Genomic DNA, 223,549 nt, shown 5'->3' on the forward strand with positions numbered 1-223,549 from the left:
ATGCTGCTGCCGATCATGGTCGGGTCGGGCCTGTTCGACGAACAGCCAGAGTTCGCCGACATCGCCAGCAACGCCAACCTGCAGGACGACATGATCGTGCAGATTCCGGAGGCGCTGAGCGCGCTGTTCCTGCTGCTGCACGCCCCTGAAGAGAAGCCGGCGCTGCTCAAGCCACGCCACCACTGAGCCCGCCGTGCGCTACCTGTTGCTGGCCATCGGCTGGCTCAGCGTCGCGCTGGGGGTGCTGGGGATCTTCCTGCCGGTGTTGCCCACCACCCCTTTCCTGCTACTGGCGGCCGCCTGCTTCGCCCGCAGCTCGCCACGCTTTCACCATTGGCTGGTCAATCACCCGAAGCTCGGGCCGTGGATTGGTGACTACCTCAGTGGCGAAGGTATCCCGCTCAAGGGCAAGGTCTACGCCATCGGCCTGATGTGGGCGAGCATCGGCCTGTCGTGCTACCTGGTACCGCTGTTCTGGGCGCGAGCCTTCATGCTCACCAGCGCGGTGCTGGTGAGCCTGTACATCCTCAGGCAGAAGACCTTGCGCAGGCCTGGCTGATCAGCTCACACCGTGTCCACCTTCAACGAATGATCATTGAGCATGCCGTTGATGATCGTCGCCGTATCATGCCCCGCCGATATCACCCCGCCCGCCCCCGCTGTCACCCCGTAATGCTGGGCCAGATCGACCCCCGCCAGGTCGATGGTCTGCACCGGCGCCGCGCCCGGTGCACTGGCGACCTCGATGGTCGACACCACGTTGGTGCCGGTGCCGCTGACCTTGAAGTGCAGGTAGTCATCCAGCGTGGCCGCCGTGGCATGCTCGCTTTGCAGCAGCTGCGACAGGTCCAGCTTGTCGCTGCCCGGGGTGAAGTCAGTGACCGTGTCGTGGCCGCTGTCACCTTTCTGCCAGACGAAGGTGTCGTTGCCGTTGCCGCCGGTCAGGGTGTCGTTGCCCGGCCCACCGATCAGGATGTCGTTGCCATCGCCGCCCTTGAGCACATCGTTGCCCTTGCCGCCATTGAGCACGTTGTCGCCGCTGTCACCGATCAAGGTGTCGCCATAGTCGGAACCGACCAGGTTGTGGATGCCATTGAAGTTGTGCAGGCCGGCACCGCCGGTGTCCTGGGCACCTTCATGACTGAGGTCGATGGTGACCGCGCCCTTGGCCTGGACGAAATTGGCCGTGTCATGCTCAACCTGGCCAACAGCCCCATGAGTTTCCAGTGAGGCGACATCCATCAGGCTGGAAAGCCCCGCAGCCGCATGGCTGTCGGCTCCCATATCGTGAGCGGCCGGCTGCTGGGCATTGGCGTAGTCGAGCACCAGGCTCAACTTGTAGCTCTCCCCTGCCTTGCCATCATTCACCGGGTTGCTCAGGTGAATGCTGTACACCCCGTCGTGGTTGGCCGTGATGCTGTCGCCGGCGGCGATGGCTTGGTAGCTGCCCCCGGCATCCTTCCATTCCATCACCAGGTTGCCATCCTGCGGCTGGTGGTTCAGCTGCAGGGTCTCACCCTTGTGCAGGCTGACGTTCAGCACCTCCTCGCTGCTGGCCTGGGCGCTGCCCATCGCGCCCAGGTAGCCCAGCACCACCAGCGCCGCCGTCATGCTGCCGGCATCGAAGCTGAACGCGCCGCGGTCCACCATCCGCGTCTCCAGGCCGCGGCCATAGCCATCGCCACATTCGGCGATCGAGTTGTCATGCACGTTGATGGTGATGGTCGTGGTGCTCTCGTCGCCGTCGCCATCGCGGATGGTGTAGACGAACTTGTCGACCGCATCGCGCGGCGCGGCGACATTGGGGTCGGAGTGGTAGACCGCATTGCCCCGGGCATCCAGGGTCAGGTAGCCGTATTGGCCGTACACGTGAGTACCCAGCTGGCCGATGGCCGAGGTGGAGGTATCGCCACCGGCGCGCACACCGACCACGTACCCACAGTCGCTTGGCACATCGGCGCCGATCACATCGTTGGCCAGCACATTGCCGCTGACCTCCTCGCCCTTGGCGACGCTCACGTAGTCGCAGTGGGCCTGGGGCACGTCGTCGACGATGGTGATGTTGACGGTGCTGGTAGTCCAGTTGCCGACCGTGTCCTCCACCCGGTAGGTGAAGGATTCCGTCACCGTATTCGCACCGTCGTTGGCATGCACCGGCGAATTGGCCGGCGACGTCAGCGTGTAGGTGTAGGAACCATCGGCATTCAGGTGAATCTGCCCATACTGGCCGACGGCATTGCCGACCAGGGTGTAGGTCAGCGCCCCGACACCACCGCCGACCTGCCCGACCAGGCTGCCGGAAGCGGTTTCCGCAGTCGAGCATGGCTGGCTGCCGGTGACGCTGCCGGGCGCCAGGTCGTGGCCATCCTGGTTCAGGTCCAGGGCTTTCTCGTACACCGCCACACCCCCGTCGCCACAAGGGTTCAGCGAGTGGTCGTGGACGTTGACGGTAACGGTTGCCGTGCTCTCGTCGCCGTCGGCGTCGCGGATGGTGTAGACGAAGCTGTCGAGTGCATCGCGCGGCGCCACGGCATTGGGGTTGGAGTGGTACTCGGCGTTGCCCCGGGCATCGATGGTCAGGTAGCCGTACTGCCCGTACACCTGGGTGCCCAGCTGGCCGATGGCCGAGGTGGAGGTGTCATGGCCGGCACGCACGCCGACCACGTAGGCGCCATCGCTCAGGGTGTCGGCGCCGACCACGTCGTTGTACATCACGTTGCCGCGCACCACATCACCCTTGCCCACGCTGACGAAGTCGCAGTGGGCCTGCGGCACGTCGTCGACGATGGTGATGGTCACGGTGCTGGTAGTCCAGTTGCCTACGGTGTCTTCCACCCGGTAGGTGAAGGATTCCGTCACCGTATTCGCACCGTCGTTGGCATGGGTCGGCGAATTGGCCGGCGAGGTCAGGGTGTAGGTGTAGGAGCCGTCTGCGTTCAAGTGCATCTGGCCGTAATGGCCTACGGCATTGCCGACCAAGGTGTAGGTCAAGGCGCCCACGCCGCCGGCAACCTGCCCCACCAGGCTGCCATTGGCAGTCTCGCGCGTAGAGCTCGGATCGCTGCCGGTCACGGTGCCGGCAGCCAGGTCGTTGCCGTCCTTGTTCAGGTCCAGCGCGCTTTCGTACACCTTGACCCCACCGTCGGTGCAAGGCTGCAGCGAATGGGTGTGCACGTTGATGGTGACGGTGGTGGTGCTCTCGTCGCCATCGGCGTCGCGGATGGTGTAGACGAAGGTGTCGAGCGCGTCCCTCGGCGCCACGGCATCGGGGTTGGAGTGGTACTCGGCATTGCCCTGGGCGTCGATCGTCAGGTAGCCGTACTGGCCGTGCACCTGGGTGTTGAGCTGGCCGATGGCAGACGTCGAGGTATCGCTGCCGGCGCGCACGCCGACCACGTACTGGCCGTCGCTGGGCACATCGGCACCGACCACGTCGTTGAGCATCACGTTGCCGCGCACCACATCGCCCTTGCCCACGCTGACGTAGTCGCTGTTGGCCGTGGGCACGTCGTCGACGATGGTGATGACGATGCTGCTGGTGGTCGAGTTGCCCTGCGAGTCCTGCACCTGGTAGGTGAAGGTTTCGCTGACCGTGTTGGGTCCATCGTTGGCATGGGTCGGGGAATTGGCCGGCGAGGTCAGGGTGTAGGTGTAGGAGCCGTCGGCATTCAGGTGAATCTGCCCGTATTGCCCCACGGCATTGCCGACCAGGCTGTAGGTCAGTGCGCCGACGCCGCCACTGGTGGAACCCACGAGGGTGCCGGAGGCGGTCTCCTGGGTGGAGTTCGGGTCGCTGCCCGTGACACTGCCGGCCGCGAGGTCGTTGCCATCCTTGTGCAGGTCCAGCGCCTTCTCGTAGACGGTGACGTCGTGGTCTTCGCAGGCCATCAGTGCCGTGTGCACGTTGATGGTGATGGTGGCGGTGCTCTCGTCGCCATCGGCATCGCGGATGGTGTAGACGAAGGTGTCGACGGCATCGCGCGGCGAATTGATGTTGGGGTTGGAGTGGTACTCGGCGTTGCCCTGGGCGTCGATGGTCAGGTAGCCGTACTGGCCGTTGACCTGCATGTTGAGCTGGCCGATGGCCGAGGTGGAGGTGTCATGGCCGGCACGCACGCCAACCACATACTGGCCGTCGCTGCGCACATCGGCGCCGACCACGTCGTTGAGCATCACGTTGCCGCGCACCACATCGCCCTTGGCCACGCTGGCGTAGTCGCAGTGGGCCGTGGGCACGTCGTCGACGATGGTGATGACGATGCTGCTGGTGGTCGAATTGCCGAGAGAATCCTGCACCTGGTAGGTGAAGGTTTCGGTCACGGTGTTCGGGCCGTCGTTGGCATGGGTCGGGGAATTGGCCGGCGAGGTCAGGGTGTAGGTGTAGGAGCCGTCGGCATTCAGGTGAATCTGCCCATATTGGCCCACGGCATTGCCGACCAGGCTGTAGGTCAGTGCGCCGACGCCGCCACTGGTCGAGCCCACCAACGTGCCACTGGCCGTTTCGCGGGGTGAATCCGGGTTGCTGCCGGTGACGCTGCCGGCGGCCAGGTCGTTGCCATCCTTGTGCAGGTCCAGCGCGTTCTCGTAGACGGTGACGTCGCGATCCACGCAAGCCATCAGGCCGTTGTGCACGTTGATAGTGATGGTGGTAGTGCTCTCGTCGCCATCGGCATCGCGGATGGTGTAGACGAAGGTGTCGAGGGCATCGCGCGGCGAGGCGATGTTGGGGTTGGAGTGGTACTCGGCGTTGCCCTGGGCGTCGATGGTCAGGTAGCCGTACTGGCCATTGACCTGGGTGTTGAGCTGGCCGATGGCAGACGTCGAGGTGTCGCTGCCGGCACGCACGCCGACCACATACTGGCCGTCGCTGCGCACATCGGCGCCGACCACATCGTTGTACATCACGTTGCCGCGCACCACATCGCCCTTGGCCACGCTCACGTAGTCGCTGTTGGCCGTGGGCACATCGTCGACGATGGTGATGACGATGGTGCTGGTGGTGGAGTTGCCGAGCGAATCCTGCACCTGGTAGGTGAAGGTTTCGGTGACCGTGTTGGGCCCATCGTTGGCATGGGTCGGCGAATTCGCCGGCGAGGTCAGGGTATAGGTGTAGGTGCCGTCGGCATTCAGGTGGATCTGCCCGTACTGGCCAGTCGCATTGCCGACCAGGCTGTAGGTCAGCGCGCCGACACCACCACTGGCCGAACCGACCAACGTGCCGGAAGCGGTTTCCTGGGTGGAGTTCGGGTCACTGCCGGTGACCGTGCCGGCGGCCAGGTCGTTGCCATCCTTGTGCAGGTCCAGGGCTTTTTCGTACACGGTGACATCACGATCCTCACACGCCATCAGGCCGTTGTGCACGTTGATGGTGAGGGTGGTGGTGCTCTCGTCGCCATCGGCATCGCGGATGGTGTAGACGAAGGTGTCGAGGGCATCGCGCGGCGAGGCGATGTTGGGGTTGGAGTGGTACTCGGCGTTGCCCTGGGCATCGATGGTCAGGTAGCCGTACTGGCCGTTGACCTGCATGTTGAGTTGCCCTTGCGCCGAGGACGACGTATCGCTGCCAGCGCGCACGCCGACCACGTACTGGCCATCGCCACGGGTATCGGCGCCGACCACGTCGTTGTACATCACGTTGCCGCGCACCACATCGCCCTTGGCCACGCTGACGTAGTCGCTGTTGGCCGTCGGCACGTCGTCGACGATGCTCACGTGCAGGCTGCCATTGGCCATGCTGCCGTCGATGTCCTGGGCGACCACCTGGAACTGCTCGCTGATGCTGTTGCTGCCCTGGCCTGCAGGGTGCTGCTCGCTGCCCACCAGGGTATAGCTGTAGCTCACCACGCCCGTGCTCGGGTCATAGCCGGTGATCGTCAGGGTATTGCCTTCGGCGGTGACGATCGACTGCGGGAAGCCCGCCGCCACACCGCCACTGACCACGCTGATGCCACCCACGGTCAGGCTCTGCAGGCCATCCGCTGCGGTCACCTTGAACGTGCCGTGCTGGGTCAGGGCGCTGGCATCGGGGGCGCTGCCGTCGTGCAGGTTCTTTTCGTAGACGGTGAGGCTGCCGCCCTGCGCATCGAGGCCATCGAGGTGCACGGGGTCGTCGAGGTTGCTGATGTTCAGGGTCAGGGTCGCGCTGCTGGTGTCGCCGTCGGCGTCCTTGATGGTGTAGGTGAAGGTTTCCACCCCATGGCCGCCACCGCCCAGGTTCTTGAAGTCCGGGTCGTTGACATCGAGGGTGTAGGTGTAGGAACCGTCCGCGGCCAGCACCAACGTGCCGTAGGTACCGGTAAAGGTGCCGGCGATCACCGGGCCGCCCGGCACTCGGTCGGCGCCCTGGATGTCGTTGCTCAGCACATTGCCGGTCAGCTCCACATGCTGCTCGGTGGCCTGCACCGGGTTGCTGTCATCCACTGCCCGGGGTACGTCGTCGCGGATGGTGATCACCAGTGTGCCCTGGGCGGCGTCGCCGTCGGGGTCGCTGGCCATCACCGGCAGGTTCTCGTTCAGCGCATTGGTGCCTGCGCCATCGGGATGCTGCTCGGCGCCGGTGAGGGTGTAGCTGTAGGTCACCACCCCGGTCGCCGGGTCGAAGCCGAGGATGGTCAGGGTATTGCCAAGGCCGGTAGTGATCGATTGGCCGACACCGGTGACCACACCGCCAGTCACCACGTTGATGCCGCCCACACTCAGGTTGAACACGCCGTCCGGGGCCACCACGGTGAAGCTGCCGTGCTGGGTCAGGGCCGCCGGGTTGCTTGCCGAGCCCAGGGGCAGGTTGGCTTCGTCAAGGCCAGGGTCGCCGGGATCGAGCGTCAGCCCGTGCAACTCGACCGGGTGGTTTTCATCGATCGGCGTTACCGGTGGGTTGGGGTCCACCGGCGGGTTGGGATCGACCGGCGGCTTGGTGTCCACCGGCGGCGTCGGCTGCTCAGGTTGCAGGCCGCTGTCCGGGCCGGTGATCTCGCCGCCGGCCCCGGGCAGCCCGCGGCTGTGGTCGCGCAGATCGCCAACTTCACGCTCGACCAGATCGGGGATGCCATTGAAGCCGGCCGTGGGGAAGCCCACCTGCGGGTCGACCCGCGCCGCCACCTCGGTGAGCAGGACAAAACTGTGCCCGCCGCCCAGCGCGCCCGGGGCGCTGCCCGCGTTGGGCCCGGCGGCGGGGGCTTCGCCGACGTCGCTGGGGTCGGCACCGGCGGCAATCGCCTGCAGGATCCGCGCCACGTCGCTCAGTTGCGCGTCGCTTGGGGCGCCGTCGTGGGTCTGGGTGTGAGGGGCCTGGCCGGCCAGCAGGTCGGGGGTCATCTGCAGGCTGCTGTCGCGCCCCAGGGTCAGCTCTGCACCATTGTGCAAGTGCACCGCCACCGCACCGGCGGCACCGGTCTGCAACTGTTCGCCCGCGAACAGGCGGTCGCCTTCGATCAACAGGCGGCGAGTGCCGTCCTCGGCAACGGCAAACACCTGACCAACCACCTTGCTGACCACACCGATTAGCTTAGCCATGAGCGCACGCCTCCCCTTACCGATTGGCTTGTCAGCCAATGACGTCGCGGGTGGCGGCTCAGCGCCTGGAAAGCGAGTGTCTCAACACTGAGAATCGGGCTCTCCAGCTACTCCTTCGGCGATAGAGGTAATGTAATTGGGCCATCAGTCGATGCCAAATTATTGTCGCCAAATTACGCTTTTACCTGTTCATCCCGCGTCCTTAGCTGTAAAAAATCTGGAACTCTTGCGGACGCTTGAAAACCGCGTCCTCCAGCGGCTTCCAAATTTACCTGAATGAAACAATGTCTTGGTTTCGATAGACCGCATAAGTTTTTTTTCGCATATCTCTTATGAAAAAATCTTCTTAGCTCGCGCGTTAAATGTTCTTAGCTCTGTTGTTACAAACATGAAACGGTTTGAATGCCTTTTATCGTCACTTTTTTGACGAACAGCAGCACCTTTTAAAGACCAGGGAGAAGTACCCCATGCGCGTTTTCAACCCCATCACCAGTGCAATTCTGTTGGCCATGGCGTGCGCCAACGTTCAGGCGATGTCACTCAACGAAGCCGTCCAGAACGCCGTGGACCATCACCCGGAGATCAGCGCCAGCCGCAACAGCCGGCTGTCGGCCGACGAAGACGTGAAATTCGCGCGTGGCGGTTACTACCCCTCAGTGGACCTGGTTGCCGGCTATGGCCGCCAGCGCTCGGACAACCTCAACACCCGCACCGTGAACCCCGACGGCACTAGCAACCACGGCAAGGAAACCCTCAACTACACCCAGTCGGAACTGCGCCTGCGGCAGATGCTGTTCGACGGCTTCAACACCCCTAACGAAGTCGGCCGCACCGAAGCGGTGGTCAACTCGCGCGCCTACTACACCCAGGCCACTGCCGAAACCGTGGCCCTGCGCGCCATCGAGGTGTACCTGGAAGTACTCAAGCGCCGTGAGCTGGTGACCCTGGCCAAGAACAACCTGCAAGCGCACATGCGCGTCAACGACCAGATCGGCCTGCGCAGCGAGCGCGGCGTGGGCAGCACCGCCGACCTCGACCAGTCCCGCGCCCGTCGCGCCCTGGCAGAAAACAACCTGGACACCGCCGAAGTCGACCTGGCCGACGCCGAGGCCAACTTCTACAGCGTGGTCGGGCGCATGCCCGACGAGCTGGAAGCCCCGGTCACGATCAAGGGCGAAGTGCCCACCGGCCTCGACCTGGCGCGCCAGGGCATGCTGGAAAACAACCCCTACCTGAAATCGGCCCAGGCCGACGTCAACGCTGCCGAGCAGCAGTACGAAGTGGCCAAGTCGCCCTTCTACCCGCGCCTGGATGCGGTGCTGGCCACCGGTGCCAACAACAACCTGGGCGGCGAGAAAGGCCACAGCAACAACGACTGGCAAGCCGGCGTCGAGCTCAACTACAACCTGTTCCGCGGCGGCAGTGACAAGGCTCGCCTGCAGTCGGACGCGCACAAGATCAACCAGGCCATGGACGTGCGTAACAACGCCCTGCGCGAGCTGACCGAAAACCTCAGCCTGGCCTGGAACGCCATGAACAACGCGCGCAAGCAAACCCCGACTGCCCGCGAATATGCCGAAACCACCCAACGTGTACGCGCCGCCTACCAGGACCAGTTCGGCCTCGGCCAACGCACCCTGCTCGACGTGCTCGACAGCGAAAACGAGCTGTACAACGCCAACCGCCGCTACACCGAAGTGCGCTACACCGAGGAGTTCTCGATGTACCGGGTGCTGGCGACCATGGGCGAGCTGCTGAGCAAGCAGCGCGTTTCGCTGCCGCCCGAAGCCATTGCCCAGAGTGAAGTGCGCAACCAGGCCAAGCTGCCCGACATGCGCTGATCACCCGGCGCGGCAGGCGCGCGCACCCAGCGTCACACCCCATCCACCGAGGCGGGAGTAGTTCATCGTGACCAGTATGCAAAGTGCGCAGCCGCGCCCCGATGTCGATGACCCGCTGCTCGATGGTTTGCTGATCCTGTGCCGCCTGCATGGCTGCCCGGCCAGCCGCGCCAGCCTCAGCAGCGGCCTGCCCCTGGCCCAGCAACGCCTGGGCGCAGACCTGCTGCCCCGGGCGGCCGCCCGCGCCGGCCTGCAAGGGCGCGTGCTGGCCCGTGAGCTGGAGGCCATCTCGGCGCTGAACCTGCCGGTACTGCTGCTGCTCAACGATGGCCGCAGCGCCGTGCTGCAGCGCTGGGGCGAGGATGGCCGGGCGCTGGTGCTGCCGTGCGAGGCCGGCGGCGGCGAGCAGTGGCTCGAACGCGAGGCACTGGCCCAGGCCTACAGCGGGCACGCCCTGTTCGCACGGCCACGGCACACCCTGGAGAACCTGCGCGCACCGCTGCTGCCGCGGGTCGATGCCTGGTTCCGCGACACCCTGCGCCATTCCCGCTGGCTGTACGGCGATGCCCTGCTGGCCAGCCTGCTGATCAACCTGCTGGGCCTGATGGTGCCGCTGTTCGTCATGCAGACCTACGACCGCGTGGTGCCCAACCAGGCACTCTCGACCTTGTGGATGCTGGTTGCCGGCCTGTTCATCGGCACCGCCTTCGAACTGGTGCTGCGCATGGTCCGCGCGCACTTGCTGGACCAGGCCGGCAAGAAGACCGACCTGATCCTCTCCGCCACCCTGTTCGAGCGCATCACCGGCATGGCCATGAAGGCCAAGCCCGCCACCATCGGCGGCTTCGCCCAGAGCATCCACGACTTCCAGGGCCTGCGCGAATTCCTCACCGCCGTGACCCTGACCAGCATCATCGACCTGCCGTTCGTGGCCCTGATGCTGCTGGTGATCGGCCTGCTCGGTGGCTGGCTGGTGCTGATCCCGCTGATCGCCTTCCCCCTGGCAGTGGGCTTCGCCCTGCTGATCCAGGCGCGCCTGCGCGACACCGTGGAAAAAAGCCTGAGCCTCGGCGCCGTGCGCCAGGCGCTGCTGATCGAAACCCTCGGCGGCCTGGAAACCCTCAAGGCCTGCGGCGCCGAGAGCGAGCGCCAATACCAGTGGGAACACACCAACGGCGCCATCGCCCGGCTCGACGCCCACGCCCGCAACTTGTCGTCGCTGGCCAGCAACGGCACCTTGTTCATCCAGCAGTTCTGCGGCATGGCCACCATCGTCGCCGGGGTGTACAGCATCATCGCCGGCAACCTCAGCGTCGGCGCCCTGGTCGCCAGCTACATGCTCGGCAGCCGCGTGCTGGCCCCGCTTGGCCAGATCGCCGGGCTGATCACCCGCTACCAGCAAGCACAACTGACCATGCGCAGCACCGACGCGCTGATGGCCCTGCCCCAGGAGCGCCAGGCCGAACAGCAGGCGCTGGAGCACACCGCGCTCAAGGGCGGCCTGGCCCTGAGCCATGTCAGCTTCCGCTACCCCGGGCAAACCAGCCCGGCGCTGCAGGACGTGACCCTGGCCATCAAGCCCGGCGAGCGCATCGGCATCATCGGCCGCAGCGGCTCGGGCAAGAGCACCCTGGGCCGGCTGCTGATGGGCTTTCATCACCCCGATGACGGCCAGGTCCTGCTCGACAACCTCGACCTGCGCCAACTGGACATCGCCGACCTGCGCAGCCAGCTCGGCTACGTCGCCCACGACCTGCCGCTGCTGGCCGGCAGCCTGCGCGACAACCTGACCCTGGGCGCCCGCCACATCAGCGATGCGCGCATGCTCGAAGTGGCCGAGCTGACCGGCGTCAGCGAGCTGGCCCGGCAGCACCCGCACGGCTTCGAGCGCCCGGTGGGCGAGCGCGGCCAGCTGCTATCCGGCGGCCAGCGCCAGGCGGTGCTGCTGGCCCGGGCGCTGCTGCTGGAGCCGCCGATCCTGATCCTCGACGAACCCACCAGCCACATGGACAACAGCAGCGAAGAACAACTGCGCCAGCGCCTGTCGGCCTGGGTACCAGGCAAGACCCTGCTGCTGGTGACCCACCGCACCTCGATGCTCAGCCTGGTGGACCGGCTGCTGGTGCTGGACAACGGCAAGATCGTCGCCGACGGGCCGAAGGATTCGGTCATCGACGCCCTGCGCAAGGGCCGCATCGGCGCGGCGCTCTAGGAGGTTTGCATGTCCATCGGCCACAACGTGCGCAGTACCCACACAGGTTCCGACAAGCGCGCCGAGCGCGACTACATGCCGGAGCTGGCCGGCGCCACCCTGCAGGACTCGCCACGCCTGTCGCGCCTGACCGTGTGGCTGGCGGCGGCGCTGCTGCTGGTGGCGCTGGTCTGGGCGAGCCTGGCGAGGCTCGACGAGGTGACCGTCGGCGAAGGCAAGGCGATCCCTTCGAGCAAGGTCCAGGTGGTGCAGAACCTGGAAGGCGGCATCGTCACCGAAATCTTCGTGCGCGAAGGGCAGATGGTGGAAAAAGGCGCCACCCTGCTGCGCCTGGATGACACCCGCTTCAAGTCCAACAAGGGCGAAAGCGAAGCCGACCGCTATGCCTTGACCGCCCAGGTGGAGCGGCTGTCGGCCGAAGCCGAAGGCCGCCCGTTCGTGCTGTCTGACGAAGTGCGCGCCAAGGCGCCGCAGGTGGCCGAGGACGAAACCTCCCTGTACGACTCGCGCCAGCGCCGGCTGGCCAGCGAAAAGCAGACCCTCAACGAACAGCTGCGGCAAAAGACCCAGGAGCTGGCCGAATTCCGCTCCAAGGTTGATCAGTACCGCTCGGCGGTGGGCCTGCTGCAGCAGGAGCTGGACATGTCCTCGCCGCTGGTGAGCAAGGGCGCCATCTCGCCGGTGGAGATACTGCGCCTCAAGCAGCGCACGGTCGAAGCCCGCGGCCAGCTCAACGCCACCAGCCTGGCCATCCCCCGGGCCGAGGCGGCGGTGGCGGAGATCCGCAGCAAGATCCAGGAGTCCGACGCGAGCTTCCGCTCCGACGCGGCCAAGGAACTCAACGACAAGCGCACCGAGCTTTCCAAGATCACCGCCACCAGCATCGCCATCGACGACCGGGTCAACCGCACCACGGTGGTGTCGCCGGTACGCGGCATCGTCAAGCTGCTCAAGGTCAACACCATCGGCGGCGTGGTGCAGCCGGGCAGTGACCTGGTGGAGATCGTGCCGATCGAGGACAACCTGCTGATCGAGGCCAAGGTGCGCCCGCAGGATGTGGCGTTCCTGCACCCAGGGCAGCCGGCGATGGTCAAGTTCAGTGCCTACGACTACACCATCTACGGCGGGCTCAAGGCCAAGCTCGAGCTGATCAGTGCCGATACCGTCACCGACGACAAGGGCAATGCGTTCTACCTGATCCAGGTGCGCACCGAGAAGAACCACCTGGGCGGGGACAACAAGCCGCTGCTGATCATCCCGGGGATGGTGGCCACGGTGGATATCATCACCGGGCAGAAGAGCGTGCTGGATTACCTGCTCAAGCCGGTGCTCAAGGCCCGGACCGAGGCACTGCGCGAGCGTTGAGTGGCCTGTGCCGGCGATGAGGCCATATCAGGCCTAACCATCACCATGGTTACGCTCGAACGTCTCAAGCCCCATGGCCTTGATCTGCCCCTCGATCAATGCCTCGAACGGCCGCAGCAGCGCATCGAAACTGGCTGGCTGCTCCAGCACATTCAACGCCTGCACTACCGCTTCGAGGGTCGACACCGCCCCCGGCTCCGGCGCCTTGCGCAGTCGATAGCGCGAGGGTGCCAGCTGGCCCAGCGTCACCCTGGGCAACGCCGCCAGCAGCGGGTTCAGATACAGCATCTTGCGCGCCTTGCGCCAGGTGCCATCGGGCACGATCAACAGCAGCGGGGTGTCATCCGCTTCGCCATAGGCGGTCAGTACCTGGGCTTGATCGCCTGGGAATAGCAGTACCGGCCGATATCCCGGGGTGCCCAGTAACTCGTCGAGGTCATCGAACACCTCGCCGATGCGCAATTGGGCATTGACCAGGCCAAGCGCGGCCAGGCGGGCGGTGTTCAAGGCGTGGGCGGTTTCACTGGGGTGCTGCAACAGGACCACGCGGGTGCGGCTGTCGAGGGTGGGGATCAGTGGGCAAAGGCAGTGATCGAGCGGGCGCTGGCAGCGTTCGCAGCGGGGTCTGGGCATGGGGCTCTCCTTACGGGGCGCAGTTTGCCACAGAGCGGTGGGGCTGCGGGGGCTCGGCTGGTGTGCGATGTCGTCCTGTCGATCGAGCGCCGCCCGCGCGGCGCATCGCGGATAAATCCGCTCCTACATTTGTTGCAACGTACCTATGCCTGATAGGCCATGGTTGTGAGCCTTGTTTGTACGACGCCATTTCTCGGCGGGCGCCGAAGGCGGGCAACCATGGCCTGGCAGACCGCGGCACGTTGCAACAAATGTGGGAGCGGATTTATCCGCGATGCGCCGCGCGGGCGGCGCTCGATCTCAACATCAACACCAAACTCCCGGCTAACCCCTCAGCGATTGAACCGCTCCGCCAGGCTGTGCAGGTACTCGGCCATGCGCTCGAGGTCCTGGCTGATTTGCGCCCCTTGCTTGGCCTGCCCCGCACTCTGATCGCACAGCTGGGCAATGCGCACGATCTGCTGGTTGATGTCTTCGGCCACGTGGCTCTGCTGCTCCGAGGCGGTCGCCATCTGCTGGCTCATGCCGGTGATGCGGCTCACCGCCTGGGCGATACCCGCCAGCGCCGATTGCACCGCCTCGACGCTCTGCACGCTGTCGCGGGAAATCTGCTCGCCGCGGTTGGCCGTGCTCACCGCATGCTCGGCACCGCTGCGCAGCGAGGCGATGATCTGGTGGATTTCTTCGGTGGAGGTGCGCGTGCGCTGGGCCAGCGAGCGCACCTCGTCGGCCACCACCGCAAAACCCCTGCCCTGCTCACCCGCCCGCGCCGCCTCGATCGCGGCATTGAGCGCCAGCAGGTTGGTCTGCTCGGCGATCGAGGTGATGGTATCGACCACGCTGCCGATCGACTGGGTCTGCTCGGCCAGGGCATTGACCGCCTGGCCGATGTCGTTCACCGCCTCGCTCATGCTGCCCATGGCCTTGAGGCTCTGCTGCGCCAGCTCGCTGCCGTGCTGGGCGAGCTGGTCGGCATCGCCTGCAGCATGCGCCGTGCTCTGCACGTTGTGCGTGACTTCCTGGATGGTCGCCGCCATTTGCGCGATGGCCGTGGCCGATTGGTCGGTCTCGCTGCGCTGGCGGTCGAGCATCTGGGCCTGAGCATCGGACAAGCCGGCCGACTGCGCAGCCCGCGATTTCACCCCGATACCCGCATCCACCAGGCGGGTCAGCGCCGTTTGCAGGCGGGCTTCCTCGCTGATGATCGCCAGGTCGAGCTGGCCGCGCAGGCCCGGGTTGTCGCTGTAGGTCAGGGCCACCAGCGGGCTGGTGAAGGCCTTGGGGTGTTCGGCGAGGGTGCGGCGGATGGCCTGGCTCTGGCGGTTCTCGACCAGGTACCAGGCCACCAGCAGGCTGGCCATCAGCACGCCCAGCGCCGCATAGGCCGGCAACCACAGGTAAGCCGCCGCAGACAGCAGCCCGGCGCCGATCAACGGCCAGCCCTGCCCCAGGCCATGCCCCGCGCGGGCCGCCCATGGCACTGCCGGGCGCCCGCCGCGCAACCGCGCATACAGTGCTTCGGCGCGGCGGATCTGCTCGCGGCTGGGCACCGACCGCACCGACTCGTAGCCGCTGATGCGGCCGTTCTCGTAGATGGCGGTGACGTAGGCGCTGACCCAGTAGAAGTCGCCGTTCTTGGCGCGGTTCTTGACCACGCCCATCCACGGCTTGCCCTGCTTGATGGTCTCCCACATATGGCCGAACACCGACGGCGGCATGTCGGGGTGGCGCACCAGGTTGTGGGTTTGGCCGACCAGCTCGTCGTAGGTGAACCCGCTGATGGCCACGAACGCGTCGTTGCAATAGGTGATGCGGCTGTTGAGGTCGGTGGTGGAAATCAGACGCTGGTCGCTGGAAAACGTTCTTTCGTGCTCCGTGACAGGCAAATTCATGCGCATCTGGGCTGTCCTTGCTTGTATAGATGAGGGGAAAAATCATCAAGGCAAGTAAAGGTTTAGCAGAACGCCAGTACGAATGAGGTCAGGTTTTGTCGCGCAGTGGGTTCTCCCGACGGAATGCCCACTACCGGCCAAAGTCAGCCGACGTTGAGCTGGCTCTTGAGTAGGTCGCGGAAGGTCTGGATCAACGGTTCACGGCTACGGCCGCGGCGGATGATCAATGAAAATGGCGCCTGATAGCCGAAAGTCGCCGGAGAAAGCACGCGCAAGTCGCCCTTGTCGACCCAGGCCTGGGCGTAGTGTTCGGGCAGGTAGCCGATATAGGCGCCGGACAGGATCAGGATCAACTGCGCCTCCATGCTCTCCACCGTCGCCGCACTGTGCTTGAAGCCATGCCGGGCCAGCTCCGCCTGGCTCCAGTAACCGCGCCCGACCATGCGCTGCTGGGTGACCACAGGCTCCGGGATGCGCCGCTCGGCGTACAAGGGGTGGCGGCTGCTGCAGTACAGCCAGTGCTGCTCGCGGTACAGCGGCTGATAGACCAGGCCGCTCATGCGCGAGGAGAACGCACCGATGGCCAGGTCGAGGCGGTTGTCCTGCACGCCAAGCTGCAGTTCGTAAGGGCTGGACACCGACAGGTGCAGGTGCACCGCCGGGTGTTCCTGGCTGTAGGCGCCGATGGCCTCGGCCAAGGGCAGCGCCCGGTCGCCGACCGTGGAGTCGATCACCCCGAGGTTGAGCGTGCCGCGCAACTCGCCCTTGAGCGCGGCGGCGTACTGCTCGAAACCATCCAGCTCGGCCAGCAGGCGCAAGGTCTCCTGGTGAAACAGCTCGCCCTTGCTGGTCAGGCTGAAACCGCCGCGCCCGCGGTGGCACAGGACAATGCCCAGCGCCCCTTCGAGCTGGCTCATGTAGGTGCTGATGGCCGAAGTCGACAGGTTGAGCTCGCGCTGGGCATTGGCGAAGCCCTGGTGGCGCACCACGCTGATGAAGATGCGCAGCAGTTTCAGGTCGGGCAGGGTCGAGGCCATGGTGCAACGGTTCCGCAGGGTGGATTGCGCGCAGTCTAACCGCATCGGCGGCGGTTAGTTTAGAAATTCATGAAGTAAGTATTTGCCTGTAGCGATTTGTCGCAGGCACTACCTTGCGCAGACTTGGCCGAAATGTCCCTGCCCGCCGGCTGAACCACACTCGAGGCGCGCGGCGGCACAGGTTCGAACAAACAAAACAATCGACCGACTGATGAGGCCCACCGTGGACAAAGTTCTCCACCAACCACTGGGCGGCAACGAAATGCCGCGTTTCGGCGGCATCGCCACCATGCTCCGTCTCCCCCACCTGCAAAGTGCCCAAGGCCTGGACGCCGCGTTCATCGGCGTGCCCCTGGACATCGGCACCTCGCTGCGCTCCGGCACCCGCTTCGGCCCACGCCAGATCCGCGCCGAATCGGTGATGATCCGCCCGTACAACATGGCCACCGGCGCCGCGCCGTTCGATTCGCTGTCGGTCGCCGACATCGGTGACGTGGCGATCAACACCTTCAACCTGCTCGACGCCGTGCGCATCATCGAAGAAGCCTACGACGAGATCGTCGAGCACAACGTCATCCCCATGACCCTGGGTGGCGACCACACCATCACCCTGCCGATCCTGCGGGCCCTGCACAAGAAGCACGGCAAGATCGGCCTGGTGCACATCGACGCCCACGCCGACGTCAACGACCACATGTTCGGCGAGAAGATCGCCCACGGCACCACCTTCCGCCGCGCCGTGGAAGAAGGCCTGCTCGATTGCGACCGCGTGGTGCAGATCGGCCTGCGCGCCCAGGGCTACACCGCCGACGACTTCAACTGGAGCCGCCGCCAGGGTTTCCGCGTGGTCCAGGCCGAAGAGTGCTGGCACAAGTCGCTGGAGCCGCTGATGGCCGAAGTGCGCGAAAAAGTCGGCGGCGGCCCTGTGTACCTGTCGTTCGACATCGACGGCATCGACCCGGCCTGGGCCCCAGGCACCGGCACCCCGGAAATCGGCGGCTTGACCACCATCCAGGCGATGGAGATCATTCGCGGCTGCCAGGGCCTGGACCTGATCGGTTGTGACCTGGTCGAAGTCTCCCCGCCTTACGACACCACCGGCAACACCTCGCTGCTCGGTGCCAACCTGTTGTTCGAAATGCTCTGCGTGCTGCCGGGCGTCGTGCGCCGCTGACACTGCTACACCCGGGCAGGAGCCATCTGGGAGGGCCACTGAGGCCCGCCAACACAAGACAAGACCGCCTGGCGCCGTGAACGCGCCCGGGCGGTCGATCTCGCCATAATAAAGATAATCGGGAGACCCCCAATGGCCTTGGACATCATCGTTGTAATGATCTATGCCGCCGGCATGCTCGGGCTGGGCTGGTATGGCATGCGTCGGGCAAAAACCCACGAAGACTACCTGGTAGCCGGGCGCAACCTCGGCCCGACCCTGTACATGGGCACCATGGCCACCACCGTGCTGGGCGGTGCTTCCACCGTCGGCACCGTGCGCCTGGGCTATGTCCACGGCATCTCCGGCTTCTGGCTCTGCGCAGCCCTGGGCCTGGGCATCATCGCCCTGAACCTGTTCCTCGCCAAACCGCTGCTGCGCCTGAAGATCTTCACCGTGACCCAGGTACTGGAGCGCCGCTACAACCCGATGGCACGCCAGGCCAGCGCGGCGATCATGCTCGCCTATGCGCTGATGATCGGCGTGACCTCGACCCTGGCCATGGGCACCGTGCTGCAAGTGCTGCTCGACCTGCCGTTCTGGATGTCGCTGCTGCTCGGCGGCGGTGTGGTGGTGGTGTACTCGACCATCGGCGGCATGTGGTCGCTGACCCTGACCGACATCGTCCAGTTCGTGATCAAGACCGTGGGCCTGATGTTCATCCTGCTCCCGGTGTGCCTGTACAAGGCAGGTGGCTGGGACACCCTGGTAGCCAAGTTGCCGGCGGCCAGCTTCGCCTGGACCAGCATCGGCTGGGACACCATCATCACCTACTTCCTGATCTACTTCTTCGGCATCCTGATCGGCCAGGACATCTGGCAGCGGGTGTTCACCGCCCGTGACGAGAAGGTCTGCCAGCGTGCCGGTACCACCGCCGGTGTGTACTGCGTGCTGTACGGCCTGGCCTGCGCCCTGATCGGCATGGCTGCGCACGTGATCATGCCGGACTTGGTCAACCCCAACAACGCCTTCGCCGAGATGATCAAGACCCAGCTGCCTGAAGGCATCCGTGGCCTGCTGATGGCTGCCGCCCTGGCCGCAATGATGTCGACCGCCAGTGCCGGCCTGCTGGCCGCATCGACCACCCTGACCGAAGACCTGCTGCCCAAGCTGCGTGGCGGCAAGCAGTCGAGCCTGGGCATCAACCGCCTGTTCACCCTGCTCACCGGCCTGGTGGTGCTGGGTATCGCCCTGGCGGTGAACGATGTGATCAGCGCCCTGACCCTGGCCTACAACCTGCTGGTGGGCGGCATGCTGATTCCGCTGATTGGCGCGATCTTCTGGAAGCGTGCGACCACCGCAGGGGCCATCTGCAGCATGTCGCTGGGCTTTGCCACCGCGCTGCTGTTCATGTTCAAGGATGGCCTGGATGCCAACACGCCGATCTACTACAGCCTGGCAATTGGCTTGGTGAGCTTCGTAGTGGTGAGCCTGCTGTCGCGCAAGGAAGTCGGTGCCGTGAAACTGGCCTGATAACCTGCACAAACGAAAAGGCCGCTGCATCGAAGCTGATGCGGCGGCCTTTTTGCTTTTTCAGCGGCGACGCGGCTGGCGCCGGCGCTGCTCTTCATCAGTCGGGATCGGCACCGGCTGCAGGGGTGGTGGTATCAGCCCCAGCGCGACAGCCAAGTCATGGAGCCAGTTGAACATTTGGTTTTTCATAGTGCCCCCTTGACGGGTCAGCCTCACGGTCAATCAATCCTGCGATGTTTCATACAGATCATAGCCCTATGTCCTGTATTACGCATGCCCTTGTTCCTACAGATGGGGTCGAGTTTGACGCGGATCAAGCCGAAACGGCGCATTCCGACGATTGGTTAATCGTTTCGCTTTGTTGCAAATCGATCCACGCCTGCAAATTCGCCCCGCACATGCCCTGGCGCCACATCAACCAGGTTTGCGCATGATCGAACGGCGCCTGCAGGCGATGGGCGCGTACCCGGTCGCGGCCAGGCAGGCTGTCGAGCATCGATTGCGCCATCAGCGCCACCCCTGCGCCAGCGATCACGCAGGCCAGCATGCTCTGGTACGACTCGATTTCCATCACCCGGCCCATGGGCGTGTGGGCATGGGCATACCAGGCCTCCAGGCGCATGCGGTAGGAGCAGCCCTGGCGGAAGGTGAACACCGCCTTGCCGGCCACCTCGCGGGCACTGTGCACCGCCGGGTGCTCGGGGCTGGTGATCAGCACCAACACCTCGTCGCACAAGCGCACCCCATCCAGCCCGGCCAGGCTCGGCGGTCCATCCACCAGGGCGGCATCCAGGCGGTGGCTGAGCAGGCCTTCGAGCAGTTCGCCACTGGGCGCGGCCTGCACTTGCAGGTTCACCGCCGGGTACGCCTGGTGGTAGCGGGCCAGCAACGCCGGCAGGTGGATGGCCGCCGTGCTGTACATGGTGCCGAGCACGAAGTTGCCGGCCGGCTGGCCACCCTGCACCGCCGCCACCGCCTCATCATGCAGCGCTTGCAGGCGGTTGGCGTAATCCAGCAAAACCTTGCCCGCAGGCGACAACTGCAGGCGCTGGCGCTCACGCAGGAACAGCTCGACGCCCAGTTGCTCCTCGAGCTGGCGCAGGCGCGTCGACAGGTTCGACGGCACCCGGTGCAGCCGCTCGGCGGCGCGGGTCACCGAACCTTCTTCGGCAACCGCCTGGAAGATGCGCAGTTGGCTGAACTCCATGGCGTTCTCCTAAACTGAACAACTTCATCATCATTATTCAATTTTACTGAAAGTCAATCCGACCTACCCTGCCATCCATCGCTCAACGTTTGCGCAGGAGTATTCCCATGTCGCCGCTCGTACAACTGCTGGCCAGCGCCGTGGCCTTGATGATGGCCATGGGCATCGGCCGCTTCGCCCTCACCCCGCAACTGCCGCAGCTGATTGCCGAGGGCCAGTTCGACCTGACGGCCGCCGGCCTGGTGGCGGCCGCCAACTACCTGGGCTACTTCATCGGCGCGGCCGATGCCATGTTCGCCCGCCGGCCCAATCAGGTCAGGCTGCGGCTGCAGGGCGGGCTTTGGCTGTGCGTGCTGCTGACCCTGGCCTCCTGGGCCGCCGACGGCTTCTGGAGCCACCTGCTGCTGCGCTTCGGCACCGGGGTTGCCAGCGCCTGGGTGCTGGTGATGATCACCAGCCTCAGCCAGCAGATCGCCAATGCCAGCCAGCGCCAACGCCTGGGTGCCCTGGTGTTCGCCGGGCCCGGCGTGGGCATCGCCGTTACCGGCCTGCTGGCGCTGGCGGCGCACCTGCTGGGGCTGAGCTCGGCGGCGTTGTGGTTGGTGTACGCGGTGGCGGCGCTGGCCATGCTGCTGGCCGTGCGCCCATGGCTGCCGCGTGCGCTGGAGCCCGCCGTAGTGCCCAGCAGCGGGCAACCGGGGGCGACACACAGCGTCGGCATTGGCCGCCTGGCCCTGGTGTATGCGCTGTATGGCGTGGGTTACATCCTGCCGGCCACGTTCCTGTCGCAAATGGCCAACCAGCAGTTTCACGGGCACTGGATGGCTGACCTGTTCTGGCCGGCATTCGGCGTGGCTGCGGCGCTCGGCGTGGTGCTGGTGAGTGCGCGGCGCTCGGGCCGTACGTCCACCTGGTTGACGGCCACCTTGTGGCTGCAGGGGCTGGGCGTGCTGGCCTGCCTGATGGGGGGCGGGATTGGCCTGGCGCTGGGTGTGGTGCTCTGCGGCACACCGTTTCTGGCCTGCATGCAACTGGTGATGCAGCGCTCGCGGGAGCTGGCGCCGCATGCGACGCAGCGCAACGCCGGGCTGCTGACGGCCTGCTTTGCACTGGGGCAGTTGAGTGGGCCGCTGCTGGCTGCCTTGAGCAACCATTACAGCGGGGGCTTGCAGCCGGCGCTGGTGTTGGCAGCTGCTGGGCTGGGGCTGGCGGGGGTGCTGGTGCTTGTGGGGAGCCGCAACCCCAATGCTTCCCTGGTTACCGGTCGGGTAGCTTGATGAACCGGGGTGTCTGAACCGGCCCTATCGCCGGCAAGCCGGCTCCCACAGGCTGCCCACAATGCTCAAGCGTTGTGAGTGACCTGTGGGAGCCGGCTTGCCGGCGATAGGGCCAATACTGATCAACCGACAAACCTGCGCAATTGCTGCCGCACCCAGGGCTCGGCGCTGACCAGGATCACCCCCAGCAACACCATCACCGCCCCGAGCACAAAGTTCACGCTCAAAGGTTCATCCAGCAGCAACACACCAAAGGTCACCCCGAACAACGGTGTGATGAACGAAAACACCGCCAGGTTCGAGGCCAGGTACTTGCGCAGCAACCAGAACCACGTCAGGTAGCTGACGAACGACACCATGATCCCCTGGAACAGCACGCTGCCAACCGCCAAGGGCGTCATCGCCACCTCGCCGATCTGCCCGCTGAGCAAGGCAATCAGCAACAGCCCGGCAAAGCCCACCGCCAACTGGTAGAACAACGTCAGCGTTACCGGCGCCTCCGACAACCGCGAGCCGCGCACCACCACGGTCGTCGCGCCCCACGCCAGGCCAGCCAGCACGCCCAGCGCATCGCCGAGCAGCATGCGCCCGTCCATCTGCTCGAACGACACGCCCCCGGCGAACGCGGTAGCAATGCCGCCGAACGCCAGCAGGATGCCCATCCACTGCAGCCAGCGCAGGCGCTCGCTGGGCAACATGAAGTGCAGCCCCAGGGCGGTGAATACCGGCGCGGTATAGAGGAATACCGACATATGCGCCGCCGAGGTCAGCTTCAGGCCCTCGGCGATGAACAGGAACTCCAGGCCAAACAACCCACCGGCCAGCAGCCCGGCGCGCCAGGTCGTGCCCACTTGCCCCCAGCCACCGCGCCAGCACAAGAGCAGGCCCACCAGCACGGCGGCCAGGCCATTGCGCAGGGCGGCCTGCATCACCGGGGCGATATCGACCGCCGCGGTCTTGATCAGGACTTGCTGGCAACCCCAGAGCAGGCACAGGCCCAGCATCACCTGGAAGGCAAAGGCGTCAGGGTTCTTGCGGGCCGCGCTCATGGGCGGCCCTCCAGGGTGATCGATGGCATGGGCAAAGGCTCGGCAGTGTTCAGGAAAGACCGATTATCGGTTTTCCTGGCCCACCCTTGCCAGTCTCAAAACGACTTCAAGCGATCTGCGCCTTGGCAGACACCCGGTCGAAGGTGGCTTCATCCAGGGCATCTTCCTGTTCGTCCAGCACCTGGCGCGGGTGTTCGAAGCCCGGAATGCTGCTGTCGAGCAGGCTCAGCAGCCGCGAACCGCGCTCGGTGAGCACGAAGTTCTCGCCATTGCCGCCGTCCTCCGGCGCCCGACTGTCGATGAAACCGCGCTCAAAAAGTAACTTTTCGTACTCGCAGGCGCGAGTTTTCAGGTGGTCGATGTCCCCCACCGGCTGCCCTTCGGCGGCCAGCGCCGCAGCGTGCTGCTCGGCATAGGGGCGAGGCGTGAAGTTGTGACCGGCACCGTTCTGCACCTCGTGCAGCAAGCGCTCGATCAGGTCCCAGTCGTAAGTGGTGCTCATGGCGATGGCCTCTTGCTGTGGACGAAGGGGTACACAGCTTGGGACCCATGGGGGATCGGCGGCGTTCCGAAAGAATCAGCGATCTCGCTGCTGGGCTTGCATGTACTGGCGCAGCAACTGGTTGATCCGTGTCTGATACCCCGCCCCTTGCGCTTTGAACCAGGCGAGCACATCGGCGTCGAGCCTGATCGTCACCGTTTGCTTGGCAGGTACGCGCAGTTCGGCCTGTCGGAAAAAGTCTTCACCCAGCTCGGGGATATCCGAGGTATCGATATCCTTGTCGTCCTGCCGGGCCAGCCGCGCCCAATCAGTCTTCGATGTATTGGTCATAATGTTTGGCCTCCCATTTGGTGGCTTTGCGTGCGGAAATGATCCGAATGATTTCACCTTGCCGTTCCGTGTAAACGACCACGCCTATCAGTGACTTCAACCAGCCAAGGCTGACCCAGCGTTCCTCTCCATATTCCACGCAACTATCCCGGCGAATCAGCATGGGGTGGTTGAACATGTCCGGAACATCGCTGAAGTCGATGCCATGCTTGCGGATATTGATCTGGTTTTTCGCCTCGTCCCACTCAAAGAACATGGGACGCTCCGTATTTACACTTGTACATACGATACCTCCTGTTTGACAGCGAGGCTAGTGAAGGGCGGTCCAGGCATCAAGATCGCCACACGGCTTTTCAGTGCCGTTCAGAAAAGGACTACGACAACGCGCGATTTCTTCTCGGCCACCATCGGTCGCGAGCACTGAACTTGCCGGCCCATGCACACCTCCACCGGGCATACCCACTGCCGGAGGTAGTTAAGGATGAAACCGCTGCTGCGCATCGCCTGTGCCACTGCTTTGTTCTGCGCCCTGCCCGCCTGGGCCTGCACGCCGGAAGAGGCGACACAGAAACGTGAGGAGCTGGCTGGGCTGGTCAGTCAGCTCACCGAGCAGAACCCGCAGAAGGCCAAGGAAATCAATGATGAGCTCCAGGGGATGGAGCTGGGGACGGCGAGCAAGGACTTGCCCGACAAGTGTCAGCTGATCGATCAACGGATCAAGGAATTGAAGACGGCGGAGAAGAAGGCTGACTGATGGGGTGAACCAAGGGCCCTATCGCCGGCAAGCCGGCTCCTACAAATAGCTGTGGGAGCCGGCTTGCCGGCGATAGGGCCTGCGCGGATTACTCAGCCGCAGGCTTGCGCTTCTTCAGCGGCGCCAGGCCGTCGGCGCTGGCCAGTGGTGCGTTGGCCTTGGGCTTGGCGGTGGGCTTGCGCTTGGCCGTGGCCTTCTTGTCGCCGCCCTTCTTCTCGACCTTCTTCTTCTTGGTGCCGGCAGCCTTGCCCGACGCCTTGACCTTCTTCGGCCCGTTGTAGGTGCCTTTGACTTCCTTGATCACCCGGCGCTCGAACTGCTGCTTGAGGTAGCGTTCGATGCTGGACATCAGGTTCCAGTCATTGTGGGTGATCAGCGAAATCGCCAGGCCTTCGCCGCCCGCACGGCCGGTACGGCCGATGCGGTGCACGTACTCGTCGCCGCTGCGTGGCATGTCGAAGTTGATCACCAGGTCCAGGCCGTCGATGTCCAGGCCGCGGGCGGCCACGTCGGTGGCCACCAGCACCTTGGAGCTGCCCTGCTTGAAGCGCTCGATGGCCAGCTTGCGGTCCTTCTGGTCCTTCTCGCCGTGCAGCACGAAGGCCTTCACGTCCTTGGCCACCAGGTGGCCGTAGATGCGGTCGGCCAGGGCGCGGGTGTTGGTGAAGATGATCGCCTTGTCGAAGGTCTCGTTGGCCAGCAGCCACTGCACGATCGCTTCTTTGTGCTGGTCGTGGTCAGCGGTGATGATCTGCTGGCGGGTGCCTTCGGCGAGCTGCGAGACGCTGTTGAGCATCAGGTGCTCAGGGTCTTTGAGCACCTTGCCGATGATGTCGCGCAGGGCCGCGCCACCGGTGGTGGCAGAGAACAGCAGGGTCTGCTCGCGGTTCTCGCACTCCTTGCACAGGCGCTCCATGTCTTCGGCAAAGCCCATGTCGAGCATGCGGTCGGCTTCGTCGAGGATCAGCACCTGCACGTGGGACAGGTCGAGGTTGCCGGCATTGAGCTGCTCGAGCAGGCGGCCCGGGGTGCCGATCAGCACGTCCGGCACCTTGCGCAGCATCGCGGCCTGTTCCTTGAAGTCTTCACCGCCGGTCACCAGGCCCGACTTGATGTAGGTGAACTGCGAGAACAGCTGCACTTGCTTGAGGGTCTGCTGGGCCAGCTCGCGGGTCGGCAGCAGGATCAGCGCGCGGATTTCGACCCGCGGGCCACTCAGGTCGACCAGGCGGTTGAGCAGCGGCAGGACGAAGGCGGCGGTCTTGCCGCTGCCGGTCTGCGCGGTCACACGCAGGTCACGCCCTTGCAGGGCCAGGGGGATGGCCGCGGCCTGCACCGGGGTTGGCTCGACAAATTTAAGCTCGGCCACGGCTTTAAGCAGGCGTTCATGCAGGGCGAATTGGGAGAACACGGAGGTAACCTCAGGCAAGTGCGGGGAAATTCAGTTGCATAGGGTAACGTTTTCTGCCGCAAGAGCCGAATTTCTTTTGGCAACTTTGTCGCCATCCGCGCTCTAATGCCACTTCGTTTCGCAAGCAAAGACCGTTTCAAGCCTATGGATATGCAAAAAATCTGGCGTGACAGCCTCGACCTGTGGGGCACCCTCGACCAACACCCGATGCTCCACGCCGCCATCGGCCTGGCCGTGCTGTTGTTGATTTCCCTGGTGATCGGCCGCCTGGCGCGCTTCCTGATTCTCCACGGCACGCGCCTGCTGGCCCGCCAACCGGCGCTCAAGTGGTTCGACGACCTGCGCCACAACAAGGTGTTCCACCGCCTGGCGCAAACCACGCCGTCGCTGGTCATCCAGTTCGGCCTGAAGCTGGTGCCGGAGCTGTCCGATACCGCCGCGCACTTCCTCGGCAACCTCGCCCTGGCCTTCACCCTGCTGTTCATGACCCTGGCACTGTCGTGCCTGCTCGATGGCCTGCTGGACATCTACGCACGCACCGAGCATGCCCGTACCCGCTCGATCAAGGGCTATGTGCAGCTGGCCAAGATGATGTTGTGGATCTTCGCCGCAATCGTCATCGTCGCCACCCTGATCGACCGTTCGCCGCTGTTGCTGCTGTCGGGTCTGGGTGCGATGTCGGCGGTGCTGCTGTTGGTGTACAAGGACACGCTGCTGTCGTTCGTCGCCAGCGTGCAGCTGACCAGCAACGACATGCTGCACGTCGGTGACTGGATCGAGATGCCCCAGGTCGGCGCCGATGGCGATGTGGTGGACATCACCTTGCACACGGTGAAGGTGCAGAACTTCGACAAGACCATTGTCTCCATCCCCACCTGGCGCCTGATGAGCGAGTCGTTTCGCAACTACCGCGGCATGCAGCAGTCGGGCGGCCGGCGGATCAAGCGCAGCCTGTTCATCGACGCCGCCGGCGTGCGCTTTTTGACCCAGGAAGAGGAACAGCGCCTGGGCCAGGTGCGCCTGCTGGGCGACTACCTGGCCACCAAGCGCCAGGAGCTGCAGGCCTGGAACGAGGCCCTGGGGCCGGTGCCGGAGCTGGCGGCCAACCGCCGCAAGCTGACCAACATCGGCACCTTCCGCGCCTTTGCCCTGGCCTACCTGAAGAATCACCCCAATGTGCATGCGGGGATGACCTGCATGGTGCGGCAGATGCAGACCACCGCCGAAGGGGTGCCGCTGGAGATCTACTGCTTCACCACCACCACGGTGTGGGCGGATTACGAGCGGATCCAGGGGGATATCTTCGATTACCTGCTGGCGGTGTTGCCGGAGTTTGGCTTGAGCTTGTATCAGCAGCCCAGTGGCAATGACATGCGGGTGGGGTTGGCGGGGCGGGTGCCGCGGCGGCTTGAGGAATTGAGCGAGGCTTGAGAGTGCCGGGGCCGCTTTGCGGCCCTTTCGCGACACAAGGCCGCTCCTACAGACACACGCGATCTGCTGTAGGAGCGGCCTTGTGTCGCGAAAGGGCTGCAAAGCAGCCCCCAATCACCCCGCATACCCCAGCAAATACAACAACCCAGTCAAGGTCACCAACGAAGCCACGGTCGACAACAGGATCGTGCGCGAAATCAACCCCGCCTCCCGGTTGTAATACTCCGCCAGCATGAATGGCCCGGTGCCGGTCGGCAGCGCCGCCAGCAGCACCGCCGACGCCGCCCACATGGTTGGCAAGCTGAACACCTTGAACGCCAGCACCCAGGTCAACGCCGGCTGCCCCACCAGCTTCATCGCCACCAACGGCCAGGGGCTGGCCTGCGCACCCGTACGCTTCTCGGCCAGAAACGCGCCCAGCGATACCAGCGCGCAAGGCGTGGTGGCCAGCGCCAGCATGTCGAGAAAATGCATCACCGGCTCCGCCAGCCCCAGCCCGGACACGGCCCAGGCCGCCCCCGCCAGCGGCGAGATCACCAGCGGGTTCTTCGCCAGCGCCTTGCCGACCACAAGCATTGCCCGGCCGACCTGCCGCTCCTCCTGCAGGCCGATCTCGATCAACGTCAGCGAAATCGCAAACACCAGGCACACCACGATCAGCGACGAGATCAGCGCCGGCTGCAAACCCGCCTGGCCAAACAGCAGCAGGCACAGCGGAATGCCGATGTAACCGGTGTTGGCATAGCCCGCGCTCAAGCCATCGATGCTCGCCGCTACCAGGCCATGGCCGCTGTACAGGCGCCAGGCCAGGGTGGCGACGAACATGGCCAACGCCCCCGCGCCGAACGCGACGATGAAGCCTGGGTGCCAGATCTCGCTCCAGGTCGCGGTGGCCGTGACCTTGAACAGCAAGGCCGGCAGGCACAGCCAGACCACCATCTTGTTGATCTCGGCAGCGGCCTTGTCGCCGAGCTTGTTGGCCCGGCGGCACAGGTAGCCGACCAGAATCAGGGCGAAGATCGGCGCGACGATGACGAAGATGGTGTGCATGTCAGGCCTTGCGGGCCAGCGGCGATTCAACGCGGCTGCCCAGGCGGCTCAGCCACACCGACGCGAGGATGATCGCGCCACCGATGAACAGCCGGCCCAGCGGTTCATGCTGGTTCCAGATCAGCAGGTTGAGCAGCAGGCCCACCGGCACATGCAGGTTGTTCATCACCGCCAGGGTGCCGCCGGAAACCAGGCAGGCGCCCTTGTTCCACCAGTACAGCCCCAGTGCCGTGGGGCACAGGCCGAGGAACAGCAGCACCAGCCACTGCACATCGGTGCTCGGCAAGTGCTGGGCGTTGCCGAACAGCAGGAAGGCCGGCAGCACGACGATCAAGGCGCCCAGGTAGAAATAGCCGAAGCGTTTGTAGTGCGGCAGGTCGCTGGGGTGGCGGGCGACCAGGTGGCGGTACAGCACCTGGCCGGCGGCATAGGTGAAGTTGGCCAGCTGCAGCAGCAAAAAGCCGATGAAGAAGTCGCCACTGATGCTGTCGAAGCGGATCACCCCCGCGCCGGCCACCGCCACCAGCGCGGCCAACAGTGCCCAGGGGTTGAAGCGCCGGTTCAGGGCGTCTTCGATCAGCGTCACGTGCAAAGGGGTGAGGATGGTGAACAGCAGCACTTCCGGCACCGTCAGCACGCGGAAGCTCAGGTACAGGCAGACATAGGTGATGCCGTACTGCAGCGCGCCGATCAGCAGCATCGAGCGCAGGAAACGCGGCTCGACCTGGCGCCAGCGGGTCAGCGGCAGGAACACCAGGCCCGCCAGCACCACGCGCGCGAGCACGGCGAAATAGCTGTCGACGTGCCCGGCCAGGTACTCGCCGATCAGGCTGAAGGAAAACGCCTGGATCAGCGCGACGATTATCAGGTAGCCCATGGTTGCCTCTCGTGGATCAAGGCGGCGACCTTAGCGGGTTGCGGGCGGTGTGTTCAACCATGAGTAATGTGGGGGCTGTTCTGGCCCTATCGCCGGCAAGCCGGCTCCCACAGAGATAGCACAGCACTCAAGGCTTGCGCTGCCGGCGATAGGGTCGGCAGGGGCAAAAAAAAGCCCGGCCATCGAGGCCGGGCAGGTACACCCAAAGGAGCAAACAAGGTGTCAGGGTTGGGAATTCGCTGAAGCTCAGGCCACCGCCGCCAGCTTGGCCTTGGCCTGGTTGATGCCTTTCTCGTGGAAGTCACCGCTCATGTTCAGGCCTTCGGCATGGATGAAGTTCACATCGTGGATGCCAATGAATGCCATCACCTGGCGCAGGTAGGGCTCCTGGTGGTCGCTGGTGGCGCCGGCATGGATGCCGCCACGGGCGGTCAGGACGATGGCGCGCTTGCCGGTCAGCAGGCCTTGCGGGCCGGTCGGGGTGTACTTGAAGGTGATGCCGGCACGCAGCACGTGGTCGAGCCAGGCCTTCAGCGTGCTGGGGATGGTGAAGTTGTACATCGGCGCGGCCATTACCAGCACATCGGCGGCCAGCAGTTCATCGGTCAACTCGTTGGAGCGGGCCAGGGCATCCAGTTCGGCGGCGTTGCGCTGCTCTTGCGGCTTCATCCAGCCACCGAGCAGGTTGGCATCCAGGTGCGGCACCGGGGTCACGGCCAGGTCGCGCACGCTGATCTCGTCAGCCGGGTGCGCCGCTTGCCACTGCTCGATGAAGTCGCGAGTCAGTTGACGGGAAACGGAATCCTGCTGGCGGGCGCTGCTTTCGATGATCAGTACGCGGGACATGGGTGCCTCCATCGGCAAAAAGGGTGCGATTCGATGGAGGTGAGATTAAGGCTTGACCTATCGATAAAAAAGCGTAAAAAGTGGGTGCAATCTATCGATTAATCCGTTTTATTGCGCTTTGCAGTCCAGCGCGATGCGCAGCTTGATGATCTGCCGGTTGAACTTGGCCGTCACGTCCACGCTCTTGCCGGCCGGCACATTGACCCGGCGTACCCGTGGCGCTTCAGGGCCATTGCGGAACATCACCTTGCAGGCCGCCGGCACTTGCCCATAGTTGTTCAGGGTAATGGCACCGATGTCGTAGGCGGTGTCGTAGGCGGTGTAGTCCAGCTTGACCCCGGTCAGTTCCTTCTCCACGTCGATGGGGTAAGCCATGGCCCCCAGGGGCAGGCACATCAGTATTGCCGCACAACACTTCTTCATGGGCGCTCTCCTTGAAAGAGCGCAGCTTAGGACAACAGGAGCCAAAGATGAAAGCGCCGCGCGTAACCCTGGATCAGTGGCGAACCCTGCAGGCAGTGGTCGATCACGGAGGGTTTGCCCAGGCCGCCGATGCCTTGCACCGGTCGCAATCGTCGGTCAGCTACACCGTGGCGCGCATGCAGGAGCAACTGGGCGTGCCGCTGCTGCGCATCGATGGGCGCAAGGCCGTGCTCACCGAAGCCGGCAACGTGCTGCTGCGCCGTTCGCGGCACCTGGTCAAGCAGGCCAGCCAGCTCGAAGACCTGGCCCACCACATGGAGCAAGGCTGGGAAGCCGAGGTGCGCGTGGTGGTCGATGCCGCCTACCCCAGCGCCCGCCTGGTGCGCGCCCTGGCCGCGTTCATGCCGCAGAGCCGCGGTTGCCGGGTGCGCCTGCGCGAAGAGGTGCTGTCCGGCGTCGAGGAGGTGATGCACGAAGGCATCGCCGACCTTGCCATCAGCAGCTACAGCATCGGTGGCTACCTGGGCGCCGAGCTCAGCGCCGTGGAGTTCGTCGCCGTCGCCCACCCCGAACACAGCCTGCACCGCCTGGGCCGCGAGCTGACCTTCCAGGACCTGGAGAGCCAGCTGCAGGTGGTGATCCGCGACTCCGGCCGTGCGCAGCCGCGCGATGTCGGCTGGCTCGGCGCCGAGCAGCGCTGGACGGTCGGCAGCCTGGGCACCGCCACCACCTTCGTCAGCAGCGGCCTGGGCTTTGCCTGGCTGCCGCGGCACATGATCGAGCGCGAGCTGCGCGAAGGCGTGCTCAAGCCATTGCCGCTGGATCAGGGTGGCAGCCGCCACCCACTGTTCTACCTTTATTCGAGCAAAGAGAAGACCCTGGGCCCGGCCACGCAGATTCTCATCGACCTGCTGCGCAATTTCGACACAGCGCCCCTGGACGTGCCCTTCGCAGCCCCCCCGCAAGCCTGAGAGGACCGCGCCCATGGCCTATTTCGAACATGAAGGATGCTCACTGCATTATCAGGAATACGGCCAGGGCGAACCCCTGGTACTGCTGCACGGCCTGGGCTCCAGCAGCCAGGACTGGGAACTGCAGGTGCCCGTGCTGAGCCAGCACTACCGGGTGATCCTCATGGACATCCGTGGCCACGGCCGCTCCGACAAGCCCCGCGACGGTTACCAGATCGCCACCTTCAGCGAAGACCTGCTGGCCCTGCTCGAACACCTGCAGACCGGCCCGGTGCACTTCGTCGGGCTGTCCATGGGCGGCATGGTCGGTTTTCAGTTCGCCGTCGACCACCCGCACTGGCTGCGCAGCCTGTGCATCGTCAACAGCGCCCCCGAGGTCAAGCGCCGCACCCGCAGCGACTGGCTGTGGTGGGCCAAGCGCTGGGGCCTGGCGCGCATCCTCAGCGTCGAGACGGTCGGCCAGGGCCTGGCCGAACGCCTGTTCCCCAAGCCCGAGCAGAGCGAGCTGCGCCGCAAGATGGCCCAGCGCTGGGCGCGCAACGACAAGCGCGCCTACCTCAAGAGCTTCGACGCCATCGTCGACTGGGGCGTGCAGGAACGCATCGGGCAGATCCACTGTCCCACGCTGGTAATCGCCGCCGACCACGATTACACGCCGATACCGTTGAAGGAACGCTACGTGGCGCTGATGCCCCACGCAAAGCTGGTAGTCATCGACGATTCCCGGCACGCTACGCCCCTTGACCAACCCGAGGTCTTCAACCAGACATTGCTGCAATTCCTCGCAGCCGCTTCCACCTCTCAAGGATCTTTGAGCCCATGCTGAAAAAACTCCTGCTCACCGCCTGCTCGGTGGCCTTCGCCACCAGCGTCATGGCCTCCGACAAGACCCCGCACGTATTGCTGGACACAAGCTTCGGCCAGGTCGAAATCGAGCTCAATGCCGAGAAGGCGCCGATCAGTACCAAGAACTTCCTCGAGTACGTCGACAGCGGGTTCTACAACAACACCATTTTCCACCGCGTGATCCCAGGCTTCATGGTCCAAGGTGGCGGCTTCACCGAGCAGATGGTGCAAAAGCCCACCCGCGACCCGATCCGCAACGAAGCCAGCAACGGCCTGCAGAACACCCGCGGCACGCTGTCGATGGCGCGCACCTCCGACCCGAACTCGGCCACCAGCCAGTTCTTCATCAACGTCGCCGACAACGACTTCCTCAACCCGGGCCGCGACCGTGGCTACGCCGTGTTCGGCAAGGTCACCAAGGGCATGGAAGTGGTCGACCAGATCGTCAACTCGCCGACCACCGTCAAGAAAGGCATGCGCGATGTGCCGGCCGACCCGGTGTTCATCAAGTCTGCCAAACGCATCGACTGATCGCAGGTTTCACAAGGACGTGAAACCACCTCAGGTCGGGTAGCACAGGAGTCTCGTCACCCATGCTGTACCGCCGCTTCGAGCAACTGATCGACATCTTCCGCGACGCCCCGAGCGAATCGCCGCCCACCCAGGTGTGGCCCTTCTACCTCTACTACCTGCGCCAGGTGTGGCCGAGCTTCCTCGCCCTGCTGGTGGTCGGCCTGTTCGCCTCGCTGATCGAGGTGGCGATGTTCAGCTACCTGAGCCGCATCATCGACCTGGCCCAGGGCACGCCCAATGCCAACTTCTTCAGCGAGCACAGTGGCGAGCTGATCTGGATGCTGGTGGTGATTTTGCTGTTGCGGCCGATCTTCTTCGGCCTGCACGACCTGCTGGTGCACCAGACCATCAACCCCGGCATGACCAGCCTGATCCGCTGGCAGAACCACACCTATGTGCTCAAGCAGAGCCTGAACTTCTTCCAGAGCGACTTCGCCGGGCGCATCGCCCAACGCATCATGCAGACCGGCAACTCGCTGCGCGATTCGGCGGTGCAGGCGGTCGATGCCCTGTGGCATGTACTGATCTACGCCGTCACCTCGCTGGTGCTGTTCGCCGAGGCCGACTGGCGCCTGATGCTGCCGCTGCTGGCCTGGATCGCCGCGTACATCGCCTCGCTGTTCTACTTCGTGCCCAGGGTCAAGGAGCGCTCGGTGGTGTCCTCCGACGCGCGCTCCAAGCTGATGGGCCGCATCGTCGATGGCTACACCAACATCGCCACCCTCAAGCTGTTCGCCCACACCGACTACGAGCAGCAATACGCCCGCGAAGCGATCCGCGAGCAGACCGAAAAAACCCAGCTGGCCTCACGCGTGGTCACCAGCATGGACGTGGTCATCACCACCCTCAACGGCCTGCTGGTGGTCGCCACCACCGGCCTTGCCCTGTGGCTGTGGAGCCAGTCGCTGATCACCGTGGGCGCCATTGCCCTGGCCACCGGCCTGGTGATCCGCATCGTCAACATGTCGGGCTGGATCATGTGGGTGGTCAACGGCATCTTCGAGAACATCGGCATGGTCCAGGACGGCCTGCAGACCATCGCCCAGCCGGTCACCGTCACCGACAAGCCCCAGGCCCCGGCGCTGAAGGTCAGCCGCGGCGCGGTGCGCTTCGACGATGTGGACTTCCACTACGGCAAGGGCGGCAACGTGATCGAAGGGCTGAACCTGGACATCCGCCCGGGCGAGAAGATCGGCCTGATAGGCCCGTCCGGGGCCGGCAAGTCGACCCTGGTCAACCTGCTGCTCAGGCTCTACGACGTGCAGGGCGGGCGCATCCTGATCGACGGGCAGAACATCGCCGAGGTCAGCCAGGCCAGCCTGCGCGCGCAGATCGGCATGATCACCCAGGACACCTCGCTGCTGCACCGCTCGATCCGCGACAACCTGCTGTATGGCCGCCCCGACGCCAGCGAGGCGGCGCTGCACGAAGCCGTGCGCCGTGCGCGGGCTGATGATTTCATCCCGCTGCTCTCCGATGCCCAGGGGCGTACCGGCTTCGATGCCCATGTAGGCGAGCGCGGGGTGAAGTTGTCGGGTGGCCAGCGCCAGCGCATCGCCATTGCCCGGGTGCTGCTGAAGAATGCGCCGATCCTGATCATGGACGAGGCCACCTCGGCGCTGGACTCGGAAGTGGAAGCGGCGATCCAGGAAAGCCTGGAGACCCTGATGCAGGGCAAGACGGTGATCGCCATTGCCCACCGGCTGTCGACCATTGCCCGGATGGACCGGCTGGTGGTGCTGGACAAGGGGCACATCGTCGAGAGTGGCAGCCACAGCGAGTTGCTGGAGCAGCAGGGGTTGTATGCCCGGTTGTGGCATCACCAGACTGGCGGCTTCGTCGGGGTGGATTGAGCCCCTATCGCCGGCAAGCCGGCTCCCACAGGTCGCCACAAGCTCCAACACTGTGCAGCCCCTGTGGGAGACCCTGTGGGAGCCGGCTTGCCGGCGATAGGGCCCGCGCTGGCAACAAACCATTCAATCCCGGCGATAAGGCAACATCCCCCAAGCCTCCTCGGCATACCCCCTCACCCCTTCCCGCTCCTGGCGCAGAAAATCCTCCACCGCCCGCCGCAACCCCGGATGCAGCAGGTAATGCCACGACCGCGTCAGCACCGGCTCGAACCCGCGAATCAGCTTGTGCTCCCCCTGCGCCCCGGCATCGAAGCGTTGCAGCCCTTCGGCAATCGCAAAGTCCATGCCCTGGTAGAAACAGGTTTCGAAGTGCAGCCGGTCGAATTCATCCAGGCACCCCCAGTAGCGACCAAACAGGCTGTCACCCCCGACCAGGCTCAAGGCCATGGCCACGTCGCGCCCGCCCTGCCTGGCCAGCACCACCCGAATCGCTTCGGGCATGCGCTCGGCCAGCAGGCTGAAGAATTCACGCGTCAGGTACGGCGAACGCCGGCGCACCGCGTAGGTGTTGGCATAGCAGAGGTAGATGAAATCCCATTGGGCCTCCTCCAGCTCATCGCCACGGTACCAGCGAAAATCGATGCCCTGCCCCGCCACCTGCTCGCGCTCCTTGCGCATCTGCTTGCGCTTGCGTGAACTCAGGCTGTCGAGAAAATCCTGGAAGTCGCGGTAGCCGCGGTTGCGCCAATGGAACTGGCAGCCCAGCCGCTCCATCCAGCCCGGCAAGCTGGCCATGCGCTCATCGAGGCTGGCGTCGGTGAAGTTGATGTGCGCCCCCGACAGCCCGCCCTTGTTCAGGTACTCCGGCAACGCCTGCAGCAGCAACAGGCCATCGGCAGGGTCGGCAGCCAGCAAGCGCGGGCCGCTGACCGGGCTGAACGGCACCGCGCCGAGCAGCTTGGGGTAGTAGGCAATGCCGGCGCGCTCGCAGGCATCGGCCCAGCCCTGGTCGAACACATACTCGCCAAACGAGTGCCACTTGCGGTACGCCGGCAGCAACGCGCGCACCTGCCCGTCACGCTCCAGCACCAGGTGTTCGGCGGCCCAACCGCTTGAAGGGGCCACGCTGGCGCTGTCTTCCATGGCACTGAGGAAGGCATGGCGCAGGAAGGGTTGGCCGGCAGGCACCAGGGCGTCCCAGGTGGCTGCCGGCAGGTCACGCAGATGGGCGAGGCTGTAAAGGCTGGTCACGGTATCGACTCGTTGCTGAACGCCCCCAGTATTGCGGAATGACCCTTTGACACTCAATTACTTAACCGCAGTGCCACTAATTAGACATTATTCTGTCATTCGCCCTCGCAATACTTGCGCCTGTTTTCCGGAACCCCAGAACCTGTCTATTCAGGCCCTTTCCGAAGACATGCCAACATGGGGGCGGGCGCTGAGCCTCCCCAATATTTTTCAGTAGGGAGAACCTTATGCGTCTTGTTTCTACACTTACCGGAGTGAGCCTCACCGGCATGATGCTGGCTCTGAGTACTCCGGCCAGTGCTGCTGTCGACGCCAAGCTGCTCGAAATGCTCCGCGCCAATGGCTCGATCAACCAGGCGCAGTACAACGAACTGCAAGGCGACCTGGCAAAAGAAACCAAGGAAAAGGCCGACCAGAAAGCTCAGTCCGAACGTATGAGCTCCTTCGAACAGAAAGTGGCATGGGCCGCCAAGACCCAGATCAAGGGTGATGTGCGCCTGCGTTACGAAGACGTCAACGTCGACAACCCGATCTCCCGCAGTGGCAACCAGGACCGTGAGCGCGTGCGTGCCCGTGTCGGTTTCTACAGCGAGATCAACCCGCAGGTCGACGCCGGCGTGCGTGTGGCCACCGGCAGCAGCGCCGATGCCCGCTCGACCAACCAGAGCCTGGACAACTACTTCGAGAAGAAATCGCTGTGGGTCGACCTGGCCTACCTCGACTGGCACCCCACTGCCGTGCCGAACCTGCACCTGATCGGCGGCAAGATGATGCAGCCATGGGTGAGCATGGGCGACATCATCTGGGACAGCGACATCAACCCGGAAGGCGTGGCAGCCACCTACAAGACCAACCTCGGCCCTGCCGAAGTGTTCGGCAGCATCGGCCACTACAACCTGAAGGACAACGTCGATGGCGACGGCGTGCAGTTCAAGCACGACGCGCAACTGTACGCGGCCCAGCTGGGTACCAAGTTCAACGCGACTGACACCGTCAAGGTCACAGTGGGCGGCAGCATCTACGGCTACGACAACGACAAGGCCTCGGCTGCCCTGCGCTCGCTGGGCAACACCACCGACGAGTTCAACCTGGTGGAAGGCTTTGGCCAGGTCGACTTCACCGGCTTCGCCATCCCGCTGTCGGCTTACGGCCAGTTCGTCAAGAACACCGAGAGCACCGATGGCAAGGACAAGGCCTGGCTGGCTGGCCTGAAGAGCAAGATCGGCGCCTGGAGCCTGGACTACAACTACCGCGACGTACAGCGTAACGGTGTAGTCAGCCTGTTCACCGATTCGGACTTCGGCAACGGCTTTACGGGTTCGCGTGGCCACAAGTTCAAGGTCGGCTACGAGATCGACAAGAACTTCGCCCTGGGCGCGGCCTACATGATGGCCAAGACCGACTACTCCAACCTGCCGAACAGCGATGCTGACGTAGACACCCTGCAGGTGGACCTGGAAGCCAAGTTCTAAGCTGTAGCTCCCTTGCGTTACTCAGGCAGGAAGCACCGACCCCATCCGGTGCTTCCTGCCTTTTTTTGTCTGCACAAAGGATGGGGCCGCTTTGCGGCCCTTTCGCGACACAAGGCCGCTCCTACAACATCTGTAGGAGCGGCCTTGTGTCGCGAAAGGGCTGCAAAGCAGCCCCACCAGTCTCAGCGCTTGCGCAGAATCACACTACCAATCGAATACCCCGCACCAAACGAGCTCAACACCCCCAGCGAGCCCTTGGCCAGGTCATCCTGGTACAAGTGGAAGGCAATCACCGACCCCGCCGAACTGGTGTTGGCATAGCGGTCGAGAATCACCGGTGCGTCTTCCTCGGCCACCTCGCGCCCCAGCAGTTTCTTCACGATCAGGTGGTTCATGCTCAGGTTGGCCTGGTGCAGCCAGAAGCGCTTGACGTCGGACGGCTGCAGGCCGTTCTCGCCCAGGTGCTTGCCGATCAGCTCGGCGACCATCGGGCACACTTCGCGGAACACCTTGCGGCCTTCCTGCACGAACAGTTTGTCTGGCGCGCCGACGCCCTCTTCTGCCGTGCGGTTGAGGAAGCCGAAGTTGTTGCGGATGTTGTTGGAGAACGCGGTCAGCAGCTTGGTGCCGACAATGTCGAACTGATGCGCCGAAGTGGCCTGGTCGGCGCGCTCGACCAGCACCGCAGTGGCCGCGTCACCGAAGATGAAGTGGCTGTCGCGGTCGCGGAAGTTCAGGTGCCCGGTGCAGATTTCCGGGCTCACCACCAGCAGTGCGCGGGCCTGGCCCAGCTGCACGCTGTTGGCGGCGGTCTGGATGCCGAAGGTGGCCGACGAGCAGGCCACGTTCATGTCGAAGGCAAAGCCCTCGATGCCCAGGGCCTGCTGCACCTCGATGGCGATGGCCGGGTACGGGCGCTGCAGGTTGGAGCAGGCGACGATCACCCCGTCGACATCGGCCGGGGTGCGGCCGGCGCGTTCCAGTGCCTGGCGGGCTGCGGCCACGCCCATTTCGCAGAGAATCGACTGCTCGTCGTTGGAACGCTCGGGCAGGCGCGGCTTCATGCGCTGCGGGTCGAGGATGCCGGCCTTGTCCATCACGAAGCGGCTCTTGATGCCCGAGGCCTTCTCGATGAAGGCCGCATCGGACAGCGGCGCGGCTTCGATCTCGCCGCGCTCGATGGCATCGGCGTTGTCGCGGTTGAACTGCTGCGACCAGGTGTTGAAGGACTCCACCAGTTCTTCGTTGGAGATGCTCTGGGCCGGGGTATACAGGCCGGTGCCGCTGATCACGACGTTATGCACGGTCGTTCCTCTGGTCAAAGGCCATCGCCGCGGGGCGCTGGCTGGAAAATGCATAATGGCACTTTAGTGCCAGATTGAAGACGAGAGCGTTGCCCTCGATCGCAAGCAAGCTCGCGCCTGCAGGAGCGCGAGCTTGCTTGCGAAGGGCGGCGTTGCAGCCGCAAATTGCATCAATATTGCCACAACTTCGGGTGTTTAGGCTTCCACCTGCAACCACTGTTTACTGAGGCGCTTGTCGGAAATCGGCACTTTTGTACCCAACTGTTGCGCGAACAGCGACACCCGATATTCCTCCAGCAACCAGCGGTACAAGGCCAGCTGCTCATCACGCTTGCCTTCCTGGGCATGCTTGTCGGCTCGGGCCTTGTACTGCGCCCACAGGTTGCTCAGCTCAGCGCTCCACACCCGGTCCTTCTGTACCTGGGCGCCGAGTTTTTCCAGGCGCAGTTCCACCGCCTTGAGGTAGCGCGGCAGCTCCTTGAACCAGGCGCTCGGGGTTTCGCGCACGAAGCCTGGGTACACCAGGTTGGCCAGCTGCTGCTTGATGTCGTTGAGGGCCACGGCCTGGCTCAGGTCGATCTTGCCCTTGAAGCGCTTCTGCAGGCCATGCCACAGCTTGAGCACCTCCAGGGTCTGGCGCGCCAGGCGCTCGGCGTGCTCGGCCCAGCTGCCGCGCTTGCGCTCGGCCAGCCCGGCCAGCGCCGCGCCATCGCGTGGCAGGCTGGCTTCGCCTTCGAGGATGCAGCTGTCCAGGCTGGCCAGCAGGATGTCCTCGACCAGCGCCTCGACCCGGCCCAGCTCGCGGTACAACAGGCCCAGCTCGGTCAACCCCGGCAGCTTGCCACGCAGGAACTTGGCCGGCTCCGCCAACTGCTGCAGCAGCAAGCGCTGCAAGGCGCGGCGGTGCTGGAACTCGGCTTCGGCCTGGGTCGAGAAACGCCCTTCGCGCACGCTGCCGCTTTCTTCCACCAGCGCCGGGTAAACCGTCATCGACAGCCCGGCGATCTTCTGCTGGGCAGTCTGCTTCACTTCGCTGAAGGCCTTGGCCTGCACCGGCTGCTCGCTCTTCTCGCTGCGCGGCACTGCCAACGCTGCCTGGCTGGCGGCGGCAAAGCGGGCGGTCAGCTCGGCCAGGTCACGGCCCTCGCCGAGGAACTTGCCCTGGCCGTCGACCACTTCGATGTTCATCCGCAAGTGGCCTTCGACCAGGCTGATGGACTCCTCCCAGGCCTCGTCCGACACCCGCGCACCGGTCATGCGCAGCAGCTCCTGGCCCAGCGCCTGGGGCAGCGCGCCCTGGGCGAAGGCCATGCGTGACAGCGCCGCCTTGACGAAGTCCGGCACCGGCACGAAGTTCTTGCGCAGGGCCTTGGGCAGGTTGCGCACCAGGGCGATGCACTTGGCTTCCAGCAGGCCCGGCACCAGCCACTCCAGGCGCTCGCCCGGCAGGCTCGGCAACAACGGCGCCGGTACCCGCACGGTCACGCCGTCACGCGGGTGGCCGGGTTCGAAGTGGTAGGTCAGCGGCAGGCGCAGCTCGCCCACCTGCAGGCTGTCGGGGTACTGCGCCGCGGTGACTTCACTGGCCTCGCGGGCCAGCACGTCTTCCTCGCGCATGATCAGCAGGTTGGCGTCCTTCTGGCTGCCCATGCGGTACCAGCTGTCGAAGGTCGCGGTCTGGTGGATTTCGGCCGGCAGGCGCGCCTCGTAGAAGCCGTACAGGGTTTCTTCATCGGCCAGGATGTCGCGCCGGCGGGCCTTGGCCTCCAGCTCGTCGAGTTCTTCGAGCAGGCGCTTGTTGGCCGCCAGGCACTTGGCCCGCGACTGGATCTCGCCGCCCACCAGGCCCTCGCGGATGAACAGCTCGCGGGACGTGACCGGGTCGATCGGGCCGAAGTGCACCGGGCGCCGGCCCACCAGGATCAAGCCGTACAAGGTGATCTGCTCGTAGGCCACCACTTGCCCGCGCTTCTTCTCCCAGTGCGGCTCGAAGTGGTTCTTCTTCACCAGGTGGGTGGCCAGCGGCTCGATCCAGTCGGGCTCGATCTTGGCGACCATGCGCGCATACAGCTTGGTGGTCTCGACCAGCTCGGCCGCCATCAGCCACTGCGGGCGCTTGCGGCCGATGCCCGAGGATGGGTGAACCCAGAAGCGGCGCTGGCGCGCGCCCTGGTAATCGCCCTCTTCGGCCTTGTGGCCGATCTGGCTGAGCAGGCCGCTGAGGATGGCCTTGTGCACCTTCTGGTAGTCGGACGGTTCCTTGTTCACCGTCAGCTGCAGCTCACGGCAGATCAGCGCCAGCTGGCGATGGGCATCGCGCCATTCGCGCAGGCGCAGGTAATTGAGGAAGTTCTTGCGGCACCAGTTGCGCAGCGGGTTGGCGGTCAGCGCCTGGCGCTGCTCTTCGAAGCCACGCCACAGGTTGATAAGCGCCGCGAAGTCCGAATCCACGTCCTTCCACTGCGCGTGCGCCTGGTCGGCGGCCTGCTGGCGCTCTGGCGGGCGCTCGCGCGGGTCTTGCACCGACAGCGCACTGGCGACGATCAACACTTCCTGCAGGCTGCCCTGGCGGGCGCCTTCGAGCAGCATGCGGCCCAGCCGGGGGTCGATCGGCAGGCGCGCCAGCTGGCGGCCGAGTGGGGTCAGCTGGTTCTCGCGGTTGACCGCCGAGAGCTCCTGCAACAGGTTGAAGCCGTCGCTGATGGCCTTGCCATCCGGCGGCTCGATGAACGGGAAGGCATCGATGGCGCCCAGGCGCAGGTGCAGCATCTGCAGGATCACCGCGGCCAGGTTGGTGCGCAGGATCTCGGGGTCGGTGAAGGCCGGCCGGCCGTTGAAGTCTTCTTCGCTGTACAGGCGGATGCAGATGCCCGGCTCGACCCGGCCGCAGCGGCCTTTACGCTGGTTGGCGCTGGCCTGGGACACCGCTTCGATCGGCAGGCGCTGGACCTTGGCGCGGTAGCTGTAGCGGCTGATGCGCGCGGTGCCGGTGTCGATCACGTAGCGGATGCCGGGCACGGTCAGCGAGGTTTCGGCGACGTTGGTCGCCAGCACCACCCGCCGCCCGCTGTGCGACTGGAAGATGCGCTGCTGTTCGGCCGGCGACAGGCGGGCATACAGCGGCAGGATCTCGGTATGGCGCAATTGCGCCTTGCGCAGGATCTCGGCGGCGTCGCGGATTTCCCGCTCGCCCGGCAGGAACACCAGCACATCGCCGGGGCCCTTGCCCTCGCTGCGCTCGTGGTGGGCGATCTCGTCGAGGGTGGCGAGGATCGCCTGGTCGACGGTGAGGTCGTCCTCGATCTGGTTGCCTTCTTCGTCCTGCTCGCTGGTCAGCGGCCGGTACCAGGTGTCGACCGGGTAGGTGCGGCCGGACACCTCGATGATCGGTGCGCCATCGAAATGCTTGGAGAAGCGCTCCAGGTCGATGGTCGCCGAGGTGATGATCAGCTTCAGGTCCGGCCGGCGGTGCAGCAGGGTCTTCAGGTAGCCGAGCAGAAAATCGATGTTCAGGCTGCGCTCGTGGGCTTCGTCGACGATGATCGTGTCGTAGCGCTCGAGGAAGCGGTCGTGCTGGGTCTCGGCCAGGAGGATGCCGTCGGTCATCAGCTTGACCAGGGTGTTGGCGTCGCTCTGGTCCTCGAAACGCACCTGGTAACCAACCAGCCCGCCCAGCGGCGTTGCCAGCTCTTCGGCAACCCGGGCCGCCACGCTGCGCGCGGCGATGCGCCGTGGCTGGGTGTGAGCGATCAGGCCATGGCTGCCGCGGCCCAGTTCCAGGCAGATCTTGGGCAGCTGGGTGGTCTTGCCAGAGCCGGTCTCGCCGGCGATCACCAGCACCTGGTGTTCTGCCAGGGCCTTCTTGATCTCGTCGCGCTTGGCGGCGATCGGCAGGCTGTCGTCGTAGCGGATGACCGGCACGCTGTTCTGGCGCGCGGTGACCTGGGCGCAGGACGCCTGGACCTTTTCCACCCACTGGGCAAGCTTGGCCTCGTCGGGGCGCTTGCGCAGCTCATGCAGTTGCCGGCGCAGGCGATGGCGGTCGGCGATCATGGCGTGGTCGAGGTTTTGCAGCAGTTTGTCGATGGCGTGGTCAGTCATGGGGCTTTTTAGTGATGCAGGTGGGCCTGCTTTTTCATGATCGGCATTCGATGGATGCGCGATTGTCGCAGATTTGCCGGTTGATTGCTGGCTGTACGGGCCCTATCGCCGGCAAGCCGGCTCCCACAGGTGCACCGCAGGTTCTAGATTCTGTGCTGTACCTGTGGGAGCCAGCTTGCTGGCGATAGGGCCAGCGCAGGCTCCCTGTATGTTTAGTGAACCCCGATGTGAAGGTTGCCATTCACTGCTTTAATCAACATTACGCCGCATGTGAGTATCAAAGGCATGACCCCCGCACCGACCATCGCCCCGCCGCTGTCCCGCCCTTCGCTACCGAAGGCCAGGACCTGCGCCGGCGAAAATCCGCTGGTCCATGTGATCCTCGCCTTCTGGGCCCTGTGGCACTGCCGTCACGCCCGCCCACCGGACACTTCGCTCTCGCCTCTCTGAACATACCCGGCCACCCTTCGGCCGATTGACTCAGCTGGACCGCAGCCAAGCGGCGGTCCTGTGTGCCCACGAGCGAATCCATCATGCACTTTGCACCTGTAGAGCAAGCCCGCCGTTTTCTCGCCGACAACCCGGATATCGAGCTGTTCGAGTTGTTCATCCTCGACGCCAACGGCGTACCCCGCGGCAAGTTGCTGCACCGCGAGGAACTGCTGGCCGTGTACCAGAGCGGCCGCCCGCTGCCCAGCACCATCCTGGGCCTGACCCTCAATGGCGATGACGTGGAAAACTCAGGCCTGGTCTGGGACGTGGGCGATATCGATTGCCGCGCCTACCCGCTGGACGGCAGCCTGGTACGCCTGCCCTGGCGCCGGGTGCCGACCGCCGCGGTGCAGGTCAGCATGCACCCCACCGAGGGCATGCCGGCCAGCGTCGCCGACCCGCGCCACGTCTTGCTGCGCACCGTCCAAGCCCTGAAGGCCGACGGCTACCACCCGGTGATGGCCTGCGAGCTGGAGTTCTACCTGCTCGACCAGAAACGCGATGCCCAGGGCCGCCCGCAACCGGCGCTGGACAACGACGGCGGGCGCCCGCGCAGCACCCAGGTCTATGGCCTGCGCGAGCTGGAGCAGATCGAGCCGTTCCTCGCCGACCTCTACGCCGCCTGCAAAGCCCAAGGCATCCCGGCGCGCACGGCGATTTCCGAATACGCCCCGGGCCAGGTGGAAATCACCCTGGAACATGGCGATGCCCTGGAGGCCATGGACCAGGCCGTGCGCTACAAACGCCTGGTCAAGGGCGTGGCCCATGCCCATGGCATGCAAGCCTGCTTCATGGCCAAGCCCTTCGCCCAGTTGGCCGGCACCGGCATGCACATGCACCTGAGCCTGGCCGACAGCGAAGGCAACAACCTGTTCGCCAGCGACGACAAGGCCGGCACCCCGCTGCTGCGCCAGGCGGTAGCCGGCATGCTGCGCCACCTGCGCGATTCGTTGCTGCTGTTCTGCCCCAACGCCAACTCGTTCCGCCGCTTCCAGGCCAACAGCTACGCGCCGCTGGCGCCGACCTGGGGCGTCGACAACCGCACCGTGAGCCTGCGCGTGCCCGGCGGGCCGGCCAACAGCCGCCACGTGGAGCACCGCATCTGCGGCGCCGACGCCAACCCTTACCTGGCGGCGGCAGCCATTCTCGCCGCCAGCCACCGCGGCATCCGCGAGCAGCTCGACCCGGGCGCCCCGGTGGAAGGCAACGGCTACGCCCAGGCCACCGAGCACCTGCCCACCGACTGGCTGACCGCCCTCGACGCGCTGGAGCGTTCCGAGTGGGCGCGCGAAGCGCTCGGCGAGGCCTTCCTCGGTGTGTACCTGAAGGTCAAGCGTGCCGAGTACCGCCAGTTCATGGCCGAAGTCAGCGAACAGGACTGGCGCTGGTACCTGCACCAGGCCTGAGCCCTACCCTATTCAGAACAAGGAATACCCATGAACGCAGCACTCAACAACGGCCCGGCCCAGCGCGCGCCGTCCTATTACAGCGCCTCGCTCAACGACCACACCGAGTACCCCCAGCTCAAGGGAACGGTGCAGGTCGACGTGGCCATCATCGGCGGCGGCTTCACCGGCGTGGCCACTGCCGTGGAGCTGGCCGAGCGTGGCCTGAAGGTCGCCGTGGTGGAAACCAACCGCATCGGCTGGGGCGCCAGCGGGCGCAATGGCGGGCAGGTCACGGGCAGCCTGTCGGGCGACGAGGCCATGCGCACGCAGATGCGCCAGCGCCTGGGCAACGATGTCGATGACTTCATCTGGCACCTGCGCTGGCGCGGGCATCAGCTGATCGAGCAGCGGGTCGAGCGCTATGGCATCGACTGCGACCTCAAGCGCGGCCACCTGCACGCGGCCATGAAGCCCGCCCACATGGATGAGTTGCGCGGTTTCCAGGCCGAGGCCGAGCGCCGCGGCATGGGCGACCAGGTGCAACTGCTCGACCGCAATGCCGTGGCCCAGCACCTGCAGAGCCCGCTGTACCTGGGCGCGCTGAAGAACATGCGCAACCTGCACCTGCACCCGCTCAACCTGTGCCTGGGCGAAGCGCGCGCGGCCCACAGCCTGGGGGCGCTGATCTTCGAGAACTCCGAGGTGCTGGACATCGTCCATGGCCCACGCCCGGCCGTCGTTACCGCCCACGGGCGGGTCGAGGCGCGCCAGGTGATGCTGGCCGGCGACGTCTACCACAAGCTGGAAAAGCGCCAGCTCAAGGGCAAGATCTTCCCGGCCATGGGCGGCATCGTCACCACCGCGCCGCTGGGTGAGCTGGCCGAGCAGATCAACCCGCAGGACCTGGCGGTGTACGACTGCCGTTTCGTGCTCGACTACTACCGCCTGACAGCGGACAAGCGCCTGCTGTTCGGCGGCGGCGCCAACTACTCGGGCAAGGATTCACGGGATATCGAAGGCGAGCTGCGCCCGTGCATCGAGCGCACCTTCCCGGCGCTCAAGGGCGTGCCGATCGAGTTCCAGTGGAGTTGCGCGATGGGCATCGTGGTCAACCGCATTCCGCAACTGGGCAAGCTGTCGGACAACGTCTGGTACTGCCAGGGCTACTCGGGGCATGGCATCGCCACCAGCCACATCATGGGCGAGATCATGGCCGAGGCGCTGACCGGGACGCTGGAGAAGTTCGATACCTTTGCCGAGTGCAAGCACATCAAGGTGCCGATGGGGGATCTGCTGGGCAATCCGCTGTTGGCGGCGGGGATGTGGTACTACCAGATGCTTGAGAAATTGCGCTGATCTTACCGGCCTCATCGCCGGCAAGCCGGCTCCCACGGAGAACCACCAGATTCGAGCACTGTGGTCTACCTGTGGGAGCCGGCTTGCCGGCGATGAGGCCAGTCAAGCCAGCCGAGGCCGGGAAGGTCAGGCGATCTTCTTCAACCCCTGCTTTTTCAGCTCTTCATCACGCAGTTCGCGACGCAGGATCTTGCCAACGTTGGTAGTCGGCAAGGCATCGCGGAACTCGATGTATCGCGGCACCTTGTAGCCTGTGACGTTGGCACGCATGTGCTCCATCACCTGCTCCTTGGTCAGGGTCATGCCCGGCTTGACCACGATGAACACCTTGATCACCTCACCCGACTTCTCGTCCGGCACGCCGATCGCCGCGCATTGCAACACGCCCGGCAGGCCCGCGAGCACGTCTTCGAGCTCGTTGGGGTACACGTTGAAGCCCGAGACCAGGATCATGTCCTTCTTGCGATCGACAATGCGCATGTAGCCGTCGGGCTGGATCAGGGCGATGTCACCGGTCTTCAGCCAACCCTCGGCGTCGAGGATTTCGGCGGTGGCGTCTTCACGCTGCCAGTAACCCTTCATCACCTGCGGGCCCTTGACGCACAGTTCACCGGTTTCGCCCAACGGCAGTTCGTTGCCGTTATCGTCGATGACCTTGCACAGGGTCGAAGGCACCGGGATGCCGATGGTGCCGACCTGGTTGGCCTCGGCCGGGTTGACCGCCGCCACCGGGCTGGTCTCGGTCATGCCGTAGCCTTCGCAGATGGCGCAACCGGTGACCGTCTTCCAGCGCTCGGCCACGCTCAACTGCAGGGCCATGCCACCGGACAGGGTGATTTTCAGCGCCGAGAAGTCCAGCGCACGGAACGCCTCGTTGTTGCACAGGGCAACGAACAGGGTGTTGAGGCCGACGAAACCGCTGAACTTCCACTTGCCCAGCTCCTTGACCATCGCTGGCAGGTCGCGCGGGTTGCTGATCAGCACGTTGTGGTTGCCGATCAGCATCATGGCCATGCAATGGAAGGTAAAGGCATAGATGTGGTACAGCGGCAGCGGGGTGATGAGGATCTCGCAGCCTTCTTGCAGGTTCGAGCCCATCAGCGCCCGGCACTGCAGCATGTTGGCGACCAGGTTGCGGTGGGTCAGCATCGCGCCCTTGGCCACGCCGGTGGTACCGCCGGTGTATTGCAACACCGCCACGTCGTTGGGCTGCGGGTTGGCTTCACTGACCGGCTGGCCCTTGCCCAGCGCCAGGGTGTCGTTGAAACGCACGGCACGCGGCAGGTTATAGGCCGGTACCATCTTCTTCACGTACTTGATGACGCTGTTGATCAGCAGGCGCTTGATCGGCGGCAACAGGTCGGCCACTTCGGTGACGATGACGTGCTTGACCTGGGTCTTGGGCACCACCTTTTCGGCCAGGTGGGCCATGTTGGCCAGGCACACCAGGGCCTTGGCGCCGGAGTCGTTGAACTGGTGCTCCATCTCCCGCGTGGTGTACAGCGGGTTGGTATTGACCACGATCAAGCCGGCGCGCATGGCGCCGAAGACCGCTACCGGGTACTGCAGGACATTGGGCAGTTGCACGGCAATGCGATCACCCGGCTTGAGGTCGGTGTGCTGCTGCAGCCAGGCCGCGAAGGCGCCGGACAGCGCATACAACTCGCCGTAGGTGATGGTCTTGCCCAGGTTGCTAAAGGCCGGTTTGTCGGCAAAGCGTTGGCAGGATTGCTTGAGTACCGCCTGGATATTGGGGAATTCGTCAGGATTGATTTCCGCCGTAATCCCGGCTGGGTATTTATCCTTCCAAAAATGTTCGATCATGGAAGCCCACTCCTTCAGCAACAGCGAAGTTCGATTCACGCGTCGATGCGTTTATTATTGATATGTGATGGCGGTTCATTGCAAACCGAAACATCTGAAAGCGGGCCGAGAGTAACAGCTTTGTTTGGGGTCGCCTAGGGGCCAAACAGGGCCTAACGGTCACAAAAATGACTCAATGAACGATACAAGTCATTTTTAGAGTATTTAGCCAAAATGTCGCAAATCTAAGAGAATTTCAGACGGCAAGCGGCATTCTAGAGCGGCTTTGGCCCCATCGCCGGCAAGCCGGCTCCCACAAGGGGCCTGCGCAAAACTCACGGTTGCGCCTTACTTGTGGGAGCCGGCTTGCCGGCGATGGGGCCACGGATCAATCAAGCGATGTCACGCAACTCGCGCCGCAGAATCTTGCCCACCGGCGTCATCGGCAACGACTCGCGCAGCACAATGTGCTTGGGCACCTTGTACCCGGTGAAGTTGGCCTTGCAGTAGGCCTTGAGCTCGTCCACGTCGAGCCCTCCCTCACGCGCCACCACAAACAGCTTCACCGCCTCGCCGGAACGCTCGTCGGGCACACCGATGGCCGCGCAGTTGGCCACCTGCGGATGGCCCATGATCACGTCCTCGATCTCGTTGGGGTACACGTTGAAGCCCGACACGATGATCATGTCCTTCTTGCGGTCGACGATGCGGGTGAAGCCGTCCGGGTCGATCACCGCGATGTCGCCGGTCTTGAACCAGCCTTCGGCATCGAGCGACTGGGCCGTGGCCTCGGGCTGCTTCCAGTACCCCTTCATCACCTGCGGGCCCTGGATGCACAACTCGCCGCGCTCGCCCAACGCCAACTCGTTGCCCTCGTCATCGATGACCTTGAATGCGGTGCCCGCCACCGGAATACCGACCGTGCCCAGGCGAGCCAGCTTGCCATAGGGGTTGGTGCTGGCCACCGGCGAAGTCTCGGTCAGGCCGTAGCCTTCGACGATGCGGCAACCGGTGAGGCTTTCCCAGCGTTCGGCGGTGGCCTTCACCAGCGCGGTGCCACCGGAGTTGGTGACCTTGAGCGCGGAGAAGTCCAGCTGGCGGAACCCTGGGTGATCCATCAGGGCAACGAAAAGGGTGTTCAACCCAAGCAAGGCCGAGAAGCGCCATTTGCCCAGCTCCTTGATGAAGCCTGGGATATCGCGCGGGTTGGTGATCAGCACGTTGTGGTTGCCGGTGACCATCATGCACATGCAGTTCGCGGTAAAGGCATAGATGTGGTACAGCGGCAGCGGCGCGATCATCACCTCCTGGCCGTCCTTGATCAGCTTCTGCCCGTCCGGGCCGTGCTGGGAGAAGCAGGCCAGCACCTGGAGCATGTTCGCCACCAGGTTGCCGTGGCTGAGCATGGCCCCCTTGGCCAGGCCGGTGGTGCCGCCGGTGTATTGCAGCACGGCGATGTCGTCGAGGTTCAGCGGCACCGGCTTGTGCGCCTGGCCGCGGCCCTGGCGCAACACCTGCTTGAAGGACACCGCCTGCGGCAAGGCGTAGGCCGGGACCATCTTCTTCACCTTGTCGACCACGGTATTGACCAGCCAACCCTTGGCCGCCGGCAGCAGGTCGCCCATCTTGGCCTCGATCAGGTACTCGATGCCGGTATCGGGCAGCACCTCCTGCACGCGCTTGCCGAACATGTTCAGATACACCAGCGCGCGGGCGCCGGCATCCTTGAACTGGTGACGCATCTCGCGCTCGGTGTACAGCGGGTTGGTGTTGACCACGACCAGCCCGGCACGCAAGGCGCCGAACACCGCGATCGGGTACTGCAGGACGTTGGGCATCTGCACCGCGATGCGATCGCCCGGCACCAGGTCGGTGTGCTGCTGCAGCCAGGCGGCGAAGGCCGCGGAGTGGCGCTCGAGTTCGGCGTAGGTCAGGGTCACGCCCAGGTTGCTGAATGCCGGGCGATCGGCGAAGCGCTTGCAGGAGCGCTCAAACACCTCGACCACCGAGGTGTACGCATGGATGTCGATGGTGGAAGGTACGCCCGCCGGGCGCTTGTCATTCCAGAAGTCGGCTTGCATTTATTGTTGTTCCTCTGCCTTGACCTGCATGTTCCCTTTTCCTGTTTGCCTGAAGGCAAAAGGCGTTCAACCGACGTTAGCAGGTAAGCCCAAGGTGGCATATACGCCAAGTGCCGCCATTAACATTGTGAATCTTATTTGTGCCCTTCCTGCAATCGATGGGGTTGCGCATACACTGTGCGGGTACCCCTGCGCAAAGGAATCGCCATGCCCCACGACGCCTTCTGGCTGCATGCCAGCGAGCACTGCAGCCTGTACGTACACCAATGGTTGCCGGCCACGCCGGTGAAAGCCGTGGTGCTGCTGGCGCACGGCATGGCCGAGCACGCCGGGCGCTACCAGCGCCTGGGGCATGCCTTGAGCGACGCCGGCTACGCGCTGGTGGCCGCCGACCTGCGCGGCCACGGGCGCACCGCCGAGCTGGGCAGCCTCGGCCTGTTCGCCCGGCATCATGGCTGGAATGCCGTGGTCAACGACCTCGGCCTGCTGGCCCAGCACATCGGCCAGCAGTTTCCCTGCACCCCGCTGATCCTGTTCGGCCACAGCATGGGCAGCTACATCGCCCAGGCCTACCTGATGCACCACAGTGGCAGCGTGCACGGGGCCATCCTCAGCGGCTCGAACCTGCAGCCGCCGGCGCTGTACCGCGCGGCGCGCCTGATCGCCCGCCTGGAGGCCTGGCGCCAGGGCCCGACGGGCAAGAGCGCGCTGATCGACTGGCTGTCGTTCGGCTCCTTCAACAAAGCCTTCAAGCCCAACCGCACGGCGTTCGACTGGCTCAGCCGCGACCCTGCCGAGGTCGACCTGTACGTCGCCGACCCCTTGTGCGGCTTTCGCTGCAGCAACCAGCTGTGGCTGGACCTGCTCCAGGGCCTGGCGCAGATCAGCCAGCCTCGCAACCTGGCGCAGATCGACCCGAACCTGCCGTTGCTGGTGATGGGCGGTGAATGTGATCCGGTGAGTGCCGGCAAGCGTCTCACCCATCTGGCCGACGCCCTGCGCGCGACGGGCAATCGACATGTACAGCTGCGCGTCTATCCTCAGGCGCGGCACGAAGTGCTCAATGAACTCAACCGAGACGAGGTCACCGCCGATATCCTCGCCTGGCTGGAGCAGGCGCTGGCCCTTGGCCGCCCTGCCCGCAGTGAATGATAGCGGCCTCGTCCGTCCACCAAGGAAACGCCAATGACCCAGGTCACCAACACGCCTTACGAAGCTCTTGAAGTGGGCCAGACGGCCAGTTACGAAAAGTCCGTGCAAGAGCGCGACATCCAGCTGTTCGCCGCCATGTCCGGTGACCACAACCCGGTGCACCTGGACGCCGAATTCGCGGCCAAGAGCATGTTCCGCGAGCGCATTGCCCATGGCATGTTCAGCGGCGCGCTGATCAGCGCCGCAGTGGCCTGCACCCTGCCTGGCCCTGGCACCATCTACCTGGGCCAGAAGATGAGCTTCCAGAAGCCGGTGAAGATCGGTGACACCCTGACCGTGCGCCTGGAAATCCTCGAGAAGCTGCCCAAGTTCAAGGTGCGCATCGCCACCAACGTGTACAACCAGAATGATGAGCTGGTAGTCGAGGGCGAGGCCGAGATCCTGGCGCCGCGCAAGCAGCAGACCGTCGAGCTGGTGTCGCCGCCGAACTTCGTCGCTAGCTGATTGCTTTAGTCTGCCCGCCCCCACAGAGAGACCACAGTTGCCACTTTCAGTGGTGTACCTGTGGGAGCCGGCTTGCCGGCGCTAGGGCGGTGACTGCCACCTCACTCCAGCGCCTGCAAGCGCTGCTCGATATGCCGCCGCTCGGGCCCCTGCCGGGTCAACGCCAGCGCCCGCCGCCAGGCCGCCCGCGCCTGCTCGACATTACCCAGCTGCTGATGCAGCTCGGCCCGCGCCGCATGCGCCAGGTGATAGTCGCTCAGCTCCCCAGCCTGCAGAATCGCCTCCACTTCCCGCAGCCCCGCCCGTGGCCCATCCCGCTTGGCCAGCGCCACCGCCCGGTTGAGCGCCACCACCGGTGAAGGCCAGTGCCGCTGCAGTACATCGTACAGCCCGACGATCTCGGCCCAGTCCGTCGCCTCTGCGCTCTGGGCTTCGGCATGCACTGCAGCGATCGCCGCCTGCACGGTGTAGGCACCGAACGCCCGACTGCCCAGCGCCAAGCGCACCAGCTCGCAACCTTCGCTGATCTGCTCGTGGTCCCACAGGCTGCGGTCCTGCTGGTCGAGCAGCACCAGGTTGCCTTGGGCATCGCTGCGCGCCCGCTGTCGCGATGCCTGCAGCAGCATCAGCGCCAGCAGGCCGACGGCTTCCGGGTCGGGCAACAGTTGCACCAGCAAACGCCCCAGGCGAATCGCCTCGTCGCTCAGCGCCTGCTGCAGCACCTGTTCGCCGGACGACGCCGAATAGCCCTCGTTGAACACCAGGTAGATCACCCGCAGCACGCTCTCCAGGCGTGGCGCCAGCTCGTGCATTTCCGGCACCTGGTAGGGAATGCGCGCATCACGGATCTTGGCCTTGGCGCGCACGATGCGCTGGGCGATGGTCGCAGGGCTCTGCAGGAACGCCCGGGCGATCTGCTCGGTGGTCAGGTCGCACACCTCGCGCAGGGTCAGAGGCACCTGGGCATCGGCGGCCAGGGCCGGGTGGCAGCAGGTGAAGATCAGCCGCAGGCGGTCGTCGGCGAGCAGTTCTTCCTCGCTGGGGTCGGGTTGTTGGCCTTCGATGAGCATGATCAGGTCTGCCTGGGAGCGGTCGAAACGGGCGCGCCGGCGCAGGGCGTCGATGGCCTTGAAGCGGCCGGTCGATACCAGCCAGGCACGCGGGTTGGCCGGGATACCGTCGCGCTGCCAGCGCTCCACCGCGATGAAAAAGGCATCGTGCATTGCCTCCTCGGCCAGGTCGAAATCGCCCAGCAAGCGGATCAGCGTCGCCAGGATGCGCCGCGAGTCGCGCCGGTACACCGCCTCGACTTCGGCGCGCACGGCGCGCTCCTGCGCCATCAGTCCGGCATCCGCTGGGTCACCACCTCCACCAGGCGGTCCAGGCTTTCTCCCCAACCCTGGTGGAAGCCCATTTCCTCGTGGGCACGGCTGTCGGCGGCGTTCCAGTGCCAGGCACGGGCGGTGTAGCGGGTTTTGCCGTGCTCCTCGTCAAAGGTGATGACCGCCGTCATGAAGGCTTTGTCCGAGGGCACCCAACCTGGGCCGAAGGCGTCGGTGAACACCAGCCGGCGCGGCGCCGCAATTTCCAGGAACACGCCCTGGGTCGGGTATTCGGTGCCATCCGGCGCGCGCATCAAGGTCCGGAAGAGGCCACCGACCCACAGCTGCATCTCGCATTGCGGCGTGGTCATGCCGTGCGGCCCCCACCACTGCATCAGCCATTCGGGCTCGGTCCAGGCGCGGAACACCTTGGCGGGCGGGGCATCGATCAGGCGGCTGATGGACAATTCGTGCTGCGCTTGCGCAGGTTGGGCGAGGCTCATGCTGGTGGTTCTCCGTGGCTGTCAGGGTTGCAGGTCGCGCACTGGCCTCACTTCAACGCTGCCGACCCGTGCGGCGGGGATGCCCTTGGCGATGTTGATGGCCTCGTTGAGGTCGCGGGCATCGACCAGGTAAAAGCCGGCCAGTTGTTCCTTGGTTTCGGCGAACGGGCCGTCGGTCAGGCTCATGTGCCCGGCGCGCAGGCGCACCGTGGTGGCGGTCTGCACAGGCTTGAGCGCCTCGGCTGCGAGCATGCGCCCGGAGCCCTGCAGGCTTTCGGCGTAGGCCATGCATTCGGCGTCTTCCGGGCTGTCGGGCAGGCTGTGCAGCAGCCCTTCGTCACAATAGACCAGGCACAGGTATTTCATGGTCGTCTCCAGGGCATTGGCAAAGTGCGTTTGGCGATAGCGGATCAGGGCTTGAGATCGAACAGTGCTTTCTGCGTTTGCATGTCGAACGGTGCCGACCAGTGTTCGTGGATCACCTGCCACTGCCCGCCTGATTTGCGATAGCCCACGGTGGCGCGCATGAAGCCGCACTGGCTTTCGTCGTCCGACGGGCCGCAACGGTTGAGCCAGTGGGCCAGGGCCAGGTCGCCTTCGGCGTGAACAGTAAGCTCGGCCTGTTCGAACACCATGGGGCCGGTGCACAGGTTCATGCACATTTCCCAATGCGCCTGGTACACGGCCTTGCCCTTGAATTGCAGCGCCTGGATGGCATCGAAGGCGACGATGTCGTCGGCATAGGGGGCGACGATGGCCGGGATGTCGCGATCGCGCACGGCCTGCATCCAGCGCTCGATCAGTTGGCGAATTTCGCTTTCGGCTTGGGCGTTCATCGGGTTCTCTCCGAAATGGTAAGCGGCAGTGGCGTTCGCGCCGCCTTCACCACTGGTCGAACGCAGGGTCGGGAAATCGACAGGGGAGCATTGCCGGTCGATGGGCGGTGATCAGCGCACCGCCACCTGCCTGCCTACACCACCGGGCTGGCGAGGATGAATTCACGGTAGCCCGAAACGATCACGTACACCGCGAAGTAGCAGAAAATGGCCGCTGACAAGAGGTACGACCAGGTCAGCAAGCGCTCGCCCAGCAAACGCCCGCCGTGGCTGGCAATGCCGCACAAGCTCATGCACCAGACCAGCCCGGCGGCGAAGAAGCCGCCCAGAAACAACCCCGCATCCAGCAAGCTGCCGCCGCCAGAGCGGGATATCAAAACCCCACCCACCGCAGCGAACCACAAGATGGCGCTGGGCGATGACATCGCCAGGAAGATGCCCCGCAAGAACTCGCGCCAACCCGACTCCACCACCACCTCGGCACGTGCCTGCATGTGCCCACCCCGCCAGGCCGCCAGCAGCATCTTGATCGCGAACCAGACCAGCAACGCCGAGCCGCCCAGCCACAAGGTCCAGCGCACGCTCTCGAACTGCAGCAGCACGGTCATGCCGGCCAGCGCCGCGATGGCATAGACCAGGTCACCGACGCAGGTGCCCAGGCCGAGCCAGAAGCCCTGGAGGAAGCCGCGCTGCATGGCCAGGGTAATCATGGCGATGTTGGCGATACCAATATCGAGGCACAACGACAGGCTGAGGAGAAAACCGTTGGAGAAAGGCATTGAGTACTCGTGGCTGGCCAATGACGCGCGGTAGAGCCTGCCACGAGTGAGACGGGCATTGGAAGCAAGGCGTTGGCTCAGGTCATGGCAACTTGCACGAACCCCTCAGTTATCGCCACCCGCCAGCACCTGCGCATAACGCGCACGGTCCACATTGGCCCCGCTCAGCACCACCGCCACCCGCTTGCCCTGTTGCCGCTCGCGCTCTTGCATCAACGCCGCCAACGCTGCAGCCCCCGCCCCTTCGGCGGTGTTATGGGTCGCCTCGTGGTACTGGCGCATGGCCTCGGCGACCTCGCCGTCGGTAACCCGCACGATCCGCGCCGCATGCTGGCGAACCAGGGCGAAGGCATCGGGGTGCGGCACCCGGCAGGCCATGCCATCGGCGAAGGTCTCGGCGGTGCGGGTGGTGACGATGCGCCCTTGCTCGAAACTCTGCGCGTAGGCATCGGCTGCGCTGGAGACAACACCCACGATCTCGGTGTTCAGCCCCAGCAGGTTGCGCGCCTGGATCAGCCCGCAGATGCCCGAGCCCATGCCAATCGGCACGTAGACGCAATCAAGGTCTTGCACGGCTTCGAACAGCTCCAGGGCATAGGTGGCCACACCCCGCACCAGTTCCGGGTGGAACGAGGGCACCATGGCATAGCCGCGCTCCTCCGCCAACCGCGCAGCTTCCTCGCGGGCCACATCGAAATCCACCCCGTACTCCACCAATTCGGCCCCGAGTGCGCGCATGGCGGCGTTCTTCTCTTTCGAGTTGCCTTCGGGCACCACGATCACCAACGGCACACCCGCCTGGCGCGCGGCCAGGGCCATGCTCTGGCCGTGGTTGCCACGGGTGGCGGTGACCAGGCCGCGGGGCGGCTTGCCCGCGGCCAGCAGTGAGCGCACGTAGACCAGGCCGCCACGCACCTTGAACGCGCCGGTGGGCGCATGGTTCTCGTGCTTGACCCACACCTCGCAGCCCAGCCGATCGGCCAGCAGGGGCCAGCGGTATTGTGGCGTAGCAGGCACGTGCTGGTGAACGAATGCAGCGGCTTCACGCAGGGCGGCAAGGTCGAACATGGCGGTCATCCTTTATCGGTACGAGGTTGAACCGATCCTAGGCGCCGGGCATTGTATGGGTAAATCCTTATATTGCATGGGTAGCAATTTCATGTGGATGCCAGAACTGGCCGACGACGGCCAGCCGCGCTACCTGGCGCTGGTCGATGCCATCGCCAGCGCCATCGAAACGGGCGCCCTGAAGGTCGGTGAGCGCCTGCCGCCCCAACGCCGCCTGGCCTGGAAGCTTGGGCTCAACCCCAGCACCACCCAGCAGGCCTATCGCGAGGCAGCGGCCCGGCACCTGGTGGCGGGCGAGGTCGGGCGCGGCACCTATGTGCTGGCCGGCAGCCGCGAAGCCACGCTGTTTCGCCTGAAGCGGCACGACAGCCTGGGCGCGCTGATCGACCTGTCGACCAACGTGCCGGTGGCCGACCCAGCCAACCAGGACCTCAAGGCAAGCCTGCAGGCCTTGCTCGCCCAGGGCCAGACGCACCTGCTCGACCATTACCTGGGCCCGCAGCAACTGCTGCTCGGCCGCCTGCAGGGCGCGCGCTGGCTGAGCAACCGCGGGCTGGCGCTGTCGGCGGAACAGCTGCTGCTCTGCGGCGGCGCCCAGCACGCCCTGACCCTGCTGCTGCAGTCGTTTTGCCAGGCCGGCGAGCCGGTGCTGCTCGAAGCCTTGACCGCGCCCGGCATCAAGGCCGCCTGCCGGCAACTGCGCCTGCCGGTACATGGTGTGGCGCTCGATGCCCAGGGCCTGCTGCCGCAGGAGCTGGACCGGGTAGCGCGGGCCAGCGGCGCGCGGGTATTGGTGACCACCCCTGCCCTGCACAACCCTACCGGCGCCTGCATGGGCGAGGCACGCCGCCAGGCCATCGCCGAGGTGGCCCGGCGCCTGGGGCTGCTGGTGATCGAGGACGATGTGTACGGCGCGCTCAGCGAGCACGCGCCGCTGTATCCGCTGCTGGGCGAGCGCGGCATGCTGATCAGCAGCCTGTCCAAGACAGTGGCTGCGGGGTTGCGCCAGGGCTGGATCGTGGCAAGCCCTGGCCTGCTGGAGCAGGTCGACCCGCATGCCGGGGCCAGCCATTGGCCGGTGTCGCCGTTGAACCTGCAGGTCGCCTGCCAGTGGATCGAAGACGGCACTGCGGCGCGACGCCTGGCCTGGCAGCGCGAGGAAGTCGCCGTGCGCTGGCGCCTGGCGCGCAGCCTGTTGGGCGAGGCGCTGCAGAACGCCAGCGAACCTTCGCCGCATGTGTGGGTGGCGGCTGCGCGGGGGGCTGACAGGGTCGTGGCGCAGTGCCGGGCGCAGGGGGTGGAGGTGGTACCGGCGAGTGTGTTCGCCATTGGTGCCAGCGAGGTGCAGGCGGTGCGCATCAGCCTGTCGGCGGCGCAGAGTCGGGCGGAGTTGAAGCGGGGGTTGGAAGTGGTGCGGCAGGTATTGGCAGGCCCCCCACATTGAAAGCTGTGGGAGCCGGCTTGCCGGCTCCCACAAGGGGATTGGGTCAGCTTTTACAGATCGAATCAATCAACCCTGCTGGCACCCTTCGCCCATGGCGCGGTACTGGATGGTGTGCACTTGGCCTTGATGGTCTTCATAGGTCATGGTCGCAGGCACCACTTCGCAGACATTGGGGATGGTCGACAGGTTGATCACCCGTTTGATGTCCAGGTTCATGGAATAGTCATACTGCTGGGCCACAGGCTCGCTGGAGACGGGCTTGGCCTCATCCGCCAGGGCGAGCGAGGACATACCGACCAGTGCAAGAATCAGTAATGGTTTCATGGTGTTGGGCCTTCAAAGCAATCAAGCTGATCGATTGACTTCATATGCCGTCATTGGCGCGGAGAAGTTGTCATCGACTGCGAAGATGACACGAAGTACCGATCCCGCTTCGTCGTACTGCCAGGGGGGATGGTTGAAATTCTACTCCCCGATCGGAATAGTTGAACCCCGACGTCGGACATTCACCCTTGTAGAATTTGCAACAATCTGCAACAAAAAACGCCTGAAAATACCGCCACAGAGCTTCTGCCACGAGTTTGCGGAATGTCCATGACTGCGCTGCACTGCACCCAATTGATCGGCCCCGAGCGCCGCCTGCTCGATCATTTCTACCGCCAGCAAGGTTCACGCATGCGTGCAGACAATGAAGGGCAGCTGTGGGTGGCACGGGCCACGGCCATCGTCGCTGGCCTGAGCCTCAGGCCCGTGGAGAGCGGCCATTGGCTCAGCGGCCTGTTCGTCGCCCCGACACAACGGGGCCAGGGCGTGGCCGGGCAGTTGGTCAACGCTGCATTGGCAGAGGCCTGTGGCAGTACGTGGCTGTTCTGCCACCCCGACCTTGCCGGGCTGTATGAGCGCCTGGGGTTCGAACCCGCCACAAGCCTGCCGCAAAGCCTGGCAAGCCGCCTGCTGCGCTACCAGCGCAGCAAGTCACTCATTGCCCTGGTGCGGGCTCAGTCGTCGCTGGCATCGAGCCCTGGGAACAGCACCTCGGTGTAGCCGAACTTGGCGAAGTCCTGAATGCGCGAAGGGTACAGCCGGCCGATCAGGTGGTCGCACTCGTGCTGCACCACGCGCGCATGGAAGCCGTCGGCAAAGCGGTTGACCGGGTTGCCCTGCGGGTCGATGCCAGTATAGCTGATGTGCTTGTAGCGCGGCACCACACCGCGCAGGCCGGGGACGGACAGGCAGCCCTCCCAGCCATCCTCGACTTCGCTGGTCAGCGGGGTGATCACCGGGTTGATCAGGATGGTCTGCGGCACGGCCTCGGCATCCGGGTAACGCTCGCTGCGCTCGAAGCCGAAGATCACCAACTGCAGGTCGATGCCGATCTGCGGCGCCGCCAGCCCTACCCCGCCGACATGGCGCATGGTCTCGAACATGTCGTCGATCAGCTGTTGCAGCTCGGCACTGCCGATCAGGTGGTCGGGTACCGCTGGGGCGATGCGCAGCAAGCGCTCGTCGCCCATCTTGAGGATGTCACGGATCATCGCGGGTTCGGCTCGGACGGTTGGGGCTCGGCAGGATGCTCATGGCCGAGCACGGTCAGGTTTTCCTTGGCCTGGGTGCCCTCGAAATCCTTCTCGCCGGGGTTCTTGCCCTCGGCCGACATGTGCTCGATCACGGCGTTCATTTCAGCGCCCAGTAGCAACACGGCCGCGGAAATGTAGAAATACAGCAAAAGCACGATGATTGCACCGATGCTGCCGTACATCGCGTTGTAGTCGGCAAAGGTCTTCACGTAATAGGCAAAGCCCAGCGAGGCGATGATCCAGACCACCACCGCCAGCACCGAACCTGGGGTGATAAAGCGAAACTTCTGTTTCACATCGGGCATCACGTAGTAGATCAACGCCACCGCCACCATCATCAGGATGATGATCGCCGGCCAGCGCAGGATGGTCCACACGGTGACCACCACTTCCTGCATGCCGACCTGTGCGGCGATCCACTCCATCACCTGCGGCCCCAGCACCATCAGTGCCGCGGTCGACAGCAGCATGCCGGCGATGCCGATGGTGTAGAAGATCGACAGCGGGATGCGCTTCCATACCGGGCGCCCCTCGGGCACGTCGTAGGCGGCGTTCATGGCGCTCATCATCAGGCGCACGCCGGCTGAGGCGGTCCACAGCGCGATCACGATACCCACTGAAAGCAGGCCGCCCTTGGACTGCTGCAACTGGTCGATGACGGGGTTGACCTGTTCCAGCGCCTGGGGTGGCAGCACCAGCTCCGATTGCAGGCGCAACCAGGAGAAGAAGTCCGGCAGGTGCAAAAAGCCGATCAAGGCGATCAGAAACAGCAGGAATGGGAACAGCGAAAACAGCATCTGGTAGGCCAGCGCTGAGGCATAGGTGGACATCTCGTCGTCGAGAAATTCCTGGACGGTGCGTACCAGCACGCGGTGCAAGGGCAGGCCGCGCAGGTCGGGGAAAATCATAGCGTCTCCTTTCGCCGCTTGATCAATACAACAGGCAAGTCTAATAGACCACGCGACTGATGTACCGCTCCCTACCATAGTTGAAGAATTTGCCTGCCTGAAACTGTGCCGGCCTCCACACAGGGAGGCCGGCCAGTCAGTTCACCATCAAGGCTTTTTCACGGCGTCCTTGACGTTGCCCTTGATCTGCTGCGCCTCGCCCTTGAGTTCCTGGGCCTTGCCTTCGGCGCGCAGCTTGTCGTTGTCGGTCACCTTGCCGACACCCTGCTTGATGTTGCCGACAGCTTCATTGGCCAAGCCTTTTGCTTTGTCTTTAGTGCCGCTCATGGCAAATCTCCTGCAAATGGAGACACGGGGTCCGTGTCGACATTGGGTGGACCGGGGCACCTGCCCAGGAGTTTCAAACAATTTGCAGCGCTCAAGCCGAGCGGTAATTCTGCGGGCGAATACCGCACCGAATCAGCCCCAGGCCGCTGCATAAGCTCAGGCAGCTGCCTAGAATCGCGGCAAACGGCAGCCCCAAGCAGGTTGCCCTCGATAAAAACAACAGTTTTCGGAAACCCCGCACCCATGCGCCTCATGCCTTTGCTCGCGGCCCTGCTGCCGCTGTTGCCCCTGCCTGCACTCGCCGCCGCACCGGCCAGTGACACCTTGCGGGTGGACCGCTATGAAGACGATGGCCAACCCGGCACCCTGCGCTGGGCAATCGAAACCAGCAACCTGCACCCCGGCCAGTACCGCATCGAAATCGCCGCCGTCGGCAAGGCCCCGTATGTCATCCGCCCGACGCACGCCCTGCCGGAAATCAAGGGCCCGGTGCGCATCACCGGCCTGCCCTGGGCGCGAGAGGGGCAGTACGTCGCCATCGACGGCTCCGGCTACATCAAGGACCAGGGTGTGCGCACCTGCCCCGGCGCCCTGCCCGGCCAGTTCGGCACCAACGTGCGCACCACCACCCATCCCGGGCTGGTGCTGCGTGATACCCAGGGCGTGCAGTTGAGCGGCCTTGAGGTGCGCAATTTCTGCATCGGCATCCTGGTCAACCGGGCCAGTGGCAACGTCATCGAAGACAACCGCATCGTCGCCAACAAGGGCGGTGCCGGCATCATGCTCACCGGCGACGACGGCGCCGGCAACCCCACCGCCACCACCACGGTCAACAACAAGGTGCTGCGCAACCAGCTCATCGACAACGGCGATGGCCTGGAGCTGACCCGCGGCGCGGCGTTCAACCTAGTGGCCGACAACCTGTTCCGCTCCACCGCCGCCAACCCCGAGCCCTCCCAGGGCATCGAGATCCTGCTGGGCAACGACAACACGGTGGTGCGCAACCGCTTCGAGAATTACTCCGATGGCCTGCAGATCAACTGGGGCAAGCGCAACTACCTGGGTGCCAACACCTTCAGTGGCAACTCGATCGGCGTCAGCGTGACCGGCGAAGGCAACATCCTCGACGGCAACCAGATCCACGGCAATCGCATCGGTGTGGCCCTGCGCCCGGAACCGGAGGTCACCGCCACGCGCCTGACGGGCAACCGCATCTGGGGCAACAGCCAGGACATTCGCCGCTGCGAGGCAGGCGGCTCGTGCGTGGCCAATCAGCGTACCGGCGCCATCGTCTTTGGCGTGCCGGCCCAGGCGCATGCCCTGTATGTCGGCTCGCGCGGGGTGGGGGCAGAGTTGCCGGAGAAAGACCAGGCGGCCATCTGCGATGCCCAGGGCGAGCCCAAGCCGTGCCAGCCGCTGCCCAACCACAATCAGCAGCCGCCACGGTTGCTGGCGCTGGACGGCGAGGTGCTGCGCGGCGAGGTGAACGGGCCGGCGTCGAGCCTGTTGCGGGTCGAGGTGTTTGGCAATGCCCAGGCCCAGGGCAGCGAGGCCGAGCAGTATCTGGGGGAAGTGCTGGTGAACAGCGATGAGCAAGGGCGGGCGCGATTTGCCCAGCCTTTGCAGGGGGCTGCAGGGTTGCACAGTTTTACCGCGACCGTGACCACGGCCGATGGCGCGACTTCCGAGTTGAGCCTGCCGGTTCGTCGCTGAGGCTGCCGGCCCAATCGCCGGCAAGCCGGCTCCTACAGGCGATTGGGCCAGCAAAGGTTGCCCCGCTACCCGCCACCCCTCACAATGCAGCCCTTATCAAGCGTCAACCCGCAGGAACCTGCATGAAACTCGACAAACCCGCCGCCATCGCCCGGCGCAACCAGGCGCTGGCCAACCCGGTGCTCAGCAGCGCCAACACCTTGTTCGCCATCCTCGACCGCAAACGCAACCTGTGGTGGTTCGATGTGCCGGTGGCATTGCTGCGCAAAGGCCAGCCAGACTGGGTCAACCTGCTGCTGCACACCCCCGAAACCGACCAGTTGCAGCACCTCAAGGTGCCCACCAACTTCCTCAAGGCTCACCAGGAGCAGATGGAAGTGCGCAACCCCGGCAAGCGCCGCTCGACCATCAGCCTGGCGCTGAGCGCCGACCGCGACTCGCTGCTGCGCGACACCCGCCCGGGTGGCGAGCAGCTCGACTTCAAGCCGTTCGTGCAGGCCTGATTTCAGGCCCGCTCGATGCGATCGTCATGGATGACGATGCGGCCTTGCTTGAACAACGCACCAATCGCCTTCTTGAAGTTGCCCTTGCTGACATTGAACATGCGGCTGATCACTTCCGGGTCGCTCTTGTCGCACACCGGCAACACCCCACCCTCAGCTTCCAGGCGCGCCATGATCTGCTCATGCAGGCCTTCGGACAGTGCCTGGCCGACCGGCTGCAGGCTCAGGGCAATCTTGCCGTCATGGCGCACTTCCTTGATGTAGCCCTTCTCGTGCATGCCCGAGCGCAGGAACTTGAACACTTCGTTCTTGTGGATCAGGCCCCAGTGGCGGTTGTTGATGATCGCCTTGAAGCCCATGGGCGTCTGCCCGGCCACCAGCAGTTCGACTGGCTGGCCGATCGGGTAGTCGGCCGGGGTGCGGTCCAGGTAGCGGTCCAGGCGTGAAGTGGCGGTGATGCGCCGGGTGCGTTTGTCGAGGTAGACGTGCACCACGCAGTAATCGCCGACCTTCAGCGGCCGCGCCTCTTCCGAGTACGGCATCAGCAGGTCCTTGGACAGGCCCCAGTCGAGGAAGATGCCGGCACCGTTGATGTCCTTGACCTTGAGGCTGGCGAATTCGCCAACCTGCACCTTGGGCTTCTCGGTGGTGGCGATCAGCTGGTCTTCGCTGTCCAGGTAGATGAACACGTTCAGCCAGTCGTCGATCTCGGTTTCGGCGTCCTTCGGGATGTAGCGCCCGGGCAGCAGGATCTCGCCGTCGGCGCCGCCGTCCAGGTACAGGCCGAAGTCCACGTGTTTCACGATTTGCAAACTGTTGTAACGCCCAAGCAGAGCCATTTCCGATGTTCCTCAAGACAAGGCGGCTATTCTACACCTGAAGCCCGCACGCTGCCCCACCGCTGATTTGGCGGAACCGTCCGCGCGGCCCTTGCGTCTACCGAGTGGCCAGCCACTGCAAGGATCAGCACATGCCTCTACGCCTGTCCAAAGCCCTGCTCATCGCCTTCGGCTTCGCCCTGGCCCTGGCGGCCTGCAGCCGCATCGACCTGGCCTACCGCAACCTCGACCGGCTGGTGCCCTGGTCGCTGGACGACTACCTGGCGATGAACCGCGAGCAGAAGGCACTGCTCGACGAACGGCTCAAGCAGCACCTGGCCTGGCACTGCCAGACGCAACTGCCCGGCTACCTCGACTGGCTGGACCGGGTGCGCGACATGCTGGCCGAGGACCAGGTCACCGACCAGGCCCTGCAGCAGCGCACGGCCGAAGCCCGGCAGGCGATTGGCCGGGTCGCCGAGCAGATCACCCCCTCGGCCACCGAGCTGCTGCGGGGCATGAGCGATGCCCAGGTGGCGAAAATGCGCGAAGCCTTCCGCGAGGACATCAGCGAGCGCCAGAAGCAATACGCCGACACCCCGCTGCCCAAGCAGATCACCCGCCGCGCCGAACGCATGGAAAAACGCCTGGTGCCCTGGTTCGGCGAGCTCTCCGCCGCCCAGCGCCTGCGGGTGCTGAGCTGGTCGCAGGCGCTGGGCGACCAGAACCGCGAGTCGATCGCCAACCGTGCCCACTGGCAGCAGCAGTTGCTGTTGGCCATGAACCAGCGCGGCGAGCAAAGCTTCGAGCCACGCCTGGCGCAACTGCTGCAGCGCAAGGAAAGCCTGTGGACGCCGGAGTACCGCATCGCCTTCCAGAACAGCGAACAGCAGGCGCGCAGCCTGCTCATCGACCTGGTGCACCAGAGCACGCCGGCCCAACGCCAGTTCCTGCAGGGCCAGCTGGCCAAGGTGCGCACCGATTTCAGCGAGCTCAAGTGCTTGAAGGGATGAGCAGTTGTATCACCGCCCCTTGCGCCGATAAGGGAACACATCGATCACCTTGCCCTGGCGAATCGTCTCCTGCAGCCCCTTCCAGTAATCGGCGTCATACAACTCGCCGTGCAAGCGGCTGAACAACCGCCGCTGGCCGATATCGGCAAACAGAAACGGCGGAAACTCCTCGGGAAACACATCATGCGGCCCGATCGAATACCACGGCTCGCCCGACATCTCGTCCTCCGGGTAGCGCGGCGGCGGGATATGGCGGAAGTTCACCTCGGTCAGGTAGCTGATCTCGTCATAGTCGTAGAACACCACCCGGCCATGCCGGGTAACGCCGAAGTTCTTCAGCAGCATGTCGCCCGGGAAGATGTTCGCCGCCGCCAGCTGCTTGATGGCCAGGCCGTAGTCTTCCAGTGCTTCGAGCACCTGGGCTTCGCTGGCCTGCTCCAGGTACAGGTTGAGCGGCACCATGCGCCGCTCCGTCCAGCAGTGGCGGATCAGCACCGTGTCGCCTTCCAGGGCCACGGTGGACGGCGCCACTTCCAGCAATTCGGCCAGGCACTCGGCCTCGAACTTGCCACGCGGGAAGCGAAAGTCGGCGAACTCCTGGGTATCGGCCATGCGCCCGACCCGGTCGACACTCTTCACCAGCCGGTACTTGTCGATCACCGTGGCGCGGTCGACGGTCTTGGACGGTGAAAAGCGGTCCTTGATGATCTTGAACACGGTGTTGAAGCCCGGCAGGGTGAACACGCTCATGACCATGCCACGCACCCCGGGGGCCATGACGAAGCGGTCGTCGCTGCTGGCCAGGTGGTTGATCAGCGCCCGGTAGAACTCCGACTTGCCATGCTTGTAGAAGCCGATCGAGGTGTACAGCTCGGCGATGTGCTTGCCCGGCAGGATGCGCTTGAGGAAGTTGACGAACTCCGCCGGCACCGGCACATCGACCATGAAATACGAGCGGGTGAAGGAGAAGATGATCGACACCTCGGCCTCGTCGGTGATCAACGCGTCGGCCTCGATGCCATGGCCCTCGCGGTGCAGCAGGGGGATCACCAGCGGCCACTGCTCGTCGGCGTTGTACAGCCGCCCGACCAGGTAGGCGCCCTTGTTGCGGTACAGCACCGGCACGAACAGTTCCACGGCCAGCGCCGGGTCCTTGCACACCCAGTCCGGCAGGCACTCGCGCAATTGCTCTTCGAGGCGCGAAAGGTCGCCTTCAAGGTCACCGTAGGCAAACGCATGGTCGGCGAAAATCGCCCGCAGCAGGCCCTTGAGGCTGCCATCGAGGCGGTAGGTGCGGGTTTGCGCAGCCCGCTCGCGCCCGCGCATCGAGGGCCGCGTGGTGTGGATGAACATGCAGCCGTCGCTGATCTGGTCGTGGCTGAACAGGCTGCAGAACAGCGAGTTGTACCAGGTTTCCGCCAGTTCATCGTCCAGGCGCGGATCGATCAGGCCGATGTAGGCGCTTTTCACCAACGGCCATTGCGCCACCTGCAGCAGCACCTCGTCCTCGAAGCCATCGCGCAGCCAACTGTTGACCTCGCCGACCTTGCGTTCATAGAGGTTGATCCGCGCAGCCGCCGCGCGCTGGCTCTCCTGCCAGCGCGCCTGCGCGAAGCGCTCGCGGGCGCCGAGGGTGATGCGGCGAAAGTGTTCGCGGTAGTCGTCGAAGCCATCGAGGATCATCCGGGCGATTTCGCCGGCAGGCCAGTGCTCGGTCATGCAAGGCATCTCGGTGCAGGTTGAGATAGACAGCTTAGCCGGCCCCGGCATTTCGCGATGCCCCATCGCCGGCAAGCCGGCTCCCACAGGCCCGCGCAGATTCACACAGCAAGAAAGCACAAGAACCCATCCCGCCACGTCGCGTACACTCGCGCCCTGCCTTGTACCTGGAGACCGCCGTGAGCCCCATCGCCCTGACCCGCCTGCTGACCCTTGCCGCCGTGTGGGGCGCGAGTTTCCTGTTCATGCGCATCATCGCCCCCGAGCTGGGCACCATCCCCACCGCCTTCTTTCGCGTGTCCATCGCCTGCCTGGGCCTGATCGTCATCCTCGCCGCCGCCGGCGTGCGCTGGAATTTCCAAGGCAAGCTCGGCGCCTGCCTGGTACTGGGCATGATCAACTCAGGCATCCCGGCCACCTTCTATTCGGTGGCGGCGCAGCTGCTGCCAGCTGGCTACTCGGCAATCTTCAACGCCACCACGCCGCTGATGGGCGTGCTGATCGGCGCACTGTTCTTCCGCGAGGCGATGACCTTGCCCAAGCTGTGCGGCATCTTCCTTGGCCTGTTCGGCGTCGGCATCCTCAGCGGCGCTGGCCCTGTGGCCCTGGACATGGCCTTGCTGCAGGGCGCGCTGGCCTGCCTGGCCGCCACCACCTGCTACGGCTTCGCCGGTTTCCTCGCACGGCGCTGGGTCAGTGGCCTGGACAGCCGCCTCTCGGCCTTGGGCAGCATGCTCGGCGCCACCTTGATGATGACCCCGCTGTTCGCCTGGAGCGCACTGACCCAGCCCCCGGCAAGCTGGGGCGGCTGGCAGGTGTGGTTGTCGCTGCTGGGCCTGGGGCTGTTGTGCACGGCCTTCGCCTACATCCTCTACTTCCGCCTGTTGGCCGAGATCGGGCCGGTCAAGGCCAGCACCGTGACCTTCCTGATTCCGGTGTTCGGCGTGCTGTGGGGCGCATGGCTGCTGGATGAGTCGCTGTCGATGGGGCACCTGTACGGCGGCGTGCTGATTGGCGTGGCGCTGTGGCTGGTGCTCAAGCCGGCCAGGCGCGTTGCCTGAAGACAGAGGGGGCAAAGCGCATTACGATACGCAGCCCTCCTGACCTGTAAAGCCCCATGCCCCCTGAGCAAACCTCAGCCTACAAGATCGTGCTCTGGCGCCTGGAGCAGGATGCGCAAGGCTACCCACCTGCCTCGGTCGAAGGCCTGTGGGCCAAGCGCACCGACGCTGGCTATCAGGTCGACAGCATCCCCTTCTATGCCTATGGCATCGCCCCCGGCGACACCATCAGCATCAGCGAGGACGGCGAACAGTCCTGGTTTGCAGCCCTGCAATGCAGTGGCGGCGCCTCGGTATTTCGCATTCTGGTGAAAGCCGCTGGCGACCTGGAACAGGTACGCGCCGTGCTCGAAGACTTCGGCTGCCCGAGCCAGGTGGAAAAGGCCGTGAGGATGCTGGCTGTCGAGGTGCCGCCTTCGCGTTCACTCGACACCCTGCTCTACTACCTGCTGACCCAGCGCGAAGCCGGCACCCTCGACTTCGAGGAAGGCGTGCTGCGCCACGCCATCCCCGAAGAGTTTCGCTAGAACGCCCTACGCTTCGGCCAGCCGCGCCGCAGGCTTGCGGAACACGAACAGCAGGCCGACCACGATCAGGCCCATGCCCAGCAGGCTGAGCGGGGCCAGGCGGTTACCGAAGATCAGGTAGTCCATCACCGCGGTCACTGCCGGCACCAGGTAGAACAGGCTGGTGACGTTGACCAGGTTGCCCTTGGCGATCAGCCGGTACAGCAGCAGGGTCGCCAGCAGCGAGACCACCAGGCCCATCCACAGCAGCGCACCGATGAAACGGGTGCTCCACTCGACGTGCAGCGGCTGCAGCGGTGCGAACACCGCGCACAGGGCAAAGCCTGCCAGGTACTGCAGCCCCAGGGTGCCCATGGGGTTGTCGGTGATGCGCTTTTGCAGGATCGAGCCAAAGGTCATGCTGGCCAGGGCCAGCAGGGCGAACAGCATGCCGAGCAGCGACACCCCGCCCAGGTTGATGCCCTGGTAGACCACCATCACCAGCCCAGCAAGCCCCAGGCCCAGGCCGAACAGCCGGCTCCAGGAGCGCTGGCGCTCCATCAGCACCACGGTGAGGATCGGTTGCACGCCCATCACCGTGGCCATGACGCCAGGGGTGACATGGGTGTTGAGCGCCAGCAGGTAGAAGATCTGGTAGGCACCGAGCAGCACGCAGCCGGTGCCCAGGGCGCGCAGGATGGCCCCGCGGGTACGCGGCCAGCGCAGGCCCAGCAACGGGCTGATCAGCAGCAGGCCGGTGAGCGCCAGCGCCGAGCGCAGCAGCAGGAAGGCAAACGGGCTGGCCTGCGCCAGGCCGAGCTTGGAAACGATGGCGCCGCTGCTCCAGAGCAGGACGAACAGGCTGGTGGTGGCCGCCGAGGCCACGGAGGTTTTGCTGAAGGCAGACATGAATGCACCTGTATTCGGGCAAATAAGCCGAACGGTGGGCGTGAACTTCAGTAAGGGAAGTAGCCGACCGTGTTCAGTAGGTTGCGCGTGTGAAGGGATGCGGCCAGAGGCCGATCAGCCCAGCACGACCACGCAGCGAGGCGGAGCTACGCCGCCTACGACGCCACTGACAGGTGGTGGGTAATGACTGATCATGGCCGGCTGCTGGCTGCCACGCACGACCATGCCCGCGACTGGCGCGATGGCAAAGCGTGTGGTGGAAGGGGTGGCTGGCATGAACAGGTCTTCGAGGAAGTGAATGCAACGGACTATAGCGAGGGATTGTGCCTACGACAAGCGTCCCTAAATAACGCGCGGTGTGTAGGAGCGGCCTTGTGTCGCGAAAGGGCCGCAACGCGGCCCCAGATTATCGATAACACTGCAGAAATTGTAGGGGCCGCTCTGCGGCCCTTTCGCGACACAAGGCCGCTCCTACAACAACAGTTCAGCGGCTACGTCAGAACAACCAGCGATACAACAGGTAAGCCACCACCACCGCCAGCACCGGCCGCAGGATGCGGTAGGCCTTGGGGTTGGCGCGCTTGAACTGCTTCATGCGGGTGCTGATCTTGTTGCTGAAGCGCTTGCTCCAGGCATACGCCTGGTTGATGCCGCCCACGCGCTCGTCATCGGTGTTCTGCGGCGCGGTGGCGCGGCCGAGGAAGGCACTGACCTTGCGGTTGATGCGGGTCATCAGCGGGCTGCTCAGCGGGCGCTCGATGTCGCAGAACAGGATCACCCGGGTCACGTCGGTTTCGTTCTTCACCCAGTGCACGTAGGTTTCGTCGAACATCACGTCTTCGCCATCGCGCCAGGCATAGACCTGGCCATCGACGTAGATGCGGCAGTCGTCGGAGTTGGGCGTCGACAGCCCCAGGTGGTAGCGCAGGGAGCCGGCGAACGGGTCGCGGTGCGGGTTGAGGTGGCTGCCGCCGGGCAGCAGGGCGAACATCGCGCCCTTGACGTTGGGGATGCTGCTGACCAGCTCGACGGTCTTGGGGCACAGCGCCTCGGCCGACGGCAGTGGCTTGTCGTACCACTTCAGGTAGAAGCGCTTCCAGCCCTTCTTGAAGAACGAACCGAAACCGGCGTCGTTGTCCTTTTCGGCGGCGCGGATGTAGCCCTCGTCGAACAGGCGCATGGCCTCCTCGCGGATCACCTGCCAGTTGTCCTTGAGCACATCCAGCTCAGGGAAGCGCTGGCGGTCCAGGTACGGCTTGGACGGCACACCGGAAAACAGGTACATCAGGCTGTTGTACGGGGCGAACAGCGCCGAATGGTTGACGAACTGGCGCAGCACCGGCAGGCGCGCCTTGCCGCGCAGGTGCACGAACAGCACGCTGCCGAAGAACACCAGCAGGACACCCGCCTTGGCGAGGAAGGAAAAGGTCATGCAACACTCCTTGGAATGGAAACAGGCCAGCGCTGCCTGCCCCAAAAAAATCATCCGGCCATCATAAACCCATCCTGCCCAGGTAAAAACAACCTGGGCAGGATCTCAGTCATGAAGATTTTGCAACGAACCAGGCCGGCAAATGTTGCGCCGGATCAGCGGCCGGGCTGATTACTGCTGGTTTTCCTGCTCGCTGAACAGGTCGCTGAACAGCATGCTCGACAGGTAGCGCTCGCCGGAGTCGGGCAGGATTACGACGATGGTCTTACCTTGCATCTCCGGTTTTTCCGCCAGGCGCACTGCCGCTGCCATGGCCGCGCCACAGGAAATGCCGCAGAGGATGCCCTCCTCCTGCATCAGGCGAATGGCCATGGCCTTGGACTCTTCGTCGGTCACGGTTTCGACCTGATCGACGATCGACAGGTCGAGGTTCTTCGGCACGAAGCCGGCGCCGATGCCCTGGATCTTGTGCGGGCTGGGCTTGAGCTCCTCACCGGCCAGGGTCTGGCTGATCAGCGGCGAGGACACGGGTTCCACCGCCACCGACAGGATCGACTTGCCCTGGGTGTGCTTGATGTAGCGCGACACGCCGGTGATGGTGCCGCCGGTGCCCACCCCCGCCACCAGCACGTCGACCGCGCCGTCGGTGTCGTTCCAGATTTCCGGGCCGGTGGTCTTCTCGTGGATGGCCGGGTTGGCCGGGTTGTCGAACTGGCCCGGGAGAAAGTACTGGGCGGGGTCGGAGGCGACGATCTCGTTGGCCTTCTCGATCGCGCCCTTCATGCCCTTGGCAGGCTCGGTCAGCACCAGCTCGGCGCCGAGGGCCTTGAGCACCTTGCGCCGCTCCAGGCTCATCGACGCCGGCATGGTCAGGATCAGCTTGTAGCCGCGGGCAGCGGCGACGAAGGCAAGGCCGATGCCGGTGTTGCCCGAGGTCGGCTCGACGATGGTCATGCCCGGCTTGAGCTTGCCGCTGCTCTCGGCGTCCCAGACCATGTTCGCGCCGATCCGGCACTTCACCGAATAGCCCGGGTTGCGCCCCTCGATCTTGGCCAGGATGGTCACACCGCGCGGGGCGATGCGGTTGATCTGCACCAGCGGCGTGTTGCCGATGGAATGGGCGTTGTCTGCGTAGATACGGCTCATGGCAGGATCCTTGACATGAATTGAGCAGGGAAAGACTTAAAGGGTAAGCCTGCCCCGGAAGCCAGTAAAGCCTGTTCGAACTCCCCGCCAGCACGCGCGGTCAACCGAGCATCCTGCCTTGGAGAGCCCGCGATGAACGCTCGCTACCGCTGGCCGCTGGTCGCCCTCGCCGGCCTGGTCGTGCTGCTGGTTGCCCTGCACCTGGCGCTGCCCTACCTGGTGCGCGACTACCTCAACGACAAGCTGGCCGACATGGGCGAGTACCGCGGCCAGGTCGCTGACGTGGACCTGGCCTGGTGGCGCGGCGCCTACAAGATCAATGGCCTGAAGATCGTCAAGACCAGCGGCAAGGTGCCGGTGCCGCTGCTCGATGCGCCGTTGATCGACCTGTCGGTGAGCTGGCATTCGCTGTGGTTCGACCATGCCGTGGTGGCCAAGGTGACCTTCGTCCACCCCGAGATCAACTTCGTCGACGGCGGCAGCCATCAAGCCTCGCAGACCGGCCAAGGCACCGACTGGCGCCAGCAGCTGGAAAAACTGCTGCCCATCACCCTCGACCAGGTGCACATCGACAATGGCACCCTGACCTTTCGCAACTTCAGCTCCAAGCCGCCCGTCAACCTCAAGGCCACCCAGCTGGACGCCGACATCCGCAACCTGACCAACGTGCGCGACAAGAAGGGCCGGCGCGACGCCAGCTTCGACGCCAACGCCCTGCTGCTGGGCGATGCCAAGGTGGAAAGCCGCGCCACCTTCGACCCCTTCAGCGACTTCGACGACTTCCAGTTCCGCCTGCGCGCCACCGGCATCGAGCTGCGCAAGCTCAACGACTTCGCCAGCGCCTACGGCAAGTTCGACTTCAATGCCGGGCATGGCGACGTGGTGATCGAAGCCCAGGCCCAGGATGGGCGCCTGAACGGCTATATCAAGCCGCTGCTGCGCGATGTCGAGGTGTTCAACTGGCAGCAGGACGTGGAAAACAAGAACAAGAGCTTCCTGCGCTCGGTGTGGGAGGCGTTGGTGGGGGCCAGCGAAACGGCGCTGAAGAACCAGCGCAAGAACCAGTTCGCCACCCGCGTGGAGCTCAGCGGCAGCGTGCACCAGCAGGACATCAGCGCCTTCGAGGCGTTTCTGCAGATTTTGCGCAACGGCTTCATCCAGGCATTCAACGCACGCTACGAGCAGTCGCCGCCGAAAGCCGACTGAGCGGCCGTGACGGGCCATTCAGGGACTGAATACCCGGTCTGCGTTTGCACGCGTCTGGGGCCGGGGTATAGTCGCTGACAAACGACAAACATGTATTGCCCGTTGTGGCCCTATCGCCGGCAAGCCGGCTGCCACAGGCAAACCACAAGCCTTGAAAGCTGTGGCGTACCTGTGGGAGCCGGCTTGCCGGCGATAGGGCCAGTAAAGGCCCCCGCAGAGGACACCCCCGATGAAGTTCGAAGGCACCCGCGACTACGTCGCCACAGACGACCTGAAACTGGCAGTAAACGCGGCCATCACCCTCGAACGCCCGCTGCTGGTCAAGGGCGAGCCGGGCACCGGCAAGACCATGCTCGCCGAGCAGCTGGCCGCCTCCTTCGGCGCCCGCCTGATCACCTGGCACATCAAGTCCACCACCAAGGCTCACCAGGGCCTCTACGAGTACGACGCGGTCAGCCGCCTGCGTGACTCGCAGCTGGGTGTGGACAAGGTCCACGACGTGCGCAACTACCTGAAGAAGGGCAAGCTCTGGGAAGCCTTCGAGGCCGAGGAGCGGGTGATCCTGCTGATCGACGAAATCGACAAGGCCGACATCGAGTTCCCCAACGACCTGCTGCAGGAACTCGACAAGATGGAGTTCTACGTCTACGAAATCGACGAGACCATCAAGGCCAAGCAGCGCCCGATCATCATCATCACCTCGAACAACGAAAAAGAGCTGCCCGACGCCTTCCTGCGCCGCTGCTTCTTCCACTACATCGCCTTCCCCGACCGCACCACCCTGCAGCAGATCGTCGATGTGCACTACCCCAACATCAAGCAGTCGCTGGTCAGCGAAGCGCTGGATGTGTTCTTCGATGTGCGCAAGGTCCCGGGCCTGAAGAAAAAGCCCTCCACTTCCGAGCTGGTCGACTGGCTCAAGCTGCTGATGGCCGACAACATCGGCGAAGCGGTGCTGCGCGAGCGCGACCCGACCAAGGCCATCCCCCCGCTGGCCGGCGCCCTGGTGAAGAACGAGCAGGACGTGCAGCTGCTCGAGCGCCTGGCCTTCATGAGCCGGCGCGGCAACCGCTGACAGGAGCCGGCCATGCTGCTCAACCTGTTCAATGAAATGCGCGCGGCCAAGGTGCCGGTGTCGGTGCGCGAGCTGCTCGACCTGCTGAACGCCCTGCAAAAGCGCGTGGTGTTCGCCGACATGGACGAGTTCTACTTCCTGGCCCGGGCCATCCTGGTGAAGGACGAACGCCATTTCGACAAGTTCGACCGGGCCTTCTCGGCCTACTTCAAGGGCCTGGAAAACCTTGACCAGCACCTTGAGGCGTTGATCCCCGAAGACTGGCTGCGCAAGGAATTCGAGCGTTCCCTGACCGATGAAGAGCGCGCGCAGATCCAGTCACTGGGCGGCCTGGACAAGCTGATCGAGGAGTTCAAGAAACGCCTCGAAGAGCAGAAGGAACGCCACGCCGGCGGCAACAAATGGATCGGCACCGGCGGCACCAGCCCGTTCGGCTCCGGCGGCTTCAACCCCGAAGGCATCCGCGTCGGCGAAGCCGGCAAGCGCCAGGGCAAGGCCGTGAAGGTGTGGGACCAGCGCGAGTACAAGAACCTCGACGACCAGGTCGAACTGGGCACGCGCAACATCAAGCTGGCCCTGCGCCGGCTGCGCAAGTTCGCCCGCGAAGGCGCCGCCGAAGAGCTGGACATCGACGGCACCATCGACCACACCGCGCGTGACGCCGGGCTGCTGAACATCCAGATGCGCCCGGAGCGGCGCAACACCGTGAAGCTGTTGCTGCTGTTTGATATCGGCGGTTCGATGGACGCCCACGTCAAGGTTTGCGAAGAGTTGTTCTCGGCGTGCAAGACCGAGTTCAAGCACCTGGAGTACTACTACTTTCACAACTGCGTGTATGAATCGGTGTGGAAGAACAACCTGCGCCGCACCTCGGAACGCTTCTCCACCTTCGACCTGCTGCACAAGTACGGCGATGACTACAAGGTCGTGTTCGTCGGTGACGCGGCCATGGCGCCTTACGAAATCACCCAGCCCGGTGGCAGCGTCGAGCACTGGAACGAAGAAGCCGGTTATGTGTGGATCCAGCGTTTCATGGAAAAATTCAAGAAGGTCATCTGGATCAACCCTTATCCGAAACAGGCCTGGGAATACACCGCATCGACGCACCTGGTGCGGGACCTGATAGAGGACAAGATGTACCCGCTGACCTTGCAGGGGTTGGAGGAAGGGATGCGTTACCTGTCCAAGTAGTTGCCGACTGTACCGGCCCTATCGCCGGCAAGCCGGCTCCCACAGGTACCGAGCACACCCCAATCCCTGTGGGAGCCGGCTTGCCGGCGATAGGGCCAGCAGCCTCACCGCCAACGCTGCAGATACGCCTGCTGCTCCCGCCACGCCTGCTCCTGCACCACCGCCCTGAACCGCACCAGCGCCCCCGGCATGCACTGCGCCAGCTGCGCCAACGCCAACGGCGTCAACGCCCCCAGCCGCGGATAGCCGCCAATGGTCTGCCGATCATTGAGCAACACGATCGGCTGCCCATCCGGCGGCACCTGTACCGCCCCCAGCGGAATGCCTTCGGAGATCATCGGCGCGCCCTGGTAGACCAGTTGCGGCCCCAACAGGCGGATACCCATGCGGTCGGCGCGGCTATCCAGGGTCCAGTCGCGGTTGAAGGCCTCGAACAGGCTGGTGCCACTGAAGTCACCGATCTGCGCGCCCATCACCAGGTCGAGCACGGGCTTGGCCACATAGCTCGGGCACAGGGCCACCGGCACTTCGCGCAAGGCCGGCGAACCACCGGCAAAGGAGATCATCTGCCCTTTGGCTAGCGCGGCCCCTCGCCCATCGATACCCCCCAGTTCTTCGCGCACGACCGTAGCGCAGCTACCCAGCACAGCCTCACCAACGAATCCGCCCGGGGCAGCCAGATACGCCCGCACACCTTGCCTTGGCTGCTTCAGGGTCAAGCGCTGCCCTTTGCCCAGGATGAAGCTGCGCCATGGCAGCAGTGGCTGATCATCCACCCGCGCATCCAGGTCTGCCCCGGCCAGCGCGAGCACGCAATCCTGCTCGGCTACCAGCGCAAAACCACCCAGCGCCACCTCGACCACGGGCGCCCCCAGCGGGTTGCCCAGCAGCCAGTTGGCCCAATGCATCGCTACCCAGTCCAGCGCCCCACCTTGGGTCACCCCCAGGTGGCGCACGCCAAAGCGGCCGGCGTCCTGCAGCTGGCACAAGGCGGTGCTGGCCTCGATCTGCAATTGCTTCATGCCTGCACCTCCACATCACCGCCCAAGGCCACGAATTCGGCCCGCGACACCGCCACGAAACGTACCCGGTCGCCCGGCTGCAGCAGGCTGTAGCCCTCACGTTCGCGGTCGAACAGGCGCACCGGCGTGCGCCCGATCAGGTTCCAGCCACCCGGCGATACCGCCGGATACGCCGCCGTCTGGCGTTCGGCGATACCCACGCTGCCCGCCGCCACGCGCTTGCGCGGCGTGCTCAGGCGCGGACTGGCCAGGCGCTCGTCGACCAGCCCCATGAAGCCGAAGCCGGGGGCGAAGCCCAGGGCGAACACCGGGTATTCGCGCTCGCTGTGCAAACGGATCACCTCGGCTTCGCTCAGCCCGCTGCGTGCGGCCAGCACGGGCAGTTCCGGGCCGACGCTGGCGTCGTACCACACCGGGATTTCATGGCGCCGGCCACCTTTGCCGGTGTCGGCCTGCAAGCCGTCCAGCGCCTGGCCGATCAGCGCCCGCGCCTCGCCTGGCGGCAGGTCGAACTGCAGCATCAGCGTGGTGTACGACGGCACCAGGTCCAGCAGATGCACGCCGAACGCCGCGCTCAGGCGCTGGCTGGCGGCGAGCATCCAGGGCATGTTGGCTTCGTCGATACGGTCGAACAGGCGCACCATCAGGCTGTCGATGGCCACCACCTCGATATGCAGCTTCATCGCGCCTCCAGCGCATCGAGGGCCTGGCGGATCTGGCGCACGGCCGCCACGGAACTGTCGTTGTCGCCATGCACGCAAAGGGTGCTGGCGGCAAGCTTCAACGCGCTGCCATCATCGGCCACCAGTGTTTCACCGCGGGCCAGGCGCACGGCCTGCTCGACCACCAATGCCGGGTCGTGATGCACCGCACCCGGCAGGCGCCGCGAGACCAGGTGGCCGCTGGCGGTGTAGGCGCGGTCGGCGAAGGCCTCGAACCACAGCGGCACGCCGACTTCATCGCCCAGGGCCTGGGCCGCGCAGTTGTCGGCGGTGGCCATGAGCATCAGCGGCAGGCCGCTGTCATAGGCCGCCACGGCTTCCAGCACGGTGCGCAGCTTGAGCGGGTCGGCCATCATGTCGTTGTACAGCGCGCCATGGGGCTTCACATAGGCTACGCGGCCGCCGAGCACCTTGCAGATGCCGTCCAGGGCACCGATCTGGTAATGCAGCAGGTCGCGGATTTCTTCAGGGCTGCAGGCCATGGAGCGGCGGCCGAAGCCGACCAGGTCCGGGTAGGCCGGGTGCGCGCCGATGGTCACGCCGTGCTCCAGCGCCAGGGCCACCGTGCGGCGCATGATGCTCGGGTCGCCGGCATGGTAGCCGCAGGCGATGTTGGCGCAGTCGATGTAGGGCATTACCTCGGCATCCAGGCCCATGCGCCAGCTGCCGAAACTTTCGCCCATGTCGCAATTGAGTAGCAGGCGTTTCACCTGGCGTGCTCCCGTGTCGATGTTCATGTGCCTACCTTAGCGCGCCTTGAGTTGCTTGCCGCGGGTTTCCGGCAGGCTCAGGGCCGCCAGGATCACCACACCGTAAGACACCGCGGCAAAGCCGCCAATCCCCAGGCCCAGCGATACCTTCTGGCTGAGCAGGCCGATCAGCAGCGGGAACAGCGCCGCGATCACCTTGCCGATGTTGTAGCAAAAGCCCTGCCCCGAACCGCGGATGCGGGTGGGGAACAGCTCGGTGAGAAACGCGCCCATGCCGCTGAAGATGCCCGAGGCGAAGAAGCCCAGGGGGAAGCCCAGCCACAGCATCAGGTCGTCGCTGACGCGCATCTGCGTGTACAGCAGCACGATGACGAACGACCCCACGGCAAACAGGATGAAGTTCTTCTTGCGCCCCAGCAGGTCGGATAGATACGCGCTGATCACGTAGCCCACGTAGGAGCCGACGATCACCATCGCCAGGTAGCCGCCGGTGCCCAGCACGCTCAGGCCGCGCTCGTTCTTGAGGAAGGTCGGCAGCCACGAGGTGATGGCGTAGTAGCCGCCCAGCGCGCCGGTGGTCAGCAAGGACGCACGCACGGTGGTCCAGAGCATGCCGGGGGCGAAGATCTCGTAGAAGTGCGCAGGTGCCTGGGCCTGTTCCACTGCCTTGGCCTGGCGATACACCTCGGGGTCCTTGACCAGGCGGCGGACGAAGATCACGAAGATCGCTGGCACCAGCCCGAGCAGGAACAGCGCGCGCCAGGCCTGCTCTGCGGGCAACCAGGAAAACAGCAGCGCATAGAGGATCGCCGTCAGCCCCCAGCCAAGCGCCCAGCCGGACTGCACCATGCCCACCGCCTTGCCCCGGTCCTGGGCGCGGATCACCTCGCCGATCAACACTGCCCCGGCGGTCCACTCGCCGCCAAAGCCAAAGCCCATCAGGGTGCGGGCGATCAGCAGTTGCTCGTAGTTCTTGGCAAAGCCGCAGAGGAAGGTGAAGAAGGCGAACCACAGCACCGTCAGCTGCAAGGTGCGCACGCGGCCGATGCGGTCGGAGAGGATGCCAGCGACCCAGCCGCCGATGGCCGAGGCAATGAGGGTACTGGTATGGATCAGCCCGGCTTCGGTGGTGCTGATGCCCCACAGCATGATCAGCGTGGGGATGACGAAGCTGAGCATCTGCGTGTCCATGCCGTCCAGGCCATAGCCGATCTTGCAGCTCCAGAAGGTGCGTCGTTGCTGGGAGTCGATGTCGCGGTACCAGGCGAAAGGCCCGCTGGAAGAGGAGGGCGAAACCTGCTGCTGCACGCCGGTCGGGTTCATGCTTGCCTCGGCTTGTTGGTATTGTTTATGGGCGACGTCTGGCGTCGCGGCCTGGGCATCATTGTTCAGAGCCCGCGCAAGAGGCGTCCAACGAGAAAAACCGCCGGTCTGGAACAAGAAAAACTGATCATGAACCTTCGCTTCCTCGAAACCTTCGTCTGGGTCGCCCGGCTGAAAAGCTTTCGCCTCACTGCCGAGAAACTGTTCACCACCCAGGCCTCGGTCTCCAGCCGCATCGCAGCGCTGGAGGCCGACCTTGGGGTGAAGCTGCTGCTGCGCGATTCACGTGGCGTCAGCCTGACCCCGGAAGGCGCCAAGGTGCTGGAGTACGCCGAACGCATGCTCGATACCGCCAAGGCCATGAAGCAGTCGCTGGACAGCGACCGGGCCAAGGTCGGGCGCATTCGCCTGGGGGTGATGGACACCGTCATTCATACCTGGATGAGCGCACTGGTGGCCGAGCTGAGCGAGCGTTACCCGCAGGTGGAGATCGAATTGGTGGCTGATACCGCGCTCAACTTGCGCGAACAGCTGCAAAAAGGCTTTCTCGATGTGATCCTGCAGACCGACCTTTTGCGCGAGCAGTCGATTCGCAGCCTGGACCTGGCGCGCTACCCCATGGGCTGGGTGGTGGCCGCAGGCTCTGCCCAGCACCGCGACTACGCCTCGCTGGCGGAACTTGGCCGCGAGCGGATCGTGACCTTTTCGAAGAACTCGCGGCCGCATCAGGAAGTGCTCAGCCTGCTGCAGGGCGCGGGTGCCGAAAGCCCGCGCTTGAACTGTGTGAACTCGGTGGCGGCGATCACCCGCCTGCTGCGCGATGGCTTTGGCATTGGCGCACTGCCGCCGGCGTTGGTGGATGCGGAACTGGGCCGCGGGGAACTGGTGCTGCTGGAGGGGTTGCAACCGCCGCCGAGCCTGGAGCTGGTGGTGGCCTGGCAGACCGGGGTGGCGCTGGTGGATGAGGTGGTCGGGGTGTGCCGGCAGGTGCTGGAGCGCTATGCGCGGGATGTGGGCGGGCAGCGGATTGTGCTGGTCTGAGATGTTTTTTTGGTGGCTGTACAGGCCCTATCGCCGGCAAGCCGGCTCCCACAGGTAAATCACTGCACTTGAGAACAGTGGTGTTGCTGTGGGAGCCGGCTTGCCGGCGATAGGGCCGCTACTGGCACCGCGATAAATCAGCGCCAGCTCTCTTTCACCGCCTTGCGCCGCCCACCCAGGATCACCCAGCCAATCCCCAGCAACAGGCTCTCGACCACCAACGCCAGCACGAACCCCGCACCCACGCCCCAGCCGATCGCCTCCGGCACCAGCAGGATCTGGTAGCTGTAGCCCTTGAGCGTCTCCTCGCGCAGCTGCGGGTCCGGCTGCACCAGCACATGCCAGGTGGTGGTCAGCCACGACCCCTGCAGCGCCTGCCACTCGTTCTCCAGCAACTGGTTTCGGATCATCAGGCTTTCGATGCTGTTGGCATCGCTGTTGAACACTGGGTCGTCACTGCTGCGGTAGTGACGCAGCAACGCCTGCAGGTCGCCATTGAAGAAGCGCTCGGCGGTCTGCTTGAAACCATCGAGCGCCTGGCGCGATTCGAACAGGTGCGCCTCCACCCGCTGGCTGTAGTCCTTGACCAGCCCCGGCACCTGGATGCCGGCCAGCAGGCCGACGGTGAACAGCAGCAACCGCAGGTAACTTCTGAACATGCAGCGTCCTTAGCTCTGGCCTTGCGAAACGCATTCTCCGTGCCGCCACAAGCCCCATTGGCCGGGCTCGTAGCGCCGCCAGGTCTCGTTTTCGGTCAAGGCCTCGGTGGCGATCACCGTGACCACGTCGTTGGGCGTGGTCTGGGTGTGAAAATCGACGATCAGGTCGACATCCTTCAACCGCGCAGCACCGAACGGCGCACGACGGGTGATGTGAACCAGCTTGGTCGAGCAGAAGCAGAACAACCAGTCGCCGTCGCTGAGCAGGCAGTTGAACACGCCTTTGCCGCGATACTCGGCACAGGCTTCGACCAGCACCGGCAGCAGCTGTTCCACCTCGACCGGCTCGGGGAAGGCGGCGCGGATGCGGTTGAGCAGGTCGCAGAAGGCGGCCTCGCTGTCGGTGTCGCCAACCGGCCGGTAGAACGTGGCCTCGCCCTTGAAGTCGCCAAGCTGTCCATTGTGCGCGAAGCACCAGTTGCGGCCCCACATTTCGCGCACGAACGGGTGGGTGTTGGACAGGCACACCCGGCCGACGTTGGCCTGGCGGATGTGGCCGATCACCACCTCGCTCTTGATCGGGTAGCGCTGCACCAGGTTGGCCACTTCCGACTCGCTGCTCGCGGCCGGGTCCTGGAACAGGCGCAGGCCGCGGCCTTCGTAGAAGCCGATGCCCCAGCCGTCACGGTGCGGGCCGGTGCGGCCACCGCGCTGCATCAGGCCGGTGAAGCTGAAGACGATGTCGGTGGGGACGTTGGCGCTCATGCCCAGCAGTTCGCACATGTTCGCTGCCTCCGCCTACAACCGCGGCTCGACCCGGCCACGCCCGCCAGACGGCGCAGCGGGTGGCGGGTCATCGCGGTAGCGGTCGTGGCGCTCGGCGGCCAGTGGCGCGCCGGCTTCGAGGCGGGCGTCCTCGGCGGCCTGGCGCTGGGCATTGGCCTCGGCCTGCGCGCGGCGCTCGCGGGCGCGTTTTTCCAGCGGCCAGCGCAGCAGCACGAACAGCAGGTACAGGGCAAAGGCGATCATGCCGTACATGGCGAAGTCGGAAATCGCCCGCCAGGCGTTGTTGCCGACCTTGAAGGCCAGGTCCAGGGCGGTGATGGCGATGGCCGGGGCAACGGCATCCTTGGCCGGGTCGACCACGGTCGGGGTCAGCAGCAGCACCGCCAGGATCACCCGCAGCGGCTCACGCAGCCAACGCCACATCCAGCCGGTTATTTTGAAACCCACCCACAGGCAGCCCAGGGCGGCCACGGCATAGAGGCCCCAGGCGAGGGTATAGTCGTTCTCGGTCATGGTGATCGTGCAAGCCAGGCAAAGAGATGCCTATGATAAACACTTTTCCGGGCGCAGGCGCCCCCCAGCCAAGAGATCCCCGATGCCCAACGCGCTCCAGCCCCCCATCGCCCGCCAGGACCAGGGCGCCGATCCCTACGCCTGGCTGCAACAGCGCGACACCCCTGATGTGCTCGGCTACCTGCAGGCGGAAAACGCCTATCAGGAGGCCTGCCTGGCCGGCCAGGCGCCGCTGCGCGAGCAGTTGTTCGAAGAGATCAAGGGCCGCATCCTGGAAACCGACCTGTCGCTGCCCTCGCCCTGGGGCCCGTACCTGTACTACACCCGCACCACGGCAGGCGACGAGTACCCGCGCCATTACCGCTGCCCGCGCCCGGCCGATGATTCCAACACCGTGGACGAAAGCCAGGAGCAGCTGCTGCTCGACCCCAACGCCCTGGCCGCTGGTGGCTTCCTGTCGCTGGGCGCCTTCAGCATCAGCCCCGACCACCGCCTGCTGGCCTATAGCCTCGATACCAGCGGCGACGAAATCTACACCCTGTACGTCAAGGACCTGACCAGCGGCGCGCTGACCACCCTGCCCTTCGACGACTGCGACGGCAGCCTGACCTGGGCCAACGACAACCAGACGCTGTTCTTCGCCGAACTGGACGACACCCACCGGCCCTGGCGCCTGCGCCGCCACACCCTGGGCGAGGCCGACGCGCAAACCGTGTTCGAAGAGCCCGACGGCCGCTTCTTCCTGCACTGCTACCGCGCAAGCTCGGAGCAACAGCTGGTGCTGCTGCTCAACAGCAAGACCACCAGCGAAGCCTGGGTGCTCGATGCGCACACGCCCCAGGCCGCCTTCACCTGCCTGGCGCCGCGAGAGGAAGGCCACGAGTACTTCCCCGACCACGGCCAGCTCGACGGCCAGTGGCGCTGGTTCATCCGCACCAACCAGGACGGCATCAACTTCGCGCTGTACCACGCCCCGGCCGAGCAGGTGCCGGCCCGCGCGCAGTGGCAATTGCTGGTGACGCACAACCCCCAGGTGATGCTCGAAGGCCTGAGCCTGAATGCCGGTGCCCTCACCCTGAGCCTGCGCGAAGGCGGCCTGCCGATCATCGAAGTGCGCCCCCAGGGCCTTGCCAGCTACCGCGTCGAGCTGCCCGATGCGGCCTACAGCCTGTACGTGCAGGACAGCCTGGAGTTCGCCAGCGGCCGTGTGCGCCTGCGCTACGAGGCGCTCAACCGCCCGGCGCAGGTGCGCCAGCTGACCCTGGCCACGGGTGAGCAGGTGGTGCTCAAGCAGACCCCGGTGCTGGGCGATTTCGATGCCGACGACTACGTCAGCGAGCGCCTCTGGGCCAGCGCCGCCGATGGCACCCAGGTGCCGATCAGCCTGGTACGCCGCAAGCAGGACCTGGGCAAGACGGTGCCGCTGTATCTGTATGGCTACGGCGCCTATGGCGAAAGCCTCGACCCCTGGTTCTCCCATGCCCGCCTGAGCCTGCTGCAACGCGGCGTGGGCTTTGCCATCGCCCATGTGCGCGGTGGCGGCGAGCTGGGCGAGGCGTGGTACCGCGCCGGCAAGCAGGAGAACAAGCACAACAGCTTCAGCGACTTCATCGCCTGCGCCGAGCACCTGATCGCCCAGGGCGTGACCTCGCCGGCGCGGCTGGCCATCAGTGGCGGCAGTGCCGGCGGCCTGCTGATGGGCGCGGTGCTCAACCAGCGCCCGGAATTGTTCCGCTGCGCCATCGCCGAAGTGCCGTTCGTCGATGTGCTCAACACCATGCTCGACCCCGAACTGCCGCTGACCGTCACCGAGTACGACGAATGGGGCAACCCCGAGGAGCCCGAGGTGTATGAGCGGATCAAGGCTTATGCCCCTTACGAGAACGTCCGCGCCCAGGCCTACCCGGCCATGCTGGTGGTCGCCGGCTACAACGACAGCCGCGTGCAGTACTGGGAAGCGGCCAAGTGGGTGGCGCGCCTGCGCACGCTCAAGACCGACAGCAACCTGCTGCTGCTCAAGACCGAGATGGGCGCCGGCCACGGCGGCATGAGCGGGCGCTACCAGGGGCTGCGGGATGTGGCGCTGGAATATGCGTTCGTCTTCAATGAGCTGGGCGTGGCGTAAAACGCGTTTTTTGTTGTCATACGAGGCGGCGAGGGCGTTGCCCTCGTTTCGCCACACAACGCCGCCTGTAGGAGCGGCCTTGCGTCGCGAAAGGGCCGCAAAGCGGCCCCAAACCCTCTGGTCACCCCGCCAAGAAGAACACCCCATGCCCGACCCAACCCACCTCAGCACCGAAATCCGCGACATGCTCATGGACTGCGGCCTGTTCGACACCCTCCAGCTCGCCGACTTCCACACCGCCGCCGGCTACTTCAGCCTGGCCGCCATGAGCGAAGGCGAAGTCATCTTCAACGAAGGCGACGCCGGCACCTTCATGTGCATCCTGCACCGCGGCCGGGTCAGCGTGCGCAAGGCCGATGGCAACGGCCAGCCGGTGGAAATCGCCACCTTGCGCAGTGGCCGGGCGTTCGGCGAAATGGCCGTGCTCGACGGCGAGCGCCGCTCGGCCAGCTGTGTGGCCGCCAGCGACTGCCAGCTGCTGACCCTGGGCAAGGACTCGCTGGAAAAGATGCTCAACGAAGCACCGCGCATCGCCGCGCGGATCATCCGCGCCCTGGCGGTGGCGCTATCCAAACGCCTGCGCATGCAGGATGGCCAGCGGCTGTCGCTCTAGTCGTCCTCGGCCGGCGGTTTTGCCGGCTCCTGGCGCAACCCCGGCAAGGGCTGGTCCCTGGGCGGCCCCGGCACCGGCATGGGCGGCAGCAGCGGGGCGCCAGGCTGGTTGCCATAGGCCTTGGGCGGCGTGCTCGGGGTGATTTGCGGGTAGGGCGTGGGCGTTGGCGTGCCCGGCGCACCGGGCACCGGTGTGTTCAAGCGCGGTGGCGTGCTCGCCGCCTCGGCCAGAGGCACGGCGGCGGCAAGCAGCGCGGCGAGGATCGCATGCAACATCAGCAACCTCCTGTCGGGAACCTTCCTACAGGCTACGCCGTTTATGCTGATTTTGCCTGTCCGCCTGCACGGCAAGCGCGCTAGACTCATCGGCATAACCGTCACATGCCTGATCAGAATAAAGGAAACACCATGAGCTCGGCTTCCACTTCCGCCGCCACCGCCCGCCTCGACCGCATCCTCGCCGACGCCAAGCGCGACAAGGAGATGGGCTACCGCGACAAGGCCCTGAGAATGTACCCGCACGTGTGCGGCCGCTGCGCCCGCGAATTCGCCGGCAAGCGCCTGAGCGAGCTGACCGTGCACCACCGTGACCACAACCACGACAACAACCCCCAGGACGGCTCCAACTGGGAGTTGCTGTGCCTGTACTGCCACGACAACGAGCACTCGCGCTACACCGACCAGCAGTACTTCAGCGAAGGCTCCACCAGCACCCCGAGCATCGCCAAGGCCACCCACAACCCGTTCGCCGCGCTGGCCGGCATGCTCAAGAAAGACTGACCGTCGATACTTCCCGCCCCCCGCTGCTGCCGGCTAGCCCGTATAATCGCGCTTTTTTTGCGAAAGGCCCCGGCACGTGGCAAACAAACGGTACAGCTGCATCGGCCTGTTCAACCCCAAGTCTGCAGAGAACGTCGGTTCGGTGATGCGCGCAGCGGGTTGCTACGGCGTCAACTCGGTGTTCTACACCGGCAAGCGCTATGAGCGCGCACGCGACTTTGTCACCGACACCAAGCGGGTGCACTACGACATCCCGCTGATCGGCATCGACGACCTGCAACGCATCATTCCCCTGGGCTGCACGCCGGTGGCCGTGGAACTGGTCGAAGGCGCCCGGCCGCTGCCCGAGTACACCCACCCGGACCGCGCCATCTACATTTTCGGGCCCGAAGACGGCAGCTTGAGTGCCGAGGTGCGGGCGTGGTGCGAAGAAACGATCTACATCCCCACCGAAGGCTGCATGAACCTGGCCGCGACGGTGAATGTGGTGCTGTATGACCGCCTGGCCAAGGGGCTCAATACCCGTTCGGGGCCGAAGTTCAAGTAAGCGCGGGCGCCCATTGATGCAGGCAGAGTGAACGGCGGCCGTCGGCCGGGGGTCAGCTGCTTACACATCACAGGGAGGCCTTGCCATGCTTGATATCCATTCCGCTCCGGGGGCTTCGGAGCACAATGTCCACGGGCTGGAACGGCTCGGTTCGCTGGCCGGCGGTGCGCTGATGGTCACCAAGGGGCTGCGCCATGGCGGCCTGGTGGGCATGCTGCAGGTGGTGGTCGGCGGCCTGGCGCTGGCGCGTGGGGTCAGCGGGCATTGCTCGACCAAGGCCTGGTGGCAAAGCCATCGCCAGGAGTACCACCGCCTGCGCTCGGACATCGAGCGCAGTGCGGCGGAGCTGGAGGCGCTCAAGCGCAGTGCCCGGGCGGCTACTCGCGGGATAAGCGTAACCGGCGAGTGAGGGGGTTGCCTGTACTGGCCCTATCGCCGGCAAGCCGGCTCCCACAGGGATCGCGGTGTACTCGGTACCTGTGGGAGCCGGCTTGCCGGCGATAGGGGCCACCTATTGCAGCGCCTTGCTCTGCAATACCTCCGAGCGCCGCCCCAGCACATTCTCGCTGATCTGCACGAACTCCTCGGTGCTGACACTCGGCAGGCGCATCAGCGCCTGGGTCACATCATCCAGCGAACGCTTGGCCTGGGTGTGGATGCGGATTTCCTTGTCCAGCGCCTGCAGCAGCAGCACGCCCCGCGCCACCTGCGCCGGGCTGGCCCGGCCGCCGCGCAGTTGGGTGACCTTGGCGCCCTGCTTCTGCAAGCGCGCCTGCCACACCTGGTAGCGGTCATCGCTGATGCCACCGGCCCGGCGCAACAGCTCATTGGCGTAGTAGTCGGTCAGGCTCTGGCCCAGCCAGTCGCTGTTGTCGCGCACACGAATCTGCGCGAACAGCTGCACCAGCTCGCGCAACAGCGGGCTGCTGCCGTTCTCGCTGACCATCGGCCGGCCACTGTGCAGGTACAGCGAACCGTTGGCCGCCATCGCCCCGCGCCACATGCCGTCACGGGCACCGACCAGCAGCAGCTTCGGCGGGTTGCGCGGGAACACCGCCTGCAACTGCGGCCAGATGAAGGTCAGCAGCGTCAGGTTGTCCATCCGCCGCATGCCCTGCCCCACTGGCGCGGCGACGGTCACGTCGGTTTCGCCCAGGCGCGCGCGGCGGCTGCCCAGGTTGCCGGCGAGCATCCAGCCGGTCGGGCGGTCGAACAGGCGCGATACGTCATCGATGCGAAACTTGTCCTTGCCGATGCGCGGCCAGGCCGTTTCGATGCTTTTCCAGCCTTCGGGCAGGTCCACCGACAGGCGCGCCACCAGCTCGGTGCCGTCCTGCTGGTCGAGGCGTGCCGGTGGCACCAGTTGCTCGCCCAGGAACAGCGCCCAATGGGGCGTGATGCGCGAGGTGTAGGCGCCGCTGCGCAGCTTCTGGTCCAGCTTGACCCGGTAGCTCAGGCTGGTCTTGCCTGCGGCCGGGTGCCAGACACCCCGCTCGCCCTGCTGCTGCCACTGGCCGTCAGCCTGAAAACCGCTGTAGGCATTGGCCTTGCCCAGGTCGAAATCCAGGCTGCGCACCGCGCTGCCCTCAGCCAGGGTCAGGCGTACTTCGGCCTGGCCGCTGGCGGGCAACAGGCGCACCTGGTAATCGAGGTCGACTTTTTTCGCCCAGGCCGGCGTGCAGGCAAGAAGGCCCAGGAACAGCAACAGCTGGCAACGCATACTGAAACTCCTTGTTCCCCAGAGGCGACGGGCCAGCGCGGTCAGCTGGCGCGGAAGATCAGGTGGTCTTCCCAGTCGTCTTCATCCACTTCATGTTCACTGAGCATACGCCCCGACTGGGATATGCGCTGTTCGTGCACCTGCTTGCGGTCACCGCAGACCAGGTGGTGCCAGGCCGGCAGGTCCTTGCCCTCGCTGACCAGGCGGTAGCCGCAGGTGCTGGGCAGCCACTTGAACTGGTCGGCCTTGCCCGGGGTGAGCTGGATGCAATCGGGCACCTGGGCGAAGCGGTTGGGGTAGTCGCTGCACTGGCAGGTGTCGCGGTCGAGCATCTTGCAGGCGATGCGCGTGTAATAGACGCTGTTGTCGTCTTCATCCTCGAGTTTCTGCAGGCAGCACAGGCCACAGCCGTCGCACAGCGACTCCCATTCCTGCGGGTCGAGTTGTTCGAGGGTCTTGCGCCGCCAGAACGGCGCGCTTTCAGCGATCATCACACGGGTTTCCTGGGTTCATCCGGGGGCCGCGGCGCGCGGCGGCGCCAGTCTAGAGCCTGGCATTGGGCAACGCCAGACCGCTTGTCAGTAACGGGAGGACGCAGTAGCGTGCAGCGTTTCCCATCCATTTGCAGGAGCCGCCATGAGCGCCACCCCACGCATCGCCGATTACGCCATCAACGAGCAGTTCATCAACCGTTGGTCACCACGGGCCTTCACCGCCGAGCCGATCAGCGAAGAGACCCTGCTGAGCTTCCTGGAAGCCGCGCGCTGGGCGCCTTCGGCCTACAACTCGCAGCCTTGGCGCTTCCTCTATGCGCGCCGCGACACGCCAAACTGGGCACGCTACCTGGACCTGCTGGTGCCGTTCAACCGCAGCTGGGCGCAGCAGGCCTCGGCGTTGGTGCTGGTGATTTCCAAGACCACCTTCGCCGCACCTGGCGCCAGCGAGGAAAAGCCTGCGCTGTGGCACACCTTCGACACCGGCTCCGCCTGGGGCCACCTGGCGCTGCAGGCGAGCATCAGCGGCTGGCACACCCACGGCATGGCCGGCTTTGACCAGGACCTGGCGCGCCGCGAACTGAAGGTGCCCGAGGGCTATGAGCTGCATGCCATGGTGGCCATTGGCAAGCTGGGTGACAAGGCAAGCCTCGACGAAGCCCTGCAGGCGCGCGAAGTGCCGAGCCCGCGCAAGCCGCTGAGCGAGCTGGCGGCCGAGGGTGATTTCAGCCTGTGATTTGATGCTGCCTGTACTGGCCCTATCGCCGGCAAGCCGGCTCCCACAGATGCTCCACCCCGTACCTGTGGTGCTTCTGTGGGAGCCGGCTTGCCGGCGATAGGGCCAGTACAACCACTACAAGTCAGTAACCCTTGGCGAAATCCACTTCCCCACGCAATGGCTGCCCCGCCGCATAAGCCTGCACATTCTCGACGAACAACCGCACCATCGCCGAAGGCGAGGTCGGCGCCGAGCTGTGCCCGGTCAGCAACAAGCCCCAGGCGGTCCAGAACGGGTGGCGCTGCGGCAGCGGTTCCTGCCGGCACACGTCGATCACCGCACCCGCCAGGTGCCCCTCCTTCAACGCCTCGACCAGGTCGGCATCGACCACCGCCGCGCCGCGCCCGGCATTGATGAACAGGGCCGTGGGCTGGAAGCGCTTGAACATCGCCGCATCGTACAAGTCATGGGTGGCCGGGGTGTCCGGCAGCAGGTTGAGCACATAGTCCACCTCGCCAACCAGGCGCGGCAGCTCGCACAGCCCGGCCACCTCGACGAACGGCGCCTGGCTGCGGGCACTGCTGGCGATGCCGTACACGCTCACGCCGAAGGGCACGAGGAATTCGGCCACGCGCTGGCCGATGTCGCCGGTGCCGACGATCAGCACCTTGCGCCCTTCCAGCGTGCGCCCGGGGCGGTCGTCCCAGCGCCGCTCGACCTGGCTGACCAGGCGCGACAGCACTTCGCGCTCGTGGCCGAGCATGTAGGTGAGCATGTACTCGGCCATGACCTGGCCAAAGATGCCCACCGCGCGGCTCAGCCGGTAGTCACGCGGCAGGCCTTCGGCCAGCAACGGCGTGATGCCCGCCCAGGTCGACTGCACCCAGGCCGGCTTGTGGCCCTGGCGCAGCAGGCTGGCCAGCAAGTCTGGCTGGCCCAGCCAGATCTGGCACTGCGGGGCCTGGCTGGCCAGTTCGGCCGAGTCGCCGCTGGTGAGGATTTGCAGCTCAGGGGCGGCTTCGGCGAGCAACTGGGCGTAGTGGTCGTGGCTGTGTTCAGCGATCAGAACGCGCATGGTCAGGCAGGGTCGTTGCGGCGCAGCAGCTCTTCGGGCAGGTGCTCGATGTAGTCATCGTCCTGCGGCGGCATCTGCAGGTGGTAGCCCTGGTTGTCGAGGTTCTCCAGCACCTTGGCGATGTCCTCGCGAGCCAGCTTGCGCTCGGGGGTGAGCACCAGGTCGAAGGCGTGCACCGGGGTGCCGAAGAACGGCAGCAGCGCTTCGGGCACGCGCTCCAGGCCCTCGGCCTTGAGCACGTAGAGGTACATTTCGTTCTTGCGCGGGCTCTTGTAGATCGAGCAGATACGTTTCATCGGGTTTCTCCAGCGCCTGCCAGGTCGTCCAGCAGGGCCTGACCCATCCGCTCACGGCGCCAGCCGCGCAGCGAATCGGGCAGTTGATAGGGGCCATTGGGGTAGCCGCTCTTGAGCAGCGCTTCCAGGGTTTTCTTGCGCAGCATCAGCTCCGGGGCAATCCCTAAGCGCTCGCCTTCGGCCTGGCCGATGGCGCGCAGGCGCTTGAGGATGCCGGAGGCTTCGATCGGCAGCGGCTCGGGCAGCGCCGGCGGCCACTGCTCAGGCGGCAGGCTGGCGGCGCGCTTGATCAGCTCGAGCAGCTGAGCGCCGTCCTGGCGGATGGTGCGCGGGTGCATTTCTTCGATCTTGGCCAGCGCCGAGAGGTTGTCCGGCTGGGTCTTGGCCATGGGCCACAGCGAGTGTTCCTTGAGGATGCGGTTGCGCGGCACATCGCGGCTGCGGGCCTCGCGCTCGCGCCAGGCGCACAGTTCGCGCAGCACGGCCAGTTGCTGACGGCTCAGCTTCCAGGCCAGCTTGACGTCGCGGTAGAGGGTCTGCGGCTCGACTTCACGGCGCAGCGCGGCAACCAGCTCGGCGCCGTCGCCCAGCACCCAGGCGTACTTGTCGTCGGACAGCCGCGGGCGCAGGGCGGCGAACAGCTCGGCCAGGTGCACGGCATCCTCGGCGGCGTAGCTCACCTGGGTTTCCGACAGCGGGCGCTGCAGCCAGTCGGAACGGGTTTCACCCTTGGGCAGCTCGATGCCGAGCACGTCCTGGACCAGGCGCGAGTAGCCCATGGAGAAGCCCAGGTTCAGGTAACCGGCTGCCAGCTGCGTGTCGAACAGCGGCTGTGGCAGCTTGCCGGTCAGGCGCAGCAATACCTCAAGGTCTTCGCTGCAGGCATGCAGCACCTTGACCACGCCACTGTCGTCGAGCAGGTCGGCCAGCGGCTGCCAGTCGCTGATCAGCAGCGGGTCGATGAGGAAAGCGCACTGGCCGTCGCCGACCTGGATCAGGCCGGCTTTGGGGTAAAAGGTGTCGACCCGCATGAATTCGGTGTCGACGGCCACGAAGGGCAGTTGACGCCACTTGCGGCAGCCTTCGGCCAGGGTCTGGTCGTCACGGATCCAGTGTATTTCGATGGCCACGAGGCTCTCCCACTAACATTGGCGCGCAGTATATACGGCGCGGGCACTGTGGGTGAAACCTGGCGACCGCCGCGCCGTCCATGGGCTGCGCGAAGGATTGAATCAGCGCTTGGCCGCCAGCCACGGCCGGCAGCTGGCGAACATGTCCAGCGACTGCTGGTAGACCTCGGTGCGCACCTGCAAGAGGCCGAGCATCGAGTGGAACAGGTTGTCCTGCGACAGCGGCGCATCGCTGAGCTTGGCCAGGCAGTCGGTGTCCAGGCCGAAGTCTTCCTTGTAGCTGTCGGAGAACCAGGTCAGCAGCGGCACGTGCTTTTGCTGCTCCGGGGCGATGGCGTAAGGGGTGCCGTGCAGGAACAGGTTGTACTCGCCCAGCGACTCGCCGTGGTCGGACAGGTAGATCATCGCCGTGTCGACCTTGTCCTGCTTGCTGCGCAGGGTGTCGATCAGCGACGACAGCACCTTGTCGGTGTAGGCCAGGGTGTTGTCGTAGCCGTTGATGATCTCCTGCTCGCTGCACTGGTTCAGGGCGTTGCTCTGGCACACCGGGGTGAAGCGCTCGCCAGCGGTGGGGTAGCGCTTGAAGTATTCGGGGCCGTGGCTGCCCATCTGGTGCAGCACCAGCACGGTGTCCTTGTCGAGGTTGTCGATCAGCTCGGCCAGGCCCTGCAGCAGGATTTCGTCATGGCATTCGCCGTTGGCGCACAGGCCCGGGTCCTTGAGGTTGCTGACATCGATGAACTGCACCCGGTCGCAGGTGCCCTTGCAACCGGACTGGTTATCCCTCCACTGCACCGCCAGGCCTGCGCGCTGGAGGATGTCCAGCAGGCCTTCGCGGTTCTTCGCCACGCGAGCGTCGTAATCCTTGCGCCCCATGCCGGAGAACATGCACGGCACCGACACGGCCGTTTCGGTGCCGCACGAATGCACATCGGAAAACGCCAGCAGGCCTTGCTCCTTGGCCAGGTTCGGGGTGGTGTCGCGGTCGTAGCCGAGCACGCCGAAATGGTCTGCCCGCGCACTTTCACCCACGACCAGCACGGTCAGCGACTTGCGCTCATGGTGCTGCCAGGCGGTATCGCGCTTGGCATCTTCGCCATAGTTCTGGAACGGCCGCGCTGCCGTGCCGACGCGCTCGCTGACATAACCGATGGAGGCACCGACGATGTTGCTCGGGGTGAGCATCAGGCGCAGTTCATGGTGATTGCGAAACAGCGACGACAGGCCTTGATAGTTGATCAGCGCCACCGCCCCCAGGGCCACCACGCAAGCACCGCTGACCACCAGCTTGCCCAGCACTTCGCGGTGCCAGGCGCGGTAGGCGATCGGTGCCTTCCACAGCAGCACCGACGGCAATACGCCGAGCAACAGGATATAAGCTGCAAACTTGAACGACATCAGGTCGCGTACTTCCGCCACATTGGTTTCGGCCATGTTTCGGAACATGCCCGAATCAATAAGCACACCATATTGGTTCATGAAGTAAGCGACACCGGCGCCACTCATGAACAAGATGATCAATAGCGGTTTCAATACATAACGGAAGGCGAACAGGGTCAATATCAGGTTGAACGCGAACAGCATCAGCGCGGCGAACGCCAAGCTCAGCCACAGGCCCGGCAACCCCGCGGGCACCACCTGCTGCAGGTGCTCCCAGAGAAACATGTTGAAGCCGATCAGCAGGTACAGGCTGGCCAGCAGCGTGACCCATTCAGTCCGCAGGGATTTGAAGTTGAGCATTGGTGTTCGCAATCAAGAGTGATTATCAACCCCCCGGGCAGACGGCACCGTGGGAAAGTTGCGGCACTCTAGAAAGCACGCCATCAATTTTTTGTGAAAAAGACGCCAACAAATCCGTGAAACGGCGCTTTTCACCCAATGACTGAAGTTTGTTCAGCGTTCATTCAGCCGGCACACGGAGTTTGGCGCAGGCAGGCGTGAGGGGGATGCGACAGCCCACCCCAGTCCCCCAGCGGCGCAAAGGCGGCTATCCTCAATGCTCAGGACCTTAACGACAACCCTGACAGAGGTGAAGAAATGCCAGTTCCGCACGATCTGCTCGCTGACTTGCACGTTACCGCTGATGCATTCCAGGCATTGATGAACAAGGACCACGCGCTGCATGCGCTGCACAAGGAATACAACGCCAAGGACAAGGAGGTGGTGGCCGCCGAAGGCAATGGCACCAACGACGACGCCGTCAATCGCCTGCGCAAGGAGCGCCTGCTGATCAAGGACAAGATCGAACGGATCATTCATCCGCCCAAGTCCTGATGGATTTCTGCTGAATCAACCGGCCCTGTCGCCGGCAAGCCAGCTCTGTGGGAGCCGGCTTGCCGGCGATGGGGCCCGCGCCCCTCACACCCCAGCCGAAGCCTTCAGCGCGCCATCCAGGTCCTCGATCAAGTCGCGATAGTCCTCGATCCCCACCGACAGCCGCAGCAGGTTCTCGCTGATCCCCATGCCGCCCTTCTGCTCCGGGCTCAGGGAGTTGTGCGACATGCTCCAGGAGTGGTTGATCATGCTTTCCACGCCCCCCAGCGAGTCGGCCAGCACGAAAATGCCCAAGGCCTCCACCAGGCGATTGAGCGCGGCCCGGTCAGCCCTCTTGACCTTCATCGCCACCACCGCGCCGCCTGCGCGCATCTGGCGCTTGCACAGTTCATGCTGCGGATGGCTCTCCAGCCCCGGGTAGAACACCTGCTCGACCTGCGGATGGCTCTCTAGAAAACGCGCGACCTGCAGCGCATTGGCGCACTGGCGCTCCATGCGCACGTCGAGGGTCTTCAGGCCGCGCAGCGCCAGGTAGCAGTCGAACGGGCCCTGGATGGCGCCCACCGCCATGCTGATCTTGCGCAGGCGCGCCAGCAGCGCGTCGTTTGCCGCCACCACCACGCCGCCGGTCAGGTCGGAGTGGCCGCCGATGTACTTGCTCGCCGAGTGCATCACCAGGTCCACGCCCAGGGTGATCGGGCGCTGGTTCCAGGGCGAACAGAAGGTGTTGTCGATGCAGGTGAGGATGCCCCGCGCCCGCGCCAGGTCGCACACGGCCTTGATGTCGACCAGGTGCAGCAAGGGGTTGGTCGGCGACTCGATCCAGATCAGCTGGGTTTGCGGCCTGATGGCGCCAGCCACCGCCTCCAGGTCGTTGAGGTCGACGTAGGTGGTGGTCAGGCCCGAGGTGCGGCTGCGATAGTCTTCGAGGATGCGGAAGGTGCCGCCATAGACGCCGTTCATCACCACCACGTGGGCATCCTTGGGCAGCAGCTCCAACACCGTGGCCGTGGCGTTGACCCCGGAGGCGCAGGCCACCGCGCCCACCCCTTGCTCCAGCGCCGCCACGCAGCTTTCGTAGGCATGCCGGGTGGGGTTGCCGACGCGGCTGTAGGCGTACTCGGGGTTATCGTCGAGGCTGCGCTTGATGTAGGAGCTGGCGGTGTAGATCGGTGGAAAGATCGCGTTGTCGGCGACGCTGGACTGCTCGCCGGCGTGGATGGCAAGGGTGGCGAAATTGCGCGGCTTGTCGGACATGGTCAGGCCCATTAGGCAGTGGTGATGAGGCTGCAACTATCGCACAACCACAGGCTGCGGCAACGCCCGCCGGCGCAGGAAAATTTTCTGCTGCTGGGGTAGTCTCTGGAATAATTTTCTTACCGGTTCCCGATCGATATGGACAGCTTCGACCAGCACATCCTCACCCTGCTCCAGCGCGATGCCTCGATCTCGCTCAAGGACCTGGCCGAAGCGGTGAACCTCTCGACCACGCCGTGCTGGAAGCGGGTCAAGCGCCTGGAGGAAGACGGCTACATCCTTGGCCGCGTCGCCCTGCTCGACCCCGAACGCCTGGGCCTGGGGTTGACCGTGTTCGTCCAGCTCAAGACCCAGCGCCACGACAGCGCCTGGCTGGAGCAGTTTGCCGCGACGGTGACGGGCTTCGAGGAGGTGATGGAGGTGTATCGGATGTCCGGGGACTGGGACTACATGCTGCGGGTGGTGGTGGGGGACATTGCGGCGTATGACCGGTTCTACAAGAAGCTGATTACCAGTACCGATGGGCTTTCCAACATTACTTCGAGTTTTGCGATGGAGCAGATGAAGTACACCACGGCCTTTCCAGTGCATCGCGCCTGATGGGTGTTGGCATCATCGCGGATGAATCCGCTCCTACGGAGGCCTGCGTAGGAGCGGATTTATCCGCGATGAGGCCAGCACCGACTACTCATCAATCAGCCGCCAGCACCGCCTCGATCCGGTTCCCCGGCTTGGCCTTCTCCAACCGAATCGCTACGAACTTGGAAGTCGGGGTGTAGGTCCCTTCGCCATAACTGTCCAACGGCACCAGCGGGTTGGTCTCGGGGTAATACGCCGCCGCCTGCCCATCCGGAATGTCATAGGGCACCAGCCGGAACCCCGACACCCGCCGCTCCACGCCGTCTTCCCACAGCGACACCAAATCCACCTGCTCGCCCGGCTCGAAGCCCAGCCGGCGAATGTCCGCCTCGCTGACGAACACCACCTCACGCAGCCCGAACACCCCGCGATAGCGGTCGTCCAGCCCGTACAACGTGGTGTTGTACTGGTCGTGCGAGCGCATGGTCTGCAGGATCAGGTCGGGCTTGTCACCGCGCGCCAGCACCTTGGCGTTGACCAGTTGCTCCGGCAGCGCGCTGGGGCTGAAACGCGCCTTGCCAGTGGCGGTGCGCCAGTTGCGCTCGGCCGCGCTGTTACCCAGGTGGAACCCGCCGGGGTGCTGCAAGCGCTCGTTGAAATCGGCAAAGCCTGGGATGACATCGGCGATCATGGCGCGAATCCGGCCGTAATCGGCCACCGCATACTCCCAGTCGATCGGCGCGTTGCCCAAGGTGGCCTTGGCCATGCCGGCAACGATCCACGGCTCCGAGCGCAGGTGCGGCGAACGTGGGCGCAGCTGGCCATGGGAAATGTGCACCATGCTGAAGGTGTCTTCCACGGTGACGCCCTGCGGGCCGTCTTCCTGCAGGTCGATTTCGGTGCGGCCCAGGCACGGCAGGATCAACGCATCGGTGCCGGTGACCAGGTGCGAGCGGTTGAGCTTGGTGGAAATCTGCACGGTCAGCGCGCAGTTGCGCAGGGCCGCGTGGGTACGGGGGGTATCGGGCGTGGCCTGGGCGAAGTTGCCACCCAGGCCGATGAACACCTTGGCCCGCCCCTCTTCCATGGCCTTGATCGCCAGCACCGCGTTGTGCCCGTGGGCGCGGGGTACGCGGAACTGGAAGCGTTTTTCCAGGGCATCGAGCAGCGCCGCCTTGGGCTTCTCGTCGATGCCCATGGTGCGGTCGCCCTGCACGTTGCTGTGGCCGCGTACCGGCGACAGGCCGGCGCCCGGCTTGCCGACGTTGCCCCGCAGCAGCTGCAGGTTGACCAGCTCCTGCACGGTCGGCACCGAATGGCGGTGCTGGGTCACGCCCATGGCCCAGCACATGATCACCCGCTCGGCCTTGCGGTACATGCGCGCGGCCAGCTCGATCTCGGCCAGGGTGAGCCCCGATTGCTCGACGATGTGCGCCCACGAGGTGGCATCCACCGCCGCCAGGTAGGCGTCCACGCCGCTGGTGTGCTCGGCGATGAAGGCGTGGTCGAACACCGCGGGCTCGCCCTTGGCCTGTGCCTCGCGCTCCCACTGCAACAGGTACTTGGCGATGCCGCGCATGGCGGCCATGTCGCCGCCCAGGGCCGGGCGGAAGTAGGCGGTATTGGTCGGCTCGGAGCCGTTGCTGAGCATTTCGAACGGGTGCTGCGGGTGCTGGAACCGCTCCAGGCCCCGCTCCTTGAGCGGGTTGAAGCACACCACTTGGGCACCACGCTTGACCGCTTCGCGCAGCGGTTCGAGCATGCGCGGGTGGTTGGTGCCGGGGTTCTGGCCGATGACGAAGATCGCGTCGGCCAGCTCCAGGTCATGGAACACCACGGTGCCCTTGCCGACCCCGAGGGTTTCCGACATGCCCACGCCACTGGCTTCGTGGCACATGTTCGAGCAGTCGGGGAAGTTGTTGGTGCCGTAGGCGCGCACGAACAGCTGGTAGAGGAACGCCGCCTCGTTGCTGGCCCGGCCCGAGGTGTAGAACTCGGCCTGGTCGGGCGAGTCGAGCGAGCGCAGGTGCTTGGCGACCAGGGCGAATGCCTCTTGCCAGCTGGTTTCGACGTAATGGTCGGTGGCGGCGTCGTAGCGCATGGGGTGGGTCAGGCGGCCCTGGTACTCGAGCCAGTAGTCGGTCTGCTCGGCCAGGGCGCTGACGCTGTACTTGGCGAAGAAGGCCGGGTCCACGGAACGCCCGGTGGCCTCCCAGTTCACTGCCTTGGCGCCGTTCTCGCAGAACTTGACCATGTCGCTTTCCGGCGACTCGCCCCAGGCGCAGCCCGGGCAGTCGAAGCCGCCGTTCTGGTTGGTCTTGAGCATCGCCCGCAGGTTCTTGAAGGCGTTCTCGCTGCCCAGCCAGCTCTTGGTCACGCTCTTGAGCGCGCCCCAGCCGGCGGCGGGGCCTTTGTAGTCCCGGATGTGTTGGTCCTGGCTCATGCGGTAAATCCTCACGCTGGCATGGAAAAGTGCAGCGGGTCGTGTAGCCCGGTGCTTTTTTCCAGCCTATGGAGGCCGGCACAGGTGCGTCCAATCGATATGGCTTACAGCCTGATAGGCCGTTTCGATGATGCCCCAGGGGCGCGCTGCAGGCCCCGGATTTCGGCGCCTGCAGCCGTGATAGAGGAGACTGATCGAATAGTCGGGCAAAGCAATTTGACGGGGGCGCCCACAGGTAATAGCTTGGACCTTACACCTCAACCCTTTCGAGCCCCCACGTGGAACAGACCCTCCGGCCCCTGATCGACGGTTTCAACCGCAAAATCGACTACCTGCGGATGTCGGTGACGGACCGTTGCGACTTCCGTTGTGTCTATTGCATGGCCGAAGACATGCAGTTTCTGCCGCGCCAGCAGATCCTCAGCCTCGAAGAGCTGTTCCAGGTGGCCGAGCGCTTCGTCGCCCTGGGCACCCGCAAAATCCGCCTCACCGGTGGCGAGCCGCTGGTACGCCAGGGCATCGTCGACTTGTGCGGGCGCATTGCCGCCCTGCCGGGCCTGCGCGAACTGTGCATGACCAGCAACGGCTCGCAACTCGGGCGCCTGGCCCAGCCGCTGTTCGATGCCGGCTTGTCGCGCCTGAACATCAGCCTCGACAGCCTCGATACCGAGCGTTTCAAGCAACTGACCCGCACGGGTGACCTGCAGCAGGTGATCGCCGGCATCGACGCTGCCCGCCGCGCGGGCTTCCAGCGCATCAAGCTCAACTGCGTGGTGCTCAAGGGCCGCAACGACCACGAGCTGGTCGACCTGGTGCGCTTCGCCATCGACCGCGAGCTGGACATCACCTTCATCGAAGAGATGCCCCTTGGCGTGATCAGCGAGCACGAACGTGGCGAGTCGTTCTGTTCCAGCGATGAAGTGCGCGAGCGCCTGGCCGAGCAGTTCACCCTGATCGAGTCGACCGAATCGTCACAAGGCCCGGCGCGCTACTGGCGCCTGGCCGAAGCGGCGAACACCCGGGTCGGCTTCATCTCGCCGCACAGCCACAACTTCTGCGCCACCTGCAACCGCGTGCGTCTGACCGTCGAGGGCCGCTTGCTGCTGTGCCTGGGCAACGAGCATTCGGTGGACCTCAAGCAAGTGCTGCGCGCTCACCCGGGCAACCCCGAGCGGCTGGAAAAAGCCATCCGCGACTCGCTGCACCTCAAACCCTACCGGCACCATTTCGAGGTGGGTGGCGATGTGCAGATCCTGCGCTTCATGAACATGACCGGCGGCTGACCCGCTGCCTCTGGATTTCCATGATCGTCCACCCCAACCCCGATGTGCTGCGCGTGCTGTTCACCCTCAAAGGGTCGATCGTCAAGCGCATTGCCCTGCGCTGCCTGATGGTCACCTTGCTGGCCGCGCTGATCGTGCTGGTCGAGCGCCACTTCCCGGCGTTCTTCTACCCGGTCAGCGCCACGCCCTTCACCTTGCTCGGCCTGTCGCTGTCGATCTTCATGAGCTTTCGCAACAACGCCTGCTACGACCGCTGGTGGGAAGGGCGCAAGGCGTGGGGCAAGCTGATCATCGAGACGCGCTCGTTCGTGCGCGAAAGCACGGCGATCGCCGATGCTCCGCTGCGCGCCGAGTTGTTGCGCAACCTGTGCGGCTTTGCCCACGCACTGAGTGCGCGCCTGCGCAACGAGGATGAAAGCCGCGCCGCACGGCCCTGGCTGAAGGGCAACGCGCCGGTGGTCGAGCACAACGTCTGCGACGGCATCCTGCGCGAGATTGGCGAGCAGTGCTCGCGCCTGGCCGAGCAGCAGCACATCAGCGAATGGCGCTATACCCTGCTGGAGCAGCGCCTGGCCGGCCTGACCGAGGTGCAGGCCACCTGCGAGCGGATCAAGGGCACGCCGCTGCCCTTCCCCTATACCCTGCTGCTGCACCGCACCATCTACATCTTCTGCCTGCTGCTGCCGTTTGCCCTGGCCGAGCCGCTGGGGTGGCTGGCGCCGCTGTTCACCACCATCGTCGGCTATACGTTCTTCGGGCTGGATGCGATCGGCAATGAGCTGGAGGACCCGTTCGGGCGCGACGAGAACGACTTGCCACTGGATGCCATGGTGCGCACGGTCGAGCGGGATGTGCTGGGGGCACTGGAGGTGCAACCGCTGCCACCGGCGTTGCTGCCGGTGGATTATGTGTTGAGCTGAAGGCCCTATCGCCGGCAAGCCGGCTCCCACAGGTCAAGGCCAGTGATTTCCTGTGGGAGCCGGCTTGCCGGCGATAAGGCCGCTACGGTCAACCACGGCTCTGGCAAGCTTGAATCGGCTTCAAATGCTTCACGAAGTTACACGGCATGTGCCGTGCATCCAACTGCTCGGCCAGAATCCCCTCCCAGGCCGTGCGACAGGCGCCGGTCGAGCCCGGCAGGCAGCACACCAGCGTGCCATTGGCCATGCCCGCCAGGGCGCGGCTTTGCACGGTCGAAGAGCCTATGTCGAGAATCGAAAGGGCGCGGAACAACTCGCCAAAACCGTCGATATGCCGGTCGAACAGGCACTGCACCGCTTCCGGCGTGCTGTCACGCCCGGTAAAGCCGGTGCCGCCGGTGATCAGCACCACCTGCACCTCGTCATCGGCGATCCAGGTGGCGACCTGGGCGCGTATCTTGTACAGGTCGTCCTTGAGCAGCACCCGCGCCACCAGGCGATGGCCGATCTGCACCGAGCGGTTGGCCAGCAGTTCGCCGGAGGTGTCGTTGTCGAAGCTGCGGGTATCGCTGACAGTCAGCACTGCGATGTTGAGCGGTACGAAGACCGCGTCGGGTTTGACGCGCACGGGATGGCTCCTTGAATGGGCTGTGCCGCAACGCTAGAGGCACGGCGCCAGGGCGTCCAATCGATATGGCGAACTGGCCGATCAATGACATCTATCGCAGACTTGGTTAAGGTCTGTACACCCCACCCCAGGCAGCCCCATGGACATCAAGCAGCTCAAGTTCCTCATCGCCCTCGACCAGACCCGCCACTTCGGCCAGGCCGCGGCGCTGTGCCACATCACCCAGCCGACCCTGTCCATGCGCCTGCGCAACCTGGAGGACGAGCTGGACCTGATGCTGGTAAAGCGCGGCCAGCGCTTCGAGGGTTTCACCGAAGCCGGCGAGCGCATCCTGGCCTGGGCCCGCACCCTGCTCGCCGCCCATGACGGCCTGCAAGCCGAGGCCGCCAGTTGCCGCGGCCAGGTGGTCGGCAGCCTGCGCCTGGGCAGCGTGCCCCTGGCCAGCTTCAACACCATGAACCTGCTGATGCCGCTGCGCGAAAAATACCCCGAGCTGCATTTCCAGCTCAGCACCCACAGCACCGAGCAGATCATGGACGGCCTGAGCCGCAACCAGCTGGACCTTGGCATCTGCTACCTGGACCAGGTCAACGCCGGCTTCTTCGAAGTGATCGAACTGGGCACCACCACCATGGGCCTGCTGTACGACACCCGGCACTTCCAGCTCGATGCCGCCGAACTGCAATGGAGCGAACTGGCCAACCTGCCGCTGGGGCTGCTGAGCAAGGGCATGCACTACCGCCAGTCGCTGGACCTGAGCTTGCGCAGCCGGGGGCTGGAGCCTATGGCCGTGCTGGAAAGCGACTCCAGCTTCCAGCTGGTCCAGGCCATCACCGCCGGCGTGTGCTGCGCGGTGATGCCGCTGAACTTCGGCCTCGAAGACCTGAGCGAACACCTGCGCATCATCCCCATCGCCGACGCCAGCATCCACAGCCCGGTCGGCCTGCTGCTGCGCCGCAGCGAGCCGCGTTCGGCGATTGCCGAGCAGTGCTTTGACGAGGCGCGTGCGCTTTTTGGGCCCGGCTGATTATCAGGACTTGATAATTGCCAGCATGGCTACGTTGCGGGGGCGGGTGACGCCGGAGTAGCCGCGATCACCCAGCAGGCCTGGCAAGGGGTAATTCACAGTGGCGTCCACCCCACCTAGGGAAACAGTTGCATAGTCAGCGGTCGAGTAGCTGTCTACACCCAATGCGATCTGCGATGCAGGCCCTGTGGTCTGCGTGGTCGATGCGCTCCAGATACCATTGGCTTTGCTCTGCGTGGTGTCAAAGGGATAGAGGCTACCCTTCTGCCCGCTACCGAACACCCTGCCCTCATCCACGCCTCGACCTCCGTCATGACCACGAATGAACTCACCGCGCAAATCAGGAAGCTTGAAGGTGCTCAGGCCATCGCCTTCACCATAAGTTGTGCCAATGGCGGTGAAAAGCGCTGTGTATTCAGTGCGTGAAACCAGCGATCCATCGGCTTTGAGCCAGCCCACCGGGACGGAGTTGGCGGCAGTGTATTTGATATCGCCTGGCGCTACACCCGAAAACCCGATCAATTGACCGAGCGTCACCGCCTGCTGGCTGTGAACGGCATCGGCCACTTGCTGAGTACCTCCGTCACAGCTCAACAGAATCCAGCACAGCGCCCCTTCGTTGAGCAGCGGGCCTAGGTAGGACATCAGTGTCACATTGCCTCCGGCCACGATTTCATTGCCTTGCAGAAGCTTGCCACCCAGGCCATAGATCGGCGCGGCTGGCAGGCCATCAGGGGCGTAGGTCGCCTCTGCTGGATTGGTGCTGGTGGCCCGGAAGTATTGGGTGACGCCATTGGTGGTAGGGAGTACCGGAAATGGCAGCGAATTCTGGGCAGCGTATTGAGTCGTCATCATGATCATCCTGTATCAAATGTGTTTGAGAGCGGGCCAAAGCGGTCCGCTTGCATACACGATATGCATCCATGCATAGCTAGTCAATGCATATAAGCATAAATTTCCACATTGCTATATGCACGTCGCCTGGCGGTACTGCCGCGGGGTAAACCCCGTCAATTGCTTGAACTGCCGGCTGAAGGCGCTGTGGTCGGTGTAGCCGCACTGCAGTGCCACCTCGGTGATCGGCAGCTCGCTGTGCAGCAGGCGGTGGGCGTTTTCCAGGCGGGCCTTGTGGATCATCTGCCGCGGCGTGAGGTGGAACACCCGCTTGCAGTAGCGCTCCAGTTGCGCCACGGAAATCCCGGCGATGCGGGTGAGTTCACCCATGCTGATCGGCTGGTGAAAGTGCTGGCGGATGTGTTCGTCCACCGCGGCCAGGCGCTGGTAGGCGGGGTGGGTGTCGGCGGCTGACTGCAGGTCGACGGAGATGCCGACCAGGCCGATGATCTCGCCCGCGGGGTTGTGCAGCGGGCGCTTGTGGGTCAGGCACCAGCCGGGTTCGCGGCTGCCATACAGGTGAAGCTCCAGCTGGTCTTCGAGCACCAGGCCCTGTTGCAGCACCCGGCGATCCTGTTCGGTGTAGCCGGGGCCCAGTTGCGCCGGGAAGACTTCGGCGCTGGTCTTGCCCAGCAGCGGCTGCAGGCGCTTGAGGCCGCAGCGCTGCACCAGCGTGGTGTTGGCCAGTACGTAGCGGGCGTGCGGGTCCTTGATGAAGATCGCGGCGTTGGGGATGGCGTCGAGAATCGGCAGCAGCAGAGAGACGCTGGCCAGCAGGGTCTCGAGCGTCGCGGGGCGGTGCTCGGCGAGGTTGTGGTACAGGGTTGCCAGGGGCTCGGTTGTCATCTGTCGGTTCTCTGTTGTCTTTACCGCCGCCATCGCCGGCACGCCGGCTCCCACAGGGTCACGGGTTCACAAGACCCAAGGTCCAGGATCACAGGTGGGAGCCGGCTTGCCGGCGATGGCGCCAGCACGCCCAACACATCTCTCCAGCCCTTCCCCTACAGGCCCTCCAGCCTATCCAGCGGGCCCACCCGGCCACCAGCCTTTTCTGCAACTGTGCCGATTTCGTCATCCTCCCTGCAGAAAACCATCAAGAACCCCCACCCCCGCCAGGTTCACTCTATGCCCCACGCAAGCCGCCCCATGCCTACAAGAGCGCGGCCGCAACGCCGCATCACGTGACATCAGACCTGCCTATCCAAAACCTACAAAAAGGCGCACCCATGTCAGGCAAATTCAAGAAACAGCTGTCATTGCTCGACCTCACCTTCATCGGCCTCGGCGCCATCTTCGGCTCCGGCTGGCTGTTCGCCGCCAGCCACGTGTCGGCCATCGCCGGCCCGGCCGGGATCCTGTCCTGGTTCCTCGGCGGCTTTGCCGTGCTGCTGCTGGGCATCGTCTACTGCGAGCTTGGCGCGGCCCTGCCGCGTGCCGGCGGCGTGGTGCGCTACCCGGTGTATTCCCACGGCCCGCTGCTCGGCTACCTGATGGGCTTCATCACGCTGATCGCCTTCTCCAGCCTGATCGCCATCGAAGTGGTCGCCTCCCGCCAGTACGCCGCGGCGTGGTTTCCCGGGCTGACCAAGGCCGGCTCCAGCGACCCCACCGTGCTCGGCTGGCTGGTGCAGTTCGCCTTGCTGGGACTGTTCTTCTTCCTCAACTACCGCAGCGTGAAGACCTTCGCCAAGGCCAACAACCTGATCAGCGTGTTCAAGTTCATCGTGCCGCTGCTGGTGATCGGCGTGCTGTTCACCTTCTTCAAGCCGGAAAACTTCGAGGTCCAGGGGTTTGCCCCGTTCGGCCTGTCCGGTGTGGAAATGGCAGTGTCGGCCGGCGGCATCATCTTCGCCTACCTGGGCCTGACGCCGATCATCTCGGTGGCCAGCGAAGTGAAGAACCCGCAGCGCACCATCCCGATCGCGCTGATCCTCTCGGTGCTGCTGTCCACCGCGATCTACGCCCTGCTGCAACTGGCCTTCCTGGGCAGCGTGCCGACCGAGATGCTGAGCAACGGCTGGGCCGCCGTGACCAAGGAACTGGCCCTGCCCTACCGTGACATCGCCCTGGCCCTGGGCGTGGGCTGGCTGGCCTACCTGGTGGTGGCCGATGCGGTGATCTCGCCCAGCGGCTGCGGCAACATCTACATGAACGCCACCCCGCGGGTGATCTATGGCTGGGCGCAGACCGGCACCTTCTTCCGCTACTTCACCCGCATCGACGCGCAATCCGGCATCCCGCGCCCTGCCCTGTGGCTGACCTTCGGCCTGTCGGTGTTCTGGACCCTGCCGTTCCCGTCCTGGGAAGCGCTGATCAACGTGGTGTCCGCCGCCCTGGTGCTGAGCTACGCCGTGGCCCCGGTCACCGTTGCCGCCCTGCGCCGCAATGCACCGGACATGCCGCGCCCGTTCCGGGTCATGGGCATGGGCGTGCTCGGCCCGCTGTCGTTCATCATCGCCGCGCTGATCGTCTACTGGTCTGGCTGGAACACCGTGTCGTGGCTGCTGGCGCTGCAGATCGTGATGTTCGTGCTGTACCTGCTGTGCGCCCGTTTCGTGCCCACCCAGCACCTGTCGCTGGCCCAGCAAGTGCGCTCCTCGGCCTGGCTGATCGGCTTCTACGCCGTGACCATCCTGCTGTCCTGGCTGGGCAGCTTCGGCGGCCTGGGCGTGCTTGCCCACCCGTTCGACACCCTCGCCGTGGCCGCCTGTGCCCTGGGCATCTACTACTGGGGCGCCGCCACCGGCGTGCCGGCTCACCTGGTGCGCCTGGAAGGCGAAGACGAAAGCGAAGCCAGCGGCGAAAGCTACGCCGGCCAGCGCCCTGCCGCCGTCGCCTCCTGACCTTCTCTGAAATGGACATGCCCATGAAACACGTTCATGTGATCGACTCCCACACCGGCGGCGAACCTACCCGCCTGGTGCTCAAAGGCTTCCCCACCCTCACCGGCCGCAGCATGGCCGAGCAGCGCGACGAGCTGCGCGAACTGCACGACCACTGGCGCCGCGCCTGCCTGCTGGAGCCCCGCGGCAACGACGTGCTGGTCGGCGCATTGTATTGCCCGGCGGTGTCGGCCGATGCCACCTGCGGGGTGATCTTCTTCAACAACGCCGGCTACCTGAACATGTGCGGCCACGGCACCATCGGCCTGGTCGCCTCGCTGCAGTACCTGGGCCTGATCCAGCCGGGCGAGCACAAGATCGACACCCCGGTCGGCCAGGTCACCGCCACCCTGCATGAAGACGGCGCGGTCACGGTCGGCAACGTGCCGGCCTACCGCTACCGCCAGCAGGTAGCGGTCGAAGTGCCAGGCCACGGCGTGGTCCACGGCGACATCGCCTGGGGCGGCAACTGGTTCTTCCTGGTGTCCGAGCACGGCCAGCACATCGAACTGGCCAACCGCCAAGCCCTCACCGAGTACACCTGGGCCATGCTCAAGGCGCTCGAAGCCCAGGGCATCACCGGCGAACACGGCGCATTGATCGACCATGTCGAGCTGTTCGCCGATGACCCCAACGCAAACAGCCGCAACTTCGTCATGTGCCCCGGCAAGGCCTACGACCGCTCCCCCTGCGGCACCGGCACCAGCGCCAAGCTGGCCTGCCTGGCCGCCGACGGCAAGCTCGCCGAGGGCCAGACCTGGGTCCAGGCGAGCATCACCGGCAGCCAGTTCCACGGCCGCTACCAGCGCGAAGGCGCGCACATTCGCCCGTTCATCACCGGCCGCGCCTACATGACCGCCGACAGCACCCTGCTGATCGACGAACAGGATCCGTTTGCCTGGGGCATCTGAGCGCCCGAGGCCTTTTCTTCGCCACCTGACTGAATACTGCAAGGAGTGACACCCATGAGCGACAACATCTTCACCGGCTGCATGCCCGCCCTGATGACCCCGTGCACCGCCGCCCGCACCCCGGACTTCGACGCCCTGGTACGCAAGGGCCGCGAGCTGATCGAAGCGGGCATGAGCGCGGTGGTGTACTGCGGCTCGATGGGCGACTGGCCGCTGCTGACCGAGGCCGAACGCCAGGAAGGCGTGGCGCGCCTGGTGGCCGCCGGCATCCCGACCATCGTCGGCACCGGTGCGGTGAACACCCGCGAAGCCGTGGCCCACGCTGCCCACGCGGCCAAGGTCGGCGCCGCCGGCTTGATGGTCATCCCCCGCGTGCTGTCGCGCGGCGCCTCGCTGATCGCCCAGAAGCACCACTTCTCGGCCATTCTCGCGGCCGCGCCGAAATTGCCGGCGGTGATCTACAACAGCCCCTACTACGGCTTCGCCACCCGCGCCGACCTGTTCTTCGAACTGCGCCGCGAATACCCGAACCTGATCGGCTTCAAGGAGTTCGGCGGTGGCGCCGACCTGCGCTACGCCGCCGAGCACATCACCTCCAAGGATGACGACGTGACCCTGATGGTCGGCGTCGACACCCAGGTGGTGCACGGCTTCGTCAACTGCAACGCCACCGGCGCCATCACCGGCATCGGCAACGCCCTGCCGCGCGAAGTGCTGCAGCTGGTGAGCCTGAGCAAGCAGGCGGCCAAGGGCGATGCCCGCGCCCGCCGCCAGGCCCGCGAGCTGGAGTCGGCGCTGGCGGTGCTGTCGTCGTTCGATGAAGGTTGCGACCTGGTGCTGTACTACAAGCACCTGATGGTGCTCAACGGCGACAGCGAGTACAGCCTGCATTTCAATGAGACCGACGTGCTCACCGATGCCCAGCGCAACTACGCCGAGCAGCAGTACGCGCTGTTCCGCAGCTGGTACGCCAACTGGTCGGCCGAGCAGAACCTGGCCTGATTCGAGGGCCGCAGTGCACCCCCATCGCCGGCAAGCCGGCTCCCACATGAAACCTGCAATGACCTTGTGGGAGCCGGCTTGCCGGCGATGGGCCGCTCAGCGGCCCGCTTTCTCGAACCCCCGCATTAAGGACGCCCCATGACCCTGACAGGCAACCTGCTGATCGGCCAGCGCGCCGTGCCCGGCAGCCAAGCAGCCATCCACGCCATCGACCCGGCCACCAACCAGAAGCTCGAACCCGCTTACGCCGGCGGCACCGGCGAACACGTGGCCCAGGCCTGCGCCCTGGCCTGGGCAGCGTTCGCCCCCTATCGCGAAACGTCGCTGGAGCAGCGTGCGGCATTTCTTGAAACCATCGCCGAGCAAATCGAAGCGCTCGGCGATGCCCTGATCGACCGCGCCGTGGCCGAAAGCGGCCTGCCCAAGGCACGCATCCAGGGCGAGCGCGGCCGTACCTGCACGCAACTGCGCAGCTTCGCCCGCGTGGTGCGCGACGGTGAATGGCTGGATGTGCGCATCGACAATCGCCAGCCAGAGCGCCAGCCCCTGCCCCGCGCCGACCTGCGCCAGCGCCAGGTGGCCCTGGGCCCGGTCGCCGTGTTCGGCGCCAGCAACTTCCCCCTGGCCTTCTCGGTGGCCGGTGGCGACACCGCCTCGGCACTGGCGGCCGGCTGCCCGGTGGTGGTCAAGGCCCACGGCGCCCACCCCGGCACCAGCGAGCTGGTCGGCCAGGCCGTGGCGCGCGCCGTGAAGCTGTGCGGCTTGCCTGAAGGCGTGTTCTCGCTGCTGTATGGCGCGGGGCGTGAAGTCGGCATTGCCCTGGTCAGCGACCCACGCATCAAGGCGGTCGGCTTCACCGGCTCGCGCAGCGGCGGCATCGCCTTGTGCCAGGCCGCCCAGGCGCGGCCGGAGCCGATTCCGGTGTATGCCGAGATGAGCTCGATCAACCCGGTGTTCCTCTTCGACGCGGCGCTGCAAGCCCGTGGCGAATCGCTGGCGCAAGGCTTCGTCGCCTCGCTCACCCAGGGCGCGGGCCAGTTCTGCACCAACCCCGGCCTGGTCATCGCCCGCCAAGGGCCGGCGCTGCAGCGCTTCATTGCCGCCGCCAGCGAGCACGTTGCCCAGGCTGCGGCGCAAACCATGCTGACGCCTGGCATCTACAGTGCCTATGCCGCCGGCACCGCCGCCCTGGCCGACAACGCCAACGCCCAGGTCGCGGCCGCCGGCCAGCCGCCGCAAGGCCCCAACCAGTGCCAGGCGCAGCTGTTCGTCACCCAGGCCAGTGCGTTTCTCGCCGACCCGGCGCTGCAGGCCGAAGTGTTCGGCGCCGCCTCGCTGGTGGTGGCGTGTGCCAGCGACGAGCAGGTGCGCCAGGTTGCCGAGCACCTGGAGGGCCAGCTGACCGCCACCCTGCAACTGGATGACGGCGACCTGGACAGCGCCCGCGCCCTGCTGCCGACCTTGGAGCGCAAGGCCGGGCGCATCCTGGTCAATGGTTGGCCAACCGGTGTGGAAGTGTGCGATGCGATGGTCCACGGCGGGCCGTTCCCGGCCACCTCCGATGCCCGCAGCACCTCGGTGGGCACGGCGGCGATCCTGCGTTTCCTGCGCCCGGTGTGCTACCAGGACTTCCCGGACGCCTTGCTGCCGCAGGCGTTGAAGCACGGCAACCCGCTGCAGCTGCAGCGCTTGCTCGACGGCAAGCGGGAACGCTGAACCATGCGCGATGCCTCCTTTGAAACCGATATTGCCGTGGTCGGCGCCGGCATCGTCGGCGTCGCCTGCGCCCTGCAACTGGCCCGCCAGGGCCGCCGGGTGCTGCTGATCGACCGCCAGGCACCGGGCCACGGCGCGTCCTACGGCAATGCGGGGCACCTGGCTACCGAGCAGGTGTTCCCCATCGCTGACCTGTCGATCCTCAAGCGCCTGCCGCGCATGCTGCTGGACCCGATGGGCCCGCTGCGCCTTGACTGGAAGTACCTGCCCAAGGCCCTGCCCTGGTTCACTCGGCTGCTGCTCAACCTGCGCCCGGCGCCGTTCCAGCGCAGCGTGGCCGGCATCCGCACGCTGAACGAAGGCAGCCTTGGCGCCTGGCAGCGTTTGCTCGGGTCGATCGGGCGCAGCGACTTGTTCAAGGAGGATGGCTCGCTGCTGGTGTTCGAGCGGCCCGAGTCGCGCCGGGCGCTGGACGCCTTGCGCGCGCGCATGCAGCAGCAGGGCGTGGCGGTGGACATGTGGTCGGGTGATGCCGTGCATGCGGCGGCGCCGCAGTTGAGTGCATCGATCCTGGGTGGCTTGTTCTTCCCGCAGACCGGGCATTTTCTCGACCCCTACCGGGTGGTTTGCGAACTGTTCGAGGCGGCCAAGGCCAGTGGCGTGCGGTTCGTGCAGGCGCAGGTCGATGGCGGGCACCTGGACGCCAACGGCGTCAAGCTCAGCAGTGACCAGGGCACTGTCAGTGCGCGCCAGGTGCTGGTCAGTTGTGGCGCCCACTCCGCGCAACTGACGGCGGCACTGACCGGCAAGCGTGTGCCGCTGGACACCGAACGTGGCTACCACCTGATGTTGCCAGGCGAGCATCAGCGCCTGCCGTTTGCGGTCACCTCGCTGGAGCGCAAGTTCATCATGACGCCGATGGCGGGCGGGCTGCGGCTGGCGGGCACGGTGGAGTTCGCAGGGTTGGAGGCCCCGCCGAGCATGCAGCGGGCGTGGCAGTTGCACCGGCTGAGCAAGGGGCTGTTCACGCGGGAGCTGGGGATGGAGGGGGCGACGCCGTGGATGGGGTTCAGGCCTTCGCTGCCGGATTCGCTGCCGGTGATCGACCGGGTGTGTGATGGGCGGGTGCTGCTGGCGTTCGGGCATCAGCACCTGGGGCTGACCCAGGCGGCGGTGACGGCGCAGTGGGTGGGACGATTGGCTGAGCAGGAACAGGTGGCGGGGGTGGCGGCTTACCGGATCGATCGGTTTTGAGGGGCCGCTGCGCGACCCCATCGCCGGCAAGCCGGCTCCCACAGGTACAGCGCAGTAATTGCTCTGTGAGAGCCGGCTTGCCGGCGATGGGGCTGCGCAGCAGCCCCTACGGTCACTCAGCGATAACGCTCAAGCCAATGCGCATACGGCGCCGGCAAGGTCCAGGAAGCCTTGTCCACACCCAGCTCCTTGGCCGCCGCATACGGCCAATGCGGGTCGGCCAGGTGCGCACGCCCCACCGACACCAGGTCAAGCTGGCTGGCCTGCAGCGCCGCCTCGGCCAACTGCGGCGTACCAAAGCCCCACGCCGAGGTCACCGGCAACCCCGCCTCGCGCCGCACGCGCTCGGCAATCGGCCCCATGAACGCCGGGCCCCACGGGATGTTGGTATCCGGGATGGTGAAGCCCACGCTGACACTCAGCAGGTCCAGGCCACCGGCCTTGAACAGGCGCGCCAGTTCGATGGACTCCTCCAGCGTCTGCTCATCCCGCCCGTCATATTCCAGCACGCCGAAACGCGCGGTCAGCGGCAGGTTTTCCGGCCACACCTCACGCACCGCCGCCAGGGTTTCCAGCAGGAAGCGGCTACGGTTCTCGAAGCTGCCGCCATAGGCATCGGTGCGCTGGTTGGAGTGCTCGGAGAAGAAGCTCTGGCCCAGGTAGCCGTGGGCAAAGTGCAGCTCGATCCACTCGAAACCGGCGTCACGCGCACGGCGGGCGGCATCGACGAAGTCCTGCTTGACCCGGGCGATGTCGGCCAGGGTCATTTCCCGCGGCACTTTCGGCAGGTGCGCGCCGAAGGCGATGGCCGACGGGGCGATGGTTTCCCAGCCACGGGCATCGTCGGCGGCGATGTGGTCGTCACCTTCCCACGGGCGGTTGGCGCTGGCCTTGCGCCCGGCGTGGGCGATCTGGATGCCCGGCACCGAACCTGCGGCCTTGATCGCCTGCACCACCGGCACGAAGGCCTGGGCATGGGCGTCGCTCCAGATACCGGCGCAGCCGGGGGTGATGCGCCCTTCCGGCGCCACCGCGGTGGCCTCGACCACCACCAGCCCCGCGCCACCGCGGGCCAGGCCCGCCAGGTGCACGTGGTGCCAGTCGTTGATCATGCCGTCCTCGGCCATGTACTGGCACATCGGCGGAATGGCGATGCGGTTGCGCAGGGTAACGTCCTTGAGGGTATAGGGTTGGAACAATGCAGACATGGGCAGACTCCGTAGGGTCATCTGAATACGATTGTTCGATCATATTCGAACTATGGCAATTTGTGAAACCCCCGTTATCATGGCGACCATGCGAGCCTACACACACCCCAACCCCGAAGACCTGATCCTGGAGCGCGTGCTCTATGCGCTGAGCGACCCCGTGCGCCTGGAAATCGTGCGCCACCTGGCGGGCGTGGCCGAGGCCAGTTGCGGCGAGCTGGACGGCGGCCGGCCGAAATCGAGCATGTCGCACCACTTTCGCGTGTTGCGCGATGCCGGGCTGGTGCATACCCGCAATGTCGGCACCACCCACATGAATTCGCTGCGCAGCGAAATGCTCGACGAGCGCTTTCCCGGCTTGCTGGAGTGCCTCCTGCGCCAGCAGTGATCCGGTGCTGGCCTCTTCGCGGGGCAAACCCGCTCCCACCGATTCACCTCAGCTTGCCTGCCATGTGCGATACCTGTGGGAGCCGGCTTGCCGGCGATAGGGCCGCCACAGGCAAAAAAAACCACGAGGTCACCCCCGTGGTTTTTTTCGATCACAACAAGGCCGCAGCTTACAGCGCCATGTCGTTCTCAGGTTTGCTTTCAACCGGCTGGGTCACGCCAGTGCTGGTGCCGACGCTCTGGTCGATCACCGGCGGCTTTTCCAGCTGCAGGACTTCAGCGGTGTAGTTCCACTCTTTCTGGGTAGCCGCTGCCGAATCATTCAGCTTGGTGCCGTAGCTCGGCACGATCTCTTTGATCTTGGCTTGCCACTCAGGCGTCGCGACCTTTTCCTTGAACACGGTTTCCAGCACGTTCAGCATGATCGGCGCCGCAGTCGAGGCACCTGGCGATGCACCCAGCAGGCCTGCGATGGTGCGGTCTTGCGAGGCTACCACTTCGGTGCCCAGCTTGAGCACGCCGCCCTTCTCTTCGTCACGCTTGATGATCTGCACGCGCTGGCCGGCCTGCCACAGTTTCCAGTCTTCCTTCTTGGCGTTCGGGAAGTAGGTGCGCAGGGCTTCGAAGCGGTCGTCGTCCGACAGCATCAGCTGGCCGGCGAGGTACTCGACCAGCGGGTACTGCTCGATACCGACCTTGGTCATCGGCCACACGTTGTGCGGGGTGGTGGTGCTCAGCAGGTCCAGGTACGAGCCGTTCTTCAGGAACTTGGTCGAGAAGGTGGCGAATGGCCCGAACAGGATCACGCGCTTGCCGTCCAGCACGCGGGTGTCCAGGTGCGGAACCGACATGGGCGGTGCACCGGTCGAGGCGATGCCGTAGGCCTTGGCCATGTGCTGCATGGCGATGGTCGGGTTCTCGGTCACCAGGAACGAGCCGCCTACCGGGAAGCCTGCGTATTCCTTGGCCTCGGGGATGCCCGACTTCTGCAGCAGCTTCAGCGCGCCGCCACCGGCACCGATGAACAGGAACTTGGCGTCGGTGGCCGATTCGGTACCGTCCTTCAGGTTCTTGTACTCGACGTGCCAGGAGCCGTCCTTGTTGCGGGTGATGTCCTGGACTTCGCTGGACAGTTGCAGGGTGAACTTGTCCTGGGTCTTCAGGTGGCCGACGAACTGGCGGGTGATCTCGCCGAAGTTGACGTCGGTGCCGATTGGCGTCCAGGTCACGGCCAGCTTCTGGTTAGGGTCGCGGCCTTCCATCATCAGCGGGACCCACTTGGCGATCTGCGCGTGGTCCTCGGAGTACTGCATCGGGCGGAACAGCGGGCTCGCCTGCAGTGCGTCGTAACGCTTCTTGAGGAACTTGATGTTGTCATCGCCCCAGACGAAGCTCATGTGCGGGGTGGTGTTGATGAACGAGTGCGGGTTCTTCAGCACGCCCTGACGGACCTGCCACGACCAGAACTGGCGGGAGATCTGGAAGGCTTCGTTGATTTCGATGGCCTTGGCGATGTTGACGTTGCCGTCTTTGTCTTCCGGGGTGTAGTTCAGCTCGGCCAGCGCGGAGTGGCCGGTACCGGCGTTGTTCCAGCCATTGGAGCTTTCTTCGGCCACGCCATCGAGGCGCTCGACCATTTCCATCGACCAGCTTGGCTCCAGCTCGTGCAGCCACACGGCCAGGGTGGAACTCATGATGCCGCCGCCGACCAGCAGCACATCGACTTTCTTGGTTTCTGCGGCGTGCGCTTGCATGAAGCTCGCAGCGACAGCCAGACCCAGCAAGGTCTTGCCAGCTTTCTTGAACATTGATCAATTCCAGTCTGTAGAACGGAGGACGGGCCTGTGGCTGGCCCAGGTGTTTCATGTTCTTCCGCGCAGGCTTGTTATGGTCATTGTTCAGCGGCCAGAGAACCAGAAAACGACCCAGGCTATTGTCGAATTGACCGACAGGGCTGAATCGTTTCGCTGATTGTATTCTGAAATGCCAGCACAAACAAATTGCCGGCCACGGCGTCAAGACGGCAGGTTGCCTCAGCGGCAGGTTGTCACGCTTGATTGCGCCGAGTGACCGATCGAGCAGTTGAAATGCCGGTGGCGGCAGACGATAGTCAAGGCTTCGGCCACCGCACTGCCCTACAGGAGTTCTCCCATGCTCGGCGTCACCGACTACGGCGCGTTCGTCATCGCCTTCATCATCATGCTGGCCATTCCCGGGCCTGGTAACTTCGCCCTGATCACCGCCACCGGCAAGGGCGGCATCAAGGCCGGCCTGGCGGCAACCTGCGGGGTGATTGTCGGTGACCAGGTGCTGCTGTGGCTGGCGGTAGCGGGCGTTGCCGCCCTGCTCGTGGCCTACCCCGCCGCGTTCCACCTGGTGCAGTGGGCGGGTGCGGCGTACCTGGCCTACCTCGGCCTGCGCATGCTGCTGAGCAAACCCGGCGGCGCACCGCGCGTCAGCCGCATGGACAGCGGCCACTACCTGCGCCAGACCCTGCTGATCACCCTGCTCAACCCCAAGGCGATCATGTTCTACATGGCCTTCTTCCCGCTGTTCGTCGACCCGGTTAAGCACCAGGGGCTGGTGACCTTTGGCTTCATGGCCGCGACCGTGGCGGTGGTGACCTTTCTGTACGGGTTGATTGCGGTGGTGCTGACCCACCACCTGGCCGAGCGCATGCGCGCCAACCCGCGCATTGCCAACCTGTTCGAACGCTTGGCGGGGGCTTGCCTGGTGGGGTTCGGGATCAAGCTGGCGGCGATGCGCTGAGGGTTGCAGGGCAGTCCGATGTGCATATGTGGCACAATGCCACCAAGGAAAAATGGAAGCACTAGAAAATGCTCGCCGGGGGCTCTTTGCCAGTCCAATACGATCGGTAGGCCGACACTGTCACGACGTCCCCTGCTCGCAAATCGCCGCTGAACCCGCCAGCACCACCCTCTACCGCCATCAGATACTGCTTATGAACAGCAGACACGTCGACTCGCTCAACGAGAGGCAGCGGCTTTCCATTGAGGGCAGCGCTCCTGACCACCGCACTGTGACCGAACTGGAAAGAACCCATCTAGATCCGTTGTGAAGCGCTGTGCAGCCTGGAAGGGATACGCATTGCTACCCCCGCCTTGCGCATGGCCGTCCATGACGAAAGTTGACCTCCGGACTCAACCCGTTGGAGCAGATCGGTGCCGCTGGCATTCAAAGGGTAGATCTGCGCGCCGGCGAGTGAAAAACCATGCAAATCCTGCAGCGCCCTCACCGTTGTCTGCATGGTCGTTGCGCTCCTCGATCTTTCTCAACAGATAACGGTTTGTGCCGAAGGAAGAGCGTATAAAAACCGAATCGCCAGTCATGGACGCCTCAGTTTCGCTTTCCGCCAAGACGCTAGTCGATCCTAATAGCGCTGCCAGACTTGACCCCGCCCTCGCCCAGGATCGCAGCAATAAGCCTTTTCTACCTATGGGTGTGGATTGCATGAATAATGGCAATTTGATACATTCCCGCGTTTTTTTCACACTACTCAATTCAGGCTCATAAGGGATGGCCAGAGTGACCAAACGAAGTAACGTAGTTGTCATAGCAGTTGCTGGGTTGGTAATGGCAATGGTTATCGCCCTGGCTGAGTGGCGACTGGATAAAAAAAACATATGGGATGAGTTGGTACAAGACGCTCCAGAGACGCCGGAGCTTGCTGCAGACTACTTGAGGGCCGAAATAACTGGTTTCAGTAACGCCCAGCTATCAAATTTAGCCAGATCAATCATTGAAACAAGGGACATCGGGTTTTCCCAGAAGCTGACCAACGCATTCATTTACTCCGGCAAAGACAGAGAAAGCAAACAGCTGGCCGTACTGATTGCAGAGCAGGGATTCATTATCAAGAACGACCTAATCTTGGCAAACCGTGCCGCCCTTGAATACAAGACGGGGCGATTCATATCGAAAAATTATGAAAAAGCCACGACAATCCTAACAAGTCCACTCCTTGCACACGTACCCATTTCAAAATTCTATCTAGCAGAAATCCTATTGGACGACAGCAATCCGAATAGGGACCCCAAAACAGCCAGACAACTACTTAACGAGTCAGCAGCCTCAGGCATAGAAGCGGCGAAGAAAAAGCTTAAGGAAATGATGTGAGCGCTTTGAAGTACAGATCAGATATTGATGGACTTCGGACGCTTGCCGTTATAGGGGTTATCCTTTTTCACCTGAGCGTGCCATTCATACCAGGTGGATTCGTTGGCGTTGACGTATTCTTTGTTATCTCTGGCTTTTTAATTACTGGCCTGATACGTGACGCGGTAACACGAGAGCAGTTTAGCTTCGCTAGTTTCTACATCAGACGCGCAAGACGACTGGTACCTGCGGCAGCGTGCACGATCATCGCTTCGTTCATCCTCTCGGCCCTCCTTCTATCTGCTGAGCACTTCAAGAACTCTGCCGCCGCCTCAGTGGCTGCGCTATTCTCGGCCTCCAACATATGGTTCTGGCTTGAGAGCGGTTACTTTGATTCATCAGCGCTGACCAAGCCCCTGCTTCACACCTGGACGCTTAGCGTCGAGGAACAGTTCTACATGGTATGGCCGGCCGCTCTGGTGTTTCTGCTATCAGCGCGCAGCCGCTGGGTTGCTCCTGCGATACTGTTCATCTCGGGCTGCATGAGCCTCTACTTCGCCTGGGCCTGGATCCGCCTCGACCCAATGTCACCGTTCTTCCTCATGCCTTTCCGGATCTATGAATTTGCGATTGGAGCGCTCCTTGTGTGGGCCCCGACAAACCGGATGCCCAACCCAGTCAACGAAGCCCTGCTCGTAGCCGGGATTGCCGCAATTATGTGGTGCATGGCGATATTCACCGAGAATACACCTTTCCCCTCATTCACAGCCCTTCTTCCCTGTGCCGCCGCTGCCTTGGTCATCTACTCAGGGGGCGCCAGGCGAATGGGGTGGCTGCTGAGAAACCGAGCAATGACATGGGTTGGCCAGCGGTCCTATTCCCTCTACCTGACACACTGGCCTGTCATCGTCTTCTACAACTACTACATCTTCACTCAGCCAAGCGCCTTGGACATAGTCCTAATGAGCGTGATTACCCTGGCGACTGCCCAAGCTCAGTACCGCTATGTTGAGGTGCCTCTGCGCATGCGTGGCGCCGCCAGCCCTACTGTGAGCAACAAGCGCTTTACTGCATACCTTGCAGCGCTAGCGAGCTTGCTGGTGGCTTGCGGCTTGACGGTTTATTTGCAGAACGGATGGGAATGGCGTATTGCGCCTGACGACCAGCGGGCGTCAGAGGTAACACAGACAATCGATTTACGTCGCAATGACTGGCACAACTCACTGATTTCTACCTACGCGAATTCCCATGATGTTGGATCGAGAAACCCAGATGCGAAGACCGCGCTCATAATCGGTGACAGCCACGCCGCGCACATCGGTGGGACATTCGACTATATCGGCAAAAAGTATAATATCAAAGTGACGCTCTGGTACTACGTAGGGTGCAACCCACTCTTCGGTACAACGCACATCTTTGCAGCACCCGATCCGCGCGAGGAAGGTTGCCGGATACAAAATAATGCTTGGGAGAACCACCTGAAGACAACCAAGTATGACTATGTGATCATTTCCTCACGGTGGGCGTGGGCCGTGGAACCGAGCCAATACGGCCCGTATAAAGTGCCGCAACAGTACATTGTGGACACCGCCAACCCAGTGAAAACAATCGAAGCCTCCAGAAAGGTCTTTGCGGAAAAACTGAGCAGCACGGTAGAGGCGGTACTGAAGAGCGCCGGGCAAGTGATTGTATTCGCACAGTCGCCGAACATTGGAAAGTCTCTGGATGGCTGCGACAATGTTCCAAGATATATTCTGAGCGAGCGCCAGATTATTGAGCGGTGTAAGTCCTTGGATAAGGCCACTGTCCTGCAACGACAGGCATTTACCAACAACGTGATTCGTAGCATCGCATCCACCCGGGAGCGGGTACACGCTGTCATTCCCACAGAGCTCTTCTGCGGCAATGAACAAGAAAACTGCGTAACGTCAGTCGACGGCTATCGACTATTCCAAGACGAGACTCATTTGACCGTCGAAGGCGCGAAGTATCTCGCAATGCAATGGGAGAAAACTGCAACATTCCCCTTTGGCAAGCTTGCCTCCAGTAAATAGCTCTCCCTCAGGGCGGCGCTAAAAACGGCCGCTCTATCACAGCATGCCGAGAGTCTGCGTACCACAGAATTTCAAAGCCGCGCGAGGCGCATCTCTGCAGTCGAAACAGCCCTGAGCGAAAGGGCCATGCCTGACCTTGCCCAAGCCAACGCACAGGGTGCCTGCCTTGGCCTATAGATGGAGCATGTTCTATTGCGTGGCGACATCGAGCGATGTGGAGATTTTGGTCGACCATGCCGCCAGCCAGCTGCCGGCCGAACTGGCCAGCTGTGCACAGCTGTGGAGTGCTCATCAGTCAGGGCCGCCCCCTACCACCGCTAGCCTGTAGCAGCCTGCCAAGGACTGGTGCGGCGGAGAGTTGCATTGCCCAAACATCAGAATCAAAAACGACGAAGCCCCCGAAAACTTTAACGTTTCCGGGGGCTTCGTCTACTTCGCGTATGGCGGAGAGATAGGGATTTGAACCCTAGGTACTGTTGCCAGTACAACGGATTTCGAATCCGTCCCGTTCGACCACTCCGGCATCTCTCCAATGCCGCGCATCATACCAGCGAATTCTGAAAACGCAAACCTTTATTTTCAAAAAAATCGCGTGGTATCAGGCGCTTGCGTGAACGCGCCGGTTACAGCGGCACGCCCAGGCGCTTGGCAACTTCTTCGTAGGCTTCGATTACGTCGCCCAGGCCCTGGCGGAAGCGGTCCTTGTCCATCTTCTTGCGGGTTTCCTTGTCCCACAGGCGGCAGCCGTCGGGGCTGAACTCGTCACCCAGGACGATCTGGCCGTGGAACACGCCGAACTCCAGCTTGAAGTCGACCAGCAGCAGGCCAGCATCGTCGAACAGCTTGCTCAGCACTTCGTTGACCTTCAGCGACAGCTTCTTCATCTCCACCAGCTGCTCGGCGGTGCCCCAGCCGAACGCGACAACGTGGGATTCGTTGATGAAGGGGTCGCCCTTCTCGTCGTTCTTCAGGAACAGCTCGAAGGTGGACGGCTCCAGCTTGATGCCCTCCTCCACGCCCAGGCGCTTGACCAGGCTGCCGGCGGCATAGTTACGCACCACGCACTCGACCGGGATCATGTCCAGCTTCTTCACCAGGCACTCGTTGTCGCCCAGCAGCTTGTCGAACTGGGTCGGCACGCCGGCTTCTTCGAGCTTCTGCATGATGAAGGCGTTGAACTTGTTGTTCACCATGCCCTTGCGGTCGAGTTGTTCGATGCGCTTGCCGTCGAACGCCGAGGTGTCGTTACGGAACAGCAGGATCAAGCGGTCGGCGTCGTCGGTCTGGTAAACCGATTTGGCTTTGCCGCGGTAGAGTTCGTCGCGTTTTTCCATGGTGGAGGGCTCCGCTTGCTTGAGTGTTGGGCTAGGCGATTTCGCGCCAGTCGAGCCCATGTTCCTGATTCGCCACCTGGAGCCAGTCCGGGTCGCACCCAAGGGTGTCGACAAAGCACTGGCGGGCCAGTTGTGGCAGGTTGTTCTTGCTGCTGAGGTGGGCCAGCACCAGGTGTTGCAGGTTGCTCCAGCCCAACTCTTGCACCAGGCTCGCGGCCTGGTGGTTGTTCAAATGGCCTTGCATGCCGCCCACGCGCTGCTTGAGGAAGTACGGGTAGTGCCCGCGCGCCAGCAGGTCGCGGCAGTGGTTGGCTTCGATCAGCAGGGCGTCCAGGCCTTGGTAGCGCTCCAGCAACCGGGTGTCGTAAGAGCCCAGGTCGGTGAGCATGCCAAAGCGCCGGCGGCCGTCGCTGAGCACATACTGCAGCGGCTCGTAGGCATCGTGCTCGACCCGCGCCGCGCTCACGTCCAGGCAGCCGATGCGCAAGGTGTCGCCACAGGCGAGAAAACCGGCCACCTCCACCGGCTTGCGCAGGCCGCGCAAGGTCCCTTGGCTGAGGTAGACCGGTACATTGTAGCGCCGTGACAGCAAGCCCACCCCATGCACATGGTCGGCATGTTCGTGGGTGACCAGTACCGCGCTCAACTGCGCCGCCGACACCCCGAGCAGCGCCAGGCGCCGCTCGGTTTCGCGCAGGGAAAAGCCGCAATCGACCAGGATGAACGTGTCACCACTGGCGATCAGCGTGCCATTTCCCTGGCTGCCGCTTCCAAGTACCGCGAAGCGCACTTAACCCAGGTGGTCCTGAATGGCGCTCAGCACGCGGCGGGCGACATCGGCCGGGGCCACGGTGTTGATGTTCTTCTCGACGGTAACCTGCACGCTCTCACCCACCTTGCTCAGGCGGACCTGGTAGCGCTCGGCACGGGCTTCACGCTCTTCCTTGGTCGGCTCGCTGCCGAACATGCGGCTGAAGAAGCCCGGCTGGTTCTGCTTGTCGTCCGGCTTTTCCGACAGGTTGATGTAGTACAGGCCCAGGCTGCGGTTGATGTCCTCGACACGCCACTCGCCACCCTGCTCCAGGGCACGGCCCACGCCGGACCAGGCGCGGTCCAGGTCGGCGCCCAGGTACAGCACCGGGTTGCCGCTGCCGTCTTCGCTCAGGCTGACGCGGCTTGGCGCGTCGAAGTCGCGCGCGGCCAGCAGCGAAACCGAACCGCCCTTCTCGGCGCTGCGGTTCATGCTGGCGAGCATTTCGTCGACCAGCAGCGCATCGGCGCCGGTGTTGCTGGAGCTGGACGGGAATGCGGTGTCGGCCGTGCTGCCCGCCGGGCGCTCGACGCTGACGATGTACACCTCAGAGGTGTTGCGCTGCACGCCAGGCTCCATGCGAACACGCACGCGCACTTCGCTGTCACCGCTGCTGGCGGTGCTGGCCAGGCGCTGGCCGAGCGATGCCGACAGTTCGTCGAAACGCTGCCAGGTGGTGTTGAATTCGCCGGTTTGCGGGCGCTCTTCAGCGATGCGGAAACCGTTGTCCTCGAAGAACTGACGGGCCACCGGCCAGACTTCGGCCGGCGAGCGCTGGGCCAGCACCCAACGGCTGCTGCCGCTGCGCTGCAGGGTGAAATCGCTGACTTCGGCACCGCCAACCAACGGCTGCGGGCGCGGCACTTCGAACTCGCCGGTGGCGCGGTCGTCGGCCACGTTGCGCGGGATCGGCAGCAGCGGGTCGAGGCGCTTGACGCTGCTGGCGTCTGGCGGCAGCTGCATCGGCGCGGTGGGGTGGGCCTGCAGGTAATCGCTGCCGCGGTCGCGGAAATAGCCATCCTCGCCCCACAGCCAGCCACACCCACTGGTGCTGGAGATAATCAGGGCGAGCGCGGAAAGACCAGCCAGTCGCTTCATGCGGTGTACTTCCTCTTAAACCAGTACGCCGGACTGGCGCAAGGCAGTACGGACTTTTTCGTGACAACCTTCGCTCAGCCAGGTCAGCGGCAGGCGAATGCCTTTGTGCATCAGGCCCATTTCCACCAGCGCCCATTTCACTGGGATCGGGTTGGCTTCGCAGAACAGGTCCTTGTGCAGCGGCATGAGTTTTTCGTTGATCGCGCGGGCCTTCTCGGCATTGCCCTCAAGGGCGGCCTCGCACAGATCGGCCATTTCGCGCGGGGCGACGTTGGCGGTAACGGAGATGTTGCCCTTGCCGCCCATCAGGATCAGCTCGACGGCGGTCGGGTCATCGCCGGACAGGACGATGAAGTCTTCGCTCACGCCTTCGATGATGGCCTTGGCGCGCACCAGGTCGCCGGTGGCTTCCTTGATGCCGATGATGTTCGGCACGCTCGACAGGCGGATCACGGTCTCGGCCTGCATGTCGCAGGAGGTGCGGCCGGGTACGTTGTAGAGGATCTGCGGGATGTCGACGGCTTCGGCGATGTGCTTGAAGTGCTGGTACAGGCCTTCCTGGGTCGGCTTGTTGTAGTACGGCACCACCAGCAGGCAGGCGTCGGCGCCGGCGTTCTTGGCGTTCTGCGTCAGGTGCACGGCTTCGGCGGTGGAGTTGGCGCCGGTGCCGGCAATCACCGGGATCGGCTTCTTGCTGTGCTTGACGCGCTCGACCACATGCTTGATGACCAGGATGTGTTCTTCGACATCCAGCGTGGCGGACTCACCGGTGGTGCCGACAGCGACGATCGCGTGGGTGCCATTTTCCAGGTGGAAGTCTACAAGTTTGTCGAGGCTGCCCCAGTCAAGACGCCCTTGTGCATCCATGGGTGTGACCAATGCCACCATACTGCCCGCAATCATGTAACTGCTCCTGCCGGAAAAAGAGAGCGGTAATGGTACTGGGGGCATCGGCCTTGCACAAGCGAAGCAGGCGGGCGGAGCATTCCCCTCGGCGCCTTATTTCGCTACCCTTGGCCCTTTGATCGGTGCAGCGCGGCCCGCCGGGCCGTCGACCCTGCTCCCCGGCCTGCGTCCACGTCCTCGCTTGCGAGCCCCGGGCCCTGCCGACAGGAGGCTTTTGCCCGTCCTGCATCGACCGCTCATCGCTTTAGGAATGCTGCATGTCCACCCCCACCGTCCGCGAACAATTCCTCGTCATCAGCGCCTTGGGCCCCAACCCGATGGAGCTGGCCAACGTCCTCAGCCGCGCCGCCTTCGAAAACCGCTGCGCGGTGGTCACCTCGCGCCTGAGCCGGCATGGCGAGACCAGCGCCCTGGTCCTGCAGGTGGGCGGTAGCTGGGACGCCCTGGCGCGCCTCGAATCCACCCTGCCGGGCCTGGGCAAGAAGCACGGCCTGACCCTCGACGTGGTGCGCAGCGCCGACCAGGAGGTACGCCCACAGGCCCTGCCTTACGTGGCCTACGTCAGCGCCGCCTACCGCCCGGACATCATCAACGAGCTGTGCCAGTTCTTCCTCGACCACCGCGTCGAGCTCGAAGCCATGACCTGCGACACCTACCTGGCGCCGCAGACCGGCAGCAGCATGCTCAATGCCCAGTTCACCGTGATCCTGCCGGCCGGCACCCAGATCAGCTGGCTGCGCGACCAGTTCCTGGACTTTGCCGACGCCCTGAACCTGGACGCGCTGATCGAACCTTGGCGCCCACAGAACCCCGTGTAAGGAAACCTGCCATGGCTGTAGCAATCGACCAACCCGTCGCCGACTTCCAGGCCCAGGCCACCAGCGGCCAGGCCGTGAGCCTGAGCGGGCTCAAGGGCCAGCAGGTGGTGCTGTATTTCTACCCCAAGGACAGCACCCCGGGCTGCACCACCGAAGGCCAGGGTTTCCGTGACCAGCATGCAGCCTTTGCCGCGGCCAACACCGTGGTGTTCGGCGTGTCGCGCGATGGCATCAAGTCGCACGAGAACTTCAAGGCCAAGCAGGGCTTCCCCTTCGAGCTGATCAGCGACAAGGACGAGGCGCTGTGCCAGCTGTTCGACGTGATCAAGCTGAAGAAGCTGTATGGCAAGGAATACATGGGCGTGGACCGCAGCACCTTCCTGATCGACAAGGATGGTGTGCTGCGCCAGGCGTGGCGTGGGGTGAAGGTGCCGGGGCATGTGGATGCCGTGTTGGCGGCGGCCCAGGCGCTGGATAAAGCCTGAGAACGAACGGGGCCGCTTCGCGCCCCATCGCCGGCAAGCCGGCTCCCACAGGTACAGCGTGCACCGCACCTGTGGGAGCCGGCTTGCCGGCGATGGGGCGCGAAGCGGCCCCGATTGCATTCAGAGTATCGGTGACACACTCGGCTCCTGCCGCGGCCAGGCATCCAGCACGGCCTTGATCAGCGTCGCCAGCGGGATGGCGAAGAAGATCCCCCAGAACCCCCACAACCCGCCAAACAGCAGCACCGCGCAGATGATCGCCACCGGGTGCAGGCTCACCGCCTCGGAGAACAGCAGCGGCACCAGCACGTTGCCATCGAGGGCCTGGATGATCGCGTACACCGTCATCAGGTAGATGAACTGGTCGCCCCAGCCCCACTGGAACAGCGCAATCAGCGTCACCGGCACAGTCACCACCACCGCCCCCACATATGGCACCACCACCGACAAACCCACCAGCAGCGCCAGCAAGGCGGCATAGTTGAGCCCCAGGCTGATGAAGGCAATATAGGTGGCGACCCCGCAAATCAGGATCTCGATGCCCTTGCCGCGGATGTAGTTGGCGATCTGCCGGTTCATCTCGCTGCCCACCCGGTTGAGCAGGCTGCGCTGGCGCGGCAGGTAGCCGCTGACCCAGCGCCCGATCAGCTCGCGGTCCTTGAGGAAGAAGAACACCAGGATCGGCACCAGCACCAGGTAGATCATGGCGCTGACCAACAACGGCAGGCTCGACAAGGAGAAGGTCAGCGCCCACTGGCCGAACTTGCCGATCTCGCCACGCACCGACTCGATGGCGCGCAGCACCTGCTCGTCCGACACCAGGTGCGGGTAGCGCTCCGGCAACAGCAACAGCAGCGATTGCCACTTGCTGAGCATGCCCGGCAATTCGTTGAACAGGGTGATCAGCTGGTGCCACAGCAGCGGCACCAGCACCAATAGGAACACCGCCAGCGCCCCCATGAACAGGGCGAACACCAGCATCACCGCGAGCCGGGTCGGCACCCGGATGCGCTCCAGGGCATTGACCAGGCCCTGCATCAGAAACGCCAGCACCATCCCCGCCAGCACCGGCGCGAGCATGCCGCCAAGGGTCAGGACCGCGGTGAAGGCCAGGAACAGCAGCACCGCCAGCACCACCGCCTCTTCATCGGAGAAGTAGCGATGCAGCCAGTCGCGAAGCACTTTGAACATTGACGATCCTTGATTGAGACTCAGGCCTTGCGCAGCCAGTAGGTATAGGTGCCGGCCTCGGCCGTTTCACGCAGCAGCGTATGACCGGCCAACTGGGCAAAAGTGCGGAAGTCGCGCTGGGAACCGGCGTCGGTGGCGATCACCTTGAGCACCGCACCACTGCCCAGGCGATTGAGCTCCATCTTCGCCTTGAGCAGTGGCAGTGGGCAGTTCAGCCCGCTGGCGTCGAGTTCGGCGTCGCAGGTCAGGGTGTCATTCATCGGGGCATTCTCCACAGGCGGGGCAGACAGGCTGGCTAGGATACCGCCACTGGTCGCCAACGTGTGAGCCGGCTACAGTAGGTGCTTTATCCGACGCGAGCTTCGTGCATGAACCTACTGCGCCCCACCCTGCTGACGCTGGCCTGCCTGATGGCCCTCCCCGGCCATGCTGACGACCTGCCATCGCTGGGCGACGCCAGTTCCGCGATCGTCTCGCCACAGCAGGAACACCAGCTCGGCCGCGCCTGGCTGAGCCTGCTGCGCGGCCAGGTCAACCAGCTGAACGACCCGCAGCTCAAGGACTACGTCGAGACCACCGTGTACCGCCTGGCCGAAACCAGCCAGCTGCAGGACCGACGCCTGGAATTCATCCTCATCGACAGCAAGGAACTCAACGCCTTCGCCGCCCCCGGCGGCATCGTCGGGGTCAACGGCGGCCTGTTCCTCAACGCCCAGACCGAAGGCGAATACGCCTCGGTGCTGGCGCACGAACTGGCGCACTTGTCGCAACGCCACTTCGCCCGCGGCGTCGAAGCCCAGCAACGCATGCAGCTGCCGATGATGGCCGCGCTGCTGGCCGGTATCGTGCTGGCAGCAGGCGGCGCGGGCGACGCCGGTATCGGCATGATTGCCGGCACCCAGGCCGCGGCGATTCAGGAACAGCGGCGCTTCTCCCGGCAGAACGAGCAGGAAGCCGACCGTGTCGGCATCCAGAACCTGGAAAAGGCCGGTTACGACCCGCGCAACATGCCGACCATGTTCGAACGCCTGGCGCGCCAGTACCGTTACGATGCCAAGCCGCCCGAATTCCTGCTGACTCACCCGGTGACCGAATCGCGTATCGCCGACACCCGCAACCGCGCCGAGCAGGCGCCCAAGGGCGGCGTCGAAGACAGCCAGCGCTACCAGCTGATTCGCGCACGCGTGGCGCTCACCTATGAAGGCACGCCCGGCCTTGCCGCCAAGCGCTTCCGCGCCCAGCTCGACGAAGACCCGAAGCTCGATGCAGCCCGCTATGGCCTCGCCCTGGCGCAGATCAAGGGCGGTCAGCTCAACGAAGCACGCGAGAACCTCAAGCCGCTGCTGGCCAAGGCGCCCAACGACATCACCTACAACCTGGCGCAGATCGACCTGGACATCACCAACAACCGCCTGGCCGATGCCCAGCAGCGCGCCGAGCGCATGCAAGGCCTGTATCCGGGCAACTACCCGCTCAAGCAGGTGCGCGCCGACCTGCTGGTCAAGCAGAACAAACCCGCCGAGGCGGAGCAGGTATTGAACGATCTGCTCAAGAGCCGCCCGGACGATCCGGATGTGTGGTACGACATGGCCGAAGTGCGCGGGCTGTCGGGCAACACCATTGGCCTGCATCGGGCGCGGGCCGAGTACTTCACCCTGGTGGGGGATTTCGACCAGGCGATCCAGCAGCTCGATTACGCCAAGCGCCGTGCCGGGGGTAATTTCCCGCTGGCATCGCAGATCGACCAGCGCCAGCGCGAGATCATGGAGCAGCGGCGCATGGTGCAGGAGATGATGGGGCGGTGAGATTCCGGGGGGCGCTTTGCGCCCCCGACAATGTCAAGCGTTACCCGAAAGCCTCAGCCGCGCCGCCTGGGTAAAGTCCAGCATCCGGTTCAACGGCTTGATCGCCTTGGGCACCAACGCCGGGTCGACGAAAATCTCGTTGCTCCCGTTACGCAGGCAATCCAGCACCCGCTCCAGGGTATTCATCGCCATCCACGGGCAGTGCGCGCAGCTGCGGCAGGCCGCGCCGTTGCCGGCGGTCGGCGCCTCGACGAACTCCTTGTCCGGGCACAGCTGCTGCATCTTGTAGAAGATGCCGCGGTCGGTGGCGACGATGAAGGTCTTGTTCGGCAGCGTCTGCGCAGCCTTGATCAGCTGGCTGGTGGAGCCCACCGCGTCGGCCAGTTCGATCACCGCTTCCGGCGACTCGGGGTGCACCAGGATCGCGGCGTCCGGGTACAGCGCCTTCATGTCGGCCAGCTGGCGCGACTTGAACTCTTCGTGGACGATGCACGCACCGTCCCACAGCAGCATGTCGGCACCGGTCTGCTTCTGGATGTAGCGGCCCAGGTGCTGGTCCGGCCCCCAGATGATGGTTTCGCCGTTGTCCATCAGGCTTTCGACGATCTCCAGCGCACAGCTCGAGGTCACCACCCAGTCGGCCCGGGCTTTGACTGCCGCCGAGGTATTGGCGTAGACCACCACGGTGCGTTCCGGATGCTGGTCGCAGAAGGCCGAGAACTCTTCGACCGGGCAGCCCAGGTCGAGCGAGCAGGTGGCCTCCAGGGTCGGCATCAGCACGCGTTTTTCCGGGGTGAGGATCTTGGCCGTTTCGCCCATGAAGCGCACGCCGGCGACGATCACCGTTTCGGCGGGGTGGTTCTTGCCGAAGCGGGCCATTTCCAGCGAGTCGGAAACGCAGCCACCGGTTTCTTCGGCCAGCGCCTGGATCACCGGGTCACAGTAATAGTGGGCGACCAGCACGGCGTTCTGCGCCTTCAGCTCGGCAGCGATGGCCGCACGGTATTCGGCCTCCTGCTCGGCGGTCAGCGGGTTGGGCTGCTTGGCATCGAGGTGGGCCTGAACCAACAGGCGTTCGGAAATCTGGGTCATGATCGCGGGACCTGCAGGCGCGCATGCGCGTCGAATCGAGTGTACCACCCGGCCCTGGCAGATCGGCTAAGGGGGCCGGACGGCAGGCATGCCGCCACGGCCCTCTGCGGGCGCGGATTATTATCGGACGCCGAAGGCTACAGACAATCAAGGGATTTCTAAAGCGGTTTTTGTGTTGCCTGAAGGGCCCTATCGCCGGCAAGCCGGCTCCCGCAGGTGTTGCTGTGGGAGCCGGCTTGCCGGCGATAGGGCCTTTGCAGATCAACCCTGCGGCTGCATCGCCGCAAAGTGCGCCGCCAGGATCATGGCGAACTCCTCGACGGTCATCTTCTTGCCGTTGAAGTCGACCATGCCATCGGCATAGTGCAGGCTCGATACCACGTCGTTGCCCTGCACGGTGGCCATGCCGCTCTGCAGCGCCATCATGCCGACCATCTCACCGGCCTGGCTGGATTGCATGGCAATCGCCTGGGCGTCGGTCTGCCCTTCGAGCAAGGCCTGCAGGGTCGCCAGGTCGCCGATCATCGGCTTGGACAGCGAGAGCTTGCTCTTGACCTGGGTGATCAGCTGCTTGCCAAGCTGGTCGGGCGGCAGGTCGAAGGACGTCGGGCTGGCGAAGTCCATCGACAGGTTGAAGCGGCTTTCGCCATTGGCCGTCTTGAACGACAGGTTCTCCACCGCCACCTGCGGCTTGGACGCCAGCAACTGCTGCAGGTCGCCCTGGAACTTGGCCTTCTCGGCCTCGTCCATCTGGATTTGCGGCACGGGCTCGCCAGCGGCGGCAGCCGCCTCGAACTCCGGCAAGTGCGCCTGGTACCACTGCGACAACGCCTGCAGGGCCGGGGCATTGATCGACTTGATGCTCACCGCCAGCTGGCCACTGCCGACCGCGCGGCCGTCCCAGGTAATGTCCGCCACCTTGTAGTCCACGCGGCCACCCACGGTGCCCGGGCCATCGAGGGTCTGCAGGGCATTCTGCTCGATGCCCTTGAGCAACAGCACCTGTTGCTTGGGCCCCAGCGTGGCCTTGGCCTCGGCCAGCAGCAGGTCGACATTGCCGACATAGACCATGTCGTGCTCGGTAGCCGCCAGGTTGCCGCCAATCTTCAGGCCTTGCAGCTCGAAGGTTGCAGGCGGGTGGTCAGCGCCTACCAGCTTGATGTCCAAGCGCTCGGCAGCGCCATGGAATTTCGAGGCCTTGCCGTCCCGGTCGCCCGCAGCTTCCAGGTGCATGCCCGAAAAATCGACGCTGCTGCCGTTGCCGTCCTTGAAGTTGAACGGGGCCACCTGGACGACGCTGTCGACGCTGCCGCCGTAGCCCAGGCTGACCTGCGCAGTCACCGGTGGCTTGTCGCCCGTGGCGGCGAACCAGGGCGCGGTGAAGTCGTCTTTTTGCAGCACGCTGTTGCTGGTGGCCATCACCGGCATCAGCTTCAGGGCCTTGACCCGCGACCAGGGGAACGGGCCGTGTTCGATCTGGTCGGTGAGGCCGACCTCGAAGTTGACCGCTTCGCCATGGCCGACGTTGATGTCCTTGGCCTTGACGCGATACTGCGCGGTGCTGGTGAAGAAGTGCTGCTCGAGCCCGACCAGCTCGATGGTCACGCTGCCGCCGGTGCCGACCAGGGCCTTTTTCAGCTCGGCATTGCCCAGGCTCACGGAGTGTTCCAGCTCGGCAGGAAGCTGCTTGCCGGTGTACCAGGCGCCAGCGGTGGTTGCGACGGCAATGGCGATGGCCAGGCCGGAAAGGATGCCTACTGATTTCTTCATGAATTGAACCGATCGATGTCCATATGGGGTGGGCTTGCAGCCGGGCGGCCGCGCAGGTTGCAAAGGATATCACCGCACCCCTGGCGAAAGGATGGCCACTGCGACGAAATGGGTCGTTTCGGCGGCATCTTGCAGCCGTGTTCAGCACCGCCCTATTCGTTCAATTTTACGAACATTCGCATCGATCGAAATCGCAAAAAACCGCGCAAAAACCGAACATATCGGCCTTTTAACCGATAAATGTTTCAGTTTGGCAACATCTTGTCATGTTTAACTTGACACCCACCCGGCCATCGTTTTTTATTTTCACCACCTTGCCCAGCGCCACTCCACGAAGAAGAAAAGCCGCGCCGTCATGATGCCTCATCGCCCCTGCCCGCACGCTCCACCTTCCTAGCCCAGGCTCTGCCAGCTCGACAACGGCGCCTCGCCCGCGCCTACCTCTGCTCCAACAATAAAAGGTGAACAACATGGAGCCCACCCGCTCGCCCGCGCTGCACGCGCAATCCACTGCACCCGTCGTTCACGCCCAGCAGCAGGAGCCATGCCAGCATGCAGCCTGACCACAGCGCCACCGGCAACGGCCAACTCCGTAAAACCCTGCGCCTCTGGCACGTGATCATCATCGGCCTGGCCTACCTGACGCCGATGACCGTGTTCGACACCTTCGGCATCGTCTCCGGCATCACCTCCGGGCATGTGCCCAGCGCCTACATCCTGGCGCTGGCCGGCATCCTGTTCACCGCCGTGAGCTACGGCACCCTGGTGCGCCGCTTCCCGCAATCGGGGTCGGCCTATACCTACACCCAACGCGCGATCAACCCGCACGTGGGCTTCCTGGTCGGCTGGTCGTCGCTGCTCGACTACCTGCTGCTGCCGATGGTCAACGCCCTGCTGGCCAAGCTCTACCTGTCGGCCATGTTCCCTGAAGTGCCGGAGTGGATCTGGGTGGCCGGCTTCGTCACCCTGATCAGCCTGATCAACATGCGCAGCGTCAACCTGGTGGCGCATTTCAACCTGCTGTTCGTGGCGGTGCAGGTGGCGATCATCGCCGTGTTCATCTACCTCTGCGTGCGCGGCCTGGACCAGGGCGAAGGCCTGGGTACCACCTGGAGCCTGATCCCGTTTGCCGACGGCCAGACCCAGCTCAGCGCACTGGCCGCCGGGGCCACCATCCTGTGCTTCTCGTTCCTGGGCTTCGACGCCGTGACCTGCCTGTCGGAAGAAACCCAGAACCCTAGCAAGACCATTCCGCGGGCGATCTTCCTCACCGCGCTGATCGGCGGCTGCGTGTTCATCACCGTGTCGTACTTCATCCAGGCCTACTTCCCGACCATGACGCGCTTCCACGACCAGGAAGCCGCCCTGCCGGAAATCGCGCTGTATGTCGGCGGCAAACTGTTCCAGTCGATCTTCATCGCCTGCACCGTGATCAACACCATCGCCTCGGGCCTGGCCTCGCAGACCAGCGTTTCGCGCCTCTTGTACGTGATGGGCCGCGACAACGTGATTCCGGCCAGCATCTTTGCCCGCCTGCACTCGCGCTACAAAACGCCGGTGCTGAACATCGCGGTGGTCGGGCTGATCTCGCTGTCGGCGATCTTCTTCGACCTGGTGACCGCCACCTCGATCATCAACTTCGGCGCACTGGTGGCCTTCAGCTTCGTCAACCTGTCGGTGATCAACCACTGCTACCTGCGTGAAGGCCAGCGCCAAGGCTGGACCAACAAGCTCAAGTACCTGGTGTTGCCGACCATCGGCTTCTGCATCATCGTGTCGCTGTGGCTCGACCTGAACGCTCACTCGCTGTTGTTCGGCGGGGTCTGGGCGCTGGTTGGCGTGCTGTACCTGGCCTGGCTGACCAAAGCCTTCACCGCCGCGCCACCGAACTACGTTGCCGAATGACTTACGCCGCCCACAACGCCCGCTGACATGCGGGCGTTGTTCTTGATCGAAAAGGACTGCCCTCATGCCGCTGCGTCGCCTCTCCATCCAATGGAAGATCACCCTGCTCGCGGGCCTGTGCCTGCTGGCCATCGTCGCCTTGCTGGTTGCCACCTCGCTGACCCAGGCGCGCAGCAGCGCGGCGCTGGTCAGCCAGGCCAACAGCGAGATGCTCGATCACAGCGCCCGCCTGCGCCTGCAGGCCCACGCCGAAACCCAGGCGCTGCGCATCCAGCGCTACTTCATGGATGCCTACCAGTACGCCAACGGCTTCGCCCGCCTGGCACAGGTGCTGAAGGCGCGTGGCGGCAATGACCTGCGCGCCGAACTGACCCGCCAGGCCCACGCCAGCCTCGCCGGCAACCCGGACGTGATCGGCCTGTACCTGGTGTTCCAGCCCAACGCCCTGGACCACCAGGACAGCCAGTTCGTCGGCCAGGACAGCGCCGGCAGCAACGAAAGCGGGCGTTTCTCGCTGTACTGGTCGCAACCCAGCCCCGGCACCCTGGAGCTGGAAGCCATGCCCGAATCGATGCTCAACGATGCGAGCCTAGGCACCAATGGCGCGCCCAAGAACCGCTGGCTGACCTGCCCCCTGGAAACGGCCAGGGCCTGCGTGCTCGAGCCCTACCTGGATGAGGTCAATGGCCACCAGGTGCTGATGACCAGCATTGCCCTGCCGCTTTTGGAGAACGGCAAGGTGGTCGGCGTGGTCGGCCTGGACATCGGCCTGGACAACCTGCAGCAGCTGAGCCTGCAAGGCCGCCAGGACCTGTTCGACGGCCAGGGCCAGGTCAGCATCGTCAGCGCCAGCGGCCTGCTCGCCGGCAACAGCCGCGACAGCGCCAAGCTCGGCGCGCCGCTGGACCAGGCCGTGGCCAACGGCGTGCTGCGCGTGGCCCGGCCGTTCTCGCCAATCCCCGACGCCGCCCCTTGGCAAGTGCTGCTGGAACTGCCAGAGGCCGTGCTGCAGGCCCCTGCGGTGGCCCTCAACCAACGCCTGGACGCGCACAACCAGAGCGCCAACCTGACCGGCCTGCTGATCGGCCTGGGCGCGGCGGTAGTCGGCCTGCTGCTGGTCTGGCTGACTGCCCGTGGCGTGACCCGGCCGATCCTCGCCGTGGCCGCACGGCTCAAGGACATCGCCAGCGGCGAAGGCGACCTCACCCGTCGCCTGGACTACGCCCGCGACGACGAACTGGGCCAGCTCAGCGGCTGGTTCAACCGCTTCCTCGACAAACTGCAGCCGGTGATTGCCCAGGTCAAAGGCTCGCTGCACGAAGCCCGCGGCACCGCCGACCAGTCCGCCGCCATCGCCAGCCAGACCAGCAGCGGCATGCAGCAGCAACAACGCGAGATCGAGCAGGTGGCCACCGCCGCCAACGAGATGAGCGCCACCGCCCAGGACGTCGCCCACAATGCCGCGCAAGCGGCCCAGGCAGCGCGGGGCGCCGACCAGGCCAGCCGCGAAGGCCTGCAACTGATCGCCAGCACCCGCCAGGCCATCGACCAGCTGGCGGCCGGCATGAACACCGCCATGGACGAAGCCCGCGCTCTGGAAAACCGCAGCGAGCAGATCGGCTCGGTCCTGGAGGTGATCCGCGCCATTGCCGAGCAGACCAACCTGCTGGCGCTCAACGCCGCGATCGAAGCCGCCCGCGCTGGCGAGGCCGGGCGTGGCTTTGCCGTGGTCGCCGACGAAGTGCGCAGCCTGGCCCAGCGCACCCAGGTGTCGGTGGAAGAGATTCGCCAGGTGATCGAAGGCCTGCAGCAAGGCACCCAGGATGTGGTCGGCGCCATGCATGATGGCCAGCGCCAGGCCCAGGCCAGTGCAACGCGCATGGAGCAGGCGCTGCCGGCGCTGCAGCGCATTGGCGAGGCGGTGACGGTGATCAGTGACATGAACCTGCAGATTGCTTCGGCGGCCGAAGAACAGAGCGCGGTGGCCGAAGAAGTGAACCGCAACGTGGCCGGCATCCGCGATGTGACAGAATCGCTGTCGGGCCAGGCCGATGAATCCGCGCGGATCAGCCAGGCCTTGAACCGCTTGGCCAATCAGCAGCAAGCTTTGATGGAACAGTTCCGCGTCTAGTCTGTAATGGCCCTATCGCCGGCAAGCCGGCTCCCACAGGCACCCCCGCGGGATTCGATAGGGCCTGCACAGGCAACCCACTTTCTGAAATGAGTTCTACCCATGCAATCCCCCAACAAACCACCCTTCTTCGACATCACCAGCGAACAGGGCCTTTTACGCACCTCGATCGCCGTCACCCTGTTCATCGCCACCATCGGCATCGCCTTCGGCCTGGCCTCGGGTTCGTTCTCGATCGTCTTCGACGGCGTCTACTCGCTGGTCGACGCCAGCATGAGCGGCCTGTCGCTGGTGGTGGTCAAGCTGATCACCTCGCACGCCACCAGCCTGCAGCTGTCGCGCAAGCTGCGCGAGCGCTTCACCATGGGCTTCTGGCACCTGGAGCCGATGGTGCTGGCGCTCAACGGCATCCTGCTCAGCGGCGTGGCCATCTACGCGCTGATCAACGCCGTCAGCAGCCTGCTCGAAGGCGGCCGCCACCTGGAGTTCGGCATCGCGATGATCTACGCGGTGCTGACGGTGATCGCCTGCGCCACCATCGCCGTGGTGGAAAACCGCGCCAACCGCAAGCTCAAATCCGACTTCGTGCGCATGGACGTCAAGGGCTGGATCATGTCGGCCAGCATCACCGCGGCCTTGCTGATCGCCTTCTGCTTTGGCTATGCGGTGCAGGGCACCTCGCTGGAATGGGTGTCGCCGTACATCGACCCGGCGGTACTGGCGCTGGTGTGCCTGGTGATCATCCCGCTGCCACTGTCGGTGGTGCGCCAGGCCATGTCGGAAATCTTCCTGGTGACCCCTGGCGACCTCAAGCAGCACGTCGACGAAGTATCACGCGCGTTCGTCAGCAAGCACGGGTTGCAGTCGTACCGGGCCTACGTGGCCAAGGTCGGGCGCTCGCGGGAGATCGAGCTGTATTTCATCGTGCCCAAGAGCATGGGCGCCAAGTCCATCGACGAGTGGGACGCGCTGCGCAACGAGATTGGCGACGCCGTGGGTGGCGAAGGGCCGGATCGCTGGATCACCGTGGTGTTCACCGGTGATCCTGAGTGGGCCGAGTAACCGCAAGGCCGGCCACCTCGCTTGAAAACAACTGCGCCTTGACCTCGTAGCGCTTGCCCAGGATTTCGCCCATGCCGAGCCAGTTCACGCCTTCGTAGGTCAGGCGCACACTGCCGCCGTCCAGGGTGAACGCGTAACCGCCATCAGAAATGAACCGGTAGCCCTGGGCGTTCACCGCGAGCAGCCGGTAGCCATTGGCCGAAGGCGAGTAAAGCGCCTGGACCCGCTTCAGGTAATGCGGGGCCATTGCGCCGAACATCGATTTCACCGACCGCGCGTAGTCATCCAGGGGCAGGCCTTCATAGCGCTCCAGGGCACCTGCGATCAGCGCGAAATATTCGGCATTGGCACGTGCGATGGACATCTTCACCGCCAGCAGCGTCATCAGCTTCTGGTTGTCCACGGCCTCGCCGTCGGGGGTTGCCCCCGCCTTCGCCTTGCCAACCGTGCCTGGCACCCGGACGGTGTAATCGGCCGGATCAAGCGGCGTGAAGACGCTGGCGGCGACATAACTGGCGCACGCCAACTGGCGGCCGGGCTGGTCATCATTGACCAGCATCGAAAGCGGATGGCCATTGGCAGGGATTGCCCCTGGTTTGAGCCCATCCTGCTCCAGGCTTCGCCAGATCTGCTCCTGGCTCACCTCGCCGCGGGCCAGCAGGCACACGCGCTGGATGACCGACTCATCGAACGTCGCATCCAGCTTCGGCGCCATCGACTTGACCGCACTCTGCACGATGGGCAGGGCGGGCACCGACGTGGTGTGCTGCGTGAGCAGCGTGGGCTTGGCGGAACCAAGCGGGCCAACAAGCTGATCGCAACCGGGCAGTGCCGCCAGGGCGATCAGGGCCAGCGCAAAGCGTGCAGGTAGTTTCACATTCATGCTCCTCATGAACCTGGCGGCGCTTGGCCGCCAGGTGTCCATCGCCGTGTGCTGTCGCTTCAGAACTGGTAGCCAACGCCAATGCCCACGCCCATGTCATTGCGCGAGTTGGTATTGAGCTGCGCCTTGGTGACCCAGCGGCCATTGCCCGACAGGTACGAAACGCCCAGCGCGACAGCCGATTGCCCGCGATAGCCAGCCCCGCCCAGCGCCACCATGCTCGCACCCGGGGAGTACGATTGCGGCAGGCTGGCCATGGCCATGGCCCCGGCGATACCTGCGCTGAGTACATCGTCCTGGCGCTTGAGGTCGTGCTTGAGCTCGCTGAAGCGGCTATCGGTGTAGGCATTGGCATCCTGGGTGATGTTGGCCAGGCTGCTGGTGAGCTGCCCCAGGTTGACCGCATCGGTATCGCTGGTAGCCGCCGCGACGTTGGTCACCTGCCGCTCGTTACCGACACTGCCGACCGACACACTGTTCGCGCGGTTGGTGCTGGAGTTGGCGCCGAGCGCCAGCGAGTTGTCATGGCTGGCAGTGGCGCCATTGCCAACCGCCGTGGCATTGCTGGCGGTGGCAGCAGCACCATTGCCAATGGCGCTGGCGTTGTCGCCCGAAGCGCTGGCGCCCGCGCCAGCGGCCAAGCTGTCACCCCCCGTGGCTTTGGGCGCCGGTCGCGACTTGCTGTTGTTGACCTGGGCCATCCCGGCCTTGCCCTGCTCGAGGTCGTTCAAACGGTTATCGGCCACCGTCACCGAGTTGTTGATCGAGCTGATCGAGTTGTCGGTGTACTGCTTCGACTGCGCCACAGCGCCGTCGAGTTGCCGCAGGTTGACCGCATCATTGGCCTCCTTGCCGTCGGCCAGGTTGCTCAAGGTACGGGTCTCACCGGTGGCTGCATTGCCGATCGAAACCGTCCCCACCGGGTTGTTGCTGGCGTCGGAATATTTCCCGGTATAACTCTGCGCACCGCGCCCACCATCGCTGGCACCGGCCCCCAGGGCTACGCTGCCTGCGGCCTGGGCTTGCGCGCCATCGCCCATGGCGATGGCTTTGGCGCCACTTGCGACAGCGTCATGACCGGCTGCCAGCGCCTGGTCGCCAGCGGCAACTGCACCACCGCCCATGGCCGTGGCGTCGGCCCCGTTCGCCTGTGCCGCGGCCGCGGTAGAGTTGCTTTTGAAGTACGGCGAAGCCGCCCCTGGGCCACCGCTGTTCACGGTGTTTTCCAGGATGTTCAGGCGCGAGGTGACATTGCGCACCGAGTTGCCCATGCCATCGACACTGGTGTTGGTTGCGAACAACTGGCTGCCGTTGACGGCATCGGTGCTGTCGGCGCTGATACGCCCTGCCGCGACATGGGTGAGCTGCCGTTCGGCGCCCAGGCTGCCGATACTGAACACCCCCACCGGCGCCCCACCCGCATAGGTGTACTGCAGGGTATCCAGCATGCCGCCCAGCACGGGCACGGCGGCTTCGGTGGTCGAGCCACTGCCGATCGCGACCGAGTTGGCCTCGCTGGCGTTGGCGCCATTGCCGATGGCCACCGCGTTGGTTGCCGAGGCAGCGGCTGCCGGGCCGGCGGCCAGGCTGTCGGTGCCAGTGGCCGCACTGTCCACCTGGGTCGAGTTGCTGTGGAAGTACTTGATGCCCGCGCCGTTGTTGACCACGTTGTCGAAGCTGTTGCCCAGGTTGGTGACGGTATTGCCCAGGTTGGTCACCGTGCTGCCAATCCCACCCACGGTAGTGTCCAGGCCGGACATCGCCAGGCCCAGGTCATCGACGGCCTGGTTGGTGGCAAACAGCTGGCTGCCGTTGACCGCATCGGTGCTGGCCGCGCTCAGCTGGCCAGCCGCGACATTGGTCACCTGCCGCTCGGCGCCCACGCTGCCGACGCTGAGCACACCGGTCGGTGCGGCGCCGGCAAAGGTGTAGGCCGTGCCGTTCAGCGAGCCACCCGCTACTGCGACCGCCGCAGCCGTGGTAGCGCCACTGCCGATGGCCACGGAGTTGGCATCGCTGGCCGTGGCACCATTGCCCAAAGCGACGCTATTGGCCGCCGTGGCGCTTGCAACCGGCCCCATGGCTACGCTGTCGGCGCCGGTGGCGCTGCTGTCGGCCAGGGTCGAGTTGCTGTGGAAGTATTTGTACCGGCGCCGTTGTTGACCACGTCGTCGAAGCTGTTGCCCAGGTTGGTGACCGTGGTTCCAAGGTTGGTCACGGTGGTACCCAGGTTGGTCACCGTATTGCCAAGGTTAGTCACCGTCGAACCGATCCCACCCAAAGTGGTGTCCATGCCGGAGACCGCCAAGCCCAGATCGTCGACTGCCCGATTGGTGGCAAACAGCTGGCTGCCGTTGACCCCATCGGTGCTGGTAGCGCTCAGCTGGCCAGCCGCGACATTGGTCAACTGCCGCTCGGCTCCCACGCTGCCGACACTGAGCACACCGGTCGGCGCTGCGCCGGCAAAAGTGTAAGCCGTGCCATTGACCAGGCCACCCGCTACCGCGACTGCCGCGGACGTGGTGGCACCGCTGCCGAGGGCCACGGAGTTGGCATCACTGGCCGTGGCACCATTGCCCAAGGCGACGCTATTGACCGCCGTGGCGCTGGCAACCGGCCCCATGGCAACGCTGTCGGCGCCTGTGGCGCTGCTGTCGGCCAGGGTCGAGTTGCTGTGGAAGTATTTGATACCGGCGCCGTTGTTGACCACGTCGTCGAAGCTGTTGCCCAGGTTGGTGACCGTGGTGCCCAGGTTGGTCACTGTCGAACCGAGATTGGTCACCGTCGTACCGAGGCCACTTACCGTGGTGTCCAGGCCCGTGACTGTCGCCCCCAGGTCATCGACAGCCTGGTTGGTGGCGAACAGCTGGCTGCCGTTGACGGCGTCGGTGCTGGCAGCGCTCAACTGGCCGGCCGCGACATTGGTCACCTGCCGCTCGGCGCCCACGCTGCCGACGCTGAGTACACCGGTCGGCGCGGCACCGGCAAAGGTGTAGGCCGTGCCATTGACCGAGCCGCCCGCCACTGCGACCGCCGCAGAGGTGGTGGCGCCGCTGCCCAGGGCCACGGAGTTGGCATCACTGGCCGTGGCACCGTTGCCCAACGCGACGGTATTGGCCGCCGTGGCGCTGGCAACCGGCCCCATGGCTACGCTGTCGGTGCCGGTGGCGCTGCTGTCGGCCAAGGCCGAGTTGCTGTGGAAGTACTTGATCCCCGAACCACCGTTGACCACGTTGTTGAAGCTGTTGCCCAGGTTGGTCACTGTGGTGTCCAGGCCATCTACCCGAGTGTCGATACCCGTGACGGTTGCGCCCAGGTCATCGACTGCCTGATTGGTGGCAAACAGCTGGCTGCCGTTGATGGCATCGGTGCTGGCAGCGCTCAACTGGCCGGCCGCGACATTGGTCACCTGCCGCTCGGCGCCCACGTTGCCGACGCTGAGCACACCGGTCGGTGCGGCGCCGGCAAAGGTGTAGGCCGTGCCATTGACCGAGCCTCCCGCCACTGCGACTGCCGCAGACGTGGTGGCGCCGCTGCCGAGGGCCACGGAGTTGGCATCACTGGCCGTGGCACCGTTGCCCAACGCGACGGTATTGGCCGCCGTGGCGCTGGCAACCGGCCCAATGGCTACACTGTCGGCGCCGGTGGCGTCGCTGTCGGCCAAGGTCGAGTTGCTGTGGAAGTACTTGATACCGGCGCCGTTGTTGACCACGTTGTTGAAGCTGGTGCCCAGGTTGGTGACCGTGGTCCCGAGGTTGGTAACTGTCGTGCCCAGGTTGGTCACCGTCGAGCCAATGCCGGTGACCGTTGCACCCAGGGTATTGACAGCCTGGTTGGTGGCGAACAGCTGGCTGCCGTTGATGGCATCGGTACTGGCAGCACTCAACTGGCCGGCCGCGACGTTGATCACCTGCCGCTCGGCGCCTGCAATCCCCATGCTCACCACACCCGTTGGGGTGGCACCGGCGAACGTGAATGGGGTGCCATTGACGGTGCCGCCAGCGACGGCGACCGCCGCTCTGGTCGTTGCACCGTTGCCCAGAGCAACAGAGTTGACAGTACTTGCAGTGGCCCCATCGCCCAGGGCAAGACCAAAGTTGGCAGTGCCTCTGGCGCCTCGGCCGAGGGCGATGGCAGAAGTGGCGCTGACGTTGCTCTGCCCACCGATAGCAATACCATCGACACCGCTGGCGCTCGCTGCTGCTACGCCGTTGCGGCCGATTGACAGCGCGCCCGCTGCCGCTGCACTCGATCCCCCAATGCGGTGGCATTGGCCGCAGTCACGCGGCTGTTCTGCCCGAGCGCTACCGAAGCCACCGAGTTGATGTCGGCGCTTGCGTTCTGCCCGAGCGCAGTTGACCCATCGGCGAGCGCCTTGCTTTGCCGGCCTATCGCGACCGAGTTCACCCCTGTCGAGTTGGCCGCATCACCAATGGCGACACCGAAGTTGGAAGCCGTCGCACCGCTGCCAGCACCAATTGCAATTGAAAATGCCCCGCAGGTAGTAGTACCGGCAGATCCATCGCCGATCTGACCTAATTCCATACATGTACCGGCCAATGCCGATTCCGTAGTACCCGCCAAGGCAACCAACACAGAAAGCATTATTAATCTAGATAAACTTACGCGTTTACGCGCCACTAACTCCGACACCGCCACCCAGGTTTGGGAAGCCACGTTCCAAATAACTGCATATGTCTTGTTCATCAATAGCACTCCTGTGAAGTTTTATACCTGCGCACAGCACGTCCGTGGCTTGAATACCTTCTAACTATTTGATCCGGCCCAGCGGGCCGGCCGGGCGGGCTTGCCGTAGGCGGCTGCGCGGCGGCTAGAAGGCTGAAACAGGCCTTTGATGAGTCGAGCAATTGAAGTGTCGGGCGAGGTTCATGTCACCGATGGAAAACGCGCTTTAACGAAACGTAAACTTAACGACATATTTCTTTTAATTAACCACCTCTCAAACATTCAGGCATGAGCAGATCATAGCCACTACCCGAGAGGAATCTACTGTTAAAAATACTAGTTTTACGGACACAACTAAGCGTGTGACGCCGGCGCTGAAACGTGTGAGCAACCACTTTTTTCCAACCGATTAAATTAAAACCTGCGCGGAAACTGACGCTTAATTAAAAGCTTGGCTGATTTCGATTATTTTTAATAAGTAGACTTTAAAGTCGCTCAGGCCAAAAAAGGCCCGCTGCAGAGAAGGGAGGCATTCATGGATGACTGTGCAGCGTCTGCACGGGTGACGATCGGCAAAACGAAAAAGCCCGCCACCGTTTCCGGTAGCGGGCTTTGACTTACTGCGTATGGTGGGTCGTGTAGGATTCGAACCTACGACCAATTGGTTAAAAGCCAACTGCTCTACCAACTGAGCTAACGACCCGTTGGATGGCGCGTATAATACTGATTTCTAACGGGAAATCAACACCCCATCGTAAAATTTTTCAAAAATATCGGGTTGGGTCTGCTACACCGGCGGCCTTGAAGCCGTCGGCGCGCAGGCGGCAGCTGTCGCACTTGCCACAGGCACGGCCTTCGTCGTCGGCCTGGTAGCAGGAAACGGTCAGGCTGTAGTCGACACCCCGGGCCATGCCCGCCTGCACGATCTGCGCCTTGCTCAGGTTCTGCAGCGGCGCCTGGATGCTAAAGCCCTGCCCTTCGACGCCGGCCTTGGTGGCCAGGTTGGCCATGCGCTCGAACGCTTCGACGAACTCCGGGCGGCAATCCGGGTAGCCGGAGTAGTCCACGGCGTTGACACCGATGAAGATGTCGCGCGCTTGCAGCACTTCAGCCCAGCCCAAGGCCAGGGACAGGAACACGGTATTGCGAGCCGGCACGTAAGTGACCGGAATACCCTCGCCGGGAGCTTCCGGCACGTCGATGCTGGTGTCGGTCAGGGCCGAGCCACCGATACCATCGAGGTTCAGGCCAATCACCTTGTGCTCGACCACGCCCAGGTCGCGGGCGACACGGGCGGCGGCGTTGAGCTCGGCCCGGTGGCGCTGGCCGTAGTCGAAGCTCATGGTGTAGCAGCTGTAGCCTTCGGCCTTGGCCATGGCAACCACGGTGGCCGAGTCGAGGCCGCCAGACAGCAGGATTACCGCGCGTTTTTCAGTCATGTGCTCTTACTCTCTATCAGCGTCCGGGTTCGTCGTTCCACAGCAGCTTGTGCAGCTGCAACTGGAAACGCACGGGCAGGTTGTCGGCTACGATCCAGTCAGCCAGGTCGCTGGCCTTCACCTGGTGATGGCTGGGCGAGAACAGCACCTCGCCCGCACGCTCGGCGAGGTTGTACTGGATCAGCTTGGACACTGCCCAGTCGTAGTCCTCGCGCGAACAGATGACGAACTTGACCTGGTCGTTGCGGGTCAGGTGCTCGATGTTCTCGTACAGATTGCGATGGGATTCTTCGGAGCCTGGGGTCTTGAGGTCGACCACGCGGCTGACGCGCACGTCGGTTGCCGAGATATCCAGGGCGCCGCTGGTTTCCAGCGAAACCTCGTAGCCGGCATCGCACAGGCGCTGCAGCAGCGGCAAGGCATTCGGCTGGGCCAAAGGCTCGCCACCGGTGACGCAGACGTAGCGCGGCTTGAAGCCCGCCACCTGCTCCAGGATCGAGTCGAGGGTGCGCACGGTGCCGCCACTGAAGGCGTAGGCACTGTCGCAGTACTGGCAGCGCAGGGGGCAACCGGTCAGGCGCACGAATACCGTGGGCAGCCCAGCCGTTCGTGTTTCACCCTGCAACGAGTAAAAGACTTCGGTGATGCGTAATGTGTCTTGCATGATCGCCACGGGCGTGACAGCTAAACAGGCTGTCCGCCTCCGTCAGGCACTGCAGCGGACTCGACAAGGCGTTATCCGCAGCAGCGTGTTTAGGAAAAAAGGGCACTGATTCTAACGAAAAAACCCGCGGCGAGCGCGGGTTTCTTTCCAACGGTACAGCTCAGAGCTTCTGCAGGTCGCGTTGCGCCAGTTGCGCGGCAGAGGTGCCGGGGTACTGGGTGATGACTTGCTGCAGGATACCCTTGACCTTGTCGGTGTGGCCCATGCGGCGCTCGACGTCGGCCAGCTTGTACAGGGAGTCCGGTACCTTGCTGTGCTTGGGGTACTTCTGGCTGACCTGGGCGAACGCCTGGCTGGCACCTTGCAGGTCACCCTTGGCCAGGTTCACCTCACCCAGCCAGTACTGGGCATTGCCGGCGTACTGGCTGTTCGGGTACTTGCGCAGGAAGGCATTGAACGCCTGGCTGGCCTTGTCGAAGTCCTTCTGCTTGATCAGGTCGAAAGCCGCGTCGTAGTAGAGCTTCTCTTTCGCCGGATCGCCCGGCTCGCTGTTGGCGGCCGGTTGTTGTGCAGCAGCGCCTGCGGCGCCGGCTGCGGCACCGGCGGCAGCATCGGGAGCTGCACCGGTGGAGGAATTATCGGGGGTCGCGGCAGGCGCGCCACCACTGTTGATGCGACGGTCCAGATCCTGGTAACGCTCCAGGTTCTCCTGCTTCATGCGGGCGACATCGTTCTGCAACTCTTCGATGATGCCTTGCTGGCGGGAAATCTGATCCTGCATCTGTTGCAGCTGCATGAACAGCTGGCCCTGTGCCGAGGCAGGGGTCGAAGCCCCTGCCCCGGCATAGGCGCCGCTCGTGCCATAACCCGAAGGTGGGTAAGCACCTCCGTTGTCATCTACTACAGGAACCGCAGCCCACGCTGAAAGCGGAAGGCTGAGTGCGAGGACGGTTACAGCACGACGGCACATACGCATGAGAACTTACTTACGCAGTTCTACGCGACGGTTTTGAGCCCAGGACTGCTCGTCGTTGCCGGTAGCAACTGGACGCTCTTCGCCGTAGGAAACCAGTTCCAGCTGAGCAGGGGAAACGCCCTGCAGAACCAGGTAGCGCTGAACGGCCTTGGCACGACGCTCACCCAGAGCCATGTTGTACTCGCGGGTGCCGCGCTCGTCGGTGTTGCCTTCCAGAACAACGCGGTTGCCGTTGGCTTTCAGGTCCTTGGCGTGAACGTCCAGAGCGCGCATGGCTTCTGGCTTCAGGTCCGAGCTGTCGTATTCGAAGTAGAAGGTGGTGATTGCGCGCAGAGCTGCTTCTTCGCTCAGGGAGCCGTCAACAGCACCGGTGTTGGCGCCGTAACCAGCGTTCGGATCAACAGCGCCTTCACCAGCGTTGTCACCGCCTTTCGAGGAGCAACCTACAGCTACGGCCATGGCCAGAGCCAGCGCAGCAAATTTACCAAACTTCAGCATTTCCATCGTGAAACTCCTAATGAAACCCCAGTGTGTTAAGCAAAAGTATTACGCCGCAATCAGTTCAGGTAAGGGGACCAGGACGGTTCTCTGACTTCGCCTTGAGCGGTAGGAAGTGGGAGCCTCACGCGGCCATTAAGCGACACGAGCATCAAGACTCCCCGGCCCTGCTGGCGGGTGGCGTAGATTAGCATGGTGCCGTTTGGCGCAACAGTGGGAGACTCATCAAGACTTGTTTCAGACAGAATCTTTACACTTCCGCGCTGCAAGTCTTGTGCCGCCACTTTGAAGTTGGTGAAACCCTGCTGGCGATGGATCATCACCAGGGTCTTTTCATCCGCCGAAAGTTTCGGGTTGGCGTTGTAGTTGCCCACGAACGTCACGCGCTCGGCGCCACCACCGCTGACCGACTGTTTGTAGATCTGCGGCTTGCCGCCACGGTCGGAGGTGAAGTACAGGGTGTTGCCATCCTTGCCCCAGAACGGCTCGGTATTGATACCGGGGCCGGCGGTGACACGGCTGATCTGGCGCGAAGCCACGTTCATCACGTAGATGTCCGGGTTGCCGTCCTTGGACAGCACGAACGCCAGGCGCGAACCATCAGGCGACCAGGCCGGCGCACCGTTCAGGCCCTCGAAGTTGGTGACCTGCTCGCGGCGACCGGTATCGATGTGCTGGATGAAGATGCGTGGGCGCTTCTGCTCGAACGAGACATAGGCGATACGCTTGCCATCCGGGGCGAAACGCGGCGACAGGATCGGCTCGCGCGACTGCAGCAGGGTCACTGCACGGGCACCGTCGTAGTCCGAACGCTGCAGGGTGTAGCGGGTGTTGTTGGTCGAGAAGCGCTCGGCGGTCACGTACAGCATGCGGGTGGAGAACGCACCCTTGATGCCGGTGAGCTTCTCGAACGACTGGTCGGCGATGTAGTGCGACATGTCGCGCAGCTGGTCAGCGGTGCCCGCGACGCTACCGGTCAGCACTTGCTGCTCGGTGGCGACGTTGAACAGCGCGTACTGCACCTGCAGGCGGCCGCCCGACGGCACGATGCTGCCGACCATCACGTACTGGGCGCCGAGGGCTTTCCAGTCACGGAAGATGACTTCGCTGGCCTGGGTCGGCTGGCTGATCATGTTCTGGCGCGGAATCGGCGAATAGTAGCCCGAGTTGCGCAGGTCGTTGCCGATGATGTCGGCCATGTCTTCCGGCAGTACGCTGCCACCCTGCAGACCGAACGGCACTACCGCGATGGGCGTGGCCCGATCGCTGCCGCTGGTGACCAGGATGTTCTTTTCCTCTGCCATGGCCATGCCAGCCACGCAGCAGAGCATGACCAGCATTCCTCGAAGGAGTTTAATCACAACGCTAGATCCTCAGGTGTAAATGTCATCTTGAACGAACGATAACGATTGAAATCGCTCGGTTTCATACCCTGCATTTCAGTCAGGCGACCAATGTTCTTGACCGCAGCCACCGCCGAACTGTCAAACGGACCGTCACCACTGGAACGGGTCACGCTGACACCGGTGATGGTGCCGTCCGGCAACATGCTTACCTGCAGGGTCACCGTCATGCCCTTGCGCGCGGAAGGCGGTCGTGCCCAGCCCTCGGCCGCGCGCATGCGGATCAGGTCGTCGAAGTCGCCGGCCACCTGGTCACCCTGCTCGTCGGCCAGGGCCTGCTGCCGTTCGGTGGTGTCGGACAAGAGCTCGGCCAGGGCCTGGGCTTTCTTGTCTTCCGCCGCCTTGCGGGCCGCTTCCTGTGCCTTTTTCTTCTGGGCGTCTGCAGCGGCCTTTTTCTTGGCCTCTTCAGCTGCCTTCTTCTTCGCTTCCTCGGCCGCCGCGGCTTTCTTCTTGGCGTCCTCGGCTGCTTTCTTCTTCGCGTCCTCGGCGGCCTTTTTCTTGGCTTCCTCGGCAGCTTGTTTCTTGGCTTCTTCCTCGGCCTGTTTCTTGGCCTCTTCTTCAGCCTTCTTCTTGGCGATGTCGGCCTGCTGCTTCTCGGCGGCCTTCTTCGCCTCCTCGGCCTTCTTGGACTCCGCGGCTTTCTTGGCTTCGGCGGCCTTGGCGGCCTCTTCGGCCTTTTTCGCCTCGGCGGCTTCGCGGGCTTCCTCGGCCTTTTGAGCGGCGTCGGCTTTCTTTTGTTCCGCGGCCTTGACGGCCTCCTGCTCTACCTTCTTCTGCTCCAGCTGCTCGACTTCGGTCTGGCGCGAGGCGGTTTTCTTCGCCTCCCCGGCAATCTTCTGATTGGTCTGGGTGGTCGCCTGGCTCTTGGACTTGAGCTGGTACAGAGTAGCCTGAACGATCGGCTTGGAAGGCGGCAGCTCTGGCGTCATGGCAAAACTGACGAACAGCAGCGCGAACACCAGCACATGCAGGCCGATGGCCCAGACACTGGGCCAGAAGTAGCTTTCCGAGGCGGATGGCTCTCGCTGTTGCATCAGGGCGCCTCGGTAATCAGGCCAACGTTACCGACACCGGCCTTCTGCAACCCGCCCATGGCACCCATGACCGCGCCGTAGTCGACAGCCTTGTCGCCACGAATGAAGACCTGGGTCTGCTTGCCCTGGTCGCGACCGGCAGCGATGATCTTGGTCACCGCGCTGGTCATATCGGGCAAGGTCATGGCCTTGTCCATCTGTTTGTCGGTATCGACTTCGCTGCCAAGGTTCCAGTAGTAGGTCTTGTCGGCCTTGATCGAAATGGTGAGGATCTGGACGTTGTTGTCCTGCGGCAAGGCTTCGCTGGAAACCTTGGGCAGGTCGACCTTCACGCCCTGGTTGAGCATGGGGGCCGTCACCATGAAGATGACCAGCAGCACCAGCATCACGTCGATGTAGGGCACCACGTTCATCTCGGCGACCGGCTTGCGTTTGTGGCGAACTCGGGCCATGGGCTTCTACCTGATTACTCTTCGCTGGTGTGCACTTTGCGGTGCAGGATCGCCTGGAACTCGTCGGCGAAGGTGTAGTAACGGCCGATCAGCACTTCGCTGCGAGCAGCGAAACGGTTGTAGGCGATGACCGCAGGGATGGCCGCGAACAGGCCGATGGCGGTGGCGATCAGCGCTTCGGCGATACCCGGTGCAACGGTGGCCAGGGTGGCCTGCTGGGCGCTGGCCAGGCCGCGGAAGGAGTTCATGATGCCCCAGACGGTACCGAACAGGCCGATGTACGGGCTGGTGGAACCGACGGTGGCCAGGAACGGCAGGCTTTGCTCGAGCTTTTCTTCCTCGCGCGAGATGGCCACGCGCATGGCACGGCCAACACCTTCCATGACGGCATCAGGGTCGACGCCCGGCTGCTGGCGCAGGCGCGAGAATTCCTTGAAGCCGGCACGGAAGACCTGCTCCACACCCGAATCCGGGTCCGGGTTGCTGCCTGCCTGACGGTACAGCTTGGACAGGTCGATACCCGACCAGAAGCGTTCCTCGAAGGCATCCAGCGCACGACGACCGGCGCGCAGCATGGTGCTGCGCTGAAAGATCATGATCCATGAAGTGACCGAGGCGGCCACCAGGGTCAGCATTACCAGCTGTACCACCACGCTGGCATTGCTGACCAGACTCCACATGGAGGTATGGTCGACGACGTTAGCTTCCACGCTTATTCTCCTGCGTTCGATTGAGTACCCGAGCCGTCTGCCACAAAGGCGTCGCGCAGCTCCGGGGGTATGGCTCGGGGTTTGAAAGTGTCGGCGCGTACGGCGGCCACCAGGAACTGCCCTTCGCAGAGCAGCGTTTCATCCTTTTCTCGCCAGACCTGCTGCACGAAACGCAGGCTGGCGCGATTGAGTTCAAGTACTTGCGCGGTCACCCGGAGTTCATCGTCCAGGCGCGCCGGCGCGTGATAGCGCGCTTCGCTGGAGTGGACCACGAACAACAGGTTCTCCCCGGCCAGTTGCTGCTGGGAAAAGCCCAGGTGCCGCAGCCGCTCGGTACGCGCGCGCTCCATGAATTTCAGGTAGTTGACGTAATACACCACGCCACCGGCATCGGTATCTTCGTAATAGACGCGACAACGGTGTGCGAAAGGTTCAAGGCCATTTTGCGCGCGCATACTCTAGTGCTTACTCCTCAGCTTGCCAATCCGCTGCGGCAACTGTTTTTCAATCATTAATGTCGTATTGCCAGTGCACCCGTGGCATGCCAGCGGTAGGACCACGAAAAGCGGGTTTCGATCTGTCATTCATCGCCTGCTTCGGAAAAACCTGCGCCATCGCCCAGGCGCCCCGGAACATTCAGGCCAAAGTGCAGGTAGGCATGCCGGGTGACCACACGGCCACGCGGCGTGCGCATGATATAGCCTTGCTGGATCAGGTACGGCTCGAGCACATCCTCGATGGTGTGACGCTCTTCGCTGATCGCCGCCGCCAGGTTGTCGACCCCCACCGGGCCGCCGTCGAACTTCTCGATCATGGTCAACAGCAGGCGCCGGTCGGAATGATCGAAACCGCGCTCGTCGACATCCAGCAGGTTCAGCGCCATGTCGGCCACCGCCTTGGTGATCTGCCCCTTGCCGCGCACTTCGGCATAGTCGCGCACACGGCGCAGCAGGCGGTTGGCGATACGCGGCGTGCCCCGGGCGCGGCGGGCGATCTCATAGGCGCCCTGGTCCTCGATGGCCAGGCCGAGAATGCCGGCCGAACGGCTGACGATGGTCGCCAGGTCCTTGTCGCTGTAGAACTCCAGGCGCTGGACGATGCCGAAGCGGTCGCGCAATGGGTTGGTGAGCATGCCGGCGCGGGTGGTGGCACCGACCAGGGTGAACGGTGGCAGGTCGAGCTTGATCGAGCGCGCCGCCGGCCCTTCGCCGATCATGATGTCGAGCTGGAAGTCTTCCATGGCCGGGTACAGCACCTCTTCGACCACCGGCGAGAGCCGGTGGATCTCATCGATGAACAGCACATCGTGGGGTTCGAGGTTGGTCAGCATGGCGGCCAGGTCGCCCGGGCGCTCCAGGATCGGCCCGGAGGTGCTCTTGACCGACACGCCCATCTCCTGGGCGATGATGTTGGCCAGGGTGGTCTTGCCCAACCCGGGCGGGCCGAAGATCAGGGTGTGGTCGAGTGACTCGTGGCGACCGCGCGCGGCCTGGATGAACAGCGCCATCTGCTCGCGCACCACCGGCTGGCCGATGTAATCATCCAGGCGCAACGGGCGGATCGCACGGTCCTGGACTTCTTCACGGTCGCGGCCACTGGCGGCGATCAGGCGGTCGGCTTCGATCACTTGGCGATCATCCCTTTGAGGCTGCTGCGGATCAGGTCTTCACTGCTCATGCCGGCCTTGTCCTTGATCGCAGCCACCGCCTTGCTCGCTTCCTGGGGCTTGTAGCCCAGGGATACCAGGGCGCTGACGGCGTCGGCCTCGGCCGTGGAGGCGCTGCTGACCGGCACCGGGCCATCGGACACCAGGGTGAACATGGCCGGGGAGGTTTCCCAGGCCTTGAAACGGTCCTTGAGCTCGACCAGCAGGCGCTCGGCGGTCTTCTTGCCCACGCCAGGCACACGCACCAGCGCCGAAGTGTCCTGGGCCTGCACGCAACGCACCAGTTCGTCGGCCTCGAGGCCCGACATCAGCGCCAGCGCCAGCTTCGGGCCGACGCCATTGAGCCGGATCAGCTCACGGAACAGTTCGCGCTCGCGCTTTTCATGGAAGCCGTACAGCAGGTGGGCATCCTCGCGCACCACCAGATGGGTGTGCACGGTCACGGTTTCGCCGACCTTGGGCAGGCGATACAGGGTGGTCATGGGCACTTCGAGCTCGTAGCCAACGCCGTTGACGTCGATAACCAGGTGTGGCGGCTGCTTTTCCGCCAGGGTGCCGCGCAAACGTCCAATCACGTTCCGATCCTTCCTCTCGGGGCCGGTCAAAGACCGGTCAACCCTATCAGCAAATGCAACGGGTGAACGCGCCACCCGGACAAAAAATGTATCAGCGCATGAAGTGCGCTACAGACGCAAGCGCCCGCCGCGTCGCCGCGCCGTGGCCAGGCCGTGGGGCACCAGGCTGGAGCGGGTATGGGCATGGCACAGGGCGATGGCCAGGGCGTCGGAGGCGTCGATCTGTGGTTTCTGGGTGAGCTTGAGCAGGTGCATGACCATCAGCATCACCTGCTCCTTGTTGGCGCCACCGCTGCCGGCGACGGCCTGCTTGACCTGGCTTGCGCTGTACTCGGCGATTTCCAGGCCAGCCTCGGCGGCGGCGACGATGGCCGCACCGCGCGCCTGGCCGAGCTTGAGCGCGGAGTCGGCGTTGCGGGCCATGAACACCCGTTCGATGCCCATGGTGACCGGCTCATGGGTGCGTATGATTTCGCTGACACCGCGAAAAACGATCTGCAAGCGCTCGTGCAACTCGCCGGCACCGGTGCGGATACAGCCCGACGCCACGTACTCGCAACCACGCGCGGTCTGGCGCACCACGCCATAACCGGTGATGCGCGAGCCGGGGTCGATACCAAGAATCAGAGTCATAACGCCTGTCGTATAGGGAGATGCTTTAAAGCCGGAGCTCGATTCAAGGCCATTGGGGCCGCTGCACGCCCCATCGCCGGCAAGCCGGCTCCCACAAGTCATTGTGGGAGCCGGCTTGCCGGCGATGGGCTGCACAGCAGCCCCAATTACAATCGTGCTGGCGACACCTTAGCCGAGTTTTTCCATGATCTCGTCGGAAATCTGCGCATTGGAGTAGACGTTTTGCACGTCGTCCAAGTCTTCGAGCATGTCGATCAGCTTGAGCACCTTCTCGGCACCTTCCTGGTCCAGCTCGGCGCTGGTGGTCGGCTGCATGACGATCTCGGCGTCGGCGGCCTTGAAGCCCGCCTCTTCCAGCGCATTGCGCACGGCATAGAAGCTGTTGAACGAGGTGAACACCTCGAACGAGCCGTCTTCGTTGGCGACCACGTCGTCGGCATCGGCTTCCATCGCCGCTTCCATCAACGCATCTTCGTCAACGCCCGGTGCAAAGCTGATCTGCCCCTTGCGCTCGAACAGGTAAGCCACCGAACCATCGGTACCGAGGTTACCGCCACATTTGGTGAAGGCATGGCGCACGGCAGCGGCGGTACGGTTGCGGTTGTCGGTCATGGCCTCGACCATGATCGCCACGCCGCCCGGGCCGTAGCCTTCGTAGCTCAGCTCTTCGACGTTGTCGCTTTCGTTGGTGCCAGCACCCCGGGCCACGGCGCGATCGATGATGTCGCGGCTCATGTTGGCGCCCAGGGCCTTGTCCAGCGCCAGGCGCAGGCGCGGGTTGGAGGCCGGATCGCCACCGCCCTGCTTGGCGGCAACGGTCAGCTCACGGATCCACTTGGTGAAGATCTTGCCTCTCTTGGCATCCTGGCGCTCTTTGCGGTGCTTGATGTTCGCCCACTTGGAATGACCAGCCATAACAACTCCAAATCCTTGAAACACAAACAGTTACGCCCCGAACGGGGCGCAACGACAAATTCCTGCGCCGTAACGCAAAGGCGCATCCATGTGGATGCGCCCGAGGTCCGCTTACTCGACCTTGGTCTGTTCGCGCAGGCGGATGTGCAGCTCACGCAGGGCCTTGGCGTCGACCATGCCTGGGGCCTGGGTCATGACGCACGCAGCGCTCTGGGTTTTCGGGAAGGCGATCACTTCACGGATCGACTGGGCGCCGGTCATCAGCATGACCAGGCGGTCCAGGCCAAAGGCCAGGCCACCGTGGGGCGGTGCACCGAACTTCAGCGCATCGAGCAGGAAGCCGAACTTCTCTTCCTGTTCCGCCGCCTCGATGCCCAGCAGGCGGAATACTGCCTGCTGCATCTCTTTACGGTGGATACGGATCGAACCGCCGCCCAGCTCGGTGCCGTTGAGCACCATGTCGTAGGCACGGGACAGGGCCGTGGCCGGGTTGGCCTCGAGCTCTTGCGGGCTGCACTTGGGTGCGGTGAACGGGTGGTGCAGGGCAGTGAAGCTGCCGTCTTCGTTCTCTTCGAACATCGGGAAGTCGACGACCCACATCGGCGCCCACTCGCAGGTCAGCAGCTCGAAGTCGTGGCCGAGGCGGATACGCAGCGCGCCCAGCGCTTCGCTGACGACCTTGAACTTGTCGGCACCGAAGAACACGATGTCTCCGTCTACGGCGCCAACGCGGTCGAGGATGTTGTTGAGGTTGGCCTCAGGGATGTTCTTGACGATCGGCGACTGCAGGCCTTCGACACCCTTGGCGCGCTCGTTGACCTTGATGTAGGCCAGGCCCTTGGCACCGTAGATGCCGACGAACTTGGTGTACTCGTCGATCTTGCTGCGCGGCATGCTGGCGCCGCCCGGCAGGCGCAGCGCGGTGACGCGGCACTTCGGATCGTTGGCAGGGCCTGCGAACACCTTGAAGTCGACGTCCTTGAGCTGATCGGCAACGTCCACCAGCTCCAGCGGAATGCGCAGGTCCGGCTTGTCGGAGCCGTAGCGGCGCATGGCTTCTTCGAAAGTCATGTGCGGGAATTCGCCGAACTCCAGGTCCAGCACTTCCTTGAACAGCTTGCGGATCATGCTTTCGGTCAGGCCCATGATCTCGCTTTCATCGAGGAAGCTGGTCTCGATGTCGATCTGGGTGAATTCCGGCTGGCGATCGGCACGCAGGTCTTCGTCACGGAAGCACTTGGCGATCTGATAGTAGCGGTCGAAGCCGGCGACCATCAGCAGCTGCTTGAACAGCTGCGGCGACTGCGGCAGGGCGAAGAAGCTGCCCGCGTGGGTACGGCTCGGCACCAGGTAGTCGCGCGCGCCTTCCGGCGTTGCACGGGTCAGGATCGGCGTTTCGACGTCGAGGAAGCCGTTTTCGTCGAGGAAGCGGCGGATGCTGCTGGTGATGCGCGAGCGCAGGCGCAGCTTGTCGGCCATTTCCGGGCGACGCAGGTCGATGAAGCGGTAGCGCAGGCGAGTTTCCTCACCGACGTCGGAGTATTCGTTGAGCGGGAACGGCGGGGTTTCCGCTTCGTTGAGCACGTTCAGCTGGTAGCCGAGAATCTCGATGGCACCGGAGGCCATGTTGGCGTTGACAGCACCATCGGGGCGCTTGCGCACCTTGCCGGTGATCTGCACGACGTACTCGCTGCGCACGCGGTCGGCGGCGGCGAAGGTTTCGGCGCGGTCCGGGTCGAACACGACCTGGGCCATGCCCTCGCGGTCACGGATGTCGAGGAAGATCACCCCGCCGTGGTCGCGGCGACGATGGACCCAGCCGCAAAGGGTGACTTCCTGGCCGTCCAGGCTCTCGTTCAGTTGGCCGCAATAATGGCTGCGCATCATGATGGTGGTTTCGCTTCTCGTGATTCGTGTATTCGGTGGAGGCCTTGCCCAGAGGGTTAATACTGCAAGACCCAGCTACTGCAATTCAACTCAGTCGGCCTTGTCGCCGCCTGCCAGATTCTTTTTTGCCCCGGTCTTGAAGTCGGTTTCGTACCAGCCGTTGCCGCTCAGGCGAAAACCTGGGACCGACAGCAGCTTCTTCAATGCCGGCGCTTCACAGGCCGGGCAATCGGTCAGCGGGGCGGCGCTGATCTTCTGCAGCACCTCCATCTGGTGATTGCAGGAAGCACATTGATAGTCATAAAGGGGCATGGATGTCTCTCGTCAACCACAACGCGGGCTGCCTGGGCAGCAAAAAGCGAGATTATATATGGTTAACAGGCACTGCGCAGCCCGCCCGGCGATCAGCGTGCACTTGGCGGGTCGAGCAGCCAGGCGACACAGATCACCCGGATCAGCCCGCTGAAGTTGCGCACCCCGCCCTGGCGCAGGTGCACCTCACGGTCCACGTAGGAGAGCACGGCGCTGACCGAGCACTGATTGGCCTCGGCAATGCGTTCGAGGATGCCCCAGTAGACGCCTTCCAGCCGCAGGCAGGTGGAAAACCCGTTGAGCCGCACCGAACGCGATACCGGCTGAACCTGCACCATGTCGAAATCTGCCTTGAACGGATCGATGCACTGCTTGCCTGGCCAGCATCCCAGGCCTATCCGTCGCTTGTTCGCTTGCATACTACGCCCCACTCACTGACTACCACCAACTTCCCTGCAGCGCATGCAGGGACCCTGGGGCGAATCAAGCGCGCACGGGCGCATTCAAAGCAGCGGCAAAGCCTTCCTGTACAAACGAAAAAGCCCGGCCGAAGAGCATTCGGCCGGGCTTTTGGGGGCTACCTACAACCGCATCGGACTATTGACCCTTGAGCAGCACTCGCAGCATCCAGGCGGTTTTCTCGTGCACCTGCATGCGCTGGGTCAGCAGGTCGGCGGTAGGCTCATCGCTGACCTTGTCCACCACCGGGAAAATGCTGCGCGCCGTGCGCACCACGGCTTCCTGCCCATCCACCAGCTGGCGAATCATCTCTTCGGCAGCCGGCACCCCCTCTTCTTCCTTGATGGAAGAGTGGCGCGCATAAAAGGCATAAGACCCCGGCGCCGGGAAGCCCAGGGTGCGAATGCGCTCGGCGATCGAGTCGACGGCCAGCGCCAGTTCGTTGTACTGCTCCTCGAACATCAGGTGCAGGGTGCGGAACGACGGACCTTCGACGTTCCAGTGGAAGTTGTGGGTTTTCAGATACAGCACATAGGTATCCGACAACAGGCGGGAAAGCCCTTCGGCGATGGACTTGCGATCTTCTTCACTGATACCGATATCGATTGCCATGAAGTTCCCCTTTGCATTGGGCTTGATGATCAAGCAGGCCTGACACACTGTATCAACACTTTGCCCAACCCGCCCATGACCCAGCGCAAGCGAACGCCATCGACCCCCTCGGTTTGAGAAGGGCCCGGCTTTGCTGTTAAATAGGCACGGTGCCACCCGTGCGGACTGTTATTGCCGGGTGCATAGGCTGGCGTACCGCGTGATCGCGTTCTACACCTCATGCGCACCGCGTTGCCAGCTCTTCCTGTGATCGGCCTTATCAACTGCGAGCCAACCCATGTTCAAGATCGTCCACCTGGTGACGGGCGTTGCGGCTTTGCTGCTCTCGCTCATACCCAGCCTGAAAACCGATGCGACACCCTTCCTGCAGCAACCCGACGCGGTCTACCTGGCCCTGCTCGGCCTGCTCAACCTGCTGCTGGCCCCGGTCGTGCCCCTGTATTACCGCGGTGCACGCCAGCAGCTGCAGCACCTGGCCTGCGCCCTTTTGGTGGTGGCCGTGGTACTGCAGACACTGACCCTGCTCGCCCGCCCGGAAATGGGCAACCTGGCCGCCCTGGTGTGTGCCACCCTGGCCGTGGCCCTGCACCTGGCGGCCGGCTTTGCCCGCGCCAGCCGTAAGGTGCGCAGCAGCTCGAACGCCTCTCAGGACGCCGGCCAGCGGGATACCGGCACCGTGAAGTGGTTCAACACCTCCAAGGGCTTCGGCTTCATTTCGCGCGATTCGGGTGACGATATCTTCGTTCACTTTCGCGCCATTCGCGGCGAAGGCCACCGCATCCTGGTCGAAGGCCAGCGCGTGGAGTTTTCGGTCATGCACCGCGACAAGGGCCTTCAGGCCGAAGACGTAGTCGCGGTGAATCGCCGCTGACCACAGCCAGCCCTGGGGCTCCCCAGGGCTACCCTCCCTCTCAGTAATGCGGCGGCGGCGCCTCTTCCCCTTCACTGCCGTACTGGCCGACCATCTCCTCATAACGCTTGATCAGCTCGGCCATCTGCAATTGCAGGCGATCGATCACCTGCCCCTGCTCGGCCACCACATCATTGAGCGCTTGAATGGTGTCGTCCTGAAACGCCTGGCGGGTTTCCAGTTCGATGATGCGCGATTCCAGCGACATGTCAGGCCTCCTGGTAATCGTTTTCAAGCAGCGCACGCAGGCGCGCGCGAATCGCCTCCACCTGCTCCGGCGCATAAGCCAGCGCAGGCACCTTGCCCCACACCGGTGCAGGCCAGGCGGCGTCATGCTGGTGACGAACGATCACGTGCATGTGCATCTGGCTGACCACGTTGCCCAGGGTGGCAACGTTCATCTTGTCGGCGGCGAACTCGCGCTTGAGTGCTTCGGCCAGATAAGTGGTTTCTTTCCACAACTGCGCCTGGTCTTCCTGGCTCAAGTCGAACAACTCACTTGCACCTGGGCGCTTGGGCACCAGGATGAACCAGGGATAGTTGGCATCCTTGCTCAGCAGCAGCCGGCACAACGGAAAATCACCCAGTACCAGGGAATCCTGCTGCAAACGAGAATCCATCAAAAACACGGTAAACCTCCATCAAGCAAAACCGCCCGTGACTACGGGAGCATGGCCGCAAGGATACCCTGCTGCGCGGTTTCAGTTCAGCAATCGATGAAGGCTGCACAGTGGCGGTAACACAACGCTACTTTTCGCACCAAAATGAGGCCGCGCTACGACACACCAATACGGTTTTACCCAGCGCATCTACTCAACATGAACAGTCGCCGGTAACACATTGACTTTTATGACAGGTTTTTGCTTTTCCGGTGACATTTGTTTTGGCACACCATCATACAAGCCACACCCCGTATTTCCGGCACTTTTCCACCTGCGGCCCAGGGTGTTGTGAAAATTTCATCAAGCGTTGTTAATTTTGAGCACGCTTGTTGCATTCCTTTCACGCCAAGTCGGCACGACACCTGCATGATGCGGTGGACGCGACAAATAACAACAGCGGCATTGGATTCACCAGGGAGTTTCTTCAACCGCAGCCGACACTTACGGCTTGCATGGGGTGACAGGAACAGCGCTGGGGTTGTACGCCCGGTTAAACCGGCGCGTGATTTGCGACACGGAAATACCTATAAGCGACATGGCTATAAAGTTCCCGAAAGGTTTTATATACCCATATCGCCAACAACAGTCAGCGTGCTATACATTTCCGCCGACATAACAAGAAAGAGCTGCCCCATATAACTAAAAAACTTGGGCGCAGCGGTACTCTTCCTAAAAACCAAAGGAGCAAATCACGATGCGCGTGATGAAGTGGAGCATGATCGCCCTGGCCGTTTCGGCAGGGACCTCGCAAATGGCCCTGGCATCTTCCCAGGACGAGTCCAAGGGTTTCCTCGAAGACAGCAAGCTGAACGTCAAGACTCGCATGCTGTACTTCAGCCGCGACTACCGTAACAACCCGGCTGGCAGCCAGAGCCGCGTAGAAGAAACCGGCCTGGGCTTCCTGGGCACCTACGAGTCGGGCTTCACCCAAGGCACCGTCGGCTTTGGTGTCGACGCCATCGGCATGCTGGGCCTGAAACTGGACAGCGGCAAAGGCCGCCACTCCACCGGCCAGTTCCCGACAGACGGCGACGGCCGTGCGCAGGATGAGTTCTCCGAAGGCGGCGGCGCGGTAAAAATGCGCATCTCCGATACCGTGCTGAAGTATGGTACCCAGTTCACCGCACTGCCAGTGCTGGCCACCGACGACAGCCGACTGCTGCCGGAAACCGTGGAAGGCGCGCTGATCACCAGCAGCGAAATCAAGGGCCTGACCCTGAACGCTGGTCACTTCACCGCCCTGAACGCCCAGTCTGAAAGCGACCACGACAGCCTGCACCTGAAGAAAGCCGATGTCGTCGGCGGCACCTACGCCTTCACCGACAACCTCAGCACCAGCCTGTACTACTCCAAGGTCGAAGACTACTGGCGCAAGTACTACGCCAACGTCAACTGGGCGCTGCCAATCTCCGACAAGCAAGGCCTGGTGTTCGACTTCAACATCTATGACACCAAGAGCGATGGCCAGGGCCTGCAACGTGCCGAGAACGATGGCACCACCAAGCTCGACAACCGTGCCTTCAGCCTGTCGGGCGCGTACAACATCGGCGCCCACACCTTCACCCTGGCTTACCAGAAAGTCACCGGTGACGGCGACTACGGTTACGGCGTGGACGGCGGCGGCACCATCTTCCTGGCCAACTCCGTGGCCCGTTCCGACTTCAACGCCGAAGACGAGAAATCCTGGCAGGCTCGCTACGACCTGAACTTCGCCGAGTTCGGCGTGCCAGGCCTGACCTTCATGACCCGTTACGTGCGCGGTTCCGATGCCAACACCGGCACCACCAGCAACGGCAAGGAATGGGAACGCGACATCGACATCAAGTACGTGCTGCAAGAAGGCCCTGCCAAGGACCTGAGCTTCCGCGTGCGTCAGGCCACCTACCGCTCTTCCGATGGCGTCTACTACGGCTCCCCATCGCTGGACGAACTGCGCCTGATCGTCGAGTACCCGCTGAGCATCCTGTAAGCCTGGCTTATAGCGTGCCCCGCACATGAAAAAGCCCGGCCAACCCGCCGGGCTTTTTCTTGGCTGACAACTGCCCCCGCCTGGGGCATTCTGTACGCCTTCGTTTCGCCCCCGTACAATGCGGGGTCATTTCAATGTCTTAGGCAATCGACACGGCTAACCATGCGCACCAGTCAATATTTGCTCGCCACCCAGAAAGAAACCCCTGCCGACGCAGTGGTCATCAGCCATCAGCTCATGCTGCGTGCCGGCATGATCCGCAAACTGGCCTCCGGCCTGTACACCTGGCTGCCGATGGGCCTGCGAGTCATGCGCAAGGTCGAAGCCGTGGTACGCGAGGAAATGAACGACGCCGGCGCCCTGGAAGTGCTGATGCCGAGCATCCAGCCAGCCGAGCTGTGGCAGGAATCCGGCCGCTGGGAGCAGTACGGCCCTGAGCTGCTGCGCCTCAAAGACCGCCACAACCGTGATTTCTGCGTCGGCCCGACCCACGAAGAAGTCATCACCGACCTGGCCCGCAACGAGCTGTCCAGCTATAAACAGCTGCCGCTCAACATGTACCAGATCCAGACCAAGTTCCGTGACGAGATCCGCCCGCGCTTCGGCCTGATGCGCGGCCGCGAGTTCATCATGAAGGACGCCTACTCCTTCCATGCCGACCAGGCTTCCTTGCAGGAAACCTACGACCGCATGCACCAGGCGTACTCCAACGTCTTCACCCGCCTGGGCCTGGACTTCCGCCCAGTGCAGGCCGACACCGGCTCCATCGGTGGCAGCTACTCCCATGAATTCCACGTGCTAGCCGAGTCCGGCGAAGACGACGTGATCTTCAGCGACAGCTCCGACTACGCCGCCAACATCGAGAAGGCCGAGGCCATCCCGCGCGAAACCGTGCGCCCTGCCCCAACCGAGGAGCTGCGCCTGGTCGATACCCCGGATGCCAAGACCATCGCCCAGCTGGTCGAGAATTTCGGCCTGCCGATCGAAAAGACCGTCAAGACCCTGATCGTGCACGGCGCCGAAGAAGGCAAGCTGGTGGCCCTGGTGGTGCGTGGCGACCACGAGCTCAACGAAATCAAGGCCGCCAAGCTGGAACAGGTCGCCGACCCTGTGGTCATGGCCACCGACGCCGAACTGCGCGCGGCCATTGGTGCCGGCGCCGGCTCCCTCGGCCCGCTGAACCTGCCGCTGGAGTGCGTGATCGACCGTTCGGTCGCCCTGATGAGCGACTTCGGCATCGGCGCCAACATCGACGACAAGCACTACTTTGGCGTCAACTGGGAGCGTGACCTGCCTGTCCCGGAAGTCGCCGACCTGCGCAACGTCGTCGAGGGCGACCCAAGCCCGGACGGCCAGGGCACCCTGGTGATCAAGCGCGGCATCGAAGTGGGCCACATCTTCCAGCTCGGCACCAAGTACAGCGAGGCGCTCAAGTGCCAGGTACTGGGCGAGAACGGCAAGCCGGTCACCCTTGCCATGGGCTGCTACGGCATCGGCGTGTCCCGCGTGGTCGCCGCTGCCATCGAGCAGAGCTATGACGACAAGGGCATCATCTGGAACGACGCCCTGGCTCCGTTCCAGATCGCCCTGGTACCGCTGCGTTACGAAACCGAAGTGGTGCGCGAGGCGACCGACAAGCTGTACGCCGAACTGACCGCTGCCGGCTTTGAAGTGCTGCTGGACGACCGCGACAAGAAGACCAGCCCCGGCATCAAGTTTGCCGACATGGAGCTGATCGGCATCCCACACCGTATCGTCGTCAGCGACCGCGGCCTGGCCGATGGCAACCTGGAATACAAGCACCGCACCGAGCAGGACGCCCAACCGCTGCCGCTCAATGAAGTGCTGAGCTTCCTGCAGGCCCGCGTTCGCCGCTGATAATCAATGCACGAGTGATCATGTCCAAGCGAAGTACCTTTACCCTGGGGGGTGCCGCACTGTGCGGCACCCTGCTCGTCAGCGGCTGCGCCAACCAGATGTCCCAGCGCAGCGAGCATGAGGAGCGCGTCGAGCGCAAACTGCTCGAGCACACCCTGCAGATCGATGTCGGCGAGCCCAAGGTGATGGAGCTTCCGCAACGGCGCGTGCGCATCCATGAACAGAAGCGCTTCGAAGTCACCGAGTTCGAAGTGACCCGGCGCTACGACCGCTATACGCCGTACCAGCCTTGGCGGGAGATCTACGAGATCCCGCTGGGCGCAGTGGCCGTGGTGGCCGGTGTCGGCGCCAACGTGGTCAACGTGTTCGCCCTGGGCAACCTGCCCGACAGCGTTACCCACGATTGGCTCAGCTATGGCGTGGCCGGGCTCAACCCGTTCATGAACGTGCAGTCCAATGGCCGCGCCCAGCAGAACCTGGCCGGGATCAGCGAAGTGCAGAAGGACAAGCGCGAGGAATTCACCAGCCTGCCGTGGAGCGAGCGCCTGGTCGAAGTGAAGGCAGGCAAGCTGACCCACGAGCTGACCACCGACAGGAACGGCGTGCTGCGCCTGAACCTGCTGGACAGCCCATTCTCCGAGCAGCACCTGAACCACGTCGGCACCCTGCACCTGCAGGTGGTCGATGAGGAAAATGCGGTGCGCGGCGATGCCAGCCTGCTGGTCAGCACGACCTTGCGCAATAAACTGCAGGAAGCCCACGAGCTGATTTTCGATGACCTCGAAGACGACGATGTGGGCCAGTGGGTGCACCGGGTCAAGCGCCTGTCGGAGCTGGGCCTGGAAGAGGAAGCCAGCGAGATGGAGCAGAGCCTGGTCGAGCTGACCCGCAACGACCCGGAGCTGCAGAAGGAGTTTCTGCAGGCACTGACCAAGGCTACCGGGCGACTGGTAGCCGACCCCGGCGTGCAATAGATGATTGAACAAGGGCTGCTTCATGCAGCCCTTTTCATTTATCCGCGAACAACTCCAGTTGCTCGTGCGCACCGCGCAAGTCCCGCAACCTGACCCCCACCCCCAGCAACCGCACCGGCTTGCCACCCCGCGCGAAGGCCTGGCGCAGCAATTGCCGATAGCTTTCCAGGTCGCGCCCTGCCCCCGCTTGCTCCAGGGTGGTCTGGCTGAAGTCATGGAACTTCACTTTCACGAAGGGCTTTTCTGGCCGGTAGCTGCTGTCCATGCGCGCAATCCGCTCGTTCAGGCTGTCGAGCAGCTCTGGCAGGCGCTCAAGGCAACTGGCCAGGTCCGGCAGGTCGGTGTCGTAGGTGTTCTCCACGCTCACCGATTGGCGCCGGCTGTCATTGTGCACCGCGCGCTCGTCGATGCCTCGCGCCAGCCCCCACAGCCGCTCGCCGAAACTGCCGAACTCGCGCACCAGGTTCAGCCGGGGCCATTCGCGCAAATCCTGGCAGGTAACGATCCCCAGGCGCGCCAGCTTGTCTGCCGTGACCTTGCCCACCCCATGCAGCCTGGCGACCGGCAAAGCAGCGACAAAGGCCTCGACCTGGTCGGGGGTAATCACGAAAAGCCCATTGGGCTTGCGCCAGTCACTGGCGACCTTGGCCAGAAACTTGTTCGGCGCCACGCCCGCCGACACGGTGATATGCAGGGTGCGGGCCACACGCCGGCGGATGTCTTCGGCGATGCGCGTGGCGCTCCCGGCGAACCATTGGCTGTCACTGACATCCAGGTAGGCTTCATCCAGCGACAACGGCTCGATCAGTTCGGTGTAGTCACGGAAAATCGCGTGGATCTCGCGTGAGGCTTCGCGGTAGGCCTCGAAACGCGGTTTGACGATCAGCAGGTCAGGGCACAGCTTGAGCGCATGGCGCGACGACATGGCCGAACGCACGCCATAGGCTCGGGCTTCATAGTTGCACGTGGCAATCACCCCACGGTGGTCGGGCGAACCGCCCACCGCCATCGGCCGCCCTGCCAGGCGCGGGTCGTCACGCATCTCGATGGCGGCGTAGAAGCAATCGCAGTCGATATGGATGATCTTGCGCAAAGACATGGACGACCGTCAGTACTGTAAATTCATACAGATAGTAGCGCATGCAACCCCACGGCTCCCAGCCCGGCTCGATAATCGGCCTGAAAGGCCCGCCACAGCTGCGCTGCGGGCCCTATTCAAGCGCTAAGGGTTTGAACGAAAAAGGTTTTTTTGAAGTAAAAGCTTGACATAGGGAAGTAATTCCGTAGAATTCGATCTCACAGGCGCGGGATGGAGCAGCCTGGTAGCTCGTCGGGCTCATAACCCGAAGGTCGTCGGTTCAAATCCGGCTCCCGCAACCAGATTCGAGAAAAGGCCACTGTTAACGCAGTGGCCTTTTTCTTTGCCTTGAATAAGCTGCAGTGAATAAAAACCCGGACAAGCAACGATAATGCTTGACCACAACTGTTGAAGCTGTAGAATGCGCCCCTCTGACGCGGGATGGAGCAGCCTGGTAGCTCGTCGGGCTCATAACCCGAAGGTCGTCGGTTCAAATCCGGCTCCCGCAACCATATTCGTCAGAACAAACCCCGCCTGTGTAACAGCAGCGCGGGGTTTGTTGCATTTCATCGGCTAAAAAACCCTTCCCCTCCCCTTTGCCGACCGCCAACCCGCAGGGTTGAGATATCTCCTACAGGATGAACTATCTTTAACCGTGCCGGACGACTGAAAGTAACGTTGCCCGGAGTACTATCTGGACACGTTTTCCAAAGGGACTTTCACTTGGCCGCACCTTTCCCGAACCTCGCGCTGCATGCACGGGGTAATCAATGACTTCCCACAACCCCGAACCCCAGGTTCCACTTGCTGCCGCATTGCCTACCGCCGCGCAACGCCTGCCCTGGCTCGAACGTTTGAGTCGCTATCGCCAGCCAATCGGGCTGGGCGTGACCCTGTTGCTGTTCGGCATGGCGCTGATCGCCTGTCGCCACCTGTTGAGCGAGCTGGACATCTATGCGCTGCACGATGCCATGCTCAGCGTGCCGGCCCAGTCCCTGCTCGGCGCCTTCATGGCAACGGTGGTCGGCTTCGTGATCCTGCTGGGTTATGAATGGTCGGCAAGCCGCTATGCCGCCGTGAAGCTGCCGGCGCGCACGCTGCTGCTGGGCGGTTTCAGCGCATTCGCCATTGGCAATGCCATCGGCCTGTCGATGTTGTCGGGTGGCTCGGTGCGCTATCGCCTGTATGCCCGCCAAGGCCTGGGCGCCGCTGAAGTCGCACGCATGACGGTGTTTGCCAGCCTGTCGCTGGGCTGTGCCCTGCCGCCGCTGGCGGCACTCGCCACCTTGAGCAACCTGCCGGCCGCCTCGACCGCCTTGCGCCTGCCCGCCAGCGTGCTGGCCGCGATTGCCATCGCGGTGCTGGCACTGACCCTGGTGCTGGTCATCGGTTTGTACCGGCGCCGCCTGGCGGAACAGCCGCTGGCAGACAGCCTGTTGGTGCAACTTGGCCGGCGTACCCTGCGCCTGCCTGGCGCCCGCCTGGCTGCATTGCAACTGCTGATTACCGCCCTGGACGTCGCGGCCGCCGCCACCGTGCTCTACCTGCTGCTGCCAGAAGCGCCGCCATTCGGCGCCTTCGTACTCGTTTATCTGCTGGCCCTGGCGGCCGGCGTGCTGAGCCATGTGCCCGGCGGCGTCGGGGTGTTCGAGGCCATTTTGCTGGCGGCCTTCGCCGACCAGCTCGGCGCTGCGCCCCTGGCGGCGGCCCTGCTGCTGTACCGCCTGATCTACGTGGTGCTGCCGCTGCTGGTAGCGTGCGTGCTGTTGCTGGCCAACGAGGCGCGCCGCCTGCTGTTCGCCCAGCAGGCAATCAAGGCTGCATCCGGGCTGGCGGCGCCGATCCTGGCCATTCTGGTCTTCCTCTCCGGGGTGGTCCTGCTGTTCTCCGGCGCCACCCCGGAGATCGATACCCGCCTTGAGCACATGGGCTTTTTGGTGCCGCACCGATTGATCGACGCCTCGCACTTCGGCGCCAGCCTGATCGGCGTGCTCTGCCTGCTGCTGGCCCAGGGCCTGCGCCGGCGCCTGTCGGCAGCCTGGCTGCTGACCACGGTGCTGCTGCTGATGGGCGCAGTGCTGTCGCTGCTCAAGGGCTTCGACTGGGAAGAAGCCACGCTGCTGACCGCCACCGCCGCCCTGCTGGCGCTGTTCCGCCGGTCGTTCTATCGCCCGAGCCGCCTGTTGGAGCTGCCCTTCTCGCCCATCTACCTGGTGGCCAGCGCCTGCGTGGTCGGTGCCTCGGTGTGGCTGCTGCTGTTCGCCTACCAGGACGTGCCCTACAGCCATCAATTGTGGTGGCAGTTCACCCTGGATGCCGATGCCCCGCGCGGCCTGCGAGCAGCCATGGGCAGCGCCGTCCTGCTGGTGATCGTCGCCCTGACCTGGCTGTTGCGCACCGCCCGCCCAACCATCCACCTGCCCGACGCAGAGGAACTGCAGCGCGCCAACCGCATCGTGCTGGCCTCCGACCAACCGGACGGTGGCTTGGCATTGACCGGCGACAAGGCCCTGCTGTTCCACCCCAGCGACAATGCCTTCCTCATGTACGCCCGCCGTGGCCGTAGCCTGGTGGCGTTGTACGACCCGATCGGCCCCGCCCAGGAGCGTGCCGAGATGATCTGGCAGTTCCGCGACCTGTGCGACCTGCACCACGCCCGCCCGGTGTTCTACCAGGTGCGCGCGGAGAACCTGCCGTTCTACATGGACATCGGCCTGACCGCGCTGAAGCTGGGCGAGGAAGCCCGCGTCGACCTGCGCCGCTTCGACATCGAAGCCAAGGGCAAGGAGATGAAAGACCTGCGCTACACCTGGAACCGCGGCGGGCGTGACGGCCTGAGCCTGGAAATCCACGAACCCGGGCATGCGCCGCTGGCTGAGCTTAAGGAAATTTCCGACGCCTGGCTCGGTGGCAAGAACGTACGCGAGAAGGGCTTCTCGCTGGGGCGCTTCAGCCCCGAGTACCTGCAGCACTTCCGGATCGCCCTGATTCGTTTCCAGGGCCGCCCAGTGGCGTTTGCCAACCTGCTGGAAACCCATGGCAACGAACTGGCCAGCCTCGACCTGATGCGCGCGCATCCCGAGGCGCCCAAGCTGACCATGGAATTCATGATGGTTGGCCTGATCCTGCATTACAAAAGCCATGACTATGGCCGCTTCAGCCTGGGCATGGTCCCGCTTTCCGGGCTGCAACCTCGGCGTGGCGCGCCTTTGACCCAACGCTTGGGCTCGATGGTGTTCCGCCGTGGCGAGCAGCTTTACAACTTCCAGGGCCTGCGGCGCTTCAAGGACAAGTTCCAGCCGGACTGGGAACCCCGTTACATGGCCGTGCCGGCCGGGCTCGACCCGCTGGTTGCACTGGCTGACACTGCCGCCCTGATCGCTGGCGGCTTGACTGGATTGGTGAAACGTTGATGATCCGACGCTATTGGCTGTACGTACTGATACCCCTGTTGCTGGCTGCCCTGGCCGGTGCCGCGGCGTTCTGGGTGTGGACCCGCCCGGCTCCGGAAGCACGCCTGGAGCAACTGACCCTCAATGACACCAGCATGACCCGCGTCACCCCCGGCGTGCATGCCAAGGCCCGGGTCGCCATCGGCGTGCCCCAGGACCAAGCGTTGACCGACAAGCAGCTGCTGGACCTGAGCCAGGCCGGTGAAGCCCAGCTGGTACAGGTGATCCTGCCGCCTGGCGACTGCAGCAAGCAGCAACAGGCGATGGACCAGGCACTGACCCAGCTGTCCGACAAGCCGACCCTGGTAGCCGGTATCGGCCCAGGTGCATCCCAGGCCTGGCGCTGGCTGGCCGCACAGACCGACGACAAGGCCAAGGCCATCTCGGTGGACTTCAACATCGAACAGCCCGGCTGCCCTGCGGCGCTGCCCAAGGCGGCGGCCCACGGCCATTGGAACGTTGCCTGGAACGACAACCCGGATGACGCCAGCGCCGCCTTCGTGCGCGATCAGGCCAATGCCGAAACCAGCATCAGCGACTACGACATCCACCTGCCGCAAGTGCTCAAGGCGCAGCTGACCCAGGCCCTGGTCGGCCATGACGGCAACGCCCTGGCCATACCGGTGGTGGAAGTGCCGGCCGGGCAAACCACCGACACCGTCACCCTGTTCCTGTCCGGCGACGGCGGCTGGCGCGACCTGGACCGCGACGTGGCCGGCGAGATGGCCAAGCTTGGCTACCCGGTGGTGGGCATCGACACCCTGCGTTACTACTGGCAGCACAAGACCCCCGAGCAAAGCGCCGCCGACCTGTCCGAGCTGATGCAGCACTACCGGCAGAAGTGGGGCACCAAGCGTTTCGTGCTCACCGGCTACTCGTTCGGCGCCGACGTGCTGCCGGCGATCTACAACCGCCTGCCCGCCGAAGACCAGCAACGCATCGATGCGGTGATGCTGCTGGCCTTTGCCCGCAGCGGCAGTTTCGAGATCGAGGTGGAAGGCTGGTTGGGCAAAGAAGGCCAGGAAGCACCGACCGGGCCGGAAATGGCCAAGCTGCCGGCGTCCAAGGTGGTGTGCGTGTATGGCGTGGAAGAGACCGACGAGAGCGGTTGCACCGACAAGACGGCCGTGGGCGAGCGCATGAAGCTGCCGGGTGGGCATCACTTTGACGAGAACTACCCGCAACTGGCCAAGCGCTTGATCGACGAGATCGAGACGCGCCAGGGAAAATCCAGCGTCGCTGACAAGAACTGAAGGTGTATGGGGGCTGCGTTGCAGCCCCAATCGCCGGCAAGCCGGCTCCCACAAATAGACCTGTAGGAGCGGCCTTGTGTCGCGAAAGGGCTGCAAAGCAGCCCCCGCATTCACTCAAATCTCGACCTGCGTCCCCAGCTCGATCACCCGGTTGAGGGGCAGGTTGAAGAAGCGCAAGTTGCCGTTGGCGTTCTTCAACAGAAACGCGAACAGGTTCCCCCGCCAGCGCGACATCCCCTCCAACCGCGAGGCAATCACCGTTTCCCGGCTCAGGAAGTAGGTGGTGCGCATCGGGCTGAAATCCAGCTCGTCCAGGTGGCACAGCTTCAGCGCCGCCGGCACGTCCGGCTCGTCCATGAAGCCAAAGTGCAGCAACACGCGGAAGAACCCGTCGCCATACGACTCCACCTCGAAACGCTCCTGCTCCGGCACCCGCGGCCGGTCTTCGCTGACCACCGTCAGCAACACCACCTGGCTGTGCAGCACCTGGTTGTGCAGCATGTTATGCAGCAGCGCATGGGGCACGGCGTCGGGCCGCGCCGTCAGGAACACCGCGGTCCCTTCGACCCGGTGCGGCGGCTGCACGCGAATGCTGCTGATGAACACCGGCAGCGGCAATCCGCCTTCATCGATACGCTCGACGAGGATCTGCTTGCCACGCTTCCAGGTACTCATCAGCAGGAACAACACGCCCCCTGCCAGCACCGGGAAGGCACCGCCCTGGACGATCTTCGGCACGTTGGCGGCGAAGAACAGCCCATCGACCAGCAGAAAGCCCACCAATATCGGCACGGCGAGCAGCGGCGGCCATTTCCACAGCAGCAGCATCACCGCCGAAACCAGGATGGTGGTCATCAGCATGGTGCCGGTCACCGCCACGCCATAGGCCGCAGCCAGCGCGCCGGACGATTCGAAACCGATCACCAGCAGCACCACGCCGACCATCAGCGTCCAGTTCACCGCACCGATGTAGATCTGCCCCTGCTCGTCGCTGGAGGTGTGCTGGATCTGCATGCGCGGGATGTAACCGAGCTGGATGGCCTGGCGGGTCAGGGAGAAGGCCCCGGAAATCACCGCCTGCGAGGCAATCACCGTGGCCATGGTCGCCAGACCCACCAACGGCAGCAGGGCCCAGCCCGGTGCCAGCAGGTAGAACGGGTTGCGCGCGGCGTCAGGGTTCTGCAGCAAGATTGCGCCCTGGCCGAAATAGTTGAGCACCAGCGCCGGCAGCACCAGGGCGAACCAGGCGCGGGCGATCGGCTTGCGGCCGAAATGGCCCATGTCGGCGTACAACGCCTCGGCACCGGTCAGCGCCAGCACCACCGCGCCGAGGATGGCCACGCCCATGCCGGGGTGGACCACGAAGAAGTTGACGGCCCAGCCTGGGTTGAATGCCTTGAGCACTTCCGGGCTCTGCGAAATGCCATGCACGCCCAGCGCGGCCAGCACCAGGAACCAGCAGACCATGATCGGGCCGAACGCCTTGCCGATCTTCTCCGTGCCATGCTTTTGCACCAGAAACAGCGCCACCAGCACCACCAGCGAGATCGGCACCACCCAGTGATCGATACCGTCGAACGCCAGGCCCATGCCCTCCACCGCCGACAACACCGACACCGCCGGGGTGATCATGCTGTCGCCGTAGAACAAAGAGGCGCCGATCAACCCGCAGATGACCATCAGCGTACGCAGCCGCGGGTAGGCCGCCGTGGCCCGCCGCGCCAGCGCGGTCAGCGCCATGGTGCCGCCCTCGCCCTGGTTATCGGCACGCAGGATGAACATCACGTACTTGAACGACACCACCCACAGCAGCGACCAGAGGATCAGCGACAGGATCCCCAGCACCCCGTCATGGTTGACCGGTACGCCATAACCGCCAGTGAACACTTCCTTGAGGGTATACAACGGGCTGGTGCCGATATCGCCATAGACCACCCCAACAGCTGCCACCAGCAGGCTGATCGAGCGTGTCGCCCCCTGCCCGCCCTCGGCGTGACTGCTTGCCTGAACCATCGACCACTCCCGCAAACGGCCCCAACGGCCGGTAGATTTCACCCCTACGCCAGGGCATCAGCGATACCCGGACGCAACGGCGCGAAGCATAGCGCAGCGTTCGTCGCTTTTGTGCTGGTCAATCGACCTTGCGCTCGCTAGAATTGCGCACTTTTTGATCAGAGGCGCCCACAGCGCCCGCCAAGCTCGCCCTGCCACCGGTGGGGCGAACTGCATTCAATACCGAGGTTAGTCATGTCCACCACTCCCGCCACCCCTAAGGTCGGATTCGTCAGCCTCGGCTGCCCGAAGGCTTTGGTCGATTCCGAGCGCATCCTTACCCAACTGCGCATGGAAGGCTATGAAGTCGTGCCCACCTACGAAGACGCCGATGTGGTGGTGGTCAACACCTGCGGCTTCATCGACAGCGCTAAGGCCGAATCGCTGGAAGTGATCGGCGAAGCGATCAAGGAAAACGGCAAGGTCATCGTCACCGGCTGCATGGGTGTCGAGGAAGGCAACATCCGCGATGTGCACCCAAGCGTGCTGTCGGTCAGCGGCCCGCAGCAGTACGAGCAAGTGGTCAATGCCGTGCACGAAGTGGTGCCGCCACGCCAGGACCACAACCCGCTGATCGACCTGGTGCCGCCGCAGGGCGTCAAGCTGACCCCGCGCCACTACGCCTACCTGAAGATTTCCGAAGGCTGCAACCACAGCTGCAGCTTCTGCATCATCCCGTCGATGCGCGGCAAGCTGGTCAGCCGCCCGGTCGGCGAAGTGCTGAGCGAGGCCGAGCGCCTGGTCAAGGCCGGCGTCAAGGAAATCCTGGTGATTTCCCAGGACACCAGCGCCTACGGCGTCGACGTCAAGTACAAGACCGACTTCTGGAACGGCCGCCCGGTCAAGACCCGCATGCTCGAGCTGTGCGAAGCGCTGAGCAGCCTGGGTGCCTGGGTGCGCCTGCACTACGTGTACCCGTACCCGAACGTCGACGACGTGATCCCGCTGATGGCGGCCGGCAAGATCCTGCCGTACCTGGACATCCCGTTCCAGCACGCCAGCCCCAAAGTGCTCAAGTCGATGAAGCGCCCGGCCTTCGAAGACCGCACCCTGGCGCGCATCAAGAACTGGCGCGAACAGTGCCCCGAGCTGGTGATCCGTTCGACCTTCATCGTCGGCTTCCCGGGCGAGACCGAGGAAGACTTCCAGTACCTGCTGGACTGGCTGACCGAAGCCCAGCTCGACCGCGTCGGCTGCTTCCAGTACTCGCCGGTGGAAGGCGCACCGGCCAACGACCTGGGCCTGGACGAAGTCCCGGACGACGTCAAGCAGGACCGCTGGGACCGCTTCATGGCGCACCAGCAGGCGATCAGCGCCGCACGCCTGCAACTGCGCATCGGCAAGGAAATCGAAGTGCTGATCGACGAAGTCGAGGAACAGGGCTCGGTGGGCCGCAGCTTCTTCGATGCGCCGGAGATCGACGGCAGCGTGTTCATCGATGGCGACCATGGTTTCAAGCCGGGCGACAAAGTGCGTTGCCGCGTGGTCGATGCCGACGAATATGACATGTGGGCCGAGCCTGTCTGAGGCCAGCCCCATGTGACCAAGCCCCGCCCACTGGCGGGGCTTTTTTTTGCATCTATGGTTTCCTCAATGGCCCCTGAGGATCACCGGCATGCACATGGCACTGACGCTGCAAACCCCGCACCTGAAGGACTACCCGGAGCTGGTGCAGGTGTGGGAAGACTCGGTGCGCGCCACCCACCATTTCCTGCCCGACGCCTACATCCTGCTGCTGCGCGAGCATGTATTGCGCAGCTACCTGGACGCCGTGATGCTCATCTGCTGCAAGGACCGCCAACGCATCTGCGGCTTTGCCGGGGTCGCCAATGGCCGTGTCGACATGCTGTTCGTCGCCCCCACCTACCGCGGCCGCGGCGTCGGCAAGCGCCTGCTGCGCTATGCCATCCGCGAACTGAACGCCGAAACCCTGGATGTCAATGAACAGAACCCACAGGCATTGGGCTTCTACCTGCACGAAGGCTTCGAAGTGATCGGCCGTTCGGAAACCGACGGCTTGGGGCAACCCTATCCCTTGCTGCACATGAAGCTGATACCTACATAGGATTAGGACTTCGGTGTAGGACGCCGTGCAATGTTTCCGAAATGGCGCATTTGACACAGATTCCCATCATCTGGCGGCCACGGGCAGGTACAATGGAGGTCTTTCCCTGCCTTGCGAATCGACCTCCATGTCCGAACCCATCCGCCTGTCCAAACGCCTCATCGAGCAGCTCGGCTGCTCACGCCGCGAGGCCGAGTTGTATATCGAGGGGGGCTGGGTCACGGTCGATGGCATCGTCGTCGAGCAACCGCAGTTCAAGGTGGACGGCCAGCGCGTCGAGCTGCTGCCCGGGGCCAAGGCCGAAACCCTTGAACCGGTGACCCTGCTGCTCAACCAGCAAGCCGGCGTCGACAACGAGACGGCCCGCGCCGGCATCAACCTGGGCAACCTCAGCGAAGCCCACCGCGAAGCTGTACGGCCGCTGCATGGGCACTTCGCCCGCCTGGCCTGCGTTGCGCCGCTGGAACGTGGCGCCAGCGGCCTGCAGGTATTCACCCAGGACTGGCGGGTAACCCGCAAGATCGAGGCCGACCTGCGCAAGCTGGAGCAGGAATACATCATTGAAGTACGCGGCGAAACCACGCCCCAGGCCCTGGAAAGGCTGGCGCGCGGGGCTACCCGCAATGACCGGGAGCTGCCCAAGGCCAAGGCCAGCTGGCAGAACGAAACCCACCTGCGCCTGGCCTTGAAAAACCCGCAACCGGGGCAGATTTCCGAATTGTGCGCCTACCTGCGCCTGGAAGTGCGCAGCATGCGCCGCATTCGCCTGGGTGGTGTGCCCATGGGCAAGCTGCCGCTGGGGCAATGGCGTTACCTGGCCAGCACCGAACGTTTCTAAGCAATACGCCGCGCTCCGGCGCGGCTCTGAACAGGATTCTGTAGCAATGAACCACAACGATGTCCTGCGCAGCCTGCGCTACATGCTCAAGGTGAACGACGCCAAGATGGCCGAAATCATCGCGCTGTCCGGCCTCGAGGTTAACCCGGTGGTGCTCGCCACCTACCTGAAGAAAGAAGACGAGGCAGGCTTCGTGCGCTGCCCCGAGCGGGTCATGGCGCACTTCCTCGACGGCCTGGTGATCCACCGCCGGGGCAAGGACGACAGCCGCCCACAACAGCCGGTGGAACTGCCGGTGACCAACAACACCATCCTCAAGAAGCTGCGGGTGGCCTTCGAGCTGAAGGAAGAGGACCTGCACGTGATCCTCAAGTCGGTCAACTTCCCGGTGTCCAAGCCTGAACTGAGCGCGCTGTTTCGCAAGGTCGGCCATGACAACTACCGGCCTTGCGGCGACCAGCTGCTGCGCAACTTCCTCAAGGGCCTGACCCTGCGGGTGCGCGGCTAGGTGGTCATGCAACATACGGTTTCGCCGGTCGGCATCGTGCGCTCCTGCTTCAAGGAGAAGTTCGCCATCCCGCGCCAGCCACAGCTGGCACCGGCGGCGCGCGGGGTGTTGGAATTGCTGCCACCGTTCGACCAGGGTGATGCCGTGGAGGGTCTCGAACAGGTCAGCCATGTGTGGCTGCTGTTCCTGTTCCACCAGGCACTGGAAGAAAAGCCCCGCCTGAAGGTGCGCCCTCCGCGCCTGGGCGGCAACAAGAGCATGGGCGTGTTCGCCACCCGCGCGACCCACCGGCCCAACGGCATCGGCCAATCGGTGGTGCGCCTGGAAGGCGTGGAGCCGGGGCGGCTGCTGCTGTCCGGGATCGACTTGCTCGATGGCACACCGGTGCTCGATATCAAGCCCTATGTACCCTACGCCGACAGCATCGCCGGGGCCACCAACCTGATGGCCAGCGCCGCGCCACAGGCGATTGCCGTGCAATGGCATGACGACGCCCTGCCCCAGGCCAGGGAACATGCACTGCGCCTGGGCGAGCCGCTGGTGGAGCTGATCGAACAATGCCTGGCCCAGGACCCACGGCCGGCCTACCAGGTGCCTGCACCGGAGCGGGTGTACGGGGTGAAGTTCTGGGATGTGCAGGTACGCTGGCAGTATCCCCAGGCCGATGTGATTCGCGTGCTGGAAGTGGTACGCGACAGCTGAGGTTCGCTGAACGCCGGGCAATAAAAAACGCAGGCCATGGCCTGCGTTTTTTATTGCTGCTATCGCCTTACTTCTCGACGAAAGCACGCTCGATCAGGTAGTCGCCTGGCTCGCGCATGCGCGGCGAAATCTTCAGGCCGAAGCTGTCGAGCACTTCGCTGGTTTCATCGAGCATGCTCGGGCTGCCGCAGATCATCGCACGGTCGTCCTGCGGGTTGATCGGTGGCAGGCCGATGTCGCTGAACAGCTTGCCGCTGCGCATCAGGTCGGTCAGCCGGCCCTGGTTCTCGAATGGCTCGCGGGTCACGGTCGGGTAGTAGATCAGCTTGTCACGTACCGCCTCGCCGAAGAACTCGTTCTGCGGCAGGTGCTCGGTGATGAACTCGCGGTAGGCCACTTCGTTCACGTAACGCACGCCGTGCACCAGGATCACCTTCTCGAAACGCTCGTAGGTTTCCGGGTCCTGGATGACGCTCATGAACGGCGCCAGGCCAGTGCCGGTGCTCAGCAGGTACAGGTGCTTGCCCGGGTTCAGGTCGTCGAGCACCAGCGTGCCGGTAGGCTTCTTGCTGATGATGATCTCGTCGCCTTCCTTCAGGTGCTGCAGCTGGGAGGTCAGCGGGCCGTCCGGCACCTTGATGCTGAAGAACTCCAGGTGCTCTTCCCAGTTCGGCGACGCGATGGAATAGGCGCGCATGAGCGGACGGCCATTGTCCTGTTGCAGGCCGATCATCACGAACTGACCGTTCTCGAAGCGCAGGCCCGGGTCGCGGGTGCACTTGAAGCTGAACAGGGTGTCGTTCCAGTGATGCACACTGAGGACACGTTCGTGGTTCATGTTGCTCATCTATGGGGCTCCTGAAGAAAAACGCAGCGCGCAAGACGCGCAGTTGCGCGATAGTTTAGGGGCAGCGACAATATCTGTTAACTGAATTATCAAGATATGTGTTATCGGTTATATAGATATGCGATTCACACTTCGTCAGCTTCAGGTCTTCGTTGCCGTGGCCCAGCACCAAAGCGTCTCTCGAGCCGCCAGCGTGCTGGCTTTGTCGCAATCGGCCGCCAGTACGTCAATCACCGAACTCGAGCGTCAATCGAGCTGCCAGCTGTTCGACCGCGCGGGCAAACGCCTGGCCCTCAACGCCCTTGGCCATCAGTTGCTGCCCCAGGCGGTTGCCTTGCTCGACCAGGCCAAGGAAATAGAAGACTTGCTCAACGGCAAGTCGGGGTTCGGCTCGCTGGCGGTGGGCGCCACGCTGACCATCGGCAACTACCTGGCCACCCTGCTGATCGGCAGCTTCATGCAGGTGCACCCGGAAAGCCAGGTGAAGCTGCACGTGCAGAACACAGCCCATATCGTGCACCAGGTGGCGCAGTACGAAATTGATCTGGGTCTAATCGAGGGTGACTGCAACCACCCGGACCTGGAGGTGCAGCCTTGGGTCGAAGATGAGCTGGTGGTGTTCTGTGCGCCGCAGCACCCGCTCGCCAAACTGGGCCGGGCCGATGTCGAGAGTTTGTCGCGTGAGGACTGGATCTTGCGCGAGCAGGGCTCCGGCACGCGCCTGACCTTCGATCAGGCCATGCGCCATCATCGCGCCAACCTCAACATCCGCCTGGAGCTGGAACACACCGAGGCGATCAAGCGCGCCGTGGAGTCGGGCCTGGGCATCAGCTGCATCTCGCGCATGGCCCTGCGCGACGCCTTCCGCCGTGGCAGCCTGGTGCCGGTGGAGACGCCGGAGCTGGACCTGATGCGCCAGTTCTATTTCATCTGGCACAAGCAGAAATACCAGACCTCGGCCATGCGCGAATTTCTCGAGCTATGCCGCAACTTCACCGCGGGCTTTACCCGCAGTGATGAAATCGTGTTGCCGCCGATCGCTTAGAGCAGGATCACGCCCCACACCAGCGCAACCATGGTCAACGCCACCAGCTGCGCGGCGCTGCCCATGTCCTTGGCATTCTTGGACAACGGGTGGCGCTCCAGGGAGATGCGGTCGATGGCCGCTTCCACCGCAGAGTTGAACAGCTCGACGATCAGGCCCAGCAGGCACACCGCGATCATGATCGCCCGCTCCGCACGGCTGACCGGCAGCCAGAAGGCGATCGGAATCAGCAGCACATTGAGCAGCACCAGCTGGCGGAAGGCGGCTTCACCCTTGAAGGCGGCGCGCAGGCCGTCCAGCGAGTAGCCGGCGGCGTTGAAGATACGTTTGAGGCCGGTCTGGCCTTTGAATGGCGACATGTGAGTCACTTCACAGATAAAAGGCCAGCAGACTAGACCGGCTCGGGTCAAAAAAGCGTGAAGACGCAAGGCCTCAGTTGCTCGCAACCGATTCAAGTTGTTGCAAAAGCAACGCCGCCTGGGTCCGGGTGCGCACGCCAAGCTTGCGGAAAATTGCCGTCACGTGGGCCTTGATGGTCGCTTCCGACACACTCAGCTCATAGGCGATCTGCTTGTTCAGCAAGCCTTCGCAGACCATGGTCAGCACGCGGAACTGCTGCGGCGTGAGGCTGGCCAGGCCTTCGCTGGCGGCCTTGGCCTCGGCCGACACGTCAACCTTCTCGAACGCCTGCGGTGGCCACCAGACATCGCCGTCGAGCACCTTGCGCACGGCATCCTGGATGACTTCCAGGCCGCTGGACTTGGGAATGAAACCACTGGCGCCGAACTCGCGCGACTTGACCACCACAGCTGCCTCTTCCTGGGCCGAGACCATCACCACCGGAATCTGCGGGTACTGCCCGCGCAGCAGGACCAGCCCGGAGAAACCGTAGGCGCCCGGCATGTTCAGGTCGAGCAGGACCAGGTCCCAATCGGACTTTTCGCTAAGGCGGGTTTCCAGTTCGGCAATGCTCGCCACCTCGACCAGGCGCACATCCGCGCCCAGGGCGAGGGTAACGGCCTGGCGCAGAGCGCCACGAAACAGCGGGTGGTCATCGGCTATCAGGATTTCGTAAGTGGCCATCGATGTATGGATCCTGTTCTGTGCAGGCGCATGCGGGGTAGTGATAGCGCCTGGCGGGGAATCGGCGCCAAGGATGCCGAGCACGGTCGGGGGTGGTCAAGCCAATCGCCCTGCCGTCTCGCCCACCCTGGCTGCCAGCTCCGTCATTATGAACCAAAGCGGGGCACCTGCCCCTTGGACTATAGGAAGGTATGCAAACGCTGGTGGACATCGTCCTGCTCATCCAGCGGCAGGCGACGCTTGCCGCTGAGGTAATGCAGGCTGAACACATCCAGGTAGGCATCCAGGGCCTGCGAGGCCTGGCTGTCGCCTGCCAGTTCCAGGCACATGGCTGCGACTTCCGCCGTGCAGAAATGATCGTCCCGCTTGGAGCGGCGCAAGCGGTAGCGCGACATCTGCTCGGCTTGCAGGCTCAACACCGGGAAGCGATCCAGGTACGGGCTCTTGCGGAACATCTTGCGCGCTTCGGTCCACGTGGCATCGAGCAGGATGAACAGCGGGCGCTTGCCCGGTACAGGTTGCACCTCGCTCACGACGCGCTCCTGGGCAACGAATTCACCTGGGAAGACGATGTAGGGTTGCCACTGCGGGTCTTCGAGCAGCGCCAGCAGGTTTTCGTCCACGGAGGTGCGCAACCAGCCGAAGGCCGAGGTGTCCTCGATCAGGTCGGCAATCAGCCAGCCGGTATTGGTGGGTTTCAATGGCTCGGTGTCATGCATCAGCAGGCACACCCCCGAGTCGGCCTGCACCCGCGGCTTCCAGGCACACAGGCAATGGCTGGCGATGACCCGACATGCAGGGCAGCGCTCGGCACGTGAGCCGCGCGCGATGAACGGTTTGATGCTGCGTGCCAAGCGTTCGGCGCGCAGGCGCGCTACCGCATGGCTCATGCTGGCAAGCCTCTGACAAGGTTGTGACTGGACACTACGAAAACTCGGGCTGAACAAAGCGCCAGTCTACCAGAGCAGGCGTCATTTGCCGTGCAGCAGCAAGGGCGGCTCCCTTATAATCGGCGCTTTGGCGGTTGCCAGTCTGCCAGTGGCGTTGCGGTTTTCATGGAACGCCGGCCACCTGTGCATGTCAAAGCGCCAGTCATCGAACCAGGAGAGATTCATGCTGCGTCTTATCGCCCCGGCCCTGAGCCTGTTGCTCGCACTGCCACTCGCCGCCCAGGCAGCGTCCAAGCAGGAGTTCGAGTTGAACAAGATGCTGCAGAAAGTTGCCCAGCAAAGCAGTGTCGGCACCCCACGCGCCATCAACGAAGACATCCTCGACCAGGGCTACACCGTCGAAGGCAAGGCCCTGATCAACCACCTGAGCGTGCGCGCCGAGCATGCCGCGCGCATGCAGGCGAACCCGGCACAGGTGCGCAGCCAACTCGGCGACAGCGTGTGCCGCAACAGCGGTTTTCGTAACCTGATGTCCAAGGGCGCGGTGATGGTCTACCGCTTCACCGTCTACAAGACCAACCAGCCGGTGATGGACCAGGCGTTCGACGCTGCCAGCTGCTCGGCCGGCAACAAGAGGAAGTGATCAGGTAATACCCTGCACACCTTCCGCGCGCCGAGCTTCTTCATCGGCGCGCATCTCCGCCAGCAGCGCCTGCAAGTAGCGTGACTGGCACTCAAGCGTTGCCAACCTGCGACGGCACTCCTCCTCCAGGCTCACATGGTGATCCTGCGCTGCATTCTCCAGCTGCTGATACAGCTCCCGGTCCACCTCGATGACCAAGCGATACATAGGCCACCTCCCGCATCGACACGTTTCGCTTCTCCAGTTAACCAAACCCTTGGCAACCATGGCCGAGCTCCGACGAGTGGCCCTGGCCGCCCTGGCGGCAGGAACCGGCGCGAAGGTCTAGATTGATAGCGTAGAGCGACAAAACAACAAGAAGATGGACTGACACCCTGCATCACGGCCTGAAGGCCAACTGCAATGCTCGGGATGCACACTCGGGCCAGAGCAGCCAGCGACACACGCAGTGTCGCGGCCGAGCCACGCCATCGGCTCGGTCAGAGGTTTTGCTGCAGAAGGAGACGTTGAATGCCTTATCAATCCAATGAACATCTGTTCAATCACTTCAGGGACAGCGGCATCGACCTGAGCAAGGTCGACGAACAACTGCAACTGGTCGCACCCGACAGCCCCAACCTGCCACTGTACCGCGACATGATGCTGACCATCCTGCGCATGGCCCACGACGACAGTGACCGCTGGAGCGCCAAGATCACCCTGCAGGCGCTTCGCGAGCTGGACCATTCTTTCCGCGCCTTGCAGCGCTACAAGGGCCGGCGCAAGGTCACTGTGTTCGGCTCGGCGCGCACGCCGATCGAACACCCGATGTATGCGCTGGCGCGCGAGCTGGGGGCGACCCTGGCGCGCTCCGACCTGATGGTCATTACCGGTGCCGGCGGCGGCATCATGGCCGCCGCCCACGAAGGCGCCGGCAGCGAGCACAGCCTGGGCTTCAACATCACCCTGCCCTTCGAGCAGCATGCCAACCCGACGGTGGACGGTACCGACAAGCTGTTGCCGTTCCACTTCTTCTTCATTCGCAAGCTGTTCTTCGTCAAGGAAGCCGACGGGCTGGTACTTTGCCCAGGCGGTTTCGGCACGCTCGACGAGGCACTGGAAGTGCTGACATTGATCCAGACCGGCAAGAGCCCACTGGTACCGGTGGTGTTGCTGGACTCACCCGGCGGCACATTCTGGCGCGATTGCCTGGACTTCATCAGCCGCCAACTGCAGGAAAACCGCTACATCCTGCCCACCGACCTGAAGCTGCTGCGCCTGGTCTACAGTGCCGACGAAGCGGTGGAGGAGATCAACCAGTTCTACAGCAACTACCACTCCAGCCGCTGGCTGAAGAACCAGTTCGTGATTCGCATGCACCACCGGCTCAGCGACGCCGCGCTTTTCGAGATCCAGGAAGGTTTCGCCGATTTGCGCCTGAGCGGCAAGTATCACCAGCACGCAGACAGTGGCGCAGAGCATGAGACAGGTAATTACAACCACCTGACTCGCCTGACCTTTGCCTTCAATGGCCGCGATCAAGGCCGCCTGCGCGAGCTGGTGGATTTCATCAACCTGCCGGAGAACTGGGCAAAGCCACAGCCCATGCACACCACCCAGCGGGCGCGGGAGGCGTTGAAGGTCAGCTAGAAGGTTTCAGTCGTACAAGTCCCGGCCGCTGAGCAGGCGGCCGATCATGTCCATGGCAAACCCACGGTAAGCAAGAAACCGGGTCTGCTGGGCACGGCTGCGGGGGTCTTGTGGGCGCTGGCCCGCATATTTGCGCTGCCAGGCCTCCTGTAACCGCTCGGCCCAGTCCACACCACTGTCACGCAGTGCCTGGTCGATGTCGCCACGGTTCAGGCCACGCTGGCCGAGCTCCTCACGAATACGTGCGGGGCCATAGCCGGCATTGGAACGGTATCGGATGAAGCTTTCGAGATAGCGGGCTTCGCTAAGCAGCCCTTCTTCGGCAAGCCGATCGAGCTCAGGCTCGATCAGCTCATCCGAAGCGCCGCGCTGACGCAGTTTGCGCGTCAGCTCGACGCGACCATGCTCGCGGCGCGCGAGCAGGTCCATGGCGGTCCGCCGAATGGCGACGGGGGTGTCGAGTACGACGGCCATACCAGCAGCCTACAAACGCGGATCAATAACCGGTTTCGGCATCGGCCATGTCGTCGGCATCGGCTTCAGCAGCAGCGGTCTTGCCGGCAGCGGCAACAGCACCTGAGTTGAGCAGCTTCTCGCGGATCTGCTTCTCGATCTCGGTACCGATGGCCGGGTTTTCTTGCAGGTACTTGGCGGCGTTAGCCTTGCCCTGGCCGATCTTGTTGCCCTGGTAGCTGTACCAAGCACCGGACTTCTCCACCAGCCCTTGGGATACGCCCAGGTCGATGATTTCGCCGTTACGGTAGATACCCTTGCCGTAGAGAATCTGGAACTCGGCCTGACGGAACGGTGGCGAGACCTTGTTCTTGACGATCTTGACGCGGGTTTCGCTGCCCACCACTTCGTCGCCTTCCTTCACCGCGCCAGTGCGGCGAATGTCCAGGCGCACGGAGGCGTAGAACTTCAGCGCGTTACCGCCGGTGGTGGTTTCCGGGCTACCGAACATCACGCCGATCTTCATGCGGATCTGGTTGATGAAGATGACCAGGCAGTTGGCGTTCTTGATGTTACCGGTGATCTTGCGCAGCGCCTGGGACATCAGACGGGCCTGCAGGCCGACGTGCATGTCACCCATCTCGCCTTCGATTTCGGCCTTGGGTACCAGGGCGGCCACGGAGTCGACGATGATCACGTCAACGGCGTTGGAACGCACCAGCATGTCGGTGATTTCCAGGGCCTGCTCACCGGTATCCGGCTGCGAGACCAGCAGGTCGTCGACGTTGACGCCCAGCTTGCCGGCGTATTCAGGGTCGAGGGCGTGCTCGGCGTCGACGAAGGCGCAGGTGGCGCCATTCTTCTGGGCCTCGGCGATGACCGACAGGGTCAGCGTGGTCTTACCCGACGATTCCGGGCCATAGATTTCGACGATACGGCCTTTTGGCAGGCCGCCGATGCCGAGGGCGATGTCCAGGCCCAGCGAGCCGGTCGAGATGGCCGGGATACCCTGGCGCTCGTGATCGCCCATGCGCATGACAGCGCCTTTGCCGAATTGGCGTTCGATCTGACCCAGGGCCGCAGCCAAGGCGCGCTTCTTGTTGTCGTCCATTGAAATCCTCACGTGTTCGACTTGGCCCTGATGGCCGGGAATACCTGTATAAGTAGCCAGTATTATTCCACAGGCAAGCGCTTGAGCAAACCCCTGTCGTCGAATTACTCGCCGCCGAGCTGTAACAAGCCGTCTAGCGCGGCGATCACCGTCTGTCGGCGCACGCTTTCGCGGTCGCCGTCGAAGTGGCGGCGCTCACTCGATACCCGTTCGCCATCGGCCCAGGCCAGCCATACGGTGCCCACCGGCTTGGCCGGCGAGCCGCCATCCGGCCCGGCGATGCCGCTGACGGCCACCGCAAAGCGTGCACCGCTGGCCGCCTGCGCACCGCGCGCCATGGCTTCGACCACTTCCTGGCTGACGGCGCCGACCTGGCTGAACAACGCCTCTGGCACGCCCAGCTGGCGGGTCTTCTGGCTATTGGAATAGGTGACGTAGCCGGCCTCGAACCAGGCCGAGCTGCCGGGCACGCGGGTGATGGCTTCGGCGATGCCGCCGCCGGTGCAGGATTCGGCAGTGCTCACCTGGGCGTCGAAGCGGCGCAGGTGCTCGCCCAGGCGGGTGGAGAGAACGGTGATCGGGTCCATTGTGGGGCTCCTTGAGGATTGCGGGACACCGTAGCATTTGGTGAAGGGGCATGCCTTGAATTGTGTGGCGCCATTGCGATCGAGCGCCCCAAGGCAAGCCCGGCAATCACTGCCGCAACGCCCGCACATAATCCTGGCAAGCCCGCAGCGCGATCAACCCCCGGTCCCCTTCATCGGTGATGGCGATAATTCGTCGAGCATGCGCCGGCTCAAGCCAGGCGCGTACGGTTGCATGATCCACGCTGCCGGCGCCGGCGGCGGCAGGCACTGTGGTGCAGGCAGCGTCGCGCTCGACCAGGACCGACAGCCGCAGATCGGCAGTAGCAAGGCGATCACGCAGGCGTGCCTGAGACTGTTGCGCATCGGCAAGCTCCTTGAAATGACGGGTTTCACTCACCTGCAGGCGCTGCTCCAGCGCTTGGCGTTGCTCGCGCTCGGCAAGCAGGCGCGCGGCCCAGGCATCGGCCTGGGCTTGCGCCTGTTGCGCCAGCTGCCGCCCATAGCGCCAGCCCTGCACCTGCCAGGCCAGCGCCACGCAAGACACCAGCAAAAATACCCCTAGCCCCTGTTGCAGCCGGCTCAACACAACACCTCACGCGCCCGCGCCCAGAGCATGAGGCGGTCTTCCAGCCCATTGAGCCCTCCATTGATATGACGGGTGATGCGGTTGAACTCACCCCGGTCAGCCAGGGCATTGAGCCCACGCGAGTGCCAGAACCACGCCGCCGACTCGCAGGCCCAACGCGGCTGTTCGAGCAGTTGCGGCTGCCCCAGCAAGCGCTCATCGCCGAACAGCGCACGGCTGCAGGCCTGGTAGTTGTTGCGCCCGGTAACCTGGATCAGCCCGCGCCCGCAATACAACTGGCCGTCGCCATCCGCCTGAGGGGTATTGCCCAGGCGCCGGGCCAGGCTGCCGGTGTCGTAGCGGGCCAGGTAACGGTCGCTGCCCAGCTCCCTGACGTAACGAAACTGGCCTGACTCATGGCCGACCTGGGCGATGAACGCCGCCACACGCTTGGGATTGTCGATCTCCCAGCGTGGCAAGGTGACGTTCAAGGCTGTAAGAAAAACGCCCGCGACGGGGCGGGCGTTGGGCAGAATCTGTAGCAATTGCGCTTGTGTAAGCATGTCTGTCCTCCTTGGGTGAATCGACCCTCAGGCCTTGGTCGCCGCCCCTCGGCGAGGCGCCGCGCCCTTGGCCTTCGATTTACCTGCCTTGCCGCCATTGCCCTGTACCGTGGTGCGCCAGCCCGAGCGGGTGAACACCTGCTCCACCGAATCGACCTGATACTGCCCGTCCAGGCCATCGACAAACCCACGCAGGTCGATGCTGCGCTCGGCAAACAGGTCGGTGCGCCCAGGCAGGTCGAGGCGCACGCTGGCGGTATCGCGATTGAAGCTGGCCAATCGTGCCCTGGCGGCCTGCTCGGCGGCCGCGCGGTTGGGGTACAGATGGCGATCGGTATGCACCGGCCGCGGCCCTTGCACGGCCTCCTCGTTGGCCAGTTCGACGGCCTTCGACTCGCCACTGGCCAGGTCCTGATGGCGGGTACGCACGGCTTGGCGCACCGCCTTGTCGTCCAGGCGAAAATGCCACTGGCTGACTTCGTCACGGGCAATGCCGACCACCGCCAGCGCTTTGCCGCTGGCGCTCTGCCCGCCCTGGCGCGGCAGCACCAGCAGCTGGCCATTGGCAAGCTTGGCGGTGCAGTCGTACTGGCGGGCCAGGCGGGTGATGAAATTGAAATCCGATTCGTTGTACTGATCGACGCGCGGCACCTGGGCCAGCACCGGACAGAGCGCTTGCCAGCCATTGCGCGCGCCAATTTCGGCAACGATGCGCTGCAGCGGCACGGCCTCCCAGCTGCCGCTGCGCACGGTCCTGCCACTGCCACGCAAGTCGCTGGCCTTGCCGCGAATCACCAGGGTATCGGGAGGGCCTGACAACTCGATTTCATCGACGGTGTAACGCCCCAGCCGGGTCAGCGGCTGGCCGGCGTAACCCAGGTGCACCTCGATCTGTGCGCCGCGGGCAGGCACTGCCACGCTGGCGTCGCGGGCATCGATGCGCAGCTCGAAATCGTCCGACTCCATCCCTGGTTTGTCGGTAGTGCGCAACAGCAACAGGCGGTCGTTGATCAGCGCAGTAATGTCCTGGCCATCGGCCTGGATGCGAAAGAGCGGTTGCATGGCATCAGTCCCAGAGCTGCACGACGTTGGCCGGCGCCAGCGCCAGGGTGGGCAGGCGGATGGTCACGCCGCTGCGAAACGGCTGGGCCTCGTCGGCCAGCCCCTGGTTGGCGTGCAGCACGGCCTCGACGCTGCCATCGAGGTGCCCGTAATAGTGATGGCAGAGGGTATCGAGCACGTCGCCCTCAGACGTTTTGCAGGTCTTGTCCATAACTGACGAACTCCAGTGAGAAGCCTTGTTTGCGAGGGATGCCACCGGCCAGCAAGGCGCCCTGCTCTTCCTCGATGCTGGTCAAGCACCAGGTACCGAGCACTTCGCCGTAGCCGGTGGTCAAGGACAGCGGCAGAAGCTGGCGGCCGATGCCGCGCAGCGCCTGCAACTGGCCCAGCCCGGCCTTGAAGCCGGGGAAGATCGCGCCGCGGATGCTGATGGTTTCTTCGCCCAGGCCAACCGCCTGCTGCGCGCTCTCGCGGCCCAGGCGGCCCTGCCCGGCCCAGCGAAAGCGCGTTTGCCGGCGCAGCTGGTCGAAGGCAGCGGTGTCGAGGTTGAAGTAGTACGGCGCGGCATTGGCCTTCAGCGGCTGCAGCACCAGCAAATGCGCGAAGGGTTTGATCGCCTCGGCCGCAGGGGTTGCATCGGGCGCGAAGCCAAAGGTGGTGAGCACGCCCTTGGCGACCGAGCGCACATCGCCGATCACCCGGCGAATGGCCGCGCCGGCCTTGCCCAGGTGTTCGGCGAAGGCGTCCACCCGCTCCTGCACCTTGCGCACCTCATCGACGGCGTGGTCGTACTTGGCAATCACCTTGTCGACGCGCTGCTTGGCCGAGTCGATGGCGCGCATCGTGCGTTGCAGGCGCTTGCCGATGGCCGGGCCGATCCATGGCAGGGCCTCGAGTTCGGCGGCCGCCTCCTTGGCATGGCCGACCGCCTGGGTCATCGGCTCGAGCATGGCATCGGCACGCTGGCGCCCCGCTTCGCCGGCCTTGACCAGGGCATGCAAGGCGCCCTGGAGTTGCTCCAGATAGGTCATTGAAAGCTCCTCAGGCGTAAATGGGATCGGAAAGCTGGGCAGCCGCCTTGCGACTGATCAGCTCTTGCAACGTGCGTTGCACCATTGCCTCCAGCCGCTGCAGCAGCGCTGGATCATCCAGGCTGCCATTGAGCGTTACCGGCATGTTGGTATTGAAGGTGAAGTGCTGGTTGCTCGGCTGCGGCTCGCTGGCCTGGGAAGCGGCTGGGCTGCCCGGCTCTGGCAGTGCCGTTGCTGCCGGTGGCACTCGCATGGGCAGCGGACGATCGTCCTCTGCCGGCTCATCCGGCGCTTCGCGAGAGGTGGGCCGAAGCAACGACACGGGCGCCAACGGCTGTTGCCTGGCTGGCTTGTGCTGCGCCGTGCCAGCGCGTGTCAGCAGTTGCCGGGTGATGCGTGTACCGACCTGGCCATCGACAAACTCCGCCTTGGGCTTGGCGGTGAGCGAGTGCTTGAGCGGGGCCAGCAATGACACCTGCGGCAAAGCGCGCCGAACCCACTGCTGCTGCCTCGCCAGCTCAGGCGATGACAACAGCTGCCTGCCGGTTTGCGCCCCGATCTGAAGGTCGAAAAAGGGTTGCGTCGGAATTCGCGTGGCGGACTGTTTGGCGGGGTCGAGGAGGGAAACAGCAGGCAAAGGAGCCGTTGCAGCGGGCGGGCGCTCGTCACCGGCAAGTTTGCGTGCAATCCATCCACCAAGCCTGGTGCCGCCCTCGTCACCCAACGCCCCGCCAACCGTCACGCTGACGGGGGCGACGGGAGGAATGTATCGGCCAACAACACCACCCGCGATCGAGCCGACCAGCCCGCCTACGGCGCCGCCATAACCTTCCCAAGCCTCCTGGGCTGTCTTGGCAGTGGCATAGGTATGTACCGCTTTCAGGGCCGACTCCAGCAAGGCATTTTTCCCATCGGCCTTGATGACTTCGCCCACCGTCTTCCAAGGCGGCGGGCGCTTGCCGATGTCCGTGGGCGACGGCCCTGCATCTGCCCCGAGAGGATAAGGTTCATTGGCGGCCGGGCTGTCTTTGCCAAACCAGCCCTTCAGCCTGTTCCAACCCGACCCTGAAGTCTGTTTACCCACGTCATGAATGCGCGCATCCGCGCCAATGCTTCCACCCACCAACAGATCCTGCCCGAGCAAGGGCGCCGAGGTTTCAGTGCCCTCCTGGGGCGCATTACCCTCGCTGGGTGCACTCGTCCCGGGATCGGGCGCCAGGCGTTTACCGAGCGCCGCCCCTGCCTTGTCGCCGTAAAAGCCGCCCACCACCTTCCCGTAGTCGACATGCTTGCCGGTGTACTTGCTCAAGGCCGCGCCAAGCGCACTGCCGGCCAGGCCTCCCACTGCACCTCCCAGCCCCTCTCCCCATTCCTGGGCAGTTGAAGCCTTCGCGGCAGTTGTCCCCACCTTGATCAGTGCATCGAGCCTCCCTTCTCGCGCTGCCGCCCTTGCGGCGCCGAACGCTTGCGCGCCGCGCTGCCTGGCACCGTGGCCCGGCTCGGTCGAAGGCGTGGCATCAGCGCCCAGCGGGTAATCACCCTGCTCCACTGGCACAGCTCGGCCCTTGCTCGCGGCCATTGCCAAAAACCTTCCAGCAACAGGGCCTGACTGGGCCTGCCCCTGGATATCACCAGGCGTTTCATCGACAGGCTCGGCCACAGGCACGTAGGCCGATTCGTGTTCTGTAGACTGAGGCGATCCTTGCCTCAGCGATTTCACCACGCGCCCCAGTATGCGGTTCTGATGATTGAATACCTGGGCAAGATCGACCCGATCACGTTCAGGATCGGAGCGTGGCTGTTGCGCCGCATCCGTTGCCGCTGATCTGCTCGCCATCCTTTTCTCCCTTCACTCTGTGAGCCACCAGACCATGTCGCTGAACGACATGGCCATGATTTCGCTTGCGGAAAAGTTCAGCTCCTTGGCCAGCCGCCGGGCGGCGGCCTTCTGCCGGGCCGGGTCAAAGTTCGTCGTCCTGCACCAGGCGAAAATAGCCGTTTTGCAGGCGGCCATAATCCTTCAGGGCCAGGCCTTCGAGGTCCTTGATGCCAACTTCGGCCAAGGAGGCGAACAGGTTCAACTCACGCTGTTCGTCATCGCCCACGCCACCGGCCTGGGCGTTGCGGATATCGCGCACGGTCGGCGCCCGCAGCGACAGGCTGTCGACCTGCACGCCATTGGCTTCGCTTGGGCGCGACAGGCGCACGGTGACGCGCTCGGCGCTCAGGGTGAGCCACTGCGGCTGCTTTTTCGCTTGAGCCATGTCGCCTCCTTACAAGCCGAGCGCGGCGCGCTGAGCGGCCAGTTGATCGACGCCATCGATGACCCGCTTCATGCCCAGGGCGTCGATCTCGTAGACCAGGCGGCCGTCGACTTCGAGCTTGTAGTAGGTCAGGCCGACGCTGTGCTTGATCTCGGCCTTGTCGCCGGACTTCCAGTCACCCATGTCGATTTCCTTCAAGGTGCCGCGCAGGGTGACCACCACCGGGGTGATCTTGCCCTTGAGGCCTTTGAAGGCACCGCGGAAGGTGCCGTTGAAACCGCTGCCATCGGCCAGGCCGAAGAACTTCAGCGCTTCGCGGCGCACGCCGCTGGTGGTGAAGGCGGCTTCTTGCTTTTCCATGCCCAGGTCCATTTCGACCGGCATGTCCATGCCGCCGGGGCGGTGCTCTTCCATTTTCAGGGTGAGTTTGGGCAGGGTCAGGCTGGGGACATCGCCCTGGAAGCTGACGCCGTCGACGAACAGGTTCAGGTTGGCCAGGGTTTCGGGAATCATTGCCATGTAAATGCGCTCCTTAAGCGGCGGAATCGAGAACTTCGGTCAGCCACTGGTTGGTGACTTCAACGCGGAAATTGGGGTTTTCGGCAGGCGGCACGTCGGTGAAGCGGATGTTCCAGTACACCTTGCCCTGCTCCAGCTGGCTGGCGGTGTTCAGCTCCGGGTCGGCGAAGACTTCGAAGTTGATGATCGCGCCCTGGTTCTTCAGGTCGCGCATGAAGGCCTGCAGGCCTTCGGTCACGTCCTTGACGTAGGTGGCGGTGATGGAGCGGTCGACTGCCCATTTGTGGCCATAGAGGATCGCGTCCATGACGATGTCCAGGGTGCGCACGCGGGTGACGAAGGCCCATTTCGGGTCGCTGGACAAGGTGCGGTTGCCCCACAGGCGGAAGCCGTCGTCGCGGATGATGGTGGCGATGTTGGCGTTGTTCAGCAGGTTGGCGCGGCAGCTGTCGTCGCCATCGAGGAACTCCACCGGGCGGCTGGTACCGGTGATGCCGACGAACTCCTTGTTCGACGGCGAGGCCCAGAAGCCGTATTCGCGATCGGTCCAGGCGAACAGGCCGGCCACCCAGGCCGAGCCGGGGGCATCGACGATGGCCTGCTCGCCGTTGTCCCAGTACTGCACGCCCGGGTCGACCAGGAAGGCGCGCTTGGCACCGAAGTTCTCGGCATAGGCGATGGCCGCCTCGTCGGTGCTGTTGGGGCCGTCGATGATGGCGATGCCGCGCAGCTTGTCGGCCAGGGCGACCAGAGCGGTGCCGACGGCCTGGGTGGCACTGTGCCGTGGTGCGACCAGCAGGCGGGGCTGGGCGTTGAAACGGCTCTTGCCGTCGAGCAGCGCCTGCAGACCGGTGCGTTTGCCGTCGGCCTGCACCGCGCCGATGATGGCTGCGGTCTGTTCGGCGGCGTCTTCGAGCTTGCCCACGCCGCAGGCGACGATGACGGCCTTGGCACGGGTGTAGATGGCGCGGCAGGCCTTGGTGATGGCCGCGTTTTCGCCGAAGGCGGCGACGGCTTCACGTTCGCTGGTGATCAGCACCGGGACGTTGGCCTTGGCGGTGGCGCCTGCGCCTTCGGTGAAGGTGTCGACCAGGCCGATGATCGAGGAAGAAGGCAGCGCGATGCTGCGGGCGCCGGTGTCGACGTTGGTGACGGTGACGCCGTGGAAGAATCCACTCATGTAGGTTTACTCCAGATATGAGAAAGCCCCGTATTCGGGGGCTTTGTGGTACAGCAGAAAAGAAAACGCCCCGTCTGTGCGGGGCGTTATATGCTTAATGAATTGGGTTTAGGTCACACCAGCGCTACGCTTTGCTCATCCACATCTACGCGGGCTGCAATGGCATCGATCTCGGCAATAATTTGTTTGTAAAGTTCAGCACGAGGCTCATCCTCAAGACCGATCAGTTCGTATTTGCGCATCCTCACCGCCCCAAGTTCCACTTGAGCCAAGTGCAGGGTGGCCGATTGTTCGAGAATCCGGTCTGCTGCGGCTTGGCTGCCCAGCCCAGCCGCCTGCCCGAATGAGGTGACCAAAATACCGGGATCACCATGATATCCAGCATCTTTGAAAGCGTACGCCGCCTTCTCACGCAGCGTGTATTCAGATTCAAAGCGTGACCAGGTCGCGTAGATTTCTGCAACCCTGGTATCGATTTTGCTGCATAGCTCCTTTGCCGTAGCCCAAATCACCTTCCAATCTTTGAGAGACGGCGGATGGGTAGAGAAGTCGATGATCTTGCCCTCGGATTGCCCCTGCGTGAGCGCTTGATATGTTTCGAATTCCAGTACAGTCGCATCTTCAGGCATGTTGGTGCCGCTCAGCTCCAACGAGAAAAACGCACAAGCAGAAGCCGAAGAAAACATGGTCATTATTAAGGCCTCTTAAAATCCGAGCGATAGAAGTTGGATAACTGACGCGCTTGCCGTGTAGTTAGACTGGGCAAGCACAGTAGACAGCCCACTGGGATACGCCGCAACAAACGGGTAGCCAACCGGCGAATAGGTTGCACTGTCCGTCTGGGTTGCGAAGCAACATAAGTGTGTATTTGGAAAAGCGGCGGGAAGGGAAATAGTTACGTCCTGAGCAGCCACCGGAAACCTGTACCAGGTCCATTGGATGATCAGACCAGATGGTAGCTTCTGCCACCCACTGGCGGAAAGTAGAGACGTGAACGACTCGCTCCCTACCCCCCCGCCAGACAAATACCAGGCGTTGTTCCGCTTGGTAATGCTGACCTTCTCGCCGAGCATGGGGCGATAACTGTTGCCACCCGACAATCCTTGAATTATTTCGGAACCGTTACCTTTGATCTGCACACTGCCGCCGGTGCAAAGAAAATGAAACGTCGAACCGTTCATAGTTGAAGCTATAGCCGGCAGGGTAATCGTGATCGCATTGCTGGCGATGAAAAGGTTACCCGCTTGGGCCGTCGTCAAAGTGGTGCTTGAAGTAACAAGAACAGGATCGCCAGGCAGGTTGCCCAGTGCGTTCTGAACAAATGACGTGGTCGCCAGTTGTGCCGTGCTATTGAATTTTGCCGCCGTTGGCGCTTTGGGTGCACCGGTGAAAGTCGGCGAGTCGATGGAGGCCGCTTCAATCCAGGCCGACCACGTATTGTAAAACGCACGCGTCCAAGTTTTACCCGTGTTGTACTGAGTGTAAGTCTGCGTTGTAACAGTGGTGCTTGCTGCCTGCACCAGAAGCGTACCGGCAGTGGCAACTGGATAGTTCAGTGCCAGCGTGGCGTTAGCGTTTATCGCCTGCCCATACGCCCCCGGCGCGCGAATATTATCGAGATTCATACCGGCGACCAGATTTGCACGTGCCTGCCCGTCCTGCCCCCAACCTGCGAGTCCCAACGTTTTCTGCACAAACGACGTTGTGGCGATACGGGTGGTGTTGTCACCATCCGGCCCGTTAGGTGCGGTCGGAGTACCCGTTAAGTCCGGGCTAGCCAGGGGTGCCCTAAGGGCCAGCGCTGTGTCCACCTGAGTTTTGGTATAGACGTCGGTGAGACCATAGCCCGCCACTGTGGTCGGGTTGGTCGCGGCGGCAACCCGACCGTAGGCGTCTACCGCAACGCTTCGGTACGTGCCAGCGGCCACGCCAGTGCGCCCAAAAGCCATTTCATACGTCAATCCAGAAATGCCCAGAATAATCGCTGCATCGGTTACCAGTTGCCATGCGCTATCCCCGTTGACCGCGCCTCGCTCGACCAGCACAAGCATGCCCGGTGTCACTTTGGAACTGGAATCCGCATCAGTGCAGCGGGTCCATGCGCCGCCAGCCGCGACCAGATACAGGCCATTGTCCTTGGCCGCAGTCTGGTTCTTCACCAACACCCGTGCTCCAGCAGCGAGCGCTACGCCATCGACCGTCTGCAAGCCGCTCAAAGCGATGTTGACCGTCGTCGCCGCCAGCACCGAATGCTTGAAATCCTGCCTGGCCAGCTCTTCGGTCACCCACTCCCGAGTCGCCAGCACCACCGCCGGGTCAATCTTCAACTGCACATTGCTGGCACTGCTGACCACCAGGTTCATCCGCACCACCTGGGTACGTCCCGAGCCCTGGCTGAGCAGCGGTTTGTAAGTCGGCGCACAGTTGGCCACGGCCACCATGTCGCCATCGGCGTCATACAGCGCGATCTCGCGAATCCACTTGCCACCGACATCGGCCGGAATGACCTGCTCGGCGATGATGATCGCGCTGTTCTTGTCATCCACCTTCAGCTGATTCAACGGCGCGCGGCGCCATTCGTTGAGCAGGCTGGTCTGGGTGGCATTGGGGGTGGGGTCGGTGCCGTTGGCATCGCCGACGCCCATCTGGGTGATTTTCCATGCGATGCCCAAGGCATCCGCGTTGGCTTGTTTCGCCGCGCCCACGTTGGTGAGGATGGCGTAGAACTGAGAAGTCTGGTCAACCATGTGCAATGTCCAAGGTATCGATTGTATGTTCGCAGCCGCCCCGGCCTATGGCACCACTGACGTCGATGTCACGGGGCGCCAGCGGGTAGATGTCCAGTTCGTCGCCGTCCTGGATCGCGCAGCCGACCTGTAGGGCGCCACGGCTTTCGAGGCTGATCACCAGGCCTGTCAGATGGCGGCTGACCGGGCGGGCGTCGTCGATCAGCGATGACAGTTCCTGGTAGGTGCTTTCGCTGATGCCCGCGTCGGAAACGCCGATCTTCAAGGCGAAGGTGCCGGCCGCCGCGGGAGGTGTGGCCTGCCACCACTCCTGCACCTCGATCATGTAGCCAAAGGGCTCCACCACCCGCCGCAGGGCGCCGAGGGTGCCCTTGTGGGCGTGCACGAAGAACGTCGAGCGGATCACCGAGCGCTTGATCTCGTCGCTCCAGCTGTCCTCCCAGCGGTCCACCGACCAGGCCCAGGCCAGGTGATAAAGAAGGTGCGCGGGGCAGCTGTCCGGGTTGTAGAGCAAGCGCAGGTTGACCTTGAGGTCTTCGTCGCAAGCGCTTTCGATGGCGCGTTCCAGGGGGGTGCGGTTGAGCGGCAATAGACTGCGCATGGCGTCAGCCCCCCCGCGTCAAGGTGAAACCGCTGCACCAGGCCGCCTGGGCCTTGCTCGGGCGGATGTCGGCCCAGTCGTTCAGCTCGACCCGGCTGACGCCGTCGATGTGCAACTGCGCGTCGATACCCGAACGGGCCACCTCCACGCCCAGGCGGCGTCGCGGGTTGATCCAGGCCGCCAGGCGCCGCTGGCACTCGGCAAGAATGGCCTCGTACTCGGGGCCGCTGTCAGCCAGGTGCAGCACGGCATCGATGCGATAGGCCAGCACCTCGGCGCTGCGCACATTGACCCGGTCGGCGACCGGGCGGATATCGTCGTCATTGAGGTAGGCCGCCACCTGCGCCAGCAACGCGGCACTGGCCTTGCCATCGCCCTCCAGGCCCAGCACGGTCACATCCACCACCGCCGGCGACGGGCTTTCGGCGGTGGCGTCAGCCACCTGCCCCGATGCGTTGCGGGCGTGGAGGATGTAACTGTTGCGCGGGCCGGCAGTGGTCAGGCCTTCGTAGACCAGTTGCACACGCTCACGCAGGGCGTCGTCGGCTTCCAGCAGCGCCACGACGGGCGGCACCGCGTTCAGGTCCTGGGCCTGGATCACCAGGCGCTGCAGGCTGACGTTGGCCGCCAGCTGGTCCAGGTCGCTGCCCTGGGCGTAGGCCAGCAGCAGGGCCTTGGCGGCATCGTTGATGCGCGCGCGGTTGAGCAGCTTGCGGTAGGCGCCGACCTCGAGCAGCTTGGTCACCGGGTCGCTTTCCAGGTTGGCGGTCCAGCCCTCCCCCAGGTACTCGCGGAAGGTGTCCAGGTCGGCTTGATAGAGCGCTTCGAAATCCAGGTCTTCAAGCAGTTGGGGCGCCGGCAGTTTCGAGAGGTCGACCTGGCTCATACGCTCACCTCCAGCAAGGCTTCGTCGCCCAGGTAGCGGCCGGTCAGCGCCAGGCTGACCTGGCCGTCGAGCACTGCGACCACCTTCACCCGCTCAAGCTGCAGGCGTGGCTCCCAGCGCCCGAGTGCGCGGGCCACTTCGGCCTGCACGGCGCTCTTCCAGCCGTCGTTGACCGGCAGGTCGACGAAGCGCCGCAGCTGGCTGCCGTAGTCCGGGCGCATGCGGCGGCTGCCCAGCGGTGTAGCGAGGATGTCTTCGATGGACTGGCGCAGGTGGCCGATGCCGGCCAGTGGCTGGCCCGTGTGGCGGTCCAGGCCGATCATGGCGCACCTCCCGTGGCGGCGCCCGGTTGATGGGTTTGCATGGCATTCTCCAGGGATGAAAAAGCCCGCGGTTGCGGGCTTGCTTCAGTGTTTGTGATTGGCGGTGTTGCCGGCGGTGTCGATGATCCGCCCAGCGCCATTGATATCGCCGCTGACCTGCAGCGGGCCGTCGATGGTGACTTTGCCTGTGAGATTTATCGCAGCGGCTTGCAGGCTGATTGCACCGTCACTGACCAGCACGGTGCTGGCACCGACCTGGATGGTGGCGTTGCCGCCAGGAAGCTCGATGGCGTAATGGCTGGCCTGCCAGTCGTAGCTGAGCGAGCCGCCATCGGCGAATCGCCAGACCTCCACGTGCCCGCGGTTGTCTGCAGCACTGCCGGCGTTGCCATAAAGGCCAGCGATGAAGGTGCCCTGGGCCGGCTCGCCGCTGGGGCTGAGCAACACGCCCTGCTCGCCCACGCTGGGCGCCCGCCAGTGCCGGGCCTGGCCGGCGGCCTGGGCATGCCAGCGCAACCAGGCGCTGGTCCAGCCGCTGCCGTCGGACACCCGCACCCGCGCGGCGGCAAGGTCCACCGCGACCACCCGGCAGGGAATGACCAGGCAGGCCAGCATGCGGTCATGCATGGCGCTGACGTAACTCATGAAAGCGACTCCGGGGCAATGTAATGCTCTTCGTTACCCAAGCCGATATCGGGTGCCAAGCCCAGCATCAGGCTGCCGGGCGGCTGGTCCGGCCAGTGCCAGCGCGGCTCGCCGAGCAGTACCGGCTGGTCCCAGCGCACGGTCCAGGCGCTGCCTTCGAACTGCGCCTGCACGTTGCGGCTGGCTTCGACGAAGTCCAGCGCCCAATGCTGCTGGCGCAGCAGGTCCATCAGTTGCGCAGCCAGCAGGCTGCCCTGCAGGCGCGCCTCGGGGTTGGCGTTGTCAGCAGTGATGTCCGCCTCGAAGGTAGCGACCAGTACCGAGCGACCATCCCGCGGCGCCGCGTCGGCCGTCATCTGCACGATGCCGTGACGTAGCGCCGGTCGCTCGGGCGCATTTCCTACAGCTGTATAAGCATCGACTGAAACCAGTTCAGGCATCGCCTCACGAATGGTTGCCGTCACAGCCGCGTGCAAAGTGGCCAATTCGCTCATGCATATTCCTCCTATCGCTCATCGGCCTGCGCACTGTCGCGCAAGCCCAGTCGCCGAATCGCCCAGCGCTCGTACAGCCGCATGGCCACGTCGGCGCCGCCTACCGCGGTCATGCAGCCAAACGCGCTGGCCGCCCAGATCGAAAGGCCGCCGGCATACAGCAGCATCACCGTCGATACGCCGCAGGCCATGCAGGCCCCGGAGCGCAGCGCCAGCCGCCGCAGCAGTGACCAGCCGGTGGCGCCTGCCTTGTCGGCCCGCCACATCTCGCCGCTCAGGCCGCCCAGCAATGCCAGGACGATTACCAGCCAGAGCGGCATCTCCAGTAACGCCTGTTGCTCGTTCGTCACTGTGGTGTCTCCTGTGTGAATACCTGTTGGCGCGGGCCAACAGGCGGGTTGTGGGTACGTTCAAGTGAAAAGTCCGGCATTCCAAAAAGCCCGGTCTGCCAGGCTTTTCAGTAATGCGTTGTCGAACCGCAGGCCACGACTGGTGACGCCGTGCGGTTCTGCTCAAATTGGTGACTCCGGCCGCGGCCACCTGCCCGCCGGATAACTGTTCGTGGTGCTTTACGCTGCACACCCGGGCCAGTTGCCAACCCTCTGGACAGTTGAGGCCTGTCCATCGCTGCCTGTGTAACAACCGGTTTCCGTCCGGCTTGAGACACAGGCTATGCATTCATGCATATGCAGTCAATGCATTTCTTAAAGTTTCTATGCGCTGAATTTTGCACATATGCATGCAGGCCATGAACGATCTGGCTTGTAGGGTTTTTCTGCAGGCGAAAAAAAACCCGCCGAGGCGGGTTTTCATCAGAGAGGAGGTGTCAGCGGGCGTACATCCCCCACCAGAACACATGCCCGAGCAGGCTGATCTGCTCGTCCTGCATCTGCTGGAAGCTGTAGTCCTCATCGGGGTGTTCATCCCGGTTGAAGCTGCGCAGACGAATGCCGGTAGGCAGGCGGTAGACCTGTTTCACCCGCAACTGGCCGTTGTGGTTGATGGCATAGAGGTCGCCGTCGATGATGTCACCGATCGAGCACTTGCCGGTGTTGACGCCCACCGTGGCGCCATCGCGCAGCACCGGCAGCATGCTGTTGCCGCGTACCGTCACGCATTTGGCCTGGTCGAACTGCACGCCGTTGTGGCGCAGGCTGCGTTTGCCGAAGCGCAGGCGCGCACGCTCGCTCTCTTCGATGACGAATCTTCCTGATCCTGCTGCCAATTCGACCTCGCGAAGGAAAGGTACCGACACCTCGTCATCCTCGACGGGGGTTTCATCGTCCCACAGGCTGATGTCGCCCAGCTCCGCATGGCCGCGCGCCGGCAGCGCGGCTTCGCGCGACGGGCCAAGCTCGGCACGGCCGCGCAATTGCTCGGTGCTGACACCGAAGTAGTCGGCGATCTTCGACACGTGCTTGTCCGACGGGTCGATGATCTTGCCGCCGAGAATACGCGACAGGGTGGATTGCGGGACGCCCGTGCGCCGGTGCAGCTCTGTCGGGGACAGGCCGTGGCGGTCGAGCAGTTCTCTGAGTACGGTGGCTACGTTGCGTTTTTGCATAGCGTGCATAATGCAGGCATGCCACACGAAATGCAACGCACCAGGCTGCGCGCGCATGCCCCATGGGCTCGGCCTGCATCTCGTCGAAAAAGCCTGTACCATTGCCGGTTTTACAACCGCCAACCAGATCACCCGCTGTAAGGCCCTGAATGTCTGATCTTTCCGCACACACCCCGATGATGCAGCAGTACTGGAAGCTGAAAAACCAGCACCCGGACCAGCTGATGTTCTACCGCATGGGCGACTTCTACGAAATCTTCTACGAAGATGCGAAAAAAGCCGCGAAACTGCTGGATATCACCCTGACCGCGCGCGGTCAGTCGGCCGGCCAGTCCATCCCCATGTGCGGAATTCCGTTCCATTCGCTGGAGGGCTACCTGGCCAAGCTGGTCAAGCTTGGCGAGTCGGTGGTGATCTGCGAGCAGATCGGCGACCCGGCCACCAGCAAGGGCCCGGTCGAGCGCCAGGTGGTGCGCATCATCACCCCCGGTACGGTCAGTGACGAGGCGTTGCTTGACGAGCGCCGCGACAACCTGATTGCCGCGCTGCTGGGTGACGAGCGCCTGTTCGGCCTGGCGGTGCTGGACATCACCAGCGGCAACTTCAGCGTCCAGGAAATCAAGGGCTGGGAGAACCTGCTGGCCGAGCTCGAGCGCCTGAACCCGGTCGAGCTGCTGATCCCCGACGACTGGCCGCGCGATTTGCCGGCCGAAAAGCGCCCGGGGGCACGCCGCCGCGCGCCCTGGGACTTCGACCGCGACTCGGCGCGCAAGGCCCTGTGCCAGCAATTTGCGACCAAGGACCTCAAAGGCTTTGGCTGCGACAAGCTGACCCTGGCCATCGGCGCCGCCGGCTGCCTGCTGACCTACGCCAAGGAAACCCAGCGCACCGCCCTGCCCCACCTGCGCAGCCTGCGCCACGAGCGCCTCGATGACACGGTGATCCTCGACGGCGCCAGCCGCCGCAACCTGGAGCTGGACATCAACCTGGCCGGTGGGCGCGACAACACCTTGCAATCGGTGATCGACCGTTGCCAGACGGCCATGGCCAGCCGCCTGTTGACGCGCTGGCTGAACCGCCCGCTGCGCGACCCCAAGGTGCTGCAGGCGCGCCAGGATTCGATCCGCTGCCTGCTCGATGGCTACCGCTTCGAGAAACTGCAACCGCAGCTCAAGGAAATCGGCGATATCGAGCGAATCCTCGCCCGTATCGGCCTGCGCAACGCCCGCCCACGCGACCTGGCACGCCTGCGCGATGCCCTCGGTGCCCTGCCTGAACTGCAGAACGCCATGGCCGAGCTGGAGGCGCCGCACCTGGCGCGCCTGGCGGCCATCACCGGCACCTACCCGGAGCTGGCCAGCCTGCTGGAGCGGGCGATCATCGACAACCCGCCAGCCGTCATCCGTGATGGCGGCGTGCTCAAGGCCGGCTATGACAGCGAGCTGGACGAGCTGCTGGCGATCAGCGAGAACGCCGGCCAGTTCCTGATCGACCTGGAAGCCCGCGAAAAAGCCCGCACCGGCCTTGCCAACCTGAAGGTCGGCTACAACCGTGTGCATGGCTACTTCATCGAGCTGCCGACCAAGCAGGCCGAACAGGCGCCGGGCGACTACATTCGCCGCCAGACCCTCAAGGGCGCCGAGCGCTTCATCACGCCGGAGCTCAAGGCCTTCGAGGACAAGGCACTGTCGGCCAAGAGCCGCGCCCTGGCCCGCGAGAAGATGCTCTATGACGCGCTGCTGGAAACCCTGATCAGCCACCTCGCGCCGCTGCAGGACAGCGCCGCGGCATTGGCCGAGCTGGATGTGCTGAGCAACCTGGCCGAGCGTGCGCTGACCCTCGACCTGAATTGCCCGCGCTTTGTCGACGAGCCTTGCCTGCGCATCGACCAGGGCCGCCATCCGGTGGTCGAGCAGGTGCTGACCACGCCGTTCGTGGCCAACGACCTGAGCCTGGACAACAGCACGCGCATGCTGATCATCACCGGCCCGAACATGGGCGGTAAATCCACCTACATGCGCCAGACCGCACTGATCGTGCTGATGGCGCATATCGGCAGCTTCGTCCCGGCGGCCAGCTGCGAGCTGTCGCTGGTCGACCGCATCTTCACCCGCATCGGCTCCAGCGACGACCTGGCCGGCGGGCGTTCGACCTTCATGGTCGAGATGAGCGAAACCGCCAACATCCTGCACAACGCCACCGACCGCAGCCTGGTGCTGATGGATGAAGTGGGCCGCGGCACCAGCACCTTCGACGGCCTGTCGCTGGCCTGGGCCGCTGCCGAGCGCCTGGCGCAGCTGCGTGCCTACACGCTGTTCGCCACCCACTATTTCGAGCTGACCGTGCTGCCGGAGAACGAGCCGCTGGTAGCCAACGTGCACCTGAACGCCACCGAGCACAACGAGCGCATCGTGTTCCTGCACCATGTGCTGCCCGGCCCGGCCAGCCAGAGCTACGGCCTGGCCGTGGCGCAGCTGGCAGGTGTGCCGGCGCCAGTGATCCAGCGTGCCCGCGAGCACCTGGGCCGCCTGGAAACCAGCAGCCTGCCGGCGCAGCCGGTGGTCTCGAGCAAGACCCAGGGCGAACCCCATGTCCCGCACCAGAGCGACCTGTTCGCCAGCCTGCCGCACCCGGCCATCGAGAAGCTGGGCAAGCTGGACCTGGATGACATGACCCCGCGCCAAGCTATCGAAATGCTATATCAACTAAAGAACCTGTTATAACGGCGCCCACTACAAGCTGGTAGAATCCGCCGCGGTTTGCTGGTGCTGCAGGTTATTAGCCTGGCCTGCAGCCATGTACCCGTAAACCGCGCGGCCCTGAGAGGAAGGGCCGCCGCCGTCGCCTGAGGAGAAAACTAGAAATGACCTTCGTCGTCACCGACAACTGCATCAAATGCAAATACACCGACTGCGTGGAAGTCTGTCCGGTGGACTGCTTCTACGAAGGCCCGAACTTCCTGGTGATTCACCCGGACGAGTGCATCGACTGTGCACTGTGCGAGCCTGAATGCCCGGCCCAAGCGATCTTCTCGGAAGACGAAGTGCCTTCGGGCATGGAAAACTTCATTGAGCTCAATGCCGAGCTGGCGGAAATCTGGCCGAACATCACCGAGCGTAAGGATGCCCTGCCCGACGCTGAAGATTGGGATGGCAAGCCAGGCAAGATTGCCGACTTGGAGCGCTGATAGCGCCCAGGCACGAAAAAGGCCCGCAACGGGCCTTTTTTCATTTTGCGCGGGCAAAAAAAAGGGGCGGTTTGACCCGCCCACATTTTTTCCGTAGTCCCTGCTTGTCCCAAACATCTTCCTGATGAAATCGCTTCTTGCGATGTCCTTGGCCTTCATCCTGAAAGCCTGTGCGTGTCCGTGTGCACAGTTCGAATACTAGCGACTTCCGTGACGCAGGCAACTGCGATACCTCACAAGAAATTACCGGGGACACATTTCCACAAATCTAGAAAATTCATTATTTTCAACGAGTTGCGAATTTGCGGGATTTGGAAACGACAATAATTTACTACTCCTTACACGGATGGCTTACACCACGAGTAAGCAAAGGCTTACACGCAATGCATCTGCGGTAGCGCGATACACATTCATCCAAACCTGAGAGTGCCGGCACTGCTCAGCAAATCGCACAAACAAAAACGCCCCGAGGTCATCGGGGCGCTTTGCATTCGGGGATACCGCTACTGGAACAGCGACTCGCTGGACAGCCCGTTCTTCTCCAGGATCTCGCGCAAGCGCTTGAGCCCTTCAACCTGAATCTGCCGCACCCGCTCACGGGTCAGGCCGATTTCCAGGCCAACGTCTTCAAGGGTGCTGCTCTCATGCCCACGCAGGCCGAAGCGGCGTACCACCACCTCGCGCTGCTTGTCAGTCAGCTCACCCAGCCACTGGTCGATGCTCTGCGACAGGTCGTCGTCCTGCAGCAGCTCGCAGGGGTCGGTTGGGCGATCGTCGGTCAGGGTATCGAGCAGGGTCTTGTCTGAATCCGGCCCGAGGGAAACGTCCACCGAAGACACCCGCTCGTTGAGGCCGAGCATGCGCTTGACCTCGGCAACGGGTTTTTCCAGCAGGGTGGCGATTTCTTCCGGGGAGGGTTCGTGATCGAGCTTCTGGGTCAGCTCCCGCGCGGCACGCAGGTAGACATTGAGCTCCTTGACCACGTGGATCGGCAGGCGGATGGTGCGGGTCTGGTTCATGATCGCCCGCTCGATGGTCTGGCGAATCCACCAGGTCGCATAGGTCGAGAACCGGAAACCACGCTCCGGGTCGAACTTCTCGACCGCGCGGATCAGCCCCAGGTTGCCCTCCTCGATCAGGTCGAGCAACGACAAGCCGCGGTTCACGTAACGACGGGCAATTTTCACAACCAGGCGCAGGTTGCTTTCGATCATGCGCTTGCGGCCGGCGGGGTCGCCCTTTTGCGACAGGCGCGCAAAGTGCACTTCCTCTTCCGGAGAAAGCAGAGGCGAGAAACCAATCTCGTTGAGATACAGCTGGGTGGCGTCGAGCGCCCGGCTGTAATCGATATACTTGTGTTGCTTGAGCGTAGAGCCTGATTTGGCCCTGGTCCGAACCGACGGTACAGCAGGTTCGTCTGACACCACATCCGTTTCCAAAACGATACCCGTCTCCATCAGGAGGACGTCATCGTCGATGTCAAACTCCGGCGCTTCTTTATTGAGAGCCATTGTTATAGTCCCTTTGCTGAGTTCGAACTCAGACTCGAGCGACGCCTGTATCCCTGGCAGCGCTGGAGCCTGTCCCCTCTACATCACAGGAACAGGCCGGGTACAACGGTCAACGACGTGGCAGGAACTGGAGCGGATCGACGGGTTTGCCCTGGCGGCGAATCTCGAAATGCAGCTTCACCCGATCAGTGCCCGTAGACCCCATTTCAGCAATCGACTGCCCTGCCTTGACCTGCTGCCCCTCCCGAACCAACAGCCTGCGGTTGTGACCGTAGGCACTGACGTAGGTGTCGCTATGCTTGATGATGATCAGCTCGCCGTAGCCCCTCAAGCCACTCCCGGCGTAGACCACCGCACCATCAGACGCAGCAAAAACAGGCTGTCCCAAATCACCGGCGATATCAATGCCTTTATTCAAACTACCGTTTGAAGCGAATTTTCCAATCAGCACGCCATTGGCGGGCCAGGTCCAGCCGCCTACGGCGCGCTCTGCAGCGGGCACCGTGGTAACCACCGGAGTAGGCGTGGCGGGGGTTGTTGGCGCCGGCTTTACGCCACTGGCGGGAGGGGTGATAGGCGCGCCGACAGGCCGACGAATGACCGTGGTCTTGCTCGACGATGACGGGCTGGAGACCACCGTGGTGGTGCCTGTGGAGGCGCTGTTGAAGCGAATCGCCTGACCGGGGCGGATGGTGTACGGCGCGGGGATGCCGTTGCGTGCGGCCAGCTCCTTGTAGTCCCAGCCATAGCGGAAGGCGATGGAGAACAAGGTGTCGCCCGGCTTCACGGTGTACTGGCCAGAGGTCACGGTTGGCCGCTTGGGCGCCACAGTAGGGTTGCTGCGGTCGACCACGCGCGCGCCACTCGAGCCGGTGCTCGAGCAACCTGTCAGCAGGGTGCCCATGGCCAGAGCAATCACCAGAAGCTTGTAACCCGACCGATCCTTGCGCTGCCGAATGACTGTGTGCCCCACCCGCGCTCCCCTCATGGTGCCGAAATCGATAAAACGACAAGAAATGCAATATTGTTGCAATTATAACCGAGCCCGCCGTCTCTGTGAGGCGAGCTGCATAGGCCAGCCCGAACCGCTGCGGCACTGGCGTACCCCGCCAGATAGACAGGGCGAAACGGCAAGAATTCGTCGCCGCTGGAAATATTCCGCCCAGGTCAGGCCAGTGGGCCGTTGAGCAGCGGCACGAAGCGCACCGCACCCAGCACGCGCCGGGAAAAACCGTGCTCCTCACGGACGATCAGCATCAGTTGCTGCACCTCGCCAGCCGGCCCCACCGGGATCACCATGCGCCCACCCGGGGCCAGTTGATCGAGCAGCGCCTGCGGCACCTCCGGCGCCACTGCGGTAACGATGATGCCGTTGTAGGGCGCAAGCGCCTGCCAGCCATCGCAACCGTCGCCCCAGCGGAACACCACGTTGCGCAGGTTGAGCTCGACCAGGCGCTCCTTGGCCCGGTCCTGCAGCACCTTGATCCGCTCGACCGAGAACACCCGCTCCACCAGCTGGGCCAGGATCGCGGTCTGGTAACCGGACCCCGTACCAATCTCCAGCACCTTGTCCAGCGGGCCGGCCTCCAGCAGCAGCTCGCTCATGTGCGCGACCATGAACGGCTGGGAGATGGTCTGGTTGTGCCCGATCGGCAACGCGGTGTCTTCGTAGGCGCGATGGGCCAGGGCCTCATCGACGAACAGATGGCGCGGGGTGCGTCGAATCACATCGAGCACCTTGGGGTTGGCCACGCCCTCCTCGCTCAGGCGCTGGATCAGGCGCTCCCGGGTACGCTGGGAGGTCATGCCGATACCACGACGCTGCAGATCGTCCTGTTCGCGCATCAGAGCAGGCCCTCCAGCCAACCGTGCAACTGCTCGAAGGCATCGTTGAAGGTGCGGTCCAGCTGCAGGGGGGTGATCGACACGTAGCCTTGCATCACCGCATGGAAGTCGGTGCCAGGCCCGCCATCCTCGGCATCGCCGGCCACGGCAATCCAGTAGCCTTCCTTGCCGCGCGGGTTGACCACCTTGGTCGGCGCCGCCGCCCGCGCCCGATGACCGAGGCGAGTGACCTGGATGCCACGGATGTGCTCCAACGGCAGGTTGGGGATGTTGACGTTGAGCACGGTGCGCGGCGGCAGCTCCAGGCGCGATTGCGCCTCCACCAGCCGGCGGGCGATGAAGGCCGCGGTCGGCAGGTTGTCGGGCAGGCGCGACAACAGCGAGAACGCCAGCGACGTGCCCCCCAGGAAGCGGCCTTCCAGCGCGGCGGCGACCGTGCCGGAATAAATCACGTCATCGCCCAGGTTGGCGCCCAGGTTGATGCCCGAAACCACCATGTCCGGCGGTTCCGGCAGCAAGCCGTTGAGCCCCAGGTGCACGCAGTCGGTGGGCGTGCCATTGAGGCTGATGAAGCCGTTGGCCAAGGTTTGCGGGTGCAGCGGCCGGTCCAGCGTCAGCGAACTGCCGGCGCCGCTCTTGTCTTGATCCGGGGCGATTACCACGCACTCGGCATAATCCGCCAGCGCACCATGAAGTGCGGCGAGGCCTGGTGCCGTAACACCGTCGTCATTCGAAATCAGAATACGCATGGGCTGTCCGTCTGCCCTGCCGGCACCAGATCGACAAGCTCGCGCACCACCACGGTGGCGAAGCATCCGGCCGGAAGGACGAATTCCAGTTGCAGGATATCAGGCTCGGGATAATGCCACGTAAGGCCGCCAATAGGGAGCCGCAGGATTCGCCGTTCGTGACTCATGCCCGCATTCGCCAGCCATTGGCACAGCGCCGGGTGCTGCTCGGCGACAGCCGACTCCAGCGCAGCCGCCGCGCCAGCGGCGGGCGAAGGCCCTTCGCCCCACATCGGGCCGGTCGGGTGCAAGTCGAGAATGGCCAGGCGCGGGTCGGAACATTCCGCTTCGCCTGCAGGGAAGAAACTGCGGCTGTCGGTAAATGCCAGCAGGTCACCGACCTGCGCACGCTGCCAGCTGCCATCGGCGACACGCGCCGCCAGCACCTGGTTGAACACATAGCTGCGCGCCGCCGACAGCAGGCGCGAGCGCACGTTGCGCTGCTCTGGCAGGGCCTTGCGCGCCGCCCAGTCCTGGGCATCGTGGACGTTGCCGCCGCCATGGCCGAAGCGCTGGCTGCCAAAATAGTTCGGCACGCCGTGCTGCTTGAGCAGCTCCAGGCGTGCATCGAGGGCCTGGCGATCAGCCGCCAGCGCGGTCAGGCGCAGGGTGAAGCCATTGGCCGAATGGGCGCCGCGCTGCAGCTTGCGCTGGTGGCGCACCTGCTTGAGCACGCGCAGGGTGTCGTCTTCGGCACGTGACAGGTCGGGGTCGGCCTTGCCCGGAAGGTGCAGGCTGAACCACTGGCGGGTCAGGGCCTGGCGGTCCTTGAGGCCGGCGTAGCTGATCGAACGCACCGGCACGCCTGCGGCACGTGCCAGGCGCCGGGCCGCTTCTTCGGTGTTCAGGTCACGCTTCTCGACCCACAGCCACAGGTGCTCGCCCTGGCCGGACAAGGGGATGTCCAGCACCTCGTCGACCTGGAAGTCTTCCGCCACCGCCTTGAGCACCGCGGTGCCGAGGGATTGGCCCGATGCGCGCGGGCCCAGCAGTTCCAGTTCGGTCATGCTGGCAGCAGCAGGGCGACCGAATGCACGGCAATGCCCTCCTCGCGGCCGGTAAAGCCGAGCTTCTCGGTGGTGGTGGCCTTGACGTTGACCTGGTCGAGCTCCACGTGCAGGTCTTCGGCGATCCGCTGGCGCATGGTTTCGATATGCGGGGCCATCTTGGGTGCCTGGGCGACGATGGTGGCGTCGACGTTGCCGACTTTCCAGCCCTTGGCCTTGACGATGGCGACCACGTGACGCAGCAGCGCGCGGCTGTCGGCGCCCTTGAACTGTGGGTCGGTGTCGGGGAAATGCTTGCCGATATCACCCAGCGCCGCAGCGCCAAGCAAGGCATCGCTCAGGGCGTGCAGCAGCACGTCGCCGTCGGAATGGGCCAGGAGGCCGTATTTGTGGGGGATACGCACCCCACCCAGGGTAATGAAATCACCGTCGCAGAAACGGTGCACATCGTAGCCGTGGCCAATACGCATAGAAAAACGCCCTGATTGAGTCAGGGCGTGATTCTACCTGCTTTATGCGCTGAAGGGGTTGCTTGGCAGCCCATCGCCGGCAAGCCGGCTCCCACGCCAACCGGGGCCTACAGGCGGCCCAGTGCCATTGCATGATGGCGCAGGTGCTCGTCGATGAAGCTGGCGATGAAGTAGTAGCTGTGGTCATAGCCAGGCTGCAGGCGCAGGGTCAGCTCATGCCCCCCTTTGCGAGCCGCCTGCTCCAGCGCCTCAGGCTTGAGCTGCTTCTCCAGGAAATCATCCCGGTCGCCCTGGTCCACCAGCATCGGCGGGCACGCGCCCGCCGGGGTTTCGGCCAGCAGCACACTGGCATCCCACTCGCGCCAGCGCGCACGGTCTTCACCCAGGTAGCGGCTGAAAGCCTTCTCGCCCCAGGGGCAGTCCATGGGGTTGCTGATCGGCGAGAACGCCGACACCGAGCGATAGCGCCCGGGGTTGCGCAAGGCGCACACCAGCGCGCCATGGCCACCCATCGAATGGCCGCTGATGCTGCGCTGTTCGGAGGCCGGAAAGTGCGCCTCGATCAGCGCCGGCAGCTCCTGCACCACGTAGTCGTGCATCCGGTAGTGCTGCGCCCAGGGTTGCTGGGTGGCGTTGAGGTAGAAGCCTGCCCCCAGGCCGAAGTCCCAGGCGCCGTCCGGGTCGCCCGGCACCTGCTCGCCGCGCGGGCTGGTGTCGGGCGCCACGATGATCAGCCCAAGCTCGGCGGCCAGGCGCTGGGCGGCGGCCTTCTGCATGAAGTTCTCGTCGGTGCAGGTCAGGCCACTGAGCCAGTACAGCACCGGCAGCTTTTCGCCCAGCTCCGCCTGGGGCGGCAGGTAGACGGCGAACACCATGTCGCAACCCAGCACCTTGGAGTGATGCCGGTAACGCTTGTGCCAGCCGCCGAAGCTCTTCTGGCAGGAAATGTTATCCAGGCTCATGTCGCACCTCAGAAGTGGATCACGCTGCGGATGCTCTTGCCTTCGTGCATCAGGTCGAAGGCTTTGTTGATGTCTTCCAGGCCCATGGTGTGGGTGATGAAGGTATCCAGCGGGATCTCGCCCTTCTCGGACATTTCCACGTAGCTTGGCAGCTCGCTGCGCCCACGCACGCCGCCGAAGGCCGAACCACGCCAGACGCGGCCGGTGACCAGCTGGAACGGACGGGTGGCGATTTCCTGGCCGGCACCGGCGACACCGATGATCACCGACTCGCCCCAGCCCTTGTGGCAGCACTCCAGGGCCGCGCGCATCAGTTGCACGTTGCCGATGCACTCGAAGGAGAAGTCCACGCCGCCGTCGGTGAGGTCGACGATCACTTCCTGGATCGGGCGGTCGTAGTCTTTCGGGTTGATGCAGTCGGTGGCGCCCAGCTGGCGGGCGATCTCGAACTTGGCCGGGTTGATGTCGATGGCGATGATGCGCGAGGCCTTGGCCTTGACCGCACCGATCACCGCCGACAGGCCGATGCCACCCAGGCCGAAGATGGCCACGGTGTCACCCGGCTTGACCTTGGCGGTATTGAGCACCGCGCCGATACCGGTGGTGACGCCGCAACCGAGCAGGCAGACCTTCTCCAGCGGGGCCTCCTTCTGGATCTTGGCCACGGAGATTTCCGGCAGCACGGTGTACTCGGAGAAGGTCGAGGTGCCCATGTAGTGGAACAGTTGCTGGCCCTTGTAGGAGAAGCGCGTGGTGCCGTCCGGCATCAGGCCCTTGCCCTGGGTGGCGCGGATGGCCTGGCACAGGTTGGTCTTGCCGGAACGGCAGAATTTGCACTGGCCGCACTCGGGGGTGTACAGCGGGATGACATGGTCGCCAACCGCCACCGAAGTAACGCCCTCGCCCACGGCCTCGACGATCGCGCCACCTTCATGGCCGAGGATCGACGGGAAGATGCCCTCCGGGTCGGCGCCCGACAGGGTGTAGGCGTCGGTATGACAGACGCCGCTGGCGACCACGCGCAGCAGCACTTCGCCAGCCTTGGGCATGGCCACGTCCACTTCGACGATTTCCAGGGGTTTCTTGGCCTCGAAGGCAACGGCGGCGCGGGACTTGATCATGGGGATCTCCAGGCAGGGGTTCGGTTCAGTCCTGCAGTGTAATTCATGCTGTTTTGATGAATAATCCAGGCAAAGACAAAACATTATTGCCATACAGGGATAATCAATGAGCAGCCGCTGGGAAGGCATCGACGAATTCGTCGCCGTGGCCGAGTCGGGTCAGTTCACCGCGGCGGCCGAGCGCCTGGGCGTTTCGTCGTCGCACATCAGCCGGCAGATCGCCCGCCTGGAAGAACGCCTGCAGACGCGGTTACTGTACCGCAGCACCCGGCGGGTGACCCTGAGCGAAGCCGGGCAGACCTTTCTGCAGCACTGCCAGCGCCTGCAGGACGGCCGCGAGGAGGCCATGCGGGCCATGGGCGACCTGGCCAGCGAGCCCAAGGGGTTGCTGCGCATGACCTGCGCGGTGGCCTATGGCGAGCGCTTCATCGTGCCGCTGGTGACTCGTTTCATGGCCCTGTACCCGCAGTTGCGGGTGGAAGTGGAGCTGAGCAACCGCACCCTTGATCTGCTGCACGAAGGCATGGACCTGGCCATCCGCCTGGGCCGGCTCGCCGACTCACGGCTGGTGGCTACCCGCCTGGCGCCGCGGCGCATGTACCTGTGCGCCTCGCCGGGCTATCTGGAACGCTATGGCAGGCCGCACAGCTTGTCGGAGTTGGCGCGGCACAACTGCCTGGTGGGCAGTTCGGATTTGTGGGCACTGCAGCAGGATGGGCGCGAGATCAGTCAGCGGGTGCAGGGCAACTGGCGCTGCAACAGCGGGCAGGCGGTGCTGGATGCGGCGTTGCTGGGGATGGGGCTGTGCCAGTTGCCGGACTATTACGTGCTGGAGCATCTGCACAGTGGCGCCTTGGTGCCGCTGCTGGAGGCGCATCAGCCGCCGAATACGGCGGTGTGGGCGTTGTATCCGCAGCAGCGGCATCTGTCGCCGAAGGTGCGGCGGTTGGTGGACTACTTGAAGGAAGGGTTGGCGGGGTTGCCGGAGTATCGGGTGGGCTGATCTCTGCCGGGGCCGCTTGGCGGCCCAATCGCCGGCTTGCCGGCGATGGGGCTTCTAATGGCGCCCAGCCCACCGCTGGCGCAACCACTCCAGGTCTTCAGGGCGGGTCACCTTGATGTTGTCGCTGCGCCCTTCGATCAAGCGCGGCGCCTGGCCGGACCATTCGATGGCGGACGCCTCGTCGGTCACCACCACCTCGGACACCAGGCACTCGGCCAAGGCCCGGTGCAAGGCACCCAGGCGGAACATCTGCGGCGTGTAGGCCTGCCAGATGGTGCTGCGGTCGACGGTGGCACTGACCCGGCCATGGGCATCCGCCCGCTTGAGGGTATCGCGCGCAGGCACGGCCAGCAGGCCGCCTACAGGGTCATCCGCCAGTTCCGACAACAGGCGGTCCAGGTCGGTGCGCGCCAGGTTCGGCCGCGCCGCATCGTGCACCAGCACCCAGTCGCTGTCCGCTGCGCCCTGGGCATGCAGCAGCAACAAGGCATTGAGCACCGAATCGGCGCGCTCGCGCCCGCCCGGGGCGCGCTGGATGCGCGGGTCGCTGGCACTGCGCAAGCCCGGCCAGTACGGGTCATCCGTGGCCACGCTGACCACCACCCCCTTGAGCGTGGGATGGCCAAGAAAACAGTCGAGGCTATGCTCGAGAAGCGTCTGCCCCGCCAGTTGCAGGTATTGCTTCGGGCGGTCGGCAGCCATGCGGGCACCGATGCCCGCGGCAGGAATCACGGCCCAGAAGGCCGGTAGCGTTTCATTCATTTTTGCGGCAGCTGGAAGAGGGTTTCGCCCTCTTTGACCATTCCCAATTCATGACGAGCCCGTTCTTCCACGGTCTCCATACCTTTTTTCAGCTCCAGCACCTCGGCGTCGAGCACGCGGTTACGCTCCAGCAGCCGCTCGTTCTCGGCGTGCTGCTCGTCGATCTGCTGCTTGAGCTCTGCCACTTGCGCCAGGCTGCCGTTACCCACCCAAAGGCGGTACTGCAGGCCACCGAGCAGCAGGAGCAGGACAAGGAACAACCAATAGGGACTGCGCATCAAGGTATCCAGGTTAAAAAGACCGCCACACCGGGGCAGGTCTCAAATAGCACGAAGCCTGGCCGAGGCCAGGCTTCGTTGACAGAAACCCGCATGAAGCGTCGGAAATTTCAGCACGAAAGTTCCGACAGCCTCGGCTGCTGTCTTTTTACCATCTCTTGCTTAGCCGCGAAACTCGGCACGACCACGGTAAACCGCTTTGGCGCCCAGTTGCTCTTCGATGCGCAGCAGCTGGTTGTACTTGGAGACGCGGTCGGAGCGGCACAGCGAGCCAGTCTTGATCTGGCCGGCAGCGGTACCCACGGCCAGGTCGGCGATGGTCGAGTCTTCGGTTTCACCGGAGCGGTGCGAAATCACCGCGGTGTAGCCAGCAGCCTTGGCCATCTGGATGGCTTCCAGGGTTTCGGTCAGCGAGCCGATCTGGTTGAACTTGATCAGGATCGAGTTACCGATGCCCTTCTCGATGCCTTCCTTGAGGATCTTGGTGTTGGTCACGAACAGGTCGTCACCGACCAACTGCACCTTTTCACCGATCTTGTCGGTCAGGATCTTCCAGCCAGCCCAGTCGGACTCGTCCAGGCCGTCTTCGATCGAGATGATCGGGAAGCGCTCGGTCAGGCCTTTGAGGTAGTCAGCGAAGCCTTCGGCGTCGAACGACTTGCCTTCACCGGACAGGTTGTACTTGCCGTCTTCATAGAACTCGGAAGCCGCGCAGTCCAGCGCCAGGGTCACGTCGGTGCCCAGCTTGTAGCCGGCTTTCTCGACCGCTTCGGCGATGGCGCCCAGGGCGTCTTCGTTGGAAGCCAGGTTCGGGGCGAAGCCACCTTCGTCACCCACGGCAGTGTTCAGGCCACGAGCCTTGAGCACGGCTTTGAGGTGGTGGAAGATTTCGGTGCCCATGCGCAGGCCGTCGGAGAAGGTCTTGGCGCCAACTGGCTGGACCATGAACTCCTGGATGTCGACGTTGTTATCGGCGTGCTCGCCACCATTGATGATGTTCATCATCGGAACCGGCATCGAGTACACACCCGGGGTGCCGTTGAGGTTGGCGATGTGCGCGTACAGCGGCAGGTCCTGGTCCTGGGCAGCGGCCTTGGCGGCAGCCAGGGAAACAGCCAGGATGGCGTTGGCGCCCAGCTTGGCCTTGTTCTCGGTACCGTCCAGTTCGATCATGGCGCGGTCCAGAGCCTTCTGGTCGGAAGGGTCCTTGCCCAGCAGCAGGTCGCGGATCGGGCCGTTGATGTTGGCAACTGCCTTCAGCACGCCCTTGCCCAGGTAACGGCTCTTGTCGCCATCACGCAGCTCCAGCGCTTCGCGCGAGCCGGTGGAAGCACCGGACGGCGCGCAAGCGCTGCCGATGATGCCGTTGTCGAGCAGTACATCGGCTTCCACGGTGGGGTTGCCACGCGAATCGAGAACTTCACGACCTTTGATGTCGACGATTTTTGCCATTGTTGTAAGCACTCCAGAATTGACGAAAACAACGCAGCTTTAGGAAATTCTTGCCTTGTGCCAGGCGTGGATGCAGCAGGCAGGCCTGGCAGAAGCAGCCCCTGACCGGCAGGTCAGGGGCAGAACGGGCGGTACTTTACCCGAGAAATGAGCTTTGCGCGGTTTATACCGTCGGAAAACTCATCAGGCCTGGGTTCAGGCCTTGTTCTTCTGGGCCAGGGCGGCCTTGACGAAGCCACTGAACAGCGGGTGGCCGTCACGTGGAGTCGAGGTGAACTCCGGGTGGAACTGGCAGGCGACGAACCATGGGTGGTCCTTGGCCTCGACCACTTCGACCAGCGCGCCGTCTTCGGAACGACCGGAAACCACCAGGCCAGCGTCGACCAGTTGTGGCAGCAGGTTGTTGTTCACTTCGTAGCGGTGACGGTGACGCTCGGTGATCACGTCCTTGCCGTAGCAGTCGTGCACCTTGGAACCGGCCGCCAGCTGGCAGTCCTGTGCGCCCAGGCGCATGGTGCCGCCCAGGTCGGAGGCTTCGGTACGGGTCTCGACGGCACCGGTGGCATCGGCCCACTCGGTGATCAGGCCCACGACCGGGTGGCCGCTGTTGCGGTCGAACTCGGTGGAGTTGGCGTCTTTCCAGCCCATCACGTTACGGGCGAACTCGATCACGGCAACTTGCATGCCCAAGCAGATACCCAGGTATGGCACCTTGTTCTCACGGGCGTATTGCACCGCGGTGATCTTGCCTTCCACGCCGCGCAGGCCGAAACCGCCCGGGACCAGGATCGCGTCGGCGCCTTCGAGCAGGCTGGTGCCCTGGTTCTCGATGTCTTCCGAATCGATGTAGCGCAGGTTGACCTTGGTGCGGTTGGTGATGCCGGCGTGGCTCATCGCTTCGATCAGCGACTTGTACGCGTCCAGCAGCTCCATGTACTTGCCGACCATGGCGATGGTCACTTCGTGCTCAGGGTTGAGCTTGGCATCGACCACCTTGTCCCACTCGGACAGGTCGGCGCCGTTGCATTGCAGGCCGAAGCGCTCGACGACGAAGTCGTCCAGGCCCTGGGCGTGCAGTACACCCGGGATCTTGTAGATGGTGTCGACGTCTTCCAGGGAGATGACCGCGCGCTCTTCGACGTTGGTGAACAACGCGATCTTGCGGCGCGAGGAGGCATCGACCGGGTGGTCGGAACGGCAGATCAGCACGTCAGGCTGCAGGCCGATGGAGCGCAGCTCCTTGACCGAGTGCTGGGTCGGCTTGGTCTTGGTCTCGCCGGCAGTGGCAATGTACGGAACCAGCGTCAGGTGCATCAGCATGGCGCGCTTGGAGCCCACTTCGACACGCAGCTGGCGGATCGCCTCGAGGAACGGCTGCGACTCGATGTCACCCACGGTACCGCCGATTTCCACCAGGGCCACGTCGGCATCGCCGGCACCCTTGATGATGCGACGCTTGATCTCGTCGGTGATGTGCGGGATGACCTGGATGGTCGCGCCCAGGTAATCACCACGGCGCTCCTTGCGCAGCACGTGCTCGTAGATACGGCCGGTGGTGAAGTTGTTGTTCTGGGTCATGGTGGTGCGGATGAACCGCTCGTAGTGGCCCAGGTCAAGGTCGGTCTCGGCGCCGTCGTGGGTGACGAACACCTCACCGTGCTGGAACGGGCTCATGGTGCCAGGATCGACGTTGATGTACGGATCCAGCTTGAGCATGGTGACCTTGAGCCCCCGCGCTTCCAGGATGGCCGCCAGGGAAGCCGAGGCAATGCCTTTCCCCAATGAAGAAACAACACCGCCCGTGACGAATATGTAGCGCGTCATGAAAAACCCTAGAAGTCTGCGTTAAGGCGGCCAGCGCCGCCGGAGAAAGCGAAGGAAGGCCGAAGCCCCCGATCACCTGCGTCAATCACAGTGCATCTCGAAAAACTGCCGCGTCTGTACAGACCGGGGAATCCCCGGCATGGAGCTCGCTCGTCATTTTAAGAATCAGCCCAGCAAAAAACTGCTTGGTAATCGGCAACTGCTGTGTTTTCGCGGAACCCACAGAAGTTGTATCAAGAAGGGAGGGTAGTCTACCGGAATGTACCCTTCAGCTCAAACCTTGCGCGTTCGTCGGCAGCTGCCAGTGAAGCTGGCAATCGGCCTGCCCGAGCATGGGCAGGTTGGCCACCGCCAGCAACTGCTCGCCGCAGTACAGCAACGGCAAGCGCGGGCGCACGAAATGCGGCACCTGCAGTTCGTTGAGCAGGCGCTTCAGGTCGCGCCGGCCACGGCCTGGAACGTCCATCGTCTCGCCACCCTCACGGTAGGCGATATGCACGCCACCCGGCGCCTGCCCCTGCAGGCGCACGCTGCCGTTGCCGGGTAAAGGCAACGGCCATTCAGGCTCATCCCAGCGTTGCGGACCGATGGCGGGCTGCAACCAATCGCCGCTCAGCCACCAGATGCGAGCCTGGCTGCGCACCAGGTGACCGTCGGTCAGTTTCCACACGGGCTGGGCATCGATCGCAGCGTCACGCAGGTCGGCCCAGCCGGCCCAATGGCGGGCGTCGGGCAACCGGGTCCGTGGGGCCAGCCAATGCTGCAAGGCATTGCGCTGGCGCGCAGGCGACAACGCGACCAGCGCCGCAAGGTCGAGCGAAGCCAGCCCTGCCCAGCAATCCGGCGCGCCCTCCCCGGCCACTGCCAGGTCGCTCTCTGCCAGTTCTTCGAGCAGCCCTTGTGCTTCGCCCAGGTGCTCGGCGCAGCGGGCCAGGTTCTGGCTGGCCTGCGGCCAGCGTTGTTGCAGCAGTGGAAATACGTCGCTGCGCAGGAAATTGCGCGCGAAGGCGGTATCGCCATTGGTGGGGTCTTCGATCCAGCTCAGCCCATGGCTGCGCGCATGGTCATGCAGTTGCTGGCGTGAGCACGCCAGTAGCGGCCTGGCCAGCTTGCCCTGCCCTAGCCTGCGCTGCGCGGGCATGGCCGCCAGGCCACGCAGGCCGGCGCCGCGCAGCAGGCGAAAGAGCAAGGTTTCTGCCTGGTCTTCGCGGTGCTGGCCGGTGAACAGCACCTCGTCGGGACCCAGGATGCGCGCAAATGCCGCATAGCGTGCATCGCGAGCGGCCTGCTCGAGGCTGGCGCCTGGGGCGACCTGGACGTGGACGACGGTGAGTTCGATGCCCAGGCGGTAGCAGACTGCCTGGCAATGGGCTGGCCAGGTGTCGGCGGCGGATTGCAGGCCGTGGTGGATGTGGATGGCGTGCAGCGGGGGCGTGGCGTGGTTGCGGGCGTGTTCGGCCAGCAGGTGCAGGAGGACGGTGGAATCGAGGCCGCCAGAGAAGGCGATGTGCCAGGCGGGGGCGTTCAGCCAGGGGGTGAGGTTGATCATGGAGGCCTCACTTGGCTTGAGATAGCCGGGCCCGCTTCGCCCCCCATCGCCGGCAAGCCGGCTCCCACATTAATCGGTGTGGGAGCCGGCTTGCCGGCGATGGGGGCGCGAAGCGGCCCCGGTGTCTATCAGAGGCCGTAGCTCATCAGGCGCTCGTAACGACGGGCCAGCAGCGCGTCATTGTCGAACTTGCCGAGCATGTCCAGCTGCTGGACCAGGTCGGCACGGATGCTTTCGGACATCTTCGCCGGGTCACGATGGGCGCCGCCCAGCGGCTCCTGGATGACCTTGTCGACGATGTTCAGGCTCTTCAGGCGCTCGGCAGTGATGCCCATGGCCTCGGCGGCATCGGCGGCCTTGTCGGCGGTCTTCCACAGGATCGAGGCGCAACCTTCCGGCGAGATCACCGAATAGGTGGAGTACTGCAGCATGTTCAGCTGGTCGCACACACCGATGGCCAGCGCACCGCCGGAACCACCTTCACCGATCACGGTGGCGATGATCGGGGTCTTCAGGCGTGCCATGACGCGCAGGTTCCAGGCGATCGCTTCGCTCTGGTTGCGCTCTTCGGCGTCGATGCCAGGGTAGGCGCCCGGGGTGTCGATGAAGGTCAGGATCGGCATCTTGAAGCGCTCGGCCATTTCCATCAGGCGGCAGGCCTTGCGGTAGCCTTCAGGGCGCGGCATGCCGAAGTTGCGGCGCACCTTCTCGCGCACTTCGCGGCCCTTCTGGTGGCCGATGACCATGACCGCCTTGCCGTCCAGGCGCGCAGTACCGCCCACGATGGCGGCGTCGTCGGAGAAGTGGCGGTCGCCGTGCAGTTCTTCGAATTCGGTGAAGATGTGCTCCAGGTAGTCCAGGGTGTATGGACGACGCGGGTGACGGGCCAGGCGTGCGATCTGCCAGCTGGTCAGGTTGCCGAAGATGCTTTCGGTCAGGGTGTTGCTCTTGTCTTGCAGACGGGCAATTTCATCGCTGATGTTCAGCGAGTTGTCGTTGCCTACCAGGCGCAGGCCTTCGATCTTGGCTTGCAGGTCGGCAATCGGCTGTTCGAAATCGAGAAAATTCGGGTTCATAGTCATCCGTCTTGGGTCTACGGCCAGGCGGCCGGCCGGTTGATCCGTTTGGCGCCCTACCTTAAGGGATCAGGCGCATTCAGGTCGAGATTAAATTTGGTCGGTTCAACGATATTGCAGGAAGACGTTCTCACGCCCGAACTGGTCACGCAGCGCCTGAATCAGGCCGTCGGCGGGATCGATTGACCACTGGTCGCCGAACTGCAACATGGCCTTGGCGTCGCTGCCGGTGTACTCGAGGGTGATCGGGCAACCGCCGCGATGGCGGGTGATCAACTCGCCCAGCCAATTCAGGCGATCGCCCTTGAGGGCATCGTGGGCCACCTTCAGGCGCAGGCTCTCGGCGAGCTTGGTGCGGGCGTCTTCCATGGTCATCACCTGCTTCACGCGCAGGCGCAGGCCACCGGAGAAATCGTCGTTGCTGACTTCGCCTTCGACGACGACCATCGCATCATTTTGCAACAATGCCTGGGCACCCATGAAGGCATCGGCAAACAGCGACGCCTCGATGCGCCCGGAGCGGTCGTCGAGGGTGACGAAGCCCATCTTGTCGCCCTTCTTGTTCTTCATCACCCGCAGGGCAATGATCATGCCGGCGATGGTCTGCGTCTCGCGCGAGGGCTTCAGGTCGATGATGCGCTGGCGGGCGAAGCGGCGGATCTCGCCTTCGTACTCATCGATCGGGTGGCCGGTGAGGTACACGCCCAGGGTGTCCTTCTCGCCCTTCAGGCGCTCCTTGAGGGTCAGCTCGCGCACCTTGCGGTGGTTGGCGTAGACGTCGGAGTCTTCCTCGACGAACAAGCCGCCGAACAGGTCGACGTGGCCGCTGTCGGCAGTGCGCGCGGTTTGCTCGGCCGCCTTGATGGCTTCTTCCAGTGCCGACAGCAAGGTCGCCCGGTTGATGTCGATGCTGGCGTGGTACGCCTTGATCTCGTCATGGAAGTGCGGGCCGAGGCGGTCCAGCGCACCACTGCGGATCAGCGCATCGAGGGTGCGCTTGTTGACCCGTTTGAGGTCGACGCGCTCGCAGAAGTCGAACAGGTCCTTGAACGGCCCGCCCTGGGCGCGCGCCTCGACGATCGCCTCCACCGGGCCTTCGCCGACCCCCTTGATCGCGCCCAGGCCATAGATGATGCGGCCGTCGTCGTTGACCGTGAACTTGAACTCGGAGGCATTCACATCCGGCGCATCGAGGCGCAGCTTCATGCTGCGCACTTCCTCGATCAGCACCACCACCTTGTCGGTGTTGTGCATGTCCGCCGAGAGTACCGCGGCCATGAACGGCGCCGGGTAGTGGGTCTTCAGCCATGCAGTCTGGTACGACACCAGGCCGTAGGCGGCGGAGTGGGATTTGTTGAAGCCGTAGCCGGCGAACTTTTCTACCAGGTCGAAGATGTTACCGGCCAGGTCCGCTTCGATATTGTTGGCCACGCAACCTTCGATGAAGCCACCGCGCTGCTTGGCCATCTCCTCGGGCTTTTTCTTGCCCATGGCCCGGCGCAGCATGTCGGCGCCGCCGAGGGTATAACCCGCCATCACCTGGGCAATCTGCATCACCTGTTCCTGGTACAGGATGATGCCGTAGGTGGGTGCCAGCACCGGCTTGAGGCCTTCGTACTGGTAGTCGGAGTGCGGGTAGGCCAGCTCGGCGCGGCCGTGCTTGCGGTTGATGAAGTCGTCCACCATGCCCGACTGCAGCGGGCCAGGGCGGAACAGCGCCACCAGGGCGATGAGGTCTTCCAGGCAGTCGGGCTTGAGCTTCTTGATCAGCTCTTTCATGCCGCGCGATTCAAGCTGGAACACGGCCGTGGTCTCGGCCTTCTGCAGCAGCTCGTAGGTCTTGCGATCATCCAGCGGGATGAAGTCGATGTTGACCTCGGGCAGGTTGTTCTTGGCCTGCTCGCGGTTGATCGTCTCCATCGCCCATTTGATGATGGTCAGGGTACGCAGGCCGAGGAAGTCGAACTTGACCAGGCCGGCGGCCTCGACGTCGTCCTTGTCGAACTGGGTCACCAGGCCGCCACCCTCTTCGTCACAGGCGATCGGCGAAAAATCGGTGAGCTTGGTCGGCGCGATCACCACGCCCCCGGCATGCTTGCCGGTACCGCGGGTGACGCCCTCGAGCTTGAGCGCCATGTCCCAGATTTCCCGGGCATCCTCGTCGCCCTTGAGGAAGTCGCGCAGGATCTCTTCCTGCTCGTAGGCCTTCTCCAGGGTCATGCCCACTTCGAACGGGATCATCTTCGACAGGCGGTCGGCCAGGCCGTAGGACTTGCCCTGCACCCGCGCCACGTCGCGCACCACCGCCTTGGCGGCCATGGTGCCGAAGGTGATGATCTGGCTCACGGCGTTGCGCCCGTAGGCTTCGGCCACGTAGTCGATCACCCGGTCACGGCCATCCATGCAGAAGTCGACGTCGAAGTCGGGCATGGAAATACGTTCAGGGTTGAGGAAGCGCTCGAACAGCAGGTCGTAGGCCAGCGGGTCGAGGTCGGTGATCTTCAGCACGTAGGCCACCAGCGAACCTGCACCCGACCCCCGGCCAGGGCCGACCGGCACGCCGTTGTTCTTGGCCCACTTGATGAAGTCCATCACGATCAGGAAGTAACCGGGGAAGCCCATCTGGATGATGATGTCCAGTTCGAACTTCAGGCGGTCGAGGTAGAGCTGGCGCTTCTCTTCGTAATTGGGCGTGGTTTCCTTCGGCCAGAGCACGGCCAGGCGCTCTTCCAGGCCTTCGTGGGAAACATGGCGCAGGTAATCGTCGATGCCCATGCCATTGGGCGTGGGGAAATCGGGGAGGAAGTACTTGCCAAGCTGTACCTGGATATTGCAGCGCTTGGCGATTTCGACGGTGTTGGCGATCGCGTCGGGCAGGTCGCTGAACAGCTCGGCCATTTCCTGCGCACTTTTGAGGTACTGCTGGTCGCTGTACATGCGCGGGCGGCGCGGATCGTCGAGGGTCCAGCCCTCACCGATGCATACGCGGCTTTCGTGGGCGTCGAAGTCCGATTGCTTGATGAAGCGCACGTCGTTGGTGGCCACCAGCGGCGCGCCAAGCTTGTCGGCCAGGGCCACGGCGGCGTGCACGTATTCTTCGTCGCCGGCACGGTTGGTGCGCTGCAGCTCGACGTAGAAGCGCTCGGGGAACATGCCCATCCAGTCGCGCAGCAGCGATGCAGCTTCATCGTCGCGGCCGGCCATCAAGGCCTGGCCGATATCGCCTTCCTTGCCCGCCGACAGGGCAATCAGCCCCTCGCTGGCCGGCGCGATCCATTCACGCTGGAGAATCACCAGGCCGTTGCGCTGGCCGTCGGTCCAGCCGCGCGAGATCAACTCGGTGAGGTTGCGGTAACCCTTGGGGTCCATGGCCAGGAAGCAGATGCGCGACAGTGGCGCCTCGGGGTCGGCACCGGCCAGCCACAGGTCGGCACCGCAGATCGGCTTGATCCCGGCGCCCATGGCGGTCTTGTAGAACTTCACCAGCGAGCACATGTTGCTCTGGTCGGTGATCGCCACCGCCGGCATGTTCATCCCCGCCAGCGCCTTGGCCAGCGGCTTGATCCGCACCAGGCCGTCGACCAGCGAGAATTCGGAGTGGACGCGCAGGTGAACGAAGGGAACCGACATGGAAGATCCTGTAGCAGTGCTGAACACAAGGGCGGGATTGTAACGTAAATGCGAGGGGGATTTGGGGCTGCTTTGCAGCCCATTCGCCGGCAAGCCGGCTCCCACGGGAATCGGTGACAGCGCAGATTTCGTGGGAGCCGGCTTGCAGGCGAATGGGCCGCAAGGCGGCCCCGATCGGCTAGATCAGAGAATCAGTGACGCCTTCACGGGCTTCCCAGGCCGCCCGTACCGGTGCAAAGGAACGCCGGTGAATAGGCGTAGGCCCCAAGCGCGCCAGGGCCTCCAGGTGCACAGGCGTCGGGTAGCCCTTGTGCCCGCCCATGCCATAACCCGGATAGATCAGCTCGAACGCGCTCATCTCCCGGTCACGGGTCACCTTGGCCAGGATCGACGCGGCAGCGATCGCCGGCACCTGGCTATCGCCCTTGATCACCGGCGCTGCAGGCACTGCCAGCTTGGGGCAGCGGTTACCGTCGATCAGCGCAAGCTTGGGCGTGACGCTCAAGCCTTCCACCGCACGCTGCATGGCCAGCATGGTGGCCTGCAGGATGTTCAGGCGGTCGATTTCCTCCACCTCGGCGCGTGCGATGCAAAAGCTCAGGGCTTTTGCGCAAATCTCGTCGAACAGCGCTTCGCGCTTGGCTTCGGTCAGTTTTTTCGAATCATTGAGGCCAAGGATTGGCCGAGCCGGGTCGAGAATCACCGCGGCAGTGACCACCGCGCCGCACAGTGGGCCGCGGCCCACTTCATCGACGCCGGCGACCAGGTCTTCGACCAGGTTGAAATCCAGTCCTATCTGCATATCAGCGAGCCTTGAGCAAAGCCAGCACCGCATCCGCCGCCTGGTTGGAGGCGTCGCGGCGCAAGGTGCGGTGAATCTCGTCGAAGCGTTCGGTCTGCTGGCTGCCATCGGCCACCAACGGCGCCAGGGCCGTGGCCAGGGCTTCGCTGGTGGCGGCATCCTGCAGCAGCTCGGGTACCAGTTCGCGCTGGGCGAGCAGGTTCGGCAACGACACGTAGGGGCTTTTTACCAGGCGCTTGAGAATCCAGTAGGTCAGCGGCGCCAGGCGATAGGCGACGACCATCGGCCGCTTGTACAGCAGCGCTTCCAGGGTCGCGGTACCCGAGGCGATCAGCACCGCATCGCAGGCCGCCAGCGCCTGGTGCGACTGGCCATCGAGCAGGGTCAACGGCAATTGGCGGCCTGCCAGCATCTGCTCGATCTGCTCGCGCCGCGCGGCATTGGCGCAAGGCAGCACGAAGCGCACACCCGGCACCTGCTCGCACAGGCGCTGGGCGGCATCGAGGAACAAAGCCCCCAGGCGCCCCACCTCGCCCCCGCGGCTTCCGGGCATCAATGCCACCAACGGGCCTTCAGCCAGGCCCAGGGCCTGGCGCGCCGCCTGACGGTCGGCATCCAGCGGGATGGTATCGGCCAGCGGATGGCCGACGAAGCGCACGGGTACGCCCTGCTCTTCGTAGAAGCGCGCCTCGAACGGCAGCAAGGTCAGCATCAGGTCGCAACCTTCACGGATCTTCAGCACGCGCTTCTGCCGCCAGGCCCAGACCGACGGGCTGACGTAGTGCACGGTCTTGATCCCGACCTGGCGCAGTTTCAATTCGATATTGAGGGTGAAATCGGGGGCGTCGATGCCGATGAACACATCGGGCTTTTCGGCGATCAGCGTCTGGATCAACTGCTTGCGCCGCTTGAGCAGCTCGCGCAGGCGCCCCAGCACCTCGACCAGGCCCATGACCGCGAGGCGTTCCATGGGGAAGTAAGACTGCAGGCCTTCGGCTTCCATCAACGGGCCACCGACGCCGATGAACCGTACATCGGGATGGCGCGCCTTGAGGGCGCGCATCAAGCCGGAACCTAGAATATCGCCGCTGGCCTCACCCGCAACCAGGGCTACGCAAAGCTGCGCCATGTCAGCGGGTGATGCCGCGGGCGGAGTTCACGATCGACTGGCGGAACAGGTCGACCTCGGGGTGCTTGACGCTCAGTTCGTCCAGCTCCTTGATCGCCTCTTCGACGGTCAGGCCCTGGCGGTAGACGATCTTGTAGGAGCGGCGCAGGGCGTGAATCACTTCGTCGCTGAAACCGCGGCGGCGCATGCCTTCGAAGTTCATGCTGCGGGCTTCGGCGGGGCTGCCGAAGACGGTGACGAAGGCCGGCACATCCTTGCCGATCGCCGTACCCATGCCGGAAAACGCATGCGCGCCGATATGGCAGTACTGGTGCACCAGGGTGAAGCCGGACAGGATCGCCCAGTCACCGACATGCACATGGCCGGCAAGCGCGGTGTTGTTGACCAGGATGCAATGGTTGCCGATCACGCTGTCATGGCCGATGTGGGCGTAGGCCATGATCAGGTTGTGGTCACCCAGGGTGGTTTCGTAACGGTCCTGGACCGTGCCACGGTGAATGGTCACACCTTCGCGAATCACATTGTGATCGCCGATCACCAGGCGAGTCGGCTCCCCCTTGTACTTGAGGTCCGGGGTGTCTTCGCCAATCGAGGAAAACTGGTAGATGCGGTTGTGCTTGCCAATGCGCGTCGGGCCCTTGAGCACCACGTGCGGGCCGATGACCGTGCCTTCGCCGATTTCCACATCAGGCCCGACAATCGACCACGGGCCAACCTCGACACCCGCGGCCAGCTTGGCCGAGGGGTCGATGATCGCCCGTGGGTCAATCGAACTCATAGGGAGCGTTCCGCACAGGTGATTTCTGCCGAGCAGACCGGCTTGCCGTCGACCAGGGCGCGGCACTCGAACTTCCAGATCATGCTCTTGCGGCTGAGGAACTTGGCTTCCAGCACCAACTGGTCGCCCGGCAGCACCGGCTGGCGGAAGCGCAGCTTGTCGGAGCCGACGAAGTAGTACAGGGTGCCATCGGCGGGCTTGGTATCAAGCATCTTGAAACCAAGGATGCCGGCCGCCTGGGCCATCGCTTCGATGATCAGCACGCCCGGCATGATCGGGTGCGCTGGGAAGTGGCCATTGAAGAACGGCTCGTTGATGCTGACATTCTTGTAGGCACGAATGCTCTGGGCCTCGAAATCCAGGTCCGTCACGCGATCCACCAGCAGGAACGGGTAACGGTGAGGCAGGTATTCGCGAATCTCGTTGATGTCCATCATTTCGGGGGGAAGCCTGTAATAAGAATAGGGAGCGCAGGTGCTGACCGCACGCTCCTTTTGCAATCCAAAGAGGAGCCAGCTAGCGACTGTTCACTCTTGCTCAGGAAAATGGTATCAGCCTTCTGATGTCGGCTGGCCACCTGAGGTCACGGTATCGACACGTTTTTCCAGCTGCTGGAGACGCTTGGACATGTCGTCCAGCTGGCGGATACGCGCGGCGCTCTTGCGCCAGTCAGCCAGGGGCTGCATGGCAGTACCGGAAGAGTAGGCACCCGGTTCGGTGATCGAACGGGTCACCATGGTCATCCCGGACACGAATACGTTGTCGCACACATCGATGTGGCCGACCATACCGACGCCGCCGGCGATGGTACAGTGCTTGCCGATGCGCGTGCTGCCGGAGATCCCGACGCAGGCAGCCATCGCCGTGTGCTCACCGATCTGAACGTTGTGGGCGATCTGGATCTGGTTGTCGAGCTTGACCCCATCGGCGATCCGCGTGTCGGACAGCGCGCCGCGGTCAACGGCGGTGTTCACGCCGATTTCAACGTCATCACCGATGGTGACGCCGCCAATCTGGGCGATCTTGCGCCAAACGCCCTTCTCGTTGGCAAAGCCGAAGCCCTCGCCACCGATCACGGCGCCCGACTGGATGACCACACGCTTGCCGATGGTCACGTCGTGGTACAGCGTGACCCGTGGCGCCAGCCAGCCGCCCTCGCCGACCACGCAGCGGGCACCGATCACGCAATGCGCACCGATGCTGACGTTGGCGCCAATGCACGCACCGCTCTCGATGACCGCGAACGGCCCGATGCTGGCGCTGGCATCCACCTGGGCATCCTCGGCAACCACGGCGCTGGGATGAATACCCGCCTCAGCCTTGGGCTTGGGATCGAACAGGTGGGAAATGCGCGCGTACGCCAGGTACGGGTCGGGCACGATCAGGGCATTGCCGGCAAAACCTTCGGCGTCCGCAGCCTTGAGCAGCACCGCGGCAGCCTGGCTGTTGTCCAGGAATTTGCGGTACTGCGGGTTGGCCAGGAAGCTCAGTTGGCCGGGGCCAGCCTCCTGCAAGGTGGCCAGCCCGGTGATCTGCAGCGCCTCAGGGCCTTGGAGTGTGGCCCCGAGGGCCTCGGCCAGCTGGCCGAGCGTCATGGTCACGGTCATATCAACGGGCTTGGTTCATGCGCTCGATGACTTGGCGGGTGATGTCGTACTGAGGTTTGACATCGATGACCGCACCGCGCTCGAGAACCAGGTCGTAACCGCCCTTCTTGATCACTTCCTCGACAGCGCCATCGAGCTTGGGCTTGAGCTGCTTGAGCATGTCGCGGTCGGCAACGGCCTTGGCTTCGTTCAGCTCCTTGGACTGGAACTGGAAGTCACGGGCTTTCTGCTTGAATTCGAGCTCCAGGCGCTCACGCTCAGGCTGCGCCATTTTGTCGCCGCCTTTGATCAAACGGTCCTGGATGCCTTTGGCGCTGCTTTCCAGGCTCTTGAGCTTGGTCAGCTGCGGGCCGAACTTCTTCTCGGCATCGACCGCGTACTTCTTGGCGGCATCGGATTCGAGCAGGGCCATCTGATAGTTCAGCACGGCAACCTTCATTTCGGCGAAAGCCGGGGTGGCGACCAGCGCCGCGGCCAGTACGGCCAGTTGAGTCAACTTACGCACGATGCACTCCTGGATAAACCGTTGTCGTTAAGCAAGGGCCGACCTTAGAAGGTCTGGCCCAGAGAGAATTGGAACACCTGGGTATCGGCATCGTCCGGCTTCTTCACCGGCATCGCCAGGCTGAAGCTCAACGGGCCCAGGGCCGTGATCCAGGTAACGCCCAGGCCAACGGAGCTGGCCATGCCCGAGAAGCCGACCTTTTCGCAATCCGGCTTGCTGCCGCAGTTGGTGTCGAACACGTTACCCACATCCCAGAACACGGAGGTGCGCAGCGAACGCTGGTCCTTGACGAACGGCAGCGGGAACAGCAGCTCGACGCCACCTTGCACCAGCACGTTGCCACCGAACGGCAGCGGATCCTGGTCCGGGTCAGCAATGGTGCCTGGGTTCTTGCCGGTACTTGGCGTACTGCGTGGGCCCAGGCTGCTGTCCTTGAAGCCACGGACGGAGTTGAAGCCACCCGCGTAGTAGTTCTCGTAGAACGGCAGGCCGGAAGTACCACCGAAACCATCACCATAGCCCAGTTCCGTGTGCAGGCGCAGGGTGTAGTTGTTGGTGATCGGCTTGAACAGCTGGCCACGGTAGTCGAGCTTGTAGAACGACAGGTCGCTGCCCGGGATGGTCGATTCCAGGGTCAGGCTCTGGGAGTGACCACGGGTCGCCAGCACGCCTTTGTTCAGGGTCGATTCGGACCAGCCGATCGAAGCCTTGAAGTTCAGGAAGTTGTCGCCTTCTTCCTTGAGGAAGTCGAAGATCTCGTCAACGGTGTACTTGCCGGTCTTGATCTTGTCCTGCTGCACGCTCAGGCCGTAGGTCAGGCGCGAAGTTTCGCTGATCGGGTAGCCCAGGCTGACGCCCGCGCCGTAGCTGTCGACCGCGTAGCTTGCCACGTCGACATCGAGGTCGTCGTAGTCGGTGCTGCGGTAGAAGGCGTTGTAACCCAGGCTCACGCCGTCGGCAGTGAAGTAGGGATCGACGTAACCGAAGTTGTAGCGGGTCTGGTACTCGGAACGGGTCAGGCCGATGGACACCTTGTTACCGGTACCCAGGAAGTTGCTCTGGCTGATCGAACCACCGAGGATCAGGCCGGCGCTCTGGGCGAAACCGACGCTGGCGGTGATCGAGCCGGAAGCCTGCTCTTCGACGCTGTAGTTGACGTCGACCTGGTCGTCGGTGCCTGGCACCGGCGGGGTCTCGACGTTGACTTCCTTGAAGAAGCCCAGGCGCTCGAGGCGAGTCTTGGACTGGTCGATCAGGTAGGTCGAAGCCCAGCCACCTTCCATCTGACGCATCTCACGGCGCAGCACTTCGTCTTCGGTCTTGGTGTTGCCG

The 223,549-nt window shown here is 64.1% G+C and carries 211 protein-coding genes, 4 tRNA genes and 2 pseudogenes (2 of these 217 only partly in view); 76 read left to right on the forward strand and 141 right to left on the reverse strand.

The window, feature by feature from the left end; translation table 11 throughout:
* On the forward strand, positions 1-186 hold the final stretch of the coding sequence (locus ACIPG5_RS06165; protein ID WP_176511335.1) for a YecA family protein. 402 nt of this gene lie to the left of the window's left edge; the window shows 186 of its 588 coding nt (coding positions 403-588); its start codon lies off the left edge, out of view; the stop codon is at positions 184-186.
* Positions 187-193: 7 nt separating this feature from the next.
* Positions 194-559, forward strand: a complete 366-nt coding sequence (locus ACIPG5_RS06170) for a YbaN family protein (RefSeq protein ID WP_176511336.1) — start codon at positions 194-196, stop codon at positions 557-559.
* A gap of 5 nt (positions 560-564) precedes the next feature.
* On the opposite strand, the gene ACIPG5_RS06175 is transcribed toward ACIPG5_RS06170, so the two are convergent.
* Positions 565-7,512 carry a retention module-containing protein gene (locus ACIPG5_RS06175; protein ID WP_401373817.1) on the reverse strand — a complete coding sequence of 2,316 codons (6,948 nt, stop codon included), beginning with the start codon at positions 7,510-7,512 and terminating at the stop codon, positions 565-567.
* A gap of 467 nt (positions 7,513-7,979) precedes the next feature.
* Between ACIPG5_RS06175 and ACIPG5_RS06180 the strand changes: the two genes are divergently transcribed.
* The 3 genes from ACIPG5_RS06180 (at position 7,980) to ACIPG5_RS06190 (ending at position 12,930) form a co-directional block, all read left to right on the forward strand.
* Entirely contained in the window at positions 7,980-9,353 is a 1,374-nt protein-coding gene (locus ACIPG5_RS06180; RefSeq protein WP_176517771.1) for a TolC family outer membrane protein, read from the forward strand.
* Positions 9,354-9,429: 76 nt separating this feature from the next.
* The gene (locus ACIPG5_RS06185; RefSeq protein WP_176517773.1) at positions 9,430-11,565 is read left to right on the forward strand and encodes a type I secretion system permease/ATPase; all 2,136 of its coding nucleotides are present in this window, start codon (positions 9,430-9,432) and stop codon (positions 11,563-11,565) included.
* Between the two features lie 9 nt (positions 11,566-11,574).
* Positions 11,575-12,930: an HlyD family type I secretion periplasmic adaptor subunit gene (locus tag ACIPG5_RS06190; protein ID WP_176517770.1), complete on the forward strand. Its 1,356-nt coding sequence runs from the start codon at positions 11,575-11,577 to the stop codon at positions 12,928-12,930.
* A gap of 33 nt (positions 12,931-12,963) precedes the next feature.
* Here the strand turns inward: ACIPG5_RS06190 and ACIPG5_RS06195 are convergent, their stop codons facing one another.
* From ACIPG5_RS06195 to ACIPG5_RS06205, 3 genes are all read right to left on the reverse strand, one after another.
* Positions 12,964-13,563: a tRNA-uridine aminocarboxypropyltransferase gene (locus ACIPG5_RS06195; RefSeq protein WP_236193575.1), complete on the reverse strand. Its 600-nt coding sequence runs from the start codon at positions 13,561-13,563 to the stop codon at positions 12,964-12,966.
* A 332-nt stretch (positions 13,564-13,895) separates the two neighbouring features.
* A complete protein-coding gene (locus ACIPG5_RS06200; protein ID WP_176517768.1) occupies positions 13,896-15,461 on the reverse strand; it encodes a PAS domain-containing methyl-accepting chemotaxis protein in 1,566 nt (521 codons plus the stop codon).
* A gap of 137 nt (positions 15,462-15,598) precedes the next feature.
* Positions 15,599-16,492, reverse strand: a complete 894-nt coding sequence (locus tag ACIPG5_RS06205; protein ID WP_176517767.1) for a LysR family transcriptional regulator — start codon at positions 16,490-16,492, stop codon at positions 15,599-15,601.
* Positions 16,493-16,715: 223 nt separating this feature from the next.
* On the opposite strand from ACIPG5_RS06205, the gene speB reads away from it, so the two are divergent.
* Together speB and ACIPG5_RS06215 are read left to right on the forward strand one after the other, a co-directional pair.
* Positions 16,716-17,666: an agmatinase gene (gene speB, locus ACIPG5_RS06210; RefSeq protein ID WP_401373821.1), complete on the forward strand. Its 951-nt coding sequence runs from the start codon at positions 16,716-16,718 to the stop codon at positions 17,664-17,666.
* Between the two features lie 132 nt (positions 17,667-17,798).
* The gene (locus ACIPG5_RS06215) at positions 17,799-19,178 is read left to right on the forward strand and encodes a sodium:solute symporter (protein ID WP_176517766.1); all 1,380 of its coding nucleotides are present in this window, start codon (positions 17,799-17,801) and stop codon (positions 19,176-19,178) included.
* 60 nt (positions 19,179-19,238) lie between these two features.
* On the opposite strand, the gene ACIPG5_RS06220 is transcribed toward ACIPG5_RS06215, so the two are convergent.
* Both ACIPG5_RS06220 and ACIPG5_RS06225 read right to left on the reverse strand, forming a co-directional pair.
* Positions 19,239-19,367: a PA1414 family protein gene (locus tag ACIPG5_RS06220; RefSeq protein ID WP_008090807.1), complete on the reverse strand. Its 129-nt coding sequence runs from the start codon at positions 19,365-19,367 to the stop codon at positions 19,239-19,241.
* Between the two features lie 124 nt (positions 19,368-19,491).
* Entirely contained in the window at positions 19,492-20,385 is an 894-nt protein-coding gene (locus ACIPG5_RS06225) for a putrescine utilization regulator PtrR (protein ID WP_236237606.1), read from the reverse strand.
* 107 nt (positions 20,386-20,492) lie between these two features.
* Between ACIPG5_RS06225 and ACIPG5_RS06230 the strand changes: the two genes are divergently transcribed.
* Entirely contained in the window at positions 20,493-21,662 is a 1,170-nt protein-coding gene (locus ACIPG5_RS06230) for an MFS transporter (protein ID WP_401373823.1), read from the forward strand.
* Between the two features lie 122 nt (positions 21,663-21,784).
* Here ACIPG5_RS06230 and ACIPG5_RS06235 read toward each other — a convergent pair whose 3' ends face one another.
* The 4 genes from ACIPG5_RS06235 to ACIPG5_RS06250 all read right to left on the reverse strand — a co-directional run bounded on the left by ACIPG5_RS06235 (position 21,785) and on the right by ACIPG5_RS06250 (position 23,799).
* Positions 21,785-22,711 carry a DMT family transporter gene (locus ACIPG5_RS06235; protein ID WP_176517763.1) on the reverse strand — a complete coding sequence of 309 codons (927 nt, stop codon included), beginning with the start codon at positions 22,709-22,711 and terminating at the stop codon, positions 21,785-21,787.
* A gap of 106 nt (positions 22,712-22,817) precedes the next feature.
* Positions 22,818-23,213, reverse strand: coding sequence for a transcriptional regulator (locus ACIPG5_RS06240; protein WP_176517762.1), 396 nt, complete (start codon positions 23,211-23,213; stop codon positions 22,818-22,820).
* A 75-nt stretch (positions 23,214-23,288) separates the two neighbouring features.
* Positions 23,289-23,543, reverse strand: a complete 255-nt coding sequence (locus tag ACIPG5_RS06245) for a BrnA antitoxin family protein (RefSeq protein ID WP_176517761.1) — start codon at positions 23,541-23,543, stop codon at positions 23,289-23,291.
* A complete protein-coding gene (locus tag ACIPG5_RS06250) occupies positions 23,521-23,799 on the reverse strand; it encodes a BrnT family toxin (protein ID WP_401373824.1) in 279 nt (92 codons plus the stop codon). Before ACIPG5_RS06250 ends, ACIPG5_RS06245 begins: the two co-directional genes overlap by 23 nt.
* Before the next feature lie 225 nt (positions 23,800-24,024).
* On the opposite strand from ACIPG5_RS06250, the gene ACIPG5_RS06255 reads away from it, so the two are divergent.
* Positions 24,025-24,297, forward strand: a complete 273-nt coding sequence (locus ACIPG5_RS06255) for a hypothetical protein (RefSeq protein ID WP_176517759.1) — start codon at positions 24,025-24,027, stop codon at positions 24,295-24,297.
* Between the two features lie 88 nt (positions 24,298-24,385).
* On the opposite strand, the gene ACIPG5_RS06260 is transcribed toward ACIPG5_RS06255, so the two are convergent.
* Entirely contained in the window at positions 24,386-25,708 is a 1,323-nt protein-coding gene (locus ACIPG5_RS06260) for a DEAD/DEAH box helicase (protein WP_176517758.1), read from the reverse strand.
* A 144-nt stretch (positions 25,709-25,852) separates the two neighbouring features.
* On the opposite strand from ACIPG5_RS06260, the gene ACIPG5_RS06265 reads away from it, so the two are divergent.
* Positions 25,853-27,139: a mechanosensitive ion channel family protein gene (locus ACIPG5_RS06265; RefSeq protein WP_401373827.1), complete on the forward strand. Its 1,287-nt coding sequence runs from the start codon at positions 25,853-25,855 to the stop codon at positions 27,137-27,139.
* Between the two features lie 114 nt (positions 27,140-27,253).
* Here the strand turns inward: ACIPG5_RS06265 and ACIPG5_RS06270 are convergent, their stop codons facing one another.
* The 4 genes from ACIPG5_RS06270 to ACIPG5_RS06285 all read right to left on the reverse strand — a co-directional run bounded on the left by ACIPG5_RS06270 (position 27,254) and on the right by ACIPG5_RS06285 (position 30,335).
* On the reverse strand, positions 27,254-28,189 hold the full coding sequence (locus ACIPG5_RS06270; protein ID WP_176517756.1) for an AEC family transporter: 936 nt from the start codon (positions 28,187-28,189) through the stop codon (positions 27,254-27,256).
* A 1-nt stretch (position 28,190) separates the two neighbouring features.
* Positions 28,191-29,066 (reverse strand): carboxylate/amino acid/amine transporter, encoded by an 876-nt coding sequence (locus tag ACIPG5_RS06275; protein WP_176517755.1) that lies wholly within the window; start codon positions 29,064-29,066, stop codon positions 28,191-28,193.
* A gap of 246 nt (positions 29,067-29,312) precedes the next feature.
* A complete protein-coding gene (locus ACIPG5_RS06280; RefSeq protein WP_314614503.1) occupies positions 29,313-29,912 on the reverse strand; it encodes an FMN-dependent NADH-azoreductase in 600 nt (199 codons plus the stop codon).
* Positions 29,913-30,020: 108 nt separating this feature from the next.
* Entirely contained in the window at positions 30,021-30,335 is a 315-nt protein-coding gene (locus tag ACIPG5_RS06285) for a 3-phosphoglycerate kinase (RefSeq protein ID WP_176517753.1), read from the reverse strand.
* Positions 30,336-30,382: 47 nt separating this feature from the next.
* Between ACIPG5_RS06285 and ACIPG5_RS06290 the strand changes: the two genes are divergently transcribed.
* The 4 genes from ACIPG5_RS06290 (at position 30,383) to ACIPG5_RS06305 (ending at position 34,578) form a co-directional block, all read left to right on the forward strand.
* Complete coding sequence (locus ACIPG5_RS06290) at positions 30,383-31,306, forward strand: LysR family transcriptional regulator (RefSeq protein WP_176517752.1); 924 nt, start codon at positions 30,383-30,385, stop codon at positions 31,304-31,306.
* A 13-nt stretch (positions 31,307-31,319) separates the two neighbouring features.
* Positions 31,320-32,132, forward strand: a complete 813-nt coding sequence (locus tag ACIPG5_RS06295; RefSeq protein WP_401373830.1) for an alpha/beta fold hydrolase — start codon at positions 31,320-31,322, stop codon at positions 32,130-32,132.
* A complete protein-coding gene (locus ACIPG5_RS06300; RefSeq protein ID WP_176517750.1) occupies positions 32,126-32,683 on the forward strand; it encodes a peptidylprolyl isomerase in 558 nt (185 codons plus the stop codon). The genes ACIPG5_RS06295 and ACIPG5_RS06300 overlap by 7 nt, the downstream gene beginning before the upstream one ends.
* A gap of 62 nt (positions 32,684-32,745) precedes the next feature.
* Positions 32,746-34,578 carry an ABC transporter ATP-binding protein gene (locus ACIPG5_RS06305; RefSeq protein ID WP_176517749.1) on the forward strand — a complete coding sequence of 611 codons (1,833 nt, stop codon included), beginning with the start codon at positions 32,746-32,748 and terminating at the stop codon, positions 34,576-34,578.
* A 123-nt stretch (positions 34,579-34,701) separates the two neighbouring features.
* Here ACIPG5_RS06305 and ACIPG5_RS06310 read toward each other — a convergent pair whose 3' ends face one another.
* Positions 34,702-35,829 (reverse strand): GNAT family N-acetyltransferase, encoded by a 1,128-nt coding sequence (locus ACIPG5_RS06310; RefSeq protein WP_401373833.1) that lies wholly within the window; start codon positions 35,827-35,829, stop codon positions 34,702-34,704.
* A gap of 227 nt (positions 35,830-36,056) precedes the next feature.
* Here ACIPG5_RS06310 and ACIPG5_RS06315 point away from each other — a divergent pair, with 227 nt between their 5' ends.
* Complete coding sequence (locus tag ACIPG5_RS06315) at positions 36,057-37,301, forward strand: putative porin (protein WP_401373835.1); 1,245 nt, start codon at positions 36,057-36,059, stop codon at positions 37,299-37,301.
* A 182-nt stretch (positions 37,302-37,483) separates the two neighbouring features.
* Here the strand turns inward: ACIPG5_RS06315 and ACIPG5_RS06320 are convergent, their stop codons facing one another.
* Both ACIPG5_RS06320 and hrpA read right to left on the reverse strand, forming a co-directional pair.
* Positions 37,484-38,605, reverse strand: coding sequence for a beta-ketoacyl-ACP synthase III (locus ACIPG5_RS06320; protein WP_178128741.1), 1,122 nt, complete (start codon positions 38,603-38,605; stop codon positions 37,484-37,486).
* 195 nt (positions 38,606-38,800) lie between these two features.
* Positions 38,801-42,706 carry an ATP-dependent RNA helicase HrpA gene (gene hrpA / locus ACIPG5_RS06325; protein ID WP_401373838.1) on the reverse strand — a complete coding sequence of 1,302 codons (3,906 nt, stop codon included), beginning with the start codon at positions 42,704-42,706 and terminating at the stop codon, positions 38,801-38,803.
* A gap of 533 nt (positions 42,707-43,239) precedes the next feature.
* Here hrpA and ACIPG5_RS06330 point away from each other — a divergent pair.
* Both ACIPG5_RS06330 and ACIPG5_RS06335 read left to right on the forward strand, forming a co-directional pair.
* Positions 43,240-44,604: a glutamine synthetase family protein gene (locus tag ACIPG5_RS06330; protein WP_176517815.1), complete on the forward strand. Its 1,365-nt coding sequence runs from the start codon at positions 43,240-43,242 to the stop codon at positions 44,602-44,604.
* A 30-nt stretch (positions 44,605-44,634) separates the two neighbouring features.
* A complete protein-coding gene (locus ACIPG5_RS06335; protein ID WP_176517816.1) occupies positions 44,635-45,942 on the forward strand; it encodes an FAD-binding oxidoreductase in 1,308 nt (435 codons plus the stop codon).
* A gap of 126 nt (positions 45,943-46,068) precedes the next feature.
* Here ACIPG5_RS06335 and fadD1 read toward each other — a convergent pair whose 3' ends face one another.
* Both fadD1 and fadD2 read right to left on the reverse strand, forming a co-directional pair.
* Positions 46,069-47,766: a long-chain-fatty-acid--CoA ligase FadD1 gene (gene fadD1 / locus ACIPG5_RS06340; RefSeq protein ID WP_176517817.1), complete on the reverse strand. Its 1,698-nt coding sequence runs from the start codon at positions 47,764-47,766 to the stop codon at positions 46,069-46,071.
* Between the two features lie 371 nt (positions 47,767-48,137).
* Positions 48,138-49,826 (reverse strand): long-chain-fatty-acid--CoA ligase FadD2, encoded by a 1,689-nt coding sequence (fadD2, locus tag ACIPG5_RS06345; protein WP_401373841.1) that lies wholly within the window; start codon positions 49,824-49,826, stop codon positions 48,138-48,140.
* A 207-nt stretch (positions 49,827-50,033) separates the two neighbouring features.
* Between fadD2 and ACIPG5_RS06350 the strand changes: the two genes are divergently transcribed.
* Both ACIPG5_RS06350 and ACIPG5_RS06355 read left to right on the forward strand, forming a co-directional pair.
* Positions 50,034-50,978, forward strand: a complete 945-nt coding sequence (locus ACIPG5_RS06350) for a lysophospholipase (RefSeq protein ID WP_401373843.1) — start codon at positions 50,034-50,036, stop codon at positions 50,976-50,978.
* A gap of 33 nt (positions 50,979-51,011) precedes the next feature.
* A complete protein-coding gene (locus tag ACIPG5_RS06355) occupies positions 51,012-51,482 on the forward strand; it encodes a MaoC family dehydratase (protein WP_176517820.1) in 471 nt (156 codons plus the stop codon).
* A 101-nt stretch (positions 51,483-51,583) separates the two neighbouring features.
* Here ACIPG5_RS06355 and ACIPG5_RS06360 read toward each other — a convergent pair whose 3' ends face one another.
* From ACIPG5_RS06360 to ACIPG5_RS06385, 6 genes are all read right to left on the reverse strand, one after another.
* Positions 51,584-52,822, reverse strand: a complete 1,239-nt coding sequence (locus tag ACIPG5_RS06360; protein WP_401373845.1) for an RNA polymerase sigma factor — start codon at positions 52,820-52,822, stop codon at positions 51,584-51,586.
* Complete coding sequence (locus ACIPG5_RS06365; protein WP_236237624.1) at positions 52,822-53,307, reverse strand: SRPBCC family protein; 486 nt, start codon at positions 53,305-53,307, stop codon at positions 52,822-52,824. The genes ACIPG5_RS06360 and ACIPG5_RS06365 overlap by 1 nt, the downstream gene beginning before the upstream one ends.
* A 21-nt stretch (positions 53,308-53,328) precedes the next feature.
* On the reverse strand, positions 53,329-53,673 hold the full coding sequence (locus tag ACIPG5_RS06370) for a YciI family protein (RefSeq protein WP_176517823.1): 345 nt from the start codon (positions 53,671-53,673) through the stop codon (positions 53,329-53,331).
* A 44-nt stretch (positions 53,674-53,717) separates the two neighbouring features.
* On the reverse strand, positions 53,718-54,143 hold the full coding sequence (locus ACIPG5_RS06375) for a nuclear transport factor 2 family protein (RefSeq protein WP_176517824.1): 426 nt from the start codon (positions 54,141-54,143) through the stop codon (positions 53,718-53,720).
* Between the two features lie 134 nt (positions 54,144-54,277).
* Positions 54,278-54,922: a LysE family translocator gene (locus tag ACIPG5_RS06380; RefSeq protein ID WP_176517825.1), complete on the reverse strand. Its 645-nt coding sequence runs from the start codon at positions 54,920-54,922 to the stop codon at positions 54,278-54,280.
* 105 nt (positions 54,923-55,027) lie between these two features.
* Positions 55,028-55,990 (reverse strand): threonine dehydratase, encoded by a 963-nt coding sequence (locus ACIPG5_RS06385; protein ID WP_401373848.1) that lies wholly within the window; start codon positions 55,988-55,990, stop codon positions 55,028-55,030.
* A gap of 91 nt (positions 55,991-56,081) precedes the next feature.
* Here ACIPG5_RS06385 and ACIPG5_RS06390 point away from each other — a divergent pair, with 91 nt between their 5' ends.
* Entirely contained in the window at positions 56,082-57,434 is a 1,353-nt protein-coding gene (locus tag ACIPG5_RS06390; RefSeq protein ID WP_401373850.1) for a PLP-dependent aminotransferase family protein, read from the forward strand.
* A 66-nt stretch (positions 57,435-57,500) separates the two neighbouring features.
* Here ACIPG5_RS06390 and ACIPG5_RS06395 read toward each other — a convergent pair whose 3' ends face one another.
* Positions 57,501-57,758: a DUF2790 domain-containing protein gene (locus tag ACIPG5_RS06395; RefSeq protein ID WP_176517830.1), complete on the reverse strand. Its 258-nt coding sequence runs from the start codon at positions 57,756-57,758 to the stop codon at positions 57,501-57,503.
* A 270-nt stretch (positions 57,759-58,028) separates the two neighbouring features.
* On the opposite strand from ACIPG5_RS06395, the gene ACIPG5_RS06400 reads away from it, so the two are divergent.
* Complete coding sequence (locus ACIPG5_RS06400; RefSeq protein ID WP_401374215.1) at positions 58,029-58,478, forward strand: GNAT family N-acetyltransferase; 450 nt, start codon at positions 58,029-58,031, stop codon at positions 58,476-58,478.
* Here ACIPG5_RS06400 and def read toward each other — a convergent pair.
* The 3 genes from def to ACIPG5_RS06415 all read right to left on the reverse strand — a co-directional run bounded on the left by def (position 58,433) and on the right by ACIPG5_RS06415 (position 60,246).
* Positions 58,433-58,969 carry a peptide deformylase gene (def, locus tag ACIPG5_RS06405; RefSeq protein WP_176517831.1) on the reverse strand — a complete coding sequence of 179 codons (537 nt, stop codon included), beginning with the start codon at positions 58,967-58,969 and terminating at the stop codon, positions 58,433-58,435. The genes ACIPG5_RS06400 and def overlap by 46 nt on opposite strands.
* Positions 58,966-59,919, reverse strand: coding sequence for a YihY/virulence factor BrkB family protein (locus ACIPG5_RS06410; RefSeq protein WP_176517832.1), 954 nt, complete (start codon positions 59,917-59,919; stop codon positions 58,966-58,968). Before ACIPG5_RS06410 ends, def begins: the two co-directional genes overlap by 4 nt.
* Before the next feature lie 147 nt (positions 59,920-60,066).
* Positions 60,067-60,246, reverse strand: coding sequence for a CsbD family protein (locus tag ACIPG5_RS06415; protein WP_016711918.1), 180 nt, complete (start codon positions 60,244-60,246; stop codon positions 60,067-60,069).
* Positions 60,247-60,489: 243 nt separating this feature from the next.
* On the opposite strand from ACIPG5_RS06415, the gene ACIPG5_RS06420 reads away from it, so the two are divergent.
* Positions 60,490-61,959, forward strand: a complete 1,470-nt coding sequence (locus ACIPG5_RS06420; protein ID WP_401373853.1) for a nitrous oxide reductase family maturation protein NosD — start codon at positions 60,490-60,492, stop codon at positions 61,957-61,959.
* Between the two features lie 122 nt (positions 61,960-62,081).
* On the forward strand, positions 62,082-62,462 hold the full coding sequence (locus tag ACIPG5_RS06425; protein WP_176517834.1) for a hypothetical protein: 381 nt from the start codon (positions 62,082-62,084) through the stop codon (positions 62,460-62,462).
* A 2-nt stretch (positions 62,463-62,464) separates the two neighbouring features.
* Here the strand turns inward: ACIPG5_RS06425 and ACIPG5_RS06430 are convergent, their stop codons facing one another.
* A complete protein-coding gene (locus tag ACIPG5_RS06430; protein ID WP_176517835.1) occupies positions 62,465-63,301 on the reverse strand; it encodes a S1 RNA-binding domain-containing protein in 837 nt (278 codons plus the stop codon).
* Between the two features lie 131 nt (positions 63,302-63,432).
* Here ACIPG5_RS06430 and ACIPG5_RS06435 point away from each other — a divergent pair, with 131 nt between their 5' ends.
* Positions 63,433-64,293 carry a DUF6279 family lipoprotein gene (locus ACIPG5_RS06435; protein ID WP_401373856.1) on the forward strand — a complete coding sequence of 287 codons (861 nt, stop codon included), beginning with the start codon at positions 63,433-63,435 and terminating at the stop codon, positions 64,291-64,293.
* A gap of 9 nt (positions 64,294-64,302) precedes the next feature.
* Here the strand turns inward: ACIPG5_RS06435 and aceK are convergent, their stop codons facing one another.
* Positions 64,303-66,012: a bifunctional isocitrate dehydrogenase kinase/phosphatase gene (gene aceK / locus ACIPG5_RS06440; protein ID WP_176517837.1), complete on the reverse strand. Its 1,710-nt coding sequence runs from the start codon at positions 66,010-66,012 to the stop codon at positions 64,303-64,305.
* 179 nt (positions 66,013-66,191) lie between these two features.
* On the opposite strand from aceK, the gene ACIPG5_RS06445 reads away from it, so the two are divergent.
* Together ACIPG5_RS06445 and ACIPG5_RS06450 are read left to right on the forward strand one after the other, a co-directional pair.
* Positions 66,192-67,073, forward strand: a complete 882-nt coding sequence (locus tag ACIPG5_RS06445; RefSeq protein WP_236237958.1) for a DMT family transporter — start codon at positions 66,192-66,194, stop codon at positions 67,071-67,073.
* Positions 67,074-67,129: 56 nt separating this feature from the next.
* The gene (locus tag ACIPG5_RS06450; protein ID WP_401373859.1) at positions 67,130-67,600 is read left to right on the forward strand and encodes a DUF4265 domain-containing protein; all 471 of its coding nucleotides are present in this window, start codon (positions 67,130-67,132) and stop codon (positions 67,598-67,600) included.
* A gap of 6 nt (positions 67,601-67,606) precedes the next feature.
* Here ACIPG5_RS06450 and ACIPG5_RS06455 read toward each other — a convergent pair whose 3' ends face one another.
* The 4 genes from ACIPG5_RS06455 to cysK all read right to left on the reverse strand — a co-directional run bounded on the left by ACIPG5_RS06455 (position 67,607) and on the right by cysK (position 71,066).
* The gene (locus ACIPG5_RS06455; protein WP_401373861.1) at positions 67,607-68,488 is read right to left on the reverse strand and encodes a DMT family transporter; all 882 of its coding nucleotides are present in this window, start codon (positions 68,486-68,488) and stop codon (positions 67,607-67,609) included.
* A 114-nt stretch (positions 68,489-68,602) separates the two neighbouring features.
* Positions 68,603-68,764, reverse strand: a complete 162-nt coding sequence (locus tag ACIPG5_RS06460; RefSeq protein ID WP_176517841.1) for a hypothetical protein — start codon at positions 68,762-68,764, stop codon at positions 68,603-68,605.
* Between the two features lie 220 nt (positions 68,765-68,984).
* On the reverse strand, positions 68,985-69,920 hold the full coding sequence (locus ACIPG5_RS06465) for an aspartyl/asparaginyl beta-hydroxylase domain-containing protein (RefSeq protein ID WP_176517842.1): 936 nt from the start codon (positions 69,918-69,920) through the stop codon (positions 68,985-68,987).
* A gap of 171 nt (positions 69,921-70,091) precedes the next feature.
* Positions 70,092-71,066 carry a cysteine synthase A gene (gene cysK, locus ACIPG5_RS06470; protein WP_176517843.1) on the reverse strand — a complete coding sequence of 325 codons (975 nt, stop codon included), beginning with the start codon at positions 71,064-71,066 and terminating at the stop codon, positions 70,092-70,094.
* Positions 71,067-71,198: 132 nt separating this feature from the next.
* Here cysK and ACIPG5_RS06475 point away from each other — a divergent pair, with 132 nt between their 5' ends.
* The 3 genes from ACIPG5_RS06475 to ACIPG5_RS06485 all read left to right on the forward strand — a co-directional run bounded on the left by ACIPG5_RS06475 (position 71,199) and on the right by ACIPG5_RS06485 (position 74,538).
* The gene (locus ACIPG5_RS06475; RefSeq protein ID WP_401373864.1) at positions 71,199-72,272 is read left to right on the forward strand and encodes a DUF748 domain-containing protein; all 1,074 of its coding nucleotides are present in this window, start codon (positions 71,199-71,201) and stop codon (positions 72,270-72,272) included.
* Between the two features lie 229 nt (positions 72,273-72,501).
* Entirely contained in the window at positions 72,502-73,347 is an 846-nt protein-coding gene (locus ACIPG5_RS06480) for a MoxR family ATPase (protein ID WP_176517845.1), read from the forward strand.
* A 12-nt stretch (positions 73,348-73,359) separates the two neighbouring features.
* On the forward strand, positions 73,360-74,538 hold the full coding sequence (locus ACIPG5_RS06485) for a VWA domain-containing protein (RefSeq protein WP_401373866.1): 1,179 nt from the start codon (positions 73,360-73,362) through the stop codon (positions 74,536-74,538).
* 104 nt (positions 74,539-74,642) lie between these two features.
* Here the strand turns inward: ACIPG5_RS06485 and ACIPG5_RS06490 are convergent, their stop codons facing one another.
* Genes ACIPG5_RS06490 through ACIPG5_RS06505 form a run of 4 tightly spaced genes read right to left on the reverse strand, consistent with a single transcriptional unit; the run spans position 74,643 to position 78,315 of the window.
* Positions 74,643-75,560 (reverse strand): biotin-dependent carboxyltransferase family protein, encoded by a 918-nt coding sequence (locus ACIPG5_RS06490; RefSeq protein WP_401373868.1) that lies wholly within the window; start codon positions 75,558-75,560, stop codon positions 74,643-74,645.
* Positions 75,557-76,243, reverse strand: coding sequence for a 5-oxoprolinase subunit PxpB (pxpB, locus tag ACIPG5_RS06495; RefSeq protein WP_401373870.1), 687 nt, complete (start codon positions 76,241-76,243; stop codon positions 75,557-75,559). Before pxpB ends, ACIPG5_RS06490 begins: the two co-directional genes overlap by 4 nt.
* Complete coding sequence (locus ACIPG5_RS06500) at positions 76,240-77,019, reverse strand: 5-oxoprolinase subunit PxpA (RefSeq protein WP_176517077.1); 780 nt, start codon at positions 77,017-77,019, stop codon at positions 76,240-76,242. Before ACIPG5_RS06500 ends, pxpB begins: the two co-directional genes overlap by 4 nt.
* Positions 77,020-77,028: 9 nt before the next feature.
* Positions 77,029-78,315: an MFS transporter gene (locus tag ACIPG5_RS06505; protein ID WP_401373872.1), complete on the reverse strand. Its 1,287-nt coding sequence runs from the start codon at positions 78,313-78,315 to the stop codon at positions 77,029-77,031.
* Positions 78,316-78,444: 129 nt separating this feature from the next.
* Between ACIPG5_RS06505 and ACIPG5_RS06510 the strand changes: the two genes are divergently transcribed.
* Positions 78,445-79,356 (forward strand): LysR family transcriptional regulator, encoded by a 912-nt coding sequence (locus tag ACIPG5_RS06510; RefSeq protein ID WP_176517073.1) that lies wholly within the window; start codon positions 78,445-78,447, stop codon positions 79,354-79,356.
* A 137-nt stretch (positions 79,357-79,493) separates the two neighbouring features.
* On the opposite strand, the gene ACIPG5_RS06515 is transcribed toward ACIPG5_RS06510, so the two are convergent.
* The 3 genes from ACIPG5_RS06515 to ACIPG5_RS06525 are packed head-to-tail and all read right to left on the reverse strand — an operon-like array spanning position 79,494 to position 81,314.
* On the reverse strand, positions 79,494-80,015 hold the full coding sequence (locus tag ACIPG5_RS06515; protein WP_176517071.1) for a DUF2937 family protein: 522 nt from the start codon (positions 80,013-80,015) through the stop codon (positions 79,494-79,496).
* 9 nt (positions 80,016-80,024) lie between these two features.
* Positions 80,025-80,798, reverse strand: coding sequence for a class II glutamine amidotransferase (locus ACIPG5_RS06520; RefSeq protein ID WP_176517070.1), 774 nt, complete (start codon positions 80,796-80,798; stop codon positions 80,025-80,027).
* A 15-nt stretch (positions 80,799-80,813) separates the two neighbouring features.
* Positions 80,814-81,314, reverse strand: coding sequence for an MFS transporter (locus ACIPG5_RS06525; RefSeq protein ID WP_176517069.1), 501 nt, complete (start codon positions 81,312-81,314; stop codon positions 80,814-80,816).
* An 82-nt stretch (positions 81,315-81,396) separates the two neighbouring features.
* On the opposite strand from ACIPG5_RS06525, the gene ACIPG5_RS06530 reads away from it, so the two are divergent.
* Both ACIPG5_RS06530 and ACIPG5_RS06535 read left to right on the forward strand, forming a co-directional pair.
* Positions 81,397-83,439, forward strand: a complete 2,043-nt coding sequence (locus ACIPG5_RS06530; RefSeq protein ID WP_401373875.1) for a S9 family peptidase — start codon at positions 81,397-81,399, stop codon at positions 83,437-83,439.
* A gap of 145 nt (positions 83,440-83,584) precedes the next feature.
* Positions 83,585-84,052 carry a cyclic nucleotide-binding domain-containing protein gene (locus ACIPG5_RS06535; protein ID WP_176517067.1) on the forward strand — a complete coding sequence of 156 codons (468 nt, stop codon included), beginning with the start codon at positions 83,585-83,587 and terminating at the stop codon, positions 84,050-84,052.
* Here ACIPG5_RS06535 and ACIPG5_RS06540 read toward each other — a convergent pair.
* Positions 84,049-84,327 (reverse strand): hypothetical protein, encoded by a 279-nt coding sequence (locus tag ACIPG5_RS06540; protein WP_176517066.1) that lies wholly within the window; start codon positions 84,325-84,327, stop codon positions 84,049-84,051. The genes ACIPG5_RS06535 and ACIPG5_RS06540 overlap by 4 nt on opposite strands.
* Positions 84,328-84,459: 132 nt before the next feature.
* On the opposite strand from ACIPG5_RS06540, the gene ACIPG5_RS06545 reads away from it, so the two are divergent.
* The 3 genes from ACIPG5_RS06545 (at position 84,460) to ACIPG5_RS06555 (ending at position 85,787) form a co-directional block, all read left to right on the forward strand.
* On the forward strand, positions 84,460-84,831 hold the full coding sequence (locus ACIPG5_RS06545; protein WP_176517065.1) for a YajD family HNH nuclease: 372 nt from the start codon (positions 84,460-84,462) through the stop codon (positions 84,829-84,831).
* Between the two features lie 76 nt (positions 84,832-84,907).
* Complete coding sequence (locus ACIPG5_RS06550) at positions 84,908-85,378, forward strand: RNA methyltransferase (RefSeq protein ID WP_176517064.1); 471 nt, start codon at positions 84,908-84,910, stop codon at positions 85,376-85,378.
* An 85-nt stretch (positions 85,379-85,463) separates the two neighbouring features.
* A complete protein-coding gene (locus tag ACIPG5_RS06555; protein WP_176517063.1) occupies positions 85,464-85,787 on the forward strand; it encodes a YgaP-like transmembrane domain in 324 nt (107 codons plus the stop codon).
* A 102-nt stretch (positions 85,788-85,889) separates the two neighbouring features.
* On the opposite strand, the gene ACIPG5_RS06560 is transcribed toward ACIPG5_RS06555, so the two are convergent.
* The gene (locus ACIPG5_RS06560) at positions 85,890-87,098 is read right to left on the reverse strand and encodes a hypothetical protein (RefSeq protein WP_401373879.1); all 1,209 of its coding nucleotides are present in this window, start codon (positions 87,096-87,098) and stop codon (positions 85,890-85,892) included.
* Positions 87,099-87,139: 41 nt separating this feature from the next.
* A complete protein-coding gene (locus ACIPG5_RS06565) occupies positions 87,140-87,589 on the reverse strand; it encodes a YcgN family cysteine cluster protein (RefSeq protein ID WP_401373881.1) in 450 nt (149 codons plus the stop codon).
* Positions 87,590-87,734: 145 nt separating this feature from the next.
* Between ACIPG5_RS06565 and ACIPG5_RS06570 the strand changes: the two genes are divergently transcribed.
* Positions 87,735-88,328, forward strand: a complete 594-nt coding sequence (locus ACIPG5_RS06570) for a nitroreductase family protein (RefSeq protein WP_176517060.1) — start codon at positions 87,735-87,737, stop codon at positions 88,326-88,328.
* A 124-nt stretch (positions 88,329-88,452) separates the two neighbouring features.
* Here the strand turns inward: ACIPG5_RS06570 and ACIPG5_RS06575 are convergent, their stop codons facing one another.
* The 4 genes from ACIPG5_RS06575 to ACIPG5_RS06590 form a co-directional block, all read right to left on the reverse strand.
* Positions 88,453-89,385: a D-2-hydroxyacid dehydrogenase gene (locus ACIPG5_RS06575; protein ID WP_176517059.1), complete on the reverse strand. Its 933-nt coding sequence runs from the start codon at positions 89,383-89,385 to the stop codon at positions 88,453-88,455.
* A 2-nt stretch (positions 89,386-89,387) separates the two neighbouring features.
* Positions 89,388-89,681: a YcgL domain-containing protein gene (locus tag ACIPG5_RS06580; RefSeq protein WP_176517057.1), complete on the reverse strand. Its 294-nt coding sequence runs from the start codon at positions 89,679-89,681 to the stop codon at positions 89,388-89,390.
* Positions 89,678-90,811: a ribonuclease D gene (gene rnd / locus ACIPG5_RS06585; RefSeq protein ID WP_401373884.1), complete on the reverse strand. Its 1,134-nt coding sequence runs from the start codon at positions 90,809-90,811 to the stop codon at positions 89,678-89,680. The genes ACIPG5_RS06580 and rnd overlap by 4 nt, the downstream gene beginning before the upstream one ends.
* A 102-nt stretch (positions 90,812-90,913) precedes the next feature.
* The gene (locus tag ACIPG5_RS06590; protein WP_401373886.1) at positions 90,914-92,551 is read right to left on the reverse strand and encodes a phosphoethanolamine transferase; all 1,638 of its coding nucleotides are present in this window, start codon (positions 92,549-92,551) and stop codon (positions 90,914-90,916) included.
* A gap of 297 nt (positions 92,552-92,848) precedes the next feature.
* On the opposite strand from ACIPG5_RS06590, the gene ACIPG5_RS06595 reads away from it, so the two are divergent.
* On the forward strand, positions 92,849-93,085 hold the full coding sequence (locus tag ACIPG5_RS06595; protein ID WP_401373888.1) for a YdcH family protein: 237 nt from the start codon (positions 92,849-92,851) through the stop codon (positions 93,083-93,085).
* Positions 93,086-93,169: 84 nt separating this feature from the next.
* Here ACIPG5_RS06595 and ACIPG5_RS06600 read toward each other — a convergent pair whose 3' ends face one another.
* Entirely contained in the window at positions 93,170-94,354 is a 1,185-nt protein-coding gene (locus ACIPG5_RS06600; protein WP_401373890.1) for a trans-sulfuration enzyme family protein, read from the reverse strand.
* A gap of 126 nt (positions 94,355-94,480) precedes the next feature.
* On the opposite strand from ACIPG5_RS06600, the gene ACIPG5_RS06605 reads away from it, so the two are divergent.
* Positions 94,481-94,942: an Lrp/AsnC family transcriptional regulator gene (locus ACIPG5_RS06605; protein ID WP_176517047.1), complete on the forward strand. Its 462-nt coding sequence runs from the start codon at positions 94,481-94,483 to the stop codon at positions 94,940-94,942.
* A gap of 91 nt (positions 94,943-95,033) precedes the next feature.
* Here ACIPG5_RS06605 and ACIPG5_RS06610 read toward each other — a convergent pair whose 3' ends face one another.
* Positions 95,034-97,364 (reverse strand): FdhF/YdeP family oxidoreductase, encoded by a 2,331-nt coding sequence (locus ACIPG5_RS06610; protein ID WP_236237974.1) that lies wholly within the window; start codon positions 97,362-97,364, stop codon positions 95,034-95,036.
* Positions 97,365-97,642: 278 nt separating this feature from the next.
* On the opposite strand from ACIPG5_RS06610, the gene moaA reads away from it, so the two are divergent.
* Together moaA and ACIPG5_RS06620 are read left to right on the forward strand one after the other, a co-directional pair.
* Positions 97,643-98,647, forward strand: a complete 1,005-nt coding sequence (gene moaA, locus ACIPG5_RS06615) for a GTP 3',8-cyclase MoaA (RefSeq protein ID WP_236237975.1) — start codon at positions 97,643-97,645, stop codon at positions 98,645-98,647.
* Positions 98,648-98,667: 20 nt separating this feature from the next.
* The gene (locus tag ACIPG5_RS06620; protein WP_401373893.1) at positions 98,668-99,567 is read left to right on the forward strand and encodes a bestrophin family protein; all 900 of its coding nucleotides are present in this window, start codon (positions 98,668-98,670) and stop codon (positions 99,565-99,567) included.
* 88 nt (positions 99,568-99,655) lie between these two features.
* On the opposite strand, the gene moaB is transcribed toward ACIPG5_RS06620, so the two are convergent.
* Positions 99,656-100,195: a molybdenum cofactor biosynthesis protein B gene (gene moaB, locus ACIPG5_RS06625; protein WP_176517039.1), complete on the reverse strand. Its 540-nt coding sequence runs from the start codon at positions 100,193-100,195 to the stop codon at positions 99,656-99,658.
* A gap of 139 nt (positions 100,196-100,334) precedes the next feature.
* Between moaB and ACIPG5_RS06630 the strand changes: the two genes are divergently transcribed.
* Positions 100,335-101,222 carry a LysR family transcriptional regulator gene (locus ACIPG5_RS06630; protein ID WP_401373895.1) on the forward strand — a complete coding sequence of 296 codons (888 nt, stop codon included), beginning with the start codon at positions 100,335-100,337 and terminating at the stop codon, positions 101,220-101,222.
* A gap of 3 nt (positions 101,223-101,225) precedes the next feature.
* On the opposite strand, the gene ACIPG5_RS06635 is transcribed toward ACIPG5_RS06630, so the two are convergent.
* Complete coding sequence (locus ACIPG5_RS06635) at positions 101,226-102,077, reverse strand: phage tail protein (protein WP_401373897.1); 852 nt, start codon at positions 102,075-102,077, stop codon at positions 101,226-101,228.
* A 111-nt stretch (positions 102,078-102,188) separates the two neighbouring features.
* Positions 102,189-102,962 (reverse strand): helix-turn-helix domain-containing protein, encoded by a 774-nt coding sequence (locus tag ACIPG5_RS06640; RefSeq protein ID WP_401373899.1) that lies wholly within the window; start codon positions 102,960-102,962, stop codon positions 102,189-102,191.
* A gap of 380 nt (positions 102,963-103,342) precedes the next feature.
* Between ACIPG5_RS06640 and ACIPG5_RS06645 the strand changes: the two genes are divergently transcribed.
* From ACIPG5_RS06645 to ACIPG5_RS06665, 5 genes are all read left to right on the forward strand, one after another.
* The gene (locus ACIPG5_RS06645; RefSeq protein ID WP_176517033.1) at positions 103,343-104,959 is read left to right on the forward strand and encodes an APC family permease; all 1,617 of its coding nucleotides are present in this window, start codon (positions 103,343-103,345) and stop codon (positions 104,957-104,959) included.
* Positions 104,960-104,982: 23 nt separating this feature from the next.
* On the forward strand, positions 104,983-105,909 hold the full coding sequence (locus tag ACIPG5_RS06650) for a 4-hydroxyproline epimerase (protein ID WP_401373901.1): 927 nt from the start codon (positions 104,983-104,985) through the stop codon (positions 105,907-105,909).
* 54 nt (positions 105,910-105,963) lie between these two features.
* Positions 105,964-106,911 (forward strand): dihydrodipicolinate synthase family protein, encoded by a 948-nt coding sequence (locus tag ACIPG5_RS06655; RefSeq protein ID WP_176517030.1) that lies wholly within the window; start codon positions 105,964-105,966, stop codon positions 106,909-106,911.
* 138 nt (positions 106,912-107,049) lie between these two features.
* The gene (locus tag ACIPG5_RS06660; RefSeq protein WP_401373904.1) at positions 107,050-108,627 is read left to right on the forward strand and encodes an aldehyde dehydrogenase (NADP(+)); all 1,578 of its coding nucleotides are present in this window, start codon (positions 107,050-107,052) and stop codon (positions 108,625-108,627) included.
* A gap of 3 nt (positions 108,628-108,630) precedes the next feature.
* On the forward strand, positions 108,631-109,881 hold the full coding sequence (locus tag ACIPG5_RS06665; protein WP_401373906.1) for an NAD(P)/FAD-dependent oxidoreductase: 1,251 nt from the start codon (positions 108,631-108,633) through the stop codon (positions 109,879-109,881).
* 116 nt (positions 109,882-109,997) lie between these two features.
* On the opposite strand, the gene xenA is transcribed toward ACIPG5_RS06665, so the two are convergent.
* The gene (gene xenA / locus ACIPG5_RS06670) at positions 109,998-111,089 is read right to left on the reverse strand and encodes an NADH:flavin oxidoreductase/NADH oxidase (RefSeq protein WP_236238435.1); all 1,092 of its coding nucleotides are present in this window, start codon (positions 111,087-111,089) and stop codon (positions 109,998-110,000) included.
* A gap of 52 nt (positions 111,090-111,141) precedes the next feature.
* On the opposite strand from xenA, the gene ACIPG5_RS06675 reads away from it, so the two are divergent.
* Positions 111,142-111,477: a helix-turn-helix transcriptional regulator gene (locus tag ACIPG5_RS06675; protein WP_176518279.1), complete on the forward strand. Its 336-nt coding sequence runs from the start codon at positions 111,142-111,144 to the stop codon at positions 111,475-111,477.
* Positions 111,478-111,646: 169 nt separating this feature from the next.
* Here the strand turns inward: ACIPG5_RS06675 and mqo are convergent, their stop codons facing one another.
* The gene (gene mqo / locus ACIPG5_RS06680) at positions 111,647-113,284 is read right to left on the reverse strand and encodes a malate dehydrogenase (quinone) (RefSeq protein WP_236193580.1); all 1,638 of its coding nucleotides are present in this window, start codon (positions 113,282-113,284) and stop codon (positions 111,647-111,649) included.
* 343 nt (positions 113,285-113,627) lie between these two features.
* Between mqo and ACIPG5_RS06685 the strand changes: the two genes are divergently transcribed.
* The 3 genes from ACIPG5_RS06685 to ACIPG5_RS06695 all read left to right on the forward strand — a co-directional run bounded on the left by ACIPG5_RS06685 (position 113,628) and on the right by ACIPG5_RS06695 (position 117,646).
* On the forward strand, positions 113,628-114,245 hold the full coding sequence (locus ACIPG5_RS06685) for a LysE family transporter (RefSeq protein ID WP_401373908.1): 618 nt from the start codon (positions 113,628-113,630) through the stop codon (positions 114,243-114,245).
* 768 nt (positions 114,246-115,013) lie between these two features.
* The gene (locus ACIPG5_RS06690) at positions 115,014-115,613 is read left to right on the forward strand and encodes a hypothetical protein (protein ID WP_401373910.1); all 600 of its coding nucleotides are present in this window, start codon (positions 115,014-115,016) and stop codon (positions 115,611-115,613) included.
* Entirely contained in the window at positions 115,610-117,646 is a 2,037-nt protein-coding gene (locus ACIPG5_RS06695; RefSeq protein WP_401373912.1) for an acyltransferase family protein, read from the forward strand. The genes ACIPG5_RS06690 and ACIPG5_RS06695 overlap by 4 nt, the downstream gene beginning before the upstream one ends.
* 441 nt (positions 117,647-118,087) lie before the next feature.
* On the opposite strand, the gene ACIPG5_RS06700 is transcribed toward ACIPG5_RS06695, so the two are convergent.
* The 5 genes from ACIPG5_RS06700 to dapA form a co-directional block, all read right to left on the reverse strand.
* Positions 118,088-118,177 (reverse strand) — tRNA-Ser (locus ACIPG5_RS06700).
* A 92-nt stretch (positions 118,178-118,269) separates the two neighbouring features.
* Positions 118,270-118,980, reverse strand: a complete 711-nt coding sequence (purC, locus tag ACIPG5_RS06705; protein WP_016392503.1) for a phosphoribosylaminoimidazolesuccinocarboxamide synthase — start codon at positions 118,978-118,980, stop codon at positions 118,270-118,272.
* 31 nt (positions 118,981-119,011) lie between these two features.
* Complete coding sequence (locus ACIPG5_RS06710) at positions 119,012-119,770, reverse strand: MBL fold metallo-hydrolase (protein WP_176518123.1); 759 nt, start codon at positions 119,768-119,770, stop codon at positions 119,012-119,014.
* Positions 119,771-120,889 carry an outer membrane protein assembly factor BamC gene (bamC, locus tag ACIPG5_RS06715; protein ID WP_236193587.1) on the reverse strand — a complete coding sequence of 373 codons (1,119 nt, stop codon included), beginning with the start codon at positions 120,887-120,889 and terminating at the stop codon, positions 119,771-119,773.
* A gap of 15 nt (positions 120,890-120,904) precedes the next feature.
* The gene (gene dapA, locus ACIPG5_RS06720; RefSeq protein ID WP_236193589.1) at positions 120,905-121,792 is read right to left on the reverse strand and encodes a 4-hydroxy-tetrahydrodipicolinate synthase; all 888 of its coding nucleotides are present in this window, start codon (positions 121,790-121,792) and stop codon (positions 120,905-120,907) included.
* A gap of 260 nt (positions 121,793-122,052) precedes the next feature.
* Here dapA and ACIPG5_RS06725 point away from each other — a divergent pair, with 260 nt between their 5' ends.
* Both ACIPG5_RS06725 and ACIPG5_RS06730 read left to right on the forward strand, forming a co-directional pair.
* Positions 122,053-122,613: a glycine cleavage system protein R gene (locus ACIPG5_RS06725; protein ID WP_008097509.1), complete on the forward strand. Its 561-nt coding sequence runs from the start codon at positions 122,053-122,055 to the stop codon at positions 122,611-122,613.
* Positions 122,614-122,624: 11 nt separating this feature from the next.
* Positions 122,625-123,098 carry a peroxiredoxin gene (locus ACIPG5_RS06730; protein ID WP_286912552.1) on the forward strand — a complete coding sequence of 158 codons (474 nt, stop codon included), beginning with the start codon at positions 122,625-122,627 and terminating at the stop codon, positions 123,096-123,098.
* 120 nt (positions 123,099-123,218) lie between these two features.
* On the opposite strand, the gene ACIPG5_RS06735 is transcribed toward ACIPG5_RS06730, so the two are convergent.
* Together ACIPG5_RS06735 and ACIPG5_RS06740 are read right to left on the reverse strand one after the other, a co-directional pair.
* The gene (locus ACIPG5_RS06735) at positions 123,219-124,289 is read right to left on the reverse strand and encodes an AI-2E family transporter (RefSeq protein WP_236236599.1); all 1,071 of its coding nucleotides are present in this window, start codon (positions 124,287-124,289) and stop codon (positions 123,219-123,221) included.
* 20 nt (positions 124,290-124,309) lie between these two features.
* Positions 124,310-124,549: a sulfurtransferase TusA family protein gene (locus ACIPG5_RS06740; protein ID WP_401373917.1), complete on the reverse strand. Its 240-nt coding sequence runs from the start codon at positions 124,547-124,549 to the stop codon at positions 124,310-124,312.
* Between the two features lie 108 nt (positions 124,550-124,657).
* Between ACIPG5_RS06740 and ACIPG5_RS06745 the strand changes: the two genes are divergently transcribed.
* Positions 124,658-126,094, forward strand: coding sequence for a M48 family metalloprotease (locus ACIPG5_RS06745; RefSeq protein ID WP_236193597.1), 1,437 nt, complete (start codon positions 124,658-124,660; stop codon positions 126,092-126,094).
* A 33-nt stretch (positions 126,095-126,127) separates the two neighbouring features.
* Here ACIPG5_RS06745 and nadA read toward each other — a convergent pair whose 3' ends face one another.
* Complete coding sequence (gene nadA, locus ACIPG5_RS06750) at positions 126,128-127,186, reverse strand: quinolinate synthase NadA (protein ID WP_401373919.1); 1,059 nt, start codon at positions 127,184-127,186, stop codon at positions 126,128-126,130.
* A 261-nt stretch (positions 127,187-127,447) separates the two neighbouring features.
* On the reverse strand, positions 127,448-128,956 hold the full coding sequence (locus tag ACIPG5_RS06755) for a YdgA family protein (protein ID WP_401373921.1): 1,509 nt from the start codon (positions 128,954-128,956) through the stop codon (positions 127,448-127,450).
* Between the two features lie 552 nt (positions 128,957-129,508).
* Between ACIPG5_RS06755 and ACIPG5_RS06760 the strand changes: the two genes are divergently transcribed.
* The 4 genes and pseudogenes from ACIPG5_RS06760 to ACIPG5_RS06775 all read left to right on the forward strand — a co-directional run bounded on the left by ACIPG5_RS06760 (position 129,509) and on the right by ACIPG5_RS06775 (position 134,054).
* Entirely contained in the window at positions 129,509-130,861 is a 1,353-nt protein-coding gene (locus ACIPG5_RS06760; RefSeq protein ID WP_401373923.1) for an APC family permease, read from the forward strand.
* 283 nt (positions 130,862-131,144) lie between these two features.
* Positions 131,145-132,134 (forward strand): annotated as a pseudogene (locus tag ACIPG5_RS06765) (HAMP domain-containing protein); the annotation flags it as partial.
* A 102-nt stretch (positions 132,135-132,236) separates the two neighbouring features.
* Entirely contained in the window at positions 132,237-132,992 is a 756-nt protein-coding gene (locus ACIPG5_RS06770; RefSeq protein WP_373874194.1) for a methyl-accepting chemotaxis protein, read from the forward strand.
* Positions 132,993-133,094: 102 nt separating this feature from the next.
* Positions 133,095-134,054, forward strand: coding sequence for a cation diffusion facilitator family transporter (locus ACIPG5_RS06775; protein ID WP_176518304.1), 960 nt, complete (start codon positions 133,095-133,097; stop codon positions 134,052-134,054).
* On the opposite strand, the gene ACIPG5_RS06780 is transcribed toward ACIPG5_RS06775, so the two are convergent.
* The 23 genes and pseudogenes from ACIPG5_RS06780 to ACIPG5_RS06890 form a co-directional block, all read right to left on the reverse strand.
* A complete protein-coding gene (locus tag ACIPG5_RS06780) occupies positions 134,026-134,937 on the reverse strand; it encodes a hypothetical protein (RefSeq protein ID WP_401373925.1) in 912 nt (303 codons plus the stop codon). The genes ACIPG5_RS06775 and ACIPG5_RS06780 overlap by 29 nt on opposite strands.
* A gap of 59 nt (positions 134,938-134,996) precedes the next feature.
* Entirely contained in the window at positions 134,997-137,018 is a 2,022-nt protein-coding gene (locus ACIPG5_RS06785) for a YadA family autotransporter adhesin (protein WP_401373927.1), read from the reverse strand.
* A gap of 2 nt (positions 137,019-137,020) precedes the next feature.
* Positions 137,021-138,874 (reverse strand): YadA family autotransporter adhesin, encoded by a 1,854-nt coding sequence (locus tag ACIPG5_RS06790; RefSeq protein WP_401373929.1) that lies wholly within the window; start codon positions 138,872-138,874, stop codon positions 137,021-137,023.
* Positions 138,875-138,967: 93 nt separating this feature from the next.
* A pseudogene (locus tag ACIPG5_RS06795) lies at positions 138,968-139,198 on the reverse strand (hypothetical protein); the annotation flags it as partial.
* On the reverse strand, positions 139,141-139,644 hold the full coding sequence (locus ACIPG5_RS06800) for an ESPR-type extended signal peptide-containing protein (RefSeq protein ID WP_401373931.1): 504 nt from the start codon (positions 139,642-139,644) through the stop codon (positions 139,141-139,143). The pseudogene ACIPG5_RS06795 and the gene ACIPG5_RS06800, both read right to left, overlap by 58 nt.
* 606 nt (positions 139,645-140,250) lie before the next feature.
* Positions 140,251-140,326, reverse strand: a tRNA-Lys gene (locus ACIPG5_RS06805).
* 61 nt (positions 140,327-140,387) lie between these two features.
* Entirely contained in the window at positions 140,388-141,062 is a 675-nt protein-coding gene (queC, locus tag ACIPG5_RS06810; protein ID WP_176511598.1) for a 7-cyano-7-deazaguanine synthase QueC, read from the reverse strand.
* Between the two features lie 16 nt (positions 141,063-141,078).
* Positions 141,079-141,726, reverse strand: coding sequence for a 7-carboxy-7-deazaguanine synthase QueE (gene queE / locus ACIPG5_RS06815; RefSeq protein WP_176511597.1), 648 nt, complete (start codon positions 141,724-141,726; stop codon positions 141,079-141,081).
* A 160-nt stretch (positions 141,727-141,886) separates the two neighbouring features.
* Entirely contained in the window at positions 141,887-142,702 is an 816-nt protein-coding gene (gene ybgF, locus ACIPG5_RS06820) for a tol-pal system protein YbgF (protein ID WP_176511596.1), read from the reverse strand.
* Between the two features lie 6 nt (positions 142,703-142,708).
* On the reverse strand, positions 142,709-143,206 hold the full coding sequence (gene pal, locus ACIPG5_RS06825) for a peptidoglycan-associated lipoprotein Pal (RefSeq protein WP_023381906.1): 498 nt from the start codon (positions 143,204-143,206) through the stop codon (positions 142,709-142,711).
* Between the two features lie 53 nt (positions 143,207-143,259).
* Complete coding sequence (gene tolB / locus ACIPG5_RS06830; RefSeq protein WP_371871921.1) at positions 143,260-144,531, reverse strand: Tol-Pal system beta propeller repeat protein TolB; 1,272 nt, start codon at positions 144,529-144,531, stop codon at positions 143,260-143,262.
* A 26-nt stretch (positions 144,532-144,557) separates the two neighbouring features.
* Complete coding sequence (gene tolA, locus ACIPG5_RS06835) at positions 144,558-145,637, reverse strand: cell envelope integrity protein TolA (protein ID WP_176511595.1); 1,080 nt, start codon at positions 145,635-145,637, stop codon at positions 144,558-144,560.
* The gene (tolR, locus tag ACIPG5_RS06840; protein WP_008090221.1) at positions 145,637-146,089 is read right to left on the reverse strand and encodes a protein TolR; all 453 of its coding nucleotides are present in this window, start codon (positions 146,087-146,089) and stop codon (positions 145,637-145,639) included. Before tolR ends, tolA begins: the two co-directional genes overlap by 1 nt.
* Before the next feature lie 14 nt (positions 146,090-146,103).
* On the reverse strand, positions 146,104-146,799 hold the full coding sequence (gene tolQ / locus ACIPG5_RS06845; RefSeq protein ID WP_010952367.1) for a protein TolQ: 696 nt from the start codon (positions 146,797-146,799) through the stop codon (positions 146,104-146,106).
* 2 nt (positions 146,800-146,801) lie between these two features.
* Complete coding sequence (ybgC, locus tag ACIPG5_RS06850) at positions 146,802-147,254, reverse strand: tol-pal system-associated acyl-CoA thioesterase (protein ID WP_054902638.1); 453 nt, start codon at positions 147,252-147,254, stop codon at positions 146,802-146,804.
* Between the two features lie 125 nt (positions 147,255-147,379).
* Positions 147,380-148,426: a Holliday junction branch migration DNA helicase RuvB gene (ruvB, locus tag ACIPG5_RS06855; protein WP_176511594.1), complete on the reverse strand. Its 1,047-nt coding sequence runs from the start codon at positions 148,424-148,426 to the stop codon at positions 147,380-147,382.
* Entirely contained in the window at positions 148,423-149,040 is a 618-nt protein-coding gene (gene ruvA / locus ACIPG5_RS06860) for a Holliday junction branch migration protein RuvA (RefSeq protein ID WP_176511593.1), read from the reverse strand. Before ruvA ends, ruvB begins: the two co-directional genes overlap by 4 nt.
* Before the next feature lie 108 nt (positions 149,041-149,148).
* Positions 149,149-149,673, reverse strand: coding sequence for a crossover junction endodeoxyribonuclease RuvC (ruvC, locus tag ACIPG5_RS06865; RefSeq protein ID WP_176511592.1), 525 nt, complete (start codon positions 149,671-149,673; stop codon positions 149,149-149,151).
* A gap of 168 nt (positions 149,674-149,841) precedes the next feature.
* Positions 149,842-150,588 (reverse strand): YebC/PmpR family DNA-binding transcriptional regulator, encoded by a 747-nt coding sequence (locus ACIPG5_RS06870; protein WP_012315821.1) that lies wholly within the window; start codon positions 150,586-150,588, stop codon positions 149,842-149,844.
* Positions 150,589-150,699: 111 nt separating this feature from the next.
* Positions 150,700-152,475: an aspartate--tRNA ligase gene (gene aspS, locus ACIPG5_RS06875; RefSeq protein WP_176511590.1), complete on the reverse strand. Its 1,776-nt coding sequence runs from the start codon at positions 152,473-152,475 to the stop codon at positions 150,700-150,702.
* A gap of 90 nt (positions 152,476-152,565) precedes the next feature.
* Positions 152,566-152,787 carry an FmdB family zinc ribbon protein gene (locus ACIPG5_RS06880; protein ID WP_176511589.1) on the reverse strand — a complete coding sequence of 74 codons (222 nt, stop codon included), beginning with the start codon at positions 152,785-152,787 and terminating at the stop codon, positions 152,566-152,568.
* Between the two features lie 92 nt (positions 152,788-152,879).
* Positions 152,880-153,206 carry a ribbon-helix-helix domain-containing protein gene (locus ACIPG5_RS06885; RefSeq protein WP_176511588.1) on the reverse strand — a complete coding sequence of 109 codons (327 nt, stop codon included), beginning with the start codon at positions 153,204-153,206 and terminating at the stop codon, positions 152,880-152,882.
* 178 nt (positions 153,207-153,384) lie between these two features.
* Positions 153,385-153,858: a Dps family protein gene (locus ACIPG5_RS06890; RefSeq protein ID WP_176511587.1), complete on the reverse strand. Its 474-nt coding sequence runs from the start codon at positions 153,856-153,858 to the stop codon at positions 153,385-153,387.
* Positions 153,859-154,135: 277 nt separating this feature from the next.
* Between ACIPG5_RS06890 and ACIPG5_RS06895 the strand changes: the two genes are divergently transcribed.
* Positions 154,136-154,729: a cold-shock protein gene (locus ACIPG5_RS06895; RefSeq protein ID WP_176511586.1), complete on the forward strand. Its 594-nt coding sequence runs from the start codon at positions 154,136-154,138 to the stop codon at positions 154,727-154,729.
* 40 nt (positions 154,730-154,769) lie between these two features.
* Here ACIPG5_RS06895 and ACIPG5_RS06900 read toward each other — a convergent pair whose 3' ends face one another.
* Both ACIPG5_RS06900 and ACIPG5_RS06905 read right to left on the reverse strand, forming a co-directional pair.
* A complete protein-coding gene (locus tag ACIPG5_RS06900) occupies positions 154,770-154,976 on the reverse strand; it encodes a SlyX family protein (protein ID WP_176511585.1) in 207 nt (68 codons plus the stop codon).
* A gap of 1 nt (position 154,977) precedes the next feature.
* Entirely contained in the window at positions 154,978-155,397 is a 420-nt protein-coding gene (locus ACIPG5_RS06905; protein ID WP_176511584.1) for an HIT domain-containing protein, read from the reverse strand.
* Positions 155,398-156,124: 727 nt separating this feature from the next.
* On the opposite strand from ACIPG5_RS06905, the gene ACIPG5_RS06910 reads away from it, so the two are divergent.
* The 3 genes from ACIPG5_RS06910 to ACIPG5_RS06920 all read left to right on the forward strand — a co-directional run bounded on the left by ACIPG5_RS06910 (position 156,125) and on the right by ACIPG5_RS06920 (position 160,251).
* A complete protein-coding gene (locus tag ACIPG5_RS06910; RefSeq protein WP_176511583.1) occupies positions 156,125-157,399 on the forward strand; it encodes an OprD family porin in 1,275 nt (424 codons plus the stop codon).
* 162 nt (positions 157,400-157,561) lie between these two features.
* Positions 157,562-159,277, forward strand: coding sequence for a proline--tRNA ligase (locus tag ACIPG5_RS06915; protein ID WP_401373939.1), 1,716 nt, complete (start codon positions 157,562-157,564; stop codon positions 159,275-159,277).
* A gap of 20 nt (positions 159,278-159,297) precedes the next feature.
* Positions 159,298-160,251, forward strand: a complete 954-nt coding sequence (locus tag ACIPG5_RS06920) for a hypothetical protein (RefSeq protein WP_176511581.1) — start codon at positions 159,298-159,300, stop codon at positions 160,249-160,251.
* Between the two features lie 34 nt (positions 160,252-160,285).
* Here ACIPG5_RS06920 and dinB read toward each other — a convergent pair whose 3' ends face one another.
* Positions 160,286-161,344 carry a DNA polymerase IV gene (gene dinB, locus ACIPG5_RS06925; protein WP_176511600.1) on the reverse strand — a complete coding sequence of 353 codons (1,059 nt, stop codon included), beginning with the start codon at positions 161,342-161,344 and terminating at the stop codon, positions 160,286-160,288.
* 210 nt (positions 161,345-161,554) lie between these two features.
* Here dinB and ACIPG5_RS06930 point away from each other — a divergent pair.
* From ACIPG5_RS06930 to ACIPG5_RS06945, 4 genes are all read left to right on the forward strand, one after another.
* Positions 161,555-161,631: transfer RNA gene (locus tag ACIPG5_RS06930), tRNA-Met, on the forward strand.
* Positions 161,632-161,764: 133 nt separating this feature from the next.
* Positions 161,765-161,841, forward strand: a tRNA-Met gene (locus tag ACIPG5_RS06935).
* A 258-nt stretch (positions 161,842-162,099) separates the two neighbouring features.
* On the forward strand, positions 162,100-164,742 hold the full coding sequence (gene mprF / locus ACIPG5_RS06940) for a bifunctional lysylphosphatidylglycerol flippase/synthetase MprF (RefSeq protein ID WP_176511580.1): 2,643 nt from the start codon (positions 162,100-162,102) through the stop codon (positions 164,740-164,742).
* Positions 164,742-166,034, forward strand: a complete 1,293-nt coding sequence (locus ACIPG5_RS06945) for a virulence factor family protein (protein ID WP_176511579.1) — start codon at positions 164,742-164,744, stop codon at positions 166,032-166,034. The genes mprF and ACIPG5_RS06945 overlap by 1 nt, the downstream gene beginning before the upstream one ends.
* A gap of 114 nt (positions 166,035-166,148) precedes the next feature.
* Here the strand turns inward: ACIPG5_RS06945 and ACIPG5_RS06950 are convergent, their stop codons facing one another.
* Positions 166,149-168,047 (reverse strand): potassium transporter Kup, encoded by a 1,899-nt coding sequence (locus tag ACIPG5_RS06950; protein ID WP_236236615.1) that lies wholly within the window; start codon positions 168,045-168,047, stop codon positions 166,149-166,151.
* Between the two features lie 234 nt (positions 168,048-168,281).
* On the opposite strand from ACIPG5_RS06950, the gene rimO reads away from it, so the two are divergent.
* The 5 genes from rimO (at position 168,282) to tsaA (ending at position 172,199) form a co-directional block, all read left to right on the forward strand.
* Positions 168,282-169,613 (forward strand): 30S ribosomal protein S12 methylthiotransferase RimO, encoded by a 1,332-nt coding sequence (gene rimO / locus ACIPG5_RS06955; RefSeq protein ID WP_176511577.1) that lies wholly within the window; start codon positions 168,282-168,284, stop codon positions 169,611-169,613.
* Positions 169,614-169,701: 88 nt separating this feature from the next.
* A complete protein-coding gene (locus tag ACIPG5_RS06960; protein ID WP_176511576.1) occupies positions 169,702-170,151 on the forward strand; it encodes a GNAT family N-acetyltransferase in 450 nt (149 codons plus the stop codon).
* 127 nt (positions 170,152-170,278) lie between these two features.
* Positions 170,279-170,989 (forward strand): rRNA pseudouridine synthase, encoded by a 711-nt coding sequence (locus ACIPG5_RS06965; protein ID WP_176511575.1) that lies wholly within the window; start codon positions 170,279-170,281, stop codon positions 170,987-170,989.
* A 46-nt stretch (positions 170,990-171,035) separates the two neighbouring features.
* Positions 171,036-171,497 (forward strand): DUF1456 family protein, encoded by a 462-nt coding sequence (locus ACIPG5_RS06970; protein WP_176511574.1) that lies wholly within the window; start codon positions 171,036-171,038, stop codon positions 171,495-171,497.
* A 6-nt stretch (positions 171,498-171,503) separates the two neighbouring features.
* Complete coding sequence (tsaA, locus tag ACIPG5_RS06975) at positions 171,504-172,199, forward strand: tRNA (N6-threonylcarbamoyladenosine(37)-N6)-methyltransferase TrmO (protein ID WP_236236617.1); 696 nt, start codon at positions 171,504-171,506, stop codon at positions 172,197-172,199.
* A 67-nt stretch (positions 172,200-172,266) separates the two neighbouring features.
* On the opposite strand, the gene fpr is transcribed toward tsaA, so the two are convergent.
* Positions 172,267-173,046, reverse strand: a complete 780-nt coding sequence (fpr, locus tag ACIPG5_RS06980) for a ferredoxin-NADP reductase (RefSeq protein WP_023381933.1) — start codon at positions 173,044-173,046, stop codon at positions 172,267-172,269.
* A gap of 118 nt (positions 173,047-173,164) precedes the next feature.
* Here fpr and finR point away from each other — a divergent pair, with 118 nt between their 5' ends.
* A complete protein-coding gene (gene finR, locus ACIPG5_RS06985; protein WP_176511572.1) occupies positions 173,165-174,091 on the forward strand; it encodes a LysR family transcriptional regulator FinR in 927 nt (308 codons plus the stop codon).
* Here the strand turns inward: finR and ACIPG5_RS06990 are convergent.
* The 3 genes from ACIPG5_RS06990 to ACIPG5_RS07000 form a co-directional block, all read right to left on the reverse strand.
* Entirely contained in the window at positions 174,088-174,450 is a 363-nt protein-coding gene (locus ACIPG5_RS06990) for a diacylglycerol kinase (protein ID WP_008094698.1), read from the reverse strand. The genes finR and ACIPG5_RS06990 overlap by 4 nt on opposite strands.
* A gap of 73 nt (positions 174,451-174,523) precedes the next feature.
* On the reverse strand, positions 174,524-175,174 hold the full coding sequence (gene erdR, locus ACIPG5_RS06995) for a response regulator transcription factor ErdR (protein ID WP_176511571.1): 651 nt from the start codon (positions 175,172-175,174) through the stop codon (positions 174,524-174,526).
* Positions 175,175-175,353: 179 nt separating this feature from the next.
* Complete coding sequence (locus tag ACIPG5_RS07000) at positions 175,354-176,064, reverse strand: tRNA-uridine aminocarboxypropyltransferase (protein ID WP_401373946.1); 711 nt, start codon at positions 176,062-176,064, stop codon at positions 175,354-175,356.
* A 223-nt stretch (positions 176,065-176,287) separates the two neighbouring features.
* On the opposite strand from ACIPG5_RS07000, the gene ACIPG5_RS07005 reads away from it, so the two are divergent.
* Positions 176,288-176,707, forward strand: a complete 420-nt coding sequence (locus tag ACIPG5_RS07005; RefSeq protein WP_401373948.1) for a quorum-sensing-regulated virulence factor family protein — start codon at positions 176,288-176,290, stop codon at positions 176,705-176,707.
* On the opposite strand, the gene ACIPG5_RS07010 is transcribed toward ACIPG5_RS07005, so the two are convergent.
* A complete protein-coding gene (locus ACIPG5_RS07010; protein WP_401373949.1) occupies positions 176,708-176,914 on the reverse strand; it encodes a hypothetical protein in 207 nt (68 codons plus the stop codon). It lies immediately after the preceding gene.
* Between the two features lie 303 nt (positions 176,915-177,217).
* Between ACIPG5_RS07010 and ACIPG5_RS07015 the strand changes: the two genes are divergently transcribed.
* Complete coding sequence (locus ACIPG5_RS07015; protein ID WP_176511567.1) at positions 177,218-178,336, forward strand: LOG family protein; 1,119 nt, start codon at positions 177,218-177,220, stop codon at positions 178,334-178,336.
* A gap of 6 nt (positions 178,337-178,342) precedes the next feature.
* Here ACIPG5_RS07015 and recX read toward each other — a convergent pair whose 3' ends face one another.
* The 21 genes from recX to ACIPG5_RS07120 form a co-directional block, all read right to left on the reverse strand.
* Positions 178,343-178,810 carry a recombination regulator RecX gene (gene recX / locus ACIPG5_RS07020; RefSeq protein WP_176511566.1) on the reverse strand — a complete coding sequence of 156 codons (468 nt, stop codon included), beginning with the start codon at positions 178,808-178,810 and terminating at the stop codon, positions 178,343-178,345.
* Positions 178,811-178,832: 22 nt separating this feature from the next.
* A complete protein-coding gene (gene recA / locus ACIPG5_RS07025) occupies positions 178,833-179,900 on the reverse strand; it encodes a recombinase RecA (protein WP_176511565.1) in 1,068 nt (355 codons plus the stop codon).
* Between the two features lie 104 nt (positions 179,901-180,004).
* Positions 180,005-180,487, reverse strand: coding sequence for a CinA family protein (locus ACIPG5_RS07030; RefSeq protein WP_176511564.1), 483 nt, complete (start codon positions 180,485-180,487; stop codon positions 180,005-180,007).
* 106 nt (positions 180,488-180,593) lie between these two features.
* Positions 180,594-181,070, reverse strand: a complete 477-nt coding sequence (locus ACIPG5_RS07035; RefSeq protein ID WP_401373952.1) for a lysis system i-spanin subunit Rz — start codon at positions 181,068-181,070, stop codon at positions 180,594-180,596.
* Positions 181,067-181,615 carry a glycoside hydrolase family 19 protein gene (locus ACIPG5_RS07040; protein ID WP_401373954.1) on the reverse strand — a complete coding sequence of 183 codons (549 nt, stop codon included), beginning with the start codon at positions 181,613-181,615 and terminating at the stop codon, positions 181,067-181,069. Before ACIPG5_RS07040 ends, ACIPG5_RS07035 begins: the two co-directional genes overlap by 4 nt.
* Positions 181,616-181,642: 27 nt before the next feature.
* On the reverse strand, positions 181,643-182,677 hold the full coding sequence (locus ACIPG5_RS07045; RefSeq protein ID WP_401373956.1) for a phage late control D family protein: 1,035 nt from the start codon (positions 182,675-182,677) through the stop codon (positions 181,643-181,645).
* A 4-nt stretch (positions 182,678-182,681) separates the two neighbouring features.
* Positions 182,682-182,888 (reverse strand): tail protein X, encoded by a 207-nt coding sequence (locus ACIPG5_RS07050; RefSeq protein ID WP_176511560.1) that lies wholly within the window; start codon positions 182,886-182,888, stop codon positions 182,682-182,684.
* Positions 182,863-183,708, reverse strand: a complete 846-nt coding sequence (locus tag ACIPG5_RS07055; RefSeq protein WP_401373958.1) for a phage tail protein — start codon at positions 183,706-183,708, stop codon at positions 182,863-182,865. Before ACIPG5_RS07055 ends, ACIPG5_RS07050 begins: the two co-directional genes overlap by 26 nt.
* Positions 183,709-183,718: 10 nt before the next feature.
* Positions 183,719-185,545 (reverse strand): hypothetical protein, encoded by a 1,827-nt coding sequence (locus tag ACIPG5_RS07060; RefSeq protein WP_401373960.1) that lies wholly within the window; start codon positions 185,543-185,545, stop codon positions 183,719-183,721.
* A 124-nt stretch (positions 185,546-185,669) separates the two neighbouring features.
* On the reverse strand, positions 185,670-185,972 hold the full coding sequence (locus ACIPG5_RS07065; protein ID WP_176511557.1) for a phage tail assembly protein: 303 nt from the start codon (positions 185,970-185,972) through the stop codon (positions 185,670-185,672).
* A gap of 9 nt (positions 185,973-185,981) precedes the next feature.
* The gene (locus ACIPG5_RS07070) at positions 185,982-186,491 is read right to left on the reverse strand and encodes a phage major tail tube protein (RefSeq protein ID WP_236236628.1); all 510 of its coding nucleotides are present in this window, start codon (positions 186,489-186,491) and stop codon (positions 185,982-185,984) included.
* A 13-nt stretch (positions 186,492-186,504) separates the two neighbouring features.
* On the reverse strand, positions 186,505-187,671 hold the full coding sequence (locus ACIPG5_RS07075; protein ID WP_401373963.1) for a phage tail sheath subtilisin-like domain-containing protein: 1,167 nt from the start codon (positions 187,669-187,671) through the stop codon (positions 186,505-186,507).
* Positions 187,672-187,784: 113 nt separating this feature from the next.
* On the reverse strand, positions 187,785-188,363 hold the full coding sequence (locus ACIPG5_RS07080; protein WP_401373964.1) for a hypothetical protein: 579 nt from the start codon (positions 188,361-188,363) through the stop codon (positions 187,785-187,787).
* 12 nt (positions 188,364-188,375) lie between these two features.
* Positions 188,376-190,418, reverse strand: a complete 2,043-nt coding sequence (locus ACIPG5_RS07085) for a phage tail protein (protein WP_401373966.1) — start codon at positions 190,416-190,418, stop codon at positions 188,376-188,378.
* Positions 190,411-191,019, reverse strand: a complete 609-nt coding sequence (locus ACIPG5_RS07090; RefSeq protein WP_401373968.1) for a phage tail protein I — start codon at positions 191,017-191,019, stop codon at positions 190,411-190,413. Before ACIPG5_RS07090 ends, ACIPG5_RS07085 begins: the two co-directional genes overlap by 8 nt.
* A 4-nt stretch (positions 191,020-191,023) precedes the next feature.
* Positions 191,024-191,905, reverse strand: coding sequence for a baseplate J/gp47 family protein (locus tag ACIPG5_RS07095; RefSeq protein ID WP_176511551.1), 882 nt, complete (start codon positions 191,903-191,905; stop codon positions 191,024-191,026).
* Positions 191,902-192,228, reverse strand: coding sequence for a GPW/gp25 family protein (locus tag ACIPG5_RS07100; RefSeq protein WP_401373971.1), 327 nt, complete (start codon positions 192,226-192,228; stop codon positions 191,902-191,904). Before ACIPG5_RS07100 ends, ACIPG5_RS07095 begins: the two co-directional genes overlap by 4 nt.
* Positions 192,229-192,312: 84 nt before the next feature.
* On the reverse strand, positions 192,313-192,873 hold the full coding sequence (locus ACIPG5_RS07105; RefSeq protein WP_286912081.1) for a phage baseplate assembly protein V: 561 nt from the start codon (positions 192,871-192,873) through the stop codon (positions 192,313-192,315).
* On the reverse strand, positions 192,870-193,367 hold the full coding sequence (locus tag ACIPG5_RS07110) for a hypothetical protein (RefSeq protein ID WP_286912083.1): 498 nt from the start codon (positions 193,365-193,367) through the stop codon (positions 192,870-192,872). Before ACIPG5_RS07110 ends, ACIPG5_RS07105 begins: the two co-directional genes overlap by 4 nt.
* Before the next feature lie 11 nt (positions 193,368-193,378).
* Positions 193,379-193,717 carry a phage holin family protein gene (locus ACIPG5_RS07115; RefSeq protein WP_176511547.1) on the reverse strand — a complete coding sequence of 113 codons (339 nt, stop codon included), beginning with the start codon at positions 193,715-193,717 and terminating at the stop codon, positions 193,379-193,381.
* A 476-nt stretch (positions 193,718-194,193) separates the two neighbouring features.
* Positions 194,194-194,940, reverse strand: coding sequence for a helix-turn-helix transcriptional regulator (locus tag ACIPG5_RS07120; protein ID WP_401373974.1), 747 nt, complete (start codon positions 194,938-194,940; stop codon positions 194,194-194,196).
* A 140-nt stretch (positions 194,941-195,080) separates the two neighbouring features.
* Between ACIPG5_RS07120 and mutS the strand changes: the two genes are divergently transcribed.
* Both mutS and fdxA read left to right on the forward strand, forming a co-directional pair.
* Entirely contained in the window at positions 195,081-197,654 is a 2,574-nt protein-coding gene (gene mutS, locus ACIPG5_RS07125) for a DNA mismatch repair protein MutS (protein WP_401373976.1), read from the forward strand.
* Positions 197,655-197,794: 140 nt separating this feature from the next.
* Positions 197,795-198,118: a ferredoxin FdxA gene (fdxA, locus tag ACIPG5_RS07130; RefSeq protein WP_401373978.1), complete on the forward strand. Its 324-nt coding sequence runs from the start codon at positions 197,795-197,797 to the stop codon at positions 198,116-198,118.
* A gap of 503 nt (positions 198,119-198,621) precedes the next feature.
* On the opposite strand, the gene rpoS is transcribed toward fdxA, so the two are convergent.
* The 8 genes from rpoS to ACIPG5_RS07170 form a co-directional block, all read right to left on the reverse strand.
* The gene (rpoS, locus tag ACIPG5_RS07135) at positions 198,622-199,629 is read right to left on the reverse strand and encodes an RNA polymerase sigma factor RpoS (protein WP_012315872.1); all 1,008 of its coding nucleotides are present in this window, start codon (positions 199,627-199,629) and stop codon (positions 198,622-198,624) included.
* Between the two features lie 109 nt (positions 199,630-199,738).
* Entirely contained in the window at positions 199,739-200,602 is an 864-nt protein-coding gene (locus ACIPG5_RS07140; RefSeq protein WP_176513694.1) for a peptidoglycan DD-metalloendopeptidase family protein, read from the reverse strand.
* Positions 200,603-200,796: 194 nt separating this feature from the next.
* Entirely contained in the window at positions 200,797-201,435 is a 639-nt protein-coding gene (locus ACIPG5_RS07145) for a protein-L-isoaspartate(D-aspartate) O-methyltransferase (protein WP_176513697.1), read from the reverse strand.
* A 38-nt stretch (positions 201,436-201,473) separates the two neighbouring features.
* Positions 201,474-202,223 (reverse strand): 5'/3'-nucleotidase SurE, encoded by a 750-nt coding sequence (gene surE, locus ACIPG5_RS07150; protein ID WP_176513490.1) that lies wholly within the window; start codon positions 202,221-202,223, stop codon positions 201,474-201,476.
* On the reverse strand, positions 202,211-203,269 hold the full coding sequence (gene truD / locus ACIPG5_RS07155) for a tRNA pseudouridine(13) synthase TruD (RefSeq protein ID WP_401373981.1): 1,059 nt from the start codon (positions 203,267-203,269) through the stop codon (positions 202,211-202,213). Before truD ends, surE begins: the two co-directional genes overlap by 13 nt.
* Positions 203,266-203,739 (reverse strand): 2-C-methyl-D-erythritol 2,4-cyclodiphosphate synthase, encoded by a 474-nt coding sequence (gene ispF / locus ACIPG5_RS07160; protein WP_176513494.1) that lies wholly within the window; start codon positions 203,737-203,739, stop codon positions 203,266-203,268. The genes truD and ispF overlap by 4 nt, the downstream gene beginning before the upstream one ends.
* Positions 203,740-203,846: 107 nt before the next feature.
* The gene (gene fghA / locus ACIPG5_RS07165; RefSeq protein ID WP_401373983.1) at positions 203,847-204,701 is read right to left on the reverse strand and encodes an S-formylglutathione hydrolase; all 855 of its coding nucleotides are present in this window, start codon (positions 204,699-204,701) and stop codon (positions 203,847-203,849) included.
* A gap of 8 nt (positions 204,702-204,709) precedes the next feature.
* Complete coding sequence (locus tag ACIPG5_RS07170; protein WP_016392290.1) at positions 204,710-205,822, reverse strand: S-(hydroxymethyl)glutathione dehydrogenase/class III alcohol dehydrogenase; 1,113 nt, start codon at positions 205,820-205,822, stop codon at positions 204,710-204,712.
* A 106-nt stretch (positions 205,823-205,928) separates the two neighbouring features.
* Between ACIPG5_RS07170 and ACIPG5_RS07175 the strand changes: the two genes are divergently transcribed.
* Complete coding sequence (locus tag ACIPG5_RS07175) at positions 205,929-206,825, forward strand: LysR substrate-binding domain-containing protein (protein WP_401373985.1); 897 nt, start codon at positions 205,929-205,931, stop codon at positions 206,823-206,825.
* A 54-nt stretch (positions 206,826-206,879) separates the two neighbouring features.
* Here ACIPG5_RS07175 and ispD read toward each other — a convergent pair whose 3' ends face one another.
* From ispD to bamA, 14 genes are all read right to left on the reverse strand, one after another.
* Positions 206,880-207,587 (reverse strand): 2-C-methyl-D-erythritol 4-phosphate cytidylyltransferase, encoded by a 708-nt coding sequence (gene ispD, locus ACIPG5_RS07180; RefSeq protein ID WP_401373987.1) that lies wholly within the window; start codon positions 207,585-207,587, stop codon positions 206,880-206,882.
* The gene (ftsB, locus tag ACIPG5_RS07185) at positions 207,584-207,865 is read right to left on the reverse strand and encodes a cell division protein FtsB (protein WP_023534037.1); all 282 of its coding nucleotides are present in this window, start codon (positions 207,863-207,865) and stop codon (positions 207,584-207,586) included. The genes ispD and ftsB overlap by 4 nt, the downstream gene beginning before the upstream one ends.
* A gap of 162 nt (positions 207,866-208,027) precedes the next feature.
* The gene (eno, locus tag ACIPG5_RS07190) at positions 208,028-209,317 is read right to left on the reverse strand and encodes a phosphopyruvate hydratase (protein WP_176513502.1); all 1,290 of its coding nucleotides are present in this window, start codon (positions 209,315-209,317) and stop codon (positions 208,028-208,030) included.
* A gap of 195 nt (positions 209,318-209,512) precedes the next feature.
* Positions 209,513-211,141, reverse strand: a complete 1,629-nt coding sequence (locus ACIPG5_RS07195) for a CTP synthase (RefSeq protein WP_401373989.1) — start codon at positions 211,139-211,141, stop codon at positions 209,513-209,515.
* A 268-nt stretch (positions 211,142-211,409) separates the two neighbouring features.
* Positions 211,410-212,690: a tRNA lysidine(34) synthetase TilS gene (gene tilS / locus ACIPG5_RS07200; RefSeq protein ID WP_401373991.1), complete on the reverse strand. Its 1,281-nt coding sequence runs from the start codon at positions 212,688-212,690 to the stop codon at positions 211,410-211,412.
* Positions 212,691-212,818: 128 nt separating this feature from the next.
* Positions 212,819-213,766, reverse strand: coding sequence for an acetyl-CoA carboxylase carboxyltransferase subunit alpha (locus ACIPG5_RS07205; protein ID WP_176513508.1), 948 nt, complete (start codon positions 213,764-213,766; stop codon positions 212,819-212,821).
* A gap of 105 nt (positions 213,767-213,871) precedes the next feature.
* A complete protein-coding gene (gene dnaE, locus ACIPG5_RS07210; RefSeq protein ID WP_176513510.1) occupies positions 213,872-217,396 on the reverse strand; it encodes a DNA polymerase III subunit alpha in 3,525 nt (1,174 codons plus the stop codon).
* 178 nt (positions 217,397-217,574) lie between these two features.
* Positions 217,575-218,198 carry a ribonuclease HII gene (gene rnhB / locus ACIPG5_RS07215; protein WP_176513512.1) on the reverse strand — a complete coding sequence of 208 codons (624 nt, stop codon included), beginning with the start codon at positions 218,196-218,198 and terminating at the stop codon, positions 217,575-217,577.
* 1 nt (position 218,199) lies between these two features.
* Positions 218,200-219,327 carry a lipid-A-disaccharide synthase gene (gene lpxB / locus ACIPG5_RS07220; protein WP_176513514.1) on the reverse strand — a complete coding sequence of 376 codons (1,128 nt, stop codon included), beginning with the start codon at positions 219,325-219,327 and terminating at the stop codon, positions 218,200-218,202.
* A 1-nt stretch (position 219,328) separates the two neighbouring features.
* Entirely contained in the window at positions 219,329-220,105 is a 777-nt protein-coding gene (lpxA, locus tag ACIPG5_RS07225) for an acyl-ACP--UDP-N-acetylglucosamine O-acyltransferase (RefSeq protein ID WP_176513516.1), read from the reverse strand.
* Complete coding sequence (fabZ, locus tag ACIPG5_RS07230; RefSeq protein WP_016392301.1) at positions 220,102-220,542, reverse strand: 3-hydroxyacyl-ACP dehydratase FabZ; 441 nt, start codon at positions 220,540-220,542, stop codon at positions 220,102-220,104. The genes lpxA and fabZ overlap by 4 nt, the downstream gene beginning before the upstream one ends.
* Positions 220,543-220,656: 114 nt before the next feature.
* Complete coding sequence (gene lpxD / locus ACIPG5_RS07235) at positions 220,657-221,712, reverse strand: UDP-3-O-(3-hydroxymyristoyl)glucosamine N-acyltransferase (RefSeq protein WP_236237804.1); 1,056 nt, start codon at positions 221,710-221,712, stop codon at positions 220,657-220,659.
* Between the two features lies 1 nt (position 221,713).
* A complete protein-coding gene (locus ACIPG5_RS07240; protein ID WP_008094900.1) occupies positions 221,714-222,217 on the reverse strand; it encodes an OmpH family outer membrane protein in 504 nt (167 codons plus the stop codon).
* A 44-nt stretch (positions 222,218-222,261) separates the two neighbouring features.
* Positions 222,262-223,549 carry the 3' portion of an outer membrane protein assembly factor BamA gene (bamA, locus tag ACIPG5_RS07245; protein WP_176513520.1) on the reverse strand. The gene runs 1,061 nt beyond the window's last position, so only the last 1,288 of its 2,349 coding nucleotides appear in the window; its start codon lies off the right edge, out of view — the gene reads right to left on this strand; its stop codon occupies positions 222,262-222,264.

Origin of the sequence: Pseudomonas sp. NPDC087029, from assembly GCF_044745345.1 — a bacterium.
In the GTDB taxonomy this organism is placed as follows: domain Bacteria; phylum Pseudomonadota; class Gammaproteobacteria; order Pseudomonadales; family Pseudomonadaceae; genus Aquipseudomonas; species Aquipseudomonas faucium.

Bases quoted from the DNA above. Each gene is read 5' to 3' on its own strand.
- ACIPG5_RS06175 (WP_401373817.1), bottom strand. From the start codon at position 7,512: ATGGCTAAGCTAATCGGTGTGGTCAGCAAGGTGGTTGGTCAGGTGTTT.
- ACIPG5_RS06180 (WP_176517771.1), top strand. From the start codon at position 7,980: ATGCGCGTTTTCAACCCCATCACCAGTGCAATTCTGTTGGCCATGGCG.
- ACIPG5_RS06185 (WP_176517773.1), top strand. From the start codon at position 9,430: ATGCAAAGTGCGCAGCCGCGCCCCGATGTCGATGACCCGCTGCTCGAT.
- ACIPG5_RS06190 (WP_176517770.1), top strand. From the start codon at position 11,575: ATGTCCATCGGCCACAACGTGCGCAGTACCCACACAGGTTCCGACAAG.
- ACIPG5_RS06195 (WP_236193575.1), bottom strand. From the start codon at position 13,563: ATGCCCAGACCCCGCTGCGAACGCTGCCAGCGCCCGCTCGATCACTGC.
- ACIPG5_RS06200 (WP_176517768.1), bottom strand. From the start codon at position 15,461: ATGCGCATGAATTTGCCTGTCACGGAGCACGAAAGAACGTTTTCCAGC.
- ACIPG5_RS06205 (WP_176517767.1), bottom strand. From the start codon at position 16,492: ATGGCCTCGACCCTGCCCGACCTGAAACTGCTGCGCATCTTCATCAGC.
- ACIPG5_RS06215 (WP_176517766.1), top strand. From the start codon at position 17,799: ATGGCCTTGGACATCATCGTTGTAATGATCTATGCCGCCGGCATGCTC.
- ACIPG5_RS06220 (WP_008090807.1), bottom strand. From the start codon at position 19,367: ATGAAAAACCAAATGTTCAACTGGCTCCATGACTTGGCTGTCGCGCTG.
- ACIPG5_RS06225 (WP_236237606.1), bottom strand. From the start codon at position 20,385: ATGGAGTTCAGCCAACTGCGCATCTTCCAGGCGGTTGCCGAAGAAGGT.
- ACIPG5_RS06230 (WP_401373823.1), top strand. From the start codon at position 20,493: ATGTCGCCGCTCGTACAACTGCTGGCCAGCGCCGTGGCCTTGATGATG.
- ACIPG5_RS06235 (WP_176517763.1), bottom strand. From the start codon at position 22,711: ATGAGCGCGGCCCGCAAGAACCCTGACGCCTTTGCCTTCCAGGTGATG.
- ACIPG5_RS06240 (WP_176517762.1), bottom strand. From the start codon at position 23,213: ATGAGCACCACTTACGACTGGGACCTGATCGAGCGCTTGCTGCACGAG.
- ACIPG5_RS06245 (WP_176517761.1), bottom strand. From the start codon at position 23,543: ATGACCAATACATCGAAGACTGATTGGGCGCGGCTGGCCCGGCAGGAC.
- ACIPG5_RS06250 (WP_401373824.1), bottom strand. From the start codon at position 23,799: ATGTTCTTTGAGTGGGACGAGGCGAAAAACCAGATCAATATCCGCAAG.
- ACIPG5_RS06255 (WP_176517759.1), top strand. From the start codon at position 24,025: ATGAAACCGCTGCTGCGCATCGCCTGTGCCACTGCTTTGTTCTGCGCC.
- ACIPG5_RS06265 (WP_401373827.1), top strand. From the start codon at position 25,853: ATGGATATGCAAAAAATCTGGCGTGACAGCCTCGACCTGTGGGGCACC.
- ACIPG5_RS06270 (WP_176517756.1), bottom strand. From the start codon at position 28,189: ATGCACACCATCTTCGTCATCGTCGCGCCGATCTTCGCCCTGATTCTG.
- ACIPG5_RS06275 (WP_176517755.1), bottom strand. From the start codon at position 29,066: ATGGGCTACCTGATAATCGTCGCGCTGATCCAGGCGTTTTCCTTCAGC.
- ACIPG5_RS06280 (WP_314614503.1), bottom strand. From the start codon at position 29,912: ATGTCCCGCGTACTGATCATCGAAAGCAGCGCCCGCCAGCAGGATTCC.
- ACIPG5_RS06285 (WP_176517753.1), bottom strand. From the start codon at position 30,335: ATGAAGAAGTGTTGTGCGGCAATACTGATGTGCCTGCCCCTGGGGGCC.
- ACIPG5_RS06290 (WP_176517752.1), top strand. From the start codon at position 30,383: ATGAAAGCGCCGCGCGTAACCCTGGATCAGTGGCGAACCCTGCAGGCA.
- ACIPG5_RS06295 (WP_401373830.1), top strand. From the start codon at position 31,320: ATGGCCTATTTCGAACATGAAGGATGCTCACTGCATTATCAGGAATAC.
- ACIPG5_RS06300 (WP_176517750.1), top strand. From the start codon at position 32,126: ATGCTGAAAAAACTCCTGCTCACCGCCTGCTCGGTGGCCTTCGCCACC.
- ACIPG5_RS06305 (WP_176517749.1), top strand. From the start codon at position 32,746: ATGCTGTACCGCCGCTTCGAGCAACTGATCGACATCTTCCGCGACGCC.
- ACIPG5_RS06315 (WP_401373835.1), top strand. From the start codon at position 36,057: ATGCGTCTTGTTTCTACACTTACCGGAGTGAGCCTCACCGGCATGATG.
- hrpA (WP_401373838.1), bottom strand. From the start codon at position 42,706: ATGACTGACCACGCCATCGACAAACTGCTGCAAAACCTCGACCACGCC.
- ACIPG5_RS06330 (WP_176517815.1), top strand. From the start codon at position 43,240: ATGCACTTTGCACCTGTAGAGCAAGCCCGCCGTTTTCTCGCCGACAAC.
- ACIPG5_RS06335 (WP_176517816.1), top strand. From the start codon at position 44,635: ATGAACGCAGCACTCAACAACGGCCCGGCCCAGCGCGCGCCGTCCTAT.
- fadD1 (WP_176517817.1), bottom strand. From the start codon at position 47,766: ATGATCGAACATTTTTGGAAGGATAAATACCCAGCCGGGATTACGGCG.
- fadD2 (WP_401373841.1), bottom strand. From the start codon at position 49,826: ATGCAAGCCGACTTCTGGAATGACAAGCGCCCGGCGGGCGTACCTTCC.
- ACIPG5_RS06350 (WP_401373843.1), top strand. From the start codon at position 50,034: ATGCCCCACGACGCCTTCTGGCTGCATGCCAGCGAGCACTGCAGCCTG.
- ACIPG5_RS06355 (WP_176517820.1), top strand. From the start codon at position 51,012: ATGACCCAGGTCACCAACACGCCTTACGAAGCTCTTGAAGTGGGCCAG.
- ACIPG5_RS06360 (WP_401373845.1), bottom strand. From the start codon at position 52,822: ATGGCGCAGGAGCGCGCCGTGCGCGCCGAAGTCGAGGCGGTGTACCGG.
- ACIPG5_RS06365 (WP_236237624.1), bottom strand. From the start codon at position 53,307: ATGAGCCTCGCCCAACCTGCGCAAGCGCAGCACGAATTGTCCATCAGC.
- ACIPG5_RS06370 (WP_176517823.1), bottom strand. From the start codon at position 53,673: ATGAAATACCTGTGCCTGGTCTATTGTGACGAAGGGCTGCTGCACAGC.
- ACIPG5_RS06375 (WP_176517824.1), bottom strand. From the start codon at position 54,143: ATGAACGCCCAAGCCGAAAGCGAAATTCGCCAACTGATCGAGCGCTGG.
- ACIPG5_RS06380 (WP_176517825.1), bottom strand. From the start codon at position 54,922: ATGCCTTTCTCCAACGGTTTTCTCCTCAGCCTGTCGTTGTGCCTCGAT.
- ACIPG5_RS06385 (WP_401373848.1), bottom strand. From the start codon at position 55,990: ATGTTCGACCTTGCCGCCCTGCGTGAAGCCGCTGCATTCGTTCACCAG.
- ACIPG5_RS06390 (WP_401373850.1), top strand. From the start codon at position 56,082: ATGTGGATGCCAGAACTGGCCGACGACGGCCAGCCGCGCTACCTGGCG.
- ACIPG5_RS06395 (WP_176517830.1), bottom strand. From the start codon at position 57,758: ATGAAACCATTACTGATTCTTGCACTGGTCGGTATGTCCTCGCTCGCC.
- ACIPG5_RS06400 (WP_401374215.1), top strand. From the start codon at position 58,029: ATGACTGCGCTGCACTGCACCCAATTGATCGGCCCCGAGCGCCGCCTG.
- def (WP_176517831.1), bottom strand. From the start codon at position 58,969: ATGATCCGTGACATCCTCAAGATGGGCGACGAGCGCTTGCTGCGCATC.
- ACIPG5_RS06410 (WP_176517832.1), bottom strand. From the start codon at position 59,919: ATGATTTTCCCCGACCTGCGCGGCCTGCCCTTGCACCGCGTGCTGGTA.
- ACIPG5_RS06415 (WP_016711918.1), bottom strand. From the start codon at position 60,246: ATGAGCGGCACTAAAGACAAAGCAAAAGGCTTGGCCAATGAAGCTGTC.
- ACIPG5_RS06420 (WP_401373853.1), top strand. From the start codon at position 60,490: ATGCGCCTCATGCCTTTGCTCGCGGCCCTGCTGCCGCTGTTGCCCCTG.
- ACIPG5_RS06425 (WP_176517834.1), top strand. From the start codon at position 62,082: ATGAAACTCGACAAACCCGCCGCCATCGCCCGGCGCAACCAGGCGCTG.
- ACIPG5_RS06430 (WP_176517835.1), bottom strand. From the start codon at position 63,301: ATGGCTCTGCTTGGGCGTTACAACAGTTTGCAAATCGTGAAACACGTG.
- ACIPG5_RS06435 (WP_401373856.1), top strand. From the start codon at position 63,433: ATGCCTCTACGCCTGTCCAAAGCCCTGCTCATCGCCTTCGGCTTCGCC.
- aceK (WP_176517837.1), bottom strand. From the start codon at position 66,012: ATGACCGAGCACTGGCCTGCCGGCGAAATCGCCCGGATGATCCTCGAT.
- ACIPG5_RS06450 (WP_401373859.1), top strand. From the start codon at position 67,130: ATGCCCCCTGAGCAAACCTCAGCCTACAAGATCGTGCTCTGGCGCCTG.
- ACIPG5_RS06455 (WP_401373861.1), bottom strand. From the start codon at position 68,488: ATGTCTGCCTTCAGCAAAACCTCCGTGGCCTCGGCGGCCACCACCAGC.
- ACIPG5_RS06460 (WP_176517841.1), bottom strand. From the start codon at position 68,764: ATGCCAGCCACCCCTTCCACCACACGCTTTGCCATCGCGCCAGTCGCG.
- ACIPG5_RS06465 (WP_176517842.1), bottom strand. From the start codon at position 69,920: ATGACCTTTTCCTTCCTCGCCAAGGCGGGTGTCCTGCTGGTGTTCTTC.
- cysK (WP_176517843.1), bottom strand. From the start codon at position 71,066: ATGAGCCGTATCTACGCAGACAACGCCCATTCCATCGGCAACACGCCG.
- ACIPG5_RS06475 (WP_401373864.1), top strand. From the start codon at position 71,199: ATGAACGCTCGCTACCGCTGGCCGCTGGTCGCCCTCGCCGGCCTGGTC.
- ACIPG5_RS06480 (WP_176517845.1), top strand. From the start codon at position 72,502: ATGAAGTTCGAAGGCACCCGCGACTACGTCGCCACAGACGACCTGAAA.
- ACIPG5_RS06485 (WP_401373866.1), top strand. From the start codon at position 73,360: ATGCTGCTCAACCTGTTCAATGAAATGCGCGCGGCCAAGGTGCCGGTG.
- ACIPG5_RS06490 (WP_401373868.1), bottom strand. From the start codon at position 75,560: ATGAAGCAATTGCAGATCGAGGCCAGCACCGCCTTGTGCCAGCTGCAG.
- pxpB (WP_401373870.1), bottom strand. From the start codon at position 76,243: ATGAAGCTGCATATCGAGGTGGTGGCCATCGACAGCCTGATGGTGCGC.
- ACIPG5_RS06500 (WP_176517077.1), bottom strand. From the start codon at position 77,019: ATGAACATCGACACGGGAGCACGCCAGGTGAAACGCCTGCTACTCAAT.
- ACIPG5_RS06505 (WP_401373872.1), bottom strand. From the start codon at position 78,315: ATGAACCCGACCGGCGTGCAGCAGCAGGTTTCGCCCTCCTCTTCCAGC.
- ACIPG5_RS06510 (WP_176517073.1), top strand. From the start codon at position 78,445: ATGAACCTTCGCTTCCTCGAAACCTTCGTCTGGGTCGCCCGGCTGAAA.
- ACIPG5_RS06515 (WP_176517071.1), bottom strand. From the start codon at position 80,015: ATGTTCAGAAGTTACCTGCGGTTGCTGCTGTTCACCGTCGGCCTGCTG.
- ACIPG5_RS06520 (WP_176517070.1), bottom strand. From the start codon at position 80,798: ATGTGCGAACTGCTGGGCATGAGCGCCAACGTCCCCACCGACATCGTC.
- ACIPG5_RS06525 (WP_176517069.1), bottom strand. From the start codon at position 81,314: ATGACCGAGAACGACTATACCCTCGCCTGGGGCCTCTATGCCGTGGCC.
- ACIPG5_RS06530 (WP_401373875.1), top strand. From the start codon at position 81,397: ATGCCCAACGCGCTCCAGCCCCCCATCGCCCGCCAGGACCAGGGCGCC.
- ACIPG5_RS06535 (WP_176517067.1), top strand. From the start codon at position 83,585: ATGCCCGACCCAACCCACCTCAGCACCGAAATCCGCGACATGCTCATG.
- ACIPG5_RS06540 (WP_176517066.1), bottom strand. From the start codon at position 84,327: ATGTTGCATGCGATCCTCGCCGCGCTGCTTGCCGCCGCCGTGCCTCTG.
- ACIPG5_RS06545 (WP_176517065.1), top strand. From the start codon at position 84,460: ATGAGCTCGGCTTCCACTTCCGCCGCCACCGCCCGCCTCGACCGCATC.
- ACIPG5_RS06555 (WP_176517063.1), top strand. From the start codon at position 85,464: ATGCTTGATATCCATTCCGCTCCGGGGGCTTCGGAGCACAATGTCCAC.
- ACIPG5_RS06560 (WP_401373879.1), bottom strand. From the start codon at position 87,098: ATGCGTTGCCAGCTGTTGCTGTTCCTGGGCCTTCTTGCCTGCACGCCG.
- ACIPG5_RS06565 (WP_401373881.1), bottom strand. From the start codon at position 87,589: ATGATCGCTGAAAGCGCGCCGTTCTGGCGGCGCAAGACCCTCGAACAA.
- ACIPG5_RS06570 (WP_176517060.1), top strand. From the start codon at position 87,735: ATGAGCGCCACCCCACGCATCGCCGATTACGCCATCAACGAGCAGTTC.
- ACIPG5_RS06575 (WP_176517059.1), bottom strand. From the start codon at position 89,385: ATGCGCGTTCTGATCGCTGAACACAGCCACGACCACTACGCCCAGTTG.
- ACIPG5_RS06580 (WP_176517057.1), bottom strand. From the start codon at position 89,681: ATGAAACGTATCTGCTCGATCTACAAGAGCCCGCGCAAGAACGAAATG.
- ACIPG5_RS06590 (WP_401373886.1), bottom strand. From the start codon at position 92,551: ATGCTCAACTTCAAATCCCTGCGGACTGAATGGGTCACGCTGCTGGCC.
- ACIPG5_RS06595 (WP_401373888.1), top strand. From the start codon at position 92,849: ATGCCAGTTCCGCACGATCTGCTCGCTGACTTGCACGTTACCGCTGAT.
- ACIPG5_RS06600 (WP_401373890.1), bottom strand. From the start codon at position 94,354: ATGGGCCTGACCATGTCCGACAAGCCGCGCAATTTCGCCACCCTTGCC.
- ACIPG5_RS06605 (WP_176517047.1), top strand. From the start codon at position 94,481: ATGGACAGCTTCGACCAGCACATCCTCACCCTGCTCCAGCGCGATGCC.
- ACIPG5_RS06610 (WP_236237974.1), bottom strand. From the start codon at position 97,364: ATGAGCCAGGACCAACACATCCGGGACTACAAAGGCCCCGCCGCCGGC.
- ACIPG5_RS06620 (WP_401373893.1), top strand. From the start codon at position 98,668: ATGATCGTCCACCCCAACCCCGATGTGCTGCGCGTGCTGTTCACCCTC.
- ACIPG5_RS06630 (WP_401373895.1), top strand. From the start codon at position 100,335: ATGGACATCAAGCAGCTCAAGTTCCTCATCGCCCTCGACCAGACCCGC.
- ACIPG5_RS06635 (WP_401373897.1), bottom strand. From the start codon at position 102,077: ATGATGACGACTCAATACGCTGCCCAGAATTCGCTGCCATTTCCGGTA.
- ACIPG5_RS06640 (WP_401373899.1), bottom strand. From the start codon at position 102,962: ATGACAACCGAGCCCCTGGCAACCCTGTACCACAACCTCGCCGAGCAC.
- ACIPG5_RS06645 (WP_176517033.1), top strand. From the start codon at position 103,343: ATGTCAGGCAAATTCAAGAAACAGCTGTCATTGCTCGACCTCACCTTC.
- ACIPG5_RS06650 (WP_401373901.1), top strand. From the start codon at position 104,983: ATGAAACACGTTCATGTGATCGACTCCCACACCGGCGGCGAACCTACC.
- ACIPG5_RS06655 (WP_176517030.1), top strand. From the start codon at position 105,964: ATGAGCGACAACATCTTCACCGGCTGCATGCCCGCCCTGATGACCCCG.
- ACIPG5_RS06660 (WP_401373904.1), top strand. From the start codon at position 107,050: ATGACCCTGACAGGCAACCTGCTGATCGGCCAGCGCGCCGTGCCCGGC.
- ACIPG5_RS06665 (WP_401373906.1), top strand. From the start codon at position 108,631: ATGCGCGATGCCTCCTTTGAAACCGATATTGCCGTGGTCGGCGCCGGC.
- xenA (WP_236238435.1), bottom strand. From the start codon at position 111,089: ATGTCTGCATTGTTCCAACCCTATACCCTCAAGGACGTTACCCTGCGC.
- ACIPG5_RS06675 (WP_176518279.1), top strand. From the start codon at position 111,142: ATGGCAATTTGTGAAACCCCCGTTATCATGGCGACCATGCGAGCCTAC.
- mqo (WP_236193580.1), bottom strand. From the start codon at position 113,284: ATGTTCAAGAAAGCTGGCAAGACCTTGCTGGGTCTGGCTGTCGCTGCG.
- ACIPG5_RS06685 (WP_401373908.1), top strand. From the start codon at position 113,628: ATGCTCGGCGTCACCGACTACGGCGCGTTCGTCATCGCCTTCATCATC.
- ACIPG5_RS06690 (WP_401373910.1), top strand. From the start codon at position 115,014: ATGGCCAGAGTGACCAAACGAAGTAACGTAGTTGTCATAGCAGTTGCT.
- purC (WP_016392503.1), bottom strand. From the start codon at position 118,980: ATGGAAAAACGCGACGAACTCTACCGCGGCAAAGCCAAATCGGTTTAC.
- bamC (WP_236193587.1), bottom strand. From the start codon at position 120,889: ATGAAGCGACTGGCTGGTCTTTCCGCGCTCGCCCTGATTATCTCCAGC.
- dapA (WP_236193589.1), bottom strand. From the start codon at position 121,792: ATGATTGCGGGCAGTATGGTGGCATTGGTCACACCCATGGATGCACAA.
- ACIPG5_RS06725 (WP_008097509.1), top strand. From the start codon at position 122,053: ATGTCCACCCCCACCGTCCGCGAACAATTCCTCGTCATCAGCGCCTTG.
- ACIPG5_RS06730 (WP_286912552.1), top strand. From the start codon at position 122,625: ATGGCTGTAGCAATCGACCAACCCGTCGCCGACTTCCAGGCCCAGGCC.
- ACIPG5_RS06735 (WP_236236599.1), bottom strand. From the start codon at position 124,289: ATGTTCAAAGTGCTTCGCGACTGGCTGCATCGCTACTTCTCCGATGAA.
- ACIPG5_RS06740 (WP_401373917.1), bottom strand. From the start codon at position 124,549: ATGAATGACACCCTGACCTGCGACGCCGAACTCGACGCCAGCGGGCTG.
- ACIPG5_RS06745 (WP_236193597.1), top strand. From the start codon at position 124,658: ATGAACCTACTGCGCCCCACCCTGCTGACGCTGGCCTGCCTGATGGCC.
- nadA (WP_401373919.1), bottom strand. From the start codon at position 127,186: ATGACCCAGATTTCCGAACGCCTGTTGGTTCAGGCCCACCTCGATGCC.
- ACIPG5_RS06755 (WP_401373921.1), bottom strand. From the start codon at position 128,956: ATGAAGAAATCAGTAGGCATCCTTTCCGGCCTGGCCATCGCCATTGCC.
- ACIPG5_RS06760 (WP_401373923.1), top strand. From the start codon at position 129,509: ATGCAGCCTGACCACAGCGCCACCGGCAACGGCCAACTCCGTAAAACC.
- ACIPG5_RS06770 (WP_373874194.1), top strand. From the start codon at position 132,237: ATGCAGCAGCAACAACGCGAGATCGAGCAGGTGGCCACCGCCGCCAAC.
- ACIPG5_RS06775 (WP_176518304.1), top strand. From the start codon at position 133,095: ATGCAATCCCCCAACAAACCACCCTTCTTCGACATCACCAGCGAACAG.
- ACIPG5_RS06780 (WP_401373925.1), bottom strand. From the start codon at position 134,937: ATGAATGTGAAACTACCTGCACGCTTTGCGCTGGCCCTGATCGCCCTG.
- ACIPG5_RS06785 (WP_401373927.1), bottom strand. From the start codon at position 137,018: ATGGGGCCGGTTGCAAGCGCCACGGCGGCCAATAGCGTCGCTTTGGGC.
- ACIPG5_RS06790 (WP_401373929.1), bottom strand. From the start codon at position 138,874: ATGGGGATTGCAGGCGCCGAGCGGCAGGTGATCAACGTCGCGGCCGGC.
- ACIPG5_RS06800 (WP_401373931.1), bottom strand. From the start codon at position 139,644: ATGAACAAGACATATGCAGTTATTTGGAACGTGGCTTCCCAAACCTGG.
- queC (WP_176511598.1), bottom strand. From the start codon at position 141,062: ATGACTGAAAAACGCGCGGTAATCCTGCTGTCTGGCGGCCTCGACTCG.
- queE (WP_176511597.1), bottom strand. From the start codon at position 141,726: ATGCAAGACACATTACGCATCACCGAAGTCTTTTACTCGTTGCAGGGT.
- ybgF (WP_176511596.1), bottom strand. From the start codon at position 142,702: ATGCGTATGTGCCGTCGTGCTGTAACCGTCCTCGCACTCAGCCTTCCG.
- pal (WP_023381906.1), bottom strand. From the start codon at position 143,206: ATGGAAATGCTGAAGTTTGGTAAATTTGCTGCGCTGGCTCTGGCCATG.
- tolB (WP_371871921.1), bottom strand. From the start codon at position 144,531: ATGCTCTGCTGCGTGGCTGGCATGGCCATGGCAGAGGAAAAGAACATC.
- tolA (WP_176511595.1), bottom strand. From the start codon at position 145,637: ATGCAACAGCGAGAGCCATCCGCCTCGGAAAGCTACTTCTGGCCCAGT.
- tolR (WP_008090221.1), bottom strand. From the start codon at position 146,089: ATGGCCCGAGTTCGCCACAAACGCAAGCCGGTCGCCGAGATGAACGTG.
- ybgC (WP_054902638.1), bottom strand. From the start codon at position 147,254: ATGCGCGCGCAAAATGGCCTTGAACCTTTCGCACACCGTTGTCGCGTC.
- ruvC (WP_176511592.1), bottom strand. From the start codon at position 149,673: ATGACTCTGATTCTTGGTATCGACCCCGGCTCGCGCATCACCGGTTAT.
- ACIPG5_RS06870 (WP_012315821.1), bottom strand. From the start codon at position 150,588: ATGGCTGGTCATTCCAAGTGGGCGAACATCAAGCACCGCAAAGAGCGC.
- aspS (WP_176511590.1), bottom strand. From the start codon at position 152,475: ATGATGCGCAGCCATTATTGCGGCCAACTGAACGAGAGCCTGGACGGC.
- ACIPG5_RS06880 (WP_176511589.1), bottom strand. From the start codon at position 152,787: ATGCCCCTTTATGACTATCAATGTGCTTCCTGCAATCACCAGATGGAG.
- ACIPG5_RS06885 (WP_176511588.1), bottom strand. From the start codon at position 153,206: ATGCAAGCGAACAAGCGACGGATAGGCCTGGGATGCTGGCCAGGCAAG.
- ACIPG5_RS06890 (WP_176511587.1), bottom strand. From the start codon at position 153,858: ATGGCAATCGATATCGGTATCAGTGAAGAAGATCGCAAGTCCATCGCC.
- ACIPG5_RS06895 (WP_176511586.1), top strand. From the start codon at position 154,136: ATGTTCAAGATCGTCCACCTGGTGACGGGCGTTGCGGCTTTGCTGCTC.
- ACIPG5_RS06900 (WP_176511585.1), bottom strand. From the start codon at position 154,976: ATGTCGCTGGAATCGCGCATCATCGAACTGGAAACCCGCCAGGCGTTT.
- ACIPG5_RS06910 (WP_176511583.1), top strand. From the start codon at position 156,125: ATGCGCGTGATGAAGTGGAGCATGATCGCCCTGGCCGTTTCGGCAGGG.
- ACIPG5_RS06915 (WP_401373939.1), top strand. From the start codon at position 157,562: ATGCGCACCAGTCAATATTTGCTCGCCACCCAGAAAGAAACCCCTGCC.
- ACIPG5_RS06920 (WP_176511581.1), top strand. From the start codon at position 159,298: ATGTCCAAGCGAAGTACCTTTACCCTGGGGGGTGCCGCACTGTGCGGC.
- mprF (WP_176511580.1), top strand. From the start codon at position 162,100: ATGACTTCCCACAACCCCGAACCCCAGGTTCCACTTGCTGCCGCATTG.
- ACIPG5_RS06945 (WP_176511579.1), top strand. From the start codon at position 164,742: ATGATCCGACGCTATTGGCTGTACGTACTGATACCCCTGTTGCTGGCT.
- ACIPG5_RS06950 (WP_236236615.1), bottom strand. From the start codon at position 168,047: ATGGTTCAGGCAAGCAGTCACGCCGAGGGCGGGCAGGGGGCGACACGC.
- rimO (WP_176511577.1), top strand. From the start codon at position 168,282: ATGTCCACCACTCCCGCCACCCCTAAGGTCGGATTCGTCAGCCTCGGC.
- ACIPG5_RS06960 (WP_176511576.1), top strand. From the start codon at position 169,702: ATGCACATGGCACTGACGCTGCAAACCCCGCACCTGAAGGACTACCCG.
- ACIPG5_RS06965 (WP_176511575.1), top strand. From the start codon at position 170,279: ATGTCCGAACCCATCCGCCTGTCCAAACGCCTCATCGAGCAGCTCGGC.
- ACIPG5_RS06970 (WP_176511574.1), top strand. From the start codon at position 171,036: ATGAACCACAACGATGTCCTGCGCAGCCTGCGCTACATGCTCAAGGTG.
- tsaA (WP_236236617.1), top strand. From the start codon at position 171,504: ATGCAACATACGGTTTCGCCGGTCGGCATCGTGCGCTCCTGCTTCAAG.
- fpr (WP_023381933.1), bottom strand. From the start codon at position 173,046: ATGAGCAACATGAACCACGAACGTGTCCTCAGTGTGCATCACTGGAAC.
- finR (WP_176511572.1), top strand. From the start codon at position 173,165: ATGCGATTCACACTTCGTCAGCTTCAGGTCTTCGTTGCCGTGGCCCAG.
- ACIPG5_RS06990 (WP_008094698.1), bottom strand. From the start codon at position 174,450: ATGTCGCCATTCAAAGGCCAGACCGGCCTCAAACGTATCTTCAACGCC.
- erdR (WP_176511571.1), bottom strand. From the start codon at position 175,174: ATGGCCACTTACGAAATCCTGATAGCCGATGACCACCCGCTGTTTCGT.
- ACIPG5_RS07000 (WP_401373946.1), bottom strand. From the start codon at position 176,064: ATGAGCCATGCGGTAGCGCGCCTGCGCGCCGAACGCTTGGCACGCAGC.
- ACIPG5_RS07005 (WP_401373948.1), top strand. From the start codon at position 176,288: ATGCTGCGTCTTATCGCCCCGGCCCTGAGCCTGTTGCTCGCACTGCCA.
- ACIPG5_RS07010 (WP_401373949.1), bottom strand. From the start codon at position 176,914: ATGTATCGCTTGGTCATCGAGGTGGACCGGGAGCTGTATCAGCAGCTG.
- ACIPG5_RS07015 (WP_176511567.1), top strand. From the start codon at position 177,218: ATGCCTTATCAATCCAATGAACATCTGTTCAATCACTTCAGGGACAGC.
- recX (WP_176511566.1), bottom strand. From the start codon at position 178,810: ATGGCCGTCGTACTCGACACCCCCGTCGCCATTCGGCGGACCGCCATG.
- recA (WP_176511565.1), bottom strand. From the start codon at position 179,900: ATGGACGACAACAAGAAGCGCGCCTTGGCTGCGGCCCTGGGTCAGATC.
- ACIPG5_RS07030 (WP_176511564.1), bottom strand. From the start codon at position 180,487: ATGGACCCGATCACCGTTCTCTCCACCCGCCTGGGCGAGCACCTGCGC.
- ACIPG5_RS07040 (WP_401373954.1), bottom strand. From the start codon at position 181,615: ATGCTTACACAAGCGCAATTGCTACAGATTCTGCCCAACGCCCGCCCC.
- ACIPG5_RS07045 (WP_401373956.1), bottom strand. From the start codon at position 182,677: ATGCAACCGCTCTTTCGCATCCAGGCCGATGGCCAGGACATTACTGCG.
- ACIPG5_RS07050 (WP_176511560.1), bottom strand. From the start codon at position 182,888: ATGGACAAGACCTGCAAAACGTCTGAGGGCGACGTGCTCGATACCCTC.
- ACIPG5_RS07055 (WP_401373958.1), bottom strand. From the start codon at position 183,708: ATGACCTATCTGGAGCAACTCCAGGGCGCCTTGCATGCCCTGGTCAAG.
- ACIPG5_RS07060 (WP_401373960.1), bottom strand. From the start codon at position 185,545: ATGGCGAGCAGATCAGCGGCAACGGATGCGGCGCAACAGCCACGCTCC.
- ACIPG5_RS07065 (WP_176511557.1), bottom strand. From the start codon at position 185,972: ATGGCTCAAGCGAAAAAGCAGCCGCAGTGGCTCACCCTGAGCGCCGAG.
- ACIPG5_RS07070 (WP_236236628.1), bottom strand. From the start codon at position 186,491: ATGGCAATGATTCCCGAAACCCTGGCCAACCTGAACCTGTTCGTCGAC.
- ACIPG5_RS07075 (WP_401373963.1), bottom strand. From the start codon at position 187,671: ATGAGTGGATTCTTCCACGGCGTCACCGTCACCAACGTCGACACCGGC.
- ACIPG5_RS07080 (WP_401373964.1), bottom strand. From the start codon at position 188,363: ATGACCATGTTTTCTTCGGCTTCTGCTTGTGCGTTTTTCTCGTTGGAG.
- ACIPG5_RS07085 (WP_401373966.1), bottom strand. From the start codon at position 190,418: ATGGTTGACCAGACTTCTCAGTTCTACGCCATCCTCACCAACGTGGGC.
- ACIPG5_RS07090 (WP_401373968.1), bottom strand. From the start codon at position 191,019: ATGCGCAGTCTATTGCCGCTCAACCGCACCCCCCTGGAACGCGCCATC.
- ACIPG5_RS07095 (WP_176511551.1), bottom strand. From the start codon at position 191,905: ATGAGCCAGGTCGACCTCTCGAAACTGCCGGCGCCCCAACTGCTTGAA.
- ACIPG5_RS07100 (WP_401373971.1), bottom strand. From the start codon at position 192,228: ATGATCGGCCTGGACCGCCACACGGGCCAGCCACTGGCCGGCATCGGC.
- ACIPG5_RS07105 (WP_286912081.1), bottom strand. From the start codon at position 192,873: ATGAGTTACGTCAGCGCCATGCATGACCGCATGCTGGCCTGCCTGGTC.
- ACIPG5_RS07110 (WP_286912083.1), bottom strand. From the start codon at position 193,367: ATGAGCGAATTGGCCACTTTGCACGCGGCTGTGACGGCAACCATTCGT.
- ACIPG5_RS07120 (WP_401373974.1), bottom strand. From the start codon at position 194,940: ATGCACGCTATGCAAAAACGCAACGTAGCCACCGTACTCAGAGAACTG.
- mutS (WP_401373976.1), top strand. From the start codon at position 195,081: ATGTCTGATCTTTCCGCACACACCCCGATGATGCAGCAGTACTGGAAG.
- fdxA (WP_401373978.1), top strand. From the start codon at position 197,795: ATGACCTTCGTCGTCACCGACAACTGCATCAAATGCAAATACACCGAC.
- rpoS (WP_012315872.1), bottom strand. From the start codon at position 199,629: ATGGCTCTCAATAAAGAAGCGCCGGAGTTTGACATCGACGATGACGTC.
- ACIPG5_RS07145 (WP_176513697.1), bottom strand. From the start codon at position 201,435: ATGACCTCCCAGCGTACCCGGGAGCGCCTGATCCAGCGCCTGAGCGAG.
- surE (WP_176513490.1), bottom strand. From the start codon at position 202,223: ATGCGTATTCTGATTTCGAATGACGACGGTGTTACGGCACCAGGCCTC.
- truD (WP_401373981.1), bottom strand. From the start codon at position 203,269: ATGACCGAACTGGAACTGCTGGGCCCGCGCGCATCGGGCCAATCCCTC.
- ispF (WP_176513494.1), bottom strand. From the start codon at position 203,739: ATGCGTATTGGCCACGGCTACGATGTGCACCGTTTCTGCGACGGTGAT.
- fghA (WP_401373983.1), bottom strand. From the start codon at position 204,701: ATGAGCCTGGATAACATTTCCTGCCAGAAGAGCTTCGGCGGCTGGCAC.
- ACIPG5_RS07170 (WP_016392290.1), bottom strand. From the start codon at position 205,822: ATGATCAAGTCCCGCGCCGCCGTTGCCTTCGAGGCCAAGAAACCCCTG.
- ACIPG5_RS07175 (WP_401373985.1), top strand. From the start codon at position 205,929: ATGAGCAGCCGCTGGGAAGGCATCGACGAATTCGTCGCCGTGGCCGAG.
- ispD (WP_401373987.1), bottom strand. From the start codon at position 207,587: ATGAATGAAACGCTACCGGCCTTCTGGGCCGTGATTCCTGCCGCGGGC.
- ftsB (WP_023534037.1), bottom strand. From the start codon at position 207,865: ATGCGCAGTCCCTATTGGTTGTTCCTTGTCCTGCTCCTGCTGCTCGGT.
- eno (WP_176513502.1), bottom strand. From the start codon at position 209,317: ATGGCAAAAATCGTCGACATCAAAGGTCGTGAAGTTCTCGATTCGCGT.
- ACIPG5_RS07195 (WP_401373989.1), bottom strand. From the start codon at position 211,141: ATGACGCGCTACATATTCGTCACGGGCGGTGTTGTTTCTTCATTGGGG.
- tilS (WP_401373991.1), bottom strand. From the start codon at position 212,690: ATGATCAACCTCACCCCCTGGCTGAACGCCCCCGCCTGGCACATCGCC.
- ACIPG5_RS07205 (WP_176513508.1), bottom strand. From the start codon at position 213,766: ATGAACCCGAATTTTCTCGATTTCGAACAGCCGATTGCCGACCTGCAA.
- dnaE (WP_176513510.1), bottom strand. From the start codon at position 217,396: ATGTCGGTTCCCTTCGTTCACCTGCGCGTCCACTCCGAATTCTCGCTG.
- rnhB (WP_176513512.1), bottom strand. From the start codon at position 218,198: ATGCAGATAGGACTGGATTTCAACCTGGTCGAAGACCTGGTCGCCGGC.
- lpxB (WP_176513514.1), bottom strand. From the start codon at position 219,327: ATGGCGCAGCTTTGCGTAGCCCTGGTTGCGGGTGAGGCCAGCGGCGAT.
- lpxA (WP_176513516.1), bottom strand. From the start codon at position 220,105: ATGAGTTCGATTGACCCACGGGCGATCATCGACCCCTCGGCCAAGCTG.
- fabZ (WP_016392301.1), bottom strand. From the start codon at position 220,542: ATGATGGACATCAACGAGATTCGCGAATACCTGCCTCACCGTTACCCG.
- lpxD (WP_236237804.1), bottom strand. From the start codon at position 221,712: ATGACCGTGACCATGACGCTCGGCCAGCTGGCCGAGGCCCTCGGGGCC.